The following is a 225,006-nucleotide window of genomic DNA, read 5'->3' as shown; positions in this document are numbered from 1 at the left end:
CCGCCCGAACCCCATAAGGTCACGTCGTGCGCGAAGGCGGTTCATGAGTACAGCCTTCGTTCAGGTACGCAACCCAACAGGCTCACGAAGGGACGCACCCCCATGCGCACTCGCCCCCCACGCACCCAGGCGCACCGTTCCGCCCGCAAGGCCACGACCGGCCTGACCGCCGTCGCGGCGGCGCTCGCGGCGGCCGTCGTCGTCGCCCTGCCCCAGCCGGCCGCCGCGGCCGACTCGGCACCCGTCGGGTTCGGCGCGGGAACGACCGGCGGCGGCAGCGCCTCCGCGGTGACCGTGTCGACGCTGGACGCCTTCAAGACCGCCGTGTCCGGCAGCGCCGCGAAGGTCGTGAAGGTCAACGGGCTGATCCCGCTGAGCGGTCAGGTGGACGTCGGCTCCAACACCACCGTCCTGGGCGTCGGTTCGTCGTCCGGGTTCACCGGCGGCGGTCTGCGGCTGAAGAAGGTGTCCAACGTCGTCCTGCGCAACCTCAACCTGAGCAAGCCCGTCTCGACGGACGCGATCACCGTGCAGGCGTCGACGAAGGTGTGGATCGACCACAACTCCCTGTCCTCGGACCGCACCCACGGCAAGGACTACTACGACGGCCTGCTGGACGTCACCCACGGGTCGGACTACGTGACCGTCTCCTGGAACACCTTCAAGGACCACTACAAGGGCTCGCTCGTCGGCCACAGCGACAGCAACGCGAGCGAGGACACCGGGCACCTGCGGGTGACGTACCACCACAACTGGTTCGACAACGTCAACTCCCGCATCCCCAGCCTGCGGTTCGGGACCGGGCACTTCTACGACAACTACGTCGTGGGCGCCGAGACGGCCGTGCACTCGCGGATGGGCGCGCAGATGCTCGTCGAGAACAACGTGTTCCGCTCGACGACGGTCGCGGTCACCACGAGCCGCGACAGCGACGAGGACGGCTACGCCAACCTGACCGGCAACGACCTCGGCGGAGCCGCGACCGAGATCTCCCGGGTCGGCACGTTCACCAAGGCGCCGTACGCCTACACCGCCGAGCCCGCCTCGTCGGTGGTCGCCTCGGTGACGGCCGGCGCGGGCGCCGGGAAGATCTGACCCCCACCCACCCCACTCCCCCACACGAAAGGCGACACCCCATGCGCTCAGCGGTACTTCCGCGGGGACGCGCCCTGACCGGCGCCCTCGCCACCCTCGGACTCTCGCTTGGCATGATTATGGCAAGCGGCGGGCTCACCCCGGCGAGCGCGGCGACCTGGCCGACCGCCAACGGCAGCCAGGCGGTCTCCTCGACCATCTCCGTGTCCGGCACCAAGGACTACGGGATGAAGCGCCTCTACGGCAGCGGCGACCTCGGTTCCGGCAGCCAGGACGAGGACCAGGGCCCGATCCTGGAGCTGGCCCCCGGCAGCGTCGTGAAGAACGTCATCATCGGCTCCCCCGCCGCCGACGGCATCCACTGCCTGGGCAGCTGCACGCTCCAGAACGTCTGGTGGGAGGACGTCGGCGAGGACGCGGCGACCTTCCTCGGCTCCTCGTCGTCGAACGTGTACACCGTCTCCGGCGGCGGCGCCAAGGAGGCCAGTGACAAGGTCTTCCAGTTCAACGGCGCCGGCACGCTCAACGTGTCGAACTTCGCCGTGAAGAACTTCGGCACGTTCGTCCGCTCCTGCGGCAACTGCAGGACGCAGTACAAGCGGACGATCAACCTCAACACGATCGAGGCGACCTACAAGGGCAACAAGCTCGTCGGCATCAACACCAACTACGGCGACAGCGCGACCCTGAAGGCCGTGACGATCGTCGGGGACAGCAGCAAGAAGATCGTCCCGTGCCAGAAGTACATCGGCAACAACACGGGCAAGGAGCCGACGACCAACGGCTCCGGCCCGGACGGGACCTACTGCAAGTACTCCTCGTCGGACATCACCTACAAGTAGACCGCCCAGGTCGTCCGCCCCACGGGGCGAGGGCCGCCGACCCGTCCGCCGCGGGCCGGCGGCCCCTCCATGTCCTGCGCAGCGCGCTGACGTCCCCGCTCCAGGGATGGGCTCCCCGCGCGCGGGGAGTTCGGGCGGGCGGGCGGTCATGGGGTGCGTGCGGCCGACACGCCCCGCACCGAGTCGGTCAGCTCCCGGCGGTAACCGTCGTAGGCGGCGCGCAGCGGGGCTCCGGGCCAGTCGGCGGGCAGCAGCGCGACGGGCAGGACGGGATCGGCGAGCAGGTGCCGCACCACGGCGGCGTAGGTGGTGAAGCGGTCGGCGGGGTCCCCGGCGCGGGCGGCACGACCGAGGAGGGTCCGGGCGGTGGCGGCCCACTCCCCCAACGGCCAGAGAGCGGCCGCGAGTTCCCGGGCGGGCTCCTCGGGCCGCGCGGTGAAGGACCGTACGGCGTCCGCGAGCGTGGCGGGGAGCACCGCGGGGAGCCGGCGGTCGAGGTTGGCGGGGCGCAGCCACACCCCCTCGCGGAGCTCGGCCAGGCGCAGGTCGGCCAGCCGGGCGCGCAGGTCGGCGCGTTCGGCGGGGCCGCGGCCGGTCGCGGTGATCACGACGGTCTCCCAGTCGCCGTGCCACGCGCGCGTGCGGGGGTGCACGGCCTCGTCCTGGCGGCGCCTGCGCTCCAGCAACCGGTCGCTCAGGCGGTGGACGCCGTCCGCGCGCCGGAGGTCACCGGCGGCCACCATGCGGCTCAGCGCGGCCCGCAGGGTGGATCCGCCGATGCCGAACGGCTCCACCAGGCGCACGAGGTCCTTCACGGGCAGCTCGGGCGGGTCGGCGCCGAGCAGCAGGCTGAGCACCACCGACCGCGCCGACAGGGGCCGCAGACCGGCGTCGTCGGCGTCCTCCGCCACGTTCCTCCGCATGGCCAGGTACCTTACGTGCGGCGCGTCGTATTGCAGTATTGCTGCGCCCGCAGCAAAGGTGCAACATGGCCGCATGGTCCAGACACCCGCGCTGCCGCAGCCGTACGCCACCCACGTCGTCAGCAACCAGCCGCCGCCCCTCGCGCCTTACGACGCCTCCGAGGACGCCGCCCTGCTGGAGGGCCTGCGCCGGGAGGGCGCGGGCTGGGCCGAGGAGGGGATCCGCCGGCTGGGCCGCCGGGCCGGGAGCGCCGAGGCGCAGGAGTGGGGGGAGCTGGCCAACCGGCACGCGCCCGGGCTGCGCACGCACGACCGGTACGGCCACCGTGTGGACGAGGTCGACTTCCACCCGAGCTGGCACGAGCTGATGCGGGTCGCGGTGGAGGAAGGCCTCGCGGGGGCGCCCTGGGCGGACGCGCGGCCCGGCGCCCACGTCGCCCGGACCGCGGGCGGCCTGGTGTGGGGGCACACGGAGGCCGGGCACGGGTGTCCGACGTCGATGACGTACGCGGCGGTCCCCGCCCTGCGCCGGCAGCCCGACCTAGCCAAGGTCTACGAGCCCTTGCTGACCTCGCGCGCGTACGACCCGGGGCTGCGGGTGCCCGCCGACAAGCGCGGGCTGCTCGCCGGGATGGGGATGACGGAGAAGCAGGGCGGCTCCGACGTGCGCACCAACACCACGACCGCCGCCCCGACCGCCGAGGCCGGCGTGTACACCCTGCGCGGGCACAAGTGGTTCACCTCGGCGCCGATGTGCGACGTCTTCCTGGTGCTCGCCCAGGCACCCGGGGGCCTGTCCTGCTTCCTGGTGCCACGGGTGCTGCCGGACGGCACCCGCAACGCGTTCCGCATCCAGCGCCTGAAGGACAAGCTCGGCAACCACTCCAACGCGTCCTCCGAGCCCGAGTTCGACGGGACCGTGGCGTGGCTGGTGGGGCCCGAGGGGCAGGGCGTGAAGACGATCATCGAGATGGTCAACTGCACGCGTCTGGACTGCGTGATGTCGTCCGCGACGCTGATGCGCAAGACCCTGGTGGAGGCCGGTCACCACGTGCGGCACCGCAGCGCCTTCGGGGCACGGCTGGTCGACCAGCCGTTGATGCGCAACGTCCTGGCCGACCTGGCGCTGGAGTCCGAGGCCGCCACGACCCTCGCGCTGCGGCTGGCCGGGGCCGCCGACCGCGCGGTGCGCGGGGACGAGGGCGAGCGGGCCTTCCGCCGCCTGGCCACGGCCGTCGGCAAGTACTGGGTGACCAAGCGCGGTCCGGCCTTCACCGCGGAGGCCCTGGAGTGCCTGGGCGGCAACGGCTACGTCGAGGACTCCGGCATGCCCCGCCACTACCGCGAGGCCCCCCTGCTGTCGATCTGGGAGGGCTCCGGCAACGTCAACGCCCTCGACGTCCTGCGGGCGCTGGGCCGCGACCCGGCGACGGTCGACGCCCTGTTCGCCGAACTCGCCCCCGCGCGCGGGGCGGACGCCCGCCTGGACGCCGCCGTCACCCGCCTGAAGGACACCCTGGCCACGGCGACACCGTCCGGCGCGCGCCGCCTGGTGGAGCTCATGGCGCTGACGCTCCAGGCGTCCCTGCTGGTCCGGCACGCCCCGCCGGCGGTGGCCGACGCGTTCTGCGCCACCCGGCTGGGCGGCGACTGGGGCCACTCCTTCGGCACGCTGCCCGACGGCGCCGACGTGGACGCGGTGCTGGGGAGGGCGTTGCCCGCCGCGGACTGAACGGCCGCCCGCCCGGAGGTTTCTGTGAGTCACCGCTCGATTCCGGTTCGTTGTCAGTGACGTGGTGCAGACTCGTGATCAGCCGGTACGACCGCCGGCGCGTCTGACACTTCGTCCGGGGGAGGACAACGTGTTCACGGGGATCCACGAGGTCGACTGGGCCTCGCTGCGGCACGCGTACGGCAGCGCGGAGGACGTGCCCGGACTGCTCAGGGGGCTGACCTCCGCTGACCCCGCCGAGCGCGGCACGGCGCTCGACGAGCTGTACGGCTCACTGCACCACCAGGGCCGGGTGTACGACGCGACCCTCGCGTGCGTGCCGTTCCTGCTTCGGCTCGCCGCACACGAAGGGGTGCCGGAGCGGGCCTGTCTCGTGGAGCTGCTGGTGAGCATCGGCGACGGCGACCGGGCCGACGGCCGCGGCGACGGAGCCGGGGCGGTCCGCGCGGGCGCCGAGGTCTTCGTACGGCTCGCCGCCGACCCGGAAGCGGGCGTGCGCCGGGCGGCGGCCGGCGCGGTGGTGCGTTTCCTCGACGACCCGGCGCGGGCCCTGGCGGTGGTGCGGGAGCGCCTCACGGCCGAGCGCGAGGACGGTGTCCTGATCGGCCTCATCGAGGCCCTGGGCCTCGTCGTCCGGCGTCATCCCGCGGTGGCCGGGGAGGCCTTGGACCTGCTCGCGGCCCAGAGCGCCCCGCCCTACGGGCCCGCGCCGCGCCTCGCCGCGCTCGCCCAGCTGACCGGCTGCGCACCCGAGCGCGTGCCCCCGGACCTGGTCGCGACGGCCTTGCGGCTGCTGCGGGAGCGGTCCGGGCAGCGCGCGCGGGTGCCCCACGCGCCCGCTCGGCCGGGCGGTGACTCGCTGGTGGACCGGCTGCACGGTGCGCACCCCTCGGACGAGGAGGGCGCCCGGCTGCTGCGCACGCTGCACACGGCGCTCGACGACCGGCTGACCGAGCGGACCGCCCTGCTGGAGGGCCAGTTGGCCTGTCCCGACCCGACCGACCGGTGCAACGCCGTGTGGCTGGCGGCGGCACTGGTCCGCGGGTGGCGCGGGGACCACACGGCCACCGTGAGGCTCGTCGGGGAGCAACTCGTCGGCGACGAGGGCCGGTTGCGTGACGCCGCCGTCTCCGTGCTGCGCACCCTGTTCGCCCTGGCCGCTCCGGCCGCCGACCACCTGCACGCGCTCGTGGGCGCCCGCCCCGATCTCTGGGTGCAGCACTGGCGCGGTCCCGGTCCGGTGCTGGGCGCTCCCCTGGACGCGCTGGCCCGCACCGGGGACGCCCGGGCGGTGCCGGTGCTCGCGGAGGTCCTGGCGCTCCCGGAGCCGCCGCGTGACGTGGGCTCGGCCGTGCTGTGCCTCGGCGGGGCCGGGGCTCCGCTGGTCCCGGCGTTACGGCACGCGCTCGGCCGGGTCCCGCTCGACCGGCCGGGCGCGGTGGAGCGCGCCGCTCCCCTGGTCCGGGCACTCGGGGCGCTGCGCGCGGCGGAGGCGGTGCCGGAGCTGGTGCGGCTGGTGGAGGGCCGGGGCGCGGACCCGGGTGGCCGGCTGACGCGGGTCGCGCTGGAGGCGCTGGAGGCGCTGGAGCGCATCGGGCCGCCCGCTCATGAGGCCTCCCCCGCCCTGCGGGCGGCGCTGCGCGGGGAGCACGCGGGTGCGGCGGCAGCAGCGCTGTGGGCCGTCGAGCGGGACGCCCCGGCCGTCCTGCCCGTGCTGCGGGGGGACCTGGCGGCGGGCGACGCGCGGCGCCGGACCCTCGCCGCACGCAGGCTTGCCCGGCTGGGTCCGGCAGCCGGGGCGGCGCTGCCCGCGCTGCGCAGCCGCGCGGCCGACGGGCACGGGGCGCTGGAGGGGCAGCACGGACGGGACCTGCGGGACGCCGAGGAGCGTACGGCGGCCGCGTGTGCGGTGTGCTCCATAAGCGGCAGCACGGAGGAGGTCGCCCGGCCCCTGCGGGAGCTGTGGACGGCCCACCCTCCCGTCCGGCGGGCCGTCGCCGCCTGTCTGGCGGGCCTGGGGCCGGCGGCGGCCCCCCTGCGAGACCTGGCCGCGACGGAGCTGACCCGGCTCCGGCGCCACACGGCCCGGACGCACGGGTACGGCAGCCACGACGTTCCCCACGACGAGGAACTGCTGCGGCTGTGCCGTGAGGTGGTGGAGGGAGCGTGAGCGAGGGGCCTGGTCCCGGCTAGCCGGGCTGTCGTCGGCCCCACAGTGGGTCGAAGCGCGCCCAGTCGGCGTCCCACTGGTCCACGCGGCGGCGCTCCAGCCGCCCGCGCAGGACACGGCCGCCGACGAAGGGGACGGCGGCGCAGGCGCAGCCCGCTAGCACGCCCACCAGGGCGGCGCGCACCCGGGCCCGGCCCGGATCGGCGGGCTCGGTGACCAGGTGGCCGCGCGGGTCCGTCCACAGCGTGACCGTGCTGTGGGCCGGGCTGCCGGGGTCCACGCGGACCTGGCCCGTGTGGGACGAGCCGTCCGGCGCGGTCCAGCGGACCTTCGCCCACACCCGGTCACCGGCGGCGCCGGGCTGGGCGGACGCCTTGCCGGGGGCCTGTTCGGTCAGCAGCCCCTGGAGCGGACGCCAGGTGGCCCGTTCCCGGGCCAGCTCGTGCTCCACGGCACCGGCGGCCGCCCAGCCGGAGAAGACGCCGACGAGGAGCGTGAGCGCCCAGGCACCGAGCAGCACCCAGGCCTCCAGCGTGTCGGCACGGCGCTTGAGCGGGTTGCGCCGCCAGCGCCACAGCCACACCTTCCGACCACGGAACGCCATCGAAGGCTTCCTCCTCGTCAGCGCGCGAACATCCCTGACCTGCTCTCGCCCTTCCATACGGCGGCGGCCGCCCGGTTGCTCAGGACGACTCCCTCGTCCCGACGGTCGCACGGGTCCCCCACTTCGCGCACGCCGACGGCCGACGACGGCCGCCCACCGTTCCCGCTCCCCCGCCGTCGCCGCCATGACCTGCGGTGACGCCCTTCCGAGGGGTGACTGTCAGTGGCTGGGTGCAGACTGGCCGGTGTCTGGGACAAAGACGTCGCGGAGGTGGTCGCAGATGACCGAGGTACTGCTCGCCGTGGGCACGCGCAAGGGCCTGTTCCTGGGGCGCAGGCGCGGGGACGCGTGGGAGTTCGACGACGAGCCCGCCTTCAACGCGCAGGCGATCTACTCGGTCGCCATCGACACCCGGGGCGACCGTCCGCGGCTGCTGGCCGGCGGGGACAGCGCGCACTGGGGTCCGTCGGTGTTCCACTCCGACGACCTCGGCCGCACCTGGACCGAGCCGTCCAAGCCGGCCGTGCGGTTCCCCCAGGACACCGGGGCCTCGCTGGAGCGGGTGTGGCAGCTGCACCCGGCTGCGGCCGAGCCGGACGTGGTCTACGCGGGGACCGAGCCCGCCGCGCTGTACCGCTCGGAGGACCGCGGGGAGAGCTTCGAGCTGGTGCGCCCGCTGTGGGAGCACCCCACCCGCTCGAAGTGGGTGCCGGGCGGCGGCGGTGAGGGCCTGCACACGGTGCTCACCGACCGGCGCGACCCGCGCGCGGTGACGGTCGCGGTGTCCACGGCGGGGGTGTTCCGCACCACGGACGGCGGGACCAGCTGGACGCCGGCCAACTCAGGGGTGTCCGCGGTGTTCCTGCCGGACCCGAACCCGGAGTTCGGCCAGTGCGTGCACAAGGTCGCACGGGACGCGGCCAATCCGGACCGGCTGTACCTGCAGAACCACTGGGGCGTCTACCGCAGTGACGACGCGGGCGGGCAGTGGACCGACATCGGCGAGGGCCTGCCGTCCACCTTCGGCTTCGCGGTCGCCGCCCATCCGCACCGCGGGGACACCGCCTACGTGTTCCCGATCAACGCCGACGCCGACCGCGTGCCCGCCGGGCGCCGCTGCCGGGTCTTCCGCACCTCGGACGCGGGCCGGACGTGGGAGCCGCTGGCGGAGGGCCTGCCCCAGGGGGACCACTACGGCACGGTGCTGCGCGACGCCCTGTGCACGGACGACGCGGACCCGGCGGGCATCTACTTCGGCAACCGCAACGGCGAGGTGTACGCGTCGGCCGACGACGGTGACAGCTGGCGGCAGTTGGCGTCCCACCTGCCCGACGTCCTGTGCGTGCGGGCCGCCGTGGTGGGCTGAGCGGACAGCCACGAGAAGAGCAGACCGGAGCGGCACGACGCCGCAGCGGGACACAGCAGAGGGAACAAGGGGGGCACGTCTGTGCGCACATCGTCCTGGCCGGGTCTTGGCCATCGGTTGATCGTCACCTCGTGTACGGCAGTAGGGTGACGCCCGTGGCACCACGACCCTTGCATGAAATCGTCGAACCGGGCTGGGCGAAGGCCCTGGAACCCGTCGCCGGACGGATCGCCGCGATGGGCGACTTCCTGCGCGCGGAGATCGCCGCGGGACGGTCCTACCTGCCGGCCGGGGCGAACGTCCTGCGGGCCTTCCAGCAGCCCTTCGACGAGGTGCGTGTCCTCATCGTCGGGCAGGACCCCTACCCCACGCCGGGGCACGCGGTCGGCCTATCGTTCTCGGTCGCGCCGGAGGTGCGGCCGCTGCCGGGCAGCCTGATCAACATCTTCCGGGAGCTGACCGCCGACCTGGGGGTGCCCCAGCCGTCCAACGGTGACCTGACGCCGTGGACGCGGCAGGGCGTGCTGCTGCTCAACAGGGCGCTGACGACGGCGCCGCGCAGCCCGGGCGCGCACCGCGGCAAGGGCTGGGAAGAGGTCACCGAGCAGGCGATCCGCGCGCTGGCCGCACGCGGCAAGCCGCTGGTGTCCGTCCTGTGGGGCCGCGACGCCCGCAACCTCCGCCCGCTGCTGGGCGATCTGCCCTCGGTGGAGTCCGCGCACCCGTCGCCGATGTCGGCGGACCGCGGCTTCTTCGGTTCGCGTCCGTTCAGCCGGGCCAACGACCTGCTGATCCGTCAGGGCGGACAGCCCGTGGACTGGCGCCTGCCGTGACCGGCGGCCCGCCCCGGCGGCCCGGTGTCCTCGCCGTCGACTCGGGCGGCTCGGGGCTGCGCGTCGCGGTGCGGGTGGTGGAGGGGGAGGCGGGGGCGCACGGCGCCGTGCCGCGGGGTGCGGGCGCGCAGGATGTCGGGCCGCAGGATGTCGGGCCGCGGGACGCGGTGGCCGAGGTGGCCACCAAGGAGCCGGTGCGCACCGGGCCCCGGGGCATCGAACCCGAGCACCTGATGGAGCAACTGGTCCCGGCCGTGCGGTCGTTGACGGCCCGGACCGGGGTGACCCAGCTGACCGCGGCCGCGGTGGGTGCGGCCGGCTTCGGGACGCTGGGCGACGCGCTGCGCGCCGAGCTGCCCGGCGCGCTGGCCCGGGAGTTCGGGGTCCGCGAGGTCGCCCTCGCCGCCGACGCCGTCACCGCCTACGTCGGCGCCCTCGGGGTGCGTCCGGGGGCCGTGGTCGCCGCCGGCACGGGGCTGATCGCGCTCGGCACGGACCTCTCCCGCTGGCGCCGGGCGGACGGCTGGGGCCATCTGCTGGGCGACTGCGGCGGCGGGGCCTGGATCGGCCGGGCCGGGCTCGAGGCGGCCGTCCGCGCGCACGACGGGCGGCCCGGGGGGTCGGCGGCGCTGCTGGCGTGTGCCGAGGAGGAGTTCGGGCCGGTCACCGGGTTGCCGGGGCTGCTGTACCCGCGTGCGGACCGGCCCGCGGTGCTGGCGTCGTTCGCGCCGCGGGTGGCCGACTGCGCGGCGGCGGACCCGGTGGCCGCGGACATCCTGCGGGCGGCGGCCCGGCACATGGCCGACTCGGCGGCGGCGGTGTGCCCGGCCGGGGACGGGGCCCGAGTGGCGCTCACCGGCGGGCTGTTCCGGACGGGCGAGGCCCTGCTCACGCCCGTGCGCGAGGAGTTGGCCCGCCGGCTGCCGCACGCCCGCCCGGTGCCGGCCGAGGGGGACCCGCTGCACGGTGCGACCGCCCTCGCCACCGCGCTGGCCGGGAACACCCTCGCTCTGCCGCGCGACGCCTCCCTGTTGCACGTGGTGACGTCGGCGTAGGGCGAGGTGGGGGGCACCGTGCGGGACAAGTCGTACGGAAAACACGCTGATCACTTCTGATCCGTACGTAACTCATCAGACAAAAGCGGACGGATACCGCTCACCTGCACCCTCCCCGAACAGGGGAGCCACGGAAACAAGTAACATGCGGCGCCATGAGCTCCCCCACTGGGCCCGCGTCCGGCCTGCCAGTACGAATGCCGCGCCCCCGCCAGCCCGGGCGGCACCGCCGACCCGAGCCCCTGGCGGCTCCCGAGGGCGCGCCCGCGCTCGTCCTCGCGGTGCCGGGCACGCCGAGCGGGGCGACCCGCGGCCTCGCCGAGGAGGTCGTGAGCATCGCCCGCTCCGAGCTCCCCGGCCTGGACGCGCGCATCGGTTACCTGGACGGGGACGGAGCGGAGTACCCCACGCTCCAGTCCGTGCTCGCCCGGATCTCCGAGGAGCGGACCGCGCGGTACGAGCTGGCCGTGGCCGCCGGTGCGGACGTGAAGCAGCCGGACGGACCCGTCGCGGTCGTCGTGCCGCTGCTCGCCGGGCCGGACAGCGCCCTGCTGCGCCAGGTCCGCCAGGCCGTCATGGAGAGCCGCGTGGCGGCCGACCTCACCGACGTGCTGGGCCCGCACCCGCTGCTCGCCGAGGCGCTGCACGTCCGGCTGTCCGAGGCGGGCCTGGCCCGTGCGGACCGCGCCCGCCTGTTCACCGTGGCGACGGCCGCCGACGGCATCATCCTCGCGTCCGTGGGCGGCGAGGAGGCCGTGCAGGCCGCGGGGATCACGGGCATGCTGCTCGCCGCGCGCCTCGCCGTGCCGGTGATGGCCGCCGCGCTCGACCAGGAGGGCTCCATCGCCTCCGTCGCCGAGCAGCTGCGCTCGTCCGGCTCCCAGCAGCTGGCGCTCGCGCCGTACCTGATCGGCCCGGAGATCGACGCCTCGCTGCTCGCCGCGGCGGCCGAGGAGGCGGGCTGTCCGGCGTCCGAGGCGCTCGGCCCGTACCCGGCGATCGGCAAGCTGGCGCTCGCCAAGTACACGACCGCCCTGGGCATCGCCCCGCAGCCGCAGGGCGCGCCGGTGCGCTGAGCCGGCGCCGCGGCCGTACCACGCGAAGGGCCCGCTCCCTCGGGGGAGGCGGGCCCTTCGCGTGTCCGGGCGGTGCCCGGGAGGCGGAGTGGTGTGGGGGGCGGCGCTCAGCGCGTCGCCGGTGCGGGGCCGCCGTCGAACACCACGCACGACGCGGCCGGTACGGCGATCGAGCCGCCCCGGGCCGGCCACCCGGTCGCCGGGTCGAGGTCGAACCAGGTCACGTCACCGGAGCGTTCGTTGGCGACGTACAGGCGGCCGCCGGACCAGGTCAGGGCGCGCGGCCAGTGGCCGCCGCAGGGCACCGTGCCGACGAGCCGCAGGGTGTCGCCGCCGTCCTCCACCGCGAACACCGACAGCACGTCCTCACCGCGCGTCGCGGTCCACAGGAACCGTCCGTCGGGCGCCACGGCGATCCCCGACGGGTAGGCGTCGCCGGCCGGGACCGCCGGCAGCACCGGCACCTCGCCCAGCGGCTTCAGCGCGCCGTCGGGGGCGTCCCAGCGGCAGACCGTGACGGACGGCGTGAGCTCGTTGACGACGTACGCGTGCGTGCCGTCGGGGTGGAAGGCCAGGTGGCGCGGCCCGGAACCCGGACGCAGCGCGTTCTCGCGGTGCACGGCGAGGGCGCCGTCGCGCAGTGTGCACACCCGCACCGAATCGGTGCCGAGGTCGACGCTCACCGCCCACCGCCCGCTCGGGTCGGGCTGCACCTGGTGCGCGTGCGGCCCCTGCTGGCGGGGGGCGTGGGGGCCGGAGCCGGTGTGGGCGAGGACGGCGGACGCCGCCCGGGCGAGGGTGCCGTCGGGGCGGACGGGGAGCGCGCTGACGCTGCCGGAGCCGTAGTTGGCGGTCAGGACGTGGCCGTCGTGCACGCTGAGGTGCGTGGGACCGCTCCCGCCGACCGGCACCGGAGGTCCCGTCCGCTCGGGTGTGTCACCGGCCACCCGGTACGCGGCGACCGCGCCGTCGGTGGTCTCGCTGACCGCGTACAGGGTGGCGCCGTCCGCGGAGAGGGCCAGGTAGGAGGGGTCGGGCACGCCGTTCACACTGCTCAGCGGCGACAGCGCGCCGCTGCGCGGATCGACGGCCGCCGTCACGATCCCGGGGCCGCCGGCCGCCGTGAACGACCCGATGAACGCCCGCCGTCTCATGCCGTCGTCCGCCACCGCTGTCCCCTCTCGCCCTGTCGGGTAGCCGCTGTTCCGAGTGACGGTAGCAGTCGATCACGTGAGGTCTAGACCAAGTACGGCCACTTCGGGTGAGTCGTGCGCGCGGTGGCGCGGAACCGGGCGCGCGGCGGCGCGGAGCCGGGAGGGCGGCGGCGTGGAAACCGGGCGCGCGGCGGTGCGGAGCCGGGAGGGCCACGCCCTGTCGGCCGTCGGCACCGCGCCCGGCCTGCCTCCTCAGGCGTCGACCAGCGAGGATCCCGCGGGCGCGCGCAGCGGGTGGGCGAGGTCGGCGAGGGCGCGTTCCAGGCCGTGCAGGTGGGCGAGGGGGCCGTGCGCGGGGGACGGCTCGGGCGCCGTCCGGGGCGCGGGGACCGGTGCGGCGAGCGGTTCGGCGGCCGCCGCTCCCCCGTCCGTGAGCGCCTCCACCGCCGCCTCGACCCGTCGGCAGGCCGCCGCGAGGCGGGCGTCGTGGGAGGCCTCCGGGTCGGCCGCCACGGCGACCAGTCCGCGGATCTCGCGGGCGCAGGTGTCGAGCAGGTTGAGGACGCTCCGGGCGCGCGCCTTGCGGGCGCGTACGGGGTTCAGCGGGTGCACCAGCGGGGCGACGGCGAGCCGTACGCGTCCGAGGAGCTGCTCCAGCTCGGCGACGCGCCGGGCCGGGTCGGCCGTCGGGTGCCCCGCGAGCCGGGCGGCGGCCTCCGCGGTGCACGCGTGGACGCAGCGCAGGGCGCGCTGGATCCAGGCGTCGGTGATGGCGTGGGTGGTCACCGGCAGGACGAACAGCACGGCGAGGGCCGCGCCCAGCGCGCCGACGCCGGTCTCCGCGAGGCGCAGGGCCAGCAGGCCGGGGGTGAGGACGCCGAGGAGGCCGTACAGGAGCTCGGCGAGCAGGGTCACCCAGAGCATCATCCAGGTGTAGGAGACGGCGGCCGTGTAGAAGATGCCGAAGACGCTGACGGCGACGAGTACCGCGGTCGGGACGGGCGCGCCGGCGACCGGCACGGCGACGACCACGCCCAGGCCGATGCCGATGACGGTGCCGAGCACCCGGCGGAAGCCGCGGACCAGGGTCTCGCCGCGCGAGGTGGTGTTGACGAAGATCCACCAGGTGGCGCCGACCGCCCAGTACCAGCGCTGCCCGGAGACCAGCTGGCCCACCACCAGGGCGAACCCGGCGCCGGCGGTGGCCTGCACGGCCTGGCGGGTGGTCACCCGGGCGAGGCCGGTGCCGCCGGGCGGGGCGGGCACGGCGGCCGGGGGCGTCCGGCGCTCGTAGCACCACGCGCCGAAGCGGACCGCCGCCGCGCTGAGCACGGACAGCGTGAGGGCCGCGTACAGCTCGGGCAACTGCGCGGTGGTCGCGTGCAGGAACTGCGCGACGAAGAACATCATGAACGCGAAGACGCCCAGGCTGTGCCCGCGCGGACCCCAGCGGCGCGCGTACACGCCCGCGCCCGTGACGGCGAGGAAGGTCAGGTCCCGGGCCACGGGGACGTCGTGGAGCAGCGCGGCGGCCGTGAGGACGGGCAGGCCGACGGCGGGCAGCAGGGCGGTGGTGACCGCCTGGCCGCGGACGGTCGTGTCGGCGACCGTGAAGAGGGCGAGCAGCGCGGCCAGTCCGCCGGTGACCGCCCCCGTCAGGGAATGTCCGGCGAGGCCGCAGACCACGACCGCCAGCCCGATGCCGAGGACGGCCCGGGCGGCGAAGCGCAGCCGCGCCCGCCCCGGGTCCGGAGCCACGAACACCCTCTTCAACACTGCGTACCGCCCCCTGTGCGACAACTGCGGACAACTCCGGGCGCCGGTCGGTGCACCGGCATGGAAAAGGCGCCGCGGGATCCGCAGCGCCATCGACGGCTCCATGAGAGCATCCCGGACGCCATCTGCTCAAGCGACCGCCGGACCACTGGTCCATTGGTCCACCAGAAGCACTCCCCGCCAGTCCGCCGACGAGCCAACGGACCAGGGCGGGCGGCTCAGCGGGGCGGCGTCACGCTGGGCCATTGGTACTGTCGGGAGCGATCAGGTACGGAGCGAGGAGGCCGGGCGCCATGGCCGTGGACGAGTTGGACACCCGCATCCTCAGACTGCTGCTGGAGCAACCGCGCACGAGCGTCCGGGAGTACGCCCGCGTCCTGGGCGTCGCCCGCGGCACCCTCCAGGCCCGCCTGGACCGGCTGGAGCGGGACGGCGTGATCACCGGGACGGGGCCGTCCCTCTCCCCCGCCGCGTTGGGGCACCCGGTGCTGGCGTTCGTGCACATCGAGGTCACCCAGGGGCACCTCGACGACGTGGGTGACGCGCTGGCCGCCGTGCCGGAGATCGTGGAGGCCTTCTCGATCACGGGGGGCGGGGACCTGCTCACCCGGGTCGTCGCCCGGGACAACGCCCACCTCGAGGACGTCATCCAGAAGCTGATCAGCCTGCCGGGCGTGGTGCGCACCCGCACGGAGGTCGCCCTGCGCGAACGCGTGCCGCACCGGCTGCTGCCGCTGGTGGAGGAGATCGGGCGGGGGACCGGGAAGTAGCCGTCCTGAGTCTGTTCTAGGGGGTGTCTTGCCGATCAGACCGGGCTCGCGGCGTCTGGCACCGCACCTCGCCGCGTTGTCGTCACTCTCCCCCACTCTCGCCTCCGCTCGAGCGGGAGGGGCCCCCACCGCTCCGCATCGACTCCCTCCTCCGCCTTGCGATGCACGGCACCAGACGCCGCTCCCTGACCCGGCCTGATCGACAAGACACCCCCTAGGACCGGCGGCGCGGCCGTCCGCTGCCGCCGCGCCCGCCACCACTGCCGCCGCTGCCGCCGCTCCGTCCGCGGGCCGCCCCGCCGGAGCGGGTGCCGCCCGACCGGCTGCCGCCGCCGGACCGCGCGCCGCCACCGGTGGACTTCCCGCCACCGCCACTGCCGCCTGAGGTCTTCGCGGAGGCCTTCCCCCCGGTCTTCCCGCCGGCCTTCCCGCCCGACTTCGCGTCGCGCCTGTCGTCCGCCTGCTCCGGCCTCGCGCGCCCGCGCGTGCTGTTGACCGTCCGGCCGCGGACGATCCCGATGAAGTCCTCCACCAGGTCGGTGGTGGCCTCCTCGGGCCAGGACAGGGCGACGCCCGACTGGGGTGCGTCGGTGAGCGGGCGGAAGGTCAGGTCGCGGCGGTGGTGCAGGCGGGCCAGGGACTGCGGGACGATCAGGACGCCGATCCCGGCCGCGACCAGTTCGATCGCGTCGGCCGTGGTCGCCGGGCGCTCGAAGGCGGGCTCGCCGGGGAGCCGGTCCCAGCCGAGGACGTCGTCCAGGGGGTGCAGGACGACCTCGTCGGCGAGGTCGTCGAGGGTCACCTCGTCCGCCGCGGTCACCAGGTGGTCCTTGGGGGCCACGACGACGGTGGTCTCGGTGTAGAGGGGGATCGCGCTGAACACCGTGCGGTCGACCGGCAGCCGGACCAGGGCGGCGTCGGCGGAGCCGTCGCGCAGGAGGACGGGTGCCTCGGCGGCGGTCGCCTGCAGGAGGGTGAGGGGGGTGTCCGGGTGGCGTTCGCCCCACACGCGCACCCACTTGGCGGGCATCACTCCGGGGACGTAGGCCAGCCGGAACGTGGGGGAATCCGCCGAGTCAGTCACCCGCTCAAGGTTACCGGCTGTGGTCGGGGGCCTTTCCCGTGGCGGATAGGCTGGACGGCATGACGTCGCACCAGAGCGCCCAGACCATGAAGCCCGCGACCGCGGCGAAGAAGCTGGGCGTGTACCTCCCCGCCACCCCCGCCGAGTTCCAGCAGGGGTCCGTCTCGCGCGCCGAACTGGACGAGCTCCAGGCGAACCCGCCCGAGTGGCTGCGCGAGCTGCGGCACAACGGACCGCACCCGCGTCCGGTGGTCGCGGCGAAGCTCGGTGTGTCCATCTCGGGCCTGGCCCGGGGCGGGGTGACGGAGGCGCTCACTACGGAGCAGATCGAGGCGCTGAAGAGCGAGATGCCGGAGTGGCTGGCCAAGGAGCGCGCCACGCAGGCGGAGGTCCGCAAGGAAGCGGCCCGCCTCAAGCAGCGCGACGCCGAGCGCGCCGGGTCCGCCTGACCGGCGGCCGCTGCGGGGCCCGCCCTGAGGGGGCCAGGATGCTGAGGGCGTTCGCGAGGACGACGGCTGCGACCGCCGCCCAGTCCAGCAGGCCGAGCCGCTGGCCCAGGCCGATCCAGCCGACGAGCGCGGCGAGGACCGGGTTGACGCTCATGAACAGTCCGAACGCGGCCGCGGGCACCCGGCGCAGGGTGAACAGGTCGGCGAGGTAGGGCACGGCCGAGGACAGCACCCCCGCGGTGACCGCGCAGCCCAGGGCCGGCAGGGTCGGCGGGGTGCGGACGGCGAGCACGACGCCGACCGGCAGGAACACCAGCGCCGACACCAGCGCGGCCGCCGCCGACCCCTCGGCACCGGGCAGGCGCCGGCCGACGGTCCGGTTGAGCAGGATGTACGACGCCCAGCAGGCCGCGGCCAGCAGGCCCAGGCCCATCCCCACGTAGTCCGTCGACGGCCGCGGACGCATCAGCGTGACCGCGCCCGCGGCGGCGGCCACCGCGCAGCACGCGTCCACCCGGCGGCGCGCGGCCGCCAGGGCGAGGGTGAGGGGCCCCAGGAACTCCAGCGTCACCGCGAGACCGAGGCCGATCCGGTCGATCGCGGTGTACAGCGACAGGTTCATCGTCCCGAAGACCAGCGCGAGCAGCAGGACCGGCGTCCACTCCCGCCGGGTGAACGAGCGCAGCCGTGGCCGACCGACGGCGAGCAGGACGAGGGCGGCGACGTACTGCCGTACCGCGACCACCCCGGCGGGCCCGAGCACCGGGAAGGCGAGCGAGCCGATCGCGGCACCGGTCTGGTTGGACACCCCGCTGCCCACCATGGAGACCACCCCGGCCAGCCGGCCCCCGGCCGGGACCGCCGCGGCGGACGGCTGCGCGCCCGGGGGCGTCAGCGGCGCGGAGGCTCCGGCGGACGGGGAGGCGGCGGAGGACGAGGCGGCAGACATACCCGGAGCGTGCACCCGTCATCCTCTTGCGCAAAATGCATTCCTCGCTCCGTCCATACGATGAGCGTATGGACGGAGCGGCGGAGCAGTGGGAGCTGCCGGGGGCGCGGGGGGACGTGCGGGGCGTGGAGCTGCGGCAGCTGCGGTGTCTGGTGGCGATCGTCGACGAGGGCGGGTTCACGGACGCCGCCGCCGTCCTCGGCGTCTCCCAGGCGGCCGTCTCGCGCACCCTGGCCTCCCTGGAACAGGCTCTGGGCGTGCGGCTGTTGCGGCGGACCTCGCGGGTGGTGGCGCCGACCGCGACCGGGCTGCGGGTGGTGGCGCACGCGCGGCGGGTGCTCGGCGAGGTGGACGCCCTGGTGCAGGAGGTGGCCTCGGGCCACACCCGGCTGCGGGTCGGGTACGCCTGGTCGGCGGTCGGCCGGCACACCGTCGCCTTCCAGCGGCAGTGGGCCGAGCGGCACCCCGGGACCGAACTGCACCTCGTGCGCGTCAACGCGAGCAGCGCCGGTCTGGCGGAGGGCGCCTGCGACCTCGCGGTGGTGCGCCGGCCGCAGGACGACCGCCGCTTCGACACCGCGATCGTGGGCCTGGAGCGACGGCTGTGCGCACTGGCCGCGGACGATCCCCTGGCCCGGCGCCGGTCCGTGCGGCTCGCCGACCTCGGCGGCCGGACGCTGCTGATCGACCGGCGCACCGGCACCACCACGGCGGATCTGTGGCCGCCGGACGCGCGGCCGGCCGTGGAGGAGACGCACGACGTGGACGACTGGCTGACCGTGATCGCCACCGGGCGCTGCGTCGGGGTGACCGCCGAGTCGACCGCCCACCAGTACCCGCGGCCGGGCGTGGTGTACCGGCCGGTGCGGGACGCCGAGCCGGTCGCGGTGCGTCTGGCCTGGTGGCGGGACGACCCGCACCCGGCGACCCAGGCCGTGATCGAGCTGCTGACCGCCCTCTACCGCGCGCCGTGACACCGCGGGCCGTGACACCACGGGCCGAAAAGACGCACCCCTCGTGGGCGGCGGCGACGCCGAGGTCGCTCCCCGGCCCCCCGCATGGCTACGATCGGGCCCAGGTGCACCGGAGTGGGTGTGATGAGGCTGTTGGGGGTTGGGATGGCTGCCGGTCGTGTGGTGCGTTTCGACAGCGCGCGGGGGTATGGGTTCATCGCCCCCGACGACGGCGGGGAGGACGTCTTCCTGCACGTCAACGACATGTTGATGCCCGAGTCGCAGGTGCGGCGGGGCATCGTGGTGGAGTTCGAGATCGAGGACGGCGAGCGCGGGCCGAAGGCGTCGTCGGTGCGCCTCGCGCGCGGGGAGGACGGCAAGCCGCTCAGCCTGGACGACGACATGATGTGCGACGTCCTCAACACGGAGGAGTTCACCCGTGAGGTCACCGAGGCGCTGCTGGTGGCGGCGCCCACGCTGACCGCGGAGCAGATCCTCCAGGTGCGGGCCGGACTGGCCCAGTTCGCCAAGCACCACGGCTGGGTCGAGGGCTGACCGACCGACGGGGGCGGCCCTCCGGTGATCCGGCGCGGGGCCGCCCCCGCTGCGGTGCGGCCCTACGCGCTCGTCAACCGGCGAGGAAGCTGAGCCGGACCGTGCGCTCGGGGTTGTCCCGGTTGGTGTCCACCAGGCACACGGACTGCCAGGTCCCGAGCTCCAGGCGGCCGCCCACCACCGGCAGGGTGGCGTGCGGCGCGACGAAGGCCGGCAGGACGTGGTCGCGGCCGTGCCCGGTGCTGCCGTGGCGGTGCTGCCAGCGGTCGTCGGCCGGCAGCAGGGTGTGCAGGGCCGCGAGCAGGTCGTCGTCGCTGCCGGCGCCCGTCTCGATGACGGCCACGCCGGCCGTGGCGTGCGGGACGAACACGTTCAGCAGTCCGTCACGGCCGGCCGCGGCCTCGCGCAGGAAGGACTCGCAGTCGCGCGTGAGGTCGACGACGGCCTCGCGGGAGCCGGACGGAACGGACAGGACGTGCGTGGTGAAGGCATCGGACATGCGTCCATCCTGACCCATGCGCCGGGCGCCGCGGCGGAGGGGGAAGATCCCCGCGCGCGGCGCTGTTGGTAGAAACGTGAACAACACGCGCGCGGTCGAGGTCGAGGTCGTCGTCGTGGGCGCCGGTCAGGCGGGCCTGTCGAGCGCCTACCACCTGCGCCGGACCGGTCTCGCTCCGGACGAGGACTTCGTGGTGCTGGACCACTCCCCCGGCCCCGGCGGCGCCTGGCAGTTCCGCTGGCCCTCGCTCACGTACGGCAAGGTGCACGGGATGCACGCGCTGCCCGGCATGGAGCTGACGGGCGCCGACCCCGCGCGGCCGTCCTCCGAGGTCGTCAGCGCCTACTTCGACGCCTACGAGCGCGCCTTCGACCTGCGGGTACGGCGGCCCGTGGACGTCCGCGCGGTGCGCGAGGGCAGCGGCGGGCGGCTGCTCGTGGAGACCTCGGCCGGCACGTGGTCCAGCCGGGCCCTGATCAACGCCACCGGCACCTGGGACCGGCCGTTCTGGCCGCGCTACCCGGGCCAGGAGACCTTCCGGGGCCGGCAGCTGCACACCGCGCAGTACCCGGGCCCCGAGGCCTTCACCGGCCTGCGGGTCGTCGTCGTGGGCGGCGGTGCGTCCGGGACGCAGCACCTGATGGAGCTGGCCCCCTACGCGGCCGCCACCACCTGGGTGACGCGTCGTCCGCCCGTCTTCCGTGAGGGCCCGTTCGACGAGGACGCGGGCCGCTCGGCCGTCGCGCTGGTCGAGGAGCGGGTGCGGCAGGGCCTGCCGCCGCGCAGCGTGGTCTCGGTGACCGGGCTGCCGCTCAACGACGCCGTGCGGCAGGGGCTGGAGAGCGGGGTGCTGGACCGGCTGCCGGTGTTCGACCGCATCACCCCGGACGGCGTGGAGTGGGACGACGGCCGGCGCGTGGACGCCGACGTCATCCTGTGGGCGACCGGCTTCCGCGCGGCCGTCGACCACCTGGCGCCGCTGCGGCTGCGCGAGCCCGGCGGGGGCATCCGGGTCGAGGGGACGCGTGTGGTCGCCGATCCGCGGATCCACCTGGTGGGCTACGGCCCGTCGGCGAGCACCATCGGCGCCAACCGGGCCGGCCGCGCGGCGGTACGGGACATCAGGCGGCTGCTGGCCGAGAAGGCGGCAACGGCCGACACCACGCGCGAGGACGCCCCGGCCGACACCACGCGCGAGGGCGCCCCGGCCGACACCACGCGCGACGGCGCCCCGGCCGAGTACGCCGCCTGACGGCGCGTCGATCCGGTACGCGGCCCGACGGCGCCCGCGGTCACCGGACCGGGGGCGCGACGTGCTGCTGGTTGCGGTTGAACTCGGCGACGTTGCGCTCGTGTTCCTCCAGGTTCGCGGTGAAGCGGGTGTCGCCGGGCTTGACGGTGACGAAGTAGAGCCAGTTGCCCGCAGGAGGGTCGAGGGCGGCGCGCATGGCCTGCTCCCCCGGGTTGTCGATCGGCGTCGGGGGCAGGCCCATCCGCCGGTAGGAGTTGTAGGGGCTGTCGAGACGGGTGTCCTTCTCACTGGTCCTCAGGGTGGACCGGCCGAGGGCGTAGTTGAGGGTGGAGTCCATCTGCAGCGGCATGCCGCGCGCCAGGCGGTTGAACACCACCCGCGCCACCTTCCCCATCTCGTCCGTGGTGCCGGCCTCGGCCTGGACGATGCTCGCGACGGTGACCGCCTGGTAGACGTTCAGCGCGGTGCGCCGGGCGCCGGCCGCGACGGGCGCCCCGTTGAACCTCCGGTTGGCGGTGTCCACCATCGCGGACAGCAGCGACTGGGGCGTGGTCCGCCCGTCCAGCGGATACGTGGCGGGGAACAGGTAGCCCTCGGGGTTGCCGCCGGCGTCGTTCGGCAGCTTCAGGCCGGCCTGCGGCAGGCTCCGGCGGGTGGTGCCGGGGGCCAGGTGCAGGGCCTTGTCGACGGCGTCGTAGACCTGGACGGCGCGCCAGCCCTCCGGGATGACGAGCGTCGCGGGCGCGGTCGCCCGGTGGGGGGCCCGGTGGAGAGGGCCCTCGAGGGTCAGCAGCGGCACCGCCACGGCGGCGCCGGCCACGACGGCCCCGGCCGCGATGAGGGCGAACCGCCCCCGGCGCGTCAGCCGGATCGTGTTCCGTGACGGAGTGTTCTTCGGCATGCGGGCACGGTAACCCGCACACCTGCACAAACCCGGCATATCTTCATCTTGTCGGTTCCAGCGCGGCCGGATCGCCGGAGGCCGGGGCCGGGCGGGCGTCCTTGCGGACCAGTGCGGCGTACCGGCCGTCGCGCGCCAGCAGCTCCTCGTGCCCGCCCCGCTCGGCCACCCGCCCGGAGTCGAGGACCACGATCTGGTCGGCGCCGCGGACCGTGGAGAGCCGGTGGGCGATGGTGACGGTCGTCCGGCCGGCGGACAGGGCGTCGATGGCCTGCTGCACGGCGTGCTCGGTACGGGTGTCCAGGGCACTCGTCGCCTCGTCGAGGAGCAGCACCGGCGGGTCGCGCAGGATGGTGCGCGCGATGGCCAGGCGCTGCTTCTCACCGCCGGAGAAGCGGTGCCCGCGTTCGCCGACCACCGTGTCGTAGCCGTCGGGCAGCGAGGCGATGTGGTCGTGGATCTGGGCGGCCCGGGCGGCCGCGTACAGCTCCTCGTCCGTGGCGTCGGGCTTGGCGAAGCGCAGGTTGTCGGCCACCGAGGCGTGGAAGAGGTACGTCTCCTGCGAGACCACGCCGACCGCGCGCGCGAGGGTGTCGAAGTCGAGGTCGCGCACGTCGACGCCGTCGAGGGTGACCCGGCCGCCGGTCACGTCGTAGAGCCGGGGCACCAGGTGGCCGAGGGTGGACTTGCCCGCGCCGGTCGGCCCGACGACCGCGAGGCTGCCGCCGGCCGGCACGGTGAGGTCGATGCCGTCGAGGACCGGCGCGCCCTGGTCGTCGTAGCGGAAGGAGACCTTCTCGAAGCGGACCTCGCCCTTGATGCGGTCGAGGTGGACCGGGTCCGGCCGCTCGGTGATGTCGATGGGCAGGTCCAGGTACTCGAAGATGCGCTGGAACAGCGCGAGCGAGCTCTGGATCTGCACGCCGGTCGACAGCAGGCTGACGGCGGGGCGGAACAGGCCCTGCTGGAGGGAGACGAAGGCGACGATCGTGCCGAGGGAGACGTCCGGCCCGCCGAGTTGCAGGGCCATGCCCGCGGTCCAGTAGATGACGGCCGGCATGGCGGCCATCACGATGGTGATCACGGCCATGCGCCAGCGGCCCGCCATGCTGGAGCGCACCTCCAGGTCGACCAGGCGTTCGGACTCCTCGGCGAAGGACACGGTGAGGGAGTCGGCGCGGCCCATCGTGCGGCCGAGCAGGATGCCGCTGACGGACAGCGACTCGGTGACCGTGGCGGCCATCGCGGCCATCTGCTTCTGGCGCTGGGTGGTGATCCTCTTGCGTTCGTTGCCGACGCGGCGGCTGATCCAGACGAACGCCGGGAGCAGCAGCAGGGAGACCACGGTCAGGCGCCAGTCGAGGGCGATCATCGCGATGACCGTGGCGACCACGCTGGTGAAGTTGGAGACCAGCGAGGTGGCCGTCGAGGTGACGGTCGCCTGCATGCCGCCGATGTCGTTGGCGATGCGGGACTGCACCTCGCCGGTGCGGGTGCGCGTGAAGAAGGCGAGCGACATGCGCTGCAGCCGGCCGTAGACGGCGGTGCGCAGGTCGTGCATGACGCGCTGGCCGACCGTGGTCGAGATCAGCGTCTGCAGCACGCCGAAGACGCTGGTGAGGACGGCGCTGAGGATCATGCCGAGGGCGAGCAGGCTCAGCAGGCCGGTGCGGCCCTGCGGGATCGCGACGTCCAGGATCTCCTTGAGGAGGAACGGCGTGGCGACCGAGACGAGCGAGGAGGCGCCGACCAGCAGGCCGACGACCGTGAGCCGCGCGCGGTAGGGGCGGAACAGCTTGAGGATGCGGCGCACCTGCCGGGGTTGTTCCCCGGCGTCGGCGGGCGGCGTCCAGGAGGGTTCGTGATCGGGGTGCATGGGCTCCTACGGAGGTGGGTGGGCGCCGGGCCGCGGGCGCGGCCGGCGACGACGGGAGGGAGCGTAGCTCATTGTTACCTATACTCACAATGAACGTCGTCCTGATATTGTTCCCGCCATGACCACCCCCGATCGCGACGGAGCGCTGGCCGACCAGTTGCTGCGGCTGACCCACCGGGTGCACCGGATCCAGAAGCGCCATCTCCACCAGGCCGACCTGGGCATCACCCCGGCCCAGTCCCGCCTGCTGCGCACCCTCGCCCACTTCGGCGGACCGCCGCGCATGGCGGACCTCGCCGAGCGGCTGGAGGTCGTGCCCCGCGCCGTGACCACGCTGGTCGACGGGCTGGAGGCGAGCGGCGCGGTACGGCGGGTCCCGGACCCCGCCAACCGGCGGGTCATCCGCATCGAACTCACGGACACCGGCCGGGCGACGCTGCACGTGCTGCACGACGCCCGACGGGCCGCGGCGCGGGAGATCCTGGCGCCCCTGACGGACGAACAGCGCGAGGTGCTCGGGGAGTTGCTGGACACGCTGATCGACGGGGCGCCGTTGCCGGAGTGTTGATCGGGTAACGCGGTTCCGGCCTGGGCCGGGAGGGCGCCGGGGCCCTGTGACGCGGGGCAGCCGGAACTCGGCGGTGCCGTGGAAAACGGGTTGAAATCGACCACCGGGCAGCGCGAACCTGTCACGGTTTGCAGCCGCGTCCGCGGCATGTCCTCGCCTGCCCGCGTCCGCTCCACCCGCCCGCTCCACCCCACCTCCCGACACGAGTCACTGGGACGTCATGCGTATCCAAGACCTTCCCCATCCCGACCCCGGTGTGCCGGACGCGCGCTCGGGGCCCCGCTTCCTGTGGTGGCTGGGCCGGAACCAGCTGAGCGGGCAACTCACTTCCCTCGCCTGGGGGTTGCTGCACTTCGTCGCCGTCTCGGCGCAGCCGTTCTGCGTCGGGTACGCCGTACAGGCCGTCGTCGACCGCTCCGGCGCCCGGCTCGCGCTCGCCGGGGGCCTGATGGCCCTGTGCGGCGCGGCCACCGCGGTCGGGGACACGTTCCTGCACCGCGCCGCCGTCACCAACTGGATCACCGCCGCCGCCCGCGTGCAGCAGTTGCTCGCCCGCAAGGCCGCCCGGTTGGGCTCCGCGCTGACCCGGCGGGTCGCGGCCGGTGAGGTCGTGGCGGTCTCCACCGGTGACGTCGAGAAGATCGGCTGGTTCGTGGAGGCCGTGTCCCGGTTCTCCGCGGCCGCGCTCACCGTCCTGCTGGTCTGCGTCGGACTGGTCGTCTACCAGCCGGCGCTCGGCGTGGTCGTCGCCGTCGGGCTGCCCGTGGTGGCGTTCGCGGCGCTGCCGCTGCTGCCGCCCGCCACCCGGCGGGCCGACGTCCAGCGCGAGAAGGCCGGCCGCGCCACCGAGTTGGCCTCGGACACCGTCGCCGGGCTGCGGGTGCTGCGCGGCATCGGCGGTGAGGAGCTGTTCCTCGACCGCTACCGCCGCGCCTCCCAGGAGGTCCGCCAGGCCGCCGTGCGCAGCGCCCGGATGTGGTCGCTGATCAGTGCCGTCCAGGTGCTGTTGCCGGGGCTGCTGCTCATCGCGGTCGTCTGGTACGGCGTCCACCTGGCCCGGGAGGGACGCATCTCCGTCGGCGAACTCGTCACCGTCTACAGCTCGGTGATGGTGCTGGCGTACCCGCTGCGGCACTTCGAGGAGATCGCCATGGCGTACTCCTTCTCGCGCCCGTCCGCGAAGCGCGCCGCGCGCGTGCTGTCGCTGGAGCGGCTCACGGACGCGGGCGGATCGCGCGCCGCGGACGCGCCCTCGGGCGACCTGGACGACCCGGCGACGGGACTGCTCGCGCCCGCAGGCCTGCTCACCGCGGTGGTCTGCGGCGACCCGGACGCCGCCGGGCGCCTGGCGGAACGGCTCGGCGGACACGCCTCCGAGGAGGGGCCCTCCGTCCGGCTGGGCGGCGTGCCGCTCGACGAACTGCCCCTGGACAGCGCGCGGGCCGCCGTCCTCGTCCAGGACAAGGACCCGGTGCTGCTGTCGGGTTCGCTGCGCGACCTGCTCGACGTGCCCGCGTCCGGCCGGGTGAGCGCCGCGGCCGCGCTGAGGGCGGCGCAGTGCGCCGACGTCCTGGACGCGCTCGCGCAGGGCTCACTGGACGCCGACGACCCGATGGACGCGCGGATCACCGAGCGCGGTCGCTCCCTGTCCGGAGGCCAGCGCCAACGGCTCGCCCTGGCCCGGTCGTTGCTCACCGACCCCGAGGTGCTGGTGCTGGACGAGCCGACGTCGGCCGTCGACTCCCACACCGAGGCCCGCATCGCCGAGGGCGTGCGCGACCTGCGGTCCGGACGCACGAGCGTGGTGTTCACCTCCTCGCCCCTGCTGCTGGACCGGGCCGACCGGGTCGTCCTCGTCCACGACGGCGAGGTCGCGGCGGTCGGTACGCACCGCGACCTGCTGCACGAGGAGCCGCGGTACCGGGCCGTCGTCACGCGCGAGCCGGACGGCGAGGGAGAAGCGGGCCCGGGCGAGCGGCACGTGGGACTGCGGGAGCTGGAAGTCCTGGACGTTCTGGAAGACCTGGAAGAGATCGAGGAGACCGCATGATCGGCGTCGCGCCCCCGGCGTACGACCCGGCGGCCCCGACGACGGCCCACACGCTGCCCGTCGGAGCCCCCGCCACCGTACGCGCCTACGTGGGCGAACTGCTGCGCCGGCACCGGCGTGCCTTCCTGCTGCTCGTCGCGGCCAACACGGTCGCCACCGTCGCCTCGATGATGGGCCCGTGGCTGCTGGGCGACCTGGTGGAGCGGGTGGCCGACGGGGCCCGGGAACTTCGTCTCGGGTGGACCGTCTCGCTGTTCGTGGTCGCGCTGGTCGTCCAGGCGGTCTTCGTGCGGGAGATGCGGCTGCGCGGGGCCGTGCTCGGCGAGCGGATGCTGGCCGACCTGCGCGAGGACTTCCTGGTGCGGTCGGTGCGGCTGCCGCCGGGGGTGCTGGAGCGGGCCGGGACGGGCGACCTGCTGTCCCGGATCACCACGGACATCGACCGGCTCGCCAACGCGATGCGCGAGGCCGTGCCCCAGCTGACCATCGGCGTGATGTGGGCGCTGCTGCTGCTGTCCGGGCTGGTCGTCGTCGCACCGCCGCTGGCGCCGGCCGTGCTGGTCGCGGTGCCGCTGCTGGTGATCGGCTGCCGCTGGTACTTCCGGCGCGCCCCGTCCGCCTACCGCTCGGAGGCCGCCGGGTACGCCGCCGTGGCCGCCGCGCTCGCCGAGACCGTCGACGCCGGACGCACCGTCGAGGCCCACCGCCTCGGCGGGCGGCGCGTCGAGCTGTCGGAGCTGCGCGTCCGGCAGTGGACGGCGTGGGAGCGGTACACGCTGTGGCTGCGCTCGGTGCTGTTCCCGGTGATCAACCTGGTGCACGTCACCGTGCTCGGCTCGGTGCTGATGCTCGGCGGGGTCTTCGTCCTGCGGGGCTGGATCGACGTGGGCCAGCTGACCACGGGCGCGCTCGTCGCGCAGATGCTCGTCGACCCGGTCAACCTGATCCTGCGCTGGTACGACGAGCTCCAGGTCGCCCAGGTGTCGCTGGCCCGGCTGGTGGGCGTGCGGGAGATCGAACCCGGCGCCGGGCACGCCTCGCTCGCCCCCGAGGGCCGGGACGTGCGCGCCGACGACGTCCGCTTCGGCTACCGCGAGGGCGTCGACGTGCTGCGCGAGGTGTCCCTCGCCGTCGCGCCCGGCACCCGGCTGGCGCTGGTCGGTCCCTCGGGCGCCGGCAAGTCCACCCTGGGCCGGCTCCTCGCGGGCATCTACGCGCCCCGGGACGGCCGCGTCACCCTCGGCGGCGCCGAACTGTCCCGGATGACCGCCGAACGGGTCCGCGCCCACGTCGCCCTCGTCAACCAGGAGCACCACGTCTTCGTCGGCTCCCTGCGGGACAACCTGCGGCTGGCCCGCACCGACGCCGGGGACGCCGAGCTGTGGGCGGCGCTCGGCGCGGTCGACGCCGACGGCTGGGCGCGGGCGCTGGACGACGGCCTGGACACCGAGGTCGGCTCGGGCGGCGCCGCGCTCACCCCGGCGCAGGCCCAGCAGATCGCGCTCGCCCGGCTGGTGCTGGCCGACCCGCACACGCTGGTCCTGGACGAGGCGACCTCGCTGCTCGACCCACGCGCCGCCCGCCACCTGGAACGCTCCCTGTCCCGCGTCCTCGACGGCCGCACCGTCGTCGCGATCGCCCACCGCCTGCACACCGCCCACGACGCCGACGTCATCGCCGTCGTCGAGGACGGCCGCATCAGCGAGCTGGGCAGCCACACCGAGCTGGTGGCGGCCGACGGAGCGTACGCGGCGCTGTGGAGGTCGTGGCACGGGTGAGGAGGGGCCGGCCATGAGGTCGCTCCCCCGCAGGCCGGGCCCCCGTGGACGCGCTGGCGTTGCGCGGTCGCCGAGCGGGATGGAACGCTGGTAAGCGGCACCCGTGCGGGCAGCGACCGGGCCGTGTCCGGCGCCTTCCGTGCGCGGTCGGTGCCCGGCCCGGCGGCGGACCCCCGCCGACCGTGGTGCGTACGGGCCCGTCCCCACCCTCTGGAGGTACCCGTGAACAGCGCCGACGGATGGGGAGACGACGTCTACCAGCCCGATGCCTCCGACATCCAGGACGACTCGGGGCTGCTCGACGAGGAGGACACCCTCGAGGACGACGACGTCGACAACCCCCTGGACCGCGGCTGGTCCCCTCCCGAGAAGCCCTGGGCCGTGGAGCACGAGGGCATCACGGCGGCCGAGCGGCTGCGCGGCGAGACGCTGGACCAGCGGCTGGCCGAGGAACTGCCGGACCTCGCCGTCCCGGACGGTGACGGTCTGGGTGACTCGGAGGACACCGACGGGGAACTCCTCGACGAGGAGGTCGGCGCGGCCCGCTCCGGACGGCTCGTGGCACCGGACGAAGGGGTGCACGAGGACGAGGAGAGCGCGCTGGTCGCCACCGACGTGGGCATCGACGGGGCGGCCGCCTCCGCCGAGGAGGCGGCGATGCACATCGTCGACGGGGACGCCCTGCCCGGCTGACCCGCCGCCTCCCGGGGCGACGCGGCCCCCGCCGCGCCCGCCGTACGCACCGACCCGGCACGAGGAGCACCCATGCAGCAGGACAAGCACCCCGACTACCACCCGGTCGTCTTCCGCGACCGCGCCGCCGGCTACGCCTTCCTGACCCGGTCCACGGCCTCCAGCGACGAGACCATCGAGTGGGACGACGGCGAGACGTACCCGGTGGTGGACGTGGAGATCTCCTCCGAGAGCCACCCCTTCTACACCGGCAAGGCCCGCACCGTGGACACGGAGGGCCGCGTCGCCCGCTTCGAGCGCCGCTACGGGGAGGGCTCGGCGAAGGCCTGAGCGGAAGGGGCCTGAGGGGAGGCGGCCTGAGCGGACGCGGAGGCCCGGGCGGACGGGCCTCAGATGAAGCCGAGCGCGGCCGCGCCGCCCAGCCCGCCGAGCAGCATGAACACCGGCATCAGCACCTTCAGCTCGATCCAGCTGCCCGCCCGGAACCGCATCACCTTCGGCGGTCCCAGCGGGTACCAGCGCTTGCGTCCGATCGGGATCGGCCACAGGATCGGGCAGCCCGAGACGGTCAGGGCGTCCCCGATGTCGTGCACCAGCGCGCCCAGCAGGATGGGCAGCCCGAGCCACAGGTACTGCTGGCCCGGCTCGGTGAACAGCCAGCCCGAGCCGTTGCCCGGCTTGTCGAGTGTCCCCGCGATGATCCACGCGCTGGTCGCCGCCAGCAGCCACACCAGCACGTCGCTGCTGGAGCCCCGGGCGGCCCGCCACAGCAGGCCCTCGATGGCCAGCACCATGTGCGCGAACAGGATCGCCAGCACCGCCCAGCGGCCCCCGGTCACCGCCAGCGCCGAGGCGCCCGCGCCCGTCAGGACCGCCCACAGCCAGGTGTGCGTCAGGGTGCGGTGCCCACCGGAGCGGCGTGCGTCGCCCTGCTTGCGGGTGGCCTTGTAGACGGCGTAGGACAGCTTGTCGACGATCTCGCACAGCCACCGCGAGAGCGGGCCGAAGGCGCGGGAGATGGTGGCGGCCTTGTGGTCCAGGTCGGGAGCCAGCGCGGCACCGGCACTGATCAGCGCGCCGGTCAGCAGGACGGGCCAGGGCATCGGGTGTCCGGCCGCGGCGACGGCCGCCCCGGCGCCGAGCCAGGCGGCGGCGCCCGACAGTGAGTGTGCTGGTCCCATCATGGCCCTCGTCCGCCCCGTTCCTCGTGTGCCGCTGTCCAGTTGACCCGGTGCGATGACGCCCCGTCGGCGCCACAGCGTAACCGTCGCGATCTTCGGACCGGCAGCCGATTCCCCCCTCGGGGGCCGGGGCAGGCAAGATGGGGACGTGACCCTCATCGATCAGCTGCCGCCGACCGCCGACCCCGACGCCCTGTACGAAGCCTTCGAGTCGTGGGCGCAGGAGCGCGGTCTGACCCTCTACCCCCACCAGGAGGAGGCGCTGATCGAGGTGGTCTCGGGGGCGAACGTGATCGTCTCCACGCCCACCGGGTCCGGCAAGAGCATGATCGCGGCGGGGGCGCACTTCGCGGCGCTGGCCCGCGACGAGGTCACCTTCTACACGGCGCCGATCAAGGCGCTGGTGTCGGAGAAGTTCTTCGAGCTGTGCAAGCTGTTCGGCACGGAGAACGTGGGCATGCTGACCGGCGACGCGTCCGTCAACGCCGACGCCCCGGTCATCTGCTGCACCGCCGAGGTGCTCGCGTCGATCGCGCTGCGGGACGGCAGGCAGGCGGACGTCGGCCAGGTCGTCATGGACGAGTTCCACTTCTACGCGGAGCCGGACCGCGGCTGGGCCTGGCAGATCCCGCTGCTCGAACTGCCCCAGGCGCAGTTCGTCCTGATGTCGGCCACGCTCGGTGACGTGTCCTTCTTCGAGAAGGACCTGACCCGCCGCACCGGCCGCCCCACGTCGGTGGTCCGCTCGGCGACCCGCCCCGTCCCGCTGTCCTACGCCTACCGGTACACGCCGCTCACCGAGACCCTGACCGACCTGCTGGAGACCAAGCAGGCCCCGGTGTACATCGTGCACTTCACCCAGGCGCAGGCCGTCGAGCGGGCGCAGGCGCTGATGAGCATCAACATGTGCTCGCGGGAGGAGAAGGAGAAGATCGCCGAGCTGATCGGCAACTTCCGCTTCACCACCTCGTTCGGCCGCAACCTCTCCCGCTACGTCCGCCACGGCATCGGCGTGCACCACGCCGGCATGCTGCCCAAGTACCGGCGGCTGGTGGAGAAGCTGGCGCAGGCCGGCCTGCTGAAGGTGATCTGCGGGACGGACACGCTCGGCGTCGGCGTCAACGTGCCGATCCGCACGGTGCTGTTCACCGCGCTCACCAAGTACGACGGCAACCGCGTGCGCACCCTGCGCGCGCGGGAGTTCCACCAGATCGCGGGCCGCGCCGGGCGGGCCGGGTTCGACACGGCGGGCTACGTCGTCGCGCAGGCGCCGGAACACGTCATCGAGAACGAGAAGGCGCTCGCCAAGGCCGGCGACGACCCGAAGAAGCGCCGCAAGGTGGTCCGCAAGAAGGCCCCGGAAGGCTTCGTGGGCTGGACGGAGAACACCTTCGAGAAGCTGATCGAGTCGGATCCGGAGCCGTTGACGTCCCGTTTCCGGGTGACGCACACGATGCTGCTGTCGGTGATCGCCCGGCCGGGCAACGCCTTCCAGGCGATGCGTCACCTGCTGGAGGACAACCACGAACCGCGCAAGCAGCAGCTGCGTCACATCCGCCGGGCCATCGCGATCTACCGCTCGCTGCTGGACGGCGGCATCGTCGAGAAGCTCGACCAGCCCGACGCCGAGGGGCGCATCGTCCGCCTCACGGTCGACCTCCAGCAGGACTTCGCGCTCAACCAGCCGCTGTCCACCTTCGCGCTGGCCGCGTTCGAACTGCTCGACCCGGAGTCGCCGTCGTACGCGCTGGACATGGTCTCCGTCGTGGAGTCCACCCTCGACGACCCGCGGCAGATCCTCGCCGCCCAGCAGAACAAGGCGCGCGGCGAGGCGGTGGCCGCGATGAAGGCGGACGGCGTCGAGTACGAGGAGCGCATGGAGCGCCTCCAGGACGTCACCTACCCCAAGCCGCTGGAGGAGCTGCTCTTCCACGCGTACAACACGTACCGCAAGAGCCACCCCTGGGTCGGCGACCACCCGCTGTCGCCGAAGTCCGTCATCCGCGACATGTACGAACGGGCGCTCACCTTCACCGAGTTGGTGTCCCACTACGAGCTGGCGCGCACCGAGGGCATCGTGCTGCGCTACCTCGCCAGTGCCTTCAAGGCCCTGGACCACACCATCCCCGACGACCTGAAGTCGGAGGACCTCCAGGACCTGATCGAGTGGCTGGGCGAGATGGTCCGCCAGGTCGACTCCAGCCTGCTGGACGAGTGGGAGCAGCTGGCCAACCCGGAGGTGATGACCGCCGAGGAGGCCCAGGAGAAGGCCGACGAGGTCAAGCCGGTCACCAGCAACGCGCGTGCCTTCCGGGTCCTGGTGCGCAACGCGATGTTCCGCCGGGTGGAGCTCGCCGCGCTCGACCACGTCGACGAGCTGGGCGAGATGGACGCCGACTCCGGCTGGGACGCGGACGCCTGGGGCGAGGCGATGGACGCGTACTGGGACGAGTACGACGACCTGGGCACCGGCCCGAACGCCCGGGGTCCGAAGCTGCTCGTCATCGAGGAGGAGCCGCAGCGCCGCCTGTGGCGGGTCCGCCAGATCTTCGACGACCCCAACGGCGACCACGACTGGGGCGTCAGCGCCGAGGTCGACCTCGACGCCTCCGACGCCGAGGGCCGCGCCGTCGTGCGGGTCACCGCCGTCGGGCAGTTGTGAGCGTCCACCCCACCACCGGCCCCCGGAGCGGGCGGGACAGCGGATCCCGCCCGCTCGCGAACACAGGAGAAGCACGCCCATGACGAACCCGGCCGAACGGCTGGTCGACCTGCTCGACCTGGAGCAGATCGAGGTCGACATCTTCCGCGGCCGCAGCCCGCACGAGTCGTTGCAGCGGGTCTTCGGCGGCCAGGTGGCGGGCCAGGCGCTGGTCGCGGCGGGCCGCACCACCGAGGGCGACCGGCCGGTGCACTCGCTGCACGCGTACTTCCTGCGGCCGGGCCGGCCGGGCGTGCCGATCGTGTACCAGGTCGAGCGGGTGCGCGACGGCCGGTCGTTCACGACGCGCCGGGTCACCGCGGTGCAGCAGGGGCGCACCATCTTCAATCTCACCGCCTCCTTCCACCGGCCCGAGGAAGGCCCCTTCGAGCACCAGTTGCCGCCCGCCCGCGAGGTGCCGGACCCCGAGTCGCTGCCGACCGTGGCGGACGAGGTCCGGGAGCACCTGGGCGCGCTGCCCGAGCAGTTCGAGCGGATGGCGCGCCGGCAGCCCTTCGACATCCGGTACGCCGACCGTCTGCGCTGGAGCCCGGAGGAAGTGAAGGGCGCCGAGCCGCGCAGCGCGGTGTGGATGCGGGCGGTCGGCCCGCTCGGCGACGACCCGCTGGTGCACACCTGCGCGCTCACCTACGCCAGTGACATGACGCTCCTGGACGCCGTCCGCATCCCCGTCGAACCCCTGTGGGGGCCGCGCAACTTCGACATGGCGTCGCTGGACCACGCGATGTGGTTCCACCGGCCGTTCCGCGCCGACGAGTGGTTCCTCTACGACCAGGAGTCCCCCATCGCGACGGGCGGGCGGGGCCTCGCCCGCGGCCGGATCTACGACGTCGAGGGGCGTCTGCTGGTGTCGGTCGTGCAGGAGGGCCTGTTCCGGGCCCTGTAGGTCGCGTCCGGTCACGTCCCGCCGCGCCGCAGCCAGCCGAGCAGCCGCAGTCGGCCGCGCTCGGGCGGCCGCTCGCCGGGCGGTGCGGTCGGGGCAGCGGCCGGGGGTACGAGGGCCGGTGCGGCCGTCGCGGCCGTCGTGGGGCGGGGCGCGGGCCGCTCGTCCCGGGCTTCCGCCAGGGCGTGGGTCAGGTCGGCCCGCAGCCAGGCGATCTCGTCCGGGTCGTCGGCCGTGGCGATCCGCTCGGCGAGGAGGGCGGCCGGCGAGCCCGGGGTGCCGTGACCGGGCGGCGCCGGCCGGAATCGGCCGAGGTGGGCGCGCTCGTAGGGGTCGGGGACGACCTCGGCGATGTGCACGGGGTCCAGCAGGGAGGCCAGGGCTCCGGCGCGCTGCCACGGGTCCTCGGCCTGCCGCAGCAGGAAGCCGAGGTGCCGGCCGCGCCAGTTGCGGGCCCGCAGGTCCAGCCCCGCCGCCAGGGGGCCGCGCAGCGTCTGGGGGGTGGGCCCGTGCAGGAGGCCCGCGTGTTCCGGGGCGGCGGCGAAGGCGCGCAGTTCGTCGGCGAGGTAGCGCCAGACCACGGCGCGGTAGCGGTTCAGGTAGAAGGTCACGGGCACCACCAGCCCGGCGCGCGCGAAGCGGGTGAACCGGGTGGGTGCCACCTCCATCAGCTCCGCGGCCTCCCGGGTCCCGACGGTCCGGACGCTCTCCCGCAGCGCCTCGGGGAAGCCCGGCTCGGCGCTCAGCCGGTCGATCTCGGCACGGGGGACACGGCGGCCCCCGCCGCCCTCGTCGGGCACGGTCCTGATCCGGCCCAGGCGGGCCGCGAGGTCCAGCTCGCTGCGCTTGAGGCCGAGTTCGCGGGCGGCGCGGCCGGGTGCGCAGGTCTCGGCCGGGGACGCGGTGACGGTGTGCGTGGACATGGTCTCCCCCGTGGAGTGGCGGGCCCCGCGCCGTCCGCGGCGGCCTCGGGAAAAACCGTAGCCGGATCCGCGCCACCCCGGAGAAGCCTGTGGACAACTCCGCCGGCCCTATTGAAGCCGCAGGTCAGAGCTCTGTTTCCGGGGCCTGTTCCGGTCGCCGGGCGTCGACCGTGAGGTGCTCGCCGACCCGGTTGACGAGCAGGGTCATCTCGTAGGCGATCTGTCCGAAGTCGGCCTCGGCCCCGCTGAGGACGCACAGACAGCTGCCGGTGCCCGCGGCGGTGACGAACAGCACCGCGTCGTCGAACTCGACCAGCGTCTGGCGCACCTGGCCCGCGCCGAAGTGGCGCCCGGAGCCCTTGGCGAGGCTGTGCAGGCCCGAGGAGACCGCGGCGAGGTGCTCGGCGTCCTCGCGGCGCAGCCCCGTGCTGGCGCCGGCGACCAGTCCGTCGTTGGACAGCACCAGGGCGTGCCGTACGTGGTCGACGCGCTCGGTCAGGTCGTCCAGGAGCCAGTCGAGTCCCTGCTTCTGAGCCATGGTGCGTTCTCCCCCACTGCCGTTCCCCGTGTGCGTTCCCCGCGCGGTGCGTCCCGTGACGCTCGGGCGGGACGTGTCAGCAAGCCTTCCCCACGACCGGGCGGCGGGCAAGGAGGATGGGGGCATGGCACAGAAGATGACCGACACGGAATGGCGGGCGTTCGTCTCCGAGGGCACCCGCACCGGCAAGTTGTGCACCGTCCGGGCCGACGGCAGCCCGCACGTGGCGCCGATCTGGTTCCTGCTCGACGGGGACGAGCTGGTGTTCAACACCGGCAAGGAGACCGTCAAGGGGCGCAACCTGACGCGGGACGGGCGGGTCGCCCTCTGCGTGGACGACGACCGTCCGCCGTTCGACTTCGTGGTCCTGCAGGGCCGGGCACGGCTCTCCGAGGACCCCGGCGAGCTGCGGCACTGGGCGGCCCGGATCGGCGCCCGGTACATGGGCGAGGAGCGCGCCGAGGAGTTCGGCGCGCGCAACGGGGTGCCGGGCGAACTGCTGGTGCGGGTCGGCATCGAGAAGGTGCTGGCGCAGAAGGCCGTCGCGGACTGACGGCGCGAAACGACTGCCTCCGCGCCGGCCAGCCGGCCGCCCGCGGCGCCCGCCGCGGTCAGCTCACCGAGTCGAGCAGCCGGGCGGTGTGCATCCGCCCGGCGTACTCCACCAGCCGGATCAGGACCTCCTTGCCCGAGTCGCGGTCGCGCGCGTCGCACAGCACGACGGGGGTCCCGTCGTCGAGGTCGAGGGCGCGCGAGACGTCCGGGACGCCGTACGTCCGCGCGCCCGTGAAGCAGTTGACGGCCACCACGAACGGGATGTGCCGGTGCTCGAAGTAGTCGACCGCGGGGAAGCAGTCCTCCAGGCGCCGGGTGTCCGCGAGGACCACGGCACCGAGGGCGCCCTGCGACAACTCGTCCCACAGGAACCAGAAGCGGTCCTGGCCGGGCGTGCCGAACAGGTACAGCGAGAGCCCGGAGCGGATGGTGATGCGGCCGAAGTCCATGGCGACCGTCGTGGTGACCTTGTGGTCCACCCCGTCGGTGTCGTCGACCGACTGGCCCGCCTCGCTGAGCAGTTCCTCGGTCCGCAGCGGCCTGATCTCGCTGACGGCGCCCACCAGGGTGGTCTTGCCGACGCCGAATCCGCCGGCGACCAGGATCTTCAAGGCCAGGGGGGCCGTCTCGCCGTCCGTGGTGTCGGCGTGCTCGGAGTCCATGGATGACTTCCCTCTTCCTCTGATGGGGCCCGCAGCCCTGCGATTCACAGGGCGCGCAGCCCCGCGATGACCTCGCGCAGGATGCGCTCGTCGGGCAGTTGCGCGGGCGGGACGGGACGGCTGACGGTGACGCGGCCGAGTTCCAGCAGGTCGCCGAGGAGCACTCGGACGACCCCCACCGGCAGGTCCGCGCCGGCGGCGAGTTCGGCCACGGACTGCGTCTCCGTGCGGCACAGGTCGGCCAGCGCGCGGTGTTCGGGGCCGAGCGCGGGATCGTCGTCCGGCGCGCCCGGGTCGAGGGTGACCAGCGCGATCAGGTCGAAGCGGACCCCGGTGGGTCCGGGCCGGGTGCGTCCGCCCGTCATGGCGTACGGGCGGACCAGGGGTCCGGCCTCGTGGTCGTACCACTGGCTGCCCGGTCCGTGCGGGGAGCCGGTCAGGGTCTCCTCGGTCATGCGGGTGTGCCGCCTTCCGCTCTCATCCGGCGGCGGGCGGGCGCGAGCCGACGCGTGGGGGCGTGTAGAGGTGCTCCCCCACGCGCTTGACGAGCCGTGCCATCTCGTACGCCACCAGGCCGATGTCGGCCGTGACGGCGGTGAGGAGGGCCAGGCAGGAGCCGTCGCCCGCGGCCGCCACGAACAGGAACGCGTCGTCCATCTCGACCATGGTCTGCCGGACGCCCCCGGCGCCGAAGTGCCGGCCGGCCCCCTTGGCGAGGCTGTGGAAGCCGGACGCCACCGCGGCCAGGTGCTCGGCGTCCTCACGGGTCAGGTCGTCGGAGGCACCCACGGCGAGGCCGTCGTTGGACAGCACCACCGCGTGCCGCACCTCGCGCACGCGCAGCACCAGGTCGTCCAGCAGCCAGTCGAGTTCACCGGACCGCTGGGACATCCTCGAGCTCGGGTCCTGGATCATGCGGGGTCTCCTTCACTGTCGCTGCCCGGTGCGGGCTCGGGGCCGGCACCGCGGCCGGGTCGTCTGCCGCCGCCGCGTGCCCAGCCGTCCCGGTAGGCGGCCATCCGGTCCCGTACGACTTCGGGCGTACGGGACCCGTCCTCGCGCGCGTGCTCCGGCGCGGCGGGGTCCTCGGCCTGCGCGCGGCGCAGTTGGGGGGCGAGGCTCGCCTGGCGGACCCGGCGCGGGAGGCCGTCCGCGCCGTCGGCGCCCTCCGGAGGGCGGTGCGGGTGCAGGGCGGTGACCCCGGGGGGCGGCGGGTCGCCGTCGCCGGGGCCCCGGGCGTCCACGCGTGCGGGGGCGACCAGGGCCGGCCGGTCGGCGGGCGCGGGGACGGCTCCTCGGCGGGCGGCTTCCCGCCGCTGGGCGAACTCCTCGTGCGGTGGGGCTTCTTCATGGCGGCCGTCGGCGGGTACGCGCGTGTAGGCGTCCTCCGTGCCCTGATCCGCGAGCGCCCGCTCCGGGCGGGACCGTTCGGGCCCGCCGGTGTGCAGCAGCGCGGTGGGCAGCAGGACGACGGCGGTGGTGCCGCCGTAGGGCGAGGTGCGCAGGTGGACCTTGATGCGGTGCCGGGAGGCGAGCCGGCTGACCACGAACAGGCCGAGCCGGTCGCTGTCGAACAGGTCGAGCGCCTCGGACTGCGCGATGCGCCGGTTGGCCTCCGCGAGGGTCTCCCTGCCCATGCCCAGCCCGCGGTCCTCGACCTCGACGGCGTAACCGTTGCCGACGGGTTCCCCGGTGACGCGCACACGCGTGTGCGGCGGTGAGAACTGCGCCGCGTTCTCGACGAGTTCGGCCAGCAGGTGGGTGACGTCGGCGACGGCGGCGCCGGCCACGGCGGTCTCGGGGAGCCGGCGCACCTCTACGCGTGCGTAGTCCTCGACCTCGGACACGGCCGCGCGGACGACGTCGGTCAGCGAGACCGGCATGCGCCAGGCCCGGCCGGGTGCCGCTCCGGACAGGATGATCAGGCTCTCGGCGTGGCGGCGCATGCGGGTGGTGAGGTGGTCGAGGCGGAAGAGGTCGCTGAGCTCGTTGGGGTCGTCGGAGCGGCGTTCCATGCTGTCCAGGAGGCTGAGCTGGCGGTGGACCAGGACCTGGCTGCGACGCGCGAGGTTGACGAACACGCCGGAGATGCCGCTGGCGAGTTCGGCGCGTTCCACGGCGGCCCGCAGGGCGGCGCGGTGCACGGTGCCCAGGGCCTCGGCGACCTGTCCCGTCTCGTCCTCGGCGGGCGGTCCCGGCGGCGCTTCGGCGCGGATGTCGATCTCCTCGCCCGCGCGCAGCCTGCGCATCGCCTCGGGGAGCTTGCGGCGGGCGATCTCCAGGGCGCCGTTGCGCAGGCCGACGAGTTCGACGACGAGGCCGCGGCCGATGCGCACGGAGATGACGAGCGAGGCGGCGACGGCGAGCAGGCCGAGCAGCACGGCGGCGCCGGCCGGGGTGAGGAGGCCGCGGGTGAAGGGGTCGGCGCGACGGGCGACCTCGCGCCCGGCGTCGGCCTCGATGGAGCGCATGCCGTCCTGCACGCGTGCGTGCGCCGTGCCCCACGGGTCGGCGGGGACGGCGGCGAGGGCGCGCGTCCCGGGCCGTTGGGCGAGGACGTCGTCCTCGGCGGCGGCCACGGTGGCGTAGGGGGCGCTGCCGGACAGGGTGCGCCACGCGGTGCGTTCGGGGCCGCGCAGGTCGGTGACGGCTGACGCGGTGAGCGCGCGCCGGGTGTCGACGGCACCGGTGAACAGGCGCAGGCGTTCGCCGTCGAGGCGGCCGACGGGACGGGCGCTCGCCAGGACCGCGTCCTCCTGGGCGAGCGCCTCGCCCGCGCGGGAGAACTCGAGCAGCACGCGTGCGTCGGAGCCCAGCTCGGCGTCCTGGATGCCGCTCAGCGCGCCGCCCACCGCGAAGGCCCGCGCGATGGCGGCGGAGTAACGGTCGTACACGGTCCGCCAGTCGGTGCGGCCGTCCAGGACCGCCGTGCGCAGGGGGCGCAGGTGCTCGGTGCCGGAGACGAACGCCTCGAGGCGCTGGGCGACTCCGGAGGGCAGTTCCTGGGCGTCGGCGACGGTGCCGTCGTCGCCGAGCCGGAGCGCGGCCACGGCCCGGTCGGTGTCCCGGGCGAGTCCCGCGAGGTCGGCGTCCTGCCCCGCGCGCGGGGCGGTGGCCCGGCGGACGGCGGCCTCCCGCTCGGCCTGGAGCGCGGCCACGGCGTCGGCGAGGGGGGCGCGCACCTCGGCGTCGACCCTCTGCAACTGCCGCAGCCGGGAGACGTCCTGGGCGGTGGTGACGGTGGCGTACCCCCACAGGGCCAGCAGGGAGACGACGGGCACCATCAGGAGGCAGACGATCCTGGCGCGGACGGTGCGGGGGCGGATGCTCCGGCGTCGCGGGCGGGGGGCCGCGCTGCCGGAAGCACCGGCACCGGCGTCGGCACCGGCGTCGGGCCCGCCGTCGGCCAGGAACGCGTCCGGGGTCTCGTCGGCCGGGGGTCCGGCGTGGGCGCGGCGGCCGCGTACCGGGCGCGGCGGCTGCGCGCCGGCTGTCGGGGTCCTGCGGGGTGTACGCATGGCCTCCTCGTCGGGGCTGGGTGGGGCGAGTCGTCGAGTCACCGGCCCGCTGCCGGTCGGGTGCGGGTCGTTCGGCCCGTCGGGGCGGTCCGCACGGTCCGGGCCGGCCGGCTTGCCGGAGCGCGTCACGCGGTCGGGGCCGGCAGGCTCGTCGGAGCGCGTCACGCGGTCCGGGCCGGACGGGTGCCGGTGCCGCTCCGCTCGCCCGGCTGTGCGTCCCGCTCGTCGTGGCGCTGGGCCGACGCGGACGCCTCACGCTCCCCCGTGGTGGGCGACAGGGCGACGAAGGCCGAGGTCAGGAAGAGGTAGGACCCGAGGCCGACGGCGAGGGGGAAGATGAACTGCATCGCCGTGGCCCCGGGCAGCGCGGTCCCCGACGGCGTCACCTGCACGCTCACCGCGAACATCCCGGTGTAGTGCATGCTGCTGACCGCCGCGCCCATGACGAGGGAGGCGACGGTGACGGCGACGGGTGACGTGGTGTGGAGGGCCGCCCAGAGGGCCGCGGTGGCGGCGACGACCGCGATGAGGACGGACAGCCCGACGCGCACCGGGTCGTAGGTGATGTCGCCGTGCAGCCGGACGGCGGCCATGCCGAGGTAGTGCATGCTCGCCACGCCGAGGCCGGTGGTCAGGCCGCCGAGCAGCAACGCGCGCGTGCGGTCGCGGCCGCAGCCGACGGCGAACACGCCGGCGCAGACGACGACCATGGCGACGAGGAGGCTGAGCACGGTCAGCGGCACGTCGTAGCGGATGTCGGTGCCGCTGACGCCGAAGCCGAGCATGGCGACGAAGTGCATCGTCCAGATGCCGGTGCCGATCGCCGAGGCGGCGGTGAGGAGCCAGTTGCGGCGTGCGCGCCCGGTGGCACCGAGCGCCCGGACGGTGCAGCGCAGCCCGAGGGCGGCGCCGATGCACGCCATGGCGTACGACAGCACGGGGGTCAGCCAGCCGAAGGTGGCGTGGTCCAGGTGTCCCATGGCCAGAGGACGTTAGGGGGGCACCGGCGCACGGAGGGGGCGCGTTTCGAAACCCGGCGGAACATGACACGGAAATACGCCGGAACGACCGCCGCGCGCCGACTCGCGCTCGAACGTGTGCGCAGAGCCGTCATCCGTGCCGGTGACGGCCGGCTGAGGGATCATGCGTCGCATGAGCGACGACCACACGAACGACCACCCGCGCGTGGACGAGCGGACGGACGACCACACGCGCGTGCGGGAGTTCTTCACCGCGCGCGCCGCGGACTGGGACAGCCGCTTCCCCGACGACGGCCCCGCCTACGCGGCGGCGGTCGCCGAGCTGGGCCTGCCGGAGGGCGCCCGCGTGCTGGACGCGGGGTGCGGCACGGGCCGGGCCCTGCCGCCGCTGCGGGCGGCCGTGGGGCCTGCCGGGGTGGTCGTGGGGGCGGACCTGACGGCGGCGATGCTGGCGGCCGCCGTGCGGGCCGGACGGGACCGCGACGGGCGGTTGCTGCTGGCCGACGTGGCGGCGCTCCCGCTGCGCTCCTCCTGCCTCGACGCGGTCTTCGCCGCGGGGCTCGTCGCCCACCTGCCGCACCCGGCCGAGAACCTGCGCGAACTCGCGCGCGTGGTGCGCCCCGGCGGCACGCTGGCCCTGTTCCACCCGATCGGCCGGGCGGCCCTCGCCGCCCGCCAGGGGCGGCAGATCACCGACGACGACCTGCGCGCCGAGCCGCGCCTGCGGCCGCTGCTCGCCGGGTCGGGCTGGCGCCTGACGTCGTACGCCGACGAGGACGACCGCTTCCTGGCGCTGGCGGTGCGTCAGGACTGAGCGGTTCGTCCTCGGGCCGGCGCTCCGTCCGGGCCGGCGCTCCGTCCGGGCCGGTGCTCCGTCCGGGCCGGTGCTCCGTCCGGGCCGGTGCTCCGTCGCCGCCGGCGGCCGGCGCGGCCGTCAGGCGCTCGCCCGGACGACGAAGCGGGTCGGCAGGATCAGCGGGGTGGGGTCCTGCCCGTTGACCAGCGCGACGAGCATGCGCGCCATCTCCCGGCCGAGCGCCCGGACGGGCTGGTGGACGGTGGTCAGGGGCGGGTCGGCGATGCGGGCGACCGTGAGGTCGTCGAACCCGGCCACCGCGATGTCGTCCGGCACGGACCGGCCGGCCGCCCGCAGGGTGCGCAGGGCCCCGGCCGCCATGTTGTCGTTGGCGGCGAACACCCCGTCGACGTCGGCGTGCCGCGACAGCAGCGCGGCCATCCCGGCGGCCCCACTGGGCTCGGTGAAGTCGCCCTCCTGCGGCGGCAGCGGCTCGAGTCCGGCCCCCAGCATGGCGTCCCGGTAGCCGCGGTACCGGGCGCGGCCGGCCTCGGTGTCCAGCCGTCCGCAGAGGGTGGCGACCCGCCTGCGGCCCTGGGCGAGGAGGTACTCGGTCGCCTCGCGCGCCCCGCCGGTGTTGTCGACGTCCACGTAGTGGCGGGGGGCCGGGCCGACCGGCCGGCCGCCGAACACGACGGGCAGGTCGGCCTCCTCGGCGAGCCGGGCCAGCGGGTCGTCCTCGCGCAGCGCCATCAGCATGACGCCGTCGGCGCCCCGGCACCGCAGGAGTTCCTCCACCCGCTTGCGGCCCCGGTCGGAGGCGGCCAGGCACAGCATCAGGTGCAGGTCGGCCTCCTCGAGGGCGGCCGACGCGCCCACGATCACCTCGGCGAAGAAGGGGTCCGCGAAGATCGAGGGGTCCTCCCCGGCGACGACCAGGGCGGCGGCTCCCGTCTGCCGGGTGGCCAGGGCGCGGGCGGTGGGGTGGGGGACGTAGCCGAGCACGCGTACCGCCCGCTGGACCGCCTCGCGCTTGGCGCGGCTGACGTGGGGCGCGTTGTTGAGGGCGCGGGAGGCCACGGAGCGGGAGACGCCGGCGTGTTCGGCCACCTCGTCGAGTGTGGGCTGCCGTCGTGACGGACCTGCTGGCATCGGCCGCTGCCCCTTCGGTCGTCGCCGCCGGTACGGGACCCGCGGCGCTGGACATGGCTGGAAACGCTTCCAGTTCCGACGACTCTAGGGTGTGGAACGCCCGCCGGGAAGGGCCGCGAGCACACGCGAACGGGCGCGAACAGCGGTACGTGTGACGGCTCTTGACAGCTCCGGTGGCTCGCCACACGATACGTACCACACCCCGGAGCTCCCTCGACGCTACTGGAACCGCTTCCAATGGGAGCGCTCCCAGAGATCGGTGCCAGGCCCGTGGGTGGGGCGCCCCCGCCGGAGAGCCGCCGTCCCGGGGGCGCCGTTCCACCGCACCTGACCAACGCGTCGTACGCCCCGGACGAGGCGTGCGCGCGTCCCTGCCAGGAAATCGAGGTACGTCATGCGCCGCAGACTCCGCGCCCTGGTGGCAGGCTTGATCGCCCTGCCGCTGGCGCTCGCCGTCGCACCGTCCGCCCACGCCGCGGACCCGACCGGCATGACCAGCGGGTTCTACGTGGACCCCGACTCCAGCGCCAAGCGGTGGGCCGCCGCCAATCCCGGCGACGGCCGGGCGCCCGCGATCAACTCCGCGATCGCGAACACCCCGATGGCCCGCTGGTTCGGCTCCTGGAGCGGCAGCATCGGCACCGCCACGGGCGCGTACGCGGGGGCCGCGGACGCGCGGGACAAGCTGCCCCTGCTCGTCGCCTACAACATCTACAACCGCGACTACTGCGGCGGGCACTCGGCAGGCGGGGCCTCCTCGGCGTCCGCGTACGCGACCTGGATAGCGCAGTTCGCGGGCGGCATCGCGAACCGCCCGGCCGTGGTGCTCCTCGAACCCGACTCCCTCGGCGACTACGGCTGCATGACACAGGCCCAGATCAACGAGCGGCAGGGCATGTTGAGCGGCGCGCTCGGCCAGTTCGCCCGCCAGGCGCCCAACACCTGGGTCTACCTGGACGCCGGCAACCCGGGCTGGGCGAGCGCCGCGACGATGGCCCAGCGCCTCAACGACGCCGGCCTGCGCCAGGCCCACGGCTTCTCCCTCAACATCTCCAACTACTTCACCACGGCGGAGAACACCGCCTACGGCAACGCCGTGAACAGCGCGCTGAGCTCCCGCTACGGCTACACCAAGCCGTTCGTCGTGGACACCAGCCGCAACGGCAACGGCTCCAACGGACAGTGGTGCAATCCGTCGGGCCGCCGCATCGGCACGCCCACGCAGCTCGGCGGCGGCGCGGAGATGCTGCTGTGGATCAAGACGCCCGGCGAGTCCGACGGCAACTGCGGCGTGGGCGCCGGGTCCACGGCCGGACAGTTCCTCCCCGAGGTGGCCTACAAGATGATCTACGGCTACTGACGCGCGCCCCCGCGACCGCCACACCCCACCCACATCACCCACCCCGCCCACCCCTCTCGTCGATCAGGAGCAGTCATGACAGCACGCAGCCCGGGGCGCCGCACGGCCGCCGCCGTCGCCGCCCTCGCCGCCTGCCTCGCGGTCACCGCCACGCAGGCGGCGGCCACCCCGGGGGCGGGCGGTGGCGCCCCGGGCCGGGGCGAGGTCACCCCCGCCACCCGGTTCTACGTGGATCCGCACAGCAAGGCGGCGAAGCAGGCGGTCGCCGACTTCCGCAGCGGGGACTTCGAGGACGCCGCGAACATGGCGAAGCTGGCGAGCTGGCCCCAGGCCACGTGGTTCACCGAGGGCACGCCCCAGGAGGTGCGGGCCGGGGTGAACACGCTGGTCCGGCGGGCCGGGGCCGTGCACCGGACCCCGGTGCTGGTCGCGTACGACGTCCCGGGGCGGGACTGCTCCCAGTACTCCAGCGGCGGGGCCGCGTCCTCGGCGGCCTACCGGCAGTGGATCGACGCCTTCGCCGCCGGGATCGGCGACCGCAGCGCGGTCGTCGTCGTGGAACCCGACGGGCTGGCGCTGCTGCCCAAGGACTGCGGACCCGCCACCGACCCGACCGGCGAACTCACCGCCACCCGCGTCGCCGACCTCGCGTACGCCGTGAAGACCCTGAAGGCGCGGCCGCACACGGCCGTCTACCTGGACGCGGGGAACGTGCAGTGGCGGGCGGTCGGGGACATCGCCCAGCGACTGCTGGACGCCGGGGTCCAGCAGGCCGACGGCTTCTCGCTCAACGTGTCCAACACCCACCCCACCGACCACAACGCCCGGTACGGCACCTGGATCGCCGAGTGCATGTGGTACGCCACCGTGGGACCCGCGCCAGCCCGCGGCCACACCGACTGGTGCGCCAGCCAGTACTACTCGGCGGCCGCCCCCAACGACGGCACGCCCGGCAACAGCGTCGACTCCGCCGACCCCGCCACTTGGCGGTGGACGGACGCCTGGTTCGACCAGAACGCGGGCACGCCGCCGGCCACCGCGCTGAGCCACTTCGTCATCGACACCAGCCGCAACGGCCGGGGCGCCTGGACACCCGAGCCCGGCAAGTACAGCGGCGACCCGGAGCCCTGGTGCAACGCGCCCGGCCGCGGTCTCGGCCCGCGGCCCACCGCCGACACCGGGGTGCCGCTCGCCGACGCCTACCTGTGGATCAAGGTGCCCGGCGAGTCCGACGGCAGCTGCACCCGCGGCACCGGCGGCACCGTCGACCCCGAGTACGGGATCGTGGACCCGCCCGCCGGCGCCTGGTGGCCCGACCAGGTGCACGGCCTGGCCCGTAACGCGGTACCGCGCCTGACCTTCAACCGCTGACGCCGCCCTCCGGGGAGCCGGGCCCGCCCGGTTCCCCGGACCCGCGCACCCCCCTCCGCCGGCCGGGGCATCACCCCAGCGTGATCTCCTCGCCGACGGACCGCTCGCGTGCGGCGGCGACGACCAGGGTGGCCGCGGCGTCCTGCGCTGCCACGCCGACCGACGTGTAGAGGGTGATCTGGTCCGGTGCGGTGCGCCCCGGCCTGCTGCCCGCGAGGAGTTCGCCCAGCTCGGCGTGCACGTGATCGGCGGTGATGAGTCCGTCGCGGATCGGGACGAGCAGGTCGTTGCTCCCCGCGGGGAACGGGGCCAGCGCGGCCCGGCGGGATTCGACGCACACCAGTGCCTCGGCGATCGTGGCGTCGTCGACCTCGCGGCCCGCCGGGTTGTACCCCACGGACGTGATGTGCACCCCGGGTGTCAGCCAGGAACGGCGGACCACGGGTTCGACGGCGTGCGTCGTCGCCGCGGCGATGTCCGCGCCGTCGAGCGCCTCGGCGTAGCCGGACACGGCCCTGACCTCACCCTCGAACCGGGCCGAGAGTTCTTCGGCCAGGGCAGTGGCCTTCACCGCGTCCCGGCCGGCGACGCGGATCTCCCGGATGGGGCGGACCCGGCAGATCGCGCGGGCGTGGGACCGTGCCTGCACGCCGGTGCCCAGCACCGCCGGCACCGTCGCGTCCTCGCGACGTTCATCCGTACGTGCCCGAGCGCGGCCCGGCGGACGCCAGCCGGAGGCTCACTCCGGCGGGGGAATCGCACGGTCGGTGCCTTGACCCGGCGGCAGCGGAACGTCCGCGCTCCCCAGCGGCGTGCCCCCGCCGGCGCGGACGGCCTCCTCGTCGTACGCGACGCCGAAGCCGTTGTGAGGCAGGAGCGACACGATCAGGCCGTCCCGTACGGTCCAGCCGAGGTCCAGGACCATGGCGACCGGGACGAGGTGCATGTAGTCCCGCGGATCGGCGTCGGGTGCGTAAGTGGCCTCGTCCGCCACGGCGATGGAGGCGCCCAGGTACTGGCTGAAGACGTACCAGGGCGCCAATTCGTCCGGCAGGGCCACGGGGCTGGGCCGGTCGGGAACGACGGGCTCGCTGCCGCAGGCCGCCGTCATCAGCGTGGCCGCCAGCACGTCGGGCAGGCCGGTGTCGCCCGCCGGCCGGTGCACGGGGACGGTCGCACGCGCGTGGGCGGCTCCTTCGCGCACCCAGCCCCGGTACTCGTCCCACGCGGACAGTGTCTTTTGCGCCTTGGCCGGCTCCCAGCCCATCGTGGTGGCGACCCGCTGTGCGGCCTGCGGGCCGGTGCCGAAGTGTTCCCGCAACATGCGGGAGCGCACCGCGGTGGCCCGGGCGAGTTCGGCCTGGGCCGGAATGAGCAGGAAGCGGGTCAGTTCCAGGTCCGCGCCCCTCGGGCCGAACACCTCGCTCAGGGGCGACAGACCGGACAGCCACACGGTCTCCAGCTCGGTCAGCACGGCCAGGTCCCGCTCCTCGCGGCCCTCCTCCAGGGCGTACCGGGTCGCCGACCCGGGCCTGGTGAGGCGCTCCAGCACCTCGGCCAGTGCCTCGCGCAGCCAGACCAGCGCGTCCCAGGGGCGGTCCTGGTCCACGGCCCAGTACGTGCGGGCGCCCTTGCCCTTGCGCCACAGCCGGTAGACGTCCGCACCGGTCCCTGGTTCGGACAGCCACAGCCGCTCGCCGGGGCCGCCGATCTCCGCGTTGATGGCGGTCAGCTCCACCACCCGGAGCTGACCCTCGACCAGGTCGACCAAGTCGTCGTAGGTGAAGCGCGGTTCACGGTGAATCGTCGGCATGTCCTGGTCCGTCCCCCCGGCGCGAACGTCTGCCCGCCCGCCCGTCCTGCTGCCGCGGCAGTGCACGGGCGAGCCACTGGGGACCGATCCTTGCACCCGCCGCTCCCCGCTGCCCAGTGGGGGCGCGCACCGGACCGTGCCGCACCGTCGCGCCGCCGGCCGTGCGCGGCCGTGTCACCTCTTGCCGCTGTCCACGATCACCGGTGTGCCGTTGGCGTCCGTGCCGCAGGGGACCGCGTAGACCGGGTTGGCCTTCGCGGCCTCCTTGTAGGCCTCCAGGCACTGGTTGTAGAGCACCTTGTCGCTGAGCGAGCGTTCGATGATCTTGTTGGCGGCGGCGATGCCCTCGGCCTCGATCCGCTTGCGTTCCGCCTCCGCCTTCGCCGTACGGGCCGCCTCCGTGGCCCGTTCGGTGGCCTGCTCCTGCTGGATCTTCTTGTCGATCTGGTCCTGCAGCTTGTCCGACGGCCGCACGTTGCGCAGGTTGACGGTGGTGACGTCGATCCCGCGCGGCGCCAGGCGCTCCTTGACGAGGTCGGCGATCTGGGAGCCGATCTGCTCGCGCGCGGAGGCGTACCCCTCCTCGCTGGTGTGCTTGGCGAAGACGTTGCGGATGATCTCGCGGGCGTCGGGCAGCACCAGCCGCTGCTCGACGGCCTCCTCGCTGCCCGCCAGCCGGTACAGCTCGACCGCCTTCGCCGGCACCACGGCCCACTTGATGGTGACGTCGGCGTACAGCACCCCGCCCTGCGAGGAGCGGACCTCGACGACGTCCTTGCCGTTGAGGTCGAGATCGACCGGGCGGGTCGAGAAGGACGTGACGTCGGTGAACGGCGACTTGAAGTGCACGCCGGACGTCAGCGGCGTACCGGTCTTGCCGAAGGTCACCGGGACGCCGACCTCGTAGGCGCTCACGACGTGCACACAGGCGAACGTCGCCGCCAGCAGCCCCGCGACGCCGCTGAGCGCCGCCCCGACCTTCCAGCCCGTCACCTCCTGGTGCCGGCCGACGAGGAACAGGACGACGGCCGCTATGAGCAGCACGATGGACAGCACGAACACAGGTGATCCCCCTCAGGAAACGTTCCCGCGCCCCCCTGGGCGCGACCCCGGCGCGCATCGTAGCGACCCGAAGTGACACCCAGGCCTCATTCTCATCTGGTCCAGACCTCTTGACGAAAGGTCTGGACCAAGAGCACTGTCATGCCTACGACACCTCACCGCACCCCCCACCGGGAGGCCCGTATGCTCCGCCGTGCCCTGTCCCTGCTCGCCGCTGCGGCGGCGACCGCGGCTCTCACGCAGTTCGCGCAAGCCCCCGCCGCCTCGGCCGCCGACACCTGCGGGCAGCAGCCGAAGCCGGCCGGCAAGGTCCTCCAGGGCTACTGGGAGAACTGGGACGGCGCGGCCAACGGCGTGCACCCGCCCTTCGGATGGACTCCGATCACCGACTCCCGCATCGCCGCGCACGGCTACAACGTGATCAACGCGGCCTTCCCGGTGATCCGTTCCGACGGCACCGCGCTGTGGGAGGACGGCATGGACGCGGGCGTGAAGGTGGCGACCCCGCAGGAGATGTGCGCGGCCAAGGCGTCGGGGCAGACGCTCCTGCTGTCCATCGGCGGCGCGGCGGCCGGCATCGACCTCAACTCGACCGCGGTGGCGGACCGTTTCGTCGCGACGATCGTGCCGATCCTTCAGCAGTACCACTTCGACGGCATCGACATCGACATCGAGACCGGCCTGACGAACAGCGGGAACATCAATCAACTGTCCACGTCCCAGGCCAACCTGATCCGCATCATCGACGGCGTGCTGGCACGGATGCCGGCCGGCTTCGGCCTGACGATGGCCCCGGAGACCGCGTACGTGACGGGCGGCAGCATCACCTACGGCTCGATCTGGGGCGCCTACCTGCCGATCATCAAGAAGTACGCCGACAACGGCCGGCTGTGGTGGCTGAACATGCAGTACTACAACGGCAGCATGTACGGCTGCGCGGGCGACTCCTACCAGGCGGGCACCGTGCAGGGCTTCACCGCCCAGACCGACTGCCTCGCCAAGGGCCTGGTGGTCCAGGGCACGACGATCCGGGTGCCGTACGACAAGCAGGTCCCGGGCCTGCCCGCGCAACCCGGCGCGGGCGGCGGGTACATGACCCCGTCCCTCGTCTCCCAGGCGTGGAAGCACTACGGCGGCGCCCTCAAGGGCCTGATGACCTGGTCCCTGAACTGGGACGGCTCGAAGAACTGGACCTTCGGCGACAACGTGAAGGCGCTGCAGGGCCGTTGAGCGGCCCCGGACGCACGGGCGCCGGCCCTCCCGAGCACCCTCGGAGCGGGACCCGTCAATCCGGGTGGACGATGCGGGTGTCGTAGGCGAAGACGACCGCCTGGACCCGGTCGCGCAGGTCCAGCTTGTGGAGGATGCGGCCCAGGTGGGACTTCACGGTCGCCTCCGCGAGGCACAGGGTGGCGGCCACCTCCGCGTTGGACAGACCGCGGGCCACCTGGACGAGGACCTGGCGTTCGCGGGTGCTCAGCAGGCGCAGCCGCTGCTGCTGCCGGTCGCTGCAGCCGCTGGGGATGTGCGGGGAGAACGTCTCCAGCAGCCGGCGGGTGATCCGGGGCGAGACCACCGCGTCTCCGGCGGCGACGTCGCGGATCGCGCTGAGCAGCACCTCGGGCCGGACGTTCTTCAGCAGGAAGCCCGCCGCACCGGCCCTCAGCCCGGCGAAGGCGTACTCGTCGAGGTCGAAGGTGGTCAGGATGAGCACCCTGCTCTCCGGGGAGACGCGGCTGACGCGGCGGGTCGCCTCGATGCCGTCCGTACCGGGCATGCGGACGTCCATGAGCACGACGTCCGGGCGCAGTCGGCGGGCGAGCCGGACCGCCTCGTCGCCGTCCGCCGCGCTCCCCACCGTCTCCATGTCCGGCTGGGCGTCGAGCACGGTGGTGAAGGCCATGCGCAGCAGTGCTTCGTCGTCGGCGAGGAGAACGCGGATGGTCATGGCGTCACATCCGCTCCGTGGCCGAGGCCGAGGTCCGCTTCGTGGCCGACGCTCTCTCTATGGCAGGGGTCCGCTTCATGGCCGAGGTCGAGGCGGGCGGCGACCTGCCAGCCGCCGCCGGGCAGCGGTCCGGCCCGCAGCGTTCCGCCATGGGCGGCCGCTCGTTCGCGCATGCTGCGCAGCCCGAGTCCCGCGACGGTGTCGGCCTTGCCCGAGAGCGGTCCGTCGTCCGTCACGACGACCGTGACGGTGTCGGTCCGGCACTGGACGGCGATGCGCGCGCTGGTGCCGCGCGGGGTGTGTTTGAGCGTGTTCGTCAAGGCTTCCTGCACCAAGCGGTAGACGGTCAGTTGTGCGGTGACGGGGACGGGGGCCGGGTCGCCCTCGACCTCCAGGCGGGTCGGCAGGCCGGCACGGCGCATCTGTTCCGCGAGGGTCTCCAACTGGGCCACCCCGGGCAGCGGTTGGCGCAGCAGCGTGTCCGGCTCCTCGGTCCTCAGGAGGTGGAGGGCGCGCCGCATGTCCGTCAGCGCCTGCCGGCCGGTCCCGGAGATCTGGCGGAGTGCGGCCGACGACGCCTCGGCCGACCGGGCGTAGGGTGCGGAGTCGGCGAGGGCGACCATGACGGACAGGTTGTGGGTGACGATGTCGTGCATCTCGCGGGTGATCCGGCTCCGCTCCTCGGCCACCGCGAGGCGTGCCTGCTGGTCGCGGTCGCGTTGCAGTCGGGCCGCGCGCTCCCTCAGAGTGCGGGTGTTCACGCCGAGGGAGGCGGCAGCGGCGGCGAACGCGCTGAGCGCGACGGCGGTGGACAGGAACCGGCCCTCGGTCGCCCAGCGCTGGCAGGCCAGCAGGATGCCGCCCTCCATGACGAGGCAGGCGAACAGCAGCCGCACCCGCGTGGTGTACGCGGCGACCGAGTACAGGGCGACGAGCAGGGCGATCTCTGCCGGTAGTTGACAGCCCATCAGCCATTGGACGAACGCCGCGGCGGCCACGGCGCAGAACACCGTCCAGGGGGCCCGGCGGCGCCAGGTCAGGGGCAGCAGCAGGCCCGAACTGACCGCGACCGCCGCGGGGTCGGCGGCGACCGTGGGCAGCGTGGCCACGCCGAGCGCGGTCACCAGCAGGGCGTCCCGCGCCTCCGGCGGGACCACCCGGGCGCCGGCTCGCAGCAGGGTCGTCGCCGACCGGGCGGACGCGAGTGCGGGGACGCCGAGCGGTGTCATCGGTCTCATCGGCGGCCGTAGGTGGGCCAGTTGCGTGCTGCCGTCGTGATCACGTGGACAACGCTAGGACGCCGGTGCGGCGGCGGCATGGGCCCGTCGTCGGAACGCGCCCGTCGCGGAGTGCTTCCTCAGGAGGAGAGACGTTCCTACCCCGGTGGCAACGTCGCCCCCTGACCTGGGGTCCTGCACCGCAAGCCGCCGCATCCTCCGCATCCTCCGCGAGGAGGACACCGCCGTGGACGCCGAGTGCGAAGCACCGACCGAGAGCTGATGTGCCGGCCAGGTGTCGCGGCCTAGCGTCGGTGGCCGACGTGCGGAGCAGCTGTCATCCCCCCTGCCCAGCACGCTGGTCGGCACGGAACGAGGCTGAGGAGAGGTCATGTCGAGAGTCCGCGGAACGGCGGTGAGGGCCGCGGTGGCGGTGCTGGTGAGCGCGTCGGTGGTCACCGCGTGCACGCCCCGGGGCACCGTCCCGGCCGGGAACGCCGGGCCGACCCGGTTCGAGCACCAGGAGATCGACTGGCACGGCTGCAAGGGCGGTCCGCAGGACACCGAGGGCGCGGAACTGGACGAGGCCGGAGCCCGCTGTGCCGAGCTGACCGTGCCGCTGGACTACCGCCGTCCCGACGGCCGGACCATCGAGGTCGCCGTGTCCAGGCTGCCCGCCACGGACCCCGCCCACCGGCACGGCACGCTCCTCTACAACCCCGGTGGGCCAGGCCTGCCCGTCCGGTACCTGGCCCTGTACCTCAGGCGGGCCGTACCCACGCTGGCCGCCCGCTACGACGTGGTCGGCATGGACCCACGGTTCGTCGGACGCAGCACCCCCCTCGACTGCCACTGGCCGGCCGTCGGCATCGGCTCCGCCGGGACGGACCGGGGCACCTTCGACAGGACCGTGCGGCTGGCCGAGGACCTCGCGTCCCGCTGCGCCGGACAGCGGTCCGTCCTGCCCCACGCCTCGACGCGGAACACGGCCCGCGACATGGACGTCGTCCGTGCCGCCCTCGGCGAGCGGAAGATCAGCTACCTCGGTTCCTCCTATGGCACGTACCTGGGACAGGTGTACACGCAGCTCTTCCCGGAGCGCACCGACCGCGTGGTGCTCGACAGCACCCTGGACGCCGACACGTACGGGCCGGACCTGACCCGCACCCTCGGCCCGTCCGTCACCCGGGCGCTGCGGCACTGGGCCGCCTGGGCGGCCCGCCGCGACGGCACGTACCACCTCGGCCCCACCACCGACCGGGTCATGCGGACCATCGGCCGGCTCAACAGGGACGTCGGCAGGTCGCCCGTCGCACTCGGCACGCACACCGTCGACAGCAGCAATTTGCCCCAACTGCTGTGGAACGTCACCGCCGGTGACAGCGACGAGGCGTACGCGAGCTACTCCGCCGACGTGGCGGTGCTGGTCCGCGCGGCCCACGGCGACACCGTCCGGCCCACCCCCACCCTCGACCAGGTCCTGACCGACCTGGCCGGCCCGGACGCGGACGGAACGTTCGCCGTCCAGACCGCCGTCCAGTGCGCCGACCGGGCAGCGGCCTCCCGTGACCCGGAGACCTACTACCGCGACATCGTCGAACACCGCGCGGACGACCCCGTCTTCGGGCCCCTCACGCGGACCGTGACGCCGTGCACCTTCTGGCCGACGACCCCCGCCGAGCCCCCCACCGACGTGCACAACGGCGTGCCGCTGCTGATGGTGGGCGCCACGGGCGATCCGGCGACCGTGTACCGGGGTCAGCTCGCCGCGCACCGGGACCTGAGGAACTCCCGCCTGGTCACGCTGCTCGGTGCCTACCGCCACACCGTCTACGCAGGTCTCTTCGCGCCGCGGAACGCGTGCGTCGACGAGGCGGTCGACCACTACCTCGCCACCGGTGTCCTGCCCTCCCACGACACCACCTGCCGGAACTGACCGGCAGCCTGCGCAGCGGCATGGCCGTATCGATGCCCGCCGCGTCACGGCCACTCCCCCGGCCCGCGCAGCACGCTCGCCTCACCGCACGTCCGACCCGCCCCCGTGCCGCACCGGACAGCCGCGCAGGCCGGGGACGGGGCGGGTGCCCAGTTCGTCCAGGCGGTAGCCGTCCGGGTAGCTCTTGATCTCCCAGTTCTGCCGTCCGTGGTGCGGCGCGCGACGCGGCGGCAGCAGGCGCACCACGCGTCCACGCGCGCGGACGGCCCGTCGCACCAGGGCGCGCGTGACGGGGCCGGGTGGCGTGTAGCGGAACGCCTCCAGGAGCGGGTCGTCGAGCAGGGCGAGCGTCGAGGCGCGCAGGAGGGGGGCGAGGGGGCGCGGGTACCAGGAGGCCATGAGGTCCAGCGTGGCGTCCGCGACGCGGCGCGCGTCCGCGTCCCAGCCGAAGTGGGCCGCCTCGTAGGAGTCGAGGCAGTCCTCGAACTCCTCGTAGGTCTGCGGGACGTCCTTGATGCCCATGTGCCGGCCCAGCATGCGGTAGTGGACGGCGGAGGCGACCGTCTCGTGCCGGGAGAGCCTGCGCCACCCGTAGGCGTCGATCCACCGCTTGGGCACGACGACGAACGTGCACAGCACGTAGCGCATGTCGTCGTCGGAGATGTCGTAGCTGCGGTGCATCTGGTTGATGCGCCGGATCGCGGTGCGGGCCTCGCGGCTGTCGAACCCGTGCTCGATGATGGCGTCGAGGAGCAGTGACGTGTCGTCGTAGCGCTTCTGCGTGCGGTCCGTGAGCTCGGCGGTCGCGGCGAGCAGACGGCCGATGTCCGGCACCGCGTAGGTGCGGTACAGCGCCAGTTCCAGGGCTCGGGTGATGTCCCAGGGGAACTCGTAGGCGGTGGTGAGGAGGTAGATCTCCGACGCCTGCTCGTACGGGTCCATCCGCCGGATCTGTGCCAGCCGTGCGAAACGCTCCATCGGGCCCTCCCCCTTCTGCCGCCGGAGTTCCCACTCTACGGTGAGTGACGGGGGACGGACGGTCAGTCGACGCACACCGCACTGGGGAAGGTGGTCACCATGTTCGACCGGGTCCGGGAGGGCTGGGCGCGGCTGTTGCACTCCCCGCGCGGGCAGGTGCGGTCCGCCGCCGGAGGACGGGCCGGGGACGGCGAGGGCGCCGGGGCGGGGCGTCCGGGGACCGCCGGCCGGCGCGCGCCCAACCTCTTCCAGGCGGCCGCCGCCTACGTCTCGGCCCGCGTCGAGGACGACCAGGAAGGGATCGACGAGGCGGCGGGCTGGGTGACGCCGGAGGCGCTGTCGTTCGGGACCAGCGAGCTGGCCTGCCGCGCGGTCGTCGCCCTCGCGCGGGAGCGGGACGAATCGCCGCGGACCGTCGCCCGTGCGCTCCTCGGACTGCCCAACGGCTGAGACGGCCGGGGGAAAGGTGGCCGATTCGCCCCGTACGGGCCGGAAAACTGCAGGTCCGGGTGGTCCTGGGAGTCGTGACAAGCTCCTTCCCGGCGCATTAGGGTGCGCGCCGATGGACGAACCGATGGGGAGGCTGGGATGGCAGGGACGGACGAGGAGGCCGTCGCCGCCGCGGACGACGCGCTCTACGTGCTCACGGCGGTGTTGCTGACACCGGCGAAGTTCCCGAGCGTGCTGGGCGACGACTACCCGGAGGCCTGCGCCGCGCTCGGCCTGCCGCCGCTGGCCGACGGCTACGGCCTGGTGCTGGGCCAGGACGGCGACGGCGCGCGCTGGACGGTCGTCATCGACGACGTGTCGCTGGTGGCCGTCGCCATCGCGTCCTGGGACTGCGGCATGGAGTACGACCTGTCGCCGGACGACCGCACGGTGGTCGCCGCCCTGCCCGGCTGGCCGCTCGCGGTCGCCGTGGCCGCGCCCGGCGTGCCGGCGCCGCACGACCCCGGCCCGGAGATCGCGGAGGGGCCCCCGCTGTGCCCTCCGGACACGACGCGGTGGGGACCGGCCCAGCGACGGCTCGGCGCGGACGAGATCGCGCTCCAGTGGGCGCTGTGGCGTGAGCAGATCGACGACACCGAGTTCGCCGTGCCCGAGCAGCGGCCCGGAGGGGCCGAGGGCGCCGAGCCGGGCGACACGTCGGCCGGGCAGGGCAGCGGGACCGCCGCCCCGGACGCGGCGGACGGCGCCAAAGGCCACCACGGCGTACGGCGGGTGCTCGCCGAGGCGCGGGCGTACGTCGACTCGCCGCCGCCGCTGGGCCGGGTACGGTCGTCCTTCGCGTCCGGTGACGCGCGGACCCTCCGCGCCGACGGCCCGGGCTGGTCGCTGGTGGCCCGCACGGACGACATCGCGTTCGTCCTGCTCGACGAGGAGCCCGGCGAGGTGCTGCCGGTCGGCCGCGGCCCGGAACTGCCCGGGCTGCTGGAGGCGCTCGACAAGATGGCCGTGCGGCCGCTGTGAGGCGGCGGGGGCCGTGCGGGCGCCTGTGGGGGCGTGACGTCAACGGTCCGGAACGGCACCGCTGAGCGCGGCTCGCGACCGCGCGGCTCCCGAACTCCTCGGTCGCCGGGCAGCACCCATGTGTCGGGGCGTCGCCTGAGTCAGGGCGTCGCCGTGTCGGGCCGTCATCGTGCCGGGCCGTCGCCGTGTCGGGGTATCGCCGTGTCGGGGTATCGCTCTGCCGACACCGTGTGGGGCTCCGGCCCACTTGAGGCCGGGGCGGGGTGTGGTCCGGCTCCATGGCCCGTCGGCTGGTTCCCGCACAGCATGGGCAGCCCGCGCGGATCGCCGGTGCCACCCCGGGCACCCGGTGCGCCCGCGCCGTCCTGCTCATGGAGGCCGTGCATGCGTCCCATCCGAGGTGTCCCGCTCGTCGCCGCACTGCTGTCGGCGGCGGTCGTCGGCGGACCCACGCCCGCCGCAGCCGGTGCGGGCGCCGACGGCCACTGTGCCCGGCAGGGGCACGTGCGCGTGCCGGGCGCGGCGCTGCAACAGAGCGCCTGCCTGGCCGACCTGACGACCACCGGGCTGGCCGGCACGCCGTACACCGACGCGGCCGACCAGGCGGGGCTGACCGCGCGGGACACGCCGGTGCCGTCCGGGGTGCCCGGGGTGCAGGTGGACGGCTACTTCCCGGACTCCTCGCACTTCAACACCACGCACGGGTGGGCGCACGACGCCCAGTTCGTGATCCGGCTGCCCGACCGGTGGAACGGCGGGCTCGTGGTCACCGGCGCACCCGGGACCCGCAAGCAGTACGCGACGGACAAGGCGATCTCGGACCGGGTGCTCGCCCAGGGCTACGCCTACGCCGCGACCGACAAGGGCAACAACGGGGTCGACTTCTACCGCGACGGCGTGCGGCCCGGCGACGCCGTCGCCGAGTGGAACACCCGCACCACCCAGCTCACACGGGCCGCCCGCCGGGTCGTGGCGCAGCGCTACGGGCACGCCCCGCGCCGGACGTACGTCACCGGCATCTCCAACGGCGGCTACCTCACCCGCTGGCAGCTGGAGAACCACCCCGAGCTGTACGACGGCGGAGTGGACTGGGAGGGCGCCCTGTGGACGGCCGACGGGCCGAGCCTGCTCACCTCCCTGCCGACGGCGGTGGCCCGCACCTACGGCACCGCGCGCGACGAGGACCTGTACGCCGTGGGCTTCGCGCGGGGCTCGGAGTTCCTGTGGCCGTACCACGAGAAGGCGTACTGGGGCGTCACGCAGAAGATCTACCGGGCCGAGTTCGACCCCGGCTACGACCCCGCGTGCCCCGGTCCCTCCGCCGGCACCACGGCGGAGCAGATCCTGGCCCCCTGTCCTTCCGACGCCCACTACGACTACGCCTCCCGTCCGGCGGCCGTGCACCGCGCGGTGGCCCGGGTGGCACTGACGGGCCGGATCGGCCGACCGCTCATCACCCTGCACGGTGACCTCGACACGCTGCTGCCGCAGAGCGCCGACTCCGACGTCTGGGCGCGGATGGTCGACGCGCGCGGACGCGGCACGCTGCACCGGTACTACACGGTGGCCGGCGGCACGCACGTGGACGGGCTGTACGACACCTATCCCGACCGGCTGCGGCCGATCCTGCCCTGCTACCGCTCCGCGTTCGACGCGCTGGTGGCGTGGGTGGAGCACGGCACCCCGCCGCCGGCGGACCGCACCCTGGGCAGGCCCGCGGACGGCGACGTGGCCGGCTCCTGCACGCTGGACGACGAGCTCCGGTCCGGCTCCTGACCCGCCTGACGACGGGTCCCGGCGGTCAGCGGCCGAGCTCCCTGCGACGTATGCGGCGCAGACGGCGGCGCTGCGAAGGGTCGAGCGCGAGGTACGCGGCCGCCGGGACCCCCAGCACGATCAGCAGCGCCGCCCACCAGGGCAGCCAGATCAGCAGGAGCAACCCGGCCGCCACACCTCCTGCGGCGATCTTGGCGTTCTTCGACATGTGTGTCGCCTCCTTCGCGGCCCCTGCCGCTCTCTGTCCAGAGAACGGCCCCACGCGGCGCGCAGTTCCGAGTCCCGACCCTGAGTCGACCCTGAACCGCGTCCCCTACGCATCCCTGAGGCGCACCGTCCGGAGGTGTTGTACCCTCGACCACTCCACCCAGGTAGTCAAATTTGAGGAGTAGGTTCGTCTTCGTGCTGAGGCCTCCCACGAAACCCACGGAACCCACGCCCCACGACCCCACGACACCCCCGCCCGTCGCGGACCCGCCGCACGACGCAGCCCAACTCGCCCGCGCGTGCGCCGTCTTCCTGCCGGGCGACCCGGCCCGCACCGGCACCGTCGCCTTCTGGACCCCGGACGGGACGGTCGGCGGCCACAGGACACTCGCCGACGCGGCGCTCGCCGATCTGACGGTGGTCCGGCCCACGGCGAACGGCGTGGACACGATGACCGTTCCGGCGGTGCTGCTCCCGGTGCGCTCCGCCCTGCCCCTCCTCGCACGCGCGCGGGGAGCGGCTGACGCTCATCCGGCCACGGCCTTCTGGGGCGCGGCCACGCTCCTCGCACTGCACTTCGTGGCGCGCGGGCTGCTGCTGCCCGGGGTGTCGGAGGGCGACCACGACGCCTGGCGGATCGGCCCGTTGGGACCGGACGACACCGAGCGGATCCGCCACCTGGCCGCGGCGATGCCACCCGAGGCCCACGCAGTGCCGGTGGACGAAGACCGGACCGGCCACGGACGGACCGGTGACGGACGCACTGGTGACGGACGGACCGGCGACGGAGAGGCCGTCGACGAGCCGACCGACCACGGACAGGTGGCCCACGGGCCGACCGCCCTGCGCCTCCCCGCCCCCGAGACCCTCCTGCGGGCCTACCTCGACGCGGTCGCCGACGCCCTGCCCCGCTCCCCCGCCGCCCACCTCGTGACCGACGGCCCGGCCTACGCGGCGCCCGCACCCCAGCACCTGCCCGAGCTGCGCGCCTGGGCGGCCGATGTCGCGGCCGGCCACGACGCGGGCGTACGGCTCTCGCTGCGCGTCGAAGTCCGGGGCCTCGGCACATCCACGGCGCAGGCTCCGGCGGACGAAACCGATGCGGGCGCGGATGCCGGGACGCCTCCGACGCTGCGGGCCGTCCTCCAGGTGCACAGCGTGAGCGACCCCGCGCTGGTCGCGGACGCCGCCGACGTCTGGGCTCCCACGGGCGGCGCGGCGAGCGGGAAGTTCGGCCCGCGCGTGCGCATGGACGTGCTGCTCGCCCTGCGCCGCGCGGCGAGGGCCTGGCCCGCGCTCCTGCCGCTGCTCTCGGCCGCCGTACCGGACGCCGTGGACCTCCTGGACGACGAGGTGGCCGACCTGCTGGACGACGGCACGCGCGCGTTGGCGGCCGCCGGTGTCGAGGTGCACTGGCCGCGGGACCTGGTCCGCACCCTCACCACGGGCGCCACGGTGGGCACCCCGGGGGACACCCCACCCACGGCCTCCGGCGCAGGAACGTTCGCCGACACCCGCAGCGCAGACGTTGGCACCGGCACCGGCCACCGCGGCAACGCGCTCTCCGCCGACGCCCTGTTGACCTTCACCTGGCGCTTCACGCTCGGCGGCCGGCCCCTCGCGCGCGAGGAATTGGACCGCCTGGCCGAGGCGAACCGGCCGATCGTGCGGCTGCGCGACCAGTGGGTCCTGGTGGATCCGCAGGAGGTGCGGCGCGCCCGGGCCCGCCAGGACCGCGAGGTCACGCCCATCGACGCCCTGGGCGCCGCCCTGACCGGCACCGTCGAGGTCGACGGCCGCCAGGTGGACGTAGAGGCCGCCGGGTGGCCCGCGGCCGTACGGGAGCGGCTGCTCGCCCGGGAGGGGACGGAGCCGGTGCCGCAGCCCGCGGGGCTGGCCGCCGTGCTGCGCGACTACCAGCGCCGCGGCCTCGACTGGCTGGCCCGCACCACGGAGTGGGGGCTCGGCTGCTGTCTGGCCGACGACATGGGCCTCGGCAAGACCGTCACCCTGATCGCCCTGCACCTGCACCGCCAGGCGGCCCCGGAGTCCGCGGGTCCCACGCTGGTGGTCTGCCCCACGTCCCTGATGGGCAACTGGCAGCGCGAGATCGAGCGCTTCGCCCCCGGCACGCGCGTACGGCGCTTCCACGGCCCGCGCCGCGCCCTGGGCGCCCCGGCGGACACCCGAGCGGACACCTCGGCGGGCACGTCGACCGACACACCGACCGACACCCCGGCCCCCGCCACGGGCGACGCCCCCGCCGACGGCGAGTTCGTCCTCACGACGTACGGCACGCTGCGTCTGGACGCGGCGCGGCTCGCCGAGGTGCGGTGGGGGCTGGTCGTGGCCGACGAGGCGCAGCACGTGAAGAACCCGTACTCGGCGACCGCCCGTGCCCTGCGCACCCTCCCCGCACGCGCGCGGGTGGCGCTCACCGGCACGCCCGTGGAGAACAACCTCTCGGACCTGTGGGCGATCCTGGACTGGACGACGCCCGGCCTGCTGGGCCGGCTCGGCACCTTCCGCCGTCGCCACGCGCGTGCCGTCGAGGGTGGTGCGGACCCGGCCGCAGCCGAACGGCTCGCGCGGCTGGTGGGGCCGTTCCTGCTGCGCCGCCGCAAGTCGGACCCGGGCATCGCGCCCGAACTGCCGCCCAAGACCGAGACGGACCACCCGGTGGCGCTTACCGCGGAACAGGCCGGCCTGTACGAGGCCGTGGTGCGCGAGACGCTGGCCGCGATCGCCGCGGCCGACGACATGGCGCGGCGCGGACTGATCGTCAAGCTGCTCACCGCGCTCAAGCAGATCTGCAACCACCCCGCGCAGTACCTGGGCGAGGAACGCCCGACGATCGCGGGGCGCTCCGGCAAGCTGGAGCTGCTGGACGAGCTGCTGGACACCCTCCTCGCCGAGGGGTCGAGCGCCCTGGTGTTCACGCAGTACGTGCGCATGGGACGGCTCGTGGAGCGGCACCTCGCGGCGCGCGGGGTGGCCACGCAGTTCCTGCACGGCGGTACACCGGTCGCGGAGCGGGAGGCGATGGTGCGGCGCTTCCAGGACGGTGAGGTGCCGGTGTTCCTGCTGTCGTTGAAGGCGGCGGGCACCGGGCTCAACCTGACGCGGGCCGAGCACGTCGTGCACTACGACCGCTGGTGGAACCCGGCCGTGGAGGCGCAGGCCACGGACCGCGCGTACCGCATCGGCCAGACGCGCCCGGTGCAGGTGCACCGGCTCATCGCCGAGGGCACCGTCGAGGACCGCATCGCCGATCTGCTCGCGCGCAAACGCCGGCTCGCCGACGCGGTGCTGGGATCCGGCGAGTCGGCCTTCACGGAGCTGACGGACACGGAACTGGCCGACCTGGTCGCACTGCGAGGGGACGAGCGATGAACCGCGAGGACGACCTCCCCGACACGGCAACGGGCTGCCACGAGGGGACGACCAGCCGCTACGACGCGGCCACCGAGCGCACTTTCGCCGCGCAATCCCCCGCGCGGGGAGGGAGTTTCGCGCGGACCTGGTGGGGCCGGGCGTGGCTCGCGGCGCTGGAGGAGGGCGCGCTGGACAACGCCCAGGTCCGCGTCGGCCGTCGGCTCGCACGCGCGGGTGCCGTGGGTGCCGTGTCGGTGCGCCCGGGGCGGGTCACGGCCGTCGTACGGGACCGGGACGGGACGGGACAGCGCGCGGACGTGCTGCTGACGGAGCTGTCGGAGGGGCAGTGGGACCGGCTGCTGGACCTGGCCGTCGAGCGGTCGGGCGACGTGGCCGCCCTGCTGGACGGTGAGATGCCGCCGCGGCTCGTCGAGGACGCGGCGACGGCCGGGATCGACCTGCTGCCGGGACTGGGCGAGTTGGAGGCCTCGTGCGGCTGCGGTGCGTGGGACCACTGCGGACACACGGCGGCGCTGTGCTACCAGGTGGCGCGGTTGCTGGACGAGGACCCGTTCGTCCTGCTGTTGCTGCGCGGCCGGTCGCCGCGGGCGGTCCTGGGCGACCTCCAGGCCCGCGGTACGGCCGCTGCCCCGCCGGAGCCGGCCGCGGCACGGCCCCGGCGGGACGGTGTCGACGCGGCGCAGGCGTACGCGGCGGCGCGACCGCCCCTGCCCGCCCCGCCCGAGCTCCCCGGGCAGCCCGGGCTGCCGCCCTCCCTGGACGCCGAGACGCCCCCCGCGGCGGGCGTGGATCCGACCGCCGTGGAGTTCCTGGCGGCGCGCACGGCGGAGGAGGCGCACCGGATGCTGGCCGAGGCGCTGGGCGGGGGCCCGCACGCGTGCGGGGAGCTGACGGCCGACCTGGACGCGGTGCGGCTGGCCGCCGGGCTCGCCGACACCCCCCGCGCCTTCCGCACGGCCGTCGGTCGGCGCCTCGCCACGGGATCCGGGCGCAGCCGGGAGGGCCTGACGTCGGCCGTACTGGCCTGGCGGTACGGCGGTGCGGCGGCGCTGTCCGTCCTCGAGGAGGAGTGGGCGGTCGAGGGCGAGGCGTGGGCACGCGCGCGTAGGGCGCTCGAGTCGGCCTGGGAGGACGGCGAGCGGCCGGTGCTGCGCGCCCGGGGCAACCGGTGGACGGTGGCGGGCACGTCCTGCCAACTCCGGCTGGACCGCGACGGGCGCTGGTGGCCGTACCGCAAGGAGCGGGGGCGCTGGTCCCCGGCGGGGGACGCGGCCCGGGACCCGGCCACGGCCCTGGCGGCGGCGATGTCCCTCGGGGACGGGGACGGGAGCGGAGGCGAAGACACGGGCGCGGGGTGACTGCTCACGCCTCACCGCCACGCTCGGCTCACGCCGAACCACCCCGTGCGTCGGCCCGACCCGCGGCCGACGCACGGCGTTCACCGTGTCGTCGTACCGCGTTGGAGGAGTGACCCGACTCTGTGCGCTGTCACCCCGTTCGCCCCTCAGGAGGCCCCATGTCCCCGTACGCCGCCGGCCGGCGCCGCGTCCACCGTTCCGTCGCGGCGGTCGTGCCGCTCGCCGTGGCAGCCGCGCTGCTGTCCGCCCGGTCGGCCGACGCGTCCGCCCCCGCCGCGCAGGCCGAGGTCGTAGGGACCGCGACGCTCGGGGACGTGCCGCTCGGGGCGTTCAGCAACGGTCTGCTGCCCGGTACCGTCGCCGACGACCGGGGCGTCGACCTCGGCGGCATCGGCAGCGACATCTACCCGGCGGGCCGCAAGGGCGAGTTCTGGACCGTCACCGACCGCGGGCCCAACGGCCAGATCAAGGTGACCGGCAGCAAGCGGCGCACCTTCCCGGTGCCGGGCTTCGACCCGGCGATCGTGCGGATCAAGGTGACCGGGGACACCGTGCGCGTGCTGCGGGCCGTTCCGATCACCACCTCGTCCGGCAAGCCGGTCACCGGCCTGCCGAACCAGGCGGGGCGCGACGAGGCGCCGTACTCCTACGACGCCCGTACGGCGCTGTCGTACGACCCGAACGGCCTGGACACCGAGGGCGTCGTGCGGGCCGCGGACGGCTCGTTCTGGCTCATCGACGAGTACGGGCCCTCCCTGGTGCACGTCTCCGCGCGCGGGGAGGTGCTGACGCGGTACGTGCCCCGGGGGCTCAATCTGACCGGGACCGACTACCCGGTGGTGGAGGCGCTGCCCGCGGTGCTGCTGCACCGGAAGGTCAACCGGGGCTTCGAGGGACTCGCCCAGTTGCCGGGCGGCGACCTGGTGATGGCGTTGCAGAGCCCGCTGTCGCTGCCCGACACGGGCGCGGGCGAGGCGTCGCTGACCACGCGGCTGCTGCGCTTCTCGCCGAAGAGGAAGGCCGTCACCGCCGAGTACGCCTACCGCTTCGACCCGGTGGGCGTCGTCGACCCCGGTGAGGACGACACCTCCGAGCTGAAGATCTCCTCGGTGGTCGCGGTGGGTGGCGACCGTCTGCTGGTGGAGGAGCGCACCGACCGGGCCGCGCGGCTCCAGGTGGTGCGGCTGGACCGGAAGGCGGACATCCTGGGCGGCCGTTGGGACGACGACACGACGTCGCCCTCCCTGGAGCAGCTCGCCGACCCGGCGGCCTCGGGCGTCCCGGTGCTCGCCAAGCGGCTGGCGGTGGACCTCGGCACGGTGGCGGACGTGCCCGGGAAGATCGAGGGTGTCGCGCGCGTGGACCACGACACGCTCGCCCTGATCAACGACAACGACTTCGGGATGACCGACGGGGCCGGGGCGTTCGACGCGCAGGGCAGGCTGGTCGACAGCGGCATCGAGACGAAGGTCGTCCACGTCCGCCTCCCGCGCGGGATCTGAGTCCCCGCGCCTCGCCGCCCAGGGGCGGGCACACCCCCGCCCCCGCCGGCTACGGCACCAACCCCGACGGCAGCAAGGACTCCAGACCGCTCGGCAGTTCGGAGGGGAAGCCGCTCGGCAGCTCCGTGGGCAGGCCGCTCGGCAGTGCTGTCGGGAACCCGCTGGGCAACTCCGTGGGCAGCCGGGACGGCAGGGCGGTGGGGAGGCGGGTCGGCAGGCGGAAGGACGGACCGCGCGTGCCCGTGCCGGTGGTGCTGCCACCGGGCGACTCGTCCGAGCCGTCGTCCCCGCCGGAGGCGAGCACCACGACCACCACGACGGCCGCCACGCCCACCAGGACGCCCAGGGCGATGAGCAGCGGATTGCGGCGCCCGCGCGGGCCCCGGCCACCGGAACCGGGCTCGGGGCCCGGGTCGTAGGGCGGCGGGGGCGGCCCGTAGCCGTCCCCCGGGGGCCCCGGAGGAGTCGGCGGCCCGTAGCCGTCCCCCGGAGGAGACGGCGGAGGCGGCCCATACCCGTCGCCCGGGGAGCCCGGAGGACCCGGGGGCCCCGGCGGGGGCGGTCCGAAGCCGTCGCCCGGAGGGGGCGGCGGCATGTCGCTCGGCGGGCGGGGCGGTCGCGGCGGTACGGGCGGCGTGGCCATGCCGCCCAGGGTGTCGAGAAGTCGCTCCGGGCGCGAGCCCCCGCGCGGGCGTCGGCACGGAGTCGTGCCACGGAGGACACGATTCCGGTGCAACGGCCGCGCGCGGGCCCTGACCTCGCGCCCGGAGCGACGTGTGGAGCACGCGCGGGTGCTCAGCCCGCGCACGCGCGGGTGCTCAGCCCCGCGCACCCAGCAGGTGGTCCATCGCCAGCTGGTCGAGGTGCTCGAAGGCCATCCCGCGCGCGGCGGCGGCCTCCGGGTCGAACTCCTCGAACGCCGAGCGGTCCCCGAGCAGCGCCTGCAGGCCGTCGGCGGCGGTCGGCTGGGCCAGCTCGTCGAGGCGGGAGGCGCGCAGGGCCTCCTGGACCTCCGGGTCCGAGCGGAAGGCAGCCGCGCGCTCCTTCAGGATCAGGTAGTTGCGCATGCAGCCCGCGGCGGACGCCCACACGCCGTCGAGGTCCTCGGTCCGCGGCGGCTTGAAGTCGAAGTGGCGCGGACCCTCGTAGCCGGCGCTCTCCAGCAGGTCGACCAGCCAGAACGCGGCGCGCAGGTCGCCGGCGCCGAAGCGCAGGTCCTGGTCGTACTTGATGCCGGACTGGCCGTTGAGGTCGATGTGGAAGAGCTTGCCCGCCCACAGGGCCTGGGCGATGCCGTGCGGGAAGTTCAGGCCGGCCATCTGCTCGTGGCCGACCTCCGGGTTCACGCCGTACAGCTCGGGGCGCTCCAGGCGCTCGATGAAGGCGAGGGCGTGGCCGACGGTGGGCAGCAGGATGTCGCCGCGCGGCTCGTTCGGCTTGGGCTCGATGGCGAAGCGCAGGTCGTAGCCCTGGGAGGTGACGTACTCGCCGAGGAGGTCGAAGGCCTCCTTCATGCGGTCGAGGGCCACGCGCACGTCCTTGGCGGCGCCGGACTCGGCGCCCTCGCGGCCGCCCCAGGCGACGTAGGTCTGGGCGCCCAGCTCGGCGGCCAGGTCGATGTTGCGGATGGTCTTGCGCAGGGCGTAGCGGCGCACGTCGCGGTCGTTCGCGGTGAACGCGCCGTCCTTGAAGACCGGGTGGGTGAAGAGGTTGGTGGTGGCCATCGGGACGGTCAGGCCGGCCGTGTCCAGGGCCTGGCGGAAGCGCTTGATGTGCTCCTCGCGCTCGCTGTCGGAGGACCCGAAGGGGATCAGGTCGTCGTCGTGGAAGGTGACGCCGTAGGCGCCGAGCTCGGCGAGGCGCTGCACCGATTCGACCGGGTCCAGGGCACGCCGCGTGGCGTCGCCGAACGGGTCCCTTCCCTGCCAGCCGACGGTCCACAGGCCGAAGGTGAACCTGTCCTCGGGGGTGGGCTGGTAGTTCATGCCGCGGCTCCTTGCGTGCTGGGACTATTTCGTCATCGCTGTTTACAAATTAGTATGCCCGAGCATCTCTGGGAAGACAGATCCCGCGGAGCCGCGGAAAAAATTTAGGGAGAGCCCGATGTCAGCAGCCGAGGGTCCGCTCGTCGTCGGCGTGGACACGTCCACCCAGTCCACCAAGGCCCTGGTCGTCGACGTGGCCACCGGCCGGGTCGTCGCGAGCGGCCAGGCGCCGCACACCGTGTCCTCCGGAGCGGGCCGCGAGAGCGACCCCCGGCAGTGGTGGGACGCGCTGTGCGAGGCGCTGCGCCAGTGCGGCACCGCGGCGCACGAGGCCGCCGCGGTGTCGATCGGCGGCCAGCAGCACGGGCTGGTGACGCTGGACGCGCAGGGCGAGCCGGTCCGCCCCGCCCTGCTGTGGAACGACGTGCGCTCGGCCCCCCAGGCCCGCCGGCTGACCGAGGAGCTGGGCGGGGCGAAGTTCTGGGCGGAACGCACCGGCTCGGTCCCGGCCGCCTCGTTCACGGTCACCAAGTGGGCGTGGCTCGCCGAGAACGAGCCCGAGGCCGTGCGCGCCACGCGCGCGGTGCGCCTCCCGCACGATTACCTCACCGAGCGCCTCACCGGCGAGGGCACCACCGACCGCGGCGACGCCTCCGGCACGGGCTGGTGGGCGTCGGCGACGGAGGCGTACGACCCGGAGATCCTCGCGCACGTGGGCCTCGACCAGGCGCTGCTGCCGCGCGTGGTGCGACCCGGCGAGGTCGCGGGCACCGTGCACCGCCACGACCTGCCGTTCTCCAAGGGCACCCTGGTCGCTCCCGGCACCGGCGACAACGCGGCGGCCGCGCTGGGCCTCGGCCTGCTCCCCGGCACTCCGGTGCTGAGCCTGGGCACCTCGGGCACGGTGTACGCGGTCTCCCGGCACCGCCCCGCCGACCCGACCGGCACCGTCGCGGGCTTCGCCGACGCGCACGGCGACTGGCTGCCGCTGGCCTGCACGCTGAACTGCACGCTCGCCGTCGACCGGCTCGCCGCGCTGCTGGGCCTGGACCGCGAGGCCGTCGAGCCCGCGGGCGGCGTCACGCTCCTGCCCTACCTGGACGGCGAGCGCACCCCGAACCTGCCGCACGCCTCCGGGCTGCTGCACGGCCTGCGCCACGACACCACCGCCGGCCAGATCCTCCAGGCCGCCTACGACGGTGCCGTGCACGCGCTGCTCGCCGCGCTCGACCTGGTCCTCGACGAGGACGCGGACCGCTCCGCCCCGCTGCTGCTGATCGGCGGCGGTGCCCGCGGCACGGCCTGGCAGCAGACGGTACGACGGCTCTCCGGGCGCCCGGTCCAGGTGCCCGAGGCGAGGGAACTGGTCGCGCTCGGCGCGGCGGCCCAGGCCGCGGGCCTGCTGACCGGCGAGGACCCGGCCGCCGTGGCCCGGCGCTGGGACACGGCCCGCGGTCCGGTGCTGGAGCCCGTGGAGCGGGACGGGGCGACCATGGACCGGATCTCCGGGGTACTCTCCGGTGCCGCGGCGCTGCTGGAGCGGGGCACGGACTGAGGCCGGACGACGGCGGGCCCGGGCCCCGGCGGACTGTGGGGACCGGCTGGAAGCGGGCCGGTTCCCGGAGGACTCCGGTGACCGGGGCCCGGTCGGCACGGTTCCCTGGACTTCGGTGACCGGGCCCCGGCCGGCACGGTTCCCGGGGGCTCCGGTGACCGGGCCGGGAACGGCGCGAGGTGCCTGGGCCGCCCAGCGGTTCCGGCGCCGGGTGCCAGGACCGCCTAGCGGTTCCAGCGCCCGGTGCCAGGACCGCCTAGCGGGGCCGGGACCGGCGAACGGGGCCGGGACCGGCGAAGGGCCTGGGAACGGACCGACCACGTCGACCGTCCCAGGGACCGGCGAAGGCCGCCGCGAGGACCACGTAGGCCGACCTGAGGACTGACGGAGGCATGAGCGCACCGCTGCACGAGGACCGACCCGCCGGCCGGGGGCCGGCGCTGCCCGACACCCAGCAGGGCATGCGCCGCCGCAACCTGGCGCGCGTGATGCACGCCGTCCGCGCGGAGGGGTCGCTGTCGCGGGCCGCGGTCGCCTCGCGCATCGGACTGACCCGGGCGGCCGTGTCGACGCTGGTCGACGAGCTGATACGCACCGGACTGCTCGAGGAGCTGGGCCCCGAGCGGCCCGGCCGGGTGGGCCGCCCCGGCTCGGCCCTCGCCGTGAGCGGCCACGGCCCCGCGGGGATCGGGGCGGAGATCGGCGTCGACCACCTCGCGGTGTGCGCGATGGACCTGCGCGGCGAGGTGCGGGCGCGAGCCGTGCGGCACGGCACCAACCGGGGCCGCTCCCCCGAGCCGGTCGTCGCCGAACTCGCCGAGCTGATCGACGAGGTGGTCACGGCCGCTTGGGGCGAGCGGCTGTGGCCGGCCGGACTGGCGGTGGCCGTCCCCGGTCTGGTGGACCGGGACGGCCGCACCGTCGTCCGCGCCCCGAACCTCGACTGGCACGACACGGACCTGGGCGCCCTGCTGCCCGGGGACCAGCCCCTGACCGTCGACAACGAGGCCAACTTCGGCGCCCTGGCCGAGCTCTGGCTCACCGAGGGCACCCCGCGGGACTTCCTGCACGTGTCGGCGGAGATCGGCATCGGTGGCGCGGTCGTGGTCGACGGCAGCCTGCTGCGCGGCACGCGCGGTTTCGCGGGCGAACTCGGCCACGTCCCCGTCCACCCCGACGGGCCCGCGTGCGGGTGCGGCGGGCGCGGCTGCCTGGAGCAGTACGCCGGCGAGGAGGCGGTGCTGCGGGCGGCCGGTCTCGCACTGGGCGAGGACCGCGTGGGGTTGCTCGCGGGACGCGCGGCCGACGGCGACGAGGACGTACGGCGCGCCCTGCGCGACGCCGGGACGGCCCTGGGCATCGCCCTGACCGGCGCGGTCAACCTCCTCGACCCGCGGTCCGTGGTGCTGGGCGGCGCCCTGGCCGGACTCGCGCCGTGGCTCCTGCCCTCCCTGGAGGAGGAGTTGGCGCGGCGCACGGCGGGACCCGCCTGCCCGGTGTCGGTGTCACCCCTGGGGCCGCAGGGGCCGCTGCTGGGTGCCGCGCACGCGGTGGTGCGCGGGGTGCTGGACGATCCGGCGGGCGTGGCCGCACACTCCTGACGCACCGTCGGACGACGCGGGTGCGGCACCTGTTGTCGGGCCCCGGTCCCCGCGTGAGGATGGTCCCCAGCCGTATCGCTGTCGGGAGGCCTAGTTGACCGATCCCTGGGTGGCTCTGGAGCCGGGCGCCGATCCCGGAGAACGCGTACGGGCGCTGCGGCGCGCGCACGAGACGTTCACCGCGGCGGGCACCGTGCCGCGGCCGGTGCGGACCGTGGTGGCCGACTCCTGGAGACGGTCGGCGCGGGCCGGGGTCGGGCCGGACGGCGCCGCGAGCGTCGAGTTGAGCGACGGCGACCTCGGCGCGTACCGGGCGGAGCACCCGCTGGCCGCGGTGATGCCGCTGTTCCGGGAGCTGATGGGCACGTTCGCCGCCGACGGCGAGCACCTGCTCGCGGTGTGCGACGCGCACGGGCGGCTGCTGTGGGTCGAGGGGCACCCGGCGACCCGGCGCAAGGCGGGGCGGATGAACTTCGTGCCCGGCGCGCGCTGGGCGGAGAGCGCGGTCGGCACGAACGCGCCGGGGACCGCCGTCGCGGTGGACCGGCCGGTGCAGGTGTTCGCGGCCGAGCACTTCATCCGGCGCGTGCAGCCGTGGACGTGCGCGGCGGCCCCGGTGCACGACCCGCGCACCGGACGGGTGCTGGGCGCGGTGGACATCACCGGGGGCGACGGGCTGGCGCACCCGCACAGCCTGGGCTTCGTCCAGGCGGTCGCGCGGGCCGCCGAGTCGCACCTGGCGCTGCTCGCACCGCGCCCGGCCGCGGCGGGGACACCGGAGGTGACGGCGCTCGGGCGCGACGAGGCGCTGCTGTGCGCCGACGGACGGCGGATCCGGCTGAGCCGGCGGCACAGCGAGATCCTGGTGCTGCTGGCCGCGCACCCGGAGGGCCTGAGCGGGGACGAGCTGCTGTGCGCGCTGTACGAGGACGAGTCGGTGACGCCGGTGACGCTGCGCGCGGAACTGGCGCGGCTGCGCGGGGTGTTGGGTCCGGGGCTGCTGGCGTCGCGGCCGTACCGCCTCACGGTGCCGGTGACGACCGACGTCGCGGTGGTGGAGCGCCGGCTGGCGGCCGGCTCGGTGACGGGCGCGGCGTCGGCGTACGCCGGTCCGCTGCTCCCGGCGTCGCAGGCCCCGGCGGTCGTCCGGATGCGGGAGCGGCTGGCCGACGAGGTGCGGGCGGCGCTGGTCGCCCGCGGCGATCCCGACCTGCTGGCGGACTGGGTCCACGCGGCGTGGGGTGAGGAAGACCTCGACGTGTGGCGGGCGTTGGCGGCGGCGCGTCCCACGGCGGCGGTCCGGGCCCGGCTCACGGCGCTGGAGGCGGAGTTCGCCGCGCCGGCCGGATGGGACCGGGCGGGCCGCGCGGCCGGGACTGGGCACCCGGCGCCGCGGACAGGGCTGGGGGCGGCGCGGCCCCGCAGGGGTGCGAACCCAGGCCCACCTCGGCCCCCGACGGCACGCAACCTTCGTGCAACGTAGCGCTTCCTAGCCTCGCGTCGAGAGCCGCCCAACGGCGGGCGGCGCCCGCTGAGGGAGGCACCCCGCATGACTCGTTACGCCGCGCCGGGCACCGAAGGCGCGATCGTCTCCTACCGGTCGCGCTACGACCACTTCATCGGCGGGGAGTACGTGCCGCCGACCCGCGGGCAGTACTTCGAGAACCCGAGCCCGGTGAACGGCCGGCCGTTCACTGAGGTGGCGCGGGGCACCGCCGAGGACGTGGAGAAGGCGCTGGACGCGGCGCACGCGGCAGCGCCCGGCTGGGCCCGCACCTCGGCCACCGAGCGGTCGGACGTCCTGCTGCGGATCGCGGACCGCATGGAGGCGCACCTCGAAGAGCTGGCGGTCGCGGAGAGCTGGGAGAACGGCAAGCCGGTGCGCGAGACGCTGGCCGCGGACATCCCGCTGGCCATCGACCACTTCCGCTACTTCGCGGGAGCGGTACGCGCGCAGGAGGGCTCGCTCAGCGAGGTCGACGACGACACGGTGGCGTACCACTTCCACGAGCCGCTGGGCGTGGTCGCGCAGATCATCCCGTGGAACTTCCCCATCCTGATGGCCGCGTGGAAGCTGGCGCCGGCGCTGGCCGCGGGCAACGCGGTGGTGCTCAAGCCCGCCGAGCAGACGCCGGTGTCCATCCACTACTGGCTGAGCCTGGTCGCGGACCTGCTGCCACCGGGGGTGCTGAACATCGTCAACGGGTTCGGGCCGGAGGCGGGCAAGCCGCTCGCGTCGAGCCCCCGGGTGGCCAAGGTGGCGTTCACCGGGGAGACCTCCACGGGCCGGCTGATCATGCAGTACGCGGCGGAGAACCTGAAGCCGGTCACGCTGGAACTGGGCGGCAAGTCCCCGAACATCTTCTTCGACGACGTGTGGGAGAAGGACGACGACCTGCGGGACAAGGCGCTCGAGGGCTTCACGATGTTCGCGCTCAACCAGGGCGAGGTGTGCACCTGCCCGTCGCGCGGCCTGATCCAGAGCGGCAACTACGGCGACTTCCTGTCGGCGGCCGTCGCCCGCACCGAGCTGATCAAGCCGGGGCACCCGCTGGACACCGACACGATGATCGGCGCCCAGGCGTCCGGCGAGCAGCTCCAGAAGATCCTGTCGTACATCGACATCGGCCGCGAGGAGGGCGCGAAGGTCCTCACGGGCGGGGAACGCGCCGAGTACGACGGCGAGTTGGCGGGCGGGTACTACGTCCGGCCGACCATCTTCGAGGGCGACAACCGCATGCGGGTCTTCCAGGAGGAGATCTTCGGGCCGGTCGTCTCGGTGGCGTCGTTCGACGATTTCGACGACGCCATCAAGATCGCGAACGACACGGCGTACGGCCTGGGGGCCGGGGTGTGGACGCGGGACATCAACACGGCGTACCGCGCGGGCCGGGCGATCCAGGCGGGCCGGGTCTGGACGAACTGCTACCACGCCTACCCGGCGCACGCCGCGTTCGGCGGGTACAAGCAGTCGGGGATCGGCCGGGAGACGCACAAGATGATGCTGGAGCACTACCAGCAGACGAAGAACCTCCTGGTGTCCTACTCACCGAAGAAGCTGGGCTTCTTCTAGGACACCCCCAGCCGCACCCGACCGACACCCCTCAGGGCGCCCGACACCGCGCGAACCGCGGCATCGGGCGCCTTCGTGTTGCTCTTACAGCACTTCGGAAGGTCATGAGGACTCCGCGGAACGAGTACGCCGAGAGCACCACCAACCTCGGATGGCATGAATGGCCAGAGTCGCAGCGACGACGCCCGCAACAAGCCGAATCACATTCCAAGTGATTCCAACGACCGCGCGTTGCCCATCCGCCTCTACAGCCAGCCGCACGGAGGTCTCTACAAGTGCTACGAGCGGAACAATCAGCCGGAACGGGAGACCGCCAACGCTTGGAATGCGCGCCAGGTTGCCCAGGAGCCCGGCGGGTGCCCCAAGAATGAAAGCCGACAGCCCCCATGCGAGCATGCTGGAGTAGTTCATTCCGCCGGTGCCGCCAGATTCCAGTCCGGTCGGGAGGCTGGGACTCAGGTCTTTGAAAACATAGTATGTGGCCACACCGACAGCCAACCCCGAAGATGAAAGCAGGGATGAATCAACTTTGGATCGTCCGAAATAGCCCACCAGGAATGCATAACAAACCCATGACCATCCATCGGAAAAAACGACGCCCAGAGAGGCGCAGACAGGGTTCTCCCATCTTTCGACAAGGGGGCCTGCCAGTCCCAAGAGAAAACCGATACCGAGGGACACTGCGACCGGCGCAACACGAGTGCGCGGAAAACGAATGATTCTTCCTCCCTGTCCGTGATACGGCTTGCCGGGCGGCGGCGCCAAGGTCGGTGAACGTCAGCCGCCCGTCAGTACCCTCACCGGGCTGCCGTCGAGGTACGCGGTGATGTCCTCCACCACCTCGCCGTAGAAGGTGCGGTAGTTGCCCTCGGTGACGTAGCCGAGGTGTGGAGTGGCCAGCACGTTGGGCAGGGCGCGCAGGGGGTCGTCGGCCGGGAGTGGCTCGGTGTCGAAGACGTCGAGCCCGGCCCCGGCGATCCAGCCCTCGCGCAGGGCGCGCAGCAGCGCGGGCTGGTCGACGAGGCCGGCGCGGGAGGTGTTGAGCAGGTAGGCGTGCGGGCGCATCGCGCGCAGTTCCGGCTCGCCGAGCAGGCCGCGGGTGCGGTCGGACAGGACGAGGTGGAGGGACACGAAGTCGCTGCGCCGCAGCAAGTCCTCCTTGCCGGCGGCGAGTTCGGCACCGCCCTCGGCCGCCCGCTCGGCGGTGAGGTGCGGGCTCCAGGCGAGGACGTCCATGCCGAACGCGGTCGCCACACGGGCGACCCGGCTGCCGATCCGGCCCGGCCCCAGCAGACCCAGCGTCCGGCCGGCGAGGTCCGCGCCGACGGTGGACTGCCAGGGGCCGCCCTCGCGCAGGGCCCGGTTCTCGGTGGTGAGGTGACGGGCGAGGCCGAGCAGGAGCGCCCAGGTGAGTTCCACGGGCGGGGTGGGGCTGCTCGCGGTGCCGCACACCGTCACGCCCTGCGCGGCCGCCGCGTCCAGGTCGATGGACGGGTTGCGCCTGCCGGTGGTGACCAGCAGGCGCAATCGGGGCAGGCGGCGCAGCAGGGCGGCGTCGAACGGGGTGCGCTCGCGCATGGCCACGACGATCTCGCAGTCGGCCAGCTCGGCGGCCAACCGGTCCTGGTCGGTGAGGTGTTCGCGCAGCGTGCGTACCTCGACCCGGTCGGCGAGGGGGCTCCAGTCCGCGTGGGTGAGGGCGGCGTCCTGGTAGTCGTCGAGTACGGCGCAGTGGAGGATCATGCGGGGATTCTGCCGCCCCTGCCGCTCCGCGCGGACAGCGGCTCCTCGTGCGCCCGGGGCACGGCACGCCCCTGTCGGCGGCCGTGGCGGGGCCTGTGGGACAGCCACCGCAGGGTGAGGGCACCGCGGCCCGTGCCGGTGCCGGAACAGGTGAAACGTAAGGGTTCGCTTCCCGGCGCGCTTCGCCTACGCTCGGGGAAGGTCCACCCGGTGATCGACGATCGCGTGATCGACGGCCCGTACGACCGACCACGACACACCAACCACCGCATGACACCTGCCCGGTGACGGAGTCGGCGTGGGGTGCGCGTCCCCGCCCCACGCCACCACTGGACGGCTCCAGGCGACGCCACGGGTCGGCACGTCCGGACGCCGACGACCCGGGTGGCGCGTCCCGCCGGGCGGCGAAAGGGACGCGCCGTGCCTTCGGCTCCGGCGAACTACCGCATCCTGCTGCGCATCTCGGGTGCCGCGGCCTTCTTCCTGCCCGCCGCCGTCGGGCGGCTCGGCATCGCCATGACCGGCATCGGCCTGCTCTGGCTGGTGCACGCGCGCACCGGGTCGTACGCCGCCGCGGGCGTGGTGACCGGCGGGTTCGCCGTCGCGGACGCCGTCATGGGCCCCCAACTCGGCCTCCTGGTCGACCGGTACGGGCAGACACGGGTCCTCCCCTGTGCGCTGGTCGCCCACGCGGCGGCGGTGGCGCTGCTGCTCACGGGCGCCGCACCGGACCTCGTCGCGGGCGTGCTCGTGGGGGCGACGCTGCCCCAGCTCGGCGCCCTGTCCGCCGCCCGCTGGTCGGCGCTGCTGTCGGGCGGACCGTCCCACACAATGTCCGGTGCCTCCACCACTTCGCCCGACGCCTCCCGCACGCCGCAGGGCGCCTCCCCCACACCGCCCGACACCTCCCCCACCCCGCCCAGCGCCTCCCCCACACCGTCCGACGGTGCCTCCACCCCGCGGACCAGCGCCTCCACTCTGCTCCCCGCCGCCTTCGCCCTGGAGGCCCTCGCCAACGGCGTGGCCTACCTGGCGGGCCCGGCCCTGGTGAGCGTCCTGGGCGCGGCCGGCCGTCCCGGCGCCGGTGTGCTCCTCGCCGCCTGGCTGGTGATCGGCGGCGGACTCGGCCTCGCCGGACGGCGGCGCACCGCACCCCCCGTCACCGCACCCCCCGTCACCGCACGCGCCACCCGCAGCCGCGCCGGACGCGACGCCCTGCTGGGCCCGGCGTTCCTGCGGCAGGCCGGACTCGGTCTTGCGCTCGGGGTGTTCTTCGGCGCGACCCAGGTGTCCGTCACGGCGTACGCCGTCGGGTGCGGCACGCCGGACGCGGCGGCGCCGCTCTACCTGGCCTCGAATTGCACCAGCCTCCTGGCCGGCTGGGCGTACGGCGCCGGACGCCACGGCGGCTCGCCCCACCGGCGTCAGGCCGCGGCCGCCGCCTGTCTCACCCTGGCGTGCCTCCCGCTGACCTTCCTGAACGCTCCCCTCGCGGTCGGTGCCGCGCTCGCCCTGACCGGGCTCGCCGTGCCGGTCCTGCTGGTCCTCGCCTCCGTGCTCACCGAGGCGTCGGTCCCGCGGGCCGTCCTCACCCAGGCCTTCACCTGGGGGAACTCCGCGAGCGCGGCAGGCTCGGCGGCCGCCGCCGCCCTCGCGGGGCGGGTGGTGGACGCGGGTGGCGCGCACGCCGGCTTCGCCGTGGCGGTCGGGGCCGCGGCCGTGATGACGGTCCTGGCGCTGGGCGGTGCCGTGCGCCCGCGGGAGCACCAGCGGCCCCGGGTCACGAACGCGACGACCGCGCGGAAGGAGCCGTAGCGACACCTCGGCCGGAGGTCGCCACGGCCGTCACGCCCGCGGCGACCGCTCCCGCTCCGCCACGCCCCACGGCCGGTACGGCCGGCGTACCAGGGCCCGGCCCAGGGGTGGGTGGTGGGCGGCGAGGACAGTGCTCAGGGTCGTGCGGGTCGGTTCGGGCAGGGCCCCGCAGTCCGCCCAGCGCACCACCTGCGCCGCGACCACCCGCAGCTTGGTGTTGGTGCGCTGGGAGACCTCCCGCAGGACCTCCCAGCCCTGCTCCGGACGCAGTCCGCTCACCGCGATGACCACGCCGATCGCCTGGTCGACCACGGCGTGCGAGGCCACGGCCCGGCGCAGCTGGTCGACCTCCTCCTGCAGGGCGGCGATCCTGCCGACCAGGTCGTGCTGTTCGGTCATCTCCGGCCGTTCGTCTCCCATCGGTGCCTTCCCGTCACCCGCGCCCCGGCGCCCCCGGCCCGGCGCGGCACGTGCCTCCCGTTCCACCTTGCGCAGTGCACGGCCGCTCGGCCAGCCGCCGGACGAACGATCCGGGCCATACCGGTACGGAAAACGAAAGGGGGCGACCGGCGCCCGGGAATCGGGGTACCCGCTCGGGGAGACCCGGCATGACGGCCGTCCGGGCGAGGAGACAAGGGCCACCGTGCAGACCCTCACGTTCGACAGTGACGACCTGGACCTCACCGAGGACTTCCTCAGCCGCGCCTACGCCAGGATGCGCATCGGCGGCGGCAGCCCCGCCGGCAGCCGGGCCCGGGTCCGGCGCAGCGCCACACCGTCGCTGAGCGTAGACGAGCTCGCCCTCGACTTCGACATGAGCTACGCGGTCACCCCGCTGGGCCGGATCTGCCTGTGCGTCGTGCACGACGGGACCATCGAGGACCACGTGTACCCGGGTGTCCAGGACTCCTTCGGCCCCGGCGACGTGGTGTCCTTCGCCCCGCCGGACCATGCGTACGCGGGGGTGGTGCGCGCCGCCCGGTACAACATCACGATGCTGGACCCGGCCCTGCTCGACCAGGTCGCCGCGACCGCGCCGGCGTCGCGCCCCGGGCCCGTCCGGCTGACCGGGCACCGGCCGCACTCCCCGGCGGCGGCCGACCGGCTGCGCGGCGCGATCACCTACCTGCGCGACCACGTCCTGGCCGACCCGGACCTCGCCGACCAGCCGCTGGTGGCCTCCACCGCCGCCCAGCACCTGGCCGCGACCGTGCTGGCCACCTTCCCGAACAGCGCGCTCACCGACCCGACCGCCTCCGACCGCGCCGACGCCCACCCGGCCGCGCTGCGGCGCGCCCTCGCCCACATCGACGACCACGCCGGCGAGCCGGTGACCGTCGCGGAGATCGCCGCCGCCGCGCACATCACGGTGCGCGCGCTGCAGTACGCCTTCCGGCGGCACCTGGACACCACCCCCTTGGCCCATCTGCGCCGGGTGCGGCTCGCGCACGCCCACCACGAACTGCTCGCGGCCGACCCCCGCGACGGCACCACGGTCACGCAGGTCGCGGCGCGCTGGGGCTTCGCCCACCCGGGCCGCTTCGCCGCGCTCTACCGCGCCGCGTATGGCCGCTCCCCGCACCGGACCCTGGTCGAAGCCTGACGATCCCGCCCGGATGCGCACGTACCACCTGCGGCGACCGGGGTACCCGGTGCCCGTCGAACCCGCACAGCGAAAGGCAGCACCATGACCGAGACCACCCCGTCCCAGGCCGAAGGCGAGCGCGAGCCCGACGACGTGCCCACCGAGCCCGACCACTCGACCCCCTCGCAGGCCGAGGGCGAGCGCGAACCGGACGAGGGCGAGGAGGCCTGAGCCCCCGGCAGACCCGCTCAGCCGCTCCACGCCGAAACGTCCACAGGCCCGTACGCCTGCACGCCCGTTTGCCCGTACGCCGAGACCTCGAGTCACCCAGTCACCGAGACATCGCGACCCCCAGACGCCGGTAGGGCGACACACCGACATATCGACAAGCCGCTCACACGCTGCTCAGGAGCTGCGGCGAATGCTCCCTGAGCAGCGTGTTCGTCCAGCGGATCTGCCGCAGCGTCCGCGGGTGGCACTCGCTCGCCAGGGTCAGCAGGTCCTCGTCGCGGGTCGCCTGGGCCGCCTGCGCGAGCATCCCCCAGTGCAGGGAGTTGCGCGTGGCGGCCAGGTGCAGCTCGCACAGGTCGCGCAGGAGCAGCAGACCGATGTCCGGCCGCCGGCCCAGCGCCCCGGCGGTCTTCTCGCGCAGGGTGGTGAGGACGCCGGGGGCCGGGTCGCCGGGTGGCCCGGGCAGCCCCAGGCCCCGTCCGCGGCCGCTGTCGGCGAGGCGGGAGCAGTGCTCGTGGGACCAGCGCGCGACGTCCAGGGCGCCGTGGTGGAACTCGTGCTCGGCGCGGTGCCGTCCGGCCGCGGCCAGCAGGGCCCGCTCCAGTGAGCGTTCGCCGTCGTGCAGGGTGCGCAGCGTGAGCGTGATGCCCGTGGACGTCATGTCCGGTTCCCCTCCTCGATGCCGGCGCCGTCCCCCGCGCCCGTGCCGCGAGGGACGACGGGGGTGACGCGGGCGGTGGCCGGCGTGAACAGCTGATGTCTTGGGGCGGGGTCGGTGACCGCAGTCCCGTTGCCGCCCCGGCCCCGCGCCCCGCCGTGCGGTCGGCGTCCTTCGCCCCCGCGCGCGTGGGCGGTGCGCCCCTTCCGAAGGCCCCAGGGCATCCTCCTCCGATCGGCCACGTCGGCCACCGTTCCACCTCCGTAGGACAGTCGTGTCGCGCCCGGGTACCCAGCTGGGCCGATCCCGCGCGCGACGGCCCGGACCCGCCGCTCGTCGCCCCCTCGGCTCCCCCGTACGGATGACCCGCCCCCTACCCGAACGCCCCGCCGACACGCCCCTGTGCTCACCCGTTCTCGTGGAGTTCGCGCCTGTCCCGTACGGGCCGTCCCCGGTGCCGTGAGAAGGTGTGCCGACTCATGAGGGGGCTTCGTGACACTGCGTCGGGTGACACCGCGTCAAGCGCCGGTGGGGACAGGGCGAAGCTGGACGATCCGCACCGCCAGGAGAACCGCCAGGAGAACCGCCAGGAGGTCCGTCACCGTCCTCACGGCACTGGGCACCCTGGCCGGCGCCGCCCTCGTCGGGGGGACCCCGGCCGGTGCCGCGCCGGGCTGGACCGCGGTCGCCCCAGGGGTGACGTACCGGCAGTACGACGTGACGGCGGCGGCCGGCGTGACCCATGTGCACCTGCTCAGCGCGGACCTGACCGACGCTCACGTACGGCTGGGGCTGCTGAGCCCCGGGGCGGTGGCGGCCCGTGACACGGTGTCGCACATGGCGGGCCGTCAGAAGGCCGTCGCCGGGGTGAACGGGGACTTCTTCAACATCAGCGAGGCCCAGCACCCCGGTGTCGCGCCGACCGGGGCCAGTGTGGGACCGGCGATCGCGGACGGCCGGATCCTGAAGGGTGCGGTGCCGGACGCCCAGCGGTTCGGTCCCGCCCTGCCGCCGGGGACACACACGACCGCCGTGCTCGGCGTGGGCGCCGACGGCCGGGCCCACCTGGACGACCTGTCCCTGACCGGCTCGGTCGTCATCGCCGGGCGGCGGACGCCCCTCGGCGGGCTGAACCAGTACGCGCTGCCCGAGAACTCCGTCGGCGCCTACACGCGGGTCTGGGGCAGCGCCTCCCGGGTGCGGGCGACCTGCGGCTCCGACACCGAGCGGGCCGCGCCGTGCAGCGCCGACACGTACGAGGTGACCGTCCGGCACGGCCGGGTGGTGTCCGCCTCCGCGCGCCCGGGCAGCGGCCCCGTCGCCTTCGGCACCACGGTCCTGGTCGGCCGGGAGGCGGGCGCCCAGCGGCTGCGCGCCCTCGCCGAGGGCGCCCGGGTGTCGGTGCGGTACGCGCTCACGTCGGGCCGGGGGGTCGCGTACCGTTTCGCCCTCGGCGGTTACCCGGTGCTGTCCGGCGGACAGCCGCTGCCGGGCCTGGACACGCGGGCCTCGGCGGTGCGCACGGCCGTGGGTCTCGCCCACGGCGGCCGGACGGTGTACCTGGTGGCGCTGGACGGCGCCCGGTCCTACCGCACCGGGATGACGATCGCGGAGGTGGCGCACCTGCTCGCGGGGCTGGGCGCGACCGAGGGGTTCAGCCTCGACGGGGGCGGTTCCTCGACGCTGGTCGCCCGGCCGCCGGGGGCCGCCTCGGTGACGGTGCGCAACCACCCCTCGGACGGCTCGGAGCGCCCCGTGGCCAACGGCATCGGGGTGTTCACCCGGTGACCGCCTGCGGTGTCACGGCCGGATGCTGCTGACGATGTCGGCGGTGGCCACGAGGCCGCTGGAGATGGTCGGGGCCATGCTCGTCCCCGCCAGGAAGAAGCCGAGCAGCAGGCAGACCACCGCGTGCGACATCTTGAGCCCGCCGCTGCGCACGAAGATCACCGCCAGGATCAGCAGCAACAGCACGGCGGAAATCGTTACGGCCATCGTCACCCTCCTCCGCCACGCGTCCGGTTCGCGGCGTTCGGCCGCAAGTGTGGCGTAGCGGAGGGTTCGTCAGGGCGGCGTGGCCGTCGTCCGAACGGGTGGTGTCCCGCGGCCGGGCCGTCAGGCGCGGGCGTCCAGGAAGGACTCCAGGCCCGCCAGGTCGTCGGTGTTGAGGTGGTCGACGCCGGCCGCGAGCAGTTCGGACCACAGGGCGTCGCGGGCGGGCCCCGGGGTGTCGGGGGTGGCCCAGAAGCGCACCTTCTGCCCGCGCCGGTGCGCGGTGGACACCAGCGTGCGCAGGGTGCGCCGCTCGGCGTCGGGGAAGGCGCCCACGCCGAGCCAGGTGAAGGTGAGTGTCCAGTTGTCGCTGATGAGCGGCACGAACGAGGCGGGTGCCGGGGTGCCGAGGTCGGTGAGGCGCCCGTCGTAGAAGGCGCGCCGGACCGTCTGGGCCTCCATCGGCACGCGGGCGGCGCGGTCGCCGGAGATGACGGCGGTGACCGGGCCGGGGCGCACGCGGCCGTGGGCGTACGTGGTGAACAGGTGCGGGTAGCGCCTGAGGTGGCGGTCGAGTTCGAGGTACGTGGAGGAGCCCTCGGTCTTGATGTCGATGAGGAGTTGCAGGGGCGTGTGCCAGCCCCGGTAGACCGAGCCGTGCTGCGCCTTGACGCGGGCGGCGAGCGGGTCGAGGTACAGGGACTCCAGGGTGCGGGCGGGGTCCAGCTGGGTGGCGTCGTGGGCGACCAGGAGCTGGTCGCCCACGAGGAAGATGTCGGCCTCGACGCTGCCGAAGCGGTGGTCGAGCGCGTCGAGGAGGGGGCGGGGGTGCTCGTAGTCGTTGTGGGCGTGGGCGCGCCACAACGGGCGGGGGCCGCGCCGGTGTTCGGCGGCGAAGGCGCTGCCGGCGGGCGGGGCGAGCACCGCGGTGAGCGCGGCACCGGCGGTGGTGAGCGCTCTGCGACGGGTGATGAGGGCCATGCGCTGCCTCCCTGTGGGGCGGGACGGAACCACAGGGAGTATGGGGCCGGGCCGGGCCCAACGAACCCGTACGGCAATGGAGTTGGCCGACTCGCCGTCGCCCGTTCACTCCGGTGGCGGACGGGCACGGGAAAGCCCGCCCCGGACGGGGCGGGCTTCTCGGGGTTTCTCGGGGCCGGCGTCGGCGGCCGTCAGGGGGCCTGGAGGTCGACGAGTCCGGCCACGGCCGCGCGGTGGGCGCCCGACGTGCCGTGGGCGATCGAGTCGGCCTTGGCCCGCTTCAGGCAGAGGTGGACCGGGTGTTCCCAGGTCATGCCGATGCCGCCGTGCAGTTGCAGGGCCTCCTCGGCGGCGTGGACCGCGACGGGACCGGCGTAGGACTGGGCGACGGCCACCGTCAGGTCGGTGTCCTCGCCGGTGGTGAGCGCGTCGGCGGCGGCCCGTGCGGCGGCGCGGAGGCTGACGACCTCCAGCCACAGCTGGGCGAGCCGGTGCTTGAGCGCCTGGAAGCCGCCGACCGGCCGGTTGAACTGCTTGCGCTCCTTGAGGTAGCGCACGGTCTCGGTCAACGCCCAGTCGGCAAGGCCCAGTTGCTCGGAGGTGAGCAGCCCGGCGGCGCTGCGCAGGGCGCGTCGCACCGCGGGCTCCGTGTCACCCAGGCGGCGGCCCTCGGCCCCGGTGAGGGTGACCGTGGCGAGCGGGCGGGTCAGGTCGAGCGAGGTCTGCGGGGTGACGGTCACGGCGTCGGCCTCGACGGCGTACAGCCCGCCGTCCTGAGCCGGCACCAGCAGCACGTCCGCGGCCGCGGCGTCCGCGACGCCGGTCACCTCGCCGTGCAGCCGCCCGTCCTCCAGCCGTACGGCGGGCAGGGCGTCGCCCGGGGCCAGGTGCAGCCCGACGGCCAGAACGCCGACGGTCCGGCCGGACGCCAGCCGGCCCAGCAGCTCCCGGTCACCGCACTCCAGCAGCGCCTCGGTGGCCACCACGGCACTGGCCAGGTACGGCACCGGTGCCACCGAGCGGCCCAACTCCTCCAGGACGACGGCGACTTCGCGGTGCGAGGCGCCTTGGCCGCCCAGCTCCTCGGGGACCAGGAGACCGGCGAGGCCCATGGCCTCGGCGAGGGACTTCCACAGCGCGCGGTCGTGCGGGGTGTCCGACTCGGCGCGGGCGATCACCCCGGCGGGGTCGCAGTGGTCGGTGAGCAGGTCCCGGACGGCGGCGCGCAGCGCCTCTTCCTCCTCCGAGTACAGCAGGTCGGGCTCGGTGCGGCTCATCGGGCGAGGTCCTTCCAGGCGACGTCCTTGTCGGTGCGCGGCTCGGCGGGCAGGCCCAGGACGCGCTCGGCGACGATGTTCAGCAGGACCTCGCTGGTCCCGCCCTCGATGCTGTTGCCCTTGGAGCGCAGGTAGCGGTAGCCGGCGTCGCGGCCGGTGAAGTCCACCAGCTCCGGCCGGCGCATGGTCCAGTCGTCGTACAACAGGCCCTCAGGACCGCGCAGTTCGACTTCCAGGCCGCTGATCTCCTGGTTGAGGCGGGCGAAGGCGAGCTTCATGCCGGCGCCCTCGGGGCCGGGCTGGCCGGCGACGAGCTGCTGGCGCAGCCGCTCGGCGGTCAGGCGGGACACCTCGGCCTCGACCCAGAGCTTCAGCAGCCGCTGGTGCAGGTCGTGGGTGCGCAGTTCGGGCCGCTCCCGCCACGTCCTGGCGACCGGGGCGATCATGCCGCCCTCGCGGGGCAGCCGCATGCCGCCGATGGCGACGCGTTCGTTGTTCAGCGTGGTCTGCGCGACCCGCCAGCCGTCGCCGACCTCGCCGAGGCGGCGGTCGTCGGGGATGCGGACGCCGGTGAGAAAGACCTCGTTGAACTCCGCCTCGCCGGTGATCTGGCGCAGCGGGCGCACCTCGACGCCGGGGTCGGTCATGTCGCACAGGAAGTAGGTGATGCCCGCGTGCTTGGGCAGGTCCGGGTCGGTGCGGGCGATGAGGATGGCCCAGCGGGCGAGGTGGGCGCTGGAGGTCCACACCTTCTGCCCGTCGACCACCCAGTCGCCGCTCCCCTCCTCCCGGACGGCGCGGGTGCCGAGCGCGGCCAGGTCGGATCCGGCGCCGGGCTCGCTGAAGAGCTGGCACCAGACCTCCTCGCCGGTCCACAGCGGCCGCAGGAAGCGCTGCTTCTGCTCGTCGGTGCCGTACTTGAGGATCGTCGGGGCGGCCATGCCCAGGCCGATGCCGATGCGGCGCGGGTCGTTGTCGGGGGCGCCGGCCGCTTCCAGTTCGGCGTCCACGACGGCCTGGAGGGAGCGCGGGGCGCCCAGGCCGCCGAGGCCCTCGGGGTAGTGGACCCAGGCGAGGCCCGCGTCGAAGCGGGCGCGCAGGAACTCCAGCCGGTCGGTGGAGGCGGGCGGGTGCGTGGCCAGCAACTCGGCGGTGCGGCGCCTGAGTTCCGCTGCGTCGACGCTCATGCGGCGGCTCCGTTCTGCTGGGCGGGCACGACCACGACGCGGCCGGTGGTGACGCCGTCCGCGACCCGCTGCACGGCGGCCGCGGCCTCGTCGAACGTCACCCGCTCGCTGACCAGGGGCTTGATGGCGCCCCGGGCGGCGAGTGCGGTGAGCTGCTCGTGGCAGTGCTGGACCAGCTTCGGGTTCTTGGTGTTGTACAGGCCCCAGTGCAGGCCGAGGATCGAGTAGTTCTTCACCAGGGCGTGGTTGAGGCCGGGGCTGGGGATGGTGCCGCTGGCGAAGCCGACGACCACGATGCGGCCCTCGAAGGCGACGACCTTCGTGGACTGGGCGTAGGCCTGCCCGCCGACCGGGTCGTAGACCACGTCGGCGCCCCGGCCGCCGGTGGCCTCCTTGACGGCGGCGACGACGTCCTCGGAGCGCCGGTCGACGACGACGTCGCAGCCCAGCTCGCGGGCCACGGCGGCCTTGTCGGCGCCGCCGACGACGCCGATCACGGTGGCGCCGGCCGCCTTGCCGAGCTGGACGGCCGCGCTGCCGACCCCGCCGGCGGCGGCGTGCACGAGCAGCGTCTCGCCGGCCTCCAGGTGCGCCCGGCGGTGCAGCCCGAACCAGCCCGTCTGGTAGCCGATGTGCAGCGCGGAGGCCTCGGCGTCGTCCAGCGCGTCGGGCGCGGGGAGCAGGGCGACGGCGTCCGCGACGGCGTACTCGGCGAAACCGCCGTGGGGCAGGGCCGGGTTGGCGATGACCCGGCGGCCGTCCTCGGTCTCTCCGCAGATCTCCACGCCGGGGGTGAACGGCAGCGGCGGGGTGACCTGGTACTGACCCCGGCACATCAGCGCGTCCGGGAAGTTGATGTTCGCGGCGCGCACCTTCAGCAGGACCTGGCCGTCGCGCGGGGCGGGCCGCTCGACGTCCTGGAGCCGCATCACCTCGCTCGGCTCGCCGTTCTCGTGCACCTGCCATGCCTGCATGCGGAGCCTCCAGGGGACTGCCTCGTCTGACCGGGGTCGACTGCATACTAAGCGGTCGCTTGCTCCGGGGGAACAGTCGGATGCGTCACTCGGGAGGGCGGGCTGGACGCAGCACGGCGCAGGGCGGCCTCACGCCCCCTTCGGGCGGGCCCGCACGTGCATGCGCTCGCCCTGCGGCCCGAACAGGCTCAGGAACTCCACCGGCCCCTCCCCCGTCGAGCCGAACCAGTGCGGCACCCGGGTGTCGAACTCGGCCGCCTCCCCCGCGGTCAGCACGACGTCGTGCTCGCCCAGCACCAGCCGCAGCCGCCCGGACAGCACGTAGAGCCACTCGTAGCCCTCGTGGCTGCGCGGCTCGGGGTCGAGCTCGCGCTGCGGCTCCAGCACCTTGAAGGCCTGGAGCCCGCCCGGCTGGCGGGTGAGGGGCCAGTGGGTGCGGCCGTGGCGCACGACCGGCCGGGCCCGCACCCGCGGATCGCGCACGGCGGGCGCCCCCACGAGTTCGTCCAGCGCCACCTCGTGGGCCCGCGCGATGGGCAGCAGCAGCTCCAGGCTGGGCCTGCGCAGGCCCGACTCCAGGCGGGAGAGCGTGCTGACCGAGATGCCGGTCGCCGCGGACAGGCCGGCCAGCGTCGCGCCCCGCTCCTTGCGGATGCGCCGCAGGCGGGGGCCCACCTCGGCGAGGACCTGGTCCATGGCGTCGTCGTCGGTCATGGGTTCATTGCAGTTTCGGCAAACGGCTTTGTCAATGCGGCGGTGGCGGAGCGACCGTGCCGGTGGAGGTGGTCACCCATGACCGAGAAGCACGACCCGACCGACGCCTACGAAGTGATCGTCATCGGCGGCGGGGCCGCGGGCCTGTCCGCCGCGCTCGTCCTCGGCCGCGCCCGGCGCCGGACCCTGGTGGTCGACGCGGGCGAGCCGCGCAACGCACCCGCCGCGCACCTGCAGGGCTTCCTGTCCCGGGACGGCATGCCGCCCGCTGCGTTCCTGGCCGTCGGGCGCGAGGAGATCGCCCGGTACGGCGTGGACCTCGTCCGGGACCGGGTGGTGGACGCCCGCCGGGACGGGGACTTCCTCGTGACCCTGGACGGCGGCCGCACCCTGCGCGCCCGGCAGCTGGTCGTCGCGACCGGCCTGAAGGACGAGCTGCCGCCCGTGCCCGGCGTCGCCGAGCGCTTCGGCCGGGACGTCCTGCACTGCCCGTACTGCCACGGCTGGGAGGTGCGCGACCAGGCGTTCGGCGTGCTCGCGGCCGGTGCGCTCAGCGTCCACCAGGCGCTGATGGTGATCCAGTGGTCGAAGGACGTGACCCTCTTCCTGCACCGGGTCGACGAGGCGGAGCTGTCCGACCTGGACCTGCGGCGGCTGGCGGCGGCCGGGGTCGCGGTGGTGCCCGGCGAGGTGGCGGGCCTGGTGGTCGACGACGACCGGCTGACCGGCGTACGGCTCGCCGACGGCAGCGTGCACGCGCGCGAGGCACTGTTCGTCGCGCCGCGTGCCGTCCCGCGCACCGGCTTGCTGGAACGGCTCGGCGCGGAGCTGCGGGAGACCCCGTTCGGCTCCTACCCGGTCGTCGACGAGCGGGGCCTGACCACCGTGCCCGGCCTGTGGGCGGCCGGCAACGCTAGCGGCTTCGCCGAGCAGGTCGTCAACGCCGCGAGCCGCGGCTACCGGGCCGGCGCCGCGATCAACGGGGAGCTGCTGATGGCGGACCTCGACGCGGCGGTGTCGGCCGCTGGACGGGAGGAGCCGGAGGGGGCGACGACCGGGGCCGCCGGGGTGTAGGCGCCGGTCCGGCGTTGCACCATGGCTGCATGCTGCTGACCCGGCTCGCCGACGTGTCCCGGGAGGTCGCCGCCACCGCGGCACGCTCCCGCAAGATCGCCCTGCTCGCCGAACTCTTCCGGGACGCCGAGCCCGACGACGTGCCGATCGTCATCCCCTACCTCGCGGGCCGGCTGCCGCAGGGCCGGCTCGGCGTCGGCTGGAAGGCGCTCGGCCAGTCCGTCCCCCCGGCGGACGGGCCGACGCTGACCGTGCGGGAGGTGGACGCCCGCCTCACCGAGCTGGGCAAGGTCTCCGGCGCCGGCGCGCAGGCGGAACGGGCCCGGCTGGTGGCCGGGTTGATGGGTACGGCCACCGCCGAGGAGCAGCGCTTCCTGCTGGGCCTGATCACCGGCGAGGTCCGCCAGGGCGCGCTGGACGCGCTCGCGGCCGAGGGGCTGGCGCAGGCCACCGGGGCGCCGCCGGCGGACGTGCGGCGGGCGGTGATGCTGGCGGGCTCGCTGCAGGCGGTCGCCCAGGCGCTGCTCGCGCAGGGCCCGGCGGCCCTCGACCGGTTCCGGCTCACGGTCGGCCGGCCGGTCCTGCCGATGCTCGCCCACAGCGCGTCCTCGGTGGCGGAGGCGGTCGGCAAGCTGGGCGCCTGCGCGGTGGAGGAGAAGCTGGACGGCATCCGGGTCCAGGTGCACCGGGACGGCGACACGGTCCGCGTGTACACCCGCACCCTGGACGACATCACCGACCGGCTGCCCGAGGTGACCCGGGCGGCCCTGGGGCTCGCGGGCCGCCGGTTCGTGCTGGACGGCGAGGTGATCGCGTTCGACGACACCGGGCGGCCGCGCTCCTTCCAGGAGACGGCCGGCCGCGTCGGTTCCCGGGTGGACGTGGCCACGGCCGCCGAGGCGGTCCCCGTCTCCCCCGTCTTCTTCGACGCGCTCTCGGTCGACGACCGCGACCTGCTCGACCTGCCGTTCGCCGAGCGGCACGCCGAGCTGGCGCGGCTGGTGCCCGAGCCGATGCGGGTGCGGCGCGCGCTGGCCGCGGGGCCCGACGACGTGCCCGCCATGGAGGGCTTCCTCGCCGGGACGCTGGCGCGCGGCCACGAGGGCGTGGTCGTCAAGGCCCTCGACGCGCCGTACAGCGCGGGCCGTCGGGGCGCGTCCTGGCTGAAGGTGAAGCCCGTGCACACGCTCGACCTGGTGGTCCTGGCCGCCGAGTGGGGCCACGGCCGGCGCACCGGGAAGCTGTCCAACCTGCACCTGGGCGCCCGCACCGCCGACGGCGGCTTCGCGATGCTCGGCAAGACGTTCAAGGGCATGACCGACGCGATGCTGGCCTGGCAGACCGACCGGCTGCGGGGCCTGGCCGTCGGGGAGCACGGCTGGGGGGTGACCGTACGCCCGGAGCTCGTCGTGGAGATCGCCTACGACGGGCTGCAGCGCTCGACCCGGTACCCGGCCGGGGTGACGCTGCGGTTCGCGCGGGTGCTGCGCTACCGCGAGGACAAGCGCCCCGAGGACGCCGACACCGTGGAGACCCTGCTGGCCGCGCACCCGGAGGTGACGCGGTGACGGTCCGGCGCAGCGCCGGGCTGCTGCTGTTCCGCCGCACGGCGGACGGCCCGCAGGTGCTGCTCGGCCACATGGGCGGCCCGTTCTTCGCGCGGAAGGACGCCGGGGCGTGGACCGTGCCCAAGGGCGAGTACGAGCCCGACGAGCCGGCCTGGGAGGCGGCCCGGCGCGAGTTCCGCGAGGAGCTGGGCCTGGAACCGCCGGACGGGGAGGCGATCGCGCTGGGCGAGGTCCGGCAGACCAACGGCAAGCTCGTCACGGCCTGGGCCGTGGAGGCCGACCTCGATCCGGCGGCGGTCGTGCCGGGCACCTTCACGATGGAGTGGCCGCCGCGGTCGGGCCGGCTGCGGGAGTTCCCGGAGCTGGACCGGGTCGCCTGGTTCGGCCTGGAGCAGGCCCGTGCGGTGATCGTCACGGCCCAGGCCGCGTTTCTCGACCGGCTGGCGGAGCACTCGGCCTGAGCGGCCCGGGCCCGGGCCCACGCGTTGCGGCTCCCGCCGCCGCGCGGGAAGGTCGGAGCAGAGTTCAGCTTCCAGGAGGTCGGTCATGCCCATCGCGACGGTCAACCCGGCGAACGGCGAGACGATCAAGACGTACGAGCCGATGGACGAGGAGGAGCTGGAGCGCCGGCTCCAGCTGGCCGAGGCCACGTTCCGCACCTACCGCACGACGTCGTTCGCCGAGCGGGCCGCGCTGCTGGAGCGGGCCGCCGACCTGCTCGACGAGGACCAGGCGGACATCGGGCGGGTGATGACCACCGAGATGGGCAAGCCGGTCAAGCAGGCCCGTGCGGAGGCGGCCAAGTGCGCCAAGGCGATGCGCTGGTACGCCGCGCACGCCGAGGCGCTGCTCGCCGACGAGGAGCCGGACCCCTCCGACGTGACCGACTCCGGCGCCTCCCGGGCCGTGGTGCGCTACCGGCCGCTGGGCCCGGTGCTCGCGGTGATGCCGTGGAACTTCCCGCTGTGGCAGGTGGTCCGGTTCGCCGCGCCGGCGCTGATGGCGGGGAACGTGGGCCTGCTCAAGCACGCGTCCAACGTCCCGCAGACCGCCCTGTACCTGGAGGACCTGTTCCACCGGGCGGGCTTCCCGGTGGGCTGCTTCCAGACGCTGCTGGTGGGCTCGGGGGCGATCGACGACATCCTGCGCGACGAGCGGGTCAGGGCCGCGACGCTCACCGGCAGTGAGCCCGCCGGGCGGGCCGTGGCGTCCACCGCGGGCGAGATGATCAAGAAGACGGTGCTGGAGCTGGGCGGCAGCGACCCGTTCATCGTGATGCCGTCCGCCGACCTCGACCGCGCCGCGCAGGTCGCGGTCACCGCGCGGGTGCAGAACAACGGCCAGTCCTGCATCGCCGCCAAGCGGTTCATCGTCCACACCGACGTGTACGACGCGTTCGCCGAGCGGTTCGTCGCCGGGATGCGGGCGCTGAGGGTGGGCGACCCGCTGGAGGAGGACACCGAGGTCGGGCCGCTGGCGAGCGAGCGGGGCCGGGAGGACCTGGAGGAACTGGTCGACGACGCCCGGCGCGGCGGGGCGCGGGTGCTGTGCGGCGGCGAACGGCCCGAGGGCCCCGGCTGGTTCTACCCGCCGACCGTCGTCGCGGACGTCGACCGGGAGATGCGCATCCACCGCGAGGAGACGTTCGGGCCGGTCGCGACGCTGTACCGGGCCAACGACCTGGACGAGGCGGTGCTCATCGCCAACGACTCGCTGTTCGGCCTGAGTTCCAACGTCTGGACGCGCGACGAGGCCGAGGTGGACCGCTTCGTGCGGGACCTGGAGGCCGGGGGCGTCTTCGTCAACGGCATGACGGCCTCGCACCCGGCGCTGCCGTTCGGCGGGGTGAAGCGGTCGGGCTACGGGCGTGAGCTGTCCGGGCACGGAATCCGCGAGTTCTGCAACATCACCACGGTGTGGCACGGCGCGTGACGGTTCCGCGGCTACGATCCGCTGTGTGAACCGCGAAGTGACTCTCCCCCTGATCGTCGACGACCACGGCGCCCTGCAGGTGGCCGCGGCCGACGTGAGCAAGCTGTTGCGGACGGTGGGTGCGCGGTGGGTGCGGCTCGTCGAGGCCGGGGAGGACCTGGACGAGGACACGGTGGCGGCCCTGGCCATCGAACTGGCGAAACTGGCCGACCGGATCGACGTCGCGTGCATCGCGCACAGCAGCGGCGGCGCGTCCTGACCCGCTGGGGAACCGGTCGGCGCGGCCGCGGCCCCGGGGATCGCCCCGGGACCGCGAGGGTGCCGGGGTGTCAGCGGATCGGCAGGCCCGACAGGGTGCGGGCGATGACCAGGCGCTGGATCTCGCTCGTGCCCTCGAAGATGGTGTAGATCGCGGCGTCGCGGTGCATGCGCTCCACCGGGTACTCGCGGGTGTAGCCGTTGCCGCCGAGGATCTGGATGGCCTGGGCGGTGACCTTCTTGGCGGTCTCGCTGGCGAACAGCTTGGACATGGAGCCCTCGGCCGCGGTGAACGGCTTGCCGTTGACGGCCATCCAGGAGGCGCGCCACACCAGCAGGCGGGCCGCGTCGATCTGGGTGCGCATGTCGGCGAGCTGGAAGGCCACGCCCTGGTTGTCGATGATCGGGCGGCCGAACTGCTCACGCGTCATGGCGTAGTCGAGGGCGACCTCGTAGGCGGCGCGGGCCGTGCCGACGGCCATCGCGCCGACGGCCGGGCGGGAGGCCTCGAAGGTGGCCATGGCCGCGTTCTTCACGCGCTCCCCGCCCGTCCTCGCCCGCTCGCGGGCCCGGGCCAGGCGCTCGTCCAGCTTCTCCTTGCCGCCCAGCAGGCAGGAGCCCGGCACGCGCACGTTGTCGAGGATCACCTCGGCGGTGTGCGAGGCGCGGATGCCGTGCTTCTTGAACTTCTGGCCCTGGGCCAGACCGGGGGTGTTCGGCGGGACGATGAAGGACGCGTGGCCCTTGGAGCCCAGCTCGGGGTCGACGACGGCCACCACGACGTGCACGTTGGCGATGCCGCCGTTGGTCGCCCAGGTCTTGGTGCCGTTGAGGACCCACTCGTCCTTGGCCTCGTCGTAGACGGCGCGGGTGCGCATCGAGGAGACGTCGGAGCCGGCGTCGGGCTCGGAGGAGCAGAACGCGGCGACCTTCACGTCGTCGGCGTCGCCGTACATCTGGGGGATCCAGGTGCCGATCTGCTCCTCGGTGCCGTTGGCGAGGACGCCCACCGCGGCGAGGCCGGTACCGACGATCGACAGCGCGATGCCCGCGTCGCCCCAGAACAGCTCCTCCATGGCCATCGGGATGCCGAGGCCGGTGGCGTCGAAGTACTGCTGGGCGTAGAAGTCCAGGGAGTAGATGCCGACCTTGGCGGCCTCCTGGATGACCGGCCAGGGGGTCTCCTCGCGCTCGTCCCACTCGGCGGCCGCGGGCCGGATCACGTCGGCGGCGAACCCGTGGAGCCAGTCGCGGACCTCCTTCTGTTCGTCGTTGAGCTCCATGGTGAACTCGGCCATGTCCCCTCCAGCGGCGGCGCACGTGCGGTGTTACTTACGGTAACACGCAGTCTGTTACCCGCCAGTAGGAAAAGTCAACTCCTGACGACCGCCCGGCAGCCCGTTCGATGCCGGGGCACGCCCGGGTGTTAGTTTGCGCAGGCGTCACCGAATCAGCACGGGTGGGGAGAGCAGATGGACACCACACAGCGGACCGAGCAGCAGCGGTCCGCCGACCGCCGCCGGCGCGAGCTGCTGGAGGCCGCCGACCGGGTGGTGCTCCGCGACGGACCGCAGGCCTCGATGAACGCCATCGCCGCGGAGGCCGGCATCACCAAGCCGATCCTCTACCGCCACTTCGGCGACAAGGGCGGACTGTACGCCGCCCTCGCCCAGCGGCACACCGACGCGCTCCTGGCCTCCCTGCGCGCCGCGCTGGACGCCCCGGCGGACCGGCGCGAGCGCGTGGAGGCCACCCTGGACACCTACCTCGCGGCGATCGAGGCCCGGCCGCAGGTCTACCGGTTCCTCATGCACCCGGCGGAGGGGTCGCAGAGCGGCGACCAGAGCGCGGACCAGGGCTTCGACGTCGGCAAGCACTCGGCCCCGCTGCTGCGGCGGATGGGCGAGGAGCTGGCCACGGTCATCGAGGAGCGGCTGGACCTCGGACCGGGCACCCAGCAGCTCGCCCGGGTCTGGGGCCACGGCATCGTCGGCATGATGCACGCGGCCGGGGACTGGTGGCTGGGCGAACGGCCCTGCAGCCGGGCCGAGTTGGTCCGCGGCCTCGCCGACCTGCTGTGGGGCCGGCTCGCCGCCGCCGGGGACAAGGTGGGCGGCCCGGGCTTCTGAGCCCACCGCGGCAGGGCCGTCCGGCTCCCGCCCACCGCCCCCTCACCGCCTCGCGGTCGGCGCGTCCGGCCCACCGCCCCGCGGTCACCGGCTCCAGGACGCCCGTGCCGCCTGGCGCGCCAGTCTGCGCCGGCGCCAGCCGGTCAGGCGGTCCGCGTACACCGTGCCCTCCAGGTGGTCCGTCTCGTGCTGCAGGCACCGGGCGAAGAACCCCGTCCCGTGCACGGTCACCGGCTCCCCCGTCACCGTGCGGCCCTCGACCACCGCGTGGTCGTAGCGCTCGGTGCCCGCCTCGAGCCCCGGCAGGGACAGACAGCCCTCGGGGCCGCGGACCACCACGCCGTCCGCCTCCACCAGGCGGGGATTGACCACGTGGCCGACGTGGCGGACGTCGTCGTCGTCCGGGCAGTCGAACACGAACACCCGCCGGGAGTCGCCCACCTGGTTGGCCGCCAGGCCCACCCCGCGCGCCGCGTACATGGTCGCGAACAAATCCTCCACGAACGACGCCAGTTCCGGGCCGAAGTCCGTGACATCCTTGCAGGGCTCGTGCAGCACCGGGCTGCCGAGCAGGGTGAGGGGCCGGACGCGCCCGCGGGCGCCCGGGATCGAGCCGTGTCGCATGGCGGCAAGGGTACGGTCCCGCTCCCGGGCACCGGCCCGCCCCCGCCGCGCAGGCGCGGGCCGGGATTCGGGAGTGCGGAGCGATCTCGATAGGCTGACCACCACCACGGTGCCGTCAGGCTCGCAGTCTGCCGGAAATGTCAGGCACACCCTGAGCGCGGCGCGTACGCAAGGAGGATCGAGAACTGATGGCAGGCAACTCGGACCCGCTCTCGCCGCGGGCCAAGCTGGCCGTGACCGCGGGCAAGGCGGTCGCGGCGGCATCCCGTGCCGCCGGACGCGGCAGCGGTTCGGTGATCGGCGGCCGGGTGGCGCTGAAACTCGACCCCGACCTCCTCGCCCGCCTCGCCCAGAACCTGGACGTCGTCCTGGTCTCGGCGACCAACGGCAAGACCACGACCACCCGGCTCATCGCCGAGGCGCTGGGCGCCGCGGGGCCGGTCGTCTCCAACGCCCTGGGCGCCAACATGCCGGCGGGCATCACCTCCGCGCTGGCCGGCGGCTCGGAGGCCCGGTACGGCGTGATCGAGGTCGACGAGAAGTACCTGGCCGGCGTCGCCCGCGACACCGACCCCAAGTGCATCGCCCTGCTCAACCTCTCGCGCGACCAGCTCGACCGCGCCGCCGAGACCCGGATGCTCGCCGAGAACTGGCGCGAGGGACTCGCGGGCTCCAAGGCCGTGATCGTGGCCAACGCCGACGACCCGCTGGTCGTGTGGGCCGCGTCCTCCTCCCCCAACGTGGTGTGGGTGGCCGCCGGGCAGATGTGGAAGGACGACGCCTGGTCCTGCCCGTCCTGCGGTGGCGTCATGCAGCGCCCGGGCGAGGACTGGTTCTGCGGCGAGTGCGGCTTCCGCCGGCCGACCCCGAGCTGGGCCCTGTCCGGCGACCACGTCCTCGACCCGCACGGCTCGGCCTGGCCGATCCACCTCCAGCTGCCGGGCCGCGCCAACAAGGCCAACGCCGCCTCCTCCGCCGCCGTCGCCGCCGTGTTCGGGGTGCCGCCGCAGGTGGCCCTGGAGCGGATGTACCAGGTGCAGGCCGTCGCCGGCCGCTACGACGTGGTGCAGTTCATGCAGCGCGACCTCCGGCTGCTGCTCGCGAAGAACCCGGCGGGCTGGCTCGAGACGTTCAGCCTGATCGACCCCCCGCCCACGCCGGTGATCCTCTCCGTCAACGCCCGCGGCGCCGACGGCACCGACACCTCCTGGCTCTGGGACGTGGACTACACCCGGCTGACCGGCCACCCGATCTGCGTGATCGGCGACCGCAAGCTGGACCTCGCGGTGCGCCTGGAGGTGGCCAACCAGCACTTCCAGGTGTGCGAGGACCTCGACGAGGCCGTGCGCGCCGCCCCGCCCGGGCGGATCGAGGTCATCGCGAACTACACCGCCTTCCAGGACCTGCGCCGCCGCGTCGGCAACTGACACACAGGGGACTTTTGTGAGCGACAACAGCCTGCGGGTCGTCTGGGTCTACCCGGACCTGCTCAGCACCTACGGCGACCAGGGCAACGTCCTGGTCGTGGAGCGCCGGGCGCGCCAGCGCGGCCTCGACGTGGCCCGGCTCGACGTGCGCAGCGACCAGCCGATCCCCACCTCGGGCGACATCTACCTGATCGGCGGCGGCGAGGACCGCCCGCAGCGGCTCGCGGCCGAGCGGCTGCTGCGCGACGGGCACCTGTTCCAGGCGGTGAACAACGGCGCCATCGTGTTCGCGGTGTGCGCCGGCTACCAGATCCTGGGCCACGAGTTCGTCAACGACCTCGGCCAGCGCCAGCCCGGCCTCGGCCTGCTCGACGTGACGACCGTGCGCGGCACCGGCGAGCGCTGCGTGGGCGACGTCCTCGCCGACATCGACGCCCCGCTCGGCCTGCCGTCGCTGACCGGCTTCGAGAACCACCAGGGCATCACCCACCTGGGTCCCACCGCCCGCCCGCTGGCCCGGGTCCGCTTCGGCAAGGGCAACGGCACCGGCGACGGCACCGAGGGCGCGTACAACGACACCGTGTTCGGCACGTACATGCACGGCCCGGTGCTGGCACGCAACCCGCAGATCGCGGACCTGCTGCTGAAGCTGGCGCTCGACGTGAACGCGCTGCCGCCGACCGACGACCGCTGGTACGAGGCGCTGCGCACCGAGCGCATCGCGGCCGCGCAGCAGCCCGCCTGACCCCGGCGGCCCAGCGCGTCTGACACCACGTCCGCACAGGTGAGCGGGGTCGTCCAGCAGGCGGACGGACGCTACGGACAGGACCCCCGCTGCCGCTAGGGTGGCGGGGATCGAGCCGGACAGCGTGGTCCGGTCCTGTGCCCACGTTGAGAAGGTTGTTTCGGGCTATGCGCATTGGTGTCCTCACGTCCGGCGGCGACTGCCCCGGCCTGAACGCCGTCATCCGGTCCGTCGTGCACCGCGCCGTCGTCGACCACGGCGACGAGGTCATCGGCTTCCGGGACGGGTGGAAGGGCCTCCTGGAGTGCGACTACCTCAAGCTCGACCTCGACGCGGTGGGCGGCATCCTCGCCCGCGGCGGCACCATCCTCGGCTCCTCCCGGGTCCAGCCCTCGCACTTGCGGGACGGGGTGGAGCGGGCCAGGGGCCACGTCGAGGAGCTGGGTCTCGACGCGATCATCCCGATCGGCGGCGAGGGCACGCTGAAGGCGGCCCGGCTGATGTCGGACAGCGGGCTGCCCGTCGTGGGCGTGCCGAAGACCATCGACAACGACATCGCGGTCACCGACGTCACCTTCGGCTTCGACACGGCCGTCGGGGTGGCGACGGACGCGCTGGACCGGCTGAAGACGACCGCCGAGTCCCACCAGCGGGTGCTGGTCGTGGAAGTCATGGGGCGGCACACGGGCTGGATAGCGCTGCACTCCGGGATGGCGGCGGGCGCCCACGCGATCGTGGTGCCCGAGCGGCCCTTCGACATCGAGGAGCTGACCCGGCGGGTCGGTGAGCGGTTCGAGGCGGGCAAGCGGTTCGCCATCGTCGTCGCCGCCGAGGGCGCCAAGCCCGCGCCCGGGTCCATGGACTTCGACGAGGGCGGCAAGGACATCTACGGCCACGAGCGGTTCGCCGGGATCGCCCGCCAGCTCTCCCTGGAGCTGGAGCAGCGGCTCGGCAAGGAGGCCCGGCCGGTCATCCTCGGGCACGTGCAGCGCGGCGGGACGCCGACGGCGTACGACCGGGTGCTGGCGACGCGGTTCGGCTGGCACGCGGTGGAGGCCGTGCACCGGGGCGACTTCGGGATGATGACGGCGCTGCGCGGGACGAACATCGTGATGGTGTCGCTGGCGGAGGCCGTGGAGACGCTGAAGACCGTGCCGGCGGAGCGGTACGCCGAGGCGGAGTGCGTGCTGTAGCCGTCCGCCGGGACGCCGGGGTCTCCCCCGTGCCCCGGCCCCGCCCGGCTGTCGTGGCCCCCGGTCGAAGGTTCGGCCGGGGGCCGCTCTAGTCTTGGTCCGGACGATTCGTACAACCCCCACGAAACGGAGCCGGCCGATGGACCACAGCGGGCACGGCATGCCCATGGATCTGGCGCCCTTCACGCTCGGGCGCGGGCTTCAGTGGTCGGCGGACCCGTTCTTCCTCGTCGCCTGCGTCGCGGGGCTCGCCCTGTACGGGTGGGGGGTGCTGCGGCTGCGGCGGCGCGGGGACGCCTGGCCCGTGAGCCGGACGGTGTCGTACGTCGCCGGCGTGCTGACCATCGCGCTCGTGATGTGCACCCGGCTGAACGACTACGGCATGGTCATGTTCAGCGTGCACATGGTGCAGCACATGGTCATCAGCATGCTGTCGCCGATCCTGATCCTGCTCGGCGCCCCGGTCACCCTGGCGCTGCGCGCGCTGCCGGTGGCCGGCCGGGGCCGCAAGGGGCCCCGCGAGCTGCTGCTGGCGTTCCTGCACAGCCGGTACATGCGGGTCGTCACGCACCCGGCGTTCACCATCCCGCTGTTCATCGCCAGCCTGTACGCCCTGTACTTCACCCCGCTGTTCGACTTCCTGATGGGTTCCAGGACGGGGCACGTCGCGATGATGGTGCACTTCCTCGCGGTGGGCGTGGTCTTCTTCTGGCCGATCATCGGCGTGGACCCGGGGCCGCACCGGCCCGGCTACCTGATGCGGATGCTGGAGCTGTTCGCGGGCATGCCGTTCCACGCGTTCTTCGGGATCGCGCTGATGATGGCGTCGACGCCCATGGTGGAGACCTTCAGGAACCCGCCGGCCTCGCTCGGCATCGACGCGCTGTCCGACCAGAACGCGGCCGGCGGCATCGCCTGGGCGTTCAGCGAGGTCCCGTCCGTGCTGGTGCTGATCGCGCTGCTGTTCCAGTGGTACCGCTCCGAGCAGCGGCAGGCCCGCCGCACGGACCGGGCCGCCGACCGGGACGGCGACAAGGAGCTCGAGGCGTACAACGCGTATCTGGCCTCTCTCAACACGCGCGGGAGCTGATCGGGCGGCTCCGGGGCACCATGGAGGGGGACGCGCCCTGCGGAGGGTGCCCCAGGAGGGTGTCGCGATGCCCGGTTCGACGGACGGTTCCACACGGACGATGGGGGTGCTCACCGTCGGCGGCCTCGTCGTGGTGACGGCCTACACGGTGGCGCTCGGCAGCAACGGCTGGCTGTGGTTCGGCTGGGTGGTGCTGGGCCTGATCACCCTCGCGCTGATCGTCATGCGCACCTGAGGTGCGGTGCGCCGGGCTCACTCCGGGGTGAGCCGGGCGCCCGAGTGCACCCCGGGCTGGTACTTCGGCAGCCGCGCGGTGATCTTCATGCCGGCGCCGGGCGCGGTCTCCAGGACGAGGCCGTGGTCGTCGCCGTAGACCTGGCGGAGCCGGTCGTCGACGTTGGACAGGCCGATGCCGCCGGAGGGGCTGCCGCCGCCGGCCAGGATGCGGCGCAGCAGCTCGGGGTCCATGCCGGCGCCGTCGTCCTCGATGACCACCAGGGCCTCCGCGCCGGCGTCCTGCGCGGTGATGCGGATGTGGCACTTGTCGGCCTTGCCCTCCAGGCCGTGCTTCACGGCGTTCTCCACCAGCGGCTGCAGGCACAGGAAGGGCAGGGCGACCGGCAGCACCTCGGGCGCGATCTGGAGGGTCACCGCGAGCCGGTCCCCGAAGCGGGCCCGCACCAGTGCCAGGTACTGGTCGATGGCGTGGAGCTCGTCGGCGAGTGTGGTGAAGTCGCCGTGCCGTCGGAACGAGTAGCGGGTGAAGTCGGCGAACTCCAGCAGCAGCTCGCGGGCGCGCTCGGGGTCGGTGCGCACGAAGCTGGCGATCACCGCGAGCGAGTTGAAGATGAAGTGCGGGGAGATCTGCGCGCGCAGGGCCTTGATCTCGGCCTCGATCAGCCGGGTGCGCGAGTCGTCGAGGTCCGCCAGCTCCAGCTGCACGGACACCCACCGGGCGACCTCGCCGGCGGCCCGCACCAGCACGGCGGACTCGCGGGGCGCGCAGGCCACCAGGGCGCCGTGGACGCGGTCGTCGACGGTGAGCGGGGCGACGACGGCCCAGCGGACCGGGCAGTCGGGTGACCCGCAGTGCAGCGGGAACGCCTCGCCGCGGCCGGTCTCCAGGGGCCCGGCGAGCCGTTGCGCGATCTCGGCGCGGTGGTGGGCGCCCACCCCGTCCCAGACGAGGACGTCCTTCTCGTCCGCGAGGCACAGCGCGTCGGTGCCGAGCAGCGAGCGCAGCCCGCGGGCCGACTTGCGGGCCGTCTCCTCGGTGAGGCCGGAGCGCAGCGGGGGCGCGGCCAGGGAGGCGGTGTGCAGCGTCTGGAAGGTGGCGTGCTCGACGGGCGTGCCGAGTCCGCCGAGGCTCTGCGGCCGGGCGGTGCGGCGGCCCAGCCAGAACCCGGCGGCGAGCAGCGGCAGGATCGCCACGAGCAGCCCGGCGAGGAACCCGCTCACGCCTTCACCTCCGTCGCGCCGAGGGACTCGGGGAGGTGGAAGCGGGCCAGGATCGCCGCCGTGCCCGGCGGGACGCGGCTCGCGGTCGCCAGGGACACCAGGACCATGGTCAGGAAGCCGAGCGGCACCGACCACAGGGCGGGCCAGGCGAGCAGGGCGTGCAGGCTCCCGGTGGCCGGCAGGCCGGCCATGGTGGCGGTCACGGCGAGGAACGCCGAGCCGCCGCCCACCAGCATCCCGGCGGCGGCGCCGGGCGGGGTGAGCCGCCGCCACCAGATGCCGAGGACCAGCAGCGGGCAGAACGAGGACGCCGACACCGCGAAGGCGAGCCCGACGGCGTCCGCGACCGGCAGCCCGCCCACCACAACGGCGGCCGCGAGCGGCACGGCCATGGCGAGCCCGGTGCCCAGCCGGAAGTGCCGTACGCCCCGGGAGGGCAGGACGTCCTGGGTGAGCACGCCGGCCACGGCCATGGTCAGGCCCGAGGCGGTGGACAGGAACGCCGCGAACGCGCCGCCCGCGACCAGCGCGCCCAGCAGGTCGCCGCCGGGTCCGCCGATCATCCGGTCGGGCAGCAGCAGGACGGCCGCGTCGGCGTCGCCGGTGAGGGCCAGCTCGGGGGCGTAGAGGCGGCCGAGGGCGCCGTACAGGGGCGGGAGCAGGTAGAAGCAGCCGATGAGGGCGAGCACGGCGACCGTGGTGCGGCGGGCGGCGACGCCGTGCGGGCTGGTGTAGAAGCGGACGACGACGTGCGGCAGGCCCATGGTGCCGAGGAAGGTGGCGAGGATCAGCCCGTAGGTGGCGTACAGCGGGCGTTCCGCGCGGCCGGCCGCCAGGGAGGCGGACATGGTGCCGTCGGCGCTGCGGTCGGCGGCGGGGACGGCGCTGCCGCGGGCGAAGGTGAGCCGGGTGCCCCGCTCGATGCGGTGGGTGCCGGCGGGCAGCCGCAGCGCGGTGGCGTCGTGGCGGCGGCCGTCGACGGTGCCGGTGACGGTCACCGTCAGCGGTGCCTCCAGGGTGAGGTCGACGGTGTCGTCGACGTGGACGGCCCGCTGCTCGCGGAAGGCCGCGGGTTCCGCGAAGGCGTGCCGGGGCGCTCCGTCGCCCTGCCAGGCGACGACGAGGAAGAGGGCGGGCACCAGCAGGGCGGTGAGCTTCAGCCAGTACTGGAAGGCCTGGACGAAGGTGATGCTGCGCATGCCGCCCGCCGCCACGGTCGCGGTGACGACGACCGCGACGATCACCCCGCCGAGCGAGTCGGGGGCGCCGGTCAGGACGGTCAGGGTCAGTCCCGCGCCCTGGAGCTGGGGCAGCAGGTAGAGCCAGCCGACGCCGACGACGAAGGCGCCCGCGAGCCGGCGCACCGGCCGGGAGGCGAGCCGCGCCTCGGCGAAGTCGGGCAGGGTGTAGGCGCCGGAGCGGCGCAGCGGTGCGGCGACGAACAGGAGCAGCACCAGGTAGCCGGCGGTGTAGCCGACCGGGTACCACAGCATGTCGGGGCCCTGCACCAGGACCAGTCCGGCGATGCCGAGGAAGGACGCGGCGGAGAGGTACTCGCCGCTGATGGCGGCCGCGTTGAGACGGGGCCCGACGGTGCGGGAGGCGACGTAGAAGTCGGAGGTGGTGCGGGAGACGCGCAGCCCGAAGGCGCCCACGAGGACGGTCGCGACGACGACGAGGGCGACGGCGGGGACGGCGTAGCCGGAGTTCACGGTGGCGGTGCCTCGTCTCAGCGGTCCTCGACCAGGCGCACGAAGTCCCGTTCGTTGCGTTCGGCGCGGCGGACGTACCAGCGGGCGAGCAGGACCAGCGGCGGGTACAGCCCGAAGCCGAGCAGGGCCCACTGGAGCCGGCGGGCGTCCGGCAGCGCGGCGAACAGCAGGGGCAGCGGGCCGACGAGCAGCACCAGGACGGCGAACCCGGCGAGGGCGGCGCGCAGTTGGCTGCGCATCAGGGAGCGCACGTAGGTGTGGCCGAGGGTGGTCTGCTCGTCGATCTCGGTGCGGGGCCGGTAGCGGGCCGGGGCGTGTCCGGGGCGGCCGCGGGAGCCGGTCCGGGTGCGGCGGGGCGGGCCGGTGACGACGACCCGCCGCTCGGCGGGGTCCTGGGGCACCGTCAGGTCCTCCTCATCAGCAGGTCCCGCAGTTCACGGGCGTGGCGCCGGCTGACCTGGAGCTCCTCGCCGCCGACCAGGACGCTGACGGTGCCGGCGTCCAGGCGGAGTTCGCCGACGTGGCGCAGGGCGACGAGGTGGCGGCGGTGGATGCGCACGAAGCCGCGGGCGCGCCAGCGATCCTCCAGGGTGGACAGGGGGATGCGCACGAGGTGGCTGCCGCGTCCGGTGTGCAGGCGGGCGTAGTCGCCCTGGGCTTCGACGTGGGTGATGTCGTCGACGGCGACGAAGCGGGTGACGCCGCCGAGTTCGACGGGGAGCTGGTCGGGGTCGGGCTCGTGCACGGGGATGCGGGCCGCGGGGGTGCCGCGCAGGGCGGCGGCGCGGCGCACGGCCTCGGCCAGGCGCTCCTTGCGGACGGGCTTGAGGACGTAGTCGACGGCCTTGAGGTCGAAGGCCTGGACGGCGAAGTCCTCGTGGGCGGTGACGAACACGACGAGCGGCGGGTGGGCGAAGCCGGTCAGCAGCCGGGCCAGGTCGAGGCCGTCGAGGCCGGGCATCTGGATGTCGAGGAAGACCACGTCGAGGGCGTCCGGTCCGTCGGGCCCGCTCTCCAGGGCCCGGTTGATGCGGCGCAGCGCCTCGGTGGCGTCGCCCGCGCCCTCGACGGCGCCTATTCGGGGGTCCGCGGTCAGCAGGTACAGCAGTTCCTCGAGCGAGGGCCGTTCGTCGTCGACGGCGAGGGCGCGCAACATGAAGGTGGAGTGTAGGAGCAATCCGCACGGCTGGACACGGGCCCGGCGCGGAGGTCCGCGCGGGGTGCGGTGCCGCTTACAGTGCCTCCATGAACAGCGGCCCCGCGTCCTTCGACGAGCTCGACCGGAAGATCCTCACGGCGCTGATGGCGAACGCCCGGACGAGTTTCGCGGAGATCGGCACGGCGATCGGACTGTCGTCGACGGCGGTGAAGCGGCGCGTGGACCGGCTGCGCGAGGCGGGCGTGATCACCGGGTACACCGCCACGGTCAAGCCGTCGGCGCTGGGCTGGCGCACGGAGGCGTACGTCGAGGTGTACTGCGAGGGCGCGGCACCGCCCCGGCGGCTGGCGGAGGTGGTGCGCCACCATCCGGAGATCACCGCGGCGATGACGGTGACGGGGGGCGCGGACGCGCTGCTGCACGTGCGGGCGCGGGACGTGGAGCACTTCGAGGAGGTGCTGGAGCGCATCCGCGCCGAGCCGTTCATCCGCAAGACGATCAGTGTCATGGTGCTGTCCCACCTGCTGCCGGAGAGCCCGGAGGCGGGAGCCATCCACGCCGCACCGGACGTGCGCTGAGGGGCCGCACAACGCAGCATCGTTGCGCCGACGCGCAGCTTTCGTTCCTTGTCGAGCGGTTCGGTCCCTTCCTACCGTGGTGTCAACCCACCGTAGACACCGCAGGACGTGCGGAGGAGCAACGGAGGAACCCCTCTGTGTCCGACACCCGTGTGCCGCGCCGCCGGCGCTTTCTCGTCTGCGAACCCAGACACTTCGCCGTGCGGTACTCCATCAACCCCTGGATGCACCCCGACACCCCCGTCGACGTCGACCTGGCGCAGGAACAGTGGCACGGCCTGATCAGCGCCTACCGTGCCCACGGCCACGACGTGGACACCGTGGAGCCCGTGCCGGGCCTGCCCGACATGGTCTTCGCCGCGAACTCGGCGGTCGTCGTCGACGGCCGCGTCCTCGGCTCCCTCTTCCACGCGCCCGAGCGGCGCCCCGAGTCCCTGCACTACGAGACGTGGTTCACGTCGGCCGGCTATCCCGTCCACCGTCCGCGCAGCGTCTGCGAGGGCGAGGGCGACCTGGTGTGGACGGGCCGCTACATCCTGGCCGGCACCGGGTTCCGCACCACCCGGGACGCGCACCGCGAGGCCCAGGAGGTGCTGGGGCACCCGGTGATCGGGCTGACCCTGGTGGACCCGTACTTCTACCACCTGGACACGGCGCTGTTCGTCCTCGACGACGACAACATCGCCTACTATCCGGAGGCGTTCTCGCCGGGCAGCCGGGAGGTGCTGGCGCGGCTCTACCCGGACGCGGTGGTCGCCACCCGGGAGGACGCGCTGGCGTTCGGCCTGAACTCCGTGTCCGACGGCCGCCACGTCTTCATCGCGCCCCGGGCCGAGGCGCTCGCCGCCCGTGTCGCCGAGCACGGCTACGTCCCCGTCCCCGTCGACCTGTCCGAGCTGCACAAGGCCGGCGGGGGCATCAAGTGCTGCACCCAGGAGATCCGCTGATGACCGCACCCACGCACCCGCGCACCTCCGACGAGCTGATCCGCGCCGAGGAGCCGGTCCTCGCGCACAACTACCATCCGCTGCCGGTGGTCGTCGCCCGTGCCGAGGGGGCCTGGGTGGAGGACGTCGAGGGGCGCCGCTACCTCGACATGCTGGCCGGGTACTCGGCGCTCAACTTCGGCCACCGCCACCCGGCGCTGGTCGAGGCCGCCCACCGCCAGCTCGACCGGCTCACGCTGACCTCGCGGGCCTTCCACAACGACCGGCTCGCCGGGTTCGCGGAGCGGCTGGCGGGGCTGACCGGACAGGACATGGTGCTGCCGATGAACACCGGCGCGGAGGCGGTGGAGAGCGGCATCAAGCTGGCCCGCAAGTGGGCCTACGACGTCAAGGGCGTCCCCGCGGACCGGGCGACGATCGTGGTGGCCGCGGACAACTTCCACGGCCGTACCACGACGATCGTCAGCTTCTCCACGGACGAGACGGCCCGCTCGGGCTTCGGCCCCTTCACCCCGGGCTTCCGGATCGTGCCGTACAACGACCTGGCCGCGCTGGAGGCCGCGGTCGACGAGACCACGGCGGCGGTGCTCATCGAGCCCATCCAGGGCGAGGCGGGCGTGAACATCCCGGACGACGGCTACCTCGCAGGCGTGCGGGAGCTGACCCGCCGCGCCGGCTGCCTGTTCGTCGCGGACGAGATCCAGTCCGGGCTCGGCCGCACCGGGCACACCCTCGCCGTGCAGCACGAGGACGTCGTCCCGGACGTCGTGCTGCTGGGCAAGGCGCTCGGCGGCGGCATCGTGCCGGTGTCGGCCGTGGTGGGCCGCCGGGAGGTGCTGGGCGTGCTGCACCCGGGCGAGCACGGGTCGACGTTCGGCGGCAACCCGCTGGCGGCGGCCGTCGGCACGGCGGTGGTGGAGCTGCTGGAGACCGGCGTGTTCCAGCGCCGGGCGGCCGAGCTGGGAGAGGTCCTGCGGGACGGCCTGGCCGCGCTGGTCGGCCGGGGCGTCGTCGGGTTCCGCTCGCGCGGGCTGTGGGCGGGCGTGGACGTCGACCCGGCGCTCGGCACCGGCCGCGCGGTCAGTGAGCGGCTGATGCGGGAGGGGATCCTGGCCAAGGACACCCACGGCTCGACGATCCGCCTGGCTCCGCCGCTGACGATCACCGCGGACGAGCTGACCTCGGCGCTGGCCTCGCTGGAGAAGGTGCTGGCGGTGGACGCCTGACCTGGGCGGACACCGGGCACGGGGGGCGCCGCCCGACGGCGCCCCCCGTCGTGACCACCGTCCCGGGTCGCCGACCTCCTCCGCTGCGTGCAGGGTGAAGGGAGGCAACGAGGTGGTGGACCACGCTCAGCGACAGAGAGGCCGGTCGTGGGCGCTGACGAGAACCATGACGTCGCCCGCCGCTGGGCCGGCGTGGCCGACGCCGCGCCGGTGCTGCTCGACGCGGACGGCGTGATCACGAGCTGGACCGGGAACGCGCGGCGGCTGCTGGCGTACCCCGCCGCGGAGGTGGTCGGCACGCGGCTGACGCGGCTGCTGGGCGAGGAGGACGCGGCCCGGCTGCCCGGGCTGCTGGCCCACTGCCGGGCCGACGGCGGCTGGGCGGGGCTGCTGACCGCCCGGCGCCGGGACGGCCTGCCGGTGGAGCTGATGGTGCGCATGACCCCGGCGGCCGACGGGCAGGGGCCCGCGCGCTGGCTGCTGCTGATGCACGACGCGGGCCGCGCGGCCAGGGCAGCCGGTTGGGACCTGGACCGCGGGGTGCTGGAGCAGATGGTCTCCGGCTCCCCCATCGGCATCGCGATCGTCGACACCGACCTGCGGTTCGTGTGGTCCAACGCGGCGCTGGCCCGGTTCGGCGGCGGGGCCCCGGCCAGCCGGCTCGGGATGCGCCTCGCGGACGTCCAGCCCGGGGTGAGCGCGGAGCCGATCGAGGCGATCATGCGGCGGGTACTGGCGACCGGCGAGCCGGTCATCGACCACGAGCACGTGGGGCGCGTGCGGTCCGCGCCGCACCGCGAGACGGCCCACATGATGTCGTTCACCCGGCTCGACGACGACCACGGCCGGCCGATGGGCGTCTACTACACGGTGATCGACGTGACCGACCGGCACCGGGCGCGGCAGCGGCTGGCGCTCCTCGACCGGGCCGGGCAGCGCATCGGGAGCGGCCTGGACCCGGTGCGCACGGGCCAGGAGCTCGCCGACGTGGCGGTGCCGGACTTCGCCGACCTCGTCGCCGTGGACCTGCTGGAGTCCGTGCTGCGGGGCGCGGAGCCCGCCCCCGGTCCCCGGGGCGGCGCGGCGGTGGGGCCGCTGCGCCGGGTCGGGCACCGGTCGGTGGACGAGGACGGCCCCGGGGCCGCCGTCGGCATCGGCGACCCCGCCGTGTACCTGCCCGGGTCGCCACCGCTGCGGGCGCTCGCCACGGGGCGCCCCTGGCGCGAGACCCGGCTCGACCCCGAGGGCGACGCGTGGACGTCACGGGACCCGGGCGACGGTGCGGCCGCCGTGCCGGACCCGGGCGCGCACAGCGTCCTCGTCGTGCCGCTGCGCGCCCGGGGCGTCACGCTCGGGACCGCGACGTTCTTCCGGCGGCACCGGCTGGAGCCGTTCGACGAGGACGACGTCAGCCTGGCCGAGGACCTGGTCTCCCGGGCGGCGGTGTGCGTGGACAACGCCCGCCGCTACACCCGGGAGCGCGACGCGGCCCTGGTGCTCCAGCGCAGCCTGCTCCCGCGCCGGCTGCCCGAGCAGGACGCGGTGGAGGTGGCCGCGTGCTACCGCCCGGCCGACGAGCTGACCGGGCTGGGCGGTGACTGGTACGACCTGATCCCGCTGTCGGGCGCGCGGGTGGCGCTGGTGGTGGGCGAGGTGCCCGGGCACGGCATCGGCGCGGCGGCGGCCATGGGGCGGCTGCGCACGGCGGTGCGCACGCTGGCCGCGCTGGACCTGCCGCCGGACGAGGTCCTCGCCCACCTCGACGACCTGGTGGGGCGGGACCGCGAGGAGGGCGCGGCCGTGGACCCGCCGCCCGAACAGGACGCGCGCCAGGTGGGCTCGGGGTGCCTGTACGTGGTCTACGACCCGGTCGACGGGCGGTGTGCCATGGCGGCAGCAGGGCATCCGGCCCCCGCGGTGGTGCTGCCCGGCGGGGACGTCCGCTTCGTCGACCTGCCGCAGGGCCCGGCGCTCGGCACCGGCGGACCGCCCTTCGAGGCGGTCGAGCTGGACCTGCCCGACGGCAGCACCCTCGCGCTGCACACGGACGGGCTGCTCACGCGCGGCGGACAGGGGGCACCGGACGCGGACCGGGACCGGCTGCGCCGCGCCCTGGGGCGGCGGGCCGACTCGCTGGAACTGCGCTGCCGCGCGCTGATCGACGCGCTGGCGCCGGACCAGCCGCACGACGACGTGGCGCTGCTGATGGCCCGCACCCGGCGCCTGGACGCGGGCCGGGTCGCCGAGTGGGAGGTGCCGGCCGACCCCGCGGCGGTGGCCGACGCCCGCCGCACGGCGAGCCGCCGGCTGGCGGAGTGGGGCCTGGAGGACCTGGCGTTCACCGTGGAGCTGGTGGTGAGCGAGCTGGTCACGAACGCCATCCGGCACGCGCACGGCCCGATCCGGGTGCGGCTGCTGCGGGGGCGCTCGCTGGTGTGCGAGGTGTACGACGGCGGGGCGACCGCACCCCATCTGCGGCATCCGCGCACCACGGACGAGGGCGGGCGCGGGCTGCTGCTGGTGTCCCGGTTCACCCGGCGCTGGGGCACCCGGTTCACCCCCGAGGGGAAGATCATCTGGGCCGAGCAGCCGCTGGACGGCGGCGCCGACGGCGAGGGCTTCGGATGAGGGCGCCCGGCCGGGCGGCGGGCGGCTCCGCCGGGAGCGTCCGGCGGCGGAAGGCCGACGATGAGAAGATGGCGCAGACCGGGCAGGATGGGGCGTGGTCATGGACGGCACGGTGATCGACTACGCGGCGGTGTTCCAGGCCCTGCCCGGCGGGGTGGCCCTGCTCACGCCGGACCTGGTGATCGCCGACGCGAACGCCGAGTTCCTGCGGGGCGCGGGACGCCCCCGGGACCAGGTGGTGGGCCGGCACCTGTTCGACGTCTTCCCCGAGAACCCGCACGACCCGGCCGCGAGCGGCATGCGCAACCTGGAGGCGTCCCTGCGCAGGGCCGTGACCACCGGCGAGCGGGACACGATGGCCCTCCAGCGCTATGACGTGGAGGTCCCCGAGCGGCCCGGCGAGTGGGAGGAGCGGTACTGGAGCCCGGTCAACACCCCGGTGCTCGGGCCCGACGGCTCGGTGGTGCTGGTGGTGCACCGTGTCGAGGAGGTCACCGAGCTGATCCGCGCCCGGGGCCGCCGGGACGCCTCCCGGGCCGGCAGTCGCGCCCGCGTCCTGGAGGCCGAGCTGTACACCCGGGCCCGCGAGCTGCAGCAGCTCAACGAACGGCTGCGCCAGGCGCACGCCCGCGAACGCGAGGTCGCGCTCGCCCTGCAGGAGGCCATGCTGCCCGCCCGGCCCCAGGTCAAGTACCGGCAGGTGGCGGTGCGTTACCGGCCGGCGGTCGGCGCGCTCAACGTGTGCGGCGACTGGTACGACCTGGTCGACCTGGTCGGCGGCAACCGCATCGGCGTGTCCGTCGGCGACGTCGTCGGGCACGGCTTGGAGGCGGCCGGGGTGATGGGGCAGCTGCGCAGCGCGCTCAGCGCCGCCTCCCGGGTCGCGGACGGGCCGGCCCAGGCGCTGGACGTGCTCGGGCGCTACGCCCACGTCGTGGACGGCGCCGAGTCGGCCACCGCGGTCACCACGTTCATCGACTTCGAGGACCGCAGGATCACCTACTCCAGCGCGGGCCACCCCCCGCCCGTCCTCGTGCACCGCGACGGCCGCGTGGAGTTCCTCGACCGCGCCACCGACCCGCCGCTGGACGCGCGTCCCGAGCCGACGCCCAGGCCCCAGGCGGGCACCCGCTACGGCGAGGGCGCCACGCTCGCGCTGTACACCGACGGGCTGGTGGAGCGGCGCCACGAGGACATCGACACCGGTCTGTCCCGGCTCGCCGCGTCCCTGGCCCGCCACCGCGACGAGGACCCGGAGTTCCTGGCCGACGCCGTGCTGCTGGAACTGCTGCCGCCCGGCGGGGCGACGGACGACACGGCGCTGGTGATCGTGCGGTTGTGACGCCCCGTCACGCACCGGGCGGACGGTGCGCGCGACGGTTCCGGCCGCACCCCGCCGCGCCTACACTGACAGCCCCACGGCCCGCCGGTTGACCTGCTGGAACACGGTGGGTCACCCGGGGGGCCGGACCGGTCCGGTGGACGGAGGAGCACCCCGTTGTTCTACTACCTGCTGAAATACGTGGTGTTGGGACCGCTGCTGAGGCTGCTGTTCCGGCCGCGCATCGAGGGCCTGGAGCACGTGCCGGAGACGGGGGCGGCCATCGTGGCCGGCAACCACCTGTCGTTCTCCGACCACTTCCTCATGCCGGCGGTGCTCAAGCGGCGCATCACCTTCCTCGCCAAGGCGGAGTACTTCACCGGCCCCGGCGTCAAGGGACGGCTCACCGCGGCCTTCTTCCGCAGCGCCGGGCAGATCCCGGTGGACCGTTCCGGCAAGGAGGCGGGCCAGGCCGCCATCCGCGAGGGCCTCGGGGTGCTCGGCAAGGGCGAGTTGCTCGGCATCTACCCGGAGGGCACCCGTTCGCACGACGGCCGCCTGTACAAGGGGAAGGTGGGCGTGGCGGTGATGGCGCTCAGGGCGGGGGTGCCGGTGGTCCCGTGCGCGATGATCGGCACCTTCGAGGCGCAGCCGCCCGGCAGGGTCGTGCCCCACCTCCGCCCCGTCGCCATCCGCTTCGGCGAGCCGCTGGACTTCTCCCGCTACGCCGGCATGGAGAACGAGAAGGCGGTCCTGCGCGCCGTCACCGACGAGATCATGTACGCCATCCTGTCGCTGTCCGGGCAGGAGTACGTCGACCGGTACGCGGCCGACGTCAAGGCGCAGGAGGCGGCCGCCGAGGCCGCGCGGGAGCGCAGGTTCCGCAGGCTGCCGCTCCGCTGACGGAGGGCGGGTCCGCGGGCCCGGGCGCACGGGAAAGGGGCGGTCGGATGGCTTTCCGACCGCCCCTTCGCGTGTCCCCTGGGTGCTACCGCGTCCTTACGGCTTCGGCGTGGCGTGCGGGGCGCAGGTCACGTCCGCGCCGTCCACCGTTCCGTTGAGCAGGTACGCGTCGACCTTCGGGTTGATGCACGGGTTCACCAGGCTGGTGACACCGTGGGAGCCCGCGTCCTTCTCGGTGATCAGGCGGGAGCCCTTGAAGCGCTTGTGCAGCTCGACGGCACCCTCGTACGGGGTGGCCGCGTCCCGCTCCGACTGCACGATCAGCACGGGCGGCAGGCCCTTGTGCGTCTTGACGTCCACCGGCGTCTGCTGCTTGACCGGCCAGTAGGCGCACGGGAGGTTCATCCAGGCGTTGGCCCAGGTGAGGAACGGGTAGTCCTTGTGCAGCCGGGTGTTGTCCCGGTTCCAGGTGCGCCAGTCGGTGGGCCACTTGGCGTCCACGCACTCGACGGCCGTGTAGACGGCGTTGCTGTTCTCCGAGGCGATGTTGCCGGCCGTGTCCGTCAGGTCCGGGGCGGCGGCGTCGACCAGGGCCTGGGTGTCCCCGGCGAAGTACTTGCTGAAGACCGTCGCCACCGGGATCCACGACGAGTCGTAGTACGGGGCGCCCTGGAAGAAGGAGATCAGCTCGGCCGGGCCGACGACCCCGCCGATCGGGCTCTTCTTCGCCTCGGCCCGCAGCTGAAGCCACTTGGCCTGGACGGCGGCCCGGGTGGTGCCCAGGTGGAACGTGGCGTCGTTGGCGGCGACCCAGTCCTGCCAGTCCTTCCAGCGGCCCTCGAACGCGATGTCCTGGCCGAGGTTGGCCTCGTACCAGATGTTCTCGCGCGCGGGGTTGACCACGCTGTCCACGACCATGCGGCGCACGTGGCCCGGGAACAGGGTCCCGTAGACCGCACCGATGTAGGTGCCGTAGGAGACGCCCAGGTAGTTGAGCTTCTTCTCACCGAGCGCGGCGCGGATGACGTCGAGGTCGCGCACCGTGTTCGGCGTGGTCATGTACGGCAGCATCTCGGCGCTGCGCTCGTAGCAGCCCTCGGCGTACTCGCGGGCGAGCTTGATCTGGGCGAGCTTGTCCGCCTCGGAGTCGGGCACCGGGTCGGCCTTGGGCGCCTTGACGAACTCCTGCGGGTCCACGCACGAGATGGGCGCGGAGTGGCCGACGCCGCGCGGGTCGAAGCCCACGAAGTCGTAGGCCTTGGCCACGTTGGCCCACACGGGGGCCTTGGTGACGACGCGGCGCGGGAAACGCAGGCCGGAGCCTCCGGGGCCGCCCGGGTTGTAGACGAGGGCGCCCTGGCGCTCCGCCTTGCTCCCGGTGTTGCCGATGCGGTCGACGGCGAGCTTGATCTGCTTGCCGTTCGGCCGGGCGTAGTCGAGCGGCACGCTGACGTAGCCGCACTGGATGGGCTTCTCGAGGCCCCAGTCCGCCGGGCAGTCCTGCCAGGCGATGCCGGCCTTCGCGGCCCGCTCGGCGGCGATCGCGGCGCCCCGCTGCTCACGGTTCTGGCCGCTGCCGCTGGTCGCGCCCGCGGAGGGCGCCGCCACGGCACCGGCGATCAGGGTCGCAGCGACCAGCGCACCGGCCGAACCGAGCACCGCCGTCCGCCTGTTCGGTCGTATCTCCCTCAAGTGAGGCTCTCCCCCTACCTAGAGTCGACAGATAGGGGGGATCCTTTCTCCTGTGGGGCACCTGAGAACAGGTGTCGTTGACCTTCTTTGCCAATCCGATAACCGGGCCGGGCGTACCGCTGACCGGATGCGCCGCCCGTCAACCGAGCTCGGCGAGGGCCGAGTCGAGCACCCGGCGCAGGCGCAGCCCGTCCGGCGCGAGCGCGGTGACGAGCACCGCGGGCCCGGCGAGCGGCACCATACAGGCCGTCTCCCCCAGCAGCCGCGCCGCGGGCGGCCGCTCGGCGAACGACGGCCGTACGACGAGGAGTTGCCCGAGAGCGCGGTGCCCCGCCAGTACGGCGGGCCCGTCCCAGCCGCCCGGCGCCCCCGGGCCGCACGCCACCTCCTGGTCGAGGACCAGCCGTGCGCCGACCCGCAGGACCAGACGGCCGGCGAGCCGCCCGGGTTCCTCACCGACGCGTCCGAGCACCTGCTCCTCGCGCAGCACGAGGGTGGCCGTGGGGGCCACGTCGACCCGGGTGGTGACGCGCAGGTCGCTGCCGCGGGCCGAGATGAGGGGCTCGGGCAGCCAGCGGAGCCGCGCCCCGTCCCCGACCCGGACGCGCACGTCGTAGTGTGCGTCGCCCCCGGCCTGGCCCGGCAGGGCGATGGTGGCCGCGGCCGAGGTCAGGCGCAGCCGGGCCCCCTCCTCCACGTTGGCCCGGACGGCGAACCGGTCGCCGCCCAGCGGCCCGCTCATGGCCCCGACGAGCACGACCCGGGCCTCGTCGCCGTCACCGCGGGTGCGGCGCAGCGCGAGCGGCCCGTCGCTCTCCAGCACGGGCAGGCTGGTCCCGCCCCGCCCGTCGCGCCGGGCGACGAGCCGCGCGGTGGCGTGGACGCCCGAGGAGGCGGCGGCCGGGGCGGTGGGTGCCTGGTGCGCGACCGGGGGGACCGCTCGGGGCGCGGTGGCCGCGGGCCCGGTCACGCGGTCCACGCGGCGAGCCGGTCCCGGACCCACGCGGCCACGTCGCGCACACCGCTGTCGGCGCGCAGCGACTGGAAGACCACGGGGAGTTCGGCGCGCTGCGCCTTCGCGTCGGCGGCCATGCGGGCGAGGTCGGAGCCGACGTGGGGGGCGAGGTCGGTCTTGTTGACGACGAGGAGGTCAGCGGTGGTCACGCCCGGGCCGCCCTTGCGCGGGATGTCGTCGCCGCCCGCCACGTCGATGACGAAGACCTGCGCGTCCACCAGCCCCTTGGAGAAGGTGGCGGTGAGGTTGTCGCCGCCGGACTCCACCAGCACCAGGTCCAGCGGGCCGACGGCGTCCTCCAGGTCCTCCACGGCCTCCAGGTTGGCGGAGATGTCGTCGCGGATCGCGGTGTGCGGACAGGCCCCGGTCTCCACGGCCGCGATCCGCTCGGGCGGCAGCACGGCCTCGCGCAGCAGGAACTCGGCGTCCTCGCGGGTGTAGATGTCGTTGGTGACGACGGCGAGCGCGAACTCGTCCCGCAGTTCCCGGCAGAGCGCGGCGACGGTGGCGGTCTTGCCGGAGCCCACGGGGCCGCCGAGCCCGATGCGCAGGGCCCGGCGACGGCCGTCGGGACGACGGGCGTCGGCACCGGCCTCGGCCGGGGCGTGGGGGTGGGAGTGGTCGAGGTGCATGGGGGCTCCTGGGTGTCGTGGGGACCGGCCGGGCCGGTGGGCTCGCCGTCGCTGCGGGTGGGCCGCGGGCGGAACGGGTGAGGCGGGGGTCGCCCGGGGAGGGGTGGGCGCGGGCAGTGGGGTTGCCCGGGCCGCGGCCGGACCCGGGCGGTGGCGGGGCGGCCGGACCCGGGCCCGGGCGCGGCGGCCGGCCGCCGTCAGGAGGCGAACAGCCGTGTCGGGAGGGCGGTGTGGACCTCGGCCCCGATCTCCAGCAGCGGCGCGGAGGCGGCCGGGAGCGCGTCCACTCCCCCGGTCAGGGCGGCACGGGCCGCCCGCACCGCCCGGTCCGCCACCAGGTCCACCTCGTCGGCCGTGCGCGCGAGGACGCCGGTCGCGTCGAACGGGTCCAGGCTGAGCAGCCTCACCACGGCGGTCGCCGGACCGCTGACGCTCTCGTAGGCGGCGCAGTACGCGGCGTCCCGCGGGTCCAGCCCCGCCGCCCGCGCGGTCACGCCGAGCACGACCGGCTGGTGGGCGCCCCTCGGGAACGTCCGCGCCAGCGCGTCGAGTCCGGCGTCGGGCCAGGCGGCCCGGGCGGCCCGCAGCAGCTGGCGCCCCAGCTTGCGGGCGGTGCCGCGCAGCGCCGGTGAGGGCGTCCGCGCGTCGGCGGCCTCGTCGAGCGCCACCGGGTCCACACCGAGCGCGGCGGCCGCGGCGAGCGCCGCCGCGACCAGCCCGGTGGTGTGCAGTCGCCCCCGGCAGAAGTCCTCGAGGTCCGCGGCCCCGGTGATCCGTCCCGCCCGCACGGCCGCCTCGGCGCCGCCGGAGTGCGCGTGCCCTCCGGCGGGGAACCGGCCGTCGGCGAGGACCAGAAGTGCGGCCCTGGTCATGCTCGTTCGCTCCCGCCCGCTCGCGTTCTGTTGATCGTCTGCTCCTCAGAAGAGGAAGTACCGCTGGGCCATCGGCAGTTCCGTGGCCGGCGTGACCTCGACGAGGTCGCCGTCGATGCGCACCGCGAAGCTGTCGGGGTCCACCTCGACCCGGGGCCGGGCGTCGTTCTCGCGCAGGTCGGCCTTGGTCACCCCGCGGGTCGACTCGATGGCCACGAACCGCTTCCCGAGCCCGAGCCGCTCCGGCAGCCCGTCCTCGATCGCGAGCGGGGCCACGAAGTTGAACGAGTTGGCCGCCGGGGCCCGGCCGATCGCCCCGTACATCGGGCGGGGCAGGACCGGCTGCGGGGTCGGGATGGAGGCGTTGGCGTCGCCCATCTGCGCGTACGCGATCTGCCCGCCCTTGAGGACGAGGTGCGGCTTGACGCCGAAGAACGCCGGTTCCCACAGCACGAGGTCGGCGAGCTTGCCCGTCTCGACCGAGCCGATCTCCCGCGCGAGGCCCTGGGCGAGCGCGGGATTGATCGTGTACTTGGCGACGTAGCGCCGTACGCGGTGGTTGTCCGCGCGCCCGTCGCCGGGCAGCGCGCCCCGGCGCCGCTTCATCACGTGCGCGGTCTGCCAGGTCCGCAGGACGACCTCGCCGACCCGGCCCATGGCCTGGGAGTCGGAGGAGATGATCGAGATGGCGCCCAGGTCGTGCAGGACGTCCTCGGCGCCGATCGTGGACGGCCGGATCCGGGACTCGGCGAACGCCAGGTCCTCGGGCACCGCCGCGTTGAGGTGGTGGCACACCATCAGCATGTCGAGGTGTTCCTCGGCGGTGTTGACGGTGAACGGCCGGGTCGGGTTCGTCGAACTGGGCAGCACGTGCGGCTCGGAGACCACGGTCATGATGTCGGGCGCGTGCCCGCCGCCCGCGCCCTCGGTGTGGTACGCGTGGATGCCGCGCCCGGCGATCGCGGCGAGCGTGTCGCCCACGAAACCGGCCTCATTGAGGGTGTCGGTGTGGATCGCGACCTGGATGCCGGTGCGGTCGGCGACGGTCAGCGCGGCGTCGATGACGGCGGGCGTCGACCCCCAGTCCTCGTGCAGCTTCAGCCCCAGGGCGCCGCCCCGGACCTGGGACAGCATGGCCTCGTGCGAGACGGTGTTGCCCTTGCCGAGGAAGCCGATGTTGAGCGGGTACTGCTCCATCGCCTCCAGCATGCGCGCCAGGTGCCAGGGCCCCGGGGTCACGGTGGTCGCCTTGGAGCCCTCGGCGGGGCCGGTGCCGCCGCCCACCAGGGTGGTGATGCCGGCCGCCAGCGCCTCGTCGGCGATCTGCGGGCAGATGAAGTGCACGTGGGCGTCGATCGCGCCGGCCGTCAGGATCCGCCCGTTGCCCGCGACGACCTCGGTCTCGGGCCCGATCACGAGGTCCGGGTGGACCCCGTCCATGGTGTCGGGGTTGCCCGCCTTGCCGATGCCGGTGATCCGGCCGTCGCGGATGCCGACGTCGGCCTTGACGACGCCCCAGTGGTCGACGATCACCGCGCCCGTGATCACGGTGTCCGGGGTGCCCTCGGCGCGTGTGGCGCGCGACTGGCCCATGGACTCGCGGATGACCTTGCCGCCGCCGAACACCGCCTCGTCCCCGGCGAGTCCGGGGCCGCCCGAGCGGTCCTCCTCGATCTCGACGAGCAGATCGGTGTCGGCGAGGCGGATCCGGTCGCCGGTGGTCGGCCCGAACAGGTCGGCGTAGGCGGCGCGGGAGATCTCAGGCATCGAGGGCACCTCCGGTCTCCCCGCGCAGGCCGGGCACGACGCGGGCGCCGGCGAGGGGGACGAGTTCGACGTCGACGGGGAGACCCGGCTCGAAGCGCACGGACGTGCCCGCGGGGACGTTCAGCCGCTTGCCGCGGGCGGCGGCACGGTCGAACTCCAGGCCCGGGTTGGCCTCCGCGAAGTGGTAGTGGGAGCCGACCTGCACGGGGCGGTCGGCGGCGTTGAGGACGGTCAGCCGGGTGACCTCACGGCCCGCGTTGTACACGATCGGGCCGTCCTCGAACAGGACTTCGCCGGGAATCACGGGTGCCCCCTCAGACGATCGGGTCGTGGACGGTGACGAGCTTGGTGCCGTCCGGGAAGGTCGCCTCGACCTGCACGTCGGGGATCATCTCGGGTACGCCCTCCATGACGTCGTCCCGGGTGAGCAGCGTGCGCCCGGACGCCATCAGCTCGGCGACGCTGCGCCCGTCGCGGGCGCCTTCGAGGAGGTGCGAGGTGATGAGGGCCACGGCCTCGGGGTGGTTCAGCCGGAGCCCCCGGGCCCGGCGCTTCTCGGCGACGTCGGCCGCCACGTGGATCAGCAGCCTCTCCTGCTCGTGCGGGGTCAGTTGCACGTCCCACCTCACCTCCTCGCGGCGGGCCGTGCGGGGCCCGCCTGCCGCGGCCACCGGCGGACCTCCCCGGTGGCGTGTCGGGGAACGCTAGTTGGGGTGCGTTTCGAGGACGTTAACCGAGCTCACCGGCCGACGGGGCGCGCCTGCTCATGAGCGCCCGCCGGGGGGCGCAGCGCCGGAGGTGCGGCCGGGAGCGTGGCGCTGGAGGGGCGAGACCGGGGGACCTGGCGCCGGGCGGGACCGGGGGCCTGGCGCCCCGAGGCGGCCCGGTCCGTCCGCGCGCACGCGGTCGCGGGTGCGGTGCCGTCGCCGCGGCTACCGGGCTTCCGGCCCCCGGTGCTCCGCCGCGACGTCGAACCGGCGGTGTTCGCGGGGAGCGGACGCGACCTCACGGACGCGGGCGACCGAGCTGAGCACCTGCTCGTCCTCGGGTGCGTCGAGGGCGTCGAGTCGCTCCAGGTCAGCGGCGGAGACCAGGGCGACGAGGGGCTTGCCGTGCCGCGTCACGACGACGCGCTCACCGCCGTAGACGACCCGGTTGATCAGGTCGGCGAGCTCAGCCCTGGCTTGCGTCACCGGAATCTCGTAGGCCATGCTCCCCACATTACGTCATGTACGTCCTGTACATTTTCCACGGCGGCAGCCCTGCCCCAGGAAGGCGTGAGCCATGACCGGACCGACGCTGCCTCCCGAGTTCCCGCCGCTGCCCGCGCTGACCCGCGCCGAGGGTGAGCTGATCGACCGTTACCTGGACGTGGTCGACCTGCTCGGCCGCATCAACCCCGCCCACGACGGGGACACCTACCGTGGGCTGCGCGCCGCCCAGGCGCTCGTCGGCAAGGCGACCGCGCTGCGGGACGCCCTGGTGCTGATGCACCAGCGGGGTGAGAGCGAACTGCACGCGCGCACGCTGGCGCGGGCCCTGCGCGTGCTGGACGGCGAGCGCCGCACGGCACGGGTCACGGTCCCGCCGCCCGCCGACAGTTGAGCCACGCGGGCGTGACGCGGGCCCGGCCCCGGACGGACCAAACGGGGTACCGCCGATCGGTGTAGACACGACTGCCGTTACCGGCGGGTTCGAGTTGCGCAACCGGGGTGGACAGGGCGCCGGACCGGGCGTTCCATGCCTGGTCCGGGCACATGTCCGGGGGTGGACGGCTGACCGGGCATCAGGATGACCACTCGAACGGGTGAGTGGTGAGTAACAACACAAATCCCTGGTTCCGTTGGGATTTTCGGACATGTGTGAGCCAAGATCCCTGTCTGACGACAAGACCCCGCCACAGCGGCGGGGCGATCCGGGCGGACGCCGAGTCCTGCCGCCGCCCGGATGACAGGTCGACAGGAGTGGATCGGCAGGAGTGGAGGACCCAAGCACGACGGGTCGCCGGACCGAGGTCTCCGCACGGAGACGCCGGGCCGAGCAGCCCTTGGGGTGAAGCCGCGTCAGCGGCCGGGCAACTTCGCCAGCCCGAATCCGACAGGTCATCCTTCACAGGCGGCTGACGAAGGGTTGCGCATGACTGCGCTCAATCGTGTCCCGTCGCTGATGGCCCGGGCCGGTACGGCCTCGGCCTTCGCCATCGCCGCCGTCGGCGGCTCGATCGTGGTCCCGGGCGTCGCCGCCGACGCGGCGGCCGCCACACCGGCGACGAAGGCACTGCAGGTCGCGGCGTCCAAGAAGGGCGCGCCGTACCGGTACGGCGCCACCGGACCGCGCCGGTTCGACTGCTCCGGCCTGACGCTGTACTCGTTCAAGAAGGCGGGCAAGAAGCTGCCCCGCACGGCGGCCCAGCAGTACAACAAGACGAAGCACATCTCCGCCAAGAGCCGCAAGGCCGGGGACCTGGTGTTCTTCCACTCGGGGTCGAGCGTCTACCACGTGGGCATCTACGCGGGCAAGGGCAAGATATGGCACGCCCCGAAGACCGGGGACGTGGTCCGCCTGCAGAAGATCTGGACGAAGAGTGTCTGGTACGGCCGGGTGAAGTGACGCTCCGGAGCGGCCGGCGGCGCCCCTGACACGCCGTCGGCAGCTCCGGGACTCCCGGGGCCGCACAGGGGCTCCCCGAGGGGTTCACAGCGCTCTAGGGGCGTGCGTGGCGCCACGCACGCCCCCAGAGCCGCACAGGGGCCCGCTCGCGACGGGGCGAGTCGGCCCGGTCGTCCAGCCGCTGGGGCCGTGTCCGCGCCCCGTGGGCCCGATGCCCGCGCCCACGGGGTCCGGCCGCCCCGGCGCAGCCCGCCGCGCCCGGTCAGCACCCCTGGCGGTGGACGCGCCCCCCGCTCACGGGCGACGCCGGCTCCTGCTGCCCCACCGCCTGCTGCCCCACTGCCCGTACCGGCTGCGCGGGCAGCGTCCAGGGCAGCTCGATGGCGACCGTCTTGCCGCCCTCCCGGGTGGGCCGCACCCGCAGCCGCCCGCCGTACTCGGCGGTCAGCCAGCGAATGATCGCCAGACCACGGCCGTTGTCCTGCTGGACGGCGGCCGGCAGTCGTCTGGGGAACCGTGGATGGCTGTCGGTGACGCCGACGCTCAGCCGCTCGTCGCGGCGCAGGGCCAGGTCCAGGGTGAAGGTGGGCGACTGGCCGAAGGTGTGCTGCACCGCGTTGGTGGCCAGTTCGGAGACGATCAGACGGACGGTGTCGACCAGGTCCGCGTCCGTCGGCAGACCCCACTCCGCGAGCACTCCGCTCGCGAACGCGCGCGCCGTGGACACCGAGGCGGGATCGCTCGGCAGAGTGACGGATGCTTCCAGATGGTCTGCCATGAAGACGTCGTCCCTTTCTCACGGGACCGCAGCACGACGCGGTGCGGACGGTTCGAGTACGGTCCCGGACTGGTGCTTCGTCGCCAGACTGCCATTGCCGCGCGGGTCCCGGACGGCGATCCACCAAGATATGCATATATCTGTCGCTCGAAGCGGTGAACTCTGCCACGGCAGAGCCTTTCCGGGCGGCTCGGAAGGAGTAGGGAGCGGTTCCATGCAGCACGGCCCCGCGGTGCGCCGCAGGAAACTGGGCGCGGAACTGCGGGCGTTACGCGCCCGCACGGGACTCACCAGCGGTGAGGCGGCCCGGCTGGTCGGCTGGCACCAGTCCAAGGTGAGCCGGATCGAGACCGGCACGAGCGGCGCGAAACCGGCCGACGTGCGGTCGCTGCTCGACGCCTACGGGGTGGACGACCCCCAACTGCGCCAGATGATGCTGCTGTTGGCGGGCGCCGACGACGGCGCCGGGCGGGACCACTGGTGGCACGCCTACCGGGGGGTGCTGCCGCCGACCTACCGCGACTTCATCAGCCTGGAGTCGCAGGCCATCGCGATGCGGACGCTGGAGACGACCGTGGTCCCGGGGCTGTTGCAGACGGCCGAGTACGCCCGTGAGGTGACCCGGGTGGCCGTCGAGGGGGCGGACGAGGACCGGCTGGACACGCTGGTGGAGGTGCGGCTGGCCCGGCAGGACGTGCTGCGCGCGGATCCGCCGCTGGTGCTGAGCGCGGTCCTGGACGAGGCGGTGCTGCGCCGGGAGGTGGGCGGCCCGGAGGTGATGGCGCGTCAGCTCCGGCGGCTGGTGGAGGCCGGGCGACTGCCCCAAGTGCGGCTGCAGGTACTGCCGTTCGCGGCCGGGGCGCACATCGGCGTCACGGGGCCTTTCGTCATCTTCTCATTTTCGAACACTTCTGATCTGGATGTGGTCGTTCTCGACCATTTGACGAGTAGCCTCCACCTCGAACGGAAAGAAGACCTCGAGGCCTATACCGAGGCCTTCAACGCCCTTCGCATCCATGCCCTTTCACCCGAGGATTCGCTGGATTACATCGCCGCGATAGGTGACGGCGCGTAAGGAGGCACCATGACCGCACTGCCTCGGAACGTACCTTCCTCCACCACCCTGACCGGGGTGCGCTGGCTGCGCAGCAGCCGGAGCACCGGAGCCAACAACTGCGTCGAGACGGCCCGGCCGGCCACGGGGCCGTACGCCGGACTGCTCGCCGTGCGCGACTCCAAGGACCCGGCCGGACCCGCGCTGCTCTTCTCCCCCGAGAGCTGGGCGGGCTTCACGGCCGCGTTCCGCTGACGCCCCGCATCGGGCGGAGCACGGCCGTGTCACGCCGACTCATGGTCGCGTTCCGCCGATCACCCGTACGGCGCCGTCGAGTTGGGCCTCGGTGAGGTCCGCACGGGCGGTCAGCCTGAGCCGGGAGATGCCGTCGGGCACGGAAGGAGGACGGAAGCACCCCACGGCCAGGCCCGCCGTACGGCAGTCGGCCGCCCACCGGACGGCCCCCTCCGGGGAGGGGGCCCGCACGGAGACGACCGCGGCGTCCGGACGCACCGCGTCCAGGCCCGCGGCCGTCAGCCGGGCGTGCAGGTCGCCCGCCACCGCGCGGGCCCGCGCCGCCCGCTGCGGTTCACGGCGCAGCAGCCGCAGGGCCGCCAGGGCCGCACCGGCCGCCGCGGGGGCGAGTCCCGTGTCGAAGATGAACGTCCGGGCCGCGTTGACCAGGTGGTCGATCACCCGCGCGGGCCCGAGCACCGCGCCGCCCTGGCTGCCGAGGGACTTGGACAGCGTCACCGTGGCCACCACGTCGTCGGCACCGGCCAGCCCCGCCGCGTGCGGCGCGCCCCGGCCGCCGTCGCCCAGCACCCCGAGCCCGTGCGCGTCGTCCACCACCAGGCCGGCGCCGTGCTCCCGGCAGGCCGCCGCGAGGGCGTCCAGCGGGGCGGCGTCGCCGTCCACGGAGAACACGCTGTCGGACACGACGACCGCGGGGCCCGCATGGGTGCGCAGTGCCTTGCCCACCGCCTCCGGGTCGGCGTGCCCCACCACCTGGGTGGTGCCGCGGGCCAGCCGGCAGCCGTCGATGAGGGAGGCGTGGTTGCCCGCGTCGGAGACGATCAGGGAGCCGTGCGGGGCGAGCGCGGTGACCGCGGCCAGGTTGGCCGCGTACCCGGAGGAGAAGACCAGCGCCGCCTCGAAGCCGCAGAACGCGGCCAGTTCCCGCTCCAGCTCGGTGTGCAGCTCGGTGGTGCCGGTCACCAGGCGCGAGCCGGTCGAACCGCCGCCCCAGGTGCGGGCCGCCGCCGCGGCGCCCTCGACGACCTCGGGGTGGTGGGCCAGACCCAGGTAGTCGTTGCTCGCCAGGTCCAGCAGCGGCGAGTCGGCGGGGCGGGGCCGCAGGGTCCGTACGAGTCCGGCGCGGCGGCGCTGCTCCGCCTGCGCGTCGATCCAGCCGAACGCCATGGCTCCTCCGGTGCTTTTGTAGGTAGCGGACAGACACTAGCGGTACGACCGGCCACACACGGTGTGGCGATACCCACACGTCGATCCGGGTGTGTTGTGCGATCCCTACCTTGGCCCGGAGCGGGTGATTAGGACAGGATCGGCTTTCATGGACCTGCTGAACACGCTGGTGGACAAGGGGCTTCGGCGCGAGCTGCCGACCCGCGAGGAGGCGCTGGCCGTACTGGCCACGTCCGACGACGACCTGCTCGACGTGGTGGCCGCGGCCGGAAGGGTGCGCCGCCACTGGTTCGGACGGCGGGTGAAACTCAACTACCTGGTCAACCTCAAGTCGGGCCTGTGCCCCGAGGACTGCTCCTACTGCTCCCAGCGGCTCGGCTCGAAGGCCGACATCCTGAAGTACACCTGGCTCAAGCCCGACGAGGCGTCCCGGGCCGCGGCCGCCGGACTGGCGGGAGGTGCCAAGCGGGTGTGCCTGGTGGCGTCCGGGCGCGGCCCGACCGACCGGGACGTGGACCGGGTCTCGCAGACCATCCGGGCCATCAAGGACGAGAACGAGGGCGTCGAGGTGTGCGCCTGTCTGGGGCTGCTCTCCGACGGCCAGGCCGAACGGCTGCGCGAGGCCGGCGCGGACGCCTACAACCACAACCTGAACACCTCCGAGGGTACCTACGCCGACATCACCACCACGCACACGTACGCCGACCGGGTGGACACGGTGCAGAAGGCGCACGCGGCCGGCCTGTCGGCCTGCTCGGGGCTGATCGCCGGCATGGGCGAGAGCGACGAGGACCTGGTCGACGTGGTGTTCTCGCTGCGCGCGCTGGACCCGGACTCGGTGCCGGTCAACTTCCTCATCCCGTTCGAGGGCACCCCGCTGGCCAAGGAGTGGAACCTCACCCCGCAGCGCTGCCTGCGGATCCTGGCGATGGTCCGCTTCGTCTGCCCGGACGTGGAGGTGCGCATCGCGGGCGGCCGCGAGGTCCACCTGCGCACGATGCAGCCGCTCGCGCTGAACCTGGCGAACTCGATCTTCCTCGGCGACTACCTCACCAGCGAGGGCCAGGCCGGCAAGGCGGACCTGGACATGATCGCCGACGCCGGCTTCGAGGTGGAGGGCGCCGACCAGGTCACGCTGCCGCAGCACCGGGCGGACGTGGCCGGCGGCTGCGGCTCCCACGCCGCGGCCGGGTGCGGCTCCGACGCCGGGGCGGGCTGCGGCTCGCACGAGGACGGGGGCTGCGGCTCCCACGCCGAGGCGGGCTGCGGGTCCGCCGCGGACGGCGGCGTCTGCGGTACGGCCGCCCCCGCGGCGGTGCCCTCGGCCGCCGAGCCGCGCACCGACCTGGTCGCCGTCCGCCGCCGGGGCGCCGGGACGGACCTCGCGCCCAATGCCTGAGGTGGACGTCCCCGCGCTGCTGGACCTCGACCGGCGGCACGTGTGGCACCCCTACGGTCCGATGCCGGGCCGGTCGGAACCGCTCGTCGTGGAGTCGGCGAGCGGGGTCCGGCTGCGTCTCGCGGACGGTTCCGGTGAGCTGGTCGACGGCATGTCGTCCTGGTGGTCGGCGATCCACGGCTACAACCACCCGGTGCTCAACGAGGCCGCCCGCGACCAGCTGGGCCGGATGAGCCACGTGATGTTCGGCGGGCTCACCCACGAGCCCGCCGTCCGGCTGGCGAAGCTCCTGGTCGACATCACGCCCGACGGGCTGGAGCACGTCTTCCTCGCCGACTCCGGCTCGGTGTCGGTCGAGGTCGCGGTGAAGATGTGCCTGCAGTACTGGCGTTCGCTGGGCCGTCCCGGCAAGCAGCGGCTGCTGACCTGGCGGGGCGGCTACCACGGGGACACCTGGCAGCCGATGTCGGTGTGCGACCCCGAGGGCGGGATGCACGAGCTGTGGAGCGGGGTGCTGCCCCGCCAGCTGTTCGCGGACCCGCCCCCGGCCGCGTACGAGGAGTCGTACGCGGACCACCTGCGGTCGATGGTGGAACGGCACGCCGACGAACTGGCCGCGGTGATCGTCGAGCCGGTGGTGCAGGGCGCGGGCGGGATGCGCTTCCACTCCCCCGCCTACCTGCGGGTGCTGCGCGAGGCGTGCGACGCGTACGACGTGCTGCTGGTGTTCGACGAGATCGCCACCGGCTTCGGGCGCACGGGCGCGCTGTTCGCGGCGGAGCACGCGGCGGTGACCCCGGACGTGCTGTGCGTGGGCAAGGCGCTGACCGGCGGTTACCTCACGATGGCGGCCGCACTGTGCACCGCGCGCGTGGCCGACGGGATCTCCCGGGGCGAGGTGCCGGTGCTGGCGCACGGGCCGACGTTCATGGGCAACCCGCTGGCGGCCTCCGTGGCCTGCGCGTCGATCGGGCTGCTGCTCGGCCAGGACTGGCTGTCCGAGGTGAAGCGGATCGAGGCCGGGCTGGTCGAGGGGCTGGCGCCGGCCGCGGAGCTGCCCGGGGTGCGGGACGTGCGCGTCCTGGGCGCCATCGGGGTGGTCCAGCTCGACCACCCGGTCGACATGGCGGCGGCGACCCGGGCCGCCGTGGCCGAGGGCGTGTGGCTGCGGCCGTTCCGCGACCTGGTCTACACGATGCCGCCGTACGTCACCGGGGACGAGGACGTGGCACGGATCGCGCGCGCGGTGTGCGCCGCGGCGCGGGAGGGATGAGCATGCCGATCCTGGTGATCACGGGTACCGGCACGGAGGTCGGCAAGACGGTGACGACGGCGGCGGTCGCCGCCGCCGCGCTCGCGGCCGGCCGGACCGTCGCGGTGCTGAAGGCCGCGCAGACCGGCGTGGGACCCGACGAGCGCGGGGACGCCGACGAGGTCGCGCGGCTGGCGGGCCCGGTCACGGTGGCCGAGGTCGCCCGCTACCCCGAGCCGCTTGCCCCGGCGACGGCGGCCCGGCGGGCCGGGCGGGAGCCGGTCCGTCCGGCCGACGTGGCGGAGGCGGCGCAGAAGCTCGCCACCGAGCACGACCTGGTGCTGGTGGAGGGCGCGGGCGGCCTGCTCGTCCGGTTCGACGAGGCGGGCGGCACGCTGGCCGACGTGGCGGAGCTGCTGCGCGCGCCGGTGCTGCTGGTCGCGTCGGCGGGCCTGGGCACGCTGAACACCACCGAGCTGACGGCCCGTGAACTGCGGGGACGGCGACTGGAGTTGCTGGGCGTGGTGATCGGCAGCTGGCCGACGACGCCGGACCTGGCGATGCGGTGCAACGTCACGGACCTGCCGGAGGTGTCGGGGGCGCCGTTGCTGGGCGCGCTGCCCGAGGGCGCCGGGGCGCGGACCCCGGCCGACTTCCGCGCTGCGGCACCGGGTTGGGTGGCGCCGCGCCTGGACGGGACGTGGCGTGCCGAGGCGTTCCGCGAGGCGGCGGACGCCTGAGGCACGGCCCCCGGGGAACCGCGCTGCTCGCGCCCCCTGTGCTCCCGGCCGGTCCGGGCGCGGGGGGTGCGGGCGGCGCCGACGGGGGACAATCGACGTAACGGCTACCCGAGGAGGTCAGCCATGTCGTCGCGCTCCGTCACCAAGGACGCCGTCCACCACCCCCTCTTCGCCCGTTTCTACGCCCGTCTGAGCCTCAAGCTGGAGGCCGGCGTCGGTCCGCACCGGGCCGAGCTGCTGGACGGGCTCGCGGGACGGGTCATCGAGATCGGCGCGGGCAACGGGCTGAACTTCGCGCACTACCCGCCCACGGTGTCCGAGGTCGTCGCCATCGAACCCGAACGCACCCTACGGCAGTTGGCCCGCACGGCGGCGCTGCGCGCGGAGGTGCCGGTGGACGTGGTGCCGGGCACGGCGGAGGCGCTGCCGGTCAAGAGCGAGGCGTTCGACGCGGCCGTGCTGTCGCTGGTGCTGTGCAGCGTGCGCGACGTCGAGCGGGCGCTCGGGGAGGTGCGGCGGGTGCTGCGCCCGGGCGGCGAGGTGCGGTTCTTCGAGCACGGCGCGGGCGGCGGCCGGGCGATGCGGCTGAGCCAGCGGGCGCTGGACCGCACGGTGTGGCCCCTGCTGTTCGGCGGCTGCCACCTGCACCGGGACCCGCTCGACGCGATCCGGTCGGCGGGCTTCGCCCTGGGCCCGCACCGCAGCCTGCTGGTGCCGGACACCGGCCCGCGCACACCCAGCTCGTTCTGCGTGCTCGGCCGGGCGCACCGACCGGAGCCGGACGAGGGCCGGGGCGTGCGTTAGGTCGTCGGCCGGGGGGAGCATACTCGGTGTGGAGGCGGTCACATTAGGCTCGGCGCCAGTGCGTCGACCTGTCCCCCGCGCGCGAGGAGGCCGCCTTGTCCACACCTGCTGCGGAGCACGCCCCGGGGCTGTCCCCGGCCGACGGGGTCGCGGCCCGCGCCCGCGGACTGACCAAGGCGTACGGCTCGGGCGAGACGGCCGTGCTGGCGCTGGACTCGGTGGACGTGGACGTCGTGCGCGGCCGCTTCACCGCCGTCATGGGCCCCTCCGGGTCCGGCAAGTCCACCCTCATGCACTGCCTGGCGGGCCTGGACACCGTCTCGGCCGGGCAGGTGTGGCTCGGTGACACGGAGATCACGGGACTGCGGGAGCGGGAGCTGACGCAGCTGCGGCGCGACCGGATCGGGTTCATGTTCCAGTCGTTCAACCTGATCCCGACGCTCAGCGCGGCCGAGAACATCACCCTGCCCATGGACATCGCCGGGCGAAGACCGGACCCGGCGTGGCTGGAGCAGGTGATCGACGCGCTCGGGCTGCGCGACCGGCTCCGGCACCGGCCCGCCCAGCTGTCCGGCGGCCAGCAGCAGCGCGTCGCCTGCGCCCGGGCGCTGGTCTCCCGGCCGGAGCTGATCTTCGCGGACGAGCCGACGGGCAACCTGGACTCGCGGGCGGGTCTTGAGGTGCTCGGCTTCCTGCGGCAGGCGGTGGACGAGCTGGGCCAGACGGTCGTCATGGTGACCCACGACCCCGGCGCGGCGGCCCACTCCGACCTGGTGCTGTTCCTCGCGGACGGCCGGATCGTGGACGAGATGGAGCGGCCGACGGCGGAGGCGGTGCTGGAGCGGATGAAGCGGTTCGACGGGGTCCGCGCGGCGGTCGAGGACACGGGGCGCGGGACCGACGGGACCGGCGCCGACGGGGAACGGAGGGGCTGAGCCCGTGCTCAGGGCGACACTCAGGAGCTTCCTCGCGCACAAGGGCCGCCTGCTGCTGTCGGCCCTGGCCGTGGTGCTGTCCGTGGCGTTCGTCGCGGGCAGTCTGATCTTCTCGGACACGGTCTCGCGCACCTTCGACCGGCTCTTCGCGTCCACCGCGGCGGACGTGACGGTGGCGCCGAAGGACGACTTCGGCTCCCGCGTGGCGACCGGCGCGGTGCGGACCGTGCCCGCCGCGCTCGCCGACCGGCTGGCCCGGGTGCCGGGGGCCGCCTCCGCCCACGCGGAGGTCCGCGCGGACAACGTGACCGTGGTGGACGCCCAGCGCCGGTTCCTCGGCTCGACCACCGGCGCCCCCACCATCGCCTCCGACTGGTACGTCACCGACCGCAGCCCGGTCGAGCTGACCTCGGGGCACGCCCCGCGCGGCGCCGGTGAGGCCCTGCTCGACGCGGACACCGCCGACCGCAAGCACGTGCGGATCGGCGACACGCTCACGGTGATGGCCCAGCCGGGCACGCTGCGGGTCCGGGTGGTCGGCATCGCCACGTTCACCACCACCAACCCGGGCGCGTCCCACGTCTACCTCGACCCGCGCGTCGCCGCCGCCAAGCTGCTGGGCTCCCCCGCCCGCGCCACCGGCGTGACGGTGCAGGCGGCGCCCGGCGTGTCCGACGCCGTGCTCAAGCAGCGGGTCGTGGCGGCGGTCGGCGCCGGCGCGTACGACGTGAAGACCGCCGCCGAGCACGCCAAGTCCTCCGCGGAGCAGTTGGGCACGTTCCTCGACGTCATCAAGTACGTGATGCTCGGCTTCGCCGGGATCGCCGTCCTGGTCGGCATCTTCCTCATCGTCAACACCTTCTCGATGCTGATCGCCCAGCGCACCCGTGAGCTCGGCCTGCTGCGCGCCCTGGGCGCCGACCGCCGCCAGGTGCGCCGCTCGGTGCTCACCGAGGCGGTCCTGCTGGGGCTCGTCGGCTCGACGCTGGGCCTCGCGGCGGGGATCGGGCTCGCGGCCGGGCTGATCCGGCTGATGGGCGCGTTCGGCATGAACCTGCGGGCCGCCGACATGGTCGTCGGCCGGCCGACCCCGGTGGCGGCGTACGTGGTCGGCGTCGGGGTCACGTTCGTCGCCGCGTACCTCCCGGCGCGGCGCGCGGCCGCCGTCTCCCCGATGGCGGCGCTGGCGGACGCCGACGTGGCGGGCGTGGGACGGCCGTTGCGGACGCGCGCGGTGGTCGGCGCCGTGGTGGGGGCGCTGGGCGTGGCCGCGCTGGCCGGCTGCGCGGCGGCCTCGCGGACGGCGTCGGCGGCCTCGCTGCTGGGGCTCGGGGTGGTGCTCACGCTCGTCGCGACGGTGGTCGCGGGCCCACTGCTCGTGCGGCCGGTGATCCGGGTGCTGGGCGGCGCCTTCCCGGCGCTGTTCGGCCCGGTGGGGCGCATGAGCCAGCGCAACGCCCTGCGCAACCCGCGCCGTACCGGCGCCACGGCGGCGGCACTGATGGTGGGCTTGGCGCTGGTGGGCGGCATGTCCGTGGCGAGCGCGTCCATGTCGGCGTCGTTCGACCAGCAGATCGACCGCACGCTCGGCGCGGACTTCGTGGTGCAGAACGCCAACTTCATCCCGTTCTCCGAGGAGGTCACCGACCGGGTGCGCGGCACGGAGGGCGTCGGTCTCGTCGTGCGGCAGCGGTTCGCGCCGGTCGCGCTGCGGCTGCCGGACGGCCGGCGGGTGACCACGACCGCCTCGGGGTACGACCCGCGGGTGGACGACGTCGCCCACGTCACGTACGTCGGGGGCGGCTCGGCGGCGGCCCTCGCGCCGGGCGGCATCGGCATGGACGCCGACTTCGCCCGCGACCACGGCGTGCGGCTCGGCAGCGTGCTCCCGGTGGAGTTCCCGGGCGGCCGGCGCGCCGCGCTGAAGGTCGGCGCGCTCACCGATCAGGACGCCGCCGAGGGCTTCGGCATGCAGGGCGGCGTCTTCCTGGGCCTCGCCACCGTCGAGCGGTACGTCCCGGGCGGCCAGGACACCGCGCTGTACGTCAACGCGGCCGCCGGCACGGACGCGGACCGGCTGCGGCCGCGCCTGGAGCGGGCCCTGAACCCCTATCCGCAGGTGCAGGTGCGCGACCAGGCGGACTACAAGGAGCTCGTGCACGACCAGATCGCGGTGCTGCTCTACCTGGTCTACGCGCTGCTCGGGCTGGCCATCGTGATCGCGGTGCTGGGGGTGGTGAACACCCTCGCCCTGTCGGTGGTGGAGCGCACCCGGGAGATCGGCCTGCTGCGGGCCATCGGGCTGGCCCGGCGTCAGCTGCGGCGGATGATCCGGCTGGAGTCGGTGGTGATCGCGGTGTTCGGCGCGGTGCTGGGGCTGGCGCTGGGTCTGGTGTGGGGCGTGTGCACCCAGCAGGTGCTGGCCCTGCAGGGCATGAAGGCGCTGGCGGTGCCGTGGGGCACCATCGTCGCGGTGGTGGTCGGCTCGGCGGTGGTGGGGGTCGTGGCGGCGCTGCTCCCGGCGTTGCGGGCCTCGCGGATGAACGTGCTGGCGGCGATCGCGCACGAGTGAGCGGGCGGGCCCTCGGCGTCCGGATGCTGGAATTGCGGGTGTCGCCCCCTGGGCCGTGATGGGATCCGTCCATGTCTGAACTGCGCATACGGGCCGCCGTGCCCGCGGACCTGGACGCCGTGCTCGCCTTCTGGACGACCGCCGCGGAGGGCACGAGCATCAGTGACGACCGCGACGGCGTGGAGCGGCTGCTCGCGCGCGACCCGGAGGCGCTGGTCCTCGCCGAGAGCGGGGGTGACCTGGTCGGCACGGTGATCGCCGGGTTCGACGGCTGGCGCTGCCACCTGTACCGGCTCGCCGTGCACCCCGGGCACCGGCGCCGGGGCGTCGGTTCGGCGCTGCTGGCGGCGGCCGAGGAGCGCTTCGTACGGCTGGGCGGGCGGCGCGGGGACGCGATGGTGCTGACCCGCAACGACACCGCGCACCATGCCTGGCGCGCCGCGGGGTACACGGCGCAGGAGCAGTGGCGCCGGTGGGTCAAGCCGCTCGCCTGACCGTTCTCACGGACGGACGAGGGCCACCCCGCCGACTCCTTTGCTCATCCTTTACCATCGACAGGACACTCGGTCCCTCGATGAAAGGTCGTGAGCGTCCGCCCATGGGCGAGCCTCCCAGTCCGCGCCGTCGCGCGCCCCGTCCTGCCCCGTCCGACCATGGGACGGAGGTGACCCGATGACCGAAGTGCTCCTGTTGCTGGTGGCCGTCCTGCTGTCGCTGGCCTGCGGCGCCTTCGTGGCCGCCGAGTTCTCGCTGACCACGGTCGAGCGCAGCGAGCTGGAACGCGCGGTGGAACACGGTGAGCGCGGCGCGTCCGGCGCGCTGAAGGCCGCGCGCAACCTCACCTTCCAGCTGTCCGGCGCGCAGCTCGGCATCACCGTCACCAACCTCGTCGTCGGCATGCTGTCCGAGCCGTCGATCGCCAAGCTGATCGCCGGCCCGCTGGAGTCGCTCGGCCTGTCCGCATCCACGTCGAGCTCGGTCGCGCTCGTGCTGGGCACGGCCCTGTCGACGGTGTTCCTGATGGTCGTCGGCGAGCTGGTGCCCAAGAACTGGGCGATCTCCTCGCCGCTGGCGGTGGCCAAGCGGGTCGGCACCCCGCAGCGCTGGTTCAGCGCGGCCTTCCGCCCGTTCATCACCCACCTGAACAACACCGCCAACCGCTTCGTGCGGCGCCTGGGCATCGAGCCCGCCGAGGAGCTGGCCTCCGCGCGCGGGCCCCAGGAGCTGGCCGCCCTCGCCCGGCACTCCGCCAAGGAGGGCGCCCTGGAGGCCGACACCGCCGAGCTGTTCGTGCGGACCCTGAACCTGGCCGACCTCACCGCGGAGAACGTGATGACCCCGCGCGTCCAGGTCATCGCCCTGGAGGCCCGGGCGACCTGCGAGGACGTGGCCAACGCGACCCGCGCCACCGGCCTGTCCCGCTTCCCCGTCTACCGCGGCAGCCTCGACTCCGTCGTCGGCACCGCCCACGTCAAGGACGTGCTGGCCGTCCCCGCCTCCCGCCGCACGCGCGTGCCGGTCGCGGAGATCATGCGCGAACCACTGCTGGTCCCCGAGTCCCTGACCGTGGACCGCCTCCTGGACCGGCTGTCCGGCAGGCGCACGATGGCCGTCGTCATCGACGAGTACGGCGGTACGGCGGGCGTGGCGACCCTGGAGGACATCGTGGAGGAGGTCGTCGGCGAAGTGCGGGACGAGCACGACCCGCACGAGACGCCCGACCTGGCCCCCGCGGGCACGGACGACACGGGCCACGCCCTGTTCTCCGCCGACGGGGCCGCCCGCATCGACCAGCTCGCACGCGTGGGCCTGCGCGCCCCGGACGGGCCGTACGAGACCCTGGCCGGGCTCGTGGCCGCGGAGCTGGGGCGCATACCGGACGTCGGGGACAGCGTCGAGGTCGGCGGCTGGCGCCTGGACGTGGTGGACGCGTCCGGCCGCCGGGCCGCGCGCGTGCTGCTGCACGCACCCCTCGACGACCAGAGCGAGCAGGAGGTCGGTAAGTGACCGCGGTCCAGTTGCTGATCGGCTTGGCGACGCTCGTCGTCAACGCCTTCTTCGTCGGCGCCGAGTTCGCGCTCATCTCGGTGCGCCGCTCGCAGGTCGAACCGCACGCGGAGGCGGGCGACCGGCGCGCGCGCAGCGTGCTGTGGGGCCTGCAGCACGTGTCGGCGCTGCTGGCCGCCGCACAGCTCGGCATCACCCTGTGCACCCTGGTCCTCGGTGTGGTCGCCGAGCCGGCGATCGCGCACCTGCTGGAGCCGGTGTTCCACGCGGTGGGCGTGCCGGAGGGCGCGGGCCACGCGGTGTCCTTCGTGATCGCGCTGTCGCTGGCGACGTACCTGCACATGCTGCTCGGCGAGATGGTGCCGAAGAACGTCGCGCTCGCCGAGCCGGTGCGCAGCGCGCTGGTCCTCGGGCCGCCGCTGGTGGCCCTGTCCCGGGCGCTGCGGCCGGTGATCTTCACGATCAACGCCTTCGCGAACGGGCTGCTGAAGCTGCTGCGGATCGAGACGAAGGACGAGGTCACGGCGACGTTCTCGGACGCCGAGCTGGCGCAGATCGTCAAGGACGCCGGTGAGGCGGGACTGATCGACGAGGCCGCGCAGGAGCGGCTGCACGACGCGCTGGAGCTGGGCCGCCGCCCGGTGCGGGACGTCGTCGTGCCGCTGGAGCGGGTCGTGTACGCGCGCGTGGGCGTCACCCCGGAGGAGCTGGAGGGGCTGGCCGCCGCGTCGGGATTCTCCCGCTTCCCGGTCGTGGACGAGGGGCGGCGCATCGTGGGCTACCTGCACGTCAAGGACGCCCTGGACGCCTCGCCGCGGGACGAGCCGTTCCGGCTTCGGGACATGCGGTCCATCGCCCGCGTGCGGGAGACGACGCCCCTGGACGACGTCCTCACCGCGATGCGCGGCAGCCGCACCCACCTGGCGGCCGTCCTCGGCGCGGACGGCCGGCTGGCCGGCCTGGTCACGATGGAGGACGTGCTGCGGGAGCTGTTCGGACAGCGGGTGTAGGCGCGGGGCACCAGTGGTCGGCCGGTCCGCGCACTCCGGTGCGCCGGGCCGACCGACCGGCGGGTATGGAGCCGGGATACGATCGCTGACGCCATGCAGACGAACCCCCCTTCCCCGGCTCCCCCTTACTCCAGCCTGGTCGCCGTCGGCGACTCCTTCACCGAGGGCATGTCGGACCTGTTGCCCGACGGCACCTACCGCGGCTGGGCCGACCTGCTGGCCGGCCGGATGGCCGCGCAGGCGCCCGGCTTCCGCTACGCGAACCTCGCCGTGCGCGGCAAGCTCATCGGGCAGATCGTCCACGAGCAGGTGGACGTGGCGGCCGCCATGGGCGCCGACGTGATCACCCTGGTCGGCGGCCTGAACGACACCCTGCGCCCCAAGTGCGACATGGCCCGCGTCACGGGCCTGCTCACCGACGCCGTGGAGCGCCTGGCCCCGCACTGCAAGCAGCTCGTGCTGATGCGCAGCCCGGGCCGCCAGGGGCCGGTCCTGGAACGGTTCCGGCCGCGCATGGAGGAGCTGTTCGCCTGCGTCGACGACCTGGCCGCCCGGCACGGGGCCGTCGTCGTCGACCTGTACGGCGCGCCCTCGCTCGCCGACCCGCGGATGTGGGACGTCGACCGGCTGCACCTGACGGCCGACGGGCACCGCCGGGTCGCGGAGGCGGTCTGGCAGGCGCTCGGCTACGACCCCGAGGACACCGAGTGGCGCACGCCGCTGGCGGCCACCCCGCCGCCCCGCTGGGTGGCCCGCCGCATCGCCGACGCCCGCTTCGCCCGCGAGCACCTGCTGCCCTGGATAGGCCGCCGACTGACCGGCCGCTCCTCGGGCGACGGCCGCCCGGCCAAGCGCCCCGACCTGCTGCCGTACGACGATCCCCACGGGTAGGGCCGCCCCGCGTGACGCCGGTCTCGTAGGTTCCGCCGAACCCGGCCGTGGCGCTGGCCTGCACGAATCGCCAGTAGAATCCGTACACGTGACTTCTGCGCCCGCCAAGCCCCGCATCCCGAACGTCCTCGCCGGACGTTACGCCTCCACCGAGCTCGCCACGCTCTGGTCGCCCGAGCACAAGGTCAAGCTGGAGCGCCGGCTCTGGCTCGCCGTGCTGCGCGCCCAGAAGGACCTCGGCATCGAGGTGCCGGACGCGGCGATCGCCGACTACGAGCGTGTCCTGGACACCGTCGACCTGGCCTCCGTCGCCGAGCGCGAGAAGGTCACCCGGCACGACGTGAAGGCGCGGATCGAGGAGTTCAACGACCTCGCCGGGCACGAGCAGGTCCACAAGGGCATGACCTCCCGCGACCTGACGGAGAACGTCGAGCAGCTGCAGATCCGGCTCTCCCTGGAACTGGTCCGCGACCGCACCGTGGCCGTCCTCGCCCGGCTCGGCAAGCTGGCCGCCGAGTACGGCGAGCTGGTCATGGCCGGCCGCTCCCACAACGTGGCCGCCCAGGCCACCACCCTCGGCAAGCGCTTCGCGACCGCCGCCGACGAGCTGCTGGTGGCGTACGGCCGCGTCGAGGAGCTGCTCGGCCGCTACCCGCTGCGCGGCATCAAGGGCCCGGTCGGCACCGCCCAGGACATGCTGGACCTGCTCGGCGGGGACGCGGCCAAGCTGGCCGACCTCGAGCGGCGGATCGCCGACCACCTCGGCTTCGGGCAGGCGTTCACCTCGGTCGGACAGGTCTACCCGCGCTCGCTGGACTACGAGGTCGTCACCTCGCTGGTGCAGCTGGCGGCGGCACCGTCCTCGCTGGCGAAGACGATCCGCCTGATGGCGGGGCACGAGCTGGTCACCGAGGGCTTCAAGCCGGGCCAGGTCGGCTCGTCGGCGATGCCGCACAAGATGAACACCCGGTCCTGCGAGCGCGTCAACGGCCTCATGGTGATCCTGCGCGGCTACGCCTCCATGACGGGCGAGCTGGCGGGCGACCAGTGGAACGAGGGCGACGTGTCCTGCTCGGTGGTGCGCCGCGTCGCGCTGCCGGACGCGTTCTTCGCGCTGGACGGCCTGCTGGAGACGTTCCTGACCGTGCTCGACGAGTTCGGCGCCTTCCCGGCCGTGGTGGCCCGCGAGCTGGACCGCTACCTGCCGTTCCTCGCCACCACCAAGGTGCTGATGGCGTCGGTGCGCGCCGGGGTGGGCCGCGAGGAGGCGCACGAGGCGATCAAGGAGAACGCCGTGGCGTGCGCGCTGGCGATGCGCGAGCAGGGCGCCGAGCGCAACGAGCTGCTCGACCGGCTCGCGGCGGACGCGCGCGTCCCGCTGGACCGGCAGGGCCTGGACGCGCTGATGGCCGACAAGCTGTCCTTCACGGGCGCCGCCGCCGACCAGGTCGGCACGGTCGTCGCGCGGATCGACGAGATCGTGAAGCAGCGTCCGGAGGCCGCGGGGTACTCGCCGGGGGCGATCCTCTGATCCACCCCGACCGCTGAACTGGAGGGACCCGTGCCCCGTTTCACTCCGGCGCAACTGCAGGCCGCCCGCGACCGGCTCGTCCCGGACGTGGTCGCACCGGACCTGCGCGTGCTGTTCTGCGGGATCAACCCGGGGCTGATGACGGCCGCGACGGGGCACCACTTCGCGCGGCCGGGCAACCGGTTCTGGCCGGTGCTGCACCTGTCGGGGTTCACCCCGAGGCTGCTGGAGCCGGCCGAGCAGCAGGAGTTGCTGTCGTACGGGCTCGGGATCACCAACGTGGTGGCCCGGGCCTCGGCGCGGGCGGACGAGCTGACGGCGGAGGAGTACCGCGAGGGCGGCCGGCTGCTGGCGGCGAAGGTCGCCCGGCTCAGGCCCCGGTGGCTGGCCGTGGTGGGGGTGACCGCCTACCGCGCGGCCTTCGACGACCGGAAGGCCCAGGTCGGCCCGCAGGAGCGGACGATCGGGGACACGCGCGTGTGGGTGCTGCCCAACCCGAGCGGTCTGAACGCCCACTGGACGGCGGCGACCATGGCGGAGGAGTTCGCCCGGCTGCGGGTGGCGGCGGACCACGACGGGGCCGGCGCGGGCGGTGCGGCCGACGCGGGGAGTGGGGCGGCGGGCGGCGTGGCCGACGAGGCGGCGGCGCGGGTCAGGGCAGCGGAACCTCGGTGACGACCAGCAACAGCCGGATCTCGTCGGAGGGATCGAGGTCGGCGACCCCCGCGGCGGCCCACCGCCCGTCCGCGGACGGCTCCCAGACGCAGGCGTGGGCGACCGCCGTGCCGAACCCGGCCCAGGGCTCGGGTATCTCCCCCTTCCCGGTGCGCAGGCGTATCCCCTGCAGACCGTGCTCGAACGGCTCCCCCCACCGCGCGGCCAGCCCGTCGACCAGGCGCTCGCACTCCGCGCGGAACTCCTCGGCCCGCTCGGCCCGCAGCGCGGGGTCCGCGTCCCGCAGCCCGTGGCTCACCCTTAACTCGGCCGTGAAGTGACCCGGCCCGCCGAACCCCAGCTCCGACCTGCCGTCCCGGTCGGGGAAGTCCCGGGAACGCAGCAGGTCGGCCACGGCGAGGTACGTCTCGATGCCCATGCGATCCAGTAAACCGGCCGCCACTGACAATTGGCGGGGCGTCAGCCGGCCCGCCCCGCACGGCCCGGCGCGGCCTTGCGGCGGGTCCGCGGTCGCCGCGCGCCGTCGCGCCGAGTACGATCCGGCCAACACGCGCACGAGCTGGGAGGACGGACGTTGGGGCGGCTGACCGGCGGGGATCCCTCGCTGTTGCGAAGGATCAATTCCGCGGTGGTGCTGCACGCGATGCGTGCCACGGACTGCGCGACGCTGACGGAGATCACCCGGGTGACCGGCCTGTCCCGACCGACGGTCGAGGGCGTCGTCGAGGACCTCATCGAGGCCGGGCTGGTCATGGAGAAGGCGGCCGAGGAGGGCGCGGCCCGGCGGCAGGGGCGGCCGGCACGGCGGTTCCGGTTCCGCGCGGAGGCCGGTCACCTGCTGGGCCTGGAGATCGGACCGCACCGGGTGGCGGCGCTGCTCTCCGCCCTGGACGGGCGGGTGATGGGCGCTCAGGCCAAGGACGTGGACGAGACCGCGTCGGCCGACGAACGACTGGAGCGGCTGCGCACGGCGGTCGCCGAGCTGCTGCGCCGCGCCGGGGTGCCGCGCAGCTCCCTGCGGGCGGTCGGCGTGGCCACGCCCGGCATCGTCGAGGCGGACGGCACCGTACGGCTGAGCACCGCGCTGCCCGAGTGGACGGGGCTGCGGCTGGGCGAGCGGCTGAGCCGGTCCTTCAAGTGCCCGGTGCTGGTGGAGAACGACGCGAACGCGGCGGCGGTCGCCGAGCACTGGAAGGGCGCCGCGACGGAGTCCGACGACGTCGTCTTCGTGCTCGCGGGGCTGAGCCCCGGGGCCGGTTCCCTCATCGGCGGGCGGCTGCACCGCGGGTACGGCGGGGCGGCCGGGGAGATCGGCGCGCTGCACCTGCTGGGGCGCGGGGACACCCCCGAGACGCTGCTGTCCACGACGGACGAGCCCCTGCACCCGCTCGACGAGCAGGCCGTCGCGGCGGTGTTCGCGAAGGCGCGTGACGGCGATCAGCGGGCCCGCGCCGCCGTCGAGCGGTTCATCCAGCGGCTCGTGCACGACGTGGCGGCACTGGTGCTGGCGCTCGACCCGGAGCTGGTGGTGATCGGCGGCTGGGCGGCGGGGCTCGACGGGGCGCTGGAGCCGTTGCGGCGGGAGCTGGCGCGGTACTGTCTGCGGCCGCCGAAGGTGGCCTTGTCGCTGCTGGGCGAGGCCGCGGTGGCCACGGGGGCGTTGCGGCTGGCGCTGGACCACGTGGAGGAGCAGTTGTTCGCGGTGGAGGGGACGGTGACCGCGCGGCGGTGACGTGGGGTTGGGCGCGGTGGGGTGGGAGCGGCCGGAGTTGGCTGTGGGGGCCGGGTGGGACCGGTTCTGTGCGCGGTTCCCCGCGCCCCTGGGTGGGGATGGCCCGAGCCCGCTGCCACAGCGCCGTGAGGCCCTGTGCCCCGGGTTGGCCGGGGCACAGGCGCTGTTTTCGGTCGGTCAGGACGCCTGGCGTTCCGGGCCGTGGTGGATCTCCACGTCTCCCGTGGCGCCGAAGGTCAGGCGGCAGGTGTCGGCGCGGTACGTGGCGACGGCGAGCGCGGCGGTGCGGCCCCCGGCGACGAAGCGGGTGGTGACGACGAGGACCGGGGCGCCGGGCAGGCGGTCGAGTTCCTTGGCGTCGTCGGCGCGGGCCGAGCCCAGCTCCACGGAGCGGTCCTGGCCCTCCAGCTCGCGCCGCTGGAGCTCGCGCAGCACCGCACGCGCGCGGGCGGCGCCGGACGGGGCGTCGATGGCGCTCAGCTCGGGCACCGAGGACTGCGGGACGTAGAGGAGTTCGGCGGCGACGGTCTGGCCGTGGGTCACGCGCGAGCGGCGCACGACGTGCACGGGCTCGTCCCGTCCGGTCTCCAGCGCCTCGGCCACCGCGGCGGGCGGCGGCGCGAGGTCGCAGTCGACGGGCTGCCAGCCGTCGTCGGCCGTGCCCGGCCAGACCTGGCCGCCGGTGCCGACGGCGACCCCCATGCGCGGCGGCGCCACCGTCGTGCCGACCCCCCGTCGGCGCTGCAGGCGGCCTTCCAGCTCCAGTTGCTCCAGGGCCTGCCGGAGCGTGGCGCGGGCCACACCGAAACGGGCCGCCAGCTCACGCTCGTTGGGCAGGATCTCGCCTACCGCGAACTCCGAGTCGAGTGCTTCGCTGAGCACGGTCTTGAGGTGCCAGTACTTTGGCTCCGGCACCGATTCCAGTTGCGTGGTCCCCACCCTGTCCTCCGCAATCGCCGTGTCCCGGCGGCGTTTTCGCGCCCTTGTTTATTAAAGGTTGTTGCACTTGTCTGCGACCATAAGGCGGCCCCCACCCTTGGTCAAGACCAATCCTGGAACCCTTGGGAAGCCGACGGGTGACCGGCCGGGAAGCGTTCACGGGGCGTTCGTACGGCAGCGTTCCCGTGACACGACGGCAAAGCCCCCGTCGCGTGACGGGGGCCGGGTGCCGGGGCGGGCGCCGCTAGACGGGCAGGGCGCGCAGCTTGTCGGGGTTGCGCACGACGTAGACGGCCTGGATCCGGCCGTCCGCCACCTCCAGCTGGAAGACGCAGTCGGGCCGGTCCCCGGACAGCACCAGCAGGGCTGGGCCGCCGTTGAGCTCCAGGAAGCGGTAGGACACGTCCTCGACGCCCTTGCGCGCGGCGCCGAGCAGGAACCGGCCGACGGCGTCGGCGCTCTCCAGCACCCGCACCGGGGCCTTGGCCTTGCCGCCGCTGTCGCCGACGAGCCGGGCGTCGGGCGCGAGCAGCTCCATCAGCGCGTCCAGGTCGCCGCCGGAGGCCGCGGCGAGGAAGCGCTCGGTCAGTTCGCGGCGCTGGACCGGGTCGACCTCGTAGCGCGGGCGCCGTTCGGCCACGTGCCGGCGGGCGCGGCCGGCCAGCTGGCGCACGGCGGTCTCGCTGCGGTCGAGCATCGCGGCGATGTCAGCGAACGGGAAGCCGAACGCCTCGCGCAGGACGAACACGGCGCGTTCCAGGGGCGACAGCGACTCCAGGACGACCAGCACGGCCAGGGAGACCGTGTCGGCGAGCACCGCGCGCTCGGCGCCGTCCGGGACGGTGTCCCCGAAGTCGGTGGCGTAGGGCTCGGGCAGCCAGGGGCCGACGTAGGCCTCGTTGCGCGACTTGATGCGGGCGAGCCGGTCGATGGCCAGCCGGGTGGTGACGCGGACGAGGTAGGGCCGGGGCTCGCGCACGGTGGAGCGGTCCACGCCGGACCAGCGCAGCCAGGCGTCCTGGACCACGTCCTCGGCGTCGGCCACCCGCCCGAGCATGCGGTAGGCGACTCCCATGAGGAGGGGTCGGTGCTCTTCGAAGACGTCGGTCGCGGTGTCGGATAGCACGGGACCATCCCAACCGACCTGGCCCCGCCGTGTCCAGCCGGTACCCGCCCGGCCGGTGCCCGGGCCCCGGGCCGCCCGTGCCCCGGCCGGGTCACCGCCTCGTCCGTTCCGTCGTGTCCGGGCCACGGGCGCGGGCCAGGCGGCGCAGAATGGCGGGCGTCGATGACGGGCCGCACGCCCCGGGGCGTGGGCGGTGACGGGAGGTGGGCATGCGCTACGCGGTGCTGGGCACGGGCGTGGTCGGTCGGACCCTGGGCACGAAACTGGTCGAGCTGGGGCACGAGGTGACCCTCGGCTCGCGCTCCGCGGACAACCCGGCGGCCCTGGAGTGGGTGCGTGCGGCGGGCGGGGGCGCGGCGGCCGGTACGTTCGCCGAGGCGGCCGCGGCCGGCGAGGTGGTCGTCAACGCCGTGGGCGGCCGGGTCGCGCTCGCCGCGCTGGAGGCGGCCGGCGCGCGGCACCTCGACGGGAAGGTGCTGATCGACGTCTCCAACCCGCTGGCGTTCGAGGACGGGCTGGTGCGGCTGTCGCCGGTCGAGTCGGACAGCGTGGGCGAACAGATCCAGCGGACGTTCCCGGCCGCGCGCGTGGTGAAGACGCTGAACACCGTCAACTGCGACGTGATGGTGCAGCCTTCGCTGGTGCCGGGCGAGCACCAGCTCTTCGTGTGCGGGGAGGACGCGGGCGCCAAGGAGCAGGTGACCGGCCTGCTGGGCGAGTTCGGCTGGCCCGCGGGGCGGGTGGTGGACCTGGGCGGCATCACGGCGTCGCGCGCGGTGGAGATGTACCTGCCGCTGTGGCTGACCCTCATGGGCAAGGTCGGGCACGCGCACTTCAACCTGGAGCTGCGCAGAGGACGGTGAGCGGGGCCCCGGCAGCCCGTCGGTCCGCCGCGCGCGGCGGACCGCACGCCGGGCGGTCCCCCGCGCACGGGAGGGCTACCCGCCGGTAGCAATTGCTGACAAGCTGTCTACGGCGTCCGCCCGGCGCCCCCGGCGATCCCAGACGAGGAGCACCCCCATGTCCGCCACCGTCTCCTTCAAGGTCCCCTCCGCGCACGGCCCGCAGCCGGTCACGGTGTCCTACGCGCGCGTGGGCCGGGGTGAGCCGCTGCTCCTGCTGCACGGCATCGGGCACCACCGGCAGGCCTGGGACCCGGTGGTGGACATCCTGGCCGCCGACCGCGACGTGATCGCCGTGGACCTGCCGGGCTTCGGCGCCTCCCCGGCGCTGCCCGACGGGCTGGCCTACGACCTGCCCACGACGAACACCGTGCTCGGCGCGCTGTGCGAGGCGCTGGAGCTGGACCGTCCGCACGTCGCGGGCAACTCCCTGGGCGGGCTGCTCGCCCTGGAGCTGGGCCGCGCCCGGCTGGTGCGCTCCGTGACCGCCCTGTCCCCGGCGGGGTTCTGGTCACCGGCCGAACGCCGGTACGCGTTCGGCGTCCTGCTCGCCATGCGGCACATCGCGCGACGGCTGCCGCTGCCGGTGGTCGAGCAGTTGTCCCGCACGGCGGCCGGCCGGACCGCGCTGACGAGCACCATCTACGCCCGCCCGGGCCGCCGTTCGCCCGAGGCGGTGGTCGCCGAGACGCTCGCGCTGGCCCGGGCCACCGGGTTCGAGCAGACCCTCCGCTCGGGCGCCGCCGTCCAGTTCGTGGAGGACGTCCCGCAGGTCCCGGTCACGGTGGCCTGGGGCACCCGCGACATGATCCTGGTCCGGCGCCAGGGCGTGCGGGCCAAGCAGATCGTGCCCCGGGCCCGGCTCGTGCGGCTGCCCGGCTGCGGGCACTGCCCGATGAACGACGACCCGGCGCTGGTGGCGCGCGTCATCCTGGACGGGAGCCGCTGAACCGGGGGCTGCGGGAGGGCCGTTCGGGAGGGCAGCGGGTCCCGGTGATGGCTCGCGGGGCCAGTTGTTCACCTGTGGTTTCCGTGCGCGCTGCGGCGTCCGCGTAGTCCTGGCACTGCGCACGGCACCCACGCCGGCCGGATCCCGTCCCTGGAGGTCCCTCCATGTCCGCACGCCCGTCCCCGGGACGCCGCAGCGTCCTGCGCGGCTCGCTGGCCGCGTCCGCGGCCCTCACCCTGCCGGCCGCCGTCGGCGCGGCCCCCGCCCTCGCCCTGTCCGGACGGCCCCGGGCGGACTGGGGCGTGCAGGCCGGTGACATCACCGCCGGCTCCGGGCTCGTGTGGGTCAGGTCCGACCGGCCGGCCCGGATGGTCGTCGAGACGTCGGCCACGGAATCGTTCCGCCGGGTGCACCGGTGGCACGGCCCGCTCCTCGGCCCGGACACCGACTTCACCGGCACCACCCGGCTGCACGGCCTGCCCCCCGGCGAGCAGGTCCACTACCGCGTGGTGCTGGCCGACCCCGACGACCCGCGCCGCACGGGCGAGCCGGTGACCGGCACGTTCCGCACGGTGCCGGCCGGGCGCCGGCGGGGCGTGCGGTTCCTGTGGTCCGGCGACCTGGCCGGACAGGGCTGGGGCATCAACCCGGACATCGGCGGCTACCGCATCTACGACGCGATGGCGAAGCTGGACCCCGACTTCTTCCTGTGCAGCGGCGACAACGTCTACGCCGACGGCCCCATCGCGGCCACCCAGGCGCTGCCCGACGGCCGCACCTACCGCAACCTCACGACCGTGGAGAAGTCCAAGGTCGCCGAGACGCTGGCCGAGTTCCGCGGGAACTTCCGGTACAACCTGCTGGACGACAACCTGCGCCGCTTCAACGCCCGGGTGCCGTCGGTCATCCAGTGGGACGACCACGAGGTCCGCAACAACTGGTACCCGGGCGAGGTCGTCGCGGCCTCCGACACGCGGTACACGGAGAAGAGCGTGGACGTCCTCGCGGCGCGCGCCCGGCGGGCGTTCAGCGAGTACTTCCCCGTCTCCACGCTGCGCCCGGGCGCGACAGAGGGCCGGGTGCACCGGGTCGTGCGCCACGGTCCGCTGCTGGACGTGTTCGTGCTGGACATGCGCACCTACCGCAACGCCAACTCGCCCGACGACCAGACCGTGGACCCGCAGGGCATCCTGGGCCGCGAGCAACTGGAGTGGCTCAAGAAGGAGTTGGCGCGCTCGCGCGCGGTGTGGAAGGTGATCGCCGCCGACATGCCGATCGGGCTGGTGGTACCCGACACGACCGAGGGCCGGCCCCACTACGAGGCCGTCGCCCAGGGCGACCCGGGCGCCCCGCTGGGGCGTGAGCTGCAGATCGCCGAGCTGCTGCGGTTCGTCAAGCACCGCCGGATCACGGGCACGGTGTGGCTCACGGCCGACGTGCACCACACCTCCGCGCAGCACTACCAGCCGTCGCGGGCGGCGTTCACCGACTTCGAGCCGTTCTGGGAGTTCGTCTCCGGACCCCTCAACGCGGGCGCCTTCCCGGCCAGCGCGCTGGACGGCACCTTCGGACCGGAGCGGGTCTTCGTGAAGGCGCCGACCGCGTCCAACGTCTCGCCCGCCGAGGGCTACCAGTTCTTCGGCGAGGTCGACATCGACGGCGACAGCGGCGAGTTGACGGTCCGGCTGCGCGAGCAGGACGGGACGGTGCTGTTCACACAGGTGCTCCAGCCGGGACGCGTCGGCCAGTAGCCCGCTCCCGTACCCTCGGTGACCGTGCCGCGCACCGGTGTCATCCCCCGGTGCGCGGCTCCGTCCGCGGGCCGTCCGCGACCCCCTCGGCGGCAGCACTTCACTTCAACACAAAACAAAACGGACATTGGCGGTCTTTACCACCCGGTCACACACCGTTCGTGATCACGCAACACCGTTCCTTCACAGTGGATGCATGACTCGAGACCTGTCTGGCGTGACACGGGCCCGCAACGGCCGGCCCGTGCACCACTGGCGGCGCGACGCCGTCGAACTCGCCGCCCTGTTCACGGCCGTGGCCGTCGCCGACGTGGTGGCGAACCTGGTCGGCCACGGCCCGGACGGGCCGCTGACCCTCGCGGTGTCGGCGGCCGCGCTGCTCGCCACGGCGGCCTTCCACGTCTGGTGGGCACGCCGCCACGGCCACGCACCGCCGACGAGCGATACCGGTGCCCGGCCGCCCTCCTCGGAGCGGCAGGCCGGGCCGTCCGCCCCGACCGACGACGTGACCGGCACGAGCACGCTGTGGCGGATGCGGACGACGGTGCGGGACGCACCGGGCGCGCTGGCCTCCCTCTGCGCGGCGCTCGCGGCCCACGAGGTCGACATCCTCAGCCTCCAGACGCACCCGCTGGGCGCGGAGACGGTGGACGAGTTCCTGCTGCGCGCCCCCGGCGCCCTGTCCTCCCCCGACCTCACCCGGGCGGTGTCGCGGGCCGGCGGTTCCGACACCTGGATCGAGCGGGCCGACGCCCACGACTTGGTCGACGCCCCGACCCGGGTGCTCGGCCTCGCCACCCGCACCGCCCTGGACGCGGCCGAACTGCCGCTCGCGCTGCGCCAGTTGCTGGGGCGCTGCACCATCCGTTCGCTGCCCGCCAGGATCCACGGCGGGGCGGACCAGGTGCCCGCGGAGGGCGTGCTGGAGGAGACCGTGCTGCGGCTGCAGGCGCCGGAGGGCGGAGTGATCACCGTGGAGCGGCCGTACCTGCCGTTCACCCCGACGGAGTTCGCCCGCGCCCGGGCCCTGGTCGAGCTGGACACCCGGCTCGGCCCGCGGGTCCCGCTCAGCCAGGACGTCCTCACCCTGCCCGAGGGCCGGGACATCACCGTGCGCCGGGCCGACACGAGCGACCTGGAGGCCGCGAAGGCCATGCAGGAGCGCTGCTCGTCGCACACGCTGAGCATGCGGTACCACGGCCCGGTCGGCGACGCCGACCGCTACCTCAACCACCTGCTCAGCCCCCGTTTCGGCCGTACCCTCGCCGTGCAGACCGCCTCGGGCCGCATCGTCGGCCTGGGCCACCTGCTGTGGGACGGCGACGAGACGGAGGTCGCGCTGCTGGTCGAGGACCAGTGGCAGCGGCGGGGCATCGGCGGTGAACTGCTCGGCCGGCTGGTGGCGATGGCTGCCGAGGCGGGCTGCGAGAGCGTGTACGCGGTGACGCAGGCGTCCAACACGGGGATGATCGCGGCGATGCGCGGACTGGGCCTGCCGCTCGACTACCAGGTCGAGGAGGGCACGCTGGTCATCACGGCACGGCTGGACACCTCGCTGGTCGCCACGGGCGCGCCGACGACCCCGACGACGCCGACGCCGCAGCCGTGACCCACGGGTGACGGCGGGGCGGTGACGGAAGGGGTGGGGCACCGTGGTGCCCCACCCCTTCCGGCGTCAGACGCCGCTGCTCGCGGTGCTCCGCGCGCCGCGGCCCGCGCCCCTGCCGTCCTGCGCCGCGACTCCGAGCGCCGCGTCGAGGTCGGCCCACAGGTCCTCGACGTCCTCCAGGCCCACCGACATCCGCAGCAGCCGGTCGCTCACCCCGGCGCCCCTGCGGTCGTCGGCGTCGACGATGCGGTGGCTGATGGACGCCGGGTGCTGGATCAGCGTGTCGACGCTGCCGAGGCTGACCGCCGGGGTGATCAGCCGGACCCCGGCGATGACCTCGTGCGGGTCGCCGTGCACCTCGAAGGCGACCATCGCCCCGCCGATGCGCGGGTAGTGCACCCGGGCCACCCGCGGGTCGGCGGCCAGCCTCCCGGCGAGGTCCGCGGCGGTCGCGGAGGCCGCGCGCACCCGCACCGGCAGCGTGGACAAGCCCCGCAGCAGCAGGTATCCGGCCAGCGGGTGCAGCACGCCCCCGGTGGCGAACCGGACCTGGCGCAGCCGGCCGGCGAACTCCTCGTCGCAGGCGACCACTCCGGCAAGCACGTCCCCGTGCCCGCCCAGGTACTTGGTGGCGCTGTGCAACACCAGCCGCGCGCCCGCGGTCGCCGGGCGCTGCAGCACCGGCGTGGCGAAGGTGTTGTCCACGAGCAGCGGCACGGAGCCGCAGGCATGGGCGACGGCCCGCAGGTCGACCTCGGCGAGCGTCGGGTTGGCGGGCGACTCGACGAGGACCAGCCCGGTGTCGGGACGCAGCGCGTCGGTGATCCCGGCCGGGTCGGTCCAGGTGACCTCGGTACCGAGCAGCCCCGCCGTCAGCAGGTGGTCGCTGCACCCGTACAGCGGGCGCACGGCGACCACGTGCCGCAGCCCCTGCGCGGCACGCACCAGCAGGACGGCGCTGAGCGCGGCCATGCCGCTGGCGAAGGCGACGGCGCTCTCGGTGCCCTCCAGCCGTGCGAGGGCCGTCTCGAAGCGGGCCACGGTCGGGTTGCCGAGGCGGCCGTAGACGGGCGGGCCGTCCGGTTCGGCGCCGGTCGTGGCGAACGCGTCGATGCGCTCGGCCTCACCGCGGCTGTCGTAGGAGGGGTAGGTGGTGGACAGGTCGATCGGCGGGGCGTGCAGTCCCTGGCGGGCCAGGTCGTCCCGGCCGGCGTGCACGGCCTCGGTGGCCAGTGCGCGGGGCGCTCGTGGGGCGGGGCGCCGTACGTCGTCGTACGCGTGCGTGCTCGCTGAGTCCATGGGCGGAAGAGTGAACACCGAGCGGGTTCCGGGGGCCGAATCCCGTGTTACGTTCGGCACATGGCCGAATCCGTCGTACTGGACCCGGTGGATCTCCAGCTGCTGCGGCTCTTGCAGAACGACGCCCGGGCGACCTACCGGGACCTCGCCGCGCAGGTGGGCATCGCGGCGTCGACGTGCCTGGACCGGGTGGCGCGGCTGCGGCGCTCGGGCGTGATCCTCGGGCACCAGCTGCGACTGGATCCGGCCAAACTGGGCCGCGGACTCCAGGCGTTGCTGTCCGTGCAGGTCAGACCGCACCGGCGGGAGCTGGTGGGGCCGTTCGTGGAGCGGGTGCGCGCGCTGCCCGAGGCGCTGACGGTGTTCCACCTGACCGGTCCCGACGACTACCTGGTGCACGTCGCCGTGGCGGACATGGCCGACCTGCAGCGGCTCGTCATCGACGAGTTCACCTCGCGGCGGGAGGTCGCCCGGGTGGAGACCCGGCTGATCTTCCAGCGCTGGGACTGCGGCCCGCTGCTGCCGCCGGGGGCGTCCGGGGCCCCGCCGGCCTGACCGAGGCCCTGCTGACGCGGCACCGGTAACCGTACGAGGATGTCCGCATGTCAGAGACGAAGAGCAGCCCGCTGCCCCGAGAGGTCGCCGACGCCTACGTCGACGAACTCGTCGCCCTCGATCCGGTCACCGGCACCTACCTCGGCGTGGCGGAGTCCGCGCGCCGCCTGCCCGACTTCTCACCGGAGGGCCAGGAGGCGCTCGCCCGGCTGGCGCGCGACACCCTGGCCCGGCTCGACGAGGCGGAGCGGCGGCCCGGCGCGGACAGCGACGTGGAACGCCGGTGCGCCCGGCTGCTGCGCGAGCGGCTCAGCGCCGAACTCGCCGTGCACGAGGCCGAGGAGGGCCTGCGCGCGGTCGGCAACATGTCGACGCCCGCACACCACGTGCGGGCGGTGTTCACCGTGACGCCGACGGCCACCGACGAGGACTGGGCGGCGGTCGCCGAACGGCTGCGCGCGGTCCCGGCGGCCCTCGCGGGCTACCGCGCGTCCCTCGCGCTCGGCCTGGAGCGCAAGCTGTACGGGCCGCCGAGACCGACCGCGACCCTGGTGGCGCAGCTGACCGAGTGGACGGACACGGACGGTTCGGGCCGCGGCTGGTTCGAGGACTTCGTGGCCGGCGGCCCCGAGGCGCTGCGCGCCGAACTGGACGAGGCGGCCCGCGGCGCGACGGCGGCGGTCGCCGGCCTGCGCGACTGGGTGCGCGAGGTGTACGCCCCGGCGGTCGAGGACGCGCCGGACACCGTGGGCCGTGAGCGGTACGCCCGCTGGTCGCGCTACTTCAACGGCACGGACCTGGACCTGGACGAGGCCTACGCCTACGGCTGGTCCGAGTACCACCGGCTGCTCGCCGAGATGGAACAGGAGGCCGCGAAGGTCCTGCCGGGCGCCGCGACCCCGTGGGCGGCGCTCGCGCACCTCGACGAGCACGGCCGGCACATCGAGGGCGTCGACGAGGTCCGCGACTGGCTCCAGGGCCTGATGGACGAGGCGATCGAGAAGCTGGACGGCACGCACTTCGAACTCGCCGAGCGGGTCCGCCGGGTGGAGTCGCGCATCGCTCCGCCGGGCAGCGCCGCGGCGCCGTACTACACGGGTCCGTCGGAGGACTTCTCGCGTCCGGGGCGCACCTGGCTGCCCACCATGGGCGCGACCCGCTTCCCGGTCTACGACCTGGTGTCGACCTGGTACCACGAGGGTGTTCCCGGCCACCACCTGCAGCTGGCGCAGTGGGTGCACGTCGCCCAGGACCTGTCGCGCTACCAGGCCACCGTCGGCATCGTCAGCGCCAACGCCGAGGGCTGGGCGCTGTACGCGGAGCGGCTGATGGACGAACTGGGCTTCCTCACGGACGCGGAGCAGCGGCTCGGGTACCTCGACGCGCAGATGATGCGCGCGCTGCGGGTGATCGTCGACATCGGCATGCACCTGGAGCTGCCGATCCCGGCGGACTCGCCGTTCCACCCGGGCGAGCGGTGGACGCCGGGGCTGGCGGAGGAGTTCTTCGGGGCGCACAGCAGCCGCCCGGCGGACTTTGTGACGAGCGAGCTGACCCGCTACCTGTCCATCCCAGGCCAGGCGATCGGCTACAAGCTGGGCGAACGCGCCTGGCTGCTGGGCCGGGAGAAGGCCCGCGCCCGCCACGGTGACGCCTTCGACCTCAAGGCGTGGCACATGGCGGCCCTGTCCCAGGGCTCCCTGGGCCTGGACGACCTGGTGGACGAACTGGCCCGGTTGTAGGGGCCGTTCGGCCTGCGAGGGTGTCCGGCCCCACGTGAGTGCCGCCGCCCCCGTCCGCGGTCGCGGGCGGGGGCGGCCCCGTTCAGCACCCGCAGTCGTCGGCGCCCACCGGCGCGGTCAGCGGGTCGGCGGGGCGCTGCTCGGGCCCCTGCCAGGTGGCGTAGGCGCAGCCCTCGCGCACCCAGTACTCGAAGCCGCCGAGCATCTCCTTGACGTGGTAGCCGAGTTCGGCCAGGGCGAGGGCGGCACGGGTGGCGCCGTTGCAGCCGGGGCCCCAGCAGTACGTCACCACCGGCACCGACCGGTCGAGCAGTTCCTCCGCCTGCTCGGCGACGAGCGCGGTGGGCAGGTGGACGGCGCCGGGGACGTGGCCCTGCTCCCACGCCTCGGTGGAGCGGGAGTCGAGCAGGACGAAGCCGGGGTCACCGCCGGCGGCGAGGGCGGCGGCCACGTCGGAGACGTCGGCGTGGAAGGCGAGCATCGCCCGGAAGTGGGCGGCGGCCTCGGCGGGCGGGGCCGGGGGCACGCGCAGCACGGGGTGGGCGGGGGCGGGGAGCACGGGCAGGGCGGTCATGGCGTGGTCCTTCGTCGGAGAGCCCGGGATCGGGGTCGGCCGCCGGGACGAGGTGGTGGCCGATGACCGAAAATCTACGGTTCGTGCCCGCGACCAGGAAGGTACGTTCCCCGGCCCGTGGCTTGCTCCACCGTGGATTCCCCTGCTATCCCTGGCGGATGACCGCGTATTCCCCGGACGCCACCGACTGGCGCATCCTCGACGTCCTCCAGCGCGACGGACGGGTCAGCTTCGCCGACCTGGCCCGCGCGGTGTCCATGTCCGCGAGCGCGGTCACCGAGCGGGTGCGGCGGCTGGAGGAGGCCGGCGTCGTCCAGGGGTACGCGGCGGTCGTCGACCCGGAGCGGATCGGCCTGCCCATCCTGGCGTTCGTGCGGCTGCGCTACCCGCACGGCAACTACAAGCCCTTCCACGACCTGGTCGCCGTCACGCCGGAGATCCTGGAGGCGCACCACGTCACGGGGGACGACTGCTTCGTCATCAAGGTCGCCACCCGCTCGATGCGCCACCTGGAGGAGGTGTCCGGGAAGATCGGCGCCCTGGGGTCGGTGACGACCAGCGTCGTCTACTCCTCGCCCCTTCCCCGGCGCGCGCTGGGTCAGTGACCGCGCTGGCGGAGCACCGATCCCGAGCGTCCCTTCACCACCTCCAGCTGGGCGTGCACCCGGCGCCGCAGGTCGGCCACGTGGCTGACGATGCCGACGCTGCGGTCGCGCTCGCGCAGCGCGTCGAGGACGTCGAGCACGTCGTCCAGCGTCTGGTCGTCGAGGCTGCCGAACCCCTCGTCGATGAACAGCGTGTCCAGCCGCACCCCGCCCGCCTCGTCGGTGACCACGTCGGCGAGGCCCAGCGCGAGGGCGAGTGACACGAAGAACGTCTCGCCGCCGGACAGGGTGGCGGTGTCGCGCTCCCGCCCGGTCCAGGCGTCCACCACGTGCAGTCCGAGGCCGCTGCGGCCGCGGCCGGTGCGGTCGTCGGAGTGGACCAGGGTGTAGCGGCCGGCGGACATCCGGTGCAGCCGCGCGGTCGCGGCGGCCGCCACCTGCTCCAGGCGGGCGGCGAGGACGTACGACTCCAGCCGCATCCTCCGCTCGTTGTCGGCGGAGGTGCCGGCGGCGAGCCCGGCCAGGCGGGCCACCCGGTCGTACTCCTCGCGCAGCGGCGCCAGCTGTCGTACGCCGGTCGCTGCGCGCGCGGACAGGCGGTCGAGCTCGGCGCAGCGGCGGGCGGCGGCGTCCTGGGCGGAGGCGGCCCTGCGCAGCCGCTCGGCGGCGGCCCGGGCGGCGTCCTCGGCCGCGGCGAGGTCGACGGGCGGGCGCCGGGCGGCGGTCGCGGTGTCGGCCTCGGCGAGCACGGCCCGTACGGCGGCCTCCTCGGCCTGCCGGGCGTCCAGGCGGCGCTGCAGCTCGCGGTGGGCGGTGTCGTCGAGGAGGGCGTCGGCGGCGGCCTGCGGGGTGTCGAACCCGGCCCGGAAGGCGGCCTCGTCCAGGCGGCCGTCGGCGGCCTTGAGGCGTTCGGCGGCCTCCTCGGCGGCGCGGGCGGCGTCGGCGGCCTCGGTGAGCCGCGCGGCCGTCCGCTCCAGCTGCGCGGCCCGGGCGGCCACGCTGTCCGCGTCGCCGCGGGCCTGGACCAGCTCGGACTCCAGGGCCGTGCGCTCCTCGTCGAGCGCCTCGCGCCGGGAGCCGCGGGACGCGGAGCGCACGGCGGCCTCCTGCCGCAGCGCGGTGCGCCGTTCGCGCTCGTGCTCGGCGCGGCGCAGCTCCTCGCTCGCGGCGTGCAGGTCGGCGGCCGCGTCCCGGGCCCGGGCGTGCCGGGACTCCAGTTCCTCGACGGCGGAGGCGAGCCGATCGGTGGGCTCGTCGCCCGCCTCGGCCTCGGCGGCGGCCAGTGCGCGCTGGACGGTGGACAGGTGCTGCTCGGCCTCGTCGTGCGCGGCCTCGGCCTCCTGGTGGGCGGCGAGCGCGCGCTCCTCGGCCTCGCGGTCGACGTGTCCCGCGTCCTTGCGGGCGGGGGCGGGGTGTTCGGTGGCGCCGCAGACCGCGCAGGGCTCGCCGGCCTGGAGGCGGGCGGCCAGCTCGGCGGCGATGCCGTTGAGCCGGCGCTCCCGCACGCGCAGCCAGTGCTCCTTGGCCTCCAGCACCCGCTCGCGTGCGCGGCGCTCCCGCTCGGCGGTGTCCTCGGTGTCGCGGGCCAGCTGGTCGCGCAGCCGGGCCGCGGACAGCCGCCGCTGCGCGGGCTCGCGCTGGGCGGCGTACTGCTCGGCCCGGGTCGCGGCCTCCTGGGCGACGGCGATGCGGTCCTGGAGGGCGGCCCGGGTCTCCTCCCACCCGGCGAGCCAGGCGTCCGCCTCCTCCACGACCTCCTGGTCGGCCCGCTCCTGCCGCTCCAGGTCGGCGCGCTCGGCGGACAGGCCGGCGAGCCGGCGCTCGGCACGGCGGGCCGCCTCCAGGCCGCCCAGCTCCTCGGCGGCCCGGCGCGCGGCGGCGGCGAGCCCGGCGGCGCCCGCGTCCGCGAACCGCTCGGGCAGCCGGGCCCGCGCGTGGGCCTCCGCCCCGGCGGCGCGGCGGTGTTCGGCGTCGGCGGCCTCGCGCAGCTCCAGCGCCGGTGCCACGGCCTCCGCCTTGCGGGCCCGCCGCATGCGCTCCTGCGCCTCCTCGTGGGCGTCCGCGCGTTCCTGGAGCCGGGCGGCCCGCTCCCGTGCCTCGTCGAACCGCCTCTGCAGTCGGGCCAGTTCCCGGGCCTCGGCCAGTTCGCGTTCGGCGGCGGCCTGGGCGGACTCGGCGGCCAGGCGCCCGCAGTGGGCGACGGTGAGCTGCTCGCGCGCGGTGCTGCGGGCGATCGCGGCGGCGGTCAGCACGGCCTGGGCCAGGCCCGGGTCGCCGGGGGAGAGGTCGGGCAGCTCCATGGCGTGCCCGGCCGCCTGCTGCATGCGGTGCGCGTCCGCGAGGAGGTCGGCGTCGCCCTCACGCACGCGTGCCTCGGTGGTGCGGCGGCGCTCGGCGAGGCGCTTCTCCACCTCGGCGAAGCGCTGGGTGTCGAACAGCCGGCCGAGGAGGCGGCCACGGGCTTCGGCGTCGGCGCGCAGGAACCGCGCGAAGTCGCCCTGGGGCAGCAGGACCACCTGGCAGAACTGCTCGCGGCTCATGCCGAGCAGCTGGGTGACCTCCTCGCCGACCTCCTGGTGGGAGCGGCTGAGGTCCTTCCAGGCGCCGGCCACCGGGTCGTACTCGCGCAGCCAGGTCTGGGCCTTGTCGAGGGTGGTGCCGGTGCCGCGCTTCTTGGGGCGCTCCCAGGGCGGCTGCCGGGTGATCTCCAGCCGGCGTCCGGCGACGGTCAGGTCGAGGGTGACCTCGGTGCGGGTGCCGGGGGCCGCGTGGTCGCTGCGCAGGGCGAGGCCCTGGCCGCTCTGGCGGACGCCGGGCACGGAGCCGTACAGCGCGTAGCACACGGCGTCGAGGACGGAGGTCTTGCCGGCGCCGGTGGGGCCGTGCAGCAGGAAGAGGCCGGCGGCGGACAGCTCGTCGAAGTCGACGCTCTGGGCGGCTCCGAAGGGCCCGAAGGCGGTGAGGTCGAGGCGGTGCAGTCTCACCGGGCCACCTCCCGCACGGCCGCGTCCGCGCGCACGGCGTCGAACGCCTCGCGCAGCACCGCGCGTTCGTCGTCGTCGGGTCCGCTGCCGCGCACGTGGGCGACGAAGTCCTCGGCGACCTGCTGGTCGTCGCGGTCGGCGAGGCGGCTCGCGTAGCTCCCGCCGGGGTCGTCGGGGGCGCGCTCGGGGGCGAAGGCGAGGCTGAGGGTGTGCGGGAAGCGCTCGGTGAGGCGGGCCATGGGGTCGGCGGGGCGCACGGCGTCGGTGAGGGTCGCCTCGATCCACGCGTCCTGGTGGCGGGCGAGGGCGGGGTCGGCGAGCAGGTCCTCCAGCGTCCCGCGCAGCCGGGTCAGCGGGCGCGGCACCGGGCAGTCGACGCGCTCGGCCCCGAGCGAGCCGTCGGCCGCCAGGTCGACCAGCCACATGCTCTTGCGGTGGTCGGCCTCGGAGAAGGAGTACGCGAGCGGGGAGCCGGAGTAGCGCACGCGCTCGGTGAGGGTCTGGCAGCCGTGCAGGTGGCCCAGCGCCACGTAGTCCACGCCGTCGAAGACGCCGGCCGGGACGGACGCCACACCGCCGACGGTGATGTCCCGTTCGCTGTCGCTGGCCTCGCCGCCGGTGACGAAGGCGTGGGCGAGGACGACGGAGCGGGTGCCGGGGGCGCGGGCGGCGAGGTCGGCGCGCACCCGGTCCATGGCGGCCGCGAGCACCGCCTCGTGGCTCGGCCGCTCGACGCCGAACTCGTCCTTGACCAGGGCGGGTTCGAGGTACGGCAGGCCGTAGAAGGCGACGTCGCCGTGGGCGTCGGTGAGCACCACGGGGGTGCCGACCGCGGCGGGGTCGGTGCGCAGGTGGATGCCGGCGCGGTCGATGAGGCCGGCGCCCACGCCGAGGCGGCGGGCGGAGTCGTGGTTGCCGGAGATCATCACCGTGGGCACGCCGAGGTCCGCGAGGCGGTGCAGGGCGTCGTCGAACAGCTCGACCGCGGCGAGCGGCGGGACGGCGCGGTCGTACACGTCTCCCGACACGACCACCGCGTCGACCTCGCGCTCCCGCGCGGTCGCGACGAGGTGACCGATGAACTCGGCCTGGGCCCCGAGCAGGTTCACCCGGTGGAACGCCCGGCCGAGATGCCAGTCGGAAGTGTGCAGCAGCCTCATGATCCCCGAGACTAACGGCCGGGTCTGACACCACGGGCGGTTACTCCCGTTTCGGACCGTCATCAGCGGGTCCCACCGGGCCCGTTGTGCCCGATTCACCCCTTCAGGGCGGTTTGCCAGATCTGTCCGTTCAGGCGTCCCCGTACGCCTCCCCGCCCAGGTCGAACCGGGCCGTCCCGGCGGTCGCGTCGGCGAGCCAGGCGCGGAAGGCGTCCACGTCCGCGTCGGGCAGGCCGATCTCGATCGTCACGGCCTCGCCGTAGCGCACGTCCCGCACGGCGCGGCCGGTGGCGCGCAGGTCGTTCTCCACCTTCCCGGCGCGCTGGTGGTCGACGGTGACGGTGGCCAGCCGGAAGCGCCGGCGGGTGACGGTGCCGAGCGCGTCGACGGCCTCACCGACCGCGCCGCCGTACGCGCGGATGAGACCGCCCGCGCCCAGCTTGACCCCGCCGAAGTAGCGGGTGACGACGGCGACGACGTACCGCATGTCCCGGCGCAGCAGCATCTGCAGCATGGGCACGCCCGCCGTGCCGCCCGGCTCGCCGTCGTCGCTCGCCTTCTGCACGGACGCGTCGGCGCCGATGACGTAGGCCCAGCAGTTGTGGTTGGCGTCGGCGTGCTCCTTGCGGACCGCGGCGACGAAGTCCTGCGCCTCCCGCTCGGTGGCGGCGGGGGCGAGCGCGCACAGGAAGCGCGAGCGGTTCACCTCGGTCTCGTGCACGCCCGCGTGGGCGACCGTGCGGTACTGGTCCTGCATCGGGCCAGCCTATGCGGTGTCCCCGCCCTCCCCCGCCCCGCCCTTCCCGCCGCGCGGCACGGCCGTCCAGGTCAGCAGGGCCGTGCCCGGGGCCAGGGACCGCCAGGTGGGGGCGGGCCGGGTCAGCACGGCGAGGGCCGAGGTGGGGAACTTGGCGCGGATCCTGGGCAGCGTGTCGTCGAGGGCGTCACCGGCGAGGGCGTGGACCAGGTCCTCCAGGCCCGGGTTGTGACCGACCAGCAGCAGCGTCGTCACCTCCGGCGGGGTTTCGTGGACCACCCGCAGCAGCGCCGGGACTCCGGCCGCGTACAGGCGCTCGTCGTACCGGACCGGCGGCGGGCCGTCCCACTGCGCCGAGGCCAGCTCCCACGTCGTGCGGGCCCGCAGCGCGGTGGAGCACAGGGCGAGGTCCGGCAGGCAGCGGGCGTCGGCCAGGGCACGTCCCGCGGCGGGGGCGTCACGCCGTCCCCGGGGGGCGAGCGGCCGCTCGTGGTCGGGCACGCCCTCGGGCCAGGCCGACTTGGCGTGCCGCAGCACCACCAGCCGCCGCAGGGGCCCGTCACTCGGGTCACCGGTCACGTACGGCCACCTCCCTCACGCGTGTCGCCTCCCTCACGCGTGTCGCCTCCCTCAGCATGTCGCGTGCCGCACGCGTGCGTGCCGGGTTCCTCACACGTGTCGCGTCCCTCACGCGCGCGTGCCCCATTTCCTCATGCGTGCGCCCGTGTCCTCACGCGTGCGTGCCGGGTTCCTCACGCGTGCATGCCGATCTCCCGGGTGAGTTCGAGCCCGAGGAGGCGGTCGGCGTAGGCGTACGTCTCGAAGCGGGCGCCGGGCGGCAGGTCCGGGTCGTCCTCGACCTCGCGCAGGACGCGCAGCACCGCCGGCACGTCCAGGTCGTCCTCCCAGGCCGTGCGCAGCCGGACGCGCAGCGGTTCGGGGACCGGCCGCGAGGGCAGCCGGGCCCAGTCGGCCACGGCCCGCCGCCAGCGTCCGAGGGTGTCGGCCGCCTCGCCCAGCGAGGCCGCGTCGATCCGGACGGGCACGTCACGGCGCTCGGACAGCAGGGCGAGCCGCAGGGCGGTCGGGTCGGGACCGGCACCCTCCGTCGGCACCGCGTCCGGTGCGTCGACGCCGGCCATCCACGGGGGCACGCCGTCCAGCACCTCGACCCGGGCCACCCCCACCCGCACCCCGTCCGGTACGTCCGCGTCGGCCGGTGCCACGTGCAGCGCCTGTGCCCCGCCGAGGCCCGCTGCGCCGCCCCCGGTGTCCTCGAAGGGGCGGATGCCGAGGGCCGCGGCGGCGGCGCGCAGGCCGGCCTGCTCGGGGTCCCCCGTCCGGTGCGCCCACACGGGTGTCCCGTCGAGCTCCAGCGCCCGGACGAGCACGTCGGCGACGAGCAGCACGCGCAGCGCGCCGGTGCCGTGGGCCGGGGCGTGGACCTCGACGCGGGTCAGGCCGCGGCGGACGGGGGCGGCGGGGACGGGGTGGCCGGTGCGGGCGTCAGTGATGCGGAGCACGGCCCGAGCGTAGGCGCGCGGGCGCCGCCGCGCAGGCGGGCGGCGAGCATTCCGGACACGTGCGCGGACGCGCGCCGACGGAATCAGGGCCGCTCGGGAACGGTTGAGCGGGTAGGGGCGGGGAGAACCCGTCCCCCCACGGGCCGCTCCCCGCGGTCCCGTGGTCCACCCGACGACCGACAGGAGGCCGGCCGTGCACCGCGACGACGACGCGACGGTCCGCAGGATCCTCACCGAACTCGGCGACACCTGGGCCGTGGTCGGCCTGTCCACCAACCGCTCCCGGGCCGCCTACGGCGTCGCCGAGGTGCTCCAGCGCCACGGCAAGCGGGTCGTGCCCGTGCACCCCAAGGCCGAGCCGGTGCACGGCGAACAGGGGTACGCCTCCCTCGCCGACATCCCCTTCGACGTGGACGTCGTCGACGTGTTCGTCAACAGCGAGCTGGCCGGGGCCGTCGCCGACGAGGCCGTGGCCAAGGGTGCGAAGGCGGTGTGGTTCCAGCTCGGCGTCGTGGACGAGGAGGCGTACGAGCGCACTCGTGCCGCCGGCCTGGACATGGTCATGGACCGCTGCCCGGCGATCGAGATCCCCCGGCTGCGCTGAGCACGCTCCGGCCTGATCGACGAGACACCCCCTAGTCGTGCACCGGGCGGTCCCCGAGCCGGTGGTCGGCGACGTTCAGCGCCTCGTCGACCAGCCGGCGCAGGTGTCCGTCGTGCAGCGCGTACACCACCCGGCGGCCCTCCTTGCGCGTGCTCACCAGGCCCGCGAACCGCAGCCGGGCCAGGTGCTGGCTGACCGCGGGCCGGGCCGCCCCGCACACCTCCGTGAGCGTCGTGACGTCGGCCTCGCCCCCGGCCAGGGCGTGCAGCAGGGTGAGGCGGGTGCGGTCGCCGAGCAGGGCGAGGATCTCGGCGGCGAGGGCGAAGTGCTCCTCGCCCGGGGTGGGCGGGTGACCGTCGTGCGCGGACGACGGGGGTGTGTGTGACGGGTGCGTGCGTGCGCTCATACGCACATAATGGCGCCGTGGCCGGGAAGCCGGCCACCACGGCGCGCACCGGAAGGGGACGGACGTGAGCGAGCACCCCACCCATCGCCACGGCGACGGCCACCGCGAGGGCCACGGCCACCGGCACCACGGCGACGACGGACATCCACACGGGCCGCACCACCACGCCCCGCACGAGCACAGGCCGCACCACCACGGCGCGCACCAGCACCCCTCCTCACCCCCGGGCCCCCTCCACCGCCTCCGGCACCTGCTCACCCCGCACTCGCACGACACGGCCGACAAGGTCGACCCCGCGCTGGAGTCCTCGGCCCGCGGGATGCGCGCGCTGTGGGTGTCGCTGGCCGTGCTGGGCGTGACCGCGCTGGCGCAGGCCGCCGTCGTGGCCGTGTCCGGGTCGGTGGCGCTGCTCGGCGACACGGTGCACAACGCGGCGGACGCGCTGACCGCCGTACCGCTGGGCATCGCGTTCGTGCTGGGCCGGCGGGCGGCCACGCGCCGTTTCACCTACGGCTACGGGCGGGCCGAGGACCTGGCGGGGATCGTGATCGTGCTGACGATCGCCGCGTCGGCGCTCTTCGCCGGGTGGACGGCCGTCGAACGGCTCCTCGACCCGCGCCCGGTGGCACACGTCGGAGCCGTCGCGGTGGCCGCGCTGGTCGGCTTCGCGGGCAACGAGTGGGTGGCCCGGCACCGGATCCGGGTGGGCCGGGAGATCGGTTCGGCGGCGCTGGTCGCGGACGGACTGCACGCCCGCACCGACGGGTTCACCTCACTCGCGGTGCTGGTGGGCGCGGGCGGCTCGGCGCTCGGCTGGCAACTTGCCGACCCACTGGTGGGATTGGCGATCACGGCGGCGATCGCCCTGGTGCTGCGGGACGCGGCGCGCGAGGTGTTCCGGCGGGTGATGGACGCCGTGGACCCGGCGCTGACGGAGCGCGCCGAGCAGGCCCTGCGGGAGGTCCCCGGGGTGCGGGAGGTGGCCGAACTGCGGCTGCGCTGGATCGGGCACCGGCTGCGCGCCGAGGTGGCGGTCGTGGTGGACGGCGAGGTGACGGTGCGTCAGGCCCATGCGGTCGCCGTGGACGCCGAACACGCCCTGCTGCACGCCGTGCCGCGCCTGACGGCGGCCCTGGTGCACGCGGACCCCGCGCCGGTACCGGGCGAGGGGGACCCCCACCTCGCCTTGGCGCACCACCTCACGGCGTAGGACGGGACGACACCGGACGGCGAAGCGGGGGCCGGGCCGTCAGACCGGCGTGCCGAGTCCGTCCAGCACCACCGCGCCGGGCAGCGCGGCGAGGACCTTGCCCGGGACGAGGAGCTTGCCGCGGCGGCGTCCGCTGCCGACCAGCACCCACGGCAGGTCGACGACGGCGGAGTCCACCAACAGGGGCCAGGACTCGGGCAGTCCGACGGGCGTGATGCCGCCGTACTCCATGCCGCTCCCGCCGGTCGCCACGTCCGTCGGCGCGAACGACGCCTTGCGGGCGCCGAGATGGCGGCGCACCACGCCGTTGACGTCGACCCGCGTGGTGGACAGGACCAGACAGGCGGCGAGCGTGGACTCGCCGCCGCGCTTGCCGGCGACGACGACGCAGTTCGCGGACTGCTCCAGCAGCTCGCGCCCGTAGTGCTCCACGAAGACGGCCGTGTCGGCCCACTGGGGGTCGGTCTCCACGTAGAGGATCTGCTCGACGGGCACGCTGCCGCTCCAGCGGCGTACGGCGTCGGCGACCGGGGCGGTCAGCTCGTCGAGGCAGTCGGGAGCGGGAGTGGCGGTGTCGAAGTCTCCGATCGGTGCACGCATGGGCGCACGGTAACAGCCGTGCCCGCGCGGCCGGACCGACGTCTCGAAGGCCGGAATCGGGCCCTGACCGGGGCCTGGCCTCAGGGAACGGGCGGGACGGAGACGGCCATGACCATCACCATCGGCACGTCCCCGGTGTTGCCGTAGGTGTGCGGGGTGTTGGCCTCGAAGGAGGCGGTCGCGCCCGCCGGGACGCGGTACTCGACGCCGTCCACGGTGAGCGTCAGCTCGCCCTCGATCACGTGCACCAGCTCGGCCGTGCCGGTGGGGTGCGGGTCGGAGGAACTGCCCTCGCCCGGCATGAGCCGCCACTCCCACATCTCCAGCGGGCCGGGCGCCTCGGTGCCGGCGAGCAGCAGGTTGTAGCTGCCGGCGTCGGTGTGCCACAGCCGTACGGCCTGGTCGGCGGGCACGACGCGGACCTTGGGGCCCTGCTCGTAGTCGAGCAGCGTGGTGATGCTGACGCCGAGCGCGTCACCGATCTTGACGACGGTGCCGAGGCTGGGGTTGGTGCGGGCCTGCTCGATCTGGATGAGCATACCGCGGCTGACCCCGGCCCGCGCGGCCAGTACGTCCAGGGTGAAGCCGCGCACCGCGCGCCAGTGCTTGACGTTGCGCGCCAGCGACTGGGTCAGCAGGTCGAGGTCCGACACGATTCATCCCATTCCGGAGTCCAATATGCTGGATGACAGGGTTCACCACTCTGCACTACGGTGTGGTGGACCTGACCGTGCACCGAACTGTACTGCGAGGCGAGCGGTGACAGCATTCTTCGCCCTGGCCACCAGCTTGCTCTGGGGTCTGGCCGACTTCGGCGGCGGGCTGCTGACGCGGCGCTTCCCCGCGCTGACCGTCGTCGTCCTCTCCCAGGGCGCCGCGGCGGTTGTGCTCGGCGCGATCGTGGTCGCCACGGGCGGCTGGAGCGAGGCCGGCCCCCGGCTGTGGTGCGCCGTGGCGGCAGGACTGGCCGGCCCGGTCGCCCTGCTCTCCTTCTACAAGGCGCTCGCGCTCGGCCCGATGGGCGTCGTCTCCCCGCTGGCCACCCTGAGCGTGGCCGTGCCGGTGGCCGTCGGGCTGTTCCTCGGCGAGCGCCCGGGGCTGGTCCAGGTCGCGGGCATCGCGGTCGCCGTGGCGGGCGTCGCCCTGGCGGGCGGGCCGCAACTGCGCGGGGCGGCGGTGCAGCGCACGGCGGTACTGCTCACGCTGGTCGCCGCGCTCGGCTTCGGCACGGTGTTCGTCCTGATCGCCGAGGCGTCGACGTCCGTCACCGGTCTCTTCCTCGCCCTGTGCGTGCAGCGGCTGGTGAGCGTGGCGGTGGGCGGCGCCGCGCTGTCCATGAGCGTGCGGCGCGGGACGTCCGCGCTCCCCGACGGCGGTTTCCCCTGGGCCTCGGTGCCGGCGCTCGCCTTCGTGGGCCTGGCCGACGTGGCGGCGAACGGCACCTACACGGTCGCCGCCCAGCACGGCCCGGTCACCGTGGCCGCGGTGCTCGCCTCGCTCTACCCGGTGGTGACCGCGCTCGCCGCCCGAGGGTTCCTGCGGGAACGCCTGCGCGCGGTACAGGCGGCGGGCGCGGGCCTGGCCCTGGTCGGGACGGTGATGCTGGCCACGGGGTGACGGGGATCATGCCGCGGTGCCCGGGGGTGCGCTTGAGCCTGCGCCCGCCGTCCGGTCTCCCGCGAGGGGCGGTGCCTCGGCCGTCCGGCTCTCCGCCGCGGGCCGGTCCGTCGGCCTCCGCTCAGCCGTCGCTGTCCCGTACTGTCAGCCGTCGCTGTCCAGTGCCGCCAGCCGCGTCGCGGGCACCCCTCCGCCCGGTGCGGCCGGGCCGAGCGACCGCGCGCGGGTCCCCGCCCCCTCCTCGACCTGGCCCTCGGCCCCGTTCTCGTTCTCGTTCTCGCTCTCGTCCAGCTCCGCGAGCCGGGCCACCGTCGCGTCGTCGAGGTCGGAGAGGGCGACGAGCTGCTCGGGGGTGACGCCGTCCGGGATCGGCACCGGCGCGGGCGTGCGCAGCGGCGGCTGCCAGCCTCCGGCCGGCGTCCAGCACCGTACGACCTTGGCGGGGGCGCCCGCCACCACCGCGTGGTCGGGGACCTCACCGCGTACTACCGCGCCCGCGGCGACCACGACGTTCCGTCCGATCCGCGCGCCCGGCAGGATCACCGCGCCGGTGCCGATCCAGCAGCCGGACCCGATCTCCACCGGCTCCATGCGCGGCCACTGCTTGCCGATGGGCTGGTGGGGGTCGTCGTAGGAGTGGTTGGTGGACGTGACGTAGACGTACGGCCCGAAGTAGCAGTCGCTGCCGATGGTGACCGTGGTGTCCGCGATGACGTGGCTGCCGCGGCCGAGGACGACGCCGTCGCCGATGCGCAGGATCGGGTCCGGGCCCAGGTCCAGGTCGGGCATCAGCCCGGCCGTGAGGGTGACCTGCTCGCCGACGATGCAGTGGGCGCCGAGGTGGATCCACGGTTCGCCGAAGACGGTGCCCAGCGGGAACGCCAGGCGCGTGCCGGTGCCCAGGGAGCCGAAGCGGAAGTGGCCGGGCCGCTCGGCCGTGACCGAGCCGGTGCGCTGCACCCAGGCCCAGGCGCCGTGGACGGCGCGCTGCGCGAGGCGGCCCCGCCAGGATGAGAACGTGTTCTGCTTCGGCACGACCTCACCGTACTCAGCGGGTACCGGCGCCATCGGGCCGAGGGCCTGTGATCTTCACCCCACCGGGTGGGCTACGGTGCCGGGCAGGACGAGCAGCAGGAGGCGACGATGACGGACCAGCCGCTGATCAAGGGCATCGCGGGCCGGGAGCCGGCGATCGACCCGGAGGCGTTCGTGGCACCGGGGTCCACGGTGATCGGGGACGTGACGCTCGGGGCGGGGGCGAGCGTCTGGTACGGCGCCGTCCTGCGCGGCGACGTGGAGCGGATCTCCGTCGGCGCGCACAGCAACATCCAGGACAACTGCACCCTGCACGCCGACCCCGGCTTCCCGGTCACCGTCGGGGAGCGCGTGTCGGTCGGGCACAACGCCGTGGTGCACGGGGCGACCGTGGAGGACGACTGCCTCGTCGGCATGGGCGCGACCGTCCTGAACGGCGCGGTGATCGGTGCCGGTTCGCTGGTCGCGGCCCAGGCGCTGGTGCCGCAGGGCATGCGGGTGCCGCCGGGGTCCCTGGTCGCGGGCGTGCCCGCGAAGGTCAAGCGGGAGCTGACCGAGGAGGAGCGCCAGGGCGTGACCTTGAACGGCACGATGTACGCGGAGCTGGCGAAGGCCCACAAGGAGGTCCACGCCTAGGAGGCCGGGCCGGAGACGGCCGCCCGGCTGACTGCCGGATCGCACACGGTCGGCCGCACATGGCCGGGCCGAACACCGCCGGGCCGGTGCCTGTCACCCGCCCGCGGTCAGGCCGGGGCCCGTCACTCGCCCGCGGTCACCGGCTCCGGCTCCGCCGCCGGTTCGGCCGCCGCCGTCGCCTGGGCCTTCTTCGCCTTGCGCTTGATCACCAGCATCGACGTCAGACCGATCAGCACCGCGAGCACCAGGCCCAGCCAGGAGAAGCGCTTCAGCCAGGACTCGGCGACGACGCCCACGGAGTAGATGACCGCCGTCGTACCGCCGGCCCAGACGATGCCGCCCAGCACGTTGGCGATGAGGAACTTCCAGTACGGCATGTGCAGGACGCCCGCGAGCGGGCCGGCGAAGATGCGCAGCAGGGCGATGAACCGGCCGAAGAAGACGGCCCACATGCCCCACTTCTCGAAGGACCGCTCGGCCGTGGCGACGTGTCCCTCACCGAAGTGCCGTGGGAACTTCCGCCCCAGCCAGGCCAGCAGGGGCCGGCCGCCCTTGCGGCCGATGGCGTAGCCGATGGAGTCGCCGACCACGGCACCCACCGTGGCGCAGGTGCCGAGGATCACCGGGTTGATGTCGCCGTGCTGGGAGGCCATCAGGGCCGCCGAGACCAGGATGATCTCGCCCGGCAGCGGGATGCCCAGGCTCTCCAGGCCGATGACCAGCCCCACCACCGCGTAGACGGCGACCGCGGGCACCGTGTCGAGCCACTCCTGGACGTGCACCCGGTTCCTCCCGTTTCCCTGCGCTGTGCGTGGTGCCGACGTGGGCCGCCGTGCCCCCGGACGACGCCCCCGGGCAGCCTACCGGCTCGTGGTGGACCGGCCCACGGCCCCGGCCACGCCCTTCGCCGCCCGGAGGGTCAACGTGCGCCGCGCCCCGTGTGTTCCGGACCGGGCACGAGACGCTGGGCGACGTGCGCCAACTTGTGCGCACACAAAGGGAAACGGCACACAGAACCTCCTCTTACGGGGACCGCTTCCGGGGTTCCCGCCCTCCCCCCCCCACAGGGTTCTCCGAGGCGGCTCCCGGGCCACTCCCATGTGTCCGCGCCAGCATGGCGCGCATGACCGCCCCCCACTCCTCCCCGACTCCCCCGCCCGCACCCGTGCCGCCCGTCGCCGCGGTACGCAAGGCGGTGGTCCCGGCCGCCGGGCTGGGCACCCGTTTCCTGCCCGCGACCAAGGCGACACCGAAGGAGATGCTGCCCGTCGTCGACAAGCCGGCCATCCAGTACGTCGTCGAGGAGGCCGCGGCGGCCGGCCTGGACGACGTCCTCATGGTCACCGGCCGGCACAAGCGGGCCATCGAGGACCACTTCGACCACGCCTTCGAACTGGAGCAGGCGCTCGCGGCCAAGGGCGACACCGCGCGGCTGGACGCGGTGCGCGACCCGGCCCGGCTGGCCGACATCCACCACGTCCGGCAGGGCGACCCACTGGGCCTCGGGCACGCCGTGCTGTGTGCGCGCCACCACGTGGGCGACCAGCCGTTCGCGGTGCTGCTCGGCGACGACCTCATCGACCCGCGCGAGACGCTGCTGAGCCGGATGCTGGAGGTGCGCGGCCGGTACGGGGGCTGCGTGGTCGCGCTCATGGAGGTGCCGCCGGAGCAGGTCCACCTCTACGGCTGCGCGGCCGTCGGGCCGTCCGGCGAGGACGGGGTCGTGCGGGTCACCGGACTGATGGAGACGCTGGTCTGCGCTACGACACCGGCGACAAGGCGGACTACCTGCGCACGGTGGTGCGGCTGGCCTGCGCGCGCGAGGACCTGGGGCCGCGGTTCCGGGCCTGGCTGAAGCAGTTCGTGGCCGAACTGGACGCCACGGCCCCGGAGGACGACCGCCTGGCGGCGTGACCGGCCGGGGCACGGCGGACCCCCGGCGGGTCAACCGCACGCGGCGGACCGGCCGTTACGGCGGCCGGCCGAAGTCCGGTACGCGGTCGCCCCGGCCCGGCGTGCGGGCCCGCCCGGGTTCCCGTCCGCTCCCCGCTCAGCCGTTGGGCCGCAGGGTCCACACCACGGTCATCTCCCCCGTGACCGCCCCGTCGGCGCGGCGGATCTCGATCGCGACGGGGAACTCGGGCCGCTCCCCCGCGTCGAGCTGGGCGACGACCTCGGCGGCCGGGCGGCCCAGCGTGGCGGTCGCGGTGACGGCGCCCATGGCCAGCTTCTTGTAGCCGATCTCGGCGCGGACGGCGAGCGGTACGGCGCGCGCGAGCTGGTCCCCGAAGGCGGCGAGGACGATCGCGCCGCTCGCGGACTCGCCGAGCGTGAACATCGCGCCGGCGTGCGGGCCGCCCACGTGGTTGTGGAAGGCGCCCTGGTCCGGCAGGGCGACCACGGCACGCTCCGGTCCGGTCTCCAGGAACTCGAGGTTCAGGGTCCGGGCCATGGGCACCGTGGCGGCGAGCATCTCGCCGATGGACATCTGGTCTGCGCTCATACCGGCGATGTTACCCACGAGTAGCGTGCGCCCGCCAGACGTGCGCCGGGATCGCCGTGCGCTTGCCACCGCACTGACGAGGGGCCGTGACCCATTCGTTTCCCGCGCGGCACTAGGGTGCTGCACCATGTGGCCAGGACAGCAGCAGCCCGGGGGAGAGCAGAACCCGCAGGCACAGCACAACCCGCAGGGGCAGGACAACCCGTACCAGCAGCCGGGCTACCCACAGCCGGGCTACCCACAGCCGGGGTACCAGCAGCCCAATCCGTACCAGCAGCCCGGGTTCCAGCAGCCCAACCCCTATGCGCAGCAGCCGCAGTGGGGCGCGCCGACGGTTCCGCTCGCACCGCAGCCCCAGCCGGGCGGCGGGGGCGGGGGCGGGGGCAACCGCACCAAGGTGGTGGCGATCGTCGCCGCCACCGCGGTGGTGGTGGCCGCCGGGGTCACCGCCTTCCTGGTGCTGGGCGGCAAGGACGACGACACGGAGGCGAAGGGCGGCGGGAGCGCGTCCCCGACGTCCACGGCGACCGCCGGGCCGAGCGACACGGCCACCACCGGCTCCGGCGACAACCCGCGCAACGGGGAGGCGGAGAAGCCGACGGTCGCGGGCTGGAAGGTCGTCGTCAACCCCAAGTGGGGCACCGCGTTCGACGTGCCGGCCGACTGGGAGGTGCAGAACCCCGGCACCAGCTACGGCTTCGAGTGGGAGGACAAGAAGGAGCAGGACGGCTACGGCCGGATCCTGATGGGCGGCACCGCCAAGTACAAGTCGAAGTGGTGCACCGAGGACGACGACAAGGACGGCAAGACCGACGACACCGCGCTCGCCGTGGTCGGCACCAAGGGCGCGCAGGGCGCGAAGAACACCGACGAGATCGCCGTCAACACGCCCGCCTGGTGGGTGTTCGGCGGCTACACCCAGCCCGACAAGAAGAGCCTCACCTTCGACAAGAAGGCCACGCCCTTCACGACCGCCTCCGGGGTCCAGGGCAGTTACGCCTGGGCGCAGTCGACGAAGACGCCCCAGAAGGGCACCTGCGCGAGCGACGGCGAGGCGATCACCTTCGGCTTCAAGAACTCCAACGGCGACTACGTGTCCTGGAACCTGTACACGGCCAAGGGCGTCAAGGACGAGGTGTCCAAGGAGACGATCATGAAGATCCTGAGCACGGTCCGGCTGCACGGGACGCCGACGCAGAACTGACCCGGACGGTGGCGCGCGGCGCGGGTCCGGCGGGCCCGTCCCGCGTGATCTGCGGAAATGACAGATCATCGGTTTGGCACATCGGGGTCCGGGCGGCGATAGTCGGCCGGTGACCACAGCCGCCGACCCCCGCCGCCGTCCGCGCGGACCCGCCTGGGCGGGCCGCAACTACAGCCTGCTGACCGCCGCCGCGTTCGTGACCGGCCTCGGCAGTCAGGGCGCGCTCATCGCCGCCGCCTTCGCCGTGCTCCAGGCGGGCGGCGACGGCGGCGACGTCGGTCTGGTGGCCGCGGCGCGGACCCTGCCGCTGGTGCTGTTCCTGCTGATCGGCGGCGCGGTCGCCGACCGGCTCCCCCGGCACCGGGTGATGGTCGCGGCCAACGCGCTGAACTGTGTCTCGCAGGGCGCCTTCGCCGTCCTGGTGCTGCTCGGCGAGCCGCGGCTGTGGCAGATGATGCTGCTGGCCGCGCTCGGCGGCACCGGCCAGGCGTTCTTCAGCCCCGCCGCCGAGGGCATGCTGCTGTCCTCGGTCGAGGGCGAGCACGCCGGGCGCGCGTTCGCGGTGTTCCGGATGGCGATGCAGGGAGCGGGGCTCGGCGGGGCCGCCCTCGGCGGGGCGCTGGTCGCCGTGGTCGGCCCGGGCTGGGTCCTCGCGGCGGACGCGGTGGCCTTCGCGGTCGCCGGGGCACTGCGCGCGGGCCTCGACGTGAGCCACATCCCCGCGCGGGTGCCGGGCGGGGGGCTGCTGACCGACCTGCGCGAGGGCTGGCGGGAGTTCAGCGGCCGGCCCTGGCTGTGGGGCGTGGTCCTGCAGTTCTCGATCGCCAACGCCGTGGTGGGCGCCGCCGACGCCGTCTACGGCCCCCTGGTGGCCGACGAGCACCTCGGCGGGCCGGGTCCCTGGGGGCTCGCGCTGGGGTTCTTCGGCGCGGGCACGGTCGCGGGCGCGCTGCTGATGACGCGCTGGAAGCCGCGCCGCCTGCTGCTCGCGGGCACGCTGTGCGTGTTCCCGCTGGCCCTGCCGTCCGCCGCGCTGGCGGTGCCGGTGCCGGTCACCGTGCTGTGCGCGGTGATGTTCCTGACCGGGGTGACGCTGGAGGTGTTCGGCGTGTCCTGGATGACCGCCCTGCACCAGGAGGTCCCCGAGGAGAAGCTGTCGCGGGTCTCGGCCTACGACTGGTTCGGCTCCGTCGCCCTGGTCCCGCTGGCCACGGCGCTGGCCGGACCGGCCGAGGGCGCGTTCGGGCGCGGCGCGTCCCTGTGGGGCTGCTCGGCCCTGGTGGTCGTGGTCACGGCGGCGGTGCTGTGCGTGCCGGACGTACGCACCCTCCAGCGGCGTACGCAGCGGGTGTCGCCGGCGGGTGCGCCGAGCGCTGCGGTGGGCGTCGGCGGGATCACGGACGCGGGCCATGCCGCCGCAAGTCCCCCGGCCGGTCCTCATCAGGGTCCTCCGGCCGGTCCCCCGGCCGGCGCCTCAGCCGATGCCTCAGCCGATGCCGAAGGCGCCCTCGGGCGGCACGGGTGAGGGCACGGCGTCCTCGTCCGTCACGGGGCGCGCGTCGCCGGTGAACCGCCGGACGCCGGGCCCGTGTTCGACCCGCGCCGGGAAGGCGTCGGCGGCGGTGCGGCGGGCCAGCGCCGCCGTGTCGAACGGGCGGTGCGCGGCGACGAGGACCGCGTTGCCGAACCGTCGCCCGCGCAGCACCGCCGGCTCGGCGACGAGCACCAGCTCCTCGAAGAGCTCGTCGAACGTGGCGAGTTGGGAGCGCAGGAAGGCGAAGGGCGCCGTATCGGCGAGGTTCGCCAGGTAGACGCCGTCTGCGCGCAGGACCCGCTCGGCCTCGCGCGCGTAGGCCAGCGAGGTCAGGTGGGCGGGCACCCGGGACCCGCCGAAGACGTCGGCCACCAGCAGGTCGGCGCTGTCGTCGGGGGCCGCCTCCAGCCAGGCCCGGGCGTCGGCGGTGTGCAGGGCGATCGCGGCGTCCGGGGGCAGCGGCAGGTGCTCGGTGACCAGGTCGAGCAGGCCCCGGTCGGCCTCCACCACGTCCTGGCGCGAGCCGGGCCGGGTGGCCGCCAGGTAGCGGGGCAGCGTGAGGGCGCCCCCGCCGAGGTGCAGCACGTCCAGCGGCCGGCCGTCCTCGGCGGCCAGGTCGAGCACGTGGCCGAGCCGCCGGGCGTACTCGAACTCCAGGTGGGTGGGCTCGTCGAGGTCGACGTACGACTGCGGCGCCCCGTCGACGGTGAGCAGCCAGGCCCGCTCGCGGTCGACGTCGGGCATCAGCTTGGCGACGCCGAAGTCGGTGGTCCGGCTGACGGGGAGGGACTCGGTCACCGTTCCATTGTGCGGTCACGGGGTCGGCGGCCCCGAGCCGCCCTCAGCCGCCGGTGTCGCCGGACGTGCCCCGGTCGCCGGCGGTGTCGCGCAGGTCACCGATGTTCTTCAGCGCCTCGCGCACGGTCAGCGGGGCGAACCGGTGCCGTTCGCGCGCGACGAAGCCCCGTACGGCGTCGGGATCGGTCCTGGCGTACTCGCGCAGGGCCCAGCCGATGGCCTTGCGCACGAAGAAGTCGGGGTGCGCGCTCTGGCGCAGGCTGTACCCGAAGAGCCGGTCGACGTCCGTGCGTTCCTTGTATCGCAGCTGGTGCAGCAGGGCGGTGCGCACGACCCACAGGTCGTCGTCGGCGCTCCAGGCGTCCATGGCGGCGGTGAGCCGGGGGTCGGCCGCGACGAGCGCGCCCACGACGTGCACGGCGAGCAGGTCGACGGTGTCCCACCAGGGGACGGTGGTGACGAGCCGGCGTGCCACGGGGAGGAAGCCGGACGACAGCCGGCCGGCGTGGCGGCGCAGGAAGTCGACGGCGACGTAGTGGTACTCGCGCTCGGGCAGCCGCCAGCAGCGCAGTGCGACGGCGGTGCAGTCGGCCTCGTCGGGGCGCGGGGTGCCCGCGAACACGGCACGGGTGAGGGCGCGGCGCTCCGGAGCGGGGATGCCCAGGAAAGGAACCACGTCCTTCATGTAGGCCCGCATGACGGCGGCTTGCGCGGGGTCGGCCGCGGCGCCGAAGGCGGTGGTCAGCCGCTCCAGCACGGTGTCGGCGAGGGCGCTGTGCGGGACGTCGGGCGGTCCGGCGGCTGTCACCGTCATGAGACGAACCATACGGCGATCACACACGTCCGTCGGTTAGGGTCGCCGGATGCTCGATGCCACCACCCGCTCTGGGGGCACCGCGACCGCCACGGCCCTTCCCCCGGCCCTGGCGACGGAGCTCACCGTCCCGTCGGCGGCCGTCGTCCCCCCGGCCACCGTCCGTTCCGCGCGAGCCCGGGGAGGTCTCGCGGCACGCTGCACGCGCGTGCTGCTGTCCCCCTGGTCGCGCTTCGCCCTGCTGGTCGCGCTGCTCGCGGGCGCCGCGTCCTGCGTGCTGCTGTTCCAGCCACAGCGGCTGCTCGCCGACGGCTGGCCACCTCAGCTCGGCGGGGCCGCCGCGACCCTGGCGTTCGCCGTGGCGTACGGCCTGTGCACCGTGGCGTTCGTGCCGCGGCCGCTGTTGAACCTGGCGGCGGGCGCGCTGTTCGGCTCGCAGTTCGGTCTGGCCGCGGCGCTGGCCGGCACGGTGCTGGGCGCCGGCGCCGCCTTCGGGCTCGGCCGCCTCCTGGGGCAGGACGCGCTGCGTCCGCTGCTGCGGGGGCGCTGGCTGAAGGCGGCCGACGGCCAGCTCAGCCGGCACGGCTTCCGCTCGATGCTGGCGGCACGGCTGTTCCCGGGCGTGCCGTTCTGGGCCGCGAACTACTGCGCCGCCGTCTCCCGGATGCGCTGGCCGGCGTTCCTGCTCGCGACCGCGCTGGGCTCGGTGCCCAACACGGCCGCGTACGTCGTCGCCGGCGCCCGGGCCGCGTCGCCGACGTCGCCGGTCTTCCTCGTCGCGGTGGCCGCCATCGCCCTGCCGGCGCTCGCGGGCACCGTGCTGGCCTGGCGCAAGCGCCACCACCTGCGGGCGCGGTAGGGCCCGGGCGGGCGTACGCGACGCCCGGAACCGCAACGCTCGGATCGCGAGCCCCGGACCACGACGGCCGGACCCCGACGCCCGAACCACGACGCCCGGACCGCAACGCTCGGACCGCGACGGCCGGACCCCGACCCCCGGACCATGCCCGCAGGACCGCCCGACGCGCGGTCAGACCGCCTCCACGATCATCGCGTTGGCCAGGCCTCCCGCCTCGCACATGGTCTGCAGGCCGTAGCGGGCGCCGCGTCGGCGCAGGGCGTGGACCAGGGTCGTCGTCAGCCGCGTCCCGCTCGCGCCGAGCGGGTGGCCGAGGGCGATGGCGCCGCCGTGCACGTTGACCTTGGCGAGGTCCGCGCCGGTCTCCTGCTGCCAGGCCAGGACGACGCTGGAGAACGCCTCGTTGACCTCGAACAGGTCGATGTCGTCCAGGCGCAGCCCGGCCCGGCGCAGCACCTTCTCCGTGGCCGGCACGACGCCGGTGAGCATCAGCAGCGGGTCGGAGCCGGTGACGGCGAAGCTGTGCAGCCGGGCCAGCGGGCGCAGCCCGAGGCGGGCGGCGGTCTCGCTCGAGGTGATGAGCACGGCGGAGGCGCCGTCGTTGACGGGGCTGGCGTTGCCGGCGGTGATGTTCCACTCGATCTGCGGGAAGCGCTCGGCGAAGACCGGGTCGTGGTAGGCGGGCCGCAGGCCGGCCAGGACCTCGGGGGTGCTGTCCGGGCGGACGCACTCGTCGCGCGAGACCCCATCCAGCGGCGCGACCTCGGCGTCGAACAGGCCCTGCCGCCAGGCGGCGTCGGCCCGGTGGTGGGACGAGACGGCGAAGTCGTCCAACTGGGCGCGGCTCAGTGACCACTTGGCGGCGATCAGCTCGGCGCTGATGCCCTGCGGGACGAGTCCCTCCGGGTAGCGCGCGGCGACGCCGGGCCCGAAGGGGTCCGTGCCGGGCGGCACGTTGGACCACATGGGCACGCGGCTCATCGACTCCACCCCGCAGGCGACGACCAGGTCGTAGGCGCCGGCCAGGACGCCCTGGGCGGCGAAGTGCACGGCCTGCTGGGAGGAACCGCACTGGCGGTCCACCGTGGTCGCGGGCACCGACTCGGGGAAGCCCGCGGACAGGGCGGCGTAGCGGGTGGTGTTCATCGCCTGCTCGCCGACCTGGTCGACGGTGCCGCCGATGACGTCGTCGATGAGCGCCGGGTCGACGCCGGAGCGCTCGACGAGGGTGCGCAGGGTGTGGGCGAGGAGCTCGACGGGGTGGACGTGCGCGAGGGAGCCGTTCGGCTTGCCCTTGCCGATGGGGGTGCGTACGGCTTCGACGATGACTGCGTCACGCATGTGCGGGCCTCCTTGGCCGCCGGGGCGATTACCAGTGAGTAGGAAATCTGGACCCACCATAGTCCTGTGGGTTGGAAAAACAAACCCTCGCCTAGACTGGACCGCATGGCCGCCACGAAGGACCCGCGCCCCTGCTCGATCGCCGACGCCCTCGCCGTCGTCGGCGAGAAGTACTCCCTGCTCGTGCTGCGCGAGGTCTGCCTGGGCAACGGCCGGTTCGACCAGCTGGTGCGCAACATCGGCGCCCCGCGCGACGTCCTGGCCGCCCGGCTGCGGCGCCTGGTCGACGCCGGGCTGCTGACCAAGCGGGCCTACCAGGAGCGGCCGCAGCGCTTCGAGTACCGGGCCACCCGGGCGGGCCTCGACCTGGAACCGGTCCTGATGAGCCTCATGGCCTGGGGCGACCGCCACGTGCGCGGCGGCGACGACCGCCCGATGGTGATCGAGCACTCCTGCGGCAGCGAACTGCTCCCGGTGGTCACCTGCGCGGCCTGCGGGGGTGAGGTCCACCACGAGGACCTGACCGCCCACCCCCAGGTCCCGGGCTGGACGGTCAAGGGGCCTACGGCCGCCTGAGGGGGCGCCACGGCCGTTGTGCGGCAGGATCCTCGACGGCGCTCGGGTCACGGCGCTCGGGTCAAGGAAGGGCCAAAGCGACTCCAAGGGCCGCCCAAGGACCCGCCAAGGCTTCCGCCAAACCCCTGTGGCGGGCTTGTCACGCCGGGGCGCTAGGCTGCCCCCGACACACGTGATCACCGCCGCGGGCGGCCGTCGTGTCCGTCGCCCCTGTCCCGATCGGCACTTGGACTCCTTAACTCCATGTCTTGGTTTGAATCCCTCGTCCTCGGACTCGTCCAGGGGCTGACCGAGTTCCTCCCCGTCTCCTCCAGCGCGCACCTGCGGCTGACCGCGGCGTTCTCCGGCTGGCACGACCCGGGGGCCGCGTTCACGGCGATCACGCAGATCGGCACGGAGGCGGCGGTGCTGATCTACTTCCGCAAGGACATCGGGCGGATCATCGCCGCGTGGAGCCGCTCCCTGGCCGACAAGACCATGCGCCAGGACCACGACGCCCAGATGGGCTGGCTGGTGATCGTCGGGTCCATCCCGATCGGCGTGCTCGGCGTGACGCTCAAGGACCAGATCGAGGGCCCGTTCCGCGACCTGCGGGTGACCGCCACCATGCTGGTGGTCGTCGGCATCGTCATCGGCATCGCCGACCGGCTGGCGGCCCGTGACGAGAACGGCGGCCGGCACCGCGCGCCCAAGCAGCGCAAGACGCTGGAGGACCTGGGCGTCAGGGACGGCCTGATCTACGGGCTGTGCCAGGCCTGCGCGCTGATCCCGGGCGTCTCCCGCTCCGGCGCGACCATCAGCGGCGGCCTGTTCATGGGCTACCGGCGCGAGGCGGCCGCGCGTTACTCGTTCCTGCTCGCGATCCCGGCGGTCCTGGCCTCCGGCGCCTTCGAGGTGAAGGACGCGATGGAGAGCGACCACGTGGCGTGGGGCCCGACGCTGCTGGCGACGGTGATCGCCTTCGCGACCGGGTACGCCGTCATCGCGTGGTTCATGAAGTACATCAGCACCAAGTCCTTCATGCCGTTCGTCTGGTACCGCGTCGTCCTCGGCATCGTGATCATCGTGCTGGTGACGGCGGGCGTGCTGAGCCCGCACGCCGCCGAGTCGGCGGGCTGACCTGCGGGCACTGCGGAGCGTGCGGACCGGCACCGACGGTCACCGGGGCTGCGGCCGTGACCGACCCCATACGGTCTGCGTAGCCGTCCGGTAGCGCGCTGTCAGCTCTTGGCCCTACGCTGGTCCGCATGTTCCCCGATTCTGCCGACCGTGGTTCCGTGCGGTCCGCCGCCGAGTTGAACGAGCGGATCAGGGCCCTGTGGCTGCGTGCGGGCGGCTCCCTGTCCGCCACGGAGCGCGCCGAGTACGAACTGCTGGTGGTCGAGTGGGCCGCGGCCATCCGCGGCGGCGTCGTCAGAGCGGCCTGAACGCCCCCCGGGGCGGTCCCCGTCGAGCGGAGCGCACACGCAGGCATGCGGCACCTCAGCACCGTCCCGCCCAGTCGCGGGACGATCATCTTCCTGAACGGCACGTCCAGTTCCGGCAAGTCCACGATCGCGGCCGAACTGACCCGCGTGCTCGACCAACCCTGCTTCCACATGGCGGTCGACGCCTTCCACGCGATGCGCTCGCGCGCGCCGGTCCCCGCCGAGCGGCTGGACGAAGTACTCCACCGCACCTGGCAGGGCTTCCACCGGGCCGTCGCCGGGATGGCGGCCGCCGGCAACGACGTCGTCGTCGACCACGTCCTGAGCGCCGAGTGGCGACTTCGCGACTGCCTGGCCCTGTTCGACCCCCGCGACGTCGTGTTCGTCGGCGTGCACTGCCCGCCCGCGGAACTCGAACGCCGCGAGCGGGCGCGCGGCGACCGCCCCACGGGGCTGGCCGTCCGCCAACTCCCCCAGGTGCACGCCCACGGCGTCTACGACCTGGAGTGCGACACCGCCCGCGAGGACGCCGCCACCGTCGCCCACCGCATCAAGGACTTCCTGCCCCGCCGCCCCTCCCCCACCGCCTTCGAGAAACTGCGCGCCGAACTGCGGGACGGGACGTGACCACGCCTGGTGCGGCGGCCGGTGCTCGCCGCGGCGGCCCACCGGGGTAGGGCTACCCCCCGACCGAAGACGCCGGTCCACCGCACTGCACAGGCCCCTGTGCACAGACGACTGTGGACCCATGGCACAGGAACCCGGAACTACCGCCCCCCACGCGCCCGTTGGGCAGCCTCCGACACCGCCGGGGGCGACCCGTGGGCGGACGCCTTCCCGTACTCGCGCGGCACGGTCCGGCTGACGCTGCCCGTTCTTCGAGGAGTACGTCGCCCTCCTCAACCGCTGCAAGCGCCCCGGGGCAGACACCCCGCCCGGCGCACGCACCGTCCTCACCCGCTTGATCGCGTTTCCCGCGCCCGCCGTCGACGACGACCGCGACGACCCCGCGCCCCATGCCGCGCACACCCCGCACCCGCCGACGACGAAGAGGACCGGTATCCGATGATGCTGCGCTACGCCCTGAAGTCGGTCCGCGCCCGCAAAGCCGGGTTCCTCGGGGCCTTCGTCGCCCTGATGTGCGCGGCGGCCCTGATCACCGCCTGCGGCAGCCTGTTGGAGACGGGCCTGCGCGGGACGATCCGCACCGAGCGGTACACCGCCGCCCCCGTAGTGGTCTCGGCCGACCAGAACGTCCACCGGACCACCGTCAAGCACAAGAAGGGCAAGACCGGGACCAAGCACAAGGCGAAGCCCGTCGCCGAGCGCGCCTGGCTCCCGCAGGGCCTGGCCGGGACCCTGGCGCACACGCCCGGCGTCGCCCGTGTCATACCCGAACTGACCTTCCTGGCCCAGCCGTTGATCCCGGGCGGCACGGGCGGCCGCAGTGCCTACGGGCACGCCTGGGACTCGGCCGCCCTCACGCCGTACCGGCTCGCCGCGGGCAGCGCGCCGAAGGCCGCGACCGACCTGGTCGTCGACTCCTGGCTCGCCGGGCGGGCCCACCTCCAGGTCGGCGACCGGCTCACCGTCCAGTCGACGCGAGCACCGCGCGGCTACCGCGTCAGCGGCGTCGCCGCCCCTGACGCGGCGGTACGGCACCAGACGTCGCTGTTCTTCTCCACGGCGGAGGCCCGCAGACTGGCCGCGCACCCCGGTGAGGTCACCGCGTTCGGCGTGTTCCCCGGCCCGGGCACGGACACCGGGCGGCTGCGCCGAGCCGTGGTGCGGGCGCTCCACGGCACCACCGCGCAGGTCGGCACCGGGGACGCCCGCGGCACTGCGGAGTTCCTCGACGCCGCCGCGGCACGCACCAGGCTGGTCAGCACCGGCGGTGCCATGGGCGGCACCTCGCTGCTCGTGGCGGTCCTCGTGGTCGTCGGCACGTTCACGCTGACCGTGCAGCAGCGGTACCGCGAACTCGCCCTGCTCCGCGCGATCGCCGCCCGCTCCGGACAGATCCGTGGCCTCCTGGGCCGTGAGGCGCTGCTCGTCGGTGGCGTCGCCGGGTGCGCGGGCGCCCTGCTCGGCCTGCCGCTGGGCAGTTGGCTGCACAGCAGGTTCGTCGCCATGGGGGCCGTGCCCGCGACCCTGCGGCACACGGTCGGCGTCCTCCCCGCGTTCGCCGGCGTCGCCGTGACCCTCGCCGCGGCTTGGGTCTCCGCCCGGCTCGCCTCCCGCCGGGTCGCCCGGATCCGTCCGGCCGAGGCGCTCGCCGAGTCCCGCAGCGAGCCCGCGCGACTCGCATGGGGACGGGTGCTCGCGGGGCTCCTCCTGCTCGCCGGCGGCACCGTCCTGGTCGTCGTGCTCTCCGCGCTGCACACCGAACCCGCGTCGACACCCGTCACGTTCCTGGCCGTGGTCGTCCTGTGCACGTCGGTCGCCCTGCTGGGACCGCTGCTGGTGCGGGCGGCGATGCTGCTCCTCGGCGGCCCGCTGCGGCTCACCGGGCCGGGCAGCCGGCTGGCCGCGGCCAACCTGCGCGGCAACGCCGCCCGCATGGCGTCCGTCGTCACCCACCTCACCCTGCTCGTCGGCATGACCTGCACGGTCCTGTTCGTGCAGCCCACCCTCGGCGACGCCGCCCGCGCCCAAGCCCGCGAGGGCGTGCGGGCCGACTGGGTCGTCGTCGCGGCCGGCCCGGGCGTCCCGGCCGAGGCCGCCCGGGAGTTGCGCGCGGACCACGACGTGGCCACCGAAGTCGTCCGTACGACCGTCCGGGTCGGCCTCGACAAGTACGCGGCGCAGGGCGTCACTCCCGCCGGGCTCACCCGCACCTGGGACCCGGGCGTCACCCGGGGCTCGCTCGGCCGGCTCACCGACCGGACCGTGGCGGTCAGTGAACTGGCCGCGGAGCAGCTCCACTTGAAGCCCGGCAGTACCGTGAGGCTGACGCTCGGCGACGGCACGCCCGCCACGCTGACCGTGGCCGCGGTCTACGCCAAGGGGCTCGGCTTCGGAGACCTCACCTTCGCGCACGACCTGCTCGCCCGCCACGTCGACAACCCCCTCGCGGCCTCCGTCCTGGTCGGCACGACCCGGTCGCGGACGCAGGTCGAGGCCACGCTCCGCGCGTTCCCCGGCACCCGGGTCGTCTCCCCCCGGGCCGCCGACCACCTCCAGGCGCAGCGCCAACAGGCGAACGCGGAGGTCAACCACCTCGCCATGGCGCTGGTCCTGGCCTTCACCGCCATCGCGGTCGTCAACACGCTGGCCATGTCGGTCGCCGAGCGGGTCCGTGAGTTCGCCCTGCTCCGCCTGGCCGGCGCCACGCGCCGTCAAGTGCTGCGGATGCTGCGGACCGAGGCGCTGTCGGTGGTGCTGCTCGCCACCGTGCTCGGCAGTGGCATCGCCCTGGCGGTCCTGACCGCGTTCAGCGTCGGCATGACCGGTCGCGCCGCCCCGTCCGTCACTCCGCTGCTGTACGTCACCGTCGTGGCCGTCGCCGGCCTGCTGGCCCTCGTCGCCACCGCCCTGCCGGGACGCGCGGCGCTGCGGGTGCGCGCGGTGACGGTGGCCACCGCGAAGGAGTAGCGCGGTGCCGGCGGCCACGGCCGAGGGGGAGCGGGTGACGGCGGCCGCCGCCAAGGGGCTCCGCTGTCGCGCGCCCGGCGCACGCCTCTTGGCTGTGCCGCCCCCATGCCCAACACTCGGCGCATGACGCAGCGTGTGGAGCTCGCCGCCGTAATGGACCGGCTGGCCGTCGACGGACTGATCACCGACTACGCCGTGGCGGTCGACGACGGCGACTGGACGGCCTACCGCAACCTCTTCACCCCCGACGGACGGGCCGACTACCGCTCGGCGGGCGGCATCGAGGGCGCCGCCCGGGACGTCGCCGACTGGCTCGCCGCCAGCCTGCGGCCGTTCGCCGTGCGCCAGCACCTGATCGTCAACCGCCGGGTGCGGTTCGGCGTCCTGGACCAGGACACCGGGGACACCGCGCGCGTCCTGGCCGACTACCTGAGCCCGCTGGGCCGCGCGGGGGACGACGGGGCGCAGGAAGGCGTCGCGGGGCCCGACGTCGTGTGCGGCGGACGGTACGCGTTCACCCTGCTGCGCACGGACGACGGCTGGCGGGTGCGGGAGCTCGTCGTGCAGGAGAAGTGGCGCCGCGTGCCGGATCGTACGGGCTGAAGCCTGTGCGGCGGCGGACGCCCCGCACTCCCCGAGCGCCCCGGCCGACCCGCGCCCCCTGTCGGAGATCGTCCGCAACACGCACACTGGAGGCTCTACGGGGTAGGGAGCCGCCCATGAAGACGCTCGACCGCGGGCTCGCCTCCCCCTGGCGCCGCTCGGCCCTCGCCGCCCTCGCCGGCGCCCTGCCCGTGCTGGCCTACCCGTCCCCCGCCCTGTGGTGGTGGGCGTATGTCGCGCTGGTCCCCTGGCTGCTGCTCGCCCGGGCGGCGCCGACCGGGCGCCGTGCCCTGTACGACGGCTGGAGCGGCGGCTTCGGCTTCATGCTGGCCCTGCACCACTGGCTGCTGCCGGACCTGAACGTGTTCACCCTGGTCCTCGCCGCCCTGCTCGGTGTGCTGTGGGCGCCCTGGGCCTGGCTGGCGCACCGGTACCTGGCCGTGGGGACGGGGGCGTCGCGGGGGCGGGTCGTGGTGGCGCTGCTGGTGCTGCCGTCGGCGTGGCTGGCGGTGGAGCTGGTCCGCTCCTGGCAGGGCCTGGGCGGGCCGTGGGGCATGCTCGGCTCCACCCAGTGGCAGGTGGCGCCCGCCCTGCGGCTCGCCTCGATCGGCGGGGTGTGGCTGCTGAGCTTCCTGGTCGTCGCCGTGAACGTCGCCGCCGCGGTGCTCGTCGCCGTGCCGTCCTCCCGTACGCCCGCGGTCGCCGGCCTGGTGGCCACCGCGGCCGCGACCTCGGCGGCCTGGGGGTGGGCGCCGCGCCCGGACGGTGACGGACGCACCCGGATCGCCGTGGTGCAGCCCGGCGTGGTCGAGGGCGTCGACCGGCGCTTCGACCGGGAGGAGCAGCTCACCCGCCGCCTGGCCGGCCAGGGCGTCGACCTGGTCGTCTGGGGCGAGAGCAGCGTCGGCTACGACCTGGCGGGCCGCCCCGACCTGGCCGGCCGGCTCGCCGCCCTGTCCCGCACGACCGGCGCGGACATCCTGGTCAACGTGGACGCCCGCCGCTCGGACCGGCCCGGCATCTACAAGAGCTCGGTCCTCGTCGGACCGCAGGGACCGACCGGCGACCGGTACGACAAGATGCGCCTGGTGCCCTTCGGCGAGTACATACCGGCCCGCTCCCTGCTCGGCTGGGCCACCTCGGTCGGCAAGGCGGCCGGCGAGGACCGCCGGCGCGGCACCGAGCAGGTGGTGATGCACGCCGGGCCCGGGCTGCGGATCGGCCCGATGGTGTGCTTCGAGACGGCGTTCCCCGACATGAGCCGCCACCTCGCCGACGACGGCGCCGACGTGCTGGTCGCGCAGTCGTCGACGTCGTCGTTCCAGCACAGTTGGGCGCCCGCGCAGCACGCCTCGCTGGGCGCGCTGCGCGCCGCCGAGACGGGCCGCCCGTTCGTGCACGCGACCCTGACGGGCGTCTCCGCCGTCTACGACGCGAGCGGCCGGCGGCTCGGCTCCTGGGTGGGCACGGACGCGAGCACCACGGCGGTGTTCGAGGTGCCGCTGGCGCACGGGGTCACGCCGTACGTGCGGTTCGGCGACTGGCCCGTGCACGTGAGCCTGCTGGTGCTGGTCGCGCTGGGCCTCACGGAGGGGGCCCGGGCGCTCAGGCCGCGCCGGAGCGCTCCTGGACCGCTCGCACCACCCGCTCGCACAGTTCGTGAGTCGCCAGCGCGTCCCGGGCGCTGAGCGTCGTCCCGGCGCGGACGGCGTCCAGGAAGGCGAGCGCGGCCTGCTCGATGCCGCGCTGCCGGGCCACCGGCACCCAGTCGCCGCGCCGCCGCACGGTGGGCTGCCCCTTGTGGTCGACCACCTCGGCGAGGTTGACGACCTGGCGCTTGGTGTCCTGCCCCGACACCTCCAGGACCTCCTCGTTGGAGCCGCTGAGCCGGTTCATCACGCCGAGCGCCGTGAAGCCGTCCCCGGCGAGCTGGAGCACCACGTGGTGCAGCAGCCCGTCCTCGACCCGCGCCCGCACGGTCACGTCGTCGACCGGGCCGGGCACCAGGAAGCGCAGCGTGTCGACGACGTGGATGAAGTCGTCGAGGACCATCGTGCGGGGCTCCTCGGGCAGCCCCACCCGGTTCTTCTGGAGCAGGATCAGCTCGCGCGGGTGGTCGGCGCACTGCGCGTACCCGGGCGCGTACCGCCGGTTGAAGCCGACGGCGAGGCCGGTGCCGCGCGCCTCGGCGAGCTCCACCAGCCGCTGGGAGTCGGCGAGGTGGTAGGCCAGCGGCTTGTCCACGTACGTCGGGACGCCCGCCTCCAGCAGCCGGGCGACGATCTCCGGGTGGGCGTCGGTCGGCGCGTGCACGAAGGCCGCGTCCAGGCCGGCGGCGAGCAGCCCCTCCAGGTCGCGGTGGCGCTGCGCCGGGGGCAGGTGGAGGGAGTCGGCGACCCGGTCGAGGGTGGCCGGGGTGCGGGTCTGCAGGTGGAGTTCCACCCCGGGCTGCACGCCGAGGACCGGCAGGTACGCCTTCTGCGCGATGTCACCGAGTCCGATGCAGCCGACCTTCACGGGAGCCCCTTCCCTGCTGTGTACGGATGCGTGTTCGCATGCCTGCACGGCAGCATACGGTGCCGGGCCGGCCGTCCCCCGGGCGGAAAAGGCGTGGTGGACCGGCCCGCCGACGCGACACGATGCCCCCATGACCACGACGACGCAACGCAGCGCGCCCGCCCAGAACGCCGACGAGCGCACCATGCTGGAGGGCTGGCTCGACTACCACCGCCAGACCCTCGCCGTGAAGTGCGAGGGCCTGACCGACGCCCAGCTCAGGACCGCCGCCGTACCCCCGTCCGAGCTGTCCCTGCTGGGGCTGGTGCGGCACATGGCGGAGGTCGAGCGCCACTGGTTCCGCAGGATCCTGGTGGGCGACGCCCCCGACCCGATCTACTACGACGAGGCCGACCCCGACGGCGACTTCCATACCGGCGAGCAGGACACCTGGGCCGAGGCCCACGCCACCTGGCAGGCGGAGATCGAGGAGGCCCGGCGCAACGCCGCCCGGCACGCGCTGGACGACCTCTCCGTCGGGAAGGGCCGCTCCACCGGCGAGCCGTTCTCCCTGCGGTGGATCTACACCCACATGATCGAGGAGTACGCCCGCCACAACGGCCACGCCGACCTCCTGCGCGAACGCGTCGACGGCGCCACCGGCGACTGACCCCGTCCGGCGGGGCGCGCGCTCACCCGTGCGGGGCAACCTGCGCCCGTCCGCTGTCGTCCGGGGCGGCGCAGGCAGCAGAGTGGCGCGGGTGCAGCGAACGACGACTACCGCAACGCTCCTGGTCGCGACGGCCCTCACCGCCCTCACCGGGTGTGTGACCGTGCAGGACCACCCGTCCGCGCCCGGCGCCCCGCCCTCGGCGTCCTCCCGGCCGCGGTCGGGCAGCCCGGCCGGGGCCCAGGTCGCGCAGGCGCCCGCGCGGGAGGCGCTGGAGAGCGTCGACGCGTCCGGCCCCTCCCACCCCGCGTCCGGCAAGGGACGGCGGACGGCGGACGAGGGGGCCTCCGGTCGACGCCCCGCCCCGCACCCCCTGCCCGCTCACCCGGCACCGCACCGGACCGGCCGGTCCCCCGTCGAGGTGCCCGACGCCCGGGGCGTCGCGAAGGGCAGGTCCGACGCGGCACGCCGCACCACCGACGTCTGCGCGCTGGGCAAGCGGTACGGGGGCTGGCGCGCGGACAGCCCTCAGGCGGTGATTTGCGAAGGGACGTACGGCCGTTAGGGCGGACGGCCGCCTCCGTGGGGTCAGCCGCCTCTGCGGGAGGGGATTGCGGGCTCCTCGCCCGGGCCCTCGTCGCCGAGCCGGAGTTCCAGGCGGCCGATCGCCGCGCGCACCCCGGCGCCGTAGCCGTCGTCCACCAGGACGTCCGCCGCGGCCCGGGCCCGGCGCACATGGGTGCGGGCGGCGGCCACGCGGCCCAGCTTGGCGTAGTCCGCGGCGAGACCGAGGTGCAGCGAGGGGTACAGGGCGCGCACCGCGACCGACTCCCGCTGCTCCTCGGCCGCCGTCAACGCCCTGAGGTCCCAGGCCAGTTCGTCCTCGGGGTCGTCGTGGGTGTCGGCCAGGTAGTGGGCGAGGGTGCAGCGGTGGAGCGGGTCGCCGTGCTCGCCCAGTTCGGTCCACAGGTCGAGGAGGCGGCGGCGGGCCTCCTCGCGGTCGCCCCCGAGGTGCAGCATGACGACCTGGCCGATCCGGGTCGGCACGCCGTCGGATGCCGTCCGTCGCCCTCGCTCCGCCACCGCGTCCTCCGCGTTCTCGTCGGCTGCCGCACCGCTGCTGCCACCGACGCTAGCCCCAGCCGTCGGTGTGCGCGCCCGGACGGCGCGGCCGCCCGGCGGGTCAGCCGAGGTCGGGGATCGTCCAGTCGATCGGCTCGTGCCCCTGGCGGGCGACCGCCTCGTTGATCTGCGTGAACGGGCGGGAGCCGAAGAACTTCTTCGCCGACAGCGGGGAGGGGTGCGCGCCCTTGACCACCGCGTGCCGCGTCTCGTCGATCAGCGGCAGCTTCTTCTGGGCGTAGTTGCCCCACAGGACGAAGACGGCCGGGTCGGGCCGGTCGGCGACGGCGCGGATCACCGCGTCCGTGAACCTCTCCCAGCCCTTGCCCTTGTGCGAGTTGGCCTCGCCGGAGCGGACGGTGAGGACCGCGTTGAGCAGCAGGACGCCCTGGCGGGCCCACGGCATCAGGTAGCCGTTGTCCGGGACGGGCGTGCCCAGCTCCTGGTGCATCTCCTTGTAGATGTTCCGCAGGGACGGCGGGATCTTCACCCCCGGCCGCACGGAGAAGCACAGCCCGTGCCCCTGGCCCTCGCCGTGGTAGGGGTCCTGGCCGAGGATCAGGACCTTCACCCGGTCGTAGGGCGTGGCGTCGAGCGCGGCGAAGACCTCCTCGCGCGGCGGGTAGACCGGACCCTTCGCCCGCTCCCCCTCGACGAATTCCGTCAGCTCCTTGAAGTAGGGCTGCTGCAGCTCGTCGCCCAGCACCCCGCGCCAGGACTCGGGCAGCATGGCGGTGTCGGTCACGTCAACGTCCTTCGGTCGTACGGTCGCTCCGGTCCTCAGAACCTACAGGCGACCACTGACACCGGGCGTCCGCGTCCGCTACCAGCTGGTCTTGCGGGACAGTTCCCACATCATCATGATCGTCGAGGGGTCGAGGGCCCGCTCGCCGCCGGAGATGTCCTCGCTGGCGGCCACGTAGGCCTTGCCCTGCCACAGCGGGAGCAGCCGGGCGTCGTCGACGAGGACCCGCTGGGCCTGCTCGAAGTCCTTCACCACCTGGCCGCGGTCGCTCTCCTGGCGGGAGCGGGGCAGCAGGGTGGCGGTGATCTCCTTGGACGGGTAGGGCGTGCCGAGGGCGTTCTGCTCGCCGACGAAGGGGGCGATGAAGTTGTCGGCGTCGGGGAAGTCGGGGAACCAGCCGCGGCCGAACACCGGGTACTCGCCCTTCTGGTAGCCGACCACGTACGTCTTCCACGGGCGGCTCTTGAGGGTGACCGTGAACAGGCCGGAGTCCTCGAGCTGGCGCTTGAGCTCCTTGAACTCCAGGGCGGTCTCGGAGCCGTAGCGGTCGGTGGTGTACCAGAGGGTCAGCGGCACCGGCTCGTCGATGCCCGCGCCGGTGAGGATCCGCTTCGCCTTCGCCGGGTCGGGGTCGCCGAAGGTGTCGAAGTACGGTGTGGTGTGCCCGGTCAGGCCCTGCGGGACCATGGAGTACAGCGGCTCCACGGTGTCCTTGTAGATGGTGTGGGCGAGGGCGGTGCGGTCGACGACCTGGGCGACCGCCCGGCGCACGGCGCGCTTGGCGGCCCACGGGTCCTTGGGGTTGAACACCAGGTAGTTGATGTCGGTGCCGGCGCCCTCGACCAGTTGGAGCCCCTTGTTGGCGGCGTCCTTGCGCCCGAGCGCGACGATGTCGTCGGCGGCCAGGCCGCGGTAGGTGACGTCGATCTTCTTGTCGCGCAGCGCCTTGACCATGGGCGCCGAGTCCTGGAAGTACCGGATGGTGACCTCGCCGTTCCTGCGGTCGGCGAAGCCCTTGTAGCGCTCGTTGCGGACCAGTCGGGCGCTCTTGCCCTCCTGGTAGTCCTGGAGCTTGTACGGCCCGGAGCCGATGACGCCGGAGTCCTTGCGCAGCGCGTCGGCGGGGTAGCCCTTGGGGTCGACGAGGGACATGGCGGGCGTGGCGAGCACGAACGGGAAGGTGGCGTCGGCCTTGTTGAGCCGGAAGACGACCTCGCGGTCGCCTATCGCCTGCACGTGGTCGAGGCTGCCGAGCAGACCGGCCGGGCCGCTGGGCGCGTTGATCTCGCGGATCCGGTCGAAGGAGTGCTTCACGGCCTGCGCGTCGAGCTTGTCGCCGTTGGAGAAGGTCAGGCCCGCGCGCAGTTCGCAGCGGTAGGCCCGGTTGGTGGTGTCGGTGAACGCGCAGCTCTTGGCGGCGTCGGGCTCGGGCGTGGTCGCGCCGCTGGGGTAGGCCAGCAGGGTCTGGTAGATGTTGCGGAACAGCTCCCAGGAGCCGTCCCAGGACGCGGCGGGGTCCAGCGTGCTCGGGGCACTGGTGGTGCCGACGACGATCGGCCCCTGGTCGTCGGAGCCGCTGCCGGAGAAGTAACCGCACCCGGCGACCATGCCTATGGATGCGATCGCCGCCACTGGCCGAAGGCTTCGCTTCCGGTTGAACACGCGCACGCTCCTCGATCTGCCGTACCAAGGGTCGGCCGACCATACCGCAGTGCCACGGGGGTTGAACCTGGTTCGGGAGGCGGTCTTGATCCACCCGTTGCCGACTACGTTGTCAGGCCTCGGAAGCCGTGCGGGACATGACGAGGGCGCCGCTCCCGTCAAGGGAACGGCGCCCTTCGTGAGCCCTTCGTGACCGCTCGGCGGGCGGTCCCGGGACGGTCAGCCGACGCCGGCGTTGAGGAAGATGCCGCCGTCGACGACGAGGGTCTGACCGGTGACCCAGTCGGACTGCCCGGACGTCAGGAAGGCCGCGGCGCCGCCGATGTCGGAGGGCACCCCGAGCCGGCCCAGCGGGTAGGCCGCGGCGGCCTCCTCCTCGCGGCCCTCGTACAGGGCCTGGGCGAACTTGGTCTTCACCACGGCCGGCGCGATCGCGTTGACCCGCACCTTGGGCGCGAACTCGTGGGCGAGCTGCTGGGTGAGGTTGATCAGCGCGGCCTTGCTGACGCCGTAGGCGGCGATGAACGGCGAGGGCGCGAGGCCCGCGACGGAGGCGATGTTGACGATGGCGCCGCCGTTGTCCTTCTGCCAGGCGTGCCAGGTCCGCTGGGCGAAGCCGAGCGCCGAGATCACGTTGGTCTCGAAGACCTTGCGCGCCACGTTCAGGTCGAGGTCGGCGATCGGCCCGAACACCGGGTTGGTACCGGCGTTGTTGACCAGGTAGTCGACGCGGCCGAAGGCCTCCATCACGCGGGCGACGGCCTCGGCCTGGTGCGCCTCGTCGTGGGCCTTGCCCGCGACACCGATGACCCGGTCGGCGCCGAGCTTGTCGACGGCCTCCTTGAGGGCGTCCTCGTTGCGGCCGGTGATGCAGACCCGGTCGCCGCGGGCCACGAGGGCCTCCGCGACGCCGTAGCCGATGCCGCGGCTGGCGCCCGTGACCAGGGCGACCTTGCCGGAGAGTTCAGTCATGTCCGTCACCTTCAGTTGAGCGGGCCGCCGGCCACGTACAGCACCTGGCCGGAGATGAAGCCGGCCGCCTCGCCGGTGAAGAACGCGATGGCGTTGGCGATGTCCTCGGGCTCACCGACGCGCTGCACCGGGATCTGCGTGGCGGCGGCCTTCTTGAAGTCGTCGAAGCCCATGCCGACGCGCTCGGCGGTCGCGGCGGTCATGTCGGTGGCGATGAAGCCGGGGGCGACGGCGTTGGCGGTGATGCCGAACTTGCCCAGCTCGATGGCGAGGGTCTTGGTGAAGCCCTGCAGACCCGCCTTGGCGGCCGAGTAGTTGGCCTGGCCGCGGTTGCCGAGCGCGGAGGACGAGGAGAGGTTGACGATCCGGCCGAAGCCGGCGTCCACCATGTGCTTCTGCACCGCCTTGGTCATCAGGAACGAGCCGCGCAGGTGCACGTTCAGGACGGTGTCCCAGTCGGACGCGCTCATCTTGAACAGCAGGTTGTCGCGCAGCACGCCCGCGTTGTTGACCAGGATCGTCGGGGCCCCGAGCTCCTCGACGATCCGGGCGACGGCCGCCTCGACCTGTGCCTCGTCGGAGACGTCCGCGCCGACCGCGACGGCCTTGCCGCCGGCCGCCGTGATCTTCTCCACGGTGTCCTTGCAGGCCGCCTCGTCGAGGTCGATCACCGCGACCGCGCGTCCCTCGGCGGCCAGCCGTACGGCGGTGGCGGCACCGATGCCGCGCGCCGCGCCGGTGACTACTGCGACCCGCTGTTCTGTGGTGGACATGTGCTGGATCTCCTCGCCGTCGAGAACGCCTGGGAACACCTGCGGAAGGTCCGGCTCCGGCACCCGGCCGGGGCCGCGGCTCCGACGGTACGCCCCTCGGTGAGCGACCGCTTAGTACCTTCCGCAGAGCGACGCTAGAAGCCCTGGCACGCGGTGTCAACGGGACGCCCTGCGGTGTGACCGATCACCCGCCCGCCGGAGTCGTCCCGCACGGCACCCCCGCACCCGATCGGCCTACCGCTGCGCGCGCCGGGAGGGGTGGCGCTCCTAGCGTCGAAGGGCGGCCCGCCCGGGCCGGGAAGGAGGCACCCCGTGCTTCGCAGAACCGCTGCCGTCGGCACGTTGTTCGCCCTCGCCGCGCTCGTGCCGTCGGCCGTGCCCGCCCACGCGCAGGACCTGGACTGCCACGACTTCGTCTACCAGGAGGACGCACAGGCGGTCTTCGACGCCGACCGCACCGACCGCCACCGCCTGGACGAGGACCAGGGCCCGGACGACGGGATCGCCTGCGAGGCGCTGCCCCGTCGCGCCGGCGCGACGACGTCCTCCACCCACCGCCCGAAGCCCACCCCGACGGCCGTGCCCACGCCCGTCCCCACCCGGACGGTCACCCCCACCGCGACGGTCCGGCCCACGACGGTGGTGCCGACCCGGGGCGTGCAGGGCGGCCTGGGCGGCGCCTCCGGCACCGGCCCCACCGGCTGGGACGTGGCCATCGGCGCGACCTTCGTCGCGGGGGCGGCCGTCGCGACGGGGTTCGTGGTACGACGCCGACGGGGCTGACGGCCCGCGGAGCGGGCGCGCCCGGCGACCGATCCCGGCCGGCCAAGGGGACTGAGCCCGGCCATATCCAGGCCGAGCCCCGCCGTATCCAGGGCCGGGACCACCGCGCCCGGAGGCCGGGTGCCGCCGGGCCCTGGGGTCGAGCGCGACCGAAACCCAGGGGCCGGGCCCGCGGGGCTGAGCACGGGCGAGCCCGAAGCCGGACTCGGCCGAGCTGCCCGAACCCACGGGCCGAGCCTGGCCTGGCCCATGGCCGAACCCGAGCCGCCGAACCCGACCGCAGGCCGGAGCCGCCGATCCCCGCCGGGGGACGTCAGCGCACCAGCAGGTCGAGCAGGCGTTCCGTCTCCGCCTCCGGGTCCGTGGTCAGGCCGGTGTGGACCGGGCCGGGCTGGACGATCGTCGAGCGCGGGGCGACCAGCCAGCGGAACCGGCGGCCGGGGTCGTCGCCCGCCGCCTGCCCCGCCGCGTCTCCCCCGCCGCACACCGCCTCCACCGCGCCCAGCGCGGCCCGCACCCCGGCGGCGTCCGCCCCCGGGTCCAGGGCCAGCAGGCGCGCCTCGTCCAGGTGGGTGCGGGCGCCGAGGTACCCGCGGGCGCGGCAGTAGACCAGCACGCCCGCGTTGACGCACTCGCCGCGCTCCACGCGCGGGACGACGCGCAGCAGGGCGTACTCGAAGACGTCCCGGCCGCCGCCCTGCCCGGCCCGGGTGATGTGCCGTTCGGTCAGGTGACCCGCGACGTTGATGTGGTTCCCGGTCATGCTGCCCCCTCGATCCCGGTGATGCGGTCCTGGATGACGGCCGCCCGCGCCAGCAGCGGCCGGGCGTAGCTGCGGCGCAGGTCGTCCGGGTGGTCGAAGCCGGGCTCGTCGGCCAGCCAGACGTCCGGGACCGCGGCGGTGACCTCGGCGAGCAGGTCCTCGGTGACGAGCGGTGCGAGGTCCGCGGCGGCGCCCCGCACGTCCGGTGCGAAGCGCGCCAGGGCGTGGTCGGAGGCGTCGTAGGGACGGGCGGCGGAGGCCTCGGCGGAGGGCCAGTTGTGCTGCCAGATCATCGTCGCACCGTGGTCGATGAGCCACAGGTCGCCGTGGTGCACGAGCAGGTTCGGGTTGCGCCAGGACCGGTCGACGTTGTTGACCAGCGCGTCGAACCACACGGTCCGGCCGGCCTCCCCGGCGTCCACGGGGAAGGCGAGCGGGTCGTAGCCGAGGGCGCCGGAGAGGAAGTCCATGCCGAGGTTGGTGCCGCTGCTGGACCGCAGCAGGTCCTGCACCTGCTGGTCGGGCTCGCCGAGGCCCAGCAGCGGGTCCAGCTCGACGGTGACCAGCCGGGGCACGCGCAGGCCCAGCCGGCGGGCGAGCTCCCCGCAGACGACCTCCGCGACGAGCGTCTTGCGGCCCTGTCCCGCGCCGGTGAACTTCACGACGTAGGTTCCGGAGTCGTCGGCCTCGACGAGTCCGGGGAGCGAACCGCCCTCGCGCAGGGGCGTGATGTAGCGCGTCGCGATGACGTCCTTGAGCATCGCCCCAGGTTACTGGTGGTGCGCGGCGGTCCCCGACCGGGCCGACAGCTCCGCGACAGCTCTGGCTTACGCCCCGCTCATGCCGCGGCGGTCAGGCTCTGCACGTCGTCCGGGTCCGGGCCGCGGCCCGCTGAACGCGCGGCGCCCGCGGCGCGTACCACCTGGCACATCACGATCACGTCCTCCTCCCCGGAAGGGAAGCGTCAGCATGACCAGCGCATCGCTCAACTCCACGTCGGGCCCGGCCCGTCGTACCGTCGTGGCGGCTGCCGGAGCGGCCGGCCTCGCCGTCGCGCTGACCGCGTGCGGAGGCTCCGGCGACGACTCGTCGGACACGCAGAACGGCACGGGCGGCAGCACGGGTGGCAGCACCGGCGGGGCGTCCGCGAGCAGCGGCGGCACGGGGGGCGGCGACGCCGCGGCCGGTGCCGCCCTCACCACGACGTCCGACATCCCCGAGGGCGGCGGCAAGGTCTTCGGCGACAAGAAGGTCGTCGTGACCCAGCCGACCGCCGGCGACTTCAAGGCGTTCTCGGCCGTGTGCACCCACCAGGGCTGTGCCGTGAAGAGCGTCCAGGACGGGGTGATCCACTGCCCCTGCCACAACAGCAACTTCTCCATCACGGACGGCAGCGTGAAGTCCGGTCCGGCGACCAAGGCCCTGCCGCCGGTGTCGATCAAGGTCAGCGGGGACTCGATCACCCTGGCCTGAGCCACGTGACCGCCGGAGCGCCCCGGTCGCCGCGCCGCGCGGGACGCACCGGTCTGGACACCGCCGTGCCCGGGCGGCGAGAGTGCCCGGGGAGTGACCAACGAACGAGGAACGGGGGGCCGGATGACGGTCGGTCAGCGCCGGGGCCGGAAGATCATGATGACGCCCGGTGAGGTGGACGCGTTCCTCACCACGCAGCGCACCTGCCGGGTCGCCACCGTGTCCGCCGGGGGCGCCCCGCACGTCAGCGCGCTGTGGTTCCTCTGGGACGGCACCGCGCTGTGGCTGTACTCGGTCGTGCGCAGCAGGCGCTGGGCCGACCTGCGCCGCGACCCCCGGGTGGCGATCGTGGTCGACACGGGCGAGGAGTACGGCCAGCTGCGCGGCGTCGAGCTGTCCGGCACCGCGGAGTTCGTCGGCGAGGTGCCGCGGACCGGGGAGCTGTGCGCAGAACTGGACGCGGTGGAGACGCTGTTCGCCCGCAAGAACTTCGGCCTGGACACGATCCCGCACGACGGCCGGCACGCGTGGGTGCGGCTGCGGCCCGAGAAGGTGGTCTCCTGGGACTTCCGCAAGCTGGGCGACGCCTGACACCACGGCGACGCCTGACGACCACGGCGACGCCAGGCGCCTGACGCCGAGGCGCCACCGCGGCCCGGTCCGCTCCGGCCCCGACTCCGTCTCCCCCCTCAGCCGACCTTCGCCGCCGCCTCCTGCAGCGCCCGCACCGCCGCCCGGATCGACGGGCGGCGGTCGGCGTCGGCCCGCCAGACGACGTAGACGTGCCGCCGCACGCGCTGTTTGAGCGGCACCATGACCACGCCCTCGGGCACCGGGTGCCGGCCCAGCAGCGGGGCGATGCACACGCCCAGTCCCGCCTGCACCAGGTTGAGCTGGGTGTGCGTCTCGGCGGCGCGGTGGCCGACGATCGGTTCGACGCCCCGGGAGCGCAGCGTGAACATCAGCCACTCGTGGCAGAACTCGCCCTCGCCCCAGGTGATCCACTCGTCCTCGGCGAACTCCCCGAGGTCCACCTCGTCCCGGTCGGCGAGCCGGTGCCCGGCGGGCAGGGCGACGTCGGCCGGGTCGTCCAGGACGGGTGCCTTCACCAGGCCGTCCGGCAGCGGCATCGGCTTGTTGTACCAGTCGAGGACCACCGCGAGGTCGAGGTCGCCGCGCACCACGCCCGCGATGCCCCGCGCCGGCTCCAGCTCGCGCGAGCGCAGCCGCAGCGCGGGGTGCTCCCGGCGCAGCGCGGACAGCGCGACGGGGAACAGGCCCCGCGCGGCCGTGGGGAACGCCGACAGCCGCAGCTCCCCCGCCACCTGACCGCGCTGGGCCTCCAGGTCGGCCTGGGCGAGCTCCACCTGGGACAGGATCCGGGAGGCGTGCTCGGCGAGCAGCCGCCCTGCGTCGGTGAGCCGCACGCCCCGCCCGTTCTTGGCGAGGAGCTGCTGCCCGACCTCCCGCTCCAGCTTGGCCAGCTGCTGCGAGACGGCGGACGTGGTCACGTGCAGTCCCTCGGCGGCGGCGCTGACCGAGCCGTGCCGGGACAGGGCGTCGAGGGTGCGCAGGCGCTCCAGGTTCAACATGTAAGCGATGCTACGCGGTACCGGCATCGAATTCTCGATTGTGCTACGAGGTCGCCGCACGCATCGTAGGACCATGAGCAGCGCCACCGACATGCCCGCGTCCGCCGGGCCGACCCCGTCCGGCACGCCGGCCCCCGCCGTCCCGACCCACCGGGCTCCCGCCGCCCCCTCCGGGGCCGTGCCGGTCCGCCCGCGCCTGGACTGGCGGCTGCGCTTCGGCGCCCTGTCGCTGATCTGGGGCTTCAGCTTCCTGCTGATCAAAGTGGGCACGGACGGCTACGCCCCCTTCCAGGTCACGTTCGGCAGGCTGGCGTTCGGCACGGCCGTGCTGGTCGCCGCGCTGGTGCTGAAGCGGGAGCGGCTGCCGCGCGGGGCGCGGACCTGGGCGCACCTGACGGTCGCCGCGTTCCTGCTGAACGCGCTGCCCTTCTCGCTGTTCGCCTACTCCGAGCTGACGATCCCCTCGACGCTGGCCGGGATCTGCAACGCCACCTCGCCGCTGTGGGGCATGGCGCTGTCCCTGGTCGCGCTCTCCGAGGACCGCCCGACCCGCGTCCGGGTCGCGGGACTCGGCCTGGGCTTCCTCGGCGTGCTGACCGTCCTGGGCGCCTGGCAGGGCTTCTCCGGCCTGGACGCCAAGGGCACCGCCATGGCCCTGCTCGCCTCGCTGAGCTACCCGGTCGGCTGGATCTACGTCCGCCGCACGCTGGCCGGCACCGGGAACTCGAACCTGTCCCTGACCGGCGCCCAGTTGGGGCTGGCCACGGTGCAGCTCGCGCTCGTCACCCCGCTGTTCACCTCACTGCCGACGCACTTCCCGGTGCTGCCGCTGCTGTCCGTCGCCGCGCTGGGCGTGCTCGGCACGGGCGTCGCGGTGCTCATCCAGTACGGGCTTGTGGTCGAGGTCGGGCCCACGACCGCGCAGATGGTCACCTACTTCATCCCGGTGATCGCGACGGCCGCCGGAGTGGCGATCCTCGGCGAGTCGCTGCGGTGGAGCACCCCGGTCGGAGCGGTGATCGTCCTGCTGGGCGCGGCACTCACCCAGGTGAAGCCGCGCGGCTAGAAGCGGGGCGTCCCGCCGGGTCCGCCGCACGCGCACGTGGAGTCGTCCCGCCGGGTCTGCCGCACGCGCACGTGAAGTCGCCCCGCCGCGTCACACGTAGCTCCGCGACGGAGCCGGCCGCACCGCCGACGCCACCGCGTCCGCCAGCGGCGCCACCTCGGGTTCGGTGAGGGTCGACACGGTGATGCGGACGGCCGGCGGCGAGGAGAGGCGGAAGCGGGCACCGGGGGCGACCGCCCAGCCCGCGTGCAGGAGGCGGGCGACCGCCGCGGTCTCGTCGGGGACCGGGATCCAGACGCTCATGCCGCTGCGGCCGTGCGCCGTGACCCCGCGGGCGGCGAGCGCGGTGACCAGTGCCTCGCGGCGCCGCCGGTACGCGGCCGCGACCGCCGCGCCGTCCAGGACGCCATCGGTCCACAGCCGGACCACCGCCCGCTGGAGCAGCAGGCTCACCCAGCCGGGGCCGAGCCGGTGCCGGCCGCGCACCCGGTCCACGGTGACGTCGTCGCCGGTGAGCACGGCGAGCCGCAGGTCGGGGCCGTACGCCTTGGCGACCGAGCGGACGACGGCCCAGTGGTCGGTGACGCCGGCCAGCGGGTGGAACGGCAGGTCGACGATGCCGTGCCCGTGGTCGTCCTCGATCAGCACGGTCCCGGGGTGCTCCGCCAGGAGCGCGCGCAGCTCCCGCGCGCGGGCCGCGCTCACGCAGGCGCCGGTGGGATTGTGGGCGCGGTCGGTGACGACGACGGCGCGCGCCCCGCCCGCCAGGGCCCGGCGCAGGTCGGCGGGCAGCGGCCCGTCGTCGTCGACGCCCACCGGCACCGTGCGCAGCCCGAGCGCCGGGACGAGGTCGAGGACACTGCCCCACCCGGGGTCCTCCACGGCGACGGCGTCACCGGGCTTGAGGTGGGCGGCGAGGACCCGCTCGACCGCGTCCAGCGCCCCGGAGACCACCGTGAGCGGCCCGGGCGGGACCCCGTCGGCGTCGAACCCCGCGCGGGCGATGCGGGCCAGCTCCGGATCGACGGGCTCGGCGCCGTAGAGCACCGGCGCGCGGTCCTGCTGCGCGGCGGCGGCCGCGAACGCCCCTGCCAGCGGCGGCAGCAGCGCGGGGTCGGGGTTGCCGTCCGCGAGGTCGCGCACGCCCGGGGGCACGTCGAGGCGGACCTTCTCGCGGTCGGTGGTGGCCGGCTTGGGCCGCACCCGGCTGCCGCGGCGCCCGTCGGTCTCGATGACCCCGCGCTCGCGCAGCGTGCGGTACGCGGCCGCCACCGTGTTCGGGTTCACGCCCAGCGTGGCCGCCAACTCGCGCATCGGCGGCAGCAGTTGGCCGGGTTCCAGCGCGCCCGTGCCGACCGCCCGCTCGATGCTCGCGGAAATCTCCGCCGCACGCCGTCCCTGGATCGGATACTCTCCTAGCACAAAGCCAATTATGCACTAGTGCAATGGAGAACGCCATGCAGGGCACCGCAGGGTCAGGCACCGAGTCCACCACACCGCCCGCCGCCTACGCCCCGAGCGACCGCACGGTCCCCACCCGCTCCGCGGACCGGGCGTCGTACGACCGCGAGCTGGTGCACTCGATACTCGACGAGGGCTACGTCTGCCACCTCGGCTTCGTGCGCGACGGCGCGCCGGTGGTGCTGCCCACGCTGTACGGCCGGGTCGGCGAGCGGCTGTACGTGCACGGCTCGACCGGCTCGCGCCCCCTGCGCATGACGGGCCAGGCCGACCCGGGGCTGCCGGTGTGCCTGACCGTGACCCACGTGGACGGCCTGGTGCTGGCCCGCTCCGCCTTCCACCACTCGATCAACTACCGCTCCGTCGTGGTGCACGGCATCGCCCACGACGTGACCGACCCGGAGGAGAAGCGGGTCGCGCTGGACGCCCTGGTCGACCACGTGGTGCCGGGCCGGGCCGCCGACGCGCGCCCCGCCAACCGCAAGGAGCTGGCCGCCACCGCGGTGATCCGCCTCGACCTGGACGAGGTCTCCGCCAAGCTCCGCACGGGCGGCGTGAACGAAGAGCCGGAGGACTATGCCCTGCCCCACTGGGCCGGCGTGCTCCCGCTGCGCAAGGGGTACGACACCCCCGTCCCGGACGAGGCCCTGGCGCCCGGCACCGACGTACCCGGCTACCTCACGGCGCTGTGACGCACTGCCCCGCCGGGGGGTGACGGGGCGGTTCAGGCCGCCGTTCCGCGGGCGGACAGCTCCCGTTCGGGGGTGCCGCCCGCGACCGGGTCCGAGGCGCCCTTGACCGGGGTGGTCGACTGGGCGATGAACGCGCCCAGCAGCACCACCGCGCCGCCGACGATCTGCGGGGCGGACAGGTGCTCACCGAGCAGCACCCAGGCAAGCACCGTCGCGATGACCGCCTCCAGACAGGCCACGACGGTGGCGACCTGCGGGGAGAGCCGGCGCACCGACAGCACGCCGGTGCCGTAGGCCAGCACGGTGGCGACGAGCACGATCCAGGCGAGCAGCACCCAGGCGGGCACCTGGGAATCGTCCATGCCGACGGTGCCGGCGAGCACCGACCAGTCCATGCCCCAGGGCCGGGCCACCACGGTCAGCACGACGGTGCCCACGAGCAGGCCGTAGGCGATGACACCCAGCGGGTCGGGAGCCTCGTCGGCGGAGTCGGTGCCCTGGTCGGACAGGACGAAGTAGCCCACCTGGCAGCAGGCCGCGCCGAGGGCGAGCAGCAGACCGAGCGCGTCGAAGCTCAGCCCCGACCACACCTCGACGACACAGGCGAGGCCCCCGACCGCGAGGACGACGCCGACCGCGGCGGCGCGGGTCACCGGGCGCCGCTGCACGAACCGCACCCAGCCCAGCACGAGCGCCGGGGCCAGGTACTCCACGAGCAGGGCGACACCGACCGGGATGCGGGAGATGGAGGCGAAGTAGAAGGCCTGCACCCCGGCCACGCCGAGCAGCCCGAACCCGGCCAGCAGCGCCGGGCGGCGGCGCACCAGGGACCGGTGGCGCACGGCGAGCGGCAGCATCACCAGGGCGGCGCCCGTCACCCGCAGCCACACCACGTGCAGCGGGTCGAGCCCCGCCTCGATCAGCGGCTTGGCCGCGACCCCCGACCCGCCGAAGGCGACGGCCGACCCCACCGCGAGGGCCAGCCCGACGCCCTTGCCACGGCTGCCCTGACTGCTCACTGACGTACGCACCGGGCCATGATGACAGGCGATGACATGAGCGTCACCCCCGATGACACCTGTCTCGCAGGCTGGACGGACCACGGCCGCCGGACGGACGGGCGGGATCGCTGGGACATGTGGGGCAGGCGGGGCAGGCGGGACCGTTCACCGGGCGAGGTCGCCTCCCGTGGCGCATTCGACCGCGGCGCCCGCGCCGGACGCTGCCCGGACCCCCTCCAGCAGGTCCCGCGCGTCGACCCCCGCCCGGCCGAGGACCTCCACGGCCCGGGCCCGCGGGTCCGCGACGAGCGCGGCGAGCAGGTCCAGGCCGCGCGTCCCGGCCGCGCCCCGGCGGACCGCGCGGGTCCGGGCGTGGGCCATGGCGACGACGGCGACCGGAGAGAGGCACTCACCGGGCTGGCCGCCGGTGCCGTGCGCCGCCTGCGTCACGGCCGGCGACCCCGGCGCGGAGCCCTCCACGGCGCCTTGCCAGCGCAGTCCGTAGCCGATGCTGCGCTGGACGAGGTAGCCGAGCAGCCGGGCGATCCGCGCGCCGTCGCCGAACGCGGCCCGCACCTCCGCGTCGTGCTCCAGCAGGGAGTGCAGCAGGTGCGCGGTGTCGATCTGCCGGTCCCCGTCGCGGACGGCCCGGCGACGCGCGCCGTCGACCACCGCGGCGAACTCGTCCTCGACCACCGCGGCGAACTCGCCGTCGGTCACCGCCGCGAGCTCGCCGTCGAGCCCGCTCACGTCGTCCGCGCCGGACATGGCTGGTTCCTGTTCCGGCTGCGAGGGGATACGGGGGTGCACATCTCCCACCCCATCAGCCGCGGCCGGCCCGGTCATCGGCGCAGCGGAGCATCCTGGCGTCCCACGGACAGTGGACGGCGCCGTCGGAAATCTCCTCCCCAAGGAGGAGATCTGGCCAGGCCCCGGCGCGCGGAAGGCGCCCCGCGGCCGTGCGCGGGGCGCCTTCGTGCCGAGCGGCCGCGAGGCCGCCGGGTCTGGCTCAGTCCTCGTCGGCGAGGATGAGGTAGAGCTTCTTGCGGGCGTCGTTGATGACGGTCAGCGCCTTGTCGCGCTGTTCCTTCGTGCCGGTCTTCCAGACCTGCCCGAAGGCCTCCATCAGGCCGAAGCCCGCCTGGCGGATCTCGCCGAGGGCCTCGAAGTCGATCCCGCGCGAGGCTTCCTCCCAGGGGGCCTCGGGACCGGACTCGGCCGCCGTGCGCCCCGCCTCGGTGAGCGAGAACAGCTTCTTGCCGCCCTCGGTCTCGCTGGTGATCAGGCCCTCGTCCTCCAGCAGCTGCAGGGTGGGGTACACCGAGCCGGGGCTCGGCTTCCACGCGCCGCCGCTGCGCTCGGCGATCTCCTGGATCATCTCGTAGCCGTGCATCGGGCGGTCCTTCAGCAGGGCCAGGATCGAGGCCCGTACGTCACCGCGCCGCGCCCGTCCCCTCGGTCCGCCACGCCCCCGGCCCCAGGGTCCGGGTCCGAACCCGGGTCCGCCGGGACCGAAGCCGCGCCCGCCCGGGCCGCCCGGGCCACCCGGCCCGAAGGGACCGAAGGCCGCACGCCGCCCGTCGAAGCCACCCCGGCCGCGGCCGAAGGGGTGTTCCTGTCCGTGTCCACGCTCGTATCCGTGGGTACGCATCGCCATCACTCCATCCATCGTTGATCTGTCGCGATGCGTCAACGATATATCGGAACAGTTCGCATGACAAGGCCCGAGGAACGATGCCCGGACCGTGCGGCGCGCCGGTCTTCCCCGAGCGCGCCGCTACGGGTTCAGCCCGCCGCCCCCGACGACGACCGCCGGTACCACCCGACCGCCTCCGCCAGCCGGGCCAGCGGCCCCGGACCGGGCGGACAGTCGGCGAGCCTCCAGATGTCCTCCGACCGGTACCAGTGGTCGCGGGCCACCAGCGCGAACTGACGCTCCGAGGCCCGGCCCGGCGTGCTCCGCAGGGCCTCCAGGCACGCCGCGTAGGACCAGTCCTCGTCCCGCACCGGGGGCACCAGGCCGAGCGCGGCCAGCTCGCCCAGCAGGTCGGCGATCCGCACCGGCTCCGGGTGGCTCGCGTGGTACACGCCGGACGGCACCGGGCGCGGCCCCGTGGCGAGCCGGGCGGCCAGCCGGCCCAGGTCCCCCGCGTCGACCACCGACAGCAGGGCGTCCCCGCCGTCCCAGGTCGCGGGCACCCGCTCGACCAGTTCGCGCAGTCCCGTCACGACCCAGCGGTCGCCGCGGCCCGTCACGATCCCGGGCCGCAGGACGACGGCCCCCGCCTCGCGCGCGTACCGCTCCCCCGCCAGCCGCGTCCGGCTCGCCGCCGAGACCGGCTCGGGCGGCACCTCGTCCACCGTGATCCCCCGGTGCGGGCCGGTGCCGTACACGGCCGACGTCGACAGGTGCACCACCCGGGGCACCCCGGCCCGCGCCGCCTCCGCCATCACCGCCCGGGTGCCGGCGACGTTCACCGCCTCGCCCAGCTCCTCGTCGGAGCCGACGTACGAGGCCAGGTGCAGCACCGCCGTCGCGCCCTCGCAGAGCCCGCGCAGCGACGCCGGGTCGGTGACGTCCCCGCGCACCCACTCCACCGCGTCCCGCGGCCCCGCCGGGATCCGCCGGGCCAGCGCCCGCACCCGCGGGACGTCGCCCGGATCCCCGGGGCCGCTCCCGTCACCGCCGTCAGCCGTCCCGCCGCCCCGCACCAGGGCTCCGAGCACGGCCCCGCCGATGAAGCCGGTGGCCCCGGTGATCACCACGGTCCCGCCGCTCCCCGGCCCCTCACCACTCGTCGCACCGCGTCCCGCGGTGCCCTCGCCGTTCACGTCCGGTCTCCCTCCTGTCCTCCTCCAGACGTCTGCCGTTGATCTTCCCGCACGGATCGGGGCCAGCCGTCGGGAATTGGCCTTGGCCGGGCCCTGGACCCTGCCCCTACCGTCGGACCATGCGCATCCGAATCGTCGACGCCTTCACCGACCGTCCCTTCGCCGGCAACCCCGCGGGGGTCGTCCTGCTGGACGACGCCTTCCCCGACGACGCCTGGCTCCAGAACGTGGCGAAGGAGGTCAACCACGCCGAGACCGCCTTCGCCCACCGCCTCCCGGAGGGCGGTGGGGCCGACTGGGCGCTGCGCTGGTTCACACCGGTCACCGAGGTGGCCCTGTGCGGCCACGCCACGCTCGCCACCGCGCACGTGCTCCACGCCACCGGCGCGCACGAGGGCCCGGTGCGCTTCACCACCCGCAGCGGCGTCCTGGTCGCCACGCCCGCCGGGGACGGCTCGATCACGCTGGACTTCCCCACCGCGCCGCTCTCCCCCGCCGCGACCCCGGCCGGGCTCGCCGGGGCCCTCGGCGCCGAGCCGCTCGGCGTCCTGGACACCGGGCCGAACGTCGGCGACCTGCTGGTCGAGCTGGCCGACGAGAAGACGGTGCGCGGCCTGCGGCCCGACCACCGGGCACTCGGCGCCCACTCGGCCCGCGGCATCATCGCCACCGCCCGCGCGGAGGACCCGGCGGGCCCGTACGACTACGTCTCGCGCTGCTTCTTCCCGAACGTCGGCATCGACGAGGACCCGGTCACCGGCAGCGCGCACACCGCGCTGGCGCCGTTCTGGTCCGAGCGGCTGGGCCGGCCCGACCTGACGGGACTGCAGGCCTCCCCGCGCTCCGGCCTGGTGCGCACCGGGCTGCGCGGCGAGCGCACCCTGCTCACCGGGTCCGCGGTGACGGTCATCGACGGGGAGCTGCTGGCCTGAGCGTCACGGCGGTCGCCGCCCGGCCGGCCGCCACGGTGGACGTACCGCCGCACCGCCCCGCCGCCCGGCGCTCACGCGGTCGGCAGCCAGCCCACCTTGCCGGCGAGCAGGGCGTATCCCACGAACGCCCCGATGTCGAGCAGGGAGTGCGCCACCACGAGCGGTCCCACCCGGCCCCAACGGCGGTACAGCCAGACGAAGACGACGCCCATCACCATGTTGCCGAGGAAGCCGCCGACGCCCTGGTAGAGGTGGTACGAGCCGCGCAGCACCGCGCTGGCCACCAGCGCGGTGCCCGGCGTCCAGCCCAACTGGCCGAGCCTGCGCAGCAGGTAGCCCACCACGATGACCTCTTCGAGGACCGCGTTCTGCAGTGCCGACAGGACCAGCACCGGGTACTTCCACCACACGTCGGGCAGCGCCTCGGGCACCACGGTGAGGTTGAAGCCGAGGCCGCGGGCGGCCAGGTAGAAGGCGATGCCGGTGCTGCCGATGACCGCCGCGACGAGTGCTCCGCGGCCGAGGTCGGTCCAGGGGCGCGTGCGGTCGAAGCCGAGCGTGCGCAGGCTGCGGCCCTCGCGCAGCAGCAGGTGCGCCACGAGGGCGACGGGCACGAGCGAGGACGCGATCCCGAACAGCTGCCAGGCGAGGTCCAGCCAGGGCCGGCCCGGTGCGGCGGAGGCGTTGAGGGTCGCCGCCTGGTCCTTCAGGCCGCCGGGTCTGGTGACGGACCCGATGAAGCTGATCAGCGCGGACACCCCGCTGGCCCCCAGGGAGAGGCCCAGGACCAGGAGGGTCTCGTCCCTGAGCAGTCGGCGCGTGAGCCGCTCCGGGGGGCGGCCCACGTCCACCGGGCCCACCGAGCCTGACTCCACCTGCCCACCTGCCTCATGTCGACGACCGCGTGCCCCCGCGGGGCGCCCCTCAGCCTCGCACGTCCGCCGACCGGTTCCGCTCAACAGCTCACCGCCGGCGGCCGGGGCACGACGAGGGGCCGACACAGCATGCCCGATCGTCCCGACCGGAGCCGCGTCGGCCCCTCCTCACCTCGTGGTCCGCCCGAGCCGGTGGCTCGTGCGCGCCCCTATCCCATGGGCACGGGCTCCCGGAGTCCCACCGGCCACAGGTGCACCGGCTCGCCCTTCTGCATCAGCTCGCGGTAGCGCCGCGTGGTGGCCGCGAGCGCCTCCTCGCGGGACAGCCCCGCCTCCAGCCCCTGGTGGAAGGTGGCCGCCTGCCAGGACGCCCCGTTGGTCCGCCGCCGGCAGCGCTCGTCGATCACCCCGAGGTACAGGTCCCGGTCGGCGGGCTCCACGCCCCACGCGTCCAGCCCCGCCTCGGCCAGCGGCAGCAGCTCGTCCCGTACGAGGCTCACGGCGTCGACCTCCGCGAGGCCCCCGAGCCGTCCGCGCCGGGGCCACTGCAGGCGGGCGTCGATGCCGTAGCGGCAGGCGGTGTCGAAGTTGTCGGCGGCCGTCTCGAAGGGCATCCGGGTCCACACCGGGCGCGACTCCTCGGCGAGGGCGCGGACCACGCCGTAGTAGAAGGCCGCGTTGGCCAGGACGTCGGTGATGGTCGGGCCGGCCGGCAGGACGCGGTTCTCCACCCGCAGGTGCGGGACGCCGTCGGCGACGTCGTAGACGGGCCGGTTCCAGCGGTACACCGTGCCGTTGTGCAGGACGAGTTCGGCGAGCTTGGGCACCCCGCCCGCGTCGAGGACCTCCAGCGGGTCCTCCTCGTCGCAGATCGGCAACAGGGCCGGGAAGTAGCGCAGGTTCTCGTCGAACAGCTCGTAGGCGGAGGAGATCCAGCGCTCCCCGAACCAGGTCCGCGGCCGCACCCCCTGGGCCTGGAGCTCCGGCGGGCGGGTGTCGGTGGACTGGAGGAACAGCGGGGGCCGGGACTCACGCCACAGCTCGTGCCCGAACAGGAACGGCGCGTTGGCGCCGACGGCCACCTGCGCGGCGGCCACCGCCTGCGCCGCGTTCCAGACGGCGGGGAAGCGGGCCGGGGTCACCTGGAGGTGCAGCTGCACGGAGGTGCAGGCGGCCTCGGGGGTGATCGACTTCGCCGTGCAGGACAGCCGCTCCACGCCCTCGATGTCGAGGGTGAACTCCTCGCCCCGGGCCGCGACGATCTGTTCGTTGAGCAGGGCGTAGCGGTCGACCTCGGAAAGGTTGGAGGAGACCAGGTCGTCCCGCTCCAGCGTCGGCAGAATGCCGATCATCACGATTCCCGCGTCGACCTCGCCCGCCTTGCGGTCCGCATAGGCCAGGGACGTGCGGAGTTCCTCGGCGAGCCGGTCGAATACACGGCCGCCGAGCCGGTGCGGGGCGATGTTGACTTCCAGGTTGAACATGGCGAGTTCTGTTTGGAAATCGCGGCTGGCGATCCTCTCCAGCACCTCACCGTTCAGCATTCTCGGCATACCGTCGCCGCCCGCGAGATTCAGCTCGATCTCGAGCCCCATGAGGTTCTTCGGGCGGTCGAAGCGCTCGTCGGCCAGGAGTCGCTCCAGCCCCGTCAGGCACTGCCGGAGCTTGTCGCGGTAGCGCTGACGATCGGACAGGTCGAAACCGCCTGCCTCGATCTTCTCCCCCATCGAAGGGTCCTTCCTCGCCTGGGCGGGCCGCGGGTGCGGCCGCCGGTGTCCCGGTCACGGTGGATGATGCCCCGCCGCGACGATCGATAACGTCCCCGCGCCGCCCGATCGCCCGCTAAGCTTGCACAGTGACCGGAGGCACATTCACGGGGCATGACGCAGATCGTGTTTTCACGGGCCGGGTAACTCGTGAAAAACGCCGACAAGAATTGGCCGACCGTTGTGCGTGCATATCACGAGGTCACCGGATTGCCTCCCCAGAAGAATCGGGATGATTCTCCACGTTTCGCCGACCGAATTCACCCTTGCCGCGTGCCCCGCAGTCGGCTAGCCGAAACACAGTCTGAACACGTGTCGTATAAACTCCGCGACAAGGCAGAAGGTGGGCGCCCACGTCGCAACAGCCTGTCGTCGAGGTGACGGACGGCAGGCCACACCTGTCTCCGCGACCGACTCCGACTCCGGCCCCGCCCGACTGCCCCCGCGAGCTGACAGCGCCGTCCGCCCCCGCCCTCGCACCGTGGCCTGTCGATTGAGAGGCGACCCACCATGCCGTTGCACGTTCCCCCGGCTCCCGCGCCCGCCCTGCGCTCCGTCCTCACCGCACTCGGATCACCCACCGCCGTCCGAGAGGCCCGGACCCCGTCCCTGCGCGCCGCGCAGGGACCCACCACACCCGAACTCCCGCTGCCCGTCCACGTGCTGGACCGGATCACCCCTGAGGGCCGGGCCGTGACCCGGCTGGCCGGCTGGCGGTTCCTGATCCGCAGCGGCGAGCGTGCGGTGGCCGCGGCCGAGACCCGGCTGACCCCGGACGGCTGGGCCTTCGCGTACTTCTTCGAGGGCCCCTACATCGCCTCGACCGAACTCGCCGTGCGCCAGGCGGAGTCGACGGCCCAGCCGTACCAGGCCCGCCTGCTGTCCGTGCCGGGCCTGTACATGCTCACCCTGTGGCTGCACGGCGACTGCGCCTCGGACGGCACCGGCGGCCATCCCGCCCCGACCGACCTGCTGGTCCCGCTCGCGCCCGCCCCGCCCGGCATCGCGGCCCACCGGCCGCACCGGGTCGCCGAGTTGCTCCCGCTGCTCACGCTCCGGGTGACGCCCGCGCCCCTGCTGTCGGCCTGACCGGCCGGCCCCGCGCCACCCCGACCCCCGCACCCCGCCCCCCGTGCCCCGCCGCCGCGGCCCGGGCGGCGGGGTGCGGTGCGTCCGGCCCGCCGTCCGCCGCCGCCAACTCGTCGCCCCGACCGGGGACTAGTCCCTTCCGGCCCCCTGGAAACCCCCCGAAGTGACCCCGCGGCGACGATGAACCGCCCGCCCGGGTGACGCGTCATGAACCTGTGAGAAGCGGTGCCGCGAAATCCCTGCGGATCGACGCCCGTGGGGCAACACTGGACTCCGACCGACTTATCACAACGGGGGGCGGCCATGAACGACGTTTCACGCCGCGGGACGACGACCACGCACCTTCCACACCTCACGTCAGAGCGAGAGATCCCATCCATGTGCCAGCACCAGCCACCGTGTCCGACCGCGCACTCCGCCGACCGGGAATCCGCCCGCCTCGTGGCGCACCACCCGGAGCAGGGCTGGAGCCTGCTGTGCAACGGCGTCCTCCTCTTCGAGGACACCGGTGAGCTCCTGCCGGACGGCCAGATCATCGCCCCGCACCGCCCGCTGGCCACCGGCCGGGTCGTGACGGCAGCCTGATCACCACCGGGCGGCCGGAGCGGCGCCCGACCAGCACCGGGCGCCCGGCACGGCGCCCGGCCACCACCGGGCGGCCGACGCGCCGCCCGCGGCACCGAGGGGCCGGACGCAGACCGTCGCTGCGCACCGGCCCCGACGCACGGGGAGCCCCGGTCACTCCCCGTAGCGGCCGTTTCCTCCTAGGGGGTGTCTTGTCGATCAGGCCGGATCAGGGAGCGGCGTCTGGTGCCGTGCATCGCAAGGCGGAGGAGGGAGTCGATGCGGAGCATCGGGGACCGACGACAACGCGGCGAGGCGCGGTGCCAGACGCCGCGAGCCCGGCCTGATCGACAAGACACCCCCTAGGTACGCCTTCCCAGCACCGCCCCGTTTCCGGAAGACTCCTGGACGTTTCGCAGAGGGCGGCGCGGCGCGTCGGGGCGCCCGCGGTGACGGAGGTGGGGGCAGTGGCAGCGTACGAGGACGACGGCGAGGGGCCGTCCACGGCGTCCGGCCCGTCGGCGCCCCGGGGGAAGGTCACCATCACGGCGATCGCCCGCGAGGCCGGGGTCTCCGTGCCGACGGTGTCCCGGGTGGTCAACGGGCGCTCCGACGTCGCGCCCGGGACGCGTGCGCGGGTCGAGGACCTGCTGCGCCGGCACGGCTACCGCAGGCGCTCCCCGGCCCCCTCCGCCGGCGCCGCCCTGCTCGACCTGGTCTTCCACGACCTCGACAGCCCGTGGGCGGTGGAGATCCTGCGCGGCGTCGAGGAGGTCGCGCACACCGCCGGCGTCGGCACCGTCGTGTCGGCGATCCACGGCCGCTCGGGCGCCGCCCGCGAGTGGATGCGCAACCTGCGCGCCCGCGCCTCCGACGGCGTCATCCTGGTCACCTCCGCCCTGGAGCCGGGACTCCAGGACCAACTGCGCGTCCTCGGGGTCCCGTTGGTTGTGGTGGATCCGACGGGCTCGCCCGGCGCCGACGCCCCGACCATCGGCGCCGCCAACTGGGCCGGCGGGCTGGCGGCCACCGAGCACCTGCTGTCCCTGGGCCACCGCCGGATCGCGCTGATCGCGGGCCCGTCCCGGCTGCTGTGCTCGCGGGCCCGCCACGACGGCTACCGCGCGGCCCTGGAGGCCGCCGGGCTCTCCGTCGACCCGGCCCTGGTGGTCCCCGGTGACTTCCGCCCCGAGTCGGGCTTCGCCGGCTGCACCGCCCTCCTGGACCTGCCCGAGCCGCCTACGGCGCTGTTCGCCGCCAGCGACCAGATGGCGCTCGGCGCGATCGAGGCGCTGCGCCGGCGGGGGCTGCGCGTCCCGGAGGACATGAGCGTGGTCGGCTTCGACGACCTGCCCGAGGTCCGCTGGTCCGCGCCGCCCCTGACCACGGTCCGCCAGCCGCTCGCCGACATGGGCCGGCTGGCCGTCCGCACGGTGCTGCGCCTCGCCCGCGGCGAGCACCCCGGCTCGCCGCGGGTGGAGCTCGGCACGGACCTGGTGGTGCGCTGCAGCACCGCGCCGCCCGCGGCTCAGTCCAGCGCGTCCCGGATCGCGTAGTAGGCCGGCTTCGGCGCGAGCTGCTCGTCCCACGGCAGGGCCGCGCCCTCACCGGGGAAGAAGGCCGGGATCCAGGAGTACTTGTCCGTGTAATCCCAGATCGTGATGCCGACGCAGCGGCGCACCGCGAGGCACGCCTCGGTCATGTCCCGGTACCAGTCGGCCTGTCGGGCGAGCTTGTCCTCGGTGGCCGGGAGCTGCATCCGCACGTCGACCTCGGTGAGCGCGGTGTCCAGGCCGAGGCGGGAGAAGCGGCGCAGGTTGTCCTCCAGGCTGGCCGGATAGCCGTACTGGAGGGCGAGATGGGCCTGCAGGCCGATGCCGTCGAGCGGGACGCGCTGGGCCCTCAGCTGTCGCGCGAGGGCGTAGTAGGCGTCGCTCTTGGGACCGACCGCCTCGATGTTGTAGTCGTTGAGGTACAGCTTGGCGTGCGGGTCGGCCTCGTGGGCCCAGCGCAGGGCGTCGGCGATGTAGCCCGGGCCGAGGGTGGTGTAGAAGAGCGTCTCCCGGTAGGTGCCGTCCTCGTTGAACGCCTCGTTGACGACGTCCCAGGAGTAGACCGTGCCGCGGTAGTGGCGCACCTCGGTCTGGATGTGGTGCTTCAGCACGGCGCGCAGCTCGTCGGCCGTCCAGGTGCGGCTGGTCAGCCAGTCCGGGAGCTGGCTGTGCCAGACCAGGGTGTGGGCGCGGACCCGCTGGTGGTGCGAGCGGGCGAGGTCCACGATCTCGTCGCCGGCGGTCCAGTCGAAGACGCCCTGCTGGGGCTCGGTGGCGTACCACTTCATGCCGTTGCCGGGCGTGATCATGTCGAACTCGTGGCCGAGGACGTCCGTGTAGGCGGTGTCGGTGAGTTCGGGGTTGTCGGTGGCGCTGCCGAGGTAGCGGCCGTGGCGTTCGGCCAGGTCGGCGAGCGTGGGCTGCCGGTGGGGGCGGTCGCCGGCCTGCGCGGCCGGGCCGGCGGCGATCCCGGCGGCGACCAGCACGGTGGCGAGCGCCCCGGCGATCCTGAGACGGGTCCGGGCGGTGCTGTGCATGGTGCGACTCCTCACGACGGGGTGCGGGCGGGGGCCGTACGTCCGCGGGCGCGGGTCATCCCTTGGTGGCGCCGGCGGTGAGGCCGCCGACGAGCTGCCGCTCGGCGACCGAGTAGAAGGCCAGGGCCGGGACCATGGCGAGGACCAGGTAGGCGAACACCCGGGCGGTGTCCGAGGAGTACTGGCCCTGGAACTGCTGGACGCCGATCGGGACGGTCCACCAGGTGTCGTCGGTGAACACCAGCAGCGGCAGCAGGAAGTTGTTCCAGCTGGCCACCACGGCGAGCACCGAGACGGTGCCGAGGGCGGGGCGGGCCATGGGCAGCAGCACCCGCCAGAAGAAGCCCAGCGGGCCGCAGCCGTCGAGGGTGGCCGCCTCCTCCAGTTCGGCCGGGATCTCCCGGAAGAAGCCGCGCAGGATGACGATGGTCATCGGCAGTCCGAACGCGGCCTGCGGCAGGATCACGCCGAGCGGGTCGTCGAGCAGTCCCATCGAGCGCAGCAGCAGGAACAGCGGGAGGGCCGCCACCGCGAACGGGAACATCAGGCCGATGGTGAACAGGGTGAACAGCACCTCCCGTCCGCGGAAGGCGAACCGGGCGAAGGAGAACGCGGCGAGTGCGGACACCGCGACGACCACCACCGTCGTCCCGATCGCGATGAAGGTGCTGCTGCCGACCAGCCGCCAGAAGCTCCCGGAGGCGAGGATGCCGGTGTAGTTGGAGGTGACCCACGGGTCGGGCAGGCCGACGGGGTTGCGGGAGAGCTGGTCGGTCGACTTGAAGCCGGACAGCACGGCGTACAGCAGCGGTACGGCCATCACCGCGCCGACCACCAGCAGGACGGCGTGCAGCGACAGGGTCTTCGACGTCCGGGGGGCCTTCACGCGCCGCCTCCTCGCATGGTCGTGGTGGCGCCCGCCAGGTCGCGGCGGAGCACGAACCGCTGGTAGGCGAGGGCGAAGACGAGGCTGATGCCGAACATGACCACGCTGATCGCGCTGGCGTAGCCGACCTGGTAGCGCTTGAAGCCGTACTGGAACATGGTCACGGCCATCGTCTCGGAGTGGTGGTCGGGTCCGCCCGCCGTGATCACCCACACCAGGTCGAAGAGCTGGACGGAGCCGATGACCGACAGGAAGACGCTGATGCGCAGGGTGGGGGCGAGCAGCGGCAGGGTGACGTGCCGGAAGCGCTGCCAGGGCCCGGCCCCGTCGATCAGCGCCGCCTCGGTCAACTCGGCCGGGACGGCCTGGAGTCCGGCCAGGTAGAGCATCATGTGGAAGCCGAAGTACTTCCACATCATGACGAGGAAGAGGGTGGCCATCACGGTGGAGGGGTCGGAGAACCACTTCCCGGCCGGGCCGTCCAGGCCGACCCCGCCGAGGACGTGGTCGGCGAGCCCGTCGCCCGGCGCGAAGATCATGCCGAACAGCACGCCGGTGATCGCCTCGGACAGGACGTAGGGCGCGAAGAACAGCATGCGGTAGACGGCCCGGCCGCGCAGCCGCTGGTTGAGCGCGACCGCCAGCGCCAGCGCGAACGGCAGCTGGAGGCCGAGCGAGAGCAGCACGAGGACCAGGCAGCGCCACAGGTCGCCCCGGAACACCGGGTCCTGGAACAGCCGGGTGAAGTTGTCGCCGCCGACGGCGTCCTCGGGCATGCCGAAGCCGCCCCAGCGGAAGAACGACGCGTACAGCGCGAACAGCAGCGGCAGCAGGACCAGCGTCCCGAACAGCACCAGGGCGGGCACCTGGAGGCCGTAGGCGGTGAGGTGGTGCACCACGCGCCGCCGCGCCCGCCCCCTGGGTCGTTCGGCGGCCGGGGGCAGGGAGGCGACGTCGACGCCGCTCCGCTCCTCGGGGAGGTAGGTGGAGGCCATCGCCTGCTACTGCTCTTCCTTCGCGGCCTTGGTGATCGACTCGGCCACCTGCCGGGGCGACTTGGAGCCCGCGACGAGGGCGGCGACGCTGTCGTTGACCTCCTGGCCGACGGCGGGCGCGTACGCCTGGTCGAGGTAGAGCTGGAACCCGGTGGCGGCCTTCAACTGGGCCTGGACCGCCGTGAGGTTGGGATCGGTCAGGGCGCTCTCCGCGGACGGCACGACGGGGAGCACGCCGGTCTTCTTGACGAGCGTGGTGTCGGTGGCGGCGGAGGCGAAGAACTTCAGGAAGTCCACCGCCGCCTGCGGGGCGCCCTTGCGCAGGGCGTGTCCGCCGCCCCCGCCGAACACCTCGGTGATGGCCCCCCGGCCGCCCTCGACCGCGGGGAAGGGGAAGAACCCGAGGTCGGCGCCGAGGCCCTTGCCGGCGTCGGCCTGCACCACCGGCGCCCACTGGCCCATGAGTTCCATGGCGGCCCTGCCGTTGCCGACGGCGGCCGCCTGTCCGGTGGGCGTGGAGTAGGCGGCGCCGAGGAAGCCCTTCTGGAAGGGCTGGAGGTCCACGAGTTCCTGGAGGTGCTGCCCGGCGCGGACGAAGCCGTCGCCGGTGAAGTCCTTGGCGTCGTTGGCCTTGCCGAGCGCGTTGGCGCCCGCGGTGCGCATCGCCAGGTAGGCCCAGTAGTACATGCCGGGCCACTTCTCCTTGCCGGCCAGCGCGATGGGCGTGGTGCCGGCCGCCTTCAGCTTCCTGACCGCGTCGAGGAACCCGCTCCACGTGGTGGGCGGCTGGGCGATCCCGGCCCGCCGGAAGAGGGCCTTGTTGTACCAGAAGCCGATCATGCCGATGTCGAACGGGATGCCGTAGACCTTGTCGTCGATCAGGTAGGGCTCCTTGGCGACCTTCAGCAGGCCCTCGGACCACGGCGCGGTCCGCTCGCCGAGGTCCTCGACGAGTCCGGCCTCGACCTGCTGCCTGAGCACTCCCCCGCCCCAGGTGTGGAAGATGTCGGGGAGCTTGCCCGATGCGGTCAGCGCGGTCATCTTCGACTTGTACGCGTCGTTCTCGAGCTGGACGACCTTGATCTTGACCTTGGGGTTCTGTGCCTCGAACTGCCGGGCGAGGCCGGCCCAGACGTCCTTGGTCGGCTGGGTGGTGGAGATGTTCCACCACTCGACGGTGGTCGTGCCGGACGACGACCCCCCGTCCGAGTCGCCGCCGCAGGCGCTCAGCGCCGTCATGCTGACGCCGGCGGCGGCGGAGGCCGCCAGGAAGCCGCGGCGGGACAGTGCCGGGTCGCCCATGGATGCTCCTCGAAAGTTTCGGCGCGCGTCCAGAAAACTTCGGTTGCTGCCGCACCCTAGGGAGACGGTCCGAGGGGTGGCAACCCCCCGGACACGGCCAATCGGCGACCGGATCGGCGCCTCGACAGGGGCAGCGAAACATTCGTCCAGCCCCTCGAACATGACGCCCCGGCGCGCCGTCGCCATCGAGGCCCGCTCACCCACACGGGCGGAACCCTTAACGCAGGCTTGACGGCCCCGGCCCCTTGATCCGCGGGCCGCCGCCGCACCCTCGGCCTACGCTGGAGCCGCCGTCCGCGTGATGGCCCCCACCCACGCTGACCAGCACCAGGAGCACCCCCATGAGCACGACCGAGCACCCCGCGCCCAGTCGGCTGCGCTCCTGGATGCTCGAGGGGCTGTCGGACATGGGCAAGGGCCAGGGCGTCACGGGACCGCACGCCACGCCGGAGCCCCCGCACCGCGGCCAGGCCTGGTACCGGGTCATGTGCCTGACGGGCGTCGACTACTTCTCCACCCTCGGCTACCAGCCGGGCATCGCCGCCCTCGCGGCCGGACTGCTCTCCCCCGTGGCGACCGTCGTCCTGGTGGTCGTGACCCTCGCGGGCGCCCTGCCGGTCTACCGCCGGGTCGCCGAGGAGTCACCGCACGGCGAGGGCTCGATCGCCATGCTGGAGCGGCTGCTCACCTTCTGGAAGGGCAAGCTGTTCGTCCTGACCCTGCTGGGCTTCGCCGCCACCGACTTCCTGATCACCATCACCCTGTCCGCGGCCGACGCCTCGACCCACCTGGTGGAGAACCCGCACCTGACCGAGGCCCTGCACGGCCAGCGCATGCTGATCACCCTCCTGCTCGTCGCCCTGCTCGGCGCGGTGTTCCTCAAGGGCTTCCTGGAGGCGATCGGGGTCGCCGTCGCCCTGGTCGCCACCTACCTGGCCCTCAACGCGGTCGTCGTGGCCGCCGGCTTCTGGCACGTGGTCACCGCCGGCCACGTCGTCACCGACTGGTCCCACGCGCTGACCGCCGAGCACGGCAACGTCTTCGCGATGGTCGGCGTCTCCCTGCTGGTCTTCCCCAAGCTCGCCCTCGGCCTGTCCGGCTTCGAGACCGGCGTCGCCGTCATGCCGCACGTGAAGGGCGATCCCGGCGACACCGAGGAGCACCCGGCGGGCCGTATCCGCGACACCAAGAAGCTGCTGACGACCGCCGCCCTCATCATGAGCGTCTTCCTGATCGTCACCAGCTTCCTCACCACCGTGCTCATCCCGGAGAAGGAGTTCGAGTCCGGCGGCCAGGCCAACGGCCGCGCCCTCGCCTACCTGGCGCACGAATACCTCGGCAACACCTTCGGCACGGTCTACGACGTGTCCACCATCGCCATCCTGTGGTTCGCCGGCGCCTCCGCGATGGCCGGCCTGCTCAACCTGATGCCGCGCTACCTGCCCCGCTACGGCATGGCCCCGCACTGGGCCCGCGCAGTGCGCCCGATGGTGCTGGTCTTCACCCTGATCGCCTTCCTGGTCACCTGGGTCTTCGACGCCGACGTCGACGCCCAGGGCGGCGCCTACGCCACCGGCGTGCTGGTGCTGATGTCCTCCGCCGCGATCGCGGTCACCATCGCCGCGCGCCGGGCCGGACAGCGCGGCTGGACCGTCACCTTCGGCGTGGTCTCGGCGGTGCTGCTCTACGTCACCGTCGTCAACGTCATCGAACGGCCCGACGGCGTGAAGATCGGTGCCTGCTTCATCGCCGGCATCATCGCCGTCTCGCTGCTGTCCCGGCTGGCCCGCGCCTTCGAGCTGCGCGTCACCGACGTCACGCTCGACCCCCTGGCGGAGCGGTTCGTGCGGGACGCGGCCAGCCGCAAGTTGCGCTTCATCGCCAACGAGCCCGACCGCCGCGACCTCGCCGAGTACCGCGACAAGATCGAGCAGATCCGCGAGGACAACGACCTCCCCGCCCGCGAGGACTTCGTCTTCGCCGAGGTCACGGTCACCGACCCGTCCGAGTTCGAGGGCCGGCTGGTGGTCCGCGGCGAGGTCCTGCACGGCCGCTACCGCGTCCTGACCCTGGAGTCGTCCTCCATCCCCAACGCCCTGGCGGCCCTGCTCCTGCACGTGCGCGACACGACCGGCTGCACGCCGCACATTTACTTCGAGTGGACCGAGGGCAGCCCGTTCGCCAACTTCCTGCGTTTCTTCCTCTTCGGCCAGGGCGAGGTCGCCCCGGTCACCCGGGAGGTGCTGCGCGAGGCCGAACCGGACCGCGCCCGCCGGCCCCGCGTCCACACGGGCTGACACGGCCGAGGGCCCCCCACCCGTCGGTGGGGGGCCCTCGGTGTGCCCGGCGCGCGGCCGGACCGGCCCGGCCGCCCGGCGGCCCGTCCGCTCAGTCGTCGTACGCGTCCAGCGGCGGGCAGGAGCAGACCAGGTTCCGGTCGCCGTACGCCTGGTCGATGCGGCGCACCGGCGGCCAGTACTTGTCGGCGGCGGACACCCCGCCCGGGAACACGGCCTCCTCGCGGGTGTAGGCGTGCTCCCACTCCCCGCCGAGCGCGGCGGCGGTGTGCGGGGCGCCCCGCAGGGGGTTGTCCTCGGCCGGCCAGTCGCCCGCGCCGACCTTCTCGATCTCGGCGCGGATGGCGATCATCGCGTCGCAGAAGCGGTCCAGCTCGGCCAGGTCCTCCGACTCGGTCGGCTCGATCATCAGCGTGCCGGCCACCGGGAAGGACATCGTCGGCGCGTGGAAGCCGTAGTCGATGAGCCGCTTGGCCACGTCGTCCACGCTCACACCGGTGGCCTTGGTGATCGGCCGCAGGTCGATGATGCACTCGTGCGCGACCAGCCCGCCGGGGCCGGTGTAGAGCACGGGGTAGTGCGGCTCCAGGCGCTTGGCGACGTAGTTCGCGGACAGCACGGCGACCTGCGTGGCCCGCTTGAGCCCCTCGCCGCCCATGAGCCGCACGTAGGCCCAGGAGATCGGCAGGATGCCCGCGGAGCCCCACGGCGCGGCCGAGATCGGCCCGACGCCCGTCTCGGGCCCGGCGGCGGGCTGCAGCGGGTGGTTCGGCAGGTACGGCGCCAGGTGCGACCGCACGGCCACGGGGCCGACGCCGGGGCCGCCGCCGCCGTGCGGGATGCAGAACGTCTTGTGCAGGTTCAGGTGGGAGACGTCGCCGCCGAAGTGGCCCGGCTTGGCGAGGCCGACCAGCGCGTTGAGGTTGGCGCCGTCGACGTAGACCTGGCCGCCCGCCTCGTGCACCTGGGCGCAGATGTCGGCGACGTGCTCCTCGAAGACGCCGTGCGTCGACGGGTAGGTGATCATCAGCACGGCGAGCTGCTCGCGGTGCTGCTCGATCTTGGCGCGCAGGTCCTCGACGTCGATCTCGCCGTCCTCGGCGGTCTTCACGACGACGACCTTCATGCCGGCCATGACGGCGCTGGCGGCGTTGGTGCCGTGCGCCGAGGACGGGATGAGGCAGACGGTGCGGCCCTCGTCGCCGTTGGCGCGGTGGTAGCCGCGCACGGCCAGCAGACCGGCCAGCTCGCCCTGCGACCCGGCGTTGGGCTGGAGGGAGACCTTGTCGTACCCGGTGACCTCGGCGAGCCGCTCCTCCAGCTCACGGATCAGCGTGAGGTAGCCCTCGGCCTGCTCGGCGGGCGCGAACGGGTGCAGCTGCCCGAACTCCGGCCAGGTGACCGGCTCCATCTCGGTCGTCGCGTTGAGCTTCATGGTGCAGGAGCCCAGCGGGATCATGCCGCGGTCGAGCGCGTAGTCGCGGTCGGAGAGCCGGCGCAGGTAGCGCAGCATCGCCGTCTCGGAGCGGTGCTGGTGGAACACCGGGTGGGTCAGGAAGTCGTCGGACCGCAGCAGCCCGTCGGGCAGCACGTCCCCGGCGGCCGCGTCGAGCGCCTCGACGTCGCCGCGGACACCGAAGGCGTCCCAGACGGCGGTGAGCTGCGCGCGCGTGGTGGTCTCGTCGCAGGCGGCCGACACGTGGTCGGCGTCGACGAGCCGCAGGTTGACCCCCTTGTCGCGGGCGGCCGCGACGACCTCGGCGGCCTTGCCGGGCACCCGTGCGGTCACCGTGTCGAAGTAGGTGCCGTGCACGACCTCGACGCCGCCCGCGGTCAGCCCGGCGGCCAGGATCGAGGCGTACCGGTGGGTGCGCCGCGCGATCGCCCGCAGTCCCTCGGGGCCGTGGTAGACCGCGTACATGCCGGCCATGACGGCCAGCAGGACCTGCGCGGTGCAGATGTTGCTGGTGGCCTTCTCGCGCCGGATGTGCTGCTCACGCGTCTGCAGCGCGAGCCGGTAGGCCTTGTGCCCGTCCGCGTCGACGGACACCCCGACGAGCCGCCCGGGCAGGCTCCGCGCGAACTTCTCCTGGACGGCCATGTAGCCGGCGTGCGGGCCGCCGAAGCCCATCGGCACACCGAACCGCTGCGTCGTGCCCACCGCGATGTCGGCCCCCAGTTCACCGGGCGACGTCAGCAGGGTCAGCGCCAGCAGGTCGGCGGCGACCGTGACGACCGCGCCCAGCTCGTGGGCCTGCTCGATGACGGGCCGTATGTCGCGCACGACGCCGGAGGCGCCCGGGTACTGGACCAGCACACCGTTGATCTCGCGCTCGGCGAGGTCGGCCGGGATGCCCTCGGCGAGGTCGGCGACGACCACCTCGACGCCGGTCGGTTCGGCCCGGGTGCGGATCACGGCGACGGTCTGCGGCAGCGCGTCCGCGTCGATCAGGAACAGGCCCTTCTTGTTCTTGCCCATGCGCCGGGACAGCGCCATCGCCTCGGCGGCGGCGGTGCTCTCGTCGAGCAGCGAGGCGCCGGAGGTGGGCAGCCCCGTCAGGTCGGCGACCATGGTCTGGAAGTTGAGCAGCGCCTCCAGGCGGCCCTGGGAGATCTCCGGCTGGTAGGGCGTGTACGCCGTGTACCAGGCCGGGTTCTCCATGACGTTGCGCAGGATGACGGGCGGCGTGAACGTGCCGTAGTAGCCGAGCCCGATCATCGAGCCGAGCACCTGGTTGCGGTCGGCGAGCGAGCGCAGCTCGGCCAGCACCTCGGCCTCGCTGCGGGCACCGGGCAGGTCCAGCGCGTCGGCGTTCTTGATCACGTCCGGCACGGCGGCGGCGGTGAGCTCGTCGAGCGAGCCGTACCCGACCTGCGCGAGCATCTTGGCCCGCGCCTCCTGGTCGGGCCCGATGTGGCGCTGCTCGAAGGGGATGCCCTCTTCGAGCTCGGTGAGCGGAGTGCGGTGGGCGGTCATTGCGGAGGCCTCCTGGTCTGACGCGACCTTCGAGGGACACCACGGCACGGGTGCCCCGACGGCCTCCCCCTCTGTCATCTCAACCTGAGAGCTTCACCGGACGGCCCGGGGGACGTCCGGCTTTCACCGTCGGTGAGAGCGGACGCCGTCGACACCCGCCCTGCTTTCCAGAGTGACCTCGTCCGTGCGGTACGTGGGCCTGAGAGATTCCGGGGAGGATTTGCTCCTTCGGCGCCTCCATGGAACTCGGAGGACTCTCCCGCACGGGGTCAGCAGCCGCTGTCAGCGTACCAGCGAGGTCAACGCCGTGGCCTTCGAGTGGCCGCGGGGGCGATTGTGCTCTTTCGTAGTGCTGACGGACGAGTGCGCCCATTGCGACCACATGGAGGGACCGTGCAGACCGACATCGATCCGCGCCACCTGATCGGCCGCAAGGCGTTCGACCGCAGCGGCACCAAGATCGGCACCATCGACGAGGTGTACCTCGACGACGCGACCGGCGTACCGGAGTGGGCGGCCATACGGACCGGTCTGTTCTCCCGGGACGCGTTCGTCCCGCTGGAGCCCAGCGAGCTGGTCGAGGGCGCCCTGCGGGTCCCCTTCGACCGGTCCCTGATCAAGGAGGCCCCGGACTTCGGCGTGGGCCGCCACCTCTCCCCCGAGCAGGAACTGCAGCTCTACCACCACTACGGCCTCGACGTGGCCGCCACGCCCCCGCCTCCGGACCGCGACTTCGGCCGCTTGGCGGGCAACCCGGACGAGGTCTGACGAGCCGGCCGGACCCGCGCTCCTGCCGCCCGGCCGAGGCCTGACCCCCCGGACGGCACCACGCCCTCGCCCCGCCGACACCACGCCCCCGCTCGGCCGACAGCCGGCCCCGCCCGCGGCCGCACGGCACCGTCCGCTCCTCGACCTCCGGTCGGTACGACGTGGAGCGGCCCCCGCTCCCTCCACCGCGCCACCGGCCCCGCTGCATTGCGCCCCCAGCCGCCCCGGACCGGCACTCCGGTGGGCCTCCACCCCCAGGGCAGCCCGCTCCACTGCCCCGACGAACGGGCCCTCGGCCCCAGCCGGTCTCAACCCCCGCTCGGGCCGGACTCCACCCCCGCTCGGGAGGGCCTCCACCCTGCCAAGAGCCGGGCCCCACCCCGGACCCAGCCGCCCTCGAGTGGCCGACCGTCTCCACCGCGCCGCCGGCCCGGCCTGACCGCGGCCCCACGCACCGTCCACCGGTCCTCCGCCCCCCCTCGACCCCGCCACCGCCCGGCCCGACCACGCCCGAGCGACCCCCGACCCGCGCTCCGGCAGCCCTCCACCGCCCGGACGGGCCGGTCCGACGCCCCCGGCCCCCCTCGACCGGCGCTCCACCCTGCCTCCACCCCACTCCAGCCACCCTCCACCGACGCCCCGGCGCACCTCCACCCGCACCAGCCGCCCCCGCGCCCTCGCTCAGCCCCCCACGGCCCCGCTCCCCACCCCGGTCTGCTCCGGCCCCGCCCCGCCGTCCGCCCGGGCCGCTCCGCCCTCCCCGGACGGCCGGACCGGCACCAGGGGCAGCGGGTCGGCCGGTTCCAGGTCCGGGTCGTCGACGCGGAACGTCCGCACCCGCCCGGGCTCCGAGTCCGGCGTCTCGAACCGCACGGTGACCCGGCCCAGACCGCTGCCCTGCACCCACCCGTGACCGAGCGAGGCGTGCCGCACGTCGTGCCCGGGCCGCCAGGAGTGCTCGGCGGGAACGGACGCGGCCGGCCGGGTCTCCTCCGGCACCGCCGCCTCCTCCTCGGACCCGAGGGGGTGCTCCCCGGCGGCCTGCGCGAACAGGTCCTCCTGGGTGTAGTCGGCCAGTCCCGAGACGCCCACCCCGAGCAGCCGCACCCCACCGGTGGTGTCCACCGAGTCCAGCAGCCGGGCCGCCGCCTCCCGGACCACGGCCGGGTCGTCCGTGGGCCCGCGCAGGGTCTCCGAACGGGTCAGGGTGGAGAAGTCGTACCGCCGCACCTTGAGCACGATCGTCCGCCCCGACAGCCCGGCCCCGCGCAGCCGCCGCACGCACCGGTCGGCGAGCCGCTGCACCTCCAGGCCCACCCGGAGCCGGTCGTGGATGTCCACGTCGTAGGTGTCCTCGACGGAGACGGACTTGGTCTCCCGCTCGGCCACCACGGGCCGCTCGTCGCGCGCCAGCGCCATGGCGTACAGGCCGTGCCCGTGGGCCTTGCCGAGCAGCCGCACCAGCTCGTCCTCACCGGCCTCCACGATCTCGTCGATCGTGGTGATCCCGGCCCGCCGCAGGTGGTCGCCCGTCGCCGGGCCCACGCCCGGCAGCGTCCGCACCGACAGCGGCCCGAGGAGCGCCCGCTCGGTCCCCGGCTCGATGAGCACCAGGCCGTTCGGCTTGGCCTGCTCGGAGGCGATCTTCGCGAGCATCTTGGAGGCGGCCAGGCCGACCGACCCGGTGAGCCCGGTGACCGCCCGGATGTCGGTCCGCAGCCGGACCCCGGTCAGCCGCGCCGAGTCGCTGTCCCAGGCCGCTCCCCCGGCCTCCAGGTCGACGAACGCCTCGTCCAGGCTGAGCGGCTCCACGAGCGGCGACAGGGCCCGCAGCAGTGCCATGACCTGGTCGCTGATCGCCCGGTAGAAGGTGAAGCGGGGGGTGAGGTAGGCGGCGTTGGGGGCGAGGCGGCGCGCCTGGGCCATGGGCATCGCCGAGTGCACCCCGAAAACCCGCGCCTCGTAGGACGCGGTGGCCACGACCCCGCGGGGCCCGAGGCCGCCCACGACCACCGCCTTGCCGCGCAGGCTCGGCTTGGACGCCTGCTCCGCCTGGGCGAAGAAGGCATCCATGTCGAGATGCAGGATGGTGGGCGCGTTCCGCACACCTCCGATGCTGCACCACACCACTGACAACGGCAGTCGGCGCCCCCGCGCGACCCGCGAGGACGCCCCCGCTTTGCGCAGGGGCGTCCGTACGGCGTCTCAGACGGCCCGGTTGCGCCGCCGCGCCAGCTCGTCGGCCGGGTTGTGCCCGACAAGCGTCTCGCCGGTGTCCACGCGCTCCCCGTGCAACTGCGACAGGGCGCTCTCGACGTCCCGCCACACCACGCCCACGGCGATGCCGAAGACGCCCTGGCCGCCCTGGAGCAGGGCGTGGACCTCGTCGGGCGAGGTGCACTCGTAGACGGTGGCGCCGTCGCTCATCAGCGTCATGCGCTCCAGGTCACGGAAACCCCGCTCCCTGAGGTGCTGCACGGCGGTGCGGATGTTCTGCAGGGACACGCCGGTGTCCAGGAAGCGCTTGACGATCTTCAGGACGACGACGTCCCGGAAGCTGTACAGGCGCTGGGTCCCGGACCCGTGGGCGGGCCGCACGCTCGGCTCTACGAGCCCGGTGCGGGCCCAGTAGTCCAGTTGGCGGTAGGTGATGCCGGCGGCCGCGCAGGCCGTCGGACCGCGGTAGCCGATCTGCTCGGACGCCATGGACGTCGCCCCTCCGCCGCTCGGCACGGCCGTCGGTCGCTGCGGAGCGTGGTCGGCCGCGCCGCCGTGGAGCGCATACGGACCGCTTCCCCCGACTCCGCGTCCGGGGGCACCCCCAGCCGTACCGTCGCCGCTGCTTCTCACGCCGACCTCCGTCCTTGAACTGCCTTCTCGACGGTAGGCAGTCACCAGGGGTGCGTCAACGATCGCCACACTCGGCACGCCGAGTGATAATCACCCTGAGAGTGGTTTCCCGTACCCCACCGCGGGGAAAGGCTAGCCGAATGCGCTCGAGGACGAGCCGTATGACGCTCCCCTCGGCCGACGGCACATGCCGGGGAACCCCCACGCGCGGGACGGACGCCCCGCCCGCCGGCCCGGCGGCGTCCTGCCGGCCGCCCGGCCCGTGGTGCGCGCCTCCCGCGTCTGCCGCGGCTACTGGCTGCTGGTGCCGAAGTCCTCGGGCGAGATCTGGTCGAGGAACTCGCGGAACTTCTCCACCTCGTCCTCCTGCTCGTCCGGGATGGCGATACCGGCGTCGTCGAGCACCGTGTCGCTGCCGTAGATCGGCGTCCCGGTGCGCAGGGCCAGCGCTATGGCGTCGGACGGGCGGGCGCTCACCTCGACGCCGCTGGCGAAGACCAGCTCCGCGTAGAAGACGCCCTCCCGCAGGTCCGTGATGCGCACTTCGGTGAGCTCCTGGCCCACGGCCTCCAGCACGTCCTTGAACAGGTCGTGGGTCAGCGGCCGTGCGGGAGCCATGCCCTGCTGGGCGAAGGCGATCGCGGTCGCCTCCCCCGGTCCGATCCAGATGGGGAGGTAGCGGTCGCCTCCCACTTCACGCAGGAGCACGATCGGTTGGTTGGAGGGCATCTCGACCCGGACACCTACGACATCGAGCTCGTTCACACAGCAACCCTAGGCCGTGTCCGAGACGTTTGGGTAGTCGGGCCGGGATCGGCCGGCCGATCCGCCGAGGGCGAACGGCGCCCGCGGGGCGTGCCGCAGGCCGTCAGTGAACCCTCAGCGGGCCGTCAGGGCAGCCGGACGCCGAGCGCGGTCTGCACCAGCGCGGCGTGCAGTCTGACCGTCAGACCCGCCAGTTCCTTCGCGCGGGCCTCGGCGTGGGCCCTGGTCTGCGGGTTGCGGTGCCGCCTGAGCGGGGAGACGACCTGGTCCACCAGTCCGGCCTCACGGTCGGCGGCCGCCTTCATCACCCGAAGGTGGCGGGGTTCGATGCCGAACCGGCCCAGCTCGGCGATCAGGGAGGCCACGGTGGCCGCCTCCGCGTCGTAGACGCCGGGCTCCAGCGGGACGACCAGGCCGTACGACTCCCACTCGGCCAGCTCGGCCTCGTCGATGCCGGCGGCCGCCAGCAGCTCGGCGCGCCCGATCCGTGCGGCGGTGGGCACCTCAAGGGACTCCTCGGGGGCCGTCTCGCCGTCGCGCTGCCGGCCCAGCCTGGGCAGGGGGCCGACCTCACCGCGCTCCATCGCGTCCAGGTGCTCCCGGATGACCTTGAGCGGCAGGTAGTGGTCCCGCTGCATCCGCAGGACGTGGGCCAGCCGCTCGACGTCCCCCGCGCTGAACTTGCGGTACCCCGACGGGGTCCGCCGCGGCTCGACCAGGCCCTCCGACTCCAGGAACCGGATCTTGGAGATGGTGACCTCGGGAAACTCGTCACGCAGCACGTTCAGCACCGTGCCGATGCTCATCAGCCCGCTGTCCGCGGCGGCGGTGCCGTGTCCGGCACCGCCCCTCGGGTCTCGCAGCATGGACCTTCCCCAGGGGTGTCCCCGGACCGGAGTCCGGGGAGGGTCAGTAGCCCCGCTGGCTCGCGTAGAAGACCAGCCGGTACTTGCCGATCTGCACCTCGTCCCCGTTCGACAGCGCGACCTGGTCGATCCGCTCGCGGTTGACGTACGTGCCGTTCAGGCTGCCGACGTCGGCGACCGTGAACGTCCCGTCCGGGCTGCGGCGGAACTCCACGTGGCGGCGGGAGACCGTCACGTCGTCCAGGAAGATGTCGCTCTGCGGGTGACGCCCGGCCGTGGTCAGGTCGCCGTCCAGCAGGAAGCGGCTGCCCGAGTTCGGCCCGCGTCGCACGACCAGCAGCGCGGAACCCAGCGGCAGCGCGTCCACCGCGGCCTGCGCCTCGGGCGACAGGGCGGGCAGCTGCGTCTGGCCGGTGGCCTCCGCGTCGTAGGCCTCGAGACCGGAGATCGAGATGGTGGACGTCGTCTCCGACGGGCGCTCGGCCCCGCCCCGCAGCGGAGCACCGCAGTTGGAGCAGAAGCGGCTGTTCTCCGCGTTGCGGTTACCGCACCTCGTACACACCAGGGCCGACATAGGGGAAAACCCTCCACCCGCACTTGAGGTTGACGGTTGTCCGAAACCTATGCCGCCGGACTGTGCAGGGTCAACAGACGGCGCGCCCTGACCTCCGTAAAGGTCACCCGGACCAGCCACCTGGTCCCGGAACAGCGGCCGCTGGCCCTCCGCGTCGGGCTGTGTGCGATGGCGGGCGGTCGCGTTGTCGCTGCCCTCTCGCGCGCTCTTGCCGAACAACTTCGCAAACAACTTCACGGGCGATTCCCCTTGACCGAAACAGACCCGCCCGTGGGGCAGGACGAACCCTGACTGAACACACCGGTCGACCCGGACACCTTCACAACGTCCGTATCCACCAGACAGTTTCCACCACGCACCACCGGATCGGTGCGCCGACCCCCCGCAGCCTCATGCCCTTGCCGGACGTCCCCCATGCACCCCCGGTTCACTGGGAGGACGACCGAGCGTAGTCAGGCTGCTTCGCCGCTCGCAAGGCGTCCACGACGATCTTGTCCGACCGCTCCACCGTAACGGTGGCCTGCTCCTTCTCCAGGGTCTGCACCACGCCTCCAGGGATGTTGAGCGCCGGTTCGAGGTCCTGCGGCTTGCCGATGACCTTGAAACGATAGGGCGCGTTGATCTTGTTCCCGTCGACGCTCACGCTCTTGCCGGAGTCCGTCAGGTACGTATTGGCGACCACCCGCACGCCGTTGACCTGGATCGCCTCCGCCCCGGCCGCGCGCAGCTCCTGGATCGCGTCGAGCAGCATGTCCGCCCGGACCGTCCCCTTCGTGTCCTCGATGGTCATGGTGATGCCGGGACCCTGGGCCGCCACCGTGCCCGCCAGGATGCCGAGTTGCCGTTCCTTCTCGACCGTCTGCCGGCGGGCCTCCTCGGCCTGGTCGGAGCTGTTCTCCAGCTCCTGCTGCTGCTTCTCGAGTCCCTGCTTCTCGTCACCAAGACGCTGACTGCGGTCACCGAGTTCATCGAGGATGCGCACGAGATCCTCCTGGCGGGCGCCGCGCAGCGCGCTGTCGCTGTCGCTGTTCGAGGCGACCTGCACCGCCAGGCCGAAGCCGAGGCCGAACAGCAGCACGGCCACGATGAGTTGGGCGCGGCTCGCCCGCGGCGGCCACAGGCCCTTCACCAGCCGCTGCCGCCCGCTCAGCCGCTCCTGCTCCTGGCCGCCCTCCTGCGGCTCCTGCGGATCGGCGGGCGCCGCGGGCACCTCCTCGGGCAGTTCCCTGCGCAGCGGGTTCTCGGGGGTCCTGTCCTGGTCGCTCATCGGCGTCACGCCCGGAACACGTGCCGGCGGATCGCCGCGGCGTTGGAGAAGATGCGGATGCCCAGCACCACGACCACGCCCGTGGACAGCTGGGCCCCCACGCCCAACTTGTCGCCCAGGAAGACGATCAGCGCGGCCACGACCACGTTGGACAGGAACGACACCACGAAGACCTTGTCGTCGAAGATGCCGTCCAGCATGGCCCGCAGCCCGCCGAACACGGCGTCCAGCGCCGCCACGACGGCGATGGGCAGATACGGCTCGACGGCCGCCGGGATCTCGGGCCGGACCAACAGTCCGGCCACGACCCCCAGGACCAGGCCCAGTACGGCGATCACGATGTGCCCTTCTCCGTCTCAGTGCTCGGCTGTGCTGTTCGTACGATCACACTCGGTGCCGCCGGCAGCCGGACGTCGTCCTCCACGGAGATCGCGGTCCGGATGCCGAAGTTCTCCCGCAGGGCGTCCAGGTACAGGCCGTCGGCGCTGTCCTGGAACCGGGTGCTCAGGTTCTTCCCGTCCCCCACCGCGAGCACCGTGTACGGCGGCACCAGCGGCTTGTTGTCGACCAGTATGGCGTCGCCCGCCGCCCGGATCGCCGACAGGGACGTCAGCCGCTGTCCGTTGATCGAGACGGCCTCGGCACCCGACTCCCACAGGCCGTTGACCACGCGCTGCATGTCGCGGTCGCGCACGCGCCCGGTGTCGGAGAAGTCGGCGGTCTCCCGGGGATCGCCGTTGCCGCCGCTGCTGGCCTCCTCGGCGTCGTTCACGACGAGCTTCACGCCCGGGCCGTGCACGGCGACGGCACCGGACAGGACGCCCACCAGGTCGCCCCCGCCGCCACCGCCGCTCTTCTCCAGGGCGGCCCGCTGGCGGGCGCTCACGTCGTCGCGCAGCTTGTCGACGGACGCCTCGAGCTTGTCGGCCACCTCGGTCTCGCGGTCGATGCGGTCGATCAGTTCCTCGCGCTCCTTGGCGACGACCGGCGCGGCGACCCGTGCTTGGGCCGCGCCGACGGTCACGACGAGCGCCGCCAGCACGAGGCCGGCGGCGAGACCCAGCTTGGCCCGCAGCGTCTTGGGCATGCCGCCGTCGCCCTGCTTGCGGGCGGCGGCCTCGGCGTACCCGTCGTCGAGGCTGTGGTCCATGACGTTGGTGAGCAGCGACATGGACGCGTCCGGGCGCGCCGGACGCGCGGGTGTGCTCCGAACGGGGGGCTGCTGCGGCATGCCGCACATCGTCGCACGTCGCGACCGGTACCTCCGAACGGGGCCACCCGCGCGCCGGACGGACCCCCTCGGGGACACGTGTCCGGCACGCGGGCGTACGGCGGTTCGTCAGCGCCCGGCGCTGTCCACGACCGCAGCCCACTCGTCGAGCAGGGCCTGCGCGGAGGCGTCGTCCGGGCCCTCGGCCCACAGGTGCGTGACCGCCTCGGCCGGGTCGGGCAACACCATCACCCAGCGGCCGTCGGCCTCCACCACGCGCACGCCGTCGGTGGTGTCCACGAACCGGTCCCCGGCCTCCTCGACGACCCGGCGCATGACCAGGCCCTTGACGGCCCACGGCGTCGCGAGGTCCCGCTTGAGGACGTGCGCCCGCGGGATCCGCGCGTCGATCTGGCTGAGCGTGAGCTGCGTGCGCGCCACCAGGCCGATGAGCCGCACGAACGCGGCCGTACCGTCGAAGACGCTGCTGAACTCGGGGACGATGAAGCCGCCCTTGCCGTCGCCGCCGAAGATGGTCGACTCGTCCGCCCCGACGCGCGTCAGGTCGTCGGGCGACGTGGTCGTCCACTCCACCTGCGTCCCGTGGTACGCGGCGACCTGCTCGGCGATCCGGGTGGTGGTCACCGGCAGAGCCACCCGCCCACTGCGCCGCTCGGCGGCCACCAGGTCGAGCAGCACCAGCAGGGCCCGGTCGTCCTCGATGATCCGGCCCTTCTCGTCGACGAGCGACAGCCGCTCGCCCACGGGGTCGAACCGTACGCCGAACGCGGCCTGCGAGGACGCCACGATCTCGCCGAGCCGCACGAGGCCCTTGCGGCGCATCTCGGCGGTCTCGGTGGGCCGCGACTCGTCCAGACCGGGGTTGATGGTCAGCGAGTCGACACCCAGCTTGCCGAGCAGGCTCGGCAGGACCAGTCCGGCGCTGCCGTTCGAGGCGTCCACGACGACCTTCAGCCCGGACTCGGAGATCCCGGTCGTGTCGACGTTGCGCAGCAGCGACCCGGTGTACGAGTCGAAGACGCTGGACGGGAAGTGCAGGTCACCGATCTCGCCCGGGAACGCACGCCGGTACTCCTGGCGCGCGAACACCCGGTCCAGCTTGCGCTGGCTGCCCTGGGAGAGGTCGGCCCCCTGGGAGTCGAAGAACATGATGTCCACGGAGTCGGGCACCCCGGGCGACGTCCGGATCATGATGCCGCCGGCGCTGCCGCGCGCGGTCTGCTGCCGCGCCACGGGCAGCGGCACGTTCTCCAGGTCGCGTACGTCGATGGCGCTGGCCTGCAGCGCGGAGATGACCGCCCGCTTCAGCGCGCGGGCACCGCGGGAGTGGTCGCGGGCCGTGGTGACCGTCGCGCCCTTCTTCAGGGTCGTCGCGTAGGCACCGGCGAGGCGCACGGCGAGCTCGGGCGTGATCTCGACGTTCAGGATGCCGGAGACGCCGCGGGCGCCGAACAGGTTCGCCTGGCCGCGCGACTCCCAGATCACCGAGGTGTTGACGAACGCGCCGGCCTCGATGGTCTTGAACGGGTAGACGCGGACGTTGCCCTGCACGATCGATTCTTCACCGATCAGGCACTCGTCACCGATGACGGCGCCGTCCTCGATCCGGGCGGCCCGCATGATGTCGGTGTTCTTGCCCACCACACAGCCCCGCAGGTTGCTGTGCGGTCCGACGTACACGTTGTCGTGCACGACGGACTTGTGCAGGAAGGCACCGCTCTTGACGACCACGTTCGAGCCCACGACGCTGTGCTCGCGGATCTCGGCGCCGGCCTCCACCTTGGCGTAGTCGCCGATGTACAGCGGCCCCCGGAGCACGGCGTCCGGGTGCACCTCGGCACCCTCGGCCACCCACACGCCGGGCGAGATCTCGAACCCGTCGAGTTCGACGTCGACCTTGCCCTCGAGCACGTCGGCCTGGGCCTTCACGTAGCTCTCGTGGGTACCGACGTCCTCCCAGTAGCCTTCGGCGACATAGCCGTAGATCGGCTTGCCTTCCTTCATCAGCTGGGGGAAGACGTCGCCGGACCAGTCGACCGGCACGTCGGCCTCGACGTAGTCGAAGACCTCGGGCTCCATCACGTAGATACCGGTGTTCACGGTGTCCGAGAACACCTGGCCCCAGGTCGGCTTCTCCAGGAAGCGCTCGACCTTGCCCTCTTCGTCGACGATGGTGATGCCGAATTCCAGGGGGTTGGGCACCCGCGTCAGACAGACGGTGACGAGCGCGCCCTTTTCCTTGTGGAAGTTGATCAGCTCGGTGAGGTCGAAGTCCGTCAGGGCATCGCCGGAGATGACGAGGAAGGCATCGTCCTTCAACGCCTCTTCGGCGTTCTTGACGCTTCCGGCGGTACCGAGTGGCTTCTCCTCATTGGCATACGTGAGCTCCATCCCGAGCTCCTCGCCGTCACCGAAGTAGTTCTTGACCAGCGAGGCCAGGAACTGGACGGTGACGACGGTCTCGTTGAGCCCATGCCTTTTGAGCAGCCGCAGAACGTGCTCCATGATCGGCCGGTTGGCCACCGGCAGGAGCGGCTTGGGCATGCTCGAGGTCATAGGGCGAAGGCGCGTGCCTTCGCCTCCGGCCATCACGACGGCCTTCATGTCGGAAGCGTCCTCCTACAGAGACGACGGTGAGCCGACTTCACCCGTCAAGATTGTCCCGCACTTTCACGCCGCGGGCTTCTCGAGCGATTGCACACCGCTACGCTGCGGGATCAGTCGGTCATGGCGTCCGCGCGGACAAGGCGGCGGACCTGCACCACATACAGCACTCCTGCCCACCAATAGAGGGTTGTACCCCATCCGGCGAACGCCCATCCGAAAATAGCTGCGAGTGACGAGATCCATCCGCTTCCGTCACTGAGCAGCAGCAACGGGAACGCGTACATCAGGTTGAACGTGGCCGCCTTGCCGAGGAAGTTCACCTGGGGCGGCGGATAACCGTGGCGCCGGAGGATGCCCACCATCACCAGCAGGACCAGCTCGCGCGCGAGCAGTACGGCGGTGAGCCAGAGCGGCAGGATCTCCCGCCAGGTGAGGCCGACCAGCGTGGAGAGGATGTACAGCCGGTCGGCGGCCGGGTCGAGCAGCCGGCCGAGGCTGCTGATCTGGTTCCAGCGTCGCGCCAGCTTGCCGTCCAGGTAGTCGCTGATCCCGCTGAGGGCGAGCACGAGCAGGGCCCAGCCGTCGCTCTTGGGACCGCCGAACTCGGGCCTCAAAATGAGCCACAGGAACAGGGGCACGCCGAGCAGGCGAGCCATGCTCAGGATGTTCGGGATGGTGAGGACCCGGTCCGTCTGGACACGGGTCTCCTGGACCTCCACCCGGGGGCCTCCAGTGGGAAACGAGCCAACGATGCTCACTGACCTTACCTCAACGCAAAAAAGCTCCGGCCCCTGGGCAGTGCCCAAGAGCCGGAGCTGTAAAAGGA

Annotated in this window: 210 protein-coding genes, 1 pseudogene and 2 riboswitches; of the genes and pseudogenes, 109 read left to right on the top strand and 102 right to left on the bottom strand. The window is 74.2% G+C overall.

From position 1 onward, the window contains the following. Positions 1-102 precede the first annotated feature (102 nt). Both AQJ30_RS01040 and AQJ30_RS01035 read left to right on the top strand, forming a co-directional pair. Positions 103-1,095 carry a pectate lyase family protein gene (locus AQJ30_RS01040; protein WP_067227699.1) on the top strand — a complete coding sequence of 331 codons (993 nt, stop codon included), beginning with the start codon at positions 103-105 and terminating at the stop codon, positions 1,093-1,095. Between the two features lie 41 nt (positions 1,096-1,136). Beyond that, positions 1,137-1,937 (top strand): pectate lyase, encoded by an 801-nt coding sequence (locus tag AQJ30_RS01035; RefSeq protein WP_067227697.1) that lies wholly within the window; start codon positions 1,137-1,139, stop codon positions 1,935-1,937. Between the two features lie 146 nt (positions 1,938-2,083). Here the strand turns inward: AQJ30_RS01035 and AQJ30_RS01030 are convergent, their stop codons facing one another. Next, a complete protein-coding gene (locus AQJ30_RS01030; protein WP_067227695.1) occupies positions 2,084-2,860 on the bottom strand; it encodes a PaaX family transcriptional regulator C-terminal domain-containing protein in 777 nt (258 codons plus the stop codon). A 73-nt stretch (positions 2,861-2,933) separates the two neighbouring features. On the opposite strand from AQJ30_RS01030, the gene AQJ30_RS01025 reads away from it, so the two are divergent. After that, entirely contained in the window at positions 2,934-4,592 is a 1,659-nt protein-coding gene (locus tag AQJ30_RS01025) for an acyl-CoA dehydrogenase family protein (RefSeq protein WP_067227694.1), read from the top strand. A gap of 130 nt (positions 4,593-4,722) precedes the next feature. Further along, positions 4,723-6,762, top strand: coding sequence for a PBS lyase (locus AQJ30_RS01020; RefSeq protein WP_067227692.1), 2,040 nt, complete (start codon positions 4,723-4,725; stop codon positions 6,760-6,762). Positions 6,763-6,781: 19 nt separating this feature from the next. On the opposite strand, the gene AQJ30_RS01015 is transcribed toward AQJ30_RS01020, so the two are convergent. Next, positions 6,782-7,366, bottom strand: coding sequence for an Rv1733c family protein (locus AQJ30_RS01015; RefSeq protein WP_067227691.1), 585 nt, complete (start codon positions 7,364-7,366; stop codon positions 6,782-6,784). Positions 7,367-7,646: 280 nt separating this feature from the next. On the opposite strand from AQJ30_RS01015, the gene AQJ30_RS01010 reads away from it, so the two are divergent. From AQJ30_RS01010 to AQJ30_RS00995, 4 genes are all read left to right on the top strand, one after another. After that, complete coding sequence (locus AQJ30_RS01010; protein ID WP_067227689.1) at positions 7,647-8,732, top strand: WD40/YVTN/BNR-like repeat-containing protein; 1,086 nt, start codon at positions 7,647-7,649, stop codon at positions 8,730-8,732. A 155-nt stretch (positions 8,733-8,887) separates the two neighbouring features. Further along, entirely contained in the window at positions 8,888-9,565 is a 678-nt protein-coding gene (locus AQJ30_RS01005) for a uracil-DNA glycosylase (RefSeq protein WP_067227687.1), read from the top strand. Continuing rightward, the gene (locus AQJ30_RS01000; RefSeq protein WP_079083700.1) at positions 9,562-10,620 is read left to right on the top strand and encodes an N-acetylglucosamine kinase; all 1,059 of its coding nucleotides are present in this window, start codon (positions 9,562-9,564) and stop codon (positions 10,618-10,620) included. Before AQJ30_RS01005 ends, AQJ30_RS01000 begins: the two co-directional genes overlap by 4 nt. Positions 10,621-10,775: 155 nt before the next feature. Then, positions 10,776-11,696: a sirohydrochlorin chelatase gene (locus AQJ30_RS00995; protein WP_107119455.1), complete on the top strand. Its 921-nt coding sequence runs from the start codon at positions 10,776-10,778 to the stop codon at positions 11,694-11,696. 107 nt (positions 11,697-11,803) lie between these two features. Here AQJ30_RS00995 and AQJ30_RS00990 read toward each other — a convergent pair whose 3' ends face one another. Continuing rightward, a complete protein-coding gene (locus tag AQJ30_RS00990; protein WP_067227683.1) occupies positions 11,804-12,865 on the bottom strand; it encodes a lactonase family protein in 1,062 nt (353 codons plus the stop codon). 237 nt (positions 12,866-13,102) lie between these two features. Further along, positions 13,103-14,626: an FUSC family protein gene (locus AQJ30_RS00985; RefSeq protein ID WP_067227682.1), complete on the bottom strand. Its 1,524-nt coding sequence runs from the start codon at positions 14,624-14,626 to the stop codon at positions 13,103-13,105. Between the two features lie 293 nt (positions 14,627-14,919). On the opposite strand from AQJ30_RS00985, the gene AQJ30_RS00980 reads away from it, so the two are divergent. After that, on the top strand, positions 14,920-15,396 hold the full coding sequence (locus AQJ30_RS00980) for an Lrp/AsnC family transcriptional regulator (RefSeq protein ID WP_067227680.1): 477 nt from the start codon (positions 14,920-14,922) through the stop codon (positions 15,394-15,396). Positions 15,397-15,610: 214 nt separating this feature from the next. On the opposite strand, the gene AQJ30_RS00975 is transcribed toward AQJ30_RS00980, so the two are convergent. Beyond that, positions 15,611-16,480: a LysR family substrate-binding domain-containing protein gene (locus AQJ30_RS00975; protein WP_067227679.1), complete on the bottom strand. Its 870-nt coding sequence runs from the start codon at positions 16,478-16,480 to the stop codon at positions 15,611-15,613. Positions 16,481-16,539: 59 nt separating this feature from the next. Between AQJ30_RS00975 and AQJ30_RS00970 the strand changes: the two genes are divergently transcribed. After that, a complete protein-coding gene (locus AQJ30_RS00970; protein ID WP_067227677.1) occupies positions 16,540-16,929 on the top strand; it encodes a DUF5997 family protein in 390 nt (129 codons plus the stop codon). Here AQJ30_RS00970 and AQJ30_RS00965 read toward each other — a convergent pair. Beyond that, positions 16,892-17,752, bottom strand: coding sequence for an EamA family transporter (locus tag AQJ30_RS00965; protein ID WP_245726803.1), 861 nt, complete (start codon positions 17,750-17,752; stop codon positions 16,892-16,894). The genes AQJ30_RS00970 and AQJ30_RS00965 overlap by 38 nt on opposite strands. Positions 17,753-17,946: 194 nt before the next feature. On the opposite strand from AQJ30_RS00965, the gene AQJ30_RS00960 reads away from it, so the two are divergent. Then, positions 17,947-18,852: a LysR family transcriptional regulator gene (locus AQJ30_RS00960; RefSeq protein ID WP_245726761.1), complete on the top strand. Its 906-nt coding sequence runs from the start codon at positions 17,947-17,949 to the stop codon at positions 18,850-18,852. Positions 18,853-18,996: 144 nt separating this feature from the next. Continuing rightward, on the top strand, positions 18,997-19,386 hold the full coding sequence (locus AQJ30_RS00955; RefSeq protein WP_067227675.1) for a cold-shock protein: 390 nt from the start codon (positions 18,997-18,999) through the stop codon (positions 19,384-19,386). A 73-nt stretch (positions 19,387-19,459) separates the two neighbouring features. On the opposite strand, the gene AQJ30_RS00950 is transcribed toward AQJ30_RS00955, so the two are convergent. Beyond that, positions 19,460-19,885, bottom strand: coding sequence for a YjbQ family protein (locus AQJ30_RS00950; RefSeq protein ID WP_067227674.1), 426 nt, complete (start codon positions 19,883-19,885; stop codon positions 19,460-19,462). Positions 19,886-19,961: 76 nt separating this feature from the next. Between AQJ30_RS00950 and AQJ30_RS00945 the strand changes: the two genes are divergently transcribed. Next, on the top strand, positions 19,962-21,137 hold the full coding sequence (locus tag AQJ30_RS00945) for an NAD(P)-binding domain-containing protein (protein WP_079083698.1): 1,176 nt from the start codon (positions 19,962-19,964) through the stop codon (positions 21,135-21,137). Between the two features lie 40 nt (positions 21,138-21,177). Here AQJ30_RS00945 and mltG read toward each other — a convergent pair whose 3' ends face one another. Further along, a complete protein-coding gene (gene mltG, locus AQJ30_RS00940; RefSeq protein WP_067227672.1) occupies positions 21,178-22,038 on the bottom strand; it encodes an endolytic transglycosylase MltG in 861 nt (286 codons plus the stop codon). A gap of 43 nt (positions 22,039-22,081) precedes the next feature. After that, the gene (locus AQJ30_RS00935) at positions 22,082-23,914 is read right to left on the bottom strand and encodes an ABC transporter ATP-binding protein (RefSeq protein ID WP_067227671.1); all 1,833 of its coding nucleotides are present in this window, start codon (positions 23,912-23,914) and stop codon (positions 22,082-22,084) included. A 118-nt stretch (positions 23,915-24,032) separates the two neighbouring features. Here AQJ30_RS00935 and AQJ30_RS00930 point away from each other — a divergent pair, with 118 nt between their 5' ends. From AQJ30_RS00930 to AQJ30_RS00910, 5 genes are all read left to right on the top strand, one after another. Beyond that, positions 24,033-24,482: a MarR family winged helix-turn-helix transcriptional regulator gene (locus AQJ30_RS00930; protein ID WP_067227669.1), complete on the top strand. Its 450-nt coding sequence runs from the start codon at positions 24,033-24,035 to the stop codon at positions 24,480-24,482. Between the two features lie 220 nt (positions 24,483-24,702). Then, a complete protein-coding gene (locus tag AQJ30_RS00925) occupies positions 24,703-26,532 on the top strand; it encodes an ABC transporter transmembrane domain-containing protein (protein WP_067227667.1) in 1,830 nt (609 codons plus the stop codon). Beyond that, positions 26,529-28,310 (top strand): ABC transporter ATP-binding protein, encoded by a 1,782-nt coding sequence (locus AQJ30_RS00920; protein ID WP_067227665.1) that lies wholly within the window; start codon positions 26,529-26,531, stop codon positions 28,308-28,310. Before AQJ30_RS00925 ends, AQJ30_RS00920 begins: the two co-directional genes overlap by 4 nt. 222 nt (positions 28,311-28,532) lie before the next feature. Further along, positions 28,533-29,003, top strand: coding sequence for a DUF5709 domain-containing protein (locus tag AQJ30_RS00915; protein WP_067227664.1), 471 nt, complete (start codon positions 28,533-28,535; stop codon positions 29,001-29,003). A 72-nt stretch (positions 29,004-29,075) separates the two neighbouring features. Beyond that, a complete protein-coding gene (locus AQJ30_RS00910; protein ID WP_067227662.1) occupies positions 29,076-29,333 on the top strand; it encodes a type B 50S ribosomal protein L31 in 258 nt (85 codons plus the stop codon). Between the two features lie 59 nt (positions 29,334-29,392). Here the strand turns inward: AQJ30_RS00910 and AQJ30_RS00905 are convergent, their stop codons facing one another. After that, positions 29,393-30,187 carry a metal-dependent hydrolase gene (locus tag AQJ30_RS00905; protein WP_067227660.1) on the bottom strand — a complete coding sequence of 265 codons (795 nt, stop codon included), beginning with the start codon at positions 30,185-30,187 and terminating at the stop codon, positions 29,393-29,395. A gap of 145 nt (positions 30,188-30,332) precedes the next feature. Between AQJ30_RS00905 and AQJ30_RS00900 the strand changes: the two genes are divergently transcribed. After that, positions 30,333-32,846: a DEAD/DEAH box helicase gene (locus AQJ30_RS00900; RefSeq protein WP_067227659.1), complete on the top strand. Its 2,514-nt coding sequence runs from the start codon at positions 30,333-30,335 to the stop codon at positions 32,844-32,846. A 79-nt stretch (positions 32,847-32,925) separates the two neighbouring features. Then, complete coding sequence (locus AQJ30_RS00895; RefSeq protein WP_067227657.1) at positions 32,926-33,792, top strand: acyl-CoA thioesterase; 867 nt, start codon at positions 32,926-32,928, stop codon at positions 33,790-33,792. 11 nt (positions 33,793-33,803) lie between these two features. On the opposite strand, the gene AQJ30_RS00890 is transcribed toward AQJ30_RS00895, so the two are convergent. Next, complete coding sequence (locus AQJ30_RS00890; RefSeq protein ID WP_067227655.1) at positions 33,804-34,712, bottom strand: DUF6397 family protein; 909 nt, start codon at positions 34,710-34,712, stop codon at positions 33,804-33,806. Between the two features lie 124 nt (positions 34,713-34,836). Next, complete coding sequence (locus tag AQJ30_RS00885; RefSeq protein WP_067227653.1) at positions 34,837-35,250, bottom strand: roadblock/LC7 domain-containing protein; 414 nt, start codon at positions 35,248-35,250, stop codon at positions 34,837-34,839. A gap of 124 nt (positions 35,251-35,374) precedes the next feature. On the opposite strand from AQJ30_RS00885, the gene AQJ30_RS00880 reads away from it, so the two are divergent. After that, on the top strand, positions 35,375-35,803 hold the full coding sequence (locus AQJ30_RS00880) for a PPOX class F420-dependent oxidoreductase (RefSeq protein ID WP_067227652.1): 429 nt from the start codon (positions 35,375-35,377) through the stop codon (positions 35,801-35,803). A gap of 58 nt (positions 35,804-35,861) precedes the next feature. On the opposite strand, the gene AQJ30_RS00875 is transcribed toward AQJ30_RS00880, so the two are convergent. The 5 genes from AQJ30_RS00875 to AQJ30_RS00855 form a co-directional block, all read right to left on the bottom strand. Next, positions 35,862-36,467, bottom strand: a complete 606-nt coding sequence (locus tag AQJ30_RS00875; protein ID WP_067227650.1) for a GTP-binding protein — start codon at positions 36,465-36,467, stop codon at positions 35,862-35,864. 44 nt (positions 36,468-36,511) lie between these two features. Continuing rightward, on the bottom strand, positions 36,512-36,922 hold the full coding sequence (locus tag AQJ30_RS00870; RefSeq protein WP_067227648.1) for a DUF742 domain-containing protein: 411 nt from the start codon (positions 36,920-36,922) through the stop codon (positions 36,512-36,514). 22 nt (positions 36,923-36,944) lie between these two features. Continuing rightward, positions 36,945-37,382, bottom strand: coding sequence for a roadblock/LC7 domain-containing protein (locus AQJ30_RS00865; RefSeq protein ID WP_067227646.1), 438 nt, complete (start codon positions 37,380-37,382; stop codon positions 36,945-36,947). After that, positions 37,379-39,985, bottom strand: coding sequence for a nitrate- and nitrite sensing domain-containing protein (locus AQJ30_RS00860; protein ID WP_067228831.1), 2,607 nt, complete (start codon positions 39,983-39,985; stop codon positions 37,379-37,381). The genes AQJ30_RS00865 and AQJ30_RS00860 overlap by 4 nt, the downstream gene beginning before the upstream one ends. Before the next feature lie 161 nt (positions 39,986-40,146). Further along, positions 40,147-40,965 carry an MHYT domain-containing protein gene (locus AQJ30_RS00855; protein ID WP_067227645.1) on the bottom strand — a complete coding sequence of 273 codons (819 nt, stop codon included), beginning with the start codon at positions 40,963-40,965 and terminating at the stop codon, positions 40,147-40,149. A 172-nt stretch (positions 40,966-41,137) separates the two neighbouring features. On the opposite strand from AQJ30_RS00855, the gene AQJ30_RS00850 reads away from it, so the two are divergent. Next, positions 41,138-41,779: a class I SAM-dependent methyltransferase gene (locus tag AQJ30_RS00850; protein ID WP_067227643.1), complete on the top strand. Its 642-nt coding sequence runs from the start codon at positions 41,138-41,140 to the stop codon at positions 41,777-41,779. A 120-nt stretch (positions 41,780-41,899) separates the two neighbouring features. Here AQJ30_RS00850 and AQJ30_RS00845 read toward each other — a convergent pair whose 3' ends face one another. Next, complete coding sequence (locus AQJ30_RS00845; RefSeq protein ID WP_067227641.1) at positions 41,900-42,913, bottom strand: LacI family DNA-binding transcriptional regulator; 1,014 nt, start codon at positions 42,911-42,913, stop codon at positions 41,900-41,902. A gap of 394 nt (positions 42,914-43,307) precedes the next feature. Here AQJ30_RS00845 and AQJ30_RS00840 point away from each other — a divergent pair, with 394 nt between their 5' ends. Both AQJ30_RS00840 and AQJ30_RS00835 read left to right on the top strand, forming a co-directional pair. Then, entirely contained in the window at positions 43,308-44,273 is a 966-nt protein-coding gene (locus tag AQJ30_RS00840; RefSeq protein WP_067227640.1) for a glycoside hydrolase family 6 protein, read from the top strand. Positions 44,274-44,348: 75 nt separating this feature from the next. Continuing rightward, positions 44,349-45,644, top strand: coding sequence for a glycoside hydrolase family 6 protein (locus tag AQJ30_RS00835; RefSeq protein ID WP_067227638.1), 1,296 nt, complete (start codon positions 44,349-44,351; stop codon positions 45,642-45,644). Between the two features lie 70 nt (positions 45,645-45,714). On the opposite strand, the gene AQJ30_RS00830 is transcribed toward AQJ30_RS00835, so the two are convergent. The 3 genes from AQJ30_RS00830 to AQJ30_RS00820 all read right to left on the bottom strand — a co-directional run bounded on the left by AQJ30_RS00830 (position 45,715) and on the right by AQJ30_RS00820 (position 48,519). After that, a complete protein-coding gene (locus AQJ30_RS00830) occupies positions 45,715-46,317 on the bottom strand; it encodes an ornithine cyclodeaminase family protein (protein ID WP_245726760.1) in 603 nt (200 codons plus the stop codon). Between the two features lie 66 nt (positions 46,318-46,383). Further along, complete coding sequence (locus AQJ30_RS00825) at positions 46,384-47,457, bottom strand: hypothetical protein (RefSeq protein WP_067227636.1); 1,074 nt, start codon at positions 47,455-47,457, stop codon at positions 46,384-46,386. Between the two features lie 174 nt (positions 47,458-47,631). Continuing rightward, complete coding sequence (locus AQJ30_RS00820) at positions 47,632-48,519, bottom strand: prohibitin family protein (RefSeq protein WP_067227634.1); 888 nt, start codon at positions 48,517-48,519, stop codon at positions 47,632-47,634. A gap of 183 nt (positions 48,520-48,702) precedes the next feature. Here AQJ30_RS00820 and AQJ30_RS00815 point away from each other — a divergent pair, with 183 nt between their 5' ends. Continuing rightward, positions 48,703-49,749 carry a chitinase gene (locus AQJ30_RS00815; RefSeq protein WP_067227632.1) on the top strand — a complete coding sequence of 349 codons (1,047 nt, stop codon included), beginning with the start codon at positions 48,703-48,705 and terminating at the stop codon, positions 49,747-49,749. A 55-nt stretch (positions 49,750-49,804) separates the two neighbouring features. Here AQJ30_RS00815 and AQJ30_RS00810 read toward each other — a convergent pair whose 3' ends face one another. Further along, on the bottom strand, positions 49,805-50,467 hold the full coding sequence (locus AQJ30_RS00810; protein WP_067227631.1) for a response regulator: 663 nt from the start codon (positions 50,465-50,467) through the stop codon (positions 49,805-49,807). Continuing rightward, the gene (locus tag AQJ30_RS00805; RefSeq protein ID WP_067227629.1) at positions 50,464-51,696 is read right to left on the bottom strand and encodes a sensor histidine kinase; all 1,233 of its coding nucleotides are present in this window, start codon (positions 51,694-51,696) and stop codon (positions 50,464-50,466) included. The genes AQJ30_RS00810 and AQJ30_RS00805 overlap by 4 nt, the downstream gene beginning before the upstream one ends. Positions 51,697-52,075: 379 nt before the next feature. Here AQJ30_RS00805 and AQJ30_RS00800 point away from each other — a divergent pair, with 379 nt between their 5' ends. After that, positions 52,076-53,620, top strand: a complete 1,545-nt coding sequence (locus AQJ30_RS00800) for an alpha/beta hydrolase (RefSeq protein ID WP_067227627.1) — start codon at positions 52,076-52,078, stop codon at positions 53,618-53,620. Between the two features lie 81 nt (positions 53,621-53,701). On the opposite strand, the gene AQJ30_RS00795 is transcribed toward AQJ30_RS00800, so the two are convergent. Next, positions 53,702-54,598 carry an oxygenase MpaB family protein gene (locus AQJ30_RS00795; protein ID WP_067227626.1) on the bottom strand — a complete coding sequence of 299 codons (897 nt, stop codon included), beginning with the start codon at positions 54,596-54,598 and terminating at the stop codon, positions 53,702-53,704. Positions 54,599-54,697: 99 nt separating this feature from the next. On the opposite strand from AQJ30_RS00795, the gene AQJ30_RS00790 reads away from it, so the two are divergent. The 3 genes from AQJ30_RS00790 to AQJ30_RS00780 all read left to right on the top strand — a co-directional run bounded on the left by AQJ30_RS00790 (position 54,698) and on the right by AQJ30_RS00780 (position 57,844). Next, positions 54,698-55,048 carry a hypothetical protein gene (locus tag AQJ30_RS00790; protein ID WP_067227624.1) on the top strand — a complete coding sequence of 117 codons (351 nt, stop codon included), beginning with the start codon at positions 54,698-54,700 and terminating at the stop codon, positions 55,046-55,048. A gap of 138 nt (positions 55,049-55,186) precedes the next feature. Then, a complete protein-coding gene (locus tag AQJ30_RS00785; protein WP_067227623.1) occupies positions 55,187-56,068 on the top strand; it encodes a hypothetical protein in 882 nt (293 codons plus the stop codon). Between the two features lie 384 nt (positions 56,069-56,452). Further along, positions 56,453-57,844 (top strand): tannase/feruloyl esterase family alpha/beta hydrolase, encoded by a 1,392-nt coding sequence (locus tag AQJ30_RS00780; protein ID WP_067227621.1) that lies wholly within the window; start codon positions 56,453-56,455, stop codon positions 57,842-57,844. Between the two features lie 25 nt (positions 57,845-57,869). Here AQJ30_RS00780 and AQJ30_RS00775 read toward each other — a convergent pair whose 3' ends face one another. Further along, positions 57,870-58,052 carry a hypothetical protein gene (locus AQJ30_RS00775; RefSeq protein ID WP_067227620.1) on the bottom strand — a complete coding sequence of 61 codons (183 nt, stop codon included), beginning with the start codon at positions 58,050-58,052 and terminating at the stop codon, positions 57,870-57,872. Between the two features lie 449 nt (positions 58,053-58,501). Between AQJ30_RS00775 and AQJ30_RS00770 the strand changes: the two genes are divergently transcribed. From AQJ30_RS00770 to AQJ30_RS00760, 3 genes are all read left to right on the top strand, one after another. Continuing rightward, positions 58,502-61,444, top strand: coding sequence for a DEAD/DEAH box helicase (locus tag AQJ30_RS00770; protein ID WP_067228830.1), 2,943 nt, complete (start codon positions 58,502-58,504; stop codon positions 61,442-61,444). Then, a complete protein-coding gene (locus AQJ30_RS00765) occupies positions 61,441-62,805 on the top strand; it encodes an SWIM zinc finger family protein (protein WP_067227618.1) in 1,365 nt (454 codons plus the stop codon). The genes AQJ30_RS00770 and AQJ30_RS00765 overlap by 4 nt, the downstream gene beginning before the upstream one ends. Positions 62,806-62,963: 158 nt before the next feature. Further along, positions 62,964-64,307, top strand: a complete 1,344-nt coding sequence (locus AQJ30_RS00760) for an esterase-like activity of phytase family protein (protein WP_067227616.1) — start codon at positions 62,964-62,966, stop codon at positions 64,305-64,307. 49 nt (positions 64,308-64,356) lie between these two features. Here the strand turns inward: AQJ30_RS00760 and AQJ30_RS38880 are convergent, their stop codons facing one another. After that, positions 64,357-64,635: a hypothetical protein gene (locus AQJ30_RS38880; protein ID WP_245726802.1), complete on the bottom strand. Its 279-nt coding sequence runs from the start codon at positions 64,633-64,635 to the stop codon at positions 64,357-64,359. A gap of 490 nt (positions 64,636-65,125) precedes the next feature. Further along, on the bottom strand, positions 65,126-66,292 hold the full coding sequence (xylA, locus tag AQJ30_RS00750; RefSeq protein ID WP_067227614.1) for a xylose isomerase: 1,167 nt from the start codon (positions 66,290-66,292) through the stop codon (positions 65,126-65,128). Positions 66,293-66,410: 118 nt separating this feature from the next. Between xylA and xylB the strand changes: the two genes are divergently transcribed. The 4 genes from xylB (at position 66,411) to exaC (ending at position 72,521) form a co-directional block, all read left to right on the top strand. Continuing rightward, complete coding sequence (xylB, locus tag AQJ30_RS00745) at positions 66,411-67,847, top strand: xylulokinase (RefSeq protein WP_067227613.1); 1,437 nt, start codon at positions 66,411-66,413, stop codon at positions 67,845-67,847. 392 nt (positions 67,848-68,239) lie between these two features. After that, positions 68,240-69,448, top strand: coding sequence for an ROK family transcriptional regulator (locus AQJ30_RS00740; RefSeq protein WP_067227611.1), 1,209 nt, complete (start codon positions 68,240-68,242; stop codon positions 69,446-69,448). A gap of 94 nt (positions 69,449-69,542) precedes the next feature. Then, a complete protein-coding gene (locus AQJ30_RS00735; RefSeq protein ID WP_079083694.1) occupies positions 69,543-70,931 on the top strand; it encodes a GAF domain-containing protein in 1,389 nt (462 codons plus the stop codon). A gap of 66 nt (positions 70,932-70,997) precedes the next feature. Further along, positions 70,998-72,521, top strand: a complete 1,524-nt coding sequence (exaC, locus tag AQJ30_RS00730; RefSeq protein WP_067227609.1) for an acetaldehyde dehydrogenase ExaC — start codon at positions 70,998-71,000, stop codon at positions 72,519-72,521. A 777-nt stretch (positions 72,522-73,298) separates the two neighbouring features. Here the strand turns inward: exaC and AQJ30_RS00725 are convergent. Next, the gene (locus tag AQJ30_RS00725) at positions 73,299-74,264 is read right to left on the bottom strand and encodes a D-2-hydroxyacid dehydrogenase family protein (protein WP_067227607.1); all 966 of its coding nucleotides are present in this window, start codon (positions 74,262-74,264) and stop codon (positions 73,299-73,301) included. A 420-nt stretch (positions 74,265-74,684) separates the two neighbouring features. Here AQJ30_RS00725 and AQJ30_RS38875 point away from each other — a divergent pair, with 420 nt between their 5' ends. After that, positions 74,685-76,079: an MFS transporter gene (locus AQJ30_RS38875; protein WP_067227605.1), complete on the top strand. Its 1,395-nt coding sequence runs from the start codon at positions 74,685-74,687 to the stop codon at positions 76,077-76,079. Positions 76,080-76,109: 30 nt separating this feature from the next. Here AQJ30_RS38875 and AQJ30_RS00715 read toward each other — a convergent pair whose 3' ends face one another. After that, positions 76,110-76,499 carry an ANTAR domain-containing protein gene (locus AQJ30_RS00715; RefSeq protein ID WP_425424117.1) on the bottom strand — a complete coding sequence of 130 codons (390 nt, stop codon included), beginning with the start codon at positions 76,497-76,499 and terminating at the stop codon, positions 76,110-76,112. Positions 76,500-76,722: 223 nt separating this feature from the next. Here AQJ30_RS00715 and AQJ30_RS00710 point away from each other — a divergent pair, with 223 nt between their 5' ends. After that, a complete protein-coding gene (locus AQJ30_RS00710; protein ID WP_067227604.1) occupies positions 76,723-77,682 on the top strand; it encodes a helix-turn-helix transcriptional regulator in 960 nt (319 codons plus the stop codon). Positions 77,683-77,766: 84 nt separating this feature from the next. Beyond that, complete coding sequence (locus AQJ30_RS39735; protein WP_281200889.1) at positions 77,767-77,895, top strand: hypothetical protein; 129 nt, start codon at positions 77,767-77,769, stop codon at positions 77,893-77,895. A gap of 163 nt (positions 77,896-78,058) precedes the next feature. Here AQJ30_RS39735 and AQJ30_RS00705 read toward each other — a convergent pair whose 3' ends face one another. Then, positions 78,059-78,556 (bottom strand): hypothetical protein, encoded by a 498-nt coding sequence (locus AQJ30_RS00705; RefSeq protein WP_067227602.1) that lies wholly within the window; start codon positions 78,554-78,556, stop codon positions 78,059-78,061. A gap of 525 nt (positions 78,557-79,081) precedes the next feature. Between AQJ30_RS00705 and AQJ30_RS00700 the strand changes: the two genes are divergently transcribed. After that, complete coding sequence (locus tag AQJ30_RS00700; protein ID WP_245726759.1) at positions 79,082-80,341, top strand: phosphodiester glycosidase family protein; 1,260 nt, start codon at positions 79,082-79,084, stop codon at positions 80,339-80,341. 12 nt (positions 80,342-80,353) lie between these two features. On the opposite strand, the gene AQJ30_RS00695 is transcribed toward AQJ30_RS00700, so the two are convergent. From AQJ30_RS00695 to AQJ30_RS00670, 6 genes are all read right to left on the bottom strand, one after another. Continuing rightward, positions 80,354-80,548 carry a hypothetical protein gene (locus AQJ30_RS00695; RefSeq protein ID WP_067227600.1) on the bottom strand — a complete coding sequence of 65 codons (195 nt, stop codon included), beginning with the start codon at positions 80,546-80,548 and terminating at the stop codon, positions 80,354-80,356. Positions 80,549-80,668: 120 nt separating this feature from the next. After that, entirely contained in the window at positions 80,669-81,526 is an 858-nt protein-coding gene (locus AQJ30_RS00690; protein WP_067227599.1) for a phosphatidylinositol-specific phospholipase C/glycerophosphodiester phosphodiesterase family protein, read from the bottom strand. Positions 81,527-81,717: 191 nt separating this feature from the next. Next, on the bottom strand, positions 81,718-82,803 hold the full coding sequence (locus tag AQJ30_RS00685; RefSeq protein WP_067227597.1) for an acyl-CoA dehydrogenase family protein: 1,086 nt from the start codon (positions 82,801-82,803) through the stop codon (positions 81,718-81,720). Next, positions 82,800-83,990, bottom strand: coding sequence for an acyl-CoA dehydrogenase family protein (locus AQJ30_RS00680; RefSeq protein WP_067227595.1), 1,191 nt, complete (start codon positions 83,988-83,990; stop codon positions 82,800-82,802). Before AQJ30_RS00680 ends, AQJ30_RS00685 begins: the two co-directional genes overlap by 4 nt. Further along, positions 83,987-84,964, bottom strand: coding sequence for an NADPH:quinone oxidoreductase family protein (locus AQJ30_RS00675; RefSeq protein ID WP_067227593.1), 978 nt, complete (start codon positions 84,962-84,964; stop codon positions 83,987-83,989). The genes AQJ30_RS00680 and AQJ30_RS00675 overlap by 4 nt, the downstream gene beginning before the upstream one ends. Positions 84,965-85,093: 129 nt before the next feature. Then, positions 85,094-85,678 carry a helix-turn-helix domain-containing protein gene (locus AQJ30_RS00670; RefSeq protein WP_067227591.1) on the bottom strand — a complete coding sequence of 195 codons (585 nt, stop codon included), beginning with the start codon at positions 85,676-85,678 and terminating at the stop codon, positions 85,094-85,096. A 78-nt stretch (positions 85,679-85,756) separates the two neighbouring features. Here AQJ30_RS00670 and AQJ30_RS00665 point away from each other — a divergent pair, with 78 nt between their 5' ends. The 5 genes from AQJ30_RS00665 (at position 85,757) to AQJ30_RS00645 (ending at position 90,511) form a co-directional block, all read left to right on the top strand. Next, positions 85,757-86,752 carry an NAD(P)/FAD-dependent oxidoreductase gene (locus AQJ30_RS00665; protein WP_067227589.1) on the top strand — a complete coding sequence of 332 codons (996 nt, stop codon included), beginning with the start codon at positions 85,757-85,759 and terminating at the stop codon, positions 86,750-86,752. A gap of 29 nt (positions 86,753-86,781) precedes the next feature. Next, positions 86,782-88,320: an ATP-dependent DNA ligase gene (locus AQJ30_RS00660; RefSeq protein WP_067227588.1), complete on the top strand. Its 1,539-nt coding sequence runs from the start codon at positions 86,782-86,784 to the stop codon at positions 88,318-88,320. After that, on the top strand, positions 88,317-88,781 hold the full coding sequence (locus AQJ30_RS00655) for an NUDIX hydrolase (protein ID WP_067227586.1): 465 nt from the start codon (positions 88,317-88,319) through the stop codon (positions 88,779-88,781). The genes AQJ30_RS00660 and AQJ30_RS00655 overlap by 4 nt, the downstream gene beginning before the upstream one ends. A gap of 85 nt (positions 88,782-88,866) precedes the next feature. Next, positions 88,867-90,252, top strand: a complete 1,386-nt coding sequence (locus tag AQJ30_RS00650) for an NADP-dependent succinic semialdehyde dehydrogenase (RefSeq protein WP_067227584.1) — start codon at positions 88,867-88,869, stop codon at positions 90,250-90,252. A 25-nt stretch (positions 90,253-90,277) separates the two neighbouring features. Continuing rightward, a complete protein-coding gene (locus tag AQJ30_RS00645) occupies positions 90,278-90,511 on the top strand; it encodes a DUF6213 family protein (protein WP_067227582.1) in 234 nt (77 codons plus the stop codon). 70 nt (positions 90,512-90,581) lie between these two features. Here AQJ30_RS00645 and AQJ30_RS00640 read toward each other — a convergent pair whose 3' ends face one another. Continuing rightward, positions 90,582-91,808 (bottom strand): acyl-CoA dehydrogenase family protein, encoded by a 1,227-nt coding sequence (locus AQJ30_RS00640; RefSeq protein WP_067227580.1) that lies wholly within the window; start codon positions 91,806-91,808, stop codon positions 90,582-90,584. Positions 91,809-91,982: 174 nt separating this feature from the next. Between AQJ30_RS00640 and AQJ30_RS00635 the strand changes: the two genes are divergently transcribed. Continuing rightward, positions 91,983-92,639, top strand: coding sequence for a TetR/AcrR family transcriptional regulator (locus AQJ30_RS00635; protein WP_067227578.1), 657 nt, complete (start codon positions 91,983-91,985; stop codon positions 92,637-92,639). A gap of 84 nt (positions 92,640-92,723) precedes the next feature. Here the strand turns inward: AQJ30_RS00635 and def are convergent, their stop codons facing one another. Beyond that, entirely contained in the window at positions 92,724-93,263 is a 540-nt protein-coding gene (def, locus tag AQJ30_RS00630) for a peptide deformylase (RefSeq protein ID WP_067227577.1), read from the bottom strand. A gap of 188 nt (positions 93,264-93,451) precedes the next feature. Here def and AQJ30_RS00625 point away from each other — a divergent pair, with 188 nt between their 5' ends. From AQJ30_RS00625 to AQJ30_RS37635, 5 genes are all read left to right on the top strand, one after another. After that, the gene (locus AQJ30_RS00625; RefSeq protein ID WP_067227575.1) at positions 93,452-94,690 is read left to right on the top strand and encodes a MurT ligase domain-containing protein; all 1,239 of its coding nucleotides are present in this window, start codon (positions 93,452-93,454) and stop codon (positions 94,688-94,690) included. A gap of 16 nt (positions 94,691-94,706) precedes the next feature. Beyond that, complete coding sequence (locus AQJ30_RS00620; protein ID WP_067227573.1) at positions 94,707-95,435, top strand: type 1 glutamine amidotransferase; 729 nt, start codon at positions 94,707-94,709, stop codon at positions 95,433-95,435. Between the two features lie 167 nt (positions 95,436-95,602). Then, positions 95,603-96,628: a 6-phosphofructokinase gene (locus tag AQJ30_RS00615; RefSeq protein ID WP_067227571.1), complete on the top strand. Its 1,026-nt coding sequence runs from the start codon at positions 95,603-95,605 to the stop codon at positions 96,626-96,628. A 139-nt stretch (positions 96,629-96,767) separates the two neighbouring features. Next, positions 96,768-97,718, top strand: coding sequence for a cytochrome c oxidase assembly protein (locus AQJ30_RS00610; RefSeq protein ID WP_067227569.1), 951 nt, complete (start codon positions 96,768-96,770; stop codon positions 97,716-97,718). 67 nt (positions 97,719-97,785) lie between these two features. Further along, a complete protein-coding gene (locus AQJ30_RS37635) occupies positions 97,786-97,953 on the top strand; it encodes a hypothetical protein (protein WP_107119452.1) in 168 nt (55 codons plus the stop codon). 17 nt (positions 97,954-97,970) lie between these two features. Here the strand turns inward: AQJ30_RS37635 and AQJ30_RS00605 are convergent, their stop codons facing one another. The 4 genes from AQJ30_RS00605 to AQJ30_RS00590 are packed head-to-tail and all read right to left on the bottom strand — an operon-like array spanning position 97,971 to position 102,044. Beyond that, positions 97,971-99,176, bottom strand: coding sequence for a sensor histidine kinase (locus tag AQJ30_RS00605; RefSeq protein ID WP_067227567.1), 1,206 nt, complete (start codon positions 99,174-99,176; stop codon positions 97,971-97,973). Then, complete coding sequence (locus AQJ30_RS00600) at positions 99,173-100,888, bottom strand: sodium/solute symporter (protein WP_067227566.1); 1,716 nt, start codon at positions 100,886-100,888, stop codon at positions 99,173-99,175. The genes AQJ30_RS00605 and AQJ30_RS00600 overlap by 4 nt, the downstream gene beginning before the upstream one ends. A 17-nt stretch (positions 100,889-100,905) precedes the next feature. Next, positions 100,906-101,289: a hypothetical protein gene (locus AQJ30_RS00595; protein ID WP_067227564.1), complete on the bottom strand. Its 384-nt coding sequence runs from the start codon at positions 101,287-101,289 to the stop codon at positions 100,906-100,908. A 2-nt stretch (positions 101,290-101,291) separates the two neighbouring features. After that, positions 101,292-102,044, bottom strand: coding sequence for a LytR/AlgR family response regulator transcription factor (locus AQJ30_RS00590; protein ID WP_067227563.1), 753 nt, complete (start codon positions 102,042-102,044; stop codon positions 101,292-101,294). An 89-nt stretch (positions 102,045-102,133) separates the two neighbouring features. Here AQJ30_RS00590 and AQJ30_RS00585 point away from each other — a divergent pair, with 89 nt between their 5' ends. The 6 genes from AQJ30_RS00585 to AQJ30_RS00560 all read left to right on the top strand — a co-directional run bounded on the left by AQJ30_RS00585 (position 102,134) and on the right by AQJ30_RS00560 (position 109,650). Next, a complete protein-coding gene (locus AQJ30_RS00585) occupies positions 102,134-102,625 on the top strand; it encodes an Lrp/AsnC family transcriptional regulator (protein ID WP_067227561.1) in 492 nt (163 codons plus the stop codon). Between the two features lie 137 nt (positions 102,626-102,762). Further along, positions 102,763-103,572 carry a dimethylargininase gene (gene ddaH / locus AQJ30_RS00580; protein ID WP_067227560.1) on the top strand — a complete coding sequence of 270 codons (810 nt, stop codon included), beginning with the start codon at positions 102,763-102,765 and terminating at the stop codon, positions 103,570-103,572. Continuing rightward, positions 103,572-104,798 carry an ornithine--oxo-acid transaminase gene (rocD, locus tag AQJ30_RS00575; RefSeq protein WP_067227558.1) on the top strand — a complete coding sequence of 409 codons (1,227 nt, stop codon included), beginning with the start codon at positions 103,572-103,574 and terminating at the stop codon, positions 104,796-104,798. Before ddaH ends, rocD begins: the two co-directional genes overlap by 1 nt. Before the next feature lie 147 nt (positions 104,799-104,945). Beyond that, positions 104,946-107,426 carry a SpoIIE family protein phosphatase gene (locus AQJ30_RS00570; RefSeq protein ID WP_067227557.1) on the top strand — a complete coding sequence of 827 codons (2,481 nt, stop codon included), beginning with the start codon at positions 104,946-104,948 and terminating at the stop codon, positions 107,424-107,426. Positions 107,427-107,526: 100 nt separating this feature from the next. Further along, positions 107,527-108,768 (top strand): PP2C family protein-serine/threonine phosphatase, encoded by a 1,242-nt coding sequence (locus AQJ30_RS00565; protein ID WP_067228823.1) that lies wholly within the window; start codon positions 107,527-107,529, stop codon positions 108,766-108,768. Between the two features lie 156 nt (positions 108,769-108,924). After that, positions 108,925-109,650 (top strand): lysophospholipid acyltransferase family protein, encoded by a 726-nt coding sequence (locus AQJ30_RS00560; RefSeq protein ID WP_067227555.1) that lies wholly within the window; start codon positions 108,925-108,927, stop codon positions 109,648-109,650. Between the two features lie 96 nt (positions 109,651-109,746). Here AQJ30_RS00560 and AQJ30_RS00555 read toward each other — a convergent pair whose 3' ends face one another. From AQJ30_RS00555 to AQJ30_RS00520, 8 genes are all read right to left on the bottom strand, one after another. Further along, a complete protein-coding gene (locus AQJ30_RS00555; protein WP_067227553.1) occupies positions 109,747-111,342 on the bottom strand; it encodes an alpha/beta hydrolase in 1,596 nt (531 codons plus the stop codon). A gap of 139 nt (positions 111,343-111,481) precedes the next feature. Continuing rightward, positions 111,482-112,321 (bottom strand): urease accessory protein UreD, encoded by an 840-nt coding sequence (locus AQJ30_RS00550; protein WP_245726758.1) that lies wholly within the window; start codon positions 112,319-112,321, stop codon positions 111,482-111,484. Next, positions 112,309-112,989, bottom strand: a complete 681-nt coding sequence (ureG, locus tag AQJ30_RS00545; RefSeq protein WP_067227551.1) for an urease accessory protein UreG — start codon at positions 112,987-112,989, stop codon at positions 112,309-112,311. Before ureG ends, AQJ30_RS00550 begins: the two co-directional genes overlap by 13 nt. Positions 112,990-113,186: 197 nt before the next feature. Continuing rightward, positions 113,187-113,861 (bottom strand): urease accessory protein UreF, encoded by a 675-nt coding sequence (locus tag AQJ30_RS00540; RefSeq protein WP_067227549.1) that lies wholly within the window; start codon positions 113,859-113,861, stop codon positions 113,187-113,189. Positions 113,862-113,906: 45 nt separating this feature from the next. Then, positions 113,907-115,628, bottom strand: coding sequence for an urease subunit alpha (locus AQJ30_RS00535; protein ID WP_067227548.1), 1,722 nt, complete (start codon positions 115,626-115,628; stop codon positions 113,907-113,909). Beyond that, entirely contained in the window at positions 115,621-115,932 is a 312-nt protein-coding gene (locus tag AQJ30_RS00530) for an urease subunit beta (protein ID WP_067227546.1), read from the bottom strand. The genes AQJ30_RS00535 and AQJ30_RS00530 overlap by 8 nt, the downstream gene beginning before the upstream one ends. Positions 115,933-115,942: 10 nt before the next feature. Then, positions 115,943-116,245, bottom strand: a complete 303-nt coding sequence (locus tag AQJ30_RS00525; protein WP_067228819.1) for an urease subunit gamma — start codon at positions 116,243-116,245, stop codon at positions 115,943-115,945. A 315-nt stretch (positions 116,246-116,560) separates the two neighbouring features. Further along, on the bottom strand, positions 116,561-116,839 hold the full coding sequence (locus AQJ30_RS00520; protein ID WP_067227545.1) for a type II toxin-antitoxin system Phd/YefM family antitoxin: 279 nt from the start codon (positions 116,837-116,839) through the stop codon (positions 116,561-116,563). A 73-nt stretch (positions 116,840-116,912) separates the two neighbouring features. Here AQJ30_RS00520 and AQJ30_RS00515 point away from each other — a divergent pair, with 73 nt between their 5' ends. Beyond that, positions 116,913-117,233: a hypothetical protein gene (locus AQJ30_RS00515; protein ID WP_067227543.1), complete on the top strand. Its 321-nt coding sequence runs from the start codon at positions 116,913-116,915 to the stop codon at positions 117,231-117,233. Between the two features lie 387 nt (positions 117,234-117,620). Further along, positions 117,621-117,761, top strand: a riboswitch (cyclic di-AMP (ydaO/yuaA leader). A 3-nt stretch (positions 117,762-117,764) separates the two neighbouring features. After that, positions 117,765-118,238: a C40 family peptidase gene (locus AQJ30_RS00510; RefSeq protein ID WP_067227541.1), complete on the top strand. Its 474-nt coding sequence runs from the start codon at positions 117,765-117,767 to the stop codon at positions 118,236-118,238. Between the two features lie 262 nt (positions 118,239-118,500). On the opposite strand, the gene AQJ30_RS00505 is transcribed toward AQJ30_RS00510, so the two are convergent. Beyond that, entirely contained in the window at positions 118,501-119,016 is a 516-nt protein-coding gene (locus AQJ30_RS00505; protein ID WP_067227538.1) for an ATP-binding protein, read from the bottom strand. A gap of 214 nt (positions 119,017-119,230) precedes the next feature. On the opposite strand from AQJ30_RS00505, the gene AQJ30_RS00500 reads away from it, so the two are divergent. Together AQJ30_RS00500 and AQJ30_RS00495 are read left to right on the top strand one after the other, a co-directional pair. Beyond that, a complete protein-coding gene (locus tag AQJ30_RS00500) occupies positions 119,231-120,091 on the top strand; it encodes a helix-turn-helix domain-containing protein (RefSeq protein WP_067227537.1) in 861 nt (286 codons plus the stop codon). Positions 120,092-120,100: 9 nt separating this feature from the next. Next, positions 120,101-120,325 carry a DUF397 domain-containing protein gene (locus AQJ30_RS00495; protein WP_067227535.1) on the top strand — a complete coding sequence of 75 codons (225 nt, stop codon included), beginning with the start codon at positions 120,101-120,103 and terminating at the stop codon, positions 120,323-120,325. 39 nt (positions 120,326-120,364) lie between these two features. Here the strand turns inward: AQJ30_RS00495 and AQJ30_RS00490 are convergent, their stop codons facing one another. Beyond that, on the bottom strand, positions 120,365-121,492 hold the full coding sequence (locus AQJ30_RS00490; RefSeq protein ID WP_067227533.1) for an 8-amino-7-oxononanoate synthase: 1,128 nt from the start codon (positions 121,490-121,492) through the stop codon (positions 120,365-120,367). A 148-nt stretch (positions 121,493-121,640) separates the two neighbouring features. Here AQJ30_RS00490 and bioB point away from each other — a divergent pair, with 148 nt between their 5' ends. The 12 genes from bioB to mug all read left to right on the top strand — a co-directional run bounded on the left by bioB (position 121,641) and on the right by mug (position 135,308). Continuing rightward, positions 121,641-122,891 carry a biotin synthase BioB gene (gene bioB, locus AQJ30_RS00485; protein WP_067227531.1) on the top strand — a complete coding sequence of 417 codons (1,251 nt, stop codon included), beginning with the start codon at positions 121,641-121,643 and terminating at the stop codon, positions 122,889-122,891. Beyond that, positions 122,884-124,164, top strand: coding sequence for an adenosylmethionine--8-amino-7-oxononanoate transaminase (locus AQJ30_RS00480; RefSeq protein ID WP_067227530.1), 1,281 nt, complete (start codon positions 122,884-122,886; stop codon positions 124,162-124,164). The genes bioB and AQJ30_RS00480 overlap by 8 nt, the downstream gene beginning before the upstream one ends. A 2-nt stretch (positions 124,165-124,166) precedes the next feature. Next, the gene (gene bioD, locus AQJ30_RS00475) at positions 124,167-124,883 is read left to right on the top strand and encodes a dethiobiotin synthase (RefSeq protein WP_067227528.1); all 717 of its coding nucleotides are present in this window, start codon (positions 124,167-124,169) and stop codon (positions 124,881-124,883) included. A gap of 123 nt (positions 124,884-125,006) precedes the next feature. After that, complete coding sequence (locus AQJ30_RS00470; protein ID WP_067227527.1) at positions 125,007-125,687, top strand: class I SAM-dependent methyltransferase; 681 nt, start codon at positions 125,007-125,009, stop codon at positions 125,685-125,687. Positions 125,688-125,782: 95 nt separating this feature from the next. Then, the gene (locus tag AQJ30_RS00465; RefSeq protein WP_067227525.1) at positions 125,783-126,622 is read left to right on the top strand and encodes an ABC transporter ATP-binding protein; all 840 of its coding nucleotides are present in this window, start codon (positions 125,783-125,785) and stop codon (positions 126,620-126,622) included. Positions 126,623-126,626: 4 nt separating this feature from the next. After that, positions 126,627-129,194 (top strand): ABC transporter permease, encoded by a 2,568-nt coding sequence (locus AQJ30_RS00460; protein ID WP_067227523.1) that lies wholly within the window; start codon positions 126,627-126,629, stop codon positions 129,192-129,194. 71 nt (positions 129,195-129,265) lie between these two features. Beyond that, positions 129,266-129,688 carry a GNAT family N-acetyltransferase gene (locus AQJ30_RS00455; RefSeq protein WP_067227521.1) on the top strand — a complete coding sequence of 141 codons (423 nt, stop codon included), beginning with the start codon at positions 129,266-129,268 and terminating at the stop codon, positions 129,686-129,688. Positions 129,689-129,866: 178 nt separating this feature from the next. Next, positions 129,867-131,201 (top strand): hemolysin family protein, encoded by a 1,335-nt coding sequence (locus tag AQJ30_RS00450; protein ID WP_067227520.1) that lies wholly within the window; start codon positions 129,867-129,869, stop codon positions 131,199-131,201. Continuing rightward, positions 131,198-132,211 (top strand): hemolysin family protein, encoded by a 1,014-nt coding sequence (locus AQJ30_RS00445; protein WP_067227518.1) that lies wholly within the window; start codon positions 131,198-131,200, stop codon positions 132,209-132,211. The genes AQJ30_RS00450 and AQJ30_RS00445 overlap by 4 nt, the downstream gene beginning before the upstream one ends. A 93-nt stretch (positions 132,212-132,304) precedes the next feature. Continuing rightward, positions 132,305-133,102 carry an SGNH/GDSL hydrolase family protein gene (locus AQJ30_RS00440; protein WP_067227516.1) on the top strand — a complete coding sequence of 266 codons (798 nt, stop codon included), beginning with the start codon at positions 132,305-132,307 and terminating at the stop codon, positions 133,100-133,102. 88 nt (positions 133,103-133,190) lie between these two features. Further along, positions 133,191-134,633, top strand: a complete 1,443-nt coding sequence (gene purB, locus AQJ30_RS00435) for an adenylosuccinate lyase (protein ID WP_067227515.1) — start codon at positions 133,191-133,193, stop codon at positions 134,631-134,633. Positions 134,634-134,663: 30 nt separating this feature from the next. Then, positions 134,664-135,308, top strand: a complete 645-nt coding sequence (gene mug, locus AQJ30_RS00430) for a G/U mismatch-specific DNA glycosylase (RefSeq protein ID WP_245726757.1) — start codon at positions 134,664-134,666, stop codon at positions 135,306-135,308. Here mug and AQJ30_RS00425 read toward each other — a convergent pair. Next, a complete protein-coding gene (locus AQJ30_RS00425) occupies positions 135,286-135,726 on the bottom strand; it encodes a hypothetical protein (RefSeq protein WP_067227513.1) in 441 nt (146 codons plus the stop codon). The genes mug and AQJ30_RS00425 overlap by 23 nt on opposite strands. Positions 135,727-135,882: 156 nt before the next feature. Between AQJ30_RS00425 and AQJ30_RS00420 the strand changes: the two genes are divergently transcribed. Next, positions 135,883-137,040, top strand: a complete 1,158-nt coding sequence (locus AQJ30_RS00420; RefSeq protein ID WP_079083692.1) for an ROK family transcriptional regulator — start codon at positions 135,883-135,885, stop codon at positions 137,038-137,040. A gap of 177 nt (positions 137,041-137,217) precedes the next feature. On the opposite strand, the gene AQJ30_RS00415 is transcribed toward AQJ30_RS00420, so the two are convergent. Both AQJ30_RS00415 and AQJ30_RS00410 read right to left on the bottom strand, forming a co-directional pair. Beyond that, positions 137,218-137,979, bottom strand: a complete 762-nt coding sequence (locus tag AQJ30_RS00415; RefSeq protein ID WP_067227509.1) for a GntR family transcriptional regulator — start codon at positions 137,977-137,979, stop codon at positions 137,218-137,220. A 244-nt stretch (positions 137,980-138,223) separates the two neighbouring features. Next, positions 138,224-139,105: an RNA polymerase sigma-70 factor gene (locus tag AQJ30_RS00410; protein WP_067227508.1), complete on the bottom strand. Its 882-nt coding sequence runs from the start codon at positions 139,103-139,105 to the stop codon at positions 138,224-138,226. A 209-nt stretch (positions 139,106-139,314) separates the two neighbouring features. Between AQJ30_RS00410 and AQJ30_RS00405 the strand changes: the two genes are divergently transcribed. The 4 genes from AQJ30_RS00405 (at position 139,315) to AQJ30_RS00390 (ending at position 144,316) form a co-directional block, all read left to right on the top strand. Next, positions 139,315-139,968 carry an NADPH-dependent F420 reductase gene (locus tag AQJ30_RS00405; RefSeq protein WP_067227506.1) on the top strand — a complete coding sequence of 218 codons (654 nt, stop codon included), beginning with the start codon at positions 139,315-139,317 and terminating at the stop codon, positions 139,966-139,968. A 157-nt stretch (positions 139,969-140,125) separates the two neighbouring features. Beyond that, a complete protein-coding gene (locus AQJ30_RS00400) occupies positions 140,126-140,956 on the top strand; it encodes an alpha/beta fold hydrolase (RefSeq protein ID WP_067227504.1) in 831 nt (276 codons plus the stop codon). A 164-nt stretch (positions 140,957-141,120) separates the two neighbouring features. Next, positions 141,121-142,707 carry an alkaline phosphatase D family protein gene (locus tag AQJ30_RS00395; RefSeq protein ID WP_067227502.1) on the top strand — a complete coding sequence of 529 codons (1,587 nt, stop codon included), beginning with the start codon at positions 141,121-141,123 and terminating at the stop codon, positions 142,705-142,707. A gap of 196 nt (positions 142,708-142,903) precedes the next feature. Then, positions 142,904-144,316, top strand: coding sequence for a GNAT family N-acetyltransferase (locus tag AQJ30_RS00390; RefSeq protein ID WP_211278903.1), 1,413 nt, complete (start codon positions 142,904-142,906; stop codon positions 144,314-144,316). Between the two features lie 66 nt (positions 144,317-144,382). On the opposite strand, the gene AQJ30_RS00385 is transcribed toward AQJ30_RS00390, so the two are convergent. After that, the gene (locus AQJ30_RS00385; protein ID WP_067227501.1) at positions 144,383-145,615 is read right to left on the bottom strand and encodes a trans-sulfuration enzyme family protein; all 1,233 of its coding nucleotides are present in this window, start codon (positions 145,613-145,615) and stop codon (positions 144,383-144,385) included. 60 nt (positions 145,616-145,675) lie between these two features. Here AQJ30_RS00385 and AQJ30_RS00380 point away from each other — a divergent pair, with 60 nt between their 5' ends. Together AQJ30_RS00380 and AQJ30_RS00375 are read left to right on the top strand one after the other, a co-directional pair. Then, complete coding sequence (locus tag AQJ30_RS00380; RefSeq protein WP_067227499.1) at positions 145,676-146,170, top strand: Lrp/AsnC family transcriptional regulator; 495 nt, start codon at positions 145,676-145,678, stop codon at positions 146,168-146,170. Positions 146,171-146,217: 47 nt separating this feature from the next. After that, positions 146,218-147,912, top strand: a complete 1,695-nt coding sequence (locus tag AQJ30_RS00375) for a DUF885 domain-containing protein (RefSeq protein ID WP_067227497.1) — start codon at positions 146,218-146,220, stop codon at positions 147,910-147,912. A gap of 82 nt (positions 147,913-147,994) precedes the next feature. On the opposite strand, the gene AQJ30_RS00370 is transcribed toward AQJ30_RS00375, so the two are convergent. Further along, a complete protein-coding gene (locus AQJ30_RS00370) occupies positions 147,995-148,486 on the bottom strand; it encodes a rhodanese-like domain-containing protein (RefSeq protein ID WP_067227495.1) in 492 nt (163 codons plus the stop codon). A 158-nt stretch (positions 148,487-148,644) separates the two neighbouring features. Between AQJ30_RS00370 and AQJ30_RS00365 the strand changes: the two genes are divergently transcribed. Then, positions 148,645-149,091, top strand: a complete 447-nt coding sequence (locus AQJ30_RS00365; RefSeq protein WP_067227494.1) for an Lrp/AsnC family transcriptional regulator — start codon at positions 148,645-148,647, stop codon at positions 149,089-149,091. Here AQJ30_RS00365 and AQJ30_RS00360 read toward each other — a convergent pair. The 5 genes from AQJ30_RS00360 to AQJ30_RS00340 all read right to left on the bottom strand — a co-directional run bounded on the left by AQJ30_RS00360 (position 149,085) and on the right by AQJ30_RS00340 (position 155,515). After that, entirely contained in the window at positions 149,085-152,075 is a 2,991-nt protein-coding gene (locus tag AQJ30_RS00360) for an AAA family ATPase (protein ID WP_067227492.1), read from the bottom strand. The genes AQJ30_RS00365 and AQJ30_RS00360 overlap by 7 nt on opposite strands. Then, positions 152,072-153,235, bottom strand: a complete 1,164-nt coding sequence (locus AQJ30_RS00355; protein ID WP_067227490.1) for an exonuclease SbcCD subunit D — start codon at positions 153,233-153,235, stop codon at positions 152,072-152,074. The genes AQJ30_RS00360 and AQJ30_RS00355 overlap by 4 nt, the downstream gene beginning before the upstream one ends. Before the next feature lie 130 nt (positions 153,236-153,365). Further along, a complete protein-coding gene (locus AQJ30_RS00350) occupies positions 153,366-153,992 on the bottom strand; it encodes a YigZ family protein (protein WP_067227488.1) in 627 nt (208 codons plus the stop codon). Positions 153,993-154,001: 9 nt separating this feature from the next. Next, the gene (locus tag AQJ30_RS00345; protein ID WP_067227487.1) at positions 154,002-154,571 is read right to left on the bottom strand and encodes a SixA phosphatase family protein; all 570 of its coding nucleotides are present in this window, start codon (positions 154,569-154,571) and stop codon (positions 154,002-154,004) included. A gap of 173 nt (positions 154,572-154,744) precedes the next feature. Further along, entirely contained in the window at positions 154,745-155,515 is a 771-nt protein-coding gene (locus tag AQJ30_RS00340; protein WP_067227485.1) for a hypothetical protein, read from the bottom strand. A 193-nt stretch (positions 155,516-155,708) separates the two neighbouring features. Between AQJ30_RS00340 and AQJ30_RS00335 the strand changes: the two genes are divergently transcribed. Further along, positions 155,709-156,119 carry a CoA-binding protein gene (locus AQJ30_RS00335; RefSeq protein ID WP_067227484.1) on the top strand — a complete coding sequence of 137 codons (411 nt, stop codon included), beginning with the start codon at positions 155,709-155,711 and terminating at the stop codon, positions 156,117-156,119. Between the two features lie 31 nt (positions 156,120-156,150). Here AQJ30_RS00335 and AQJ30_RS00330 read toward each other — a convergent pair whose 3' ends face one another. Further along, positions 156,151-156,525 carry an ArsR/SmtB family transcription factor gene (locus AQJ30_RS00330; RefSeq protein WP_067227482.1) on the bottom strand — a complete coding sequence of 125 codons (375 nt, stop codon included), beginning with the start codon at positions 156,523-156,525 and terminating at the stop codon, positions 156,151-156,153. 64 nt (positions 156,526-156,589) lie between these two features. Here AQJ30_RS00330 and AQJ30_RS00325 point away from each other — a divergent pair, with 64 nt between their 5' ends. Further along, on the top strand, positions 156,590-157,735 hold the full coding sequence (locus tag AQJ30_RS00325) for a cation diffusion facilitator family transporter (protein WP_067227480.1): 1,146 nt from the start codon (positions 156,590-156,592) through the stop codon (positions 157,733-157,735). Between the two features lie 39 nt (positions 157,736-157,774). Here AQJ30_RS00325 and AQJ30_RS00320 read toward each other — a convergent pair whose 3' ends face one another. Further along, positions 157,775-158,335, bottom strand: coding sequence for a YbaK/EbsC family protein (locus AQJ30_RS00320; RefSeq protein ID WP_067227478.1), 561 nt, complete (start codon positions 158,333-158,335; stop codon positions 157,775-157,777). 80 nt (positions 158,336-158,415) lie between these two features. Next, on the bottom strand, positions 158,416-158,988 hold the full coding sequence (locus tag AQJ30_RS00315) for a helix-turn-helix domain-containing protein (protein WP_067227477.1): 573 nt from the start codon (positions 158,986-158,988) through the stop codon (positions 158,416-158,418). A 106-nt stretch (positions 158,989-159,094) separates the two neighbouring features. Between AQJ30_RS00315 and AQJ30_RS00310 the strand changes: the two genes are divergently transcribed. Beyond that, positions 159,095-159,952 carry a DMT family transporter gene (locus AQJ30_RS00310; protein ID WP_067227475.1) on the top strand — a complete coding sequence of 286 codons (858 nt, stop codon included), beginning with the start codon at positions 159,095-159,097 and terminating at the stop codon, positions 159,950-159,952. Positions 159,953-160,096: 144 nt separating this feature from the next. On the opposite strand, the gene AQJ30_RS00305 is transcribed toward AQJ30_RS00310, so the two are convergent. Next, complete coding sequence (locus AQJ30_RS00305; RefSeq protein ID WP_245726756.1) at positions 160,097-161,020, bottom strand: acyltransferase; 924 nt, start codon at positions 161,018-161,020, stop codon at positions 160,097-160,099. A gap of 75 nt (positions 161,021-161,095) precedes the next feature. Here AQJ30_RS00305 and AQJ30_RS00300 point away from each other — a divergent pair, with 75 nt between their 5' ends. Further along, entirely contained in the window at positions 161,096-161,623 is a 528-nt protein-coding gene (locus AQJ30_RS00300; protein ID WP_067228816.1) for a gamma carbonic anhydrase family protein, read from the top strand. Positions 161,624-161,745: 122 nt separating this feature from the next. Here AQJ30_RS00300 and AQJ30_RS00295 read toward each other — a convergent pair whose 3' ends face one another. Further along, positions 161,746-162,405 carry a DedA family protein gene (locus tag AQJ30_RS00295; protein ID WP_067227473.1) on the bottom strand — a complete coding sequence of 220 codons (660 nt, stop codon included), beginning with the start codon at positions 162,403-162,405 and terminating at the stop codon, positions 161,746-161,748. 341 nt (positions 162,406-162,746) lie between these two features. On the opposite strand from AQJ30_RS00295, the pseudogene AQJ30_RS00290 reads away from it, so the two are divergent. Then, positions 162,747-163,537, top strand: a pseudogene (locus tag AQJ30_RS00290) (UTP--glucose-1-phosphate uridylyltransferase). Positions 163,538-163,673: 136 nt separating this feature from the next. Here AQJ30_RS00290 and AQJ30_RS00285 read toward each other — a convergent pair. After that, a complete protein-coding gene (locus AQJ30_RS00285; protein WP_067227471.1) occupies positions 163,674-164,111 on the bottom strand; it encodes a DUF4442 domain-containing protein in 438 nt (145 codons plus the stop codon). A gap of 142 nt (positions 164,112-164,253) precedes the next feature. Between AQJ30_RS00285 and AQJ30_RS00280 the strand changes: the two genes are divergently transcribed. Beyond that, positions 164,254-165,330 carry a DUF8017 domain-containing protein gene (locus AQJ30_RS00280; RefSeq protein WP_067227470.1) on the top strand — a complete coding sequence of 359 codons (1,077 nt, stop codon included), beginning with the start codon at positions 164,254-164,256 and terminating at the stop codon, positions 165,328-165,330. Positions 165,331-165,439: 109 nt separating this feature from the next. Continuing rightward, the gene (locus AQJ30_RS00275) at positions 165,440-166,855 is read left to right on the top strand and encodes an MFS transporter (protein ID WP_079083691.1); all 1,416 of its coding nucleotides are present in this window, start codon (positions 165,440-165,442) and stop codon (positions 166,853-166,855) included. Here AQJ30_RS00275 and AQJ30_RS00270 read toward each other — a convergent pair. Beyond that, positions 166,817-167,662 (bottom strand): spermidine synthase, encoded by an 846-nt coding sequence (locus tag AQJ30_RS00270; protein WP_067227468.1) that lies wholly within the window; start codon positions 167,660-167,662, stop codon positions 166,817-166,819. The two genes, AQJ30_RS00275 and AQJ30_RS00270, sit on opposite strands and share 39 nt — an antisense overlap. Positions 167,663-167,705: 43 nt before the next feature. After that, positions 167,706-168,476: a DNA alkylation repair protein gene (locus tag AQJ30_RS00265; RefSeq protein WP_067227466.1), complete on the bottom strand. Its 771-nt coding sequence runs from the start codon at positions 168,474-168,476 to the stop codon at positions 167,706-167,708. 49 nt (positions 168,477-168,525) lie between these two features. Between AQJ30_RS00265 and AQJ30_RS00260 the strand changes: the two genes are divergently transcribed. Then, entirely contained in the window at positions 168,526-169,335 is an 810-nt protein-coding gene (locus AQJ30_RS00260; protein WP_067227464.1) for a TVP38/TMEM64 family protein, read from the top strand. Between the two features lie 171 nt (positions 169,336-169,506). On the opposite strand, the gene AQJ30_RS00255 is transcribed toward AQJ30_RS00260, so the two are convergent. Further along, positions 169,507-170,676 carry a thiolase family protein gene (locus tag AQJ30_RS00255; RefSeq protein WP_067227463.1) on the bottom strand — a complete coding sequence of 390 codons (1,170 nt, stop codon included), beginning with the start codon at positions 170,674-170,676 and terminating at the stop codon, positions 169,507-169,509. A gap of 105 nt (positions 170,677-170,781) precedes the next feature. On the opposite strand from AQJ30_RS00255, the gene AQJ30_RS00250 reads away from it, so the two are divergent. From AQJ30_RS00250 to lnt, 7 genes are all read left to right on the top strand, one after another. Beyond that, positions 170,782-171,252 (top strand): winged helix-turn-helix transcriptional regulator, encoded by a 471-nt coding sequence (locus AQJ30_RS00250; RefSeq protein WP_067227460.1) that lies wholly within the window; start codon positions 170,782-170,784, stop codon positions 171,250-171,252. 243 nt (positions 171,253-171,495) lie between these two features. Then, complete coding sequence (locus AQJ30_RS00245; RefSeq protein WP_067227459.1) at positions 171,496-172,371, top strand: undecaprenyl-diphosphate phosphatase; 876 nt, start codon at positions 171,496-171,498, stop codon at positions 172,369-172,371. Between the two features lie 128 nt (positions 172,372-172,499). After that, a complete protein-coding gene (locus tag AQJ30_RS36390; RefSeq protein ID WP_079083690.1) occupies positions 172,500-172,679 on the top strand; it encodes a hypothetical protein in 180 nt (59 codons plus the stop codon). Between the two features lie 45 nt (positions 172,680-172,724). Next, positions 172,725-173,306, top strand: coding sequence for a chloramphenicol phosphotransferase CPT family protein (locus AQJ30_RS00240; protein ID WP_067227458.1), 582 nt, complete (start codon positions 172,725-172,727; stop codon positions 173,304-173,306). Between the two features lie 438 nt (positions 173,307-173,744). Further along, the gene (locus AQJ30_RS00235) at positions 173,745-176,273 is read left to right on the top strand and encodes an ABC transporter permease (protein WP_067227456.1); all 2,529 of its coding nucleotides are present in this window, start codon (positions 173,745-173,747) and stop codon (positions 176,271-176,273) included. 123 nt (positions 176,274-176,396) lie between these two features. Next, positions 176,397-176,876, top strand: a complete 480-nt coding sequence (locus AQJ30_RS00230) for a nuclear transport factor 2 family protein (RefSeq protein WP_067227454.1) — start codon at positions 176,397-176,399, stop codon at positions 176,874-176,876. 116 nt (positions 176,877-176,992) lie between these two features. Then, positions 176,993-178,564, top strand: a complete 1,572-nt coding sequence (gene lnt, locus AQJ30_RS00225) for an apolipoprotein N-acyltransferase (RefSeq protein WP_067227452.1) — start codon at positions 176,993-176,995, stop codon at positions 178,562-178,564. On the opposite strand, the gene AQJ30_RS00220 is transcribed toward lnt, so the two are convergent. Further along, positions 178,482-179,393, bottom strand: coding sequence for a Gfo/Idh/MocA family protein (locus AQJ30_RS00220; RefSeq protein WP_067227451.1), 912 nt, complete (start codon positions 179,391-179,393; stop codon positions 178,482-178,484). The genes lnt and AQJ30_RS00220 overlap by 83 nt on opposite strands. A 130-nt stretch (positions 179,394-179,523) precedes the next feature. Between AQJ30_RS00220 and AQJ30_RS00215 the strand changes: the two genes are divergently transcribed. Both AQJ30_RS00215 and AQJ30_RS00210 read left to right on the top strand, forming a co-directional pair. Beyond that, positions 179,524-180,042 (top strand): DinB family protein, encoded by a 519-nt coding sequence (locus AQJ30_RS00215; protein WP_067227449.1) that lies wholly within the window; start codon positions 179,524-179,526, stop codon positions 180,040-180,042. 91 nt (positions 180,043-180,133) lie between these two features. Then, positions 180,134-180,607 (top strand): hypothetical protein, encoded by a 474-nt coding sequence (locus tag AQJ30_RS00210; RefSeq protein ID WP_067228814.1) that lies wholly within the window; start codon positions 180,134-180,136, stop codon positions 180,605-180,607. A 23-nt stretch (positions 180,608-180,630) separates the two neighbouring features. Here the strand turns inward: AQJ30_RS00210 and AQJ30_RS00205 are convergent, their stop codons facing one another. The 5 genes from AQJ30_RS00205 to fabG all read right to left on the bottom strand — a co-directional run bounded on the left by AQJ30_RS00205 (position 180,631) and on the right by fabG (position 185,316). Next, complete coding sequence (locus tag AQJ30_RS00205; RefSeq protein ID WP_067227447.1) at positions 180,631-181,125, bottom strand: hypothetical protein; 495 nt, start codon at positions 181,123-181,125, stop codon at positions 180,631-180,633. Between the two features lie 100 nt (positions 181,126-181,225). After that, entirely contained in the window at positions 181,226-181,909 is a 684-nt protein-coding gene (gene ung, locus AQJ30_RS00200; RefSeq protein ID WP_067227440.1) for a uracil-DNA glycosylase, read from the bottom strand. A gap of 78 nt (positions 181,910-181,987) precedes the next feature. Continuing rightward, complete coding sequence (locus AQJ30_RS00195) at positions 181,988-183,571, bottom strand: ABC transporter substrate-binding protein (protein ID WP_067227439.1); 1,584 nt, start codon at positions 183,569-183,571, stop codon at positions 181,988-181,990. Between the two features lie 219 nt (positions 183,572-183,790). Further along, positions 183,791-184,543 carry an SDR family oxidoreductase gene (locus AQJ30_RS00190; protein WP_211278902.1) on the bottom strand — a complete coding sequence of 251 codons (753 nt, stop codon included), beginning with the start codon at positions 184,541-184,543 and terminating at the stop codon, positions 183,791-183,793. A gap of 11 nt (positions 184,544-184,554) precedes the next feature. Continuing rightward, positions 184,555-185,316, bottom strand: a complete 762-nt coding sequence (fabG, locus tag AQJ30_RS00185) for a 3-oxoacyl-ACP reductase FabG (RefSeq protein WP_067227434.1) — start codon at positions 185,314-185,316, stop codon at positions 184,555-184,557. Between the two features lie 312 nt (positions 185,317-185,628). Between fabG and AQJ30_RS00180 the strand changes: the two genes are divergently transcribed. Continuing rightward, positions 185,629-186,099: an excalibur calcium-binding protein gene (locus tag AQJ30_RS00180; protein ID WP_067227433.1), complete on the top strand. Its 471-nt coding sequence runs from the start codon at positions 185,629-185,631 to the stop codon at positions 186,097-186,099. Between the two features lie 313 nt (positions 186,100-186,412). Here the strand turns inward: AQJ30_RS00180 and AQJ30_RS00175 are convergent, their stop codons facing one another. Then, positions 186,413-186,862 carry a DUF3037 domain-containing protein gene (locus AQJ30_RS00175; RefSeq protein WP_067227430.1) on the bottom strand — a complete coding sequence of 150 codons (450 nt, stop codon included), beginning with the start codon at positions 186,860-186,862 and terminating at the stop codon, positions 186,413-186,415. Further along, positions 186,859-187,623: a HipA family kinase gene (locus tag AQJ30_RS00170; protein WP_067227429.1), complete on the bottom strand. Its 765-nt coding sequence runs from the start codon at positions 187,621-187,623 to the stop codon at positions 186,859-186,861. The genes AQJ30_RS00175 and AQJ30_RS00170 overlap by 4 nt, the downstream gene beginning before the upstream one ends. A gap of 208 nt (positions 187,624-187,831) precedes the next feature. On the opposite strand from AQJ30_RS00170, the gene AQJ30_RS00165 reads away from it, so the two are divergent. Both AQJ30_RS00165 and AQJ30_RS00160 read left to right on the top strand, forming a co-directional pair. Next, on the top strand, positions 187,832-188,335 hold the full coding sequence (locus AQJ30_RS00165; protein WP_067227428.1) for a Rieske (2Fe-2S) protein: 504 nt from the start codon (positions 187,832-187,834) through the stop codon (positions 188,333-188,335). Positions 188,336-188,458: 123 nt separating this feature from the next. Beyond that, a complete protein-coding gene (locus tag AQJ30_RS00160) occupies positions 188,459-188,926 on the top strand; it encodes a pyridoxamine 5'-phosphate oxidase family protein (RefSeq protein ID WP_067227426.1) in 468 nt (155 codons plus the stop codon). Positions 188,927-189,024: 98 nt separating this feature from the next. Here the strand turns inward: AQJ30_RS00160 and AQJ30_RS00155 are convergent, their stop codons facing one another. Then, the gene (locus tag AQJ30_RS00155) at positions 189,025-189,927 is read right to left on the bottom strand and encodes a LysR family transcriptional regulator (RefSeq protein WP_067227425.1); all 903 of its coding nucleotides are present in this window, start codon (positions 189,925-189,927) and stop codon (positions 189,025-189,027) included. Between the two features lie 91 nt (positions 189,928-190,018). Here AQJ30_RS00155 and AQJ30_RS00150 point away from each other — a divergent pair, with 91 nt between their 5' ends. Next, positions 190,019-190,993, top strand: coding sequence for a DMT family transporter (locus AQJ30_RS00150; protein WP_391881511.1), 975 nt, complete (start codon positions 190,019-190,021; stop codon positions 190,991-190,993). Positions 190,994-191,083: 90 nt separating this feature from the next. Here the strand turns inward: AQJ30_RS00150 and AQJ30_RS00145 are convergent, their stop codons facing one another. Beyond that, positions 191,084-192,415 carry an aminotransferase class I/II-fold pyridoxal phosphate-dependent enzyme gene (locus tag AQJ30_RS00145; RefSeq protein ID WP_079083688.1) on the bottom strand — a complete coding sequence of 444 codons (1,332 nt, stop codon included), beginning with the start codon at positions 192,413-192,415 and terminating at the stop codon, positions 191,084-191,086. Positions 192,416-192,450: 35 nt separating this feature from the next. On the opposite strand from AQJ30_RS00145, the gene AQJ30_RS00140 reads away from it, so the two are divergent. Then, positions 192,451-193,146 (top strand): pyridoxamine 5'-phosphate oxidase family protein, encoded by a 696-nt coding sequence (locus AQJ30_RS00140; protein WP_067227420.1) that lies wholly within the window; start codon positions 192,451-192,453, stop codon positions 193,144-193,146. A 32-nt stretch (positions 193,147-193,178) separates the two neighbouring features. Here AQJ30_RS00140 and AQJ30_RS00135 read toward each other — a convergent pair whose 3' ends face one another. From AQJ30_RS00135 to AQJ30_RS00120, 4 genes are all read right to left on the bottom strand, one after another. After that, a complete protein-coding gene (locus AQJ30_RS00135) occupies positions 193,179-194,177 on the bottom strand; it encodes an EamA family transporter (RefSeq protein WP_211278901.1) in 999 nt (332 codons plus the stop codon). A 135-nt stretch (positions 194,178-194,312) separates the two neighbouring features. Beyond that, complete coding sequence (locus AQJ30_RS00130; RefSeq protein ID WP_425424116.1) at positions 194,313-194,957, bottom strand: Clp protease N-terminal domain-containing protein; 645 nt, start codon at positions 194,955-194,957, stop codon at positions 194,313-194,315. A 199-nt stretch (positions 194,958-195,156) separates the two neighbouring features. After that, a complete protein-coding gene (locus AQJ30_RS36380; RefSeq protein WP_079083818.1) occupies positions 195,157-195,798 on the bottom strand; it encodes a PadR family transcriptional regulator in 642 nt (213 codons plus the stop codon). 134 nt (positions 195,799-195,932) lie between these two features. Then, complete coding sequence (locus AQJ30_RS00120) at positions 195,933-196,913, bottom strand: NAD-dependent epimerase/dehydratase family protein (RefSeq protein WP_067228812.1); 981 nt, start codon at positions 196,911-196,913, stop codon at positions 195,933-195,935. Between the two features lie 185 nt (positions 196,914-197,098). On the opposite strand from AQJ30_RS00120, the gene AQJ30_RS00115 reads away from it, so the two are divergent. Further along, on the top strand, positions 197,099-197,911 hold the full coding sequence (locus AQJ30_RS00115; RefSeq protein ID WP_067227412.1) for a PhzF family phenazine biosynthesis protein: 813 nt from the start codon (positions 197,099-197,101) through the stop codon (positions 197,909-197,911). A gap of 71 nt (positions 197,912-197,982) precedes the next feature. Here AQJ30_RS00115 and AQJ30_RS00110 read toward each other — a convergent pair whose 3' ends face one another. Then, positions 197,983-198,786, bottom strand: a complete 804-nt coding sequence (locus tag AQJ30_RS00110) for a CPBP family intramembrane glutamic endopeptidase (protein ID WP_067227410.1) — start codon at positions 198,784-198,786, stop codon at positions 197,983-197,985. A gap of 209 nt (positions 198,787-198,995) precedes the next feature. Next, the gene (locus tag AQJ30_RS00105) at positions 198,996-200,513 is read right to left on the bottom strand and encodes a glutamate-cysteine ligase family protein (protein WP_067227408.1); all 1,518 of its coding nucleotides are present in this window, start codon (positions 200,511-200,513) and stop codon (positions 198,996-198,998) included. A gap of 549 nt (positions 200,514-201,062) precedes the next feature. Here AQJ30_RS00105 and AQJ30_RS00100 point away from each other — a divergent pair. The 3 genes from AQJ30_RS00100 to AQJ30_RS00090 all read left to right on the top strand — a co-directional run bounded on the left by AQJ30_RS00100 (position 201,063) and on the right by AQJ30_RS00090 (position 203,761). Next, the gene (locus AQJ30_RS00100; protein ID WP_067227406.1) at positions 201,063-201,641 is read left to right on the top strand and encodes a hypothetical protein; all 579 of its coding nucleotides are present in this window, start codon (positions 201,063-201,065) and stop codon (positions 201,639-201,641) included. A 378-nt stretch (positions 201,642-202,019) separates the two neighbouring features. Further along, positions 202,020-202,226: a DUF5999 family protein gene (locus AQJ30_RS00095; RefSeq protein WP_067227404.1), complete on the top strand. Its 207-nt coding sequence runs from the start codon at positions 202,020-202,022 to the stop codon at positions 202,224-202,226. Positions 202,227-202,672: 446 nt separating this feature from the next. Beyond that, complete coding sequence (locus AQJ30_RS00090) at positions 202,673-203,761, top strand: LacI family DNA-binding transcriptional regulator (RefSeq protein WP_079083687.1); 1,089 nt, start codon at positions 202,673-202,675, stop codon at positions 203,759-203,761. On the opposite strand, the gene AQJ30_RS00085 is transcribed toward AQJ30_RS00090, so the two are convergent. The 4 genes from AQJ30_RS00085 to AQJ30_RS00070 all read right to left on the bottom strand — a co-directional run bounded on the left by AQJ30_RS00085 (position 203,734) and on the right by AQJ30_RS00070 (position 207,978). Next, positions 203,734-204,795: an endo-1,4-beta-xylanase gene (locus AQJ30_RS00085; protein WP_067227402.1), complete on the bottom strand. Its 1,062-nt coding sequence runs from the start codon at positions 204,793-204,795 to the stop codon at positions 203,734-203,736. The two genes, AQJ30_RS00090 and AQJ30_RS00085, sit on opposite strands and share 28 nt — an antisense overlap. 55 nt (positions 204,796-204,850) lie before the next feature. Then, positions 204,851-205,615: a carbohydrate ABC transporter permease gene (locus tag AQJ30_RS00080; RefSeq protein WP_245726801.1), complete on the bottom strand. Its 765-nt coding sequence runs from the start codon at positions 205,613-205,615 to the stop codon at positions 204,851-204,853. 62 nt (positions 205,616-205,677) lie between these two features. Beyond that, positions 205,678-206,676, bottom strand: coding sequence for a carbohydrate ABC transporter permease (locus tag AQJ30_RS00075; protein WP_067227398.1), 999 nt, complete (start codon positions 206,674-206,676; stop codon positions 205,678-205,680). A 6-nt stretch (positions 206,677-206,682) separates the two neighbouring features. Next, positions 206,683-207,978: an extracellular solute-binding protein gene (locus AQJ30_RS00070; RefSeq protein WP_067227394.1), complete on the bottom strand. Its 1,296-nt coding sequence runs from the start codon at positions 207,976-207,978 to the stop codon at positions 206,683-206,685. 341 nt (positions 207,979-208,319) lie between these two features. Between AQJ30_RS00070 and AQJ30_RS00065 the strand changes: the two genes are divergently transcribed. Beyond that, positions 208,320-210,275 (top strand): APC family permease, encoded by a 1,956-nt coding sequence (locus AQJ30_RS00065; RefSeq protein ID WP_067227392.1) that lies wholly within the window; start codon positions 208,320-208,322, stop codon positions 210,273-210,275. A 91-nt stretch (positions 210,276-210,366) separates the two neighbouring features. On the opposite strand, the gene gcvP is transcribed toward AQJ30_RS00065, so the two are convergent. Continuing rightward, positions 210,367-213,252, bottom strand: a complete 2,886-nt coding sequence (gene gcvP, locus AQJ30_RS00060; protein ID WP_067227390.1) for an aminomethyl-transferring glycine dehydrogenase — start codon at positions 213,250-213,252, stop codon at positions 210,367-210,369. A 177-nt stretch (positions 213,253-213,429) separates the two neighbouring features. Next, positions 213,430-213,524: riboswitch (glycine riboswitch) on the bottom strand. Between the two features lie 121 nt (positions 213,525-213,645). On the opposite strand from gcvP, the gene AQJ30_RS00055 reads away from it, so the two are divergent. Continuing rightward, positions 213,646-214,020 carry a PRC-barrel domain-containing protein gene (locus AQJ30_RS00055; protein WP_067227389.1) on the top strand — a complete coding sequence of 125 codons (375 nt, stop codon included), beginning with the start codon at positions 213,646-213,648 and terminating at the stop codon, positions 214,018-214,020. 681 nt (positions 214,021-214,701) lie between these two features. On the opposite strand, the gene AQJ30_RS00050 is transcribed toward AQJ30_RS00055, so the two are convergent. From AQJ30_RS00050 to clsA, 10 genes are all read right to left on the bottom strand, one after another. After that, positions 214,702-216,126: a DNA polymerase IV gene (locus tag AQJ30_RS00050; RefSeq protein ID WP_067227388.1), complete on the bottom strand. Its 1,425-nt coding sequence runs from the start codon at positions 216,124-216,126 to the stop codon at positions 214,702-214,704. A gap of 99 nt (positions 216,127-216,225) precedes the next feature. Continuing rightward, positions 216,226-216,870 carry a MerR family transcriptional regulator gene (locus AQJ30_RS00045; RefSeq protein WP_079083685.1) on the bottom strand — a complete coding sequence of 215 codons (645 nt, stop codon included), beginning with the start codon at positions 216,868-216,870 and terminating at the stop codon, positions 216,226-216,228. Positions 216,871-217,161: 291 nt separating this feature from the next. Next, positions 217,162-217,635: a bifunctional nuclease family protein gene (locus AQJ30_RS00040; RefSeq protein ID WP_026253112.1), complete on the bottom strand. Its 474-nt coding sequence runs from the start codon at positions 217,633-217,635 to the stop codon at positions 217,162-217,164. A gap of 125 nt (positions 217,636-217,760) precedes the next feature. Beyond that, positions 217,761-218,501, bottom strand: coding sequence for a transcriptional regulator FtsR (ftsR, locus tag AQJ30_RS00035; protein ID WP_067227386.1), 741 nt, complete (start codon positions 218,499-218,501; stop codon positions 217,761-217,763). Between the two features lie 43 nt (positions 218,502-218,544). Next, complete coding sequence (locus AQJ30_RS36375; RefSeq protein ID WP_079083684.1) at positions 218,545-219,420, bottom strand: FHA domain-containing protein; 876 nt, start codon at positions 219,418-219,420, stop codon at positions 218,545-218,547. An 82-nt stretch (positions 219,421-219,502) separates the two neighbouring features. Then, positions 219,503-220,342 carry a DUF881 domain-containing protein gene (locus tag AQJ30_RS00025; protein ID WP_067227384.1) on the bottom strand — a complete coding sequence of 280 codons (840 nt, stop codon included), beginning with the start codon at positions 220,340-220,342 and terminating at the stop codon, positions 219,503-219,505. Between the two features lie 5 nt (positions 220,343-220,347). Next, complete coding sequence (locus AQJ30_RS00020) at positions 220,348-220,680, bottom strand: small basic family protein (RefSeq protein ID WP_067227382.1); 333 nt, start codon at positions 220,678-220,680, stop codon at positions 220,348-220,350. Further along, a complete protein-coding gene (locus AQJ30_RS00015; protein WP_107119451.1) occupies positions 220,677-221,582 on the bottom strand; it encodes a DUF881 domain-containing protein in 906 nt (301 codons plus the stop codon). Before AQJ30_RS00015 ends, AQJ30_RS00020 begins: the two co-directional genes overlap by 4 nt. A gap of 99 nt (positions 221,583-221,681) precedes the next feature. Then, the gene (locus tag AQJ30_RS00010; protein WP_067227379.1) at positions 221,682-224,177 is read right to left on the bottom strand and encodes a mannose-1-phosphate guanyltransferase; all 2,496 of its coding nucleotides are present in this window, start codon (positions 224,175-224,177) and stop codon (positions 221,682-221,684) included. Positions 224,178-224,290: 113 nt separating this feature from the next. Beyond that, complete coding sequence (gene clsA, locus AQJ30_RS00005) at positions 224,291-224,899, bottom strand: cardiolipin synthase ClsA (protein ID WP_067228809.1); 609 nt, start codon at positions 224,897-224,899, stop codon at positions 224,291-224,293. Positions 224,900-225,006: the final 107 nt, after the last annotated feature.

It is taken from the genome of Streptomyces longwoodensis (genome assembly GCF_001514125.1).
GTDB classification, from domain to species: domain Bacteria; phylum Actinomycetota; class Actinomycetes; order Streptomycetales; family Streptomycetaceae; genus Streptomyces; species Streptomyces longwoodensis.
The sequence above is the reverse complement of the archived record's forward strand: the minus strand, read 5'-3'. Positions and strand labels throughout refer to the sequence as shown.

What these genes read in the sequence shown, in the direction of transcription:
- AQJ30_RS01040 (WP_067227699.1), top strand. Translation starts at nt 103, where the DNA reads ATGCGCACTCGCCCCCCACGCACCCAGGCGCACCGTTCCGCCCGCAAG.
- AQJ30_RS01035 (WP_067227697.1), top strand. Translation starts at nt 1,137, where the DNA reads ATGCGCTCAGCGGTACTTCCGCGGGGACGCGCCCTGACCGGCGCCCTC.
- AQJ30_RS01030 (WP_067227695.1), bottom strand. Translation starts at nt 2,860, where the DNA reads ATGCGGAGGAACGTGGCGGAGGACGCCGACGACGCCGGTCTGCGGCCC.
- AQJ30_RS01025 (WP_067227694.1), top strand. Translation starts at nt 2,934, where the DNA reads ATGGTCCAGACACCCGCGCTGCCGCAGCCGTACGCCACCCACGTCGTC.
- AQJ30_RS01015 (WP_067227691.1), bottom strand. Translation starts at nt 7,366, where the DNA reads ATGGCGTTCCGTGGTCGGAAGGTGTGGCTGTGGCGCTGGCGGCGCAAC.
- AQJ30_RS01010 (WP_067227689.1), top strand. Translation starts at nt 7,647, where the DNA reads ATGACCGAGGTACTGCTCGCCGTGGGCACGCGCAAGGGCCTGTTCCTG.
- AQJ30_RS00995 (WP_107119455.1), top strand. Translation starts at nt 10,776, where the DNA reads ATGAGCTCCCCCACTGGGCCCGCGTCCGGCCTGCCAGTACGAATGCCG.
- AQJ30_RS00980 (WP_067227680.1), top strand. Translation starts at nt 14,920, where the DNA reads ATGGCCGTGGACGAGTTGGACACCCGCATCCTCAGACTGCTGCTGGAG.
- AQJ30_RS00970 (WP_067227677.1), top strand. Translation starts at nt 16,540, where the DNA reads ATGACGTCGCACCAGAGCGCCCAGACCATGAAGCCCGCGACCGCGGCG.
- AQJ30_RS00965 (WP_245726803.1), bottom strand. Translation starts at nt 17,752, where the DNA reads ATGGTGGGCAGCGGGGTGTCCAACCAGACCGGTGCCGCGATCGGCTCG.
- AQJ30_RS00960 (WP_245726761.1), top strand. Translation starts at nt 17,947, where the DNA reads ATGGACGGAGCGGCGGAGCAGTGGGAGCTGCCGGGGGCGCGGGGGGAC.
- AQJ30_RS00955 (WP_067227675.1), top strand. Translation starts at nt 18,997, where the DNA reads ATGGCTGCCGGTCGTGTGGTGCGTTTCGACAGCGCGCGGGGGTATGGG.
- AQJ30_RS00950 (WP_067227674.1), bottom strand. Translation starts at nt 19,885, where the DNA reads ATGTCCGATGCCTTCACCACGCACGTCCTGTCCGTTCCGTCCGGCTCC.
- mltG (WP_067227672.1), bottom strand. Translation starts at nt 22,038, where the DNA reads ATGCCGAAGAACACTCCGTCACGGAACACGATCCGGCTGACGCGCCGG.
- AQJ30_RS00935 (WP_067227671.1), bottom strand. Translation starts at nt 23,914, where the DNA reads ATGCACCCCGATCACGAACCCTCCTGGACGCCGCCCGCCGACGCCGGG.
- AQJ30_RS00930 (WP_067227669.1), top strand. Translation starts at nt 24,033, where the DNA reads ATGACCACCCCCGATCGCGACGGAGCGCTGGCCGACCAGTTGCTGCGG.
- AQJ30_RS00925 (WP_067227667.1), top strand. Translation starts at nt 24,703, where the DNA reads ATGCGTATCCAAGACCTTCCCCATCCCGACCCCGGTGTGCCGGACGCG.
- AQJ30_RS00920 (WP_067227665.1), top strand. Translation starts at nt 26,529, where the DNA reads ATGATCGGCGTCGCGCCCCCGGCGTACGACCCGGCGGCCCCGACGACG.
- AQJ30_RS00910 (WP_067227662.1), top strand. Translation starts at nt 29,076, where the DNA reads ATGCAGCAGGACAAGCACCCCGACTACCACCCGGTCGTCTTCCGCGAC.
- AQJ30_RS00905 (WP_067227660.1), bottom strand. Translation starts at nt 30,187, where the DNA reads ATGATGGGACCAGCACACTCACTGTCGGGCGCCGCCGCCTGGCTCGGC.
- AQJ30_RS00895 (WP_067227657.1), top strand. Translation starts at nt 32,926, where the DNA reads ATGACGAACCCGGCCGAACGGCTGGTCGACCTGCTCGACCTGGAGCAG.
- AQJ30_RS00890 (WP_067227655.1), bottom strand. Translation starts at nt 34,712, where the DNA reads ATGTCCACGCACACCGTCACCGCGTCCCCGGCCGAGACCTGCGCACCC.
- AQJ30_RS00885 (WP_067227653.1), bottom strand. Translation starts at nt 35,250, where the DNA reads ATGGCTCAGAAGCAGGGACTCGACTGGCTCCTGGACGACCTGACCGAG.
- AQJ30_RS00880 (WP_067227652.1), top strand. Translation starts at nt 35,375, where the DNA reads ATGGCACAGAAGATGACCGACACGGAATGGCGGGCGTTCGTCTCCGAG.
- AQJ30_RS00875 (WP_067227650.1), bottom strand. Translation starts at nt 36,467, where the DNA reads ATGGACTCCGAGCACGCCGACACCACGGACGGCGAGACGGCCCCCCTG.
- AQJ30_RS00870 (WP_067227648.1), bottom strand. Translation starts at nt 36,922, where the DNA reads ATGACCGAGGAGACCCTGACCGGCTCCCCGCACGGACCGGGCAGCCAG.
- AQJ30_RS00865 (WP_067227646.1), bottom strand. Translation starts at nt 37,382, where the DNA reads ATGATCCAGGACCCGAGCTCGAGGATGTCCCAGCGGTCCGGTGAACTC.
- AQJ30_RS00860 (WP_067228831.1), bottom strand. Translation starts at nt 39,985, where the DNA reads ATGCGTACACCCCGCAGGACCCCGACAGCCGGCGCGCAGCCGCCGCGC.
- AQJ30_RS00855 (WP_067227645.1), bottom strand. Translation starts at nt 40,965, where the DNA reads ATGGGACACCTGGACCACGCCACCTTCGGCTGGCTGACCCCCGTGCTG.
- AQJ30_RS00850 (WP_067227643.1), top strand. Translation starts at nt 41,138, where the DNA reads ATGAGCGACGACCACACGAACGACCACCCGCGCGTGGACGAGCGGACG.
- AQJ30_RS00845 (WP_067227641.1), bottom strand. Translation starts at nt 42,913, where the DNA reads ATGCCAGCAGGTCCGTCACGACGGCAGCCCACACTCGACGAGGTGGCC.
- AQJ30_RS00840 (WP_067227640.1), top strand. Translation starts at nt 43,308, where the DNA reads ATGCGCCGCAGACTCCGCGCCCTGGTGGCAGGCTTGATCGCCCTGCCG.
- AQJ30_RS00835 (WP_067227638.1), top strand. Translation starts at nt 44,349, where the DNA reads ATGACAGCACGCAGCCCGGGGCGCCGCACGGCCGCCGCCGTCGCCGCC.
- AQJ30_RS00825 (WP_067227636.1), bottom strand. Translation starts at nt 47,457, where the DNA reads ATGCCGACGATTCACCGTGAACCGCGCTTCACCTACGACGACTTGGTC.
- AQJ30_RS00815 (WP_067227632.1), top strand. Translation starts at nt 48,703, where the DNA reads ATGCTCCGCCGTGCCCTGTCCCTGCTCGCCGCTGCGGCGGCGACCGCG.
- AQJ30_RS00810 (WP_067227631.1), bottom strand. Translation starts at nt 50,467, where the DNA reads ATGACCATCCGCGTTCTCCTCGCCGACGACGAAGCACTGCTGCGCATG.
- AQJ30_RS00805 (WP_067227629.1), bottom strand. Translation starts at nt 51,696, where the DNA reads ATGACACCGCTCGGCGTCCCCGCACTCGCGTCCGCCCGGTCGGCGACG.
- AQJ30_RS00800 (WP_067227627.1), top strand. Translation starts at nt 52,076, where the DNA reads ATGTCGAGAGTCCGCGGAACGGCGGTGAGGGCCGCGGTGGCGGTGCTG.
- AQJ30_RS00795 (WP_067227626.1), bottom strand. Translation starts at nt 54,598, where the DNA reads ATGGAGCGTTTCGCACGGCTGGCACAGATCCGGCGGATGGACCCGTAC.
- AQJ30_RS00790 (WP_067227624.1), top strand. Translation starts at nt 54,698, where the DNA reads ATGTTCGACCGGGTCCGGGAGGGCTGGGCGCGGCTGTTGCACTCCCCG.
- AQJ30_RS00785 (WP_067227623.1), top strand. Translation starts at nt 55,187, where the DNA reads ATGGCAGGGACGGACGAGGAGGCCGTCGCCGCCGCGGACGACGCGCTC.
- AQJ30_RS00780 (WP_067227621.1), top strand. Translation starts at nt 56,453, where the DNA reads ATGCGTCCCATCCGAGGTGTCCCGCTCGTCGCCGCACTGCTGTCGGCG.
- AQJ30_RS00775 (WP_067227620.1), bottom strand. Translation starts at nt 58,052, where the DNA reads ATGTCGAAGAACGCCAAGATCGCCGCAGGAGGTGTGGCGGCCGGGTTG.
- AQJ30_RS00770 (WP_067228830.1), top strand. Translation starts at nt 58,502, where the DNA reads ATGACCGTTCCGGCGGTGCTGCTCCCGGTGCGCTCCGCCCTGCCCCTC.
- AQJ30_RS00765 (WP_067227618.1), top strand. Translation starts at nt 61,441, where the DNA reads ATGAACCGCGAGGACGACCTCCCCGACACGGCAACGGGCTGCCACGAG.
- AQJ30_RS00760 (WP_067227616.1), top strand. Translation starts at nt 62,964, where the DNA reads ATGTCCCCGTACGCCGCCGGCCGGCGCCGCGTCCACCGTTCCGTCGCG.
- xylA (WP_067227614.1), bottom strand. Translation starts at nt 66,292, where the DNA reads ATGAACTACCAGCCCACCCCCGAGGACAGGTTCACCTTCGGCCTGTGG.
- xylB (WP_067227613.1), top strand. Translation starts at nt 66,411, where the DNA reads ATGTCAGCAGCCGAGGGTCCGCTCGTCGTCGGCGTGGACACGTCCACC.
- AQJ30_RS00740 (WP_067227611.1), top strand. Translation starts at nt 68,240, where the DNA reads ATGAGCGCACCGCTGCACGAGGACCGACCCGCCGGCCGGGGGCCGGCG.
- exaC (WP_067227609.1), top strand. Translation starts at nt 70,998, where the DNA reads ATGACTCGTTACGCCGCGCCGGGCACCGAAGGCGCGATCGTCTCCTAC.
- AQJ30_RS00725 (WP_067227607.1), bottom strand. Translation starts at nt 74,264, where the DNA reads ATGATCCTCCACTGCGCCGTACTCGACGACTACCAGGACGCCGCCCTC.
- AQJ30_RS00715 (WP_425424117.1), bottom strand. Translation starts at nt 76,499, where the DNA reads ATGGGAGACGAACGGCCGGAGATGACCGAACAGCACGACCTGGTCGGC.
- AQJ30_RS39735 (WP_281200889.1), top strand. Translation starts at nt 77,767, where the DNA reads ATGACCGAGACCACCCCGTCCCAGGCCGAAGGCGAGCGCGAGCCCGAC.
- AQJ30_RS00705 (WP_067227602.1), bottom strand. Translation starts at nt 78,556, where the DNA reads ATGACGTCCACGGGCATCACGCTCACGCTGCGCACCCTGCACGACGGC.
- AQJ30_RS00695 (WP_067227600.1), bottom strand. Translation starts at nt 80,548, where the DNA reads ATGGCCGTAACGATTTCCGCCGTGCTGTTGCTGCTGATCCTGGCGGTG.
- AQJ30_RS00690 (WP_067227599.1), bottom strand. Translation starts at nt 81,526, where the DNA reads ATGGCCCTCATCACCCGTCGCAGAGCGCTCACCACCGCCGGTGCCGCG.
- AQJ30_RS00685 (WP_067227597.1), bottom strand. Translation starts at nt 82,803, where the DNA reads ATGAGCCGCACCGAGCCCGACCTGCTGTACTCGGAGGAGGAAGAGGCG.
- AQJ30_RS00680 (WP_067227595.1), bottom strand. Translation starts at nt 83,990, where the DNA reads ATGAGCGTCGACGCAGCGGAACTCAGGCGCCGCACCGCCGAGTTGCTG.
- AQJ30_RS00675 (WP_067227593.1), bottom strand. Translation starts at nt 84,964, where the DNA reads ATGCAGGCATGGCAGGTGCACGAGAACGGCGAGCCGAGCGAGGTGATG.
- AQJ30_RS00670 (WP_067227591.1), bottom strand. Translation starts at nt 85,678, where the DNA reads ATGACCGACGACGACGCCATGGACCAGGTCCTCGCCGAGGTGGGCCCC.
- AQJ30_RS00665 (WP_067227589.1), top strand. Translation starts at nt 85,757, where the DNA reads ATGACCGAGAAGCACGACCCGACCGACGCCTACGAAGTGATCGTCATC.
- AQJ30_RS00660 (WP_067227588.1), top strand. Translation starts at nt 86,782, where the DNA reads ATGCTGCTGACCCGGCTCGCCGACGTGTCCCGGGAGGTCGCCGCCACC.
- AQJ30_RS00650 (WP_067227584.1), top strand. Translation starts at nt 88,867, where the DNA reads ATGCCCATCGCGACGGTCAACCCGGCGAACGGCGAGACGATCAAGACG.
- AQJ30_RS00640 (WP_067227580.1), bottom strand. Translation starts at nt 91,808, where the DNA reads ATGGCCGAGTTCACCATGGAGCTCAACGACGAACAGAAGGAGGTCCGC.
- AQJ30_RS00635 (WP_067227578.1), top strand. Translation starts at nt 91,983, where the DNA reads ATGGACACCACACAGCGGACCGAGCAGCAGCGGTCCGCCGACCGCCGC.
- def (WP_067227577.1), bottom strand. Translation starts at nt 93,263, where the DNA reads ATGCGACACGGCTCGATCCCGGGCGCCCGCGGGCGCGTCCGGCCCCTC.
- AQJ30_RS00625 (WP_067227575.1), top strand. Translation starts at nt 93,452, where the DNA reads ATGGCAGGCAACTCGGACCCGCTCTCGCCGCGGGCCAAGCTGGCCGTG.
- AQJ30_RS00615 (WP_067227571.1), top strand. Translation starts at nt 95,603, where the DNA reads ATGCGCATTGGTGTCCTCACGTCCGGCGGCGACTGCCCCGGCCTGAAC.
- AQJ30_RS00610 (WP_067227569.1), top strand. Translation starts at nt 96,768, where the DNA reads ATGGACCACAGCGGGCACGGCATGCCCATGGATCTGGCGCCCTTCACG.
- AQJ30_RS37635 (WP_107119452.1), top strand. Translation starts at nt 97,786, where the DNA reads ATGCCCGGTTCGACGGACGGTTCCACACGGACGATGGGGGTGCTCACC.
- AQJ30_RS00590 (WP_067227563.1), bottom strand. Translation starts at nt 102,044, where the DNA reads ATGTTGCGCGCCCTCGCCGTCGACGACGAACGGCCCTCGCTCGAGGAA.
- AQJ30_RS00585 (WP_067227561.1), top strand. Translation starts at nt 102,134, where the DNA reads ATGAACAGCGGCCCCGCGTCCTTCGACGAGCTCGACCGGAAGATCCTC.
- rocD (WP_067227558.1), top strand. Translation starts at nt 103,572, where the DNA reads ATGACCGCACCCACGCACCCGCGCACCTCCGACGAGCTGATCCGCGCC.
- AQJ30_RS00565 (WP_067228823.1), top strand. Translation starts at nt 107,527, where the DNA reads ATGGACGGCACGGTGATCGACTACGCGGCGGTGTTCCAGGCCCTGCCC.
- ureG (WP_067227551.1), bottom strand. Translation starts at nt 112,989, where the DNA reads ATGCACCTCGACCACTCCCACCCCCACGCCCCGGCCGAGGCCGGTGCC.
- AQJ30_RS00540 (WP_067227549.1), bottom strand. Translation starts at nt 113,861, where the DNA reads ATGACCAGGGCCGCACTTCTGGTCCTCGCCGACGGCCGGTTCCCCGCC.
- AQJ30_RS00535 (WP_067227548.1), bottom strand. Translation starts at nt 115,628, where the DNA reads ATGCCTGAGATCTCCCGCGCCGCCTACGCCGACCTGTTCGGGCCGACC.
- AQJ30_RS00520 (WP_067227545.1), bottom strand. Translation starts at nt 116,839, where the DNA reads ATGGCCTACGAGATTCCGGTGACGCAAGCCAGGGCTGAGCTCGCCGAC.
- AQJ30_RS00515 (WP_067227543.1), top strand. Translation starts at nt 116,913, where the DNA reads ATGACCGGACCGACGCTGCCTCCCGAGTTCCCGCCGCTGCCCGCGCTG.
- AQJ30_RS00510 (WP_067227541.1), top strand. Translation starts at nt 117,765, where the DNA reads ATGACTGCGCTCAATCGTGTCCCGTCGCTGATGGCCCGGGCCGGTACG.
- AQJ30_RS00505 (WP_067227538.1), bottom strand. Translation starts at nt 119,016, where the DNA reads ATGGCAGACCATCTGGAAGCATCCGTCACTCTGCCGAGCGATCCCGCC.
- AQJ30_RS00500 (WP_067227537.1), top strand. Translation starts at nt 119,231, where the DNA reads ATGCAGCACGGCCCCGCGGTGCGCCGCAGGAAACTGGGCGCGGAACTG.
- AQJ30_RS00495 (WP_067227535.1), top strand. Translation starts at nt 120,101, where the DNA reads ATGACCGCACTGCCTCGGAACGTACCTTCCTCCACCACCCTGACCGGG.
- AQJ30_RS00490 (WP_067227533.1), bottom strand. Translation starts at nt 121,492, where the DNA reads ATGGCGTTCGGCTGGATCGACGCGCAGGCGGAGCAGCGCCGCCGCGCC.
- bioB (WP_067227531.1), top strand. Translation starts at nt 121,641, where the DNA reads ATGGACCTGCTGAACACGCTGGTGGACAAGGGGCTTCGGCGCGAGCTG.
- AQJ30_RS00480 (WP_067227530.1), top strand. Translation starts at nt 122,884, where the DNA reads ATGCCTGAGGTGGACGTCCCCGCGCTGCTGGACCTCGACCGGCGGCAC.
- bioD (WP_067227528.1), top strand. Translation starts at nt 124,167, where the DNA reads ATGCCGATCCTGGTGATCACGGGTACCGGCACGGAGGTCGGCAAGACG.
- AQJ30_RS00470 (WP_067227527.1), top strand. Translation starts at nt 125,007, where the DNA reads ATGTCGTCGCGCTCCGTCACCAAGGACGCCGTCCACCACCCCCTCTTC.
- AQJ30_RS00455 (WP_067227521.1), top strand. Translation starts at nt 129,266, where the DNA reads ATGTCTGAACTGCGCATACGGGCCGCCGTGCCCGCGGACCTGGACGCC.
- AQJ30_RS00450 (WP_067227520.1), top strand. Translation starts at nt 129,867, where the DNA reads ATGACCGAAGTGCTCCTGTTGCTGGTGGCCGTCCTGCTGTCGCTGGCC.
- AQJ30_RS00440 (WP_067227516.1), top strand. Translation starts at nt 132,305, where the DNA reads ATGCAGACGAACCCCCCTTCCCCGGCTCCCCCTTACTCCAGCCTGGTC.
- AQJ30_RS00425 (WP_067227513.1), bottom strand. Translation starts at nt 135,726, where the DNA reads ATGGGCATCGAGACGTACCTCGCCGTGGCCGACCTGCTGCGTTCCCGG.
- AQJ30_RS00405 (WP_067227506.1), top strand. Translation starts at nt 139,315, where the DNA reads ATGCGCTACGCGGTGCTGGGCACGGGCGTGGTCGGTCGGACCCTGGGC.
- AQJ30_RS00400 (WP_067227504.1), top strand. Translation starts at nt 140,126, where the DNA reads ATGTCCGCCACCGTCTCCTTCAAGGTCCCCTCCGCGCACGGCCCGCAG.
- AQJ30_RS00395 (WP_067227502.1), top strand. Translation starts at nt 141,121, where the DNA reads ATGTCCGCACGCCCGTCCCCGGGACGCCGCAGCGTCCTGCGCGGCTCG.
- AQJ30_RS00390 (WP_211278903.1), top strand. Translation starts at nt 142,904, where the DNA reads ATGACTCGAGACCTGTCTGGCGTGACACGGGCCCGCAACGGCCGGCCC.
- AQJ30_RS00385 (WP_067227501.1), bottom strand. Translation starts at nt 145,615, where the DNA reads ATGGACTCAGCGAGCACGCACGCGTACGACGACGTACGGCGCCCCGCC.
- AQJ30_RS00380 (WP_067227499.1), top strand. Translation starts at nt 145,676, where the DNA reads ATGGCCGAATCCGTCGTACTGGACCCGGTGGATCTCCAGCTGCTGCGG.
- AQJ30_RS00375 (WP_067227497.1), top strand. Translation starts at nt 146,218, where the DNA reads ATGTCAGAGACGAAGAGCAGCCCGCTGCCCCGAGAGGTCGCCGACGCC.
- AQJ30_RS00370 (WP_067227495.1), bottom strand. Translation starts at nt 148,486, where the DNA reads ATGACCGCCCTGCCCGTGCTCCCCGCCCCCGCCCACCCCGTGCTGCGC.
- AQJ30_RS00365 (WP_067227494.1), top strand. Translation starts at nt 148,645, where the DNA reads ATGACCGCGTATTCCCCGGACGCCACCGACTGGCGCATCCTCGACGTC.
- AQJ30_RS00355 (WP_067227490.1), bottom strand. Translation starts at nt 153,235, where the DNA reads ATGAGGCTGCTGCACACTTCCGACTGGCATCTCGGCCGGGCGTTCCAC.
- AQJ30_RS00350 (WP_067227488.1), bottom strand. Translation starts at nt 153,992, where the DNA reads ATGCAGGACCAGTACCGCACGGTCGCCCACGCGGGCGTGCACGAGACC.
- AQJ30_RS00330 (WP_067227482.1), bottom strand. Translation starts at nt 156,525, where the DNA reads ATGAGCGCACGCACGCACCCGTCACACACACCCCCGTCGTCCGCGCAC.
- AQJ30_RS00320 (WP_067227478.1), bottom strand. Translation starts at nt 158,335, where the DNA reads ATGCGTGCACCGATCGGAGACTTCGACACCGCCACTCCCGCTCCCGAC.
- AQJ30_RS00305 (WP_245726756.1), bottom strand. Translation starts at nt 161,020, where the DNA reads ATGGCGCCGGTACCCGCTGAGTACGGTGAGGTCGTGCCGAAGCAGAAC.
- AQJ30_RS00300 (WP_067228816.1), top strand. Translation starts at nt 161,096, where the DNA reads ATGACGGACCAGCCGCTGATCAAGGGCATCGCGGGCCGGGAGCCGGCG.
- AQJ30_RS00285 (WP_067227471.1), bottom strand. Translation starts at nt 164,111, where the DNA reads ATGTCCATCGGCGAGATGCTCGCCGCCACGGTGCCCATGGCCCGGACC.
- AQJ30_RS00280 (WP_067227470.1), top strand. Translation starts at nt 164,254, where the DNA reads ATGTGGCCAGGACAGCAGCAGCCCGGGGGAGAGCAGAACCCGCAGGCA.
- AQJ30_RS00265 (WP_067227466.1), bottom strand. Translation starts at nt 168,476, where the DNA reads ATGACGGTGACAGCCGCCGGACCGCCCGACGTCCCGCACAGCGCCCTC.
- AQJ30_RS00260 (WP_067227464.1), top strand. Translation starts at nt 168,526, where the DNA reads ATGCTCGATGCCACCACCCGCTCTGGGGGCACCGCGACCGCCACGGCC.
- AQJ30_RS00255 (WP_067227463.1), bottom strand. Translation starts at nt 170,676, where the DNA reads ATGCGTGACGCAGTCATCGTCGAAGCCGTACGCACCCCCATCGGCAAG.
- AQJ30_RS00250 (WP_067227460.1), top strand. Translation starts at nt 170,782, where the DNA reads ATGGCCGCCACGAAGGACCCGCGCCCCTGCTCGATCGCCGACGCCCTC.
- AQJ30_RS00245 (WP_067227459.1), top strand. Translation starts at nt 171,496, where the DNA reads ATGTCTTGGTTTGAATCCCTCGTCCTCGGACTCGTCCAGGGGCTGACC.
- AQJ30_RS36390 (WP_079083690.1), top strand. Translation starts at nt 172,500, where the DNA reads ATGTTCCCCGATTCTGCCGACCGTGGTTCCGTGCGGTCCGCCGCCGAG.
- AQJ30_RS00240 (WP_067227458.1), top strand. Translation starts at nt 172,725, where the DNA reads ATGCGGCACCTCAGCACCGTCCCGCCCAGTCGCGGGACGATCATCTTC.
- AQJ30_RS00235 (WP_067227456.1), top strand. Translation starts at nt 173,745, where the DNA reads ATGATGCTGCGCTACGCCCTGAAGTCGGTCCGCGCCCGCAAAGCCGGG.
- AQJ30_RS00230 (WP_067227454.1), top strand. Translation starts at nt 176,397, where the DNA reads ATGACGCAGCGTGTGGAGCTCGCCGCCGTAATGGACCGGCTGGCCGTC.
- lnt (WP_067227452.1), top strand. Translation starts at nt 176,993, where the DNA reads ATGAAGACGCTCGACCGCGGGCTCGCCTCCCCCTGGCGCCGCTCGGCC.
- AQJ30_RS00215 (WP_067227449.1), top strand. Translation starts at nt 179,524, where the DNA reads ATGACCACGACGACGCAACGCAGCGCGCCCGCCCAGAACGCCGACGAG.
- AQJ30_RS00190 (WP_211278902.1), bottom strand. Translation starts at nt 184,543, where the DNA reads ATGACTGAACTCTCCGGCAAGGTCGCCCTGGTCACGGGCGCCAGCCGC.
- fabG (WP_067227434.1), bottom strand. Translation starts at nt 185,316, where the DNA reads ATGTCCACCACAGAACAGCGGGTCGCAGTAGTCACCGGCGCGGCGCGC.
- AQJ30_RS00175 (WP_067227430.1), bottom strand. Translation starts at nt 186,862, where the DNA reads ATGACCGGGAACCACATCAACGTCGCGGGTCACCTGACCGAACGGCAC.
- AQJ30_RS00170 (WP_067227429.1), bottom strand. Translation starts at nt 187,623, where the DNA reads ATGCTCAAGGACGTCATCGCGACGCGCTACATCACGCCCCTGCGCGAG.
- AQJ30_RS00165 (WP_067227428.1), top strand. Translation starts at nt 187,832, where the DNA reads ATGACCAGCGCATCGCTCAACTCCACGTCGGGCCCGGCCCGTCGTACC.
- AQJ30_RS00160 (WP_067227426.1), top strand. Translation starts at nt 188,459, where the DNA reads ATGACGGTCGGTCAGCGCCGGGGCCGGAAGATCATGATGACGCCCGGT.
- AQJ30_RS00155 (WP_067227425.1), bottom strand. Translation starts at nt 189,927, where the DNA reads ATGTTGAACCTGGAGCGCCTGCGCACCCTCGACGCCCTGTCCCGGCAC.
- AQJ30_RS00150 (WP_391881511.1), top strand. Translation starts at nt 190,019, where the DNA reads ATGCCCGCGTCCGCCGGGCCGACCCCGTCCGGCACGCCGGCCCCCGCC.
- AQJ30_RS00140 (WP_067227420.1), top strand. Translation starts at nt 192,451, where the DNA reads ATGCAGGGCACCGCAGGGTCAGGCACCGAGTCCACCACACCGCCCGCC.
- AQJ30_RS36380 (WP_079083818.1), bottom strand. Translation starts at nt 195,798, where the DNA reads ATGCGTACCCACGGATACGAGCGTGGACACGGACAGGAACACCCCTTC.
- AQJ30_RS00115 (WP_067227412.1), top strand. Translation starts at nt 197,099, where the DNA reads ATGCGCATCCGAATCGTCGACGCCTTCACCGACCGTCCCTTCGCCGGC.
- AQJ30_RS00105 (WP_067227408.1), bottom strand. Translation starts at nt 200,513, where the DNA reads ATGGGGGAGAAGATCGAGGCAGGCGGTTTCGACCTGTCCGATCGTCAG.
- AQJ30_RS00100 (WP_067227406.1), top strand. Translation starts at nt 201,063, where the DNA reads ATGCCGTTGCACGTTCCCCCGGCTCCCGCGCCCGCCCTGCGCTCCGTC.
- AQJ30_RS00095 (WP_067227404.1), top strand. Translation starts at nt 202,020, where the DNA reads ATGTGCCAGCACCAGCCACCGTGTCCGACCGCGCACTCCGCCGACCGG.
- AQJ30_RS00085 (WP_067227402.1), bottom strand. Translation starts at nt 204,795, where the DNA reads ATGCACAGCACCGCCCGGACCCGTCTCAGGATCGCCGGGGCGCTCGCC.
- AQJ30_RS00080 (WP_245726801.1), bottom strand. Translation starts at nt 205,615, where the DNA reads ATGGCCGTACCGCTGCTGTACGCCGTGCTGTCCGGCTTCAAGTCGACC.
- AQJ30_RS00075 (WP_067227398.1), bottom strand. Translation starts at nt 206,676, where the DNA reads ATGGCCTCCACCTACCTCCCCGAGGAGCGGAGCGGCGTCGACGTCGCC.
- AQJ30_RS00070 (WP_067227394.1), bottom strand. Translation starts at nt 207,978, where the DNA reads ATGGGCGACCCGGCACTGTCCCGCCGCGGCTTCCTGGCGGCCTCCGCC.
- AQJ30_RS00065 (WP_067227392.1), top strand. Translation starts at nt 208,320, where the DNA reads ATGAGCACGACCGAGCACCCCGCGCCCAGTCGGCTGCGCTCCTGGATG.
- gcvP (WP_067227390.1), bottom strand. Translation starts at nt 213,252, where the DNA reads ATGACCGCCCACCGCACTCCGCTCACCGAGCTCGAAGAGGGCATCCCC.
- ftsR (WP_067227386.1), bottom strand. Translation starts at nt 218,501, where the DNA reads ATGCTGCGAGACCCGAGGGGCGGTGCCGGACACGGCACCGCCGCCGCG.
- AQJ30_RS00025 (WP_067227384.1), bottom strand. Translation starts at nt 220,342, where the DNA reads ATGAGCGACCAGGACAGGACCCCCGAGAACCCGCTGCGCAGGGAACTG.
- AQJ30_RS00015 (WP_107119451.1), bottom strand. Translation starts at nt 221,582, where the DNA reads ATGTGCGGCATGCCGCAGCAGCCCCCCGTTCGGAGCACACCCGCGCGT.
- AQJ30_RS00010 (WP_067227379.1), bottom strand. Translation starts at nt 224,177, where the DNA reads ATGAAGGCCGTCGTGATGGCCGGAGGCGAAGGCACGCGCCTTCGCCCT.